At 69.2% G+C, this 225,683-nt stretch carries 225 protein-coding genes, 5 tRNA genes and 1 other RNA gene (2 of these 231 running past the window's edge); 170 read left to right on the top strand and 61 right to left on the bottom strand.

Annotated elements, in window-relative coordinates:
* Positions 1-188 carry the 5' end (the start) of a TetR/AcrR family transcriptional regulator gene (locus RAC81_RS09310; RefSeq protein ID WP_375082111.1) on the bottom strand. It extends 424 nt beyond the left edge of the window, so 188 of the gene's 612 nt are visible here — the first part of the coding sequence; the start codon lies at positions 186-188; its stop codon lies beyond the left edge, outside the window.
* A gap of 70 nt (positions 189-258) precedes the next feature.
* On the opposite strand from RAC81_RS09310, the gene RAC81_RS09315 reads away from it, so the two are divergent.
* Positions 259-1,551, top strand: a complete 1,293-nt coding sequence (locus RAC81_RS09315; protein ID WP_375082112.1) for an MFS transporter — start codon at positions 259-261, stop codon at positions 1,549-1,551.
* A 15-nt stretch (positions 1,552-1,566) separates the two neighbouring features.
* Here RAC81_RS09315 and RAC81_RS09320 read toward each other — a convergent pair whose 3' ends face one another.
* Complete coding sequence (locus tag RAC81_RS09320) at positions 1,567-2,376, bottom strand: SDR family oxidoreductase (protein WP_375082113.1); 810 nt, start codon at positions 2,374-2,376, stop codon at positions 1,567-1,569.
* Positions 2,377-2,498: 122 nt separating this feature from the next.
* Between RAC81_RS09320 and arfB the strand changes: the two genes are divergently transcribed.
* A complete protein-coding gene (arfB, locus tag RAC81_RS09325; protein ID WP_375082114.1) occupies positions 2,499-2,939 on the top strand; it encodes an alternative ribosome rescue aminoacyl-tRNA hydrolase ArfB in 441 nt (146 codons plus the stop codon).
* A 92-nt stretch (positions 2,940-3,031) separates the two neighbouring features.
* Here the strand turns inward: arfB and RAC81_RS09330 are convergent, their stop codons facing one another.
* Positions 3,032-5,110, bottom strand: a complete 2,079-nt coding sequence (locus RAC81_RS09330; protein ID WP_375082115.1) for a bifunctional lysylphosphatidylglycerol flippase/synthetase MprF — start codon at positions 5,108-5,110, stop codon at positions 3,032-3,034.
* An 86-nt stretch (positions 5,111-5,196) separates the two neighbouring features.
* On the opposite strand from RAC81_RS09330, the gene RAC81_RS09335 reads away from it, so the two are divergent.
* From RAC81_RS09335 to RAC81_RS09355, 5 genes are all read left to right on the top strand, one after another.
* Positions 5,197-6,258, top strand: coding sequence for a PQQ-dependent sugar dehydrogenase (locus RAC81_RS09335; RefSeq protein ID WP_375082116.1), 1,062 nt, complete (start codon positions 5,197-5,199; stop codon positions 6,256-6,258).
* 77 nt (positions 6,259-6,335) lie between these two features.
* On the top strand, positions 6,336-7,502 hold the full coding sequence (locus RAC81_RS09340; protein ID WP_375082117.1) for a MalY/PatB family protein: 1,167 nt from the start codon (positions 6,336-6,338) through the stop codon (positions 7,500-7,502).
* Between the two features lie 89 nt (positions 7,503-7,591).
* Positions 7,592-7,942: a PLDc N-terminal domain-containing protein gene (locus RAC81_RS09345; RefSeq protein WP_375082118.1), complete on the top strand. Its 351-nt coding sequence runs from the start codon at positions 7,592-7,594 to the stop codon at positions 7,940-7,942.
* A gap of 14 nt (positions 7,943-7,956) precedes the next feature.
* Positions 7,957-9,603, top strand: a complete 1,647-nt coding sequence (menD, locus tag RAC81_RS09350) for a 2-succinyl-5-enolpyruvyl-6-hydroxy-3-cyclohexene-1-carboxylic-acid synthase (RefSeq protein WP_375082521.1) — start codon at positions 7,957-7,959, stop codon at positions 9,601-9,603.
* 45 nt (positions 9,604-9,648) lie between these two features.
* Positions 9,649-10,491 (top strand): polyphosphate kinase 2 family protein, encoded by an 843-nt coding sequence (locus RAC81_RS09355; RefSeq protein ID WP_375082119.1) that lies wholly within the window; start codon positions 9,649-9,651, stop codon positions 10,489-10,491.
* Positions 10,492-10,556: 65 nt separating this feature from the next.
* On the opposite strand, the gene RAC81_RS09360 is transcribed toward RAC81_RS09355, so the two are convergent.
* Positions 10,557-11,807 carry an isochorismate synthase MenF gene (locus RAC81_RS09360; protein ID WP_375082120.1) on the bottom strand — a complete coding sequence of 417 codons (1,251 nt, stop codon included), beginning with the start codon at positions 11,805-11,807 and terminating at the stop codon, positions 10,557-10,559.
* A 60-nt stretch (positions 11,808-11,867) separates the two neighbouring features.
* Here RAC81_RS09360 and RAC81_RS09365 point away from each other — a divergent pair, with 60 nt between their 5' ends.
* The 6 genes from RAC81_RS09365 to RAC81_RS09390 all read left to right on the top strand — a co-directional run bounded on the left by RAC81_RS09365 (position 11,868) and on the right by RAC81_RS09390 (position 17,850).
* Positions 11,868-12,431, top strand: coding sequence for a hypothetical protein (locus tag RAC81_RS09365; protein ID WP_375082121.1), 564 nt, complete (start codon positions 11,868-11,870; stop codon positions 12,429-12,431).
* A gap of 9 nt (positions 12,432-12,440) precedes the next feature.
* Positions 12,441-13,175, top strand: a complete 735-nt coding sequence (locus RAC81_RS09370; protein WP_375082122.1) for a class I SAM-dependent methyltransferase — start codon at positions 12,441-12,443, stop codon at positions 13,173-13,175.
* 45 nt (positions 13,176-13,220) lie between these two features.
* Entirely contained in the window at positions 13,221-14,282 is a 1,062-nt protein-coding gene (locus RAC81_RS09375) for a polyprenyl synthetase family protein (RefSeq protein ID WP_375082123.1), read from the top strand.
* 55 nt (positions 14,283-14,337) lie between these two features.
* Positions 14,338-15,711: an FAD-dependent oxidoreductase gene (locus tag RAC81_RS09380; RefSeq protein WP_375082124.1), complete on the top strand. Its 1,374-nt coding sequence runs from the start codon at positions 14,338-14,340 to the stop codon at positions 15,709-15,711.
* Positions 15,712-15,773: 62 nt separating this feature from the next.
* The gene (locus RAC81_RS09385) at positions 15,774-16,814 is read left to right on the top strand and encodes a hypothetical protein (protein WP_375082125.1); all 1,041 of its coding nucleotides are present in this window, start codon (positions 15,774-15,776) and stop codon (positions 16,812-16,814) included.
* A gap of 28 nt (positions 16,815-16,842) precedes the next feature.
* A complete protein-coding gene (locus RAC81_RS09390; protein WP_375082126.1) occupies positions 16,843-17,850 on the top strand; it encodes an alpha/beta hydrolase in 1,008 nt (335 codons plus the stop codon).
* Positions 17,851-17,874: 24 nt separating this feature from the next.
* Here the strand turns inward: RAC81_RS09390 and RAC81_RS09395 are convergent, their stop codons facing one another.
* Complete coding sequence (locus RAC81_RS09395; protein WP_375082127.1) at positions 17,875-18,513, bottom strand: GntR family transcriptional regulator; 639 nt, start codon at positions 18,511-18,513, stop codon at positions 17,875-17,877.
* 479 nt (positions 18,514-18,992) lie between these two features.
* On the bottom strand, positions 18,993-19,481 hold the full coding sequence (locus RAC81_RS09400) for a YajQ family cyclic di-GMP-binding protein (protein ID WP_375082128.1): 489 nt from the start codon (positions 19,479-19,481) through the stop codon (positions 18,993-18,995).
* A gap of 86 nt (positions 19,482-19,567) precedes the next feature.
* On the opposite strand from RAC81_RS09400, the gene RAC81_RS09405 reads away from it, so the two are divergent.
* From RAC81_RS09405 to RAC81_RS09460, 12 genes are all read left to right on the top strand, one after another.
* Positions 19,568-19,720, top strand: a complete 153-nt coding sequence (locus tag RAC81_RS09405; protein ID WP_375082129.1) for a hypothetical protein — start codon at positions 19,568-19,570, stop codon at positions 19,718-19,720.
* Between the two features lie 119 nt (positions 19,721-19,839).
* Positions 19,840-20,868 (top strand): ABC transporter, encoded by a 1,029-nt coding sequence (locus RAC81_RS09410; RefSeq protein ID WP_375082130.1) that lies wholly within the window; start codon positions 19,840-19,842, stop codon positions 20,866-20,868.
* Positions 20,868-21,368 (top strand): hypothetical protein, encoded by a 501-nt coding sequence (locus tag RAC81_RS09415; protein ID WP_375082131.1) that lies wholly within the window; start codon positions 20,868-20,870, stop codon positions 21,366-21,368. Before RAC81_RS09410 ends, RAC81_RS09415 begins: the two co-directional genes overlap by 1 nt.
* 60 nt (positions 21,369-21,428) lie before the next feature.
* Positions 21,429-22,076, top strand: coding sequence for a spermidine/putrescine ABC transporter substrate-binding protein (locus RAC81_RS09420; protein ID WP_251586858.1), 648 nt, complete (start codon positions 21,429-21,431; stop codon positions 22,074-22,076).
* Between the two features lie 219 nt (positions 22,077-22,295).
* Entirely contained in the window at positions 22,296-22,664 is a 369-nt protein-coding gene (gene rpsL / locus RAC81_RS09425; RefSeq protein ID WP_013584051.1) for a 30S ribosomal protein S12, read from the top strand.
* Positions 22,665-22,669: 5 nt separating this feature from the next.
* Positions 22,670-23,140 (top strand): 30S ribosomal protein S7, encoded by a 471-nt coding sequence (gene rpsG / locus RAC81_RS09430; protein WP_050722490.1) that lies wholly within the window; start codon positions 22,670-22,672, stop codon positions 23,138-23,140.
* Positions 23,141-23,224: 84 nt separating this feature from the next.
* Complete coding sequence (gene fusA / locus RAC81_RS09435) at positions 23,225-25,339, top strand: elongation factor G (RefSeq protein WP_341933619.1); 2,115 nt, start codon at positions 23,225-23,227, stop codon at positions 25,337-25,339.
* A gap of 147 nt (positions 25,340-25,486) precedes the next feature.
* Positions 25,487-26,680 carry an elongation factor Tu gene (gene tuf / locus RAC81_RS09440; RefSeq protein ID WP_096715090.1) on the top strand — a complete coding sequence of 398 codons (1,194 nt, stop codon included), beginning with the start codon at positions 25,487-25,489 and terminating at the stop codon, positions 26,678-26,680.
* Between the two features lie 226 nt (positions 26,681-26,906).
* Positions 26,907-28,067: a polysaccharide pyruvyl transferase family protein gene (locus RAC81_RS09445; RefSeq protein ID WP_375082132.1), complete on the top strand. Its 1,161-nt coding sequence runs from the start codon at positions 26,907-26,909 to the stop codon at positions 28,065-28,067.
* 178 nt (positions 28,068-28,245) lie between these two features.
* A complete protein-coding gene (locus tag RAC81_RS09450; RefSeq protein ID WP_375082133.1) occupies positions 28,246-30,297 on the top strand; it encodes a glycosyltransferase in 2,052 nt (683 codons plus the stop codon).
* 1 nt (position 30,298) lies between these two features.
* A complete protein-coding gene (gene galE, locus RAC81_RS09455; RefSeq protein WP_375082134.1) occupies positions 30,299-31,330 on the top strand; it encodes a UDP-glucose 4-epimerase GalE in 1,032 nt (343 codons plus the stop codon).
* Positions 31,331-31,371: 41 nt separating this feature from the next.
* Positions 31,372-32,550, top strand: a complete 1,179-nt coding sequence (locus tag RAC81_RS09460; protein ID WP_375082135.1) for a class I SAM-dependent methyltransferase — start codon at positions 31,372-31,374, stop codon at positions 32,548-32,550.
* A gap of 2 nt (positions 32,551-32,552) precedes the next feature.
* Here the strand turns inward: RAC81_RS09460 and RAC81_RS09465 are convergent, their stop codons facing one another.
* Genes RAC81_RS09465 through RAC81_RS09475 form a run of 3 tightly spaced genes read right to left on the bottom strand, consistent with a single transcriptional unit; the run spans position 32,553 to position 38,273 of the window.
* Positions 32,553-34,931 carry a glycosyltransferase gene (locus tag RAC81_RS09465; RefSeq protein WP_375082136.1) on the bottom strand — a complete coding sequence of 793 codons (2,379 nt, stop codon included), beginning with the start codon at positions 34,929-34,931 and terminating at the stop codon, positions 32,553-32,555.
* 12 nt (positions 34,932-34,943) lie between these two features.
* Complete coding sequence (locus RAC81_RS09470; RefSeq protein ID WP_375082137.1) at positions 34,944-37,283, bottom strand: glycosyltransferase; 2,340 nt, start codon at positions 37,281-37,283, stop codon at positions 34,944-34,946.
* A 15-nt stretch (positions 37,284-37,298) separates the two neighbouring features.
* Positions 37,299-38,273 (bottom strand): hypothetical protein, encoded by a 975-nt coding sequence (locus RAC81_RS09475; protein ID WP_375082138.1) that lies wholly within the window; start codon positions 38,271-38,273, stop codon positions 37,299-37,301.
* Between the two features lie 90 nt (positions 38,274-38,363).
* On the opposite strand from RAC81_RS09475, the gene RAC81_RS09480 reads away from it, so the two are divergent.
* Complete coding sequence (locus tag RAC81_RS09480) at positions 38,364-39,413, top strand: hypothetical protein (RefSeq protein ID WP_375082139.1); 1,050 nt, start codon at positions 38,364-38,366, stop codon at positions 39,411-39,413.
* A 16-nt stretch (positions 39,414-39,429) separates the two neighbouring features.
* Here the strand turns inward: RAC81_RS09480 and RAC81_RS09485 are convergent, their stop codons facing one another.
* Positions 39,430-41,760, bottom strand: coding sequence for a glycosyltransferase (locus RAC81_RS09485; protein ID WP_375082140.1), 2,331 nt, complete (start codon positions 41,758-41,760; stop codon positions 39,430-39,432).
* Between the two features lie 40 nt (positions 41,761-41,800).
* Between RAC81_RS09485 and RAC81_RS09490 the strand changes: the two genes are divergently transcribed.
* The 5 genes from RAC81_RS09490 (at position 41,801) to RAC81_RS09510 (ending at position 47,889) form a co-directional block, all read left to right on the top strand.
* Positions 41,801-42,967: a nucleotide sugar dehydrogenase gene (locus RAC81_RS09490; RefSeq protein WP_375082141.1), complete on the top strand. Its 1,167-nt coding sequence runs from the start codon at positions 41,801-41,803 to the stop codon at positions 42,965-42,967.
* A 105-nt stretch (positions 42,968-43,072) separates the two neighbouring features.
* Positions 43,073-43,924, top strand: a complete 852-nt coding sequence (locus RAC81_RS09495) for an ABC transporter permease (RefSeq protein ID WP_375082142.1) — start codon at positions 43,073-43,075, stop codon at positions 43,922-43,924.
* The gene (locus RAC81_RS09500) at positions 43,917-45,614 is read left to right on the top strand and encodes an ABC transporter ATP-binding protein (RefSeq protein ID WP_375082143.1); all 1,698 of its coding nucleotides are present in this window, start codon (positions 43,917-43,919) and stop codon (positions 45,612-45,614) included. Before RAC81_RS09495 ends, RAC81_RS09500 begins: the two co-directional genes overlap by 8 nt.
* A 107-nt stretch (positions 45,615-45,721) precedes the next feature.
* Positions 45,722-46,786 carry a hypothetical protein gene (locus RAC81_RS09505; protein WP_375082144.1) on the top strand — a complete coding sequence of 355 codons (1,065 nt, stop codon included), beginning with the start codon at positions 45,722-45,724 and terminating at the stop codon, positions 46,784-46,786.
* Positions 46,783-47,889 (top strand): glycosyltransferase, encoded by a 1,107-nt coding sequence (locus tag RAC81_RS09510; RefSeq protein WP_375082145.1) that lies wholly within the window; start codon positions 46,783-46,785, stop codon positions 47,887-47,889. The genes RAC81_RS09505 and RAC81_RS09510 overlap by 4 nt, the downstream gene beginning before the upstream one ends.
* Here RAC81_RS09510 and RAC81_RS09515 read toward each other — a convergent pair whose 3' ends face one another.
* Together RAC81_RS09515 and RAC81_RS09520 are read right to left on the bottom strand one after the other, a co-directional pair.
* Positions 47,890-48,849: a glycosyltransferase family 4 protein gene (locus RAC81_RS09515; RefSeq protein ID WP_375082146.1), complete on the bottom strand. Its 960-nt coding sequence runs from the start codon at positions 48,847-48,849 to the stop codon at positions 47,890-47,892.
* Positions 48,846-50,012, bottom strand: coding sequence for a glycosyltransferase (locus RAC81_RS09520; RefSeq protein WP_375082147.1), 1,167 nt, complete (start codon positions 50,010-50,012; stop codon positions 48,846-48,848). Before RAC81_RS09520 ends, RAC81_RS09515 begins: the two co-directional genes overlap by 4 nt.
* Positions 50,013-50,137: 125 nt before the next feature.
* On the opposite strand from RAC81_RS09520, the gene RAC81_RS09525 reads away from it, so the two are divergent.
* From RAC81_RS09525 to rplQ, 36 genes are all read left to right on the top strand, one after another.
* Positions 50,138-52,207 carry a hypothetical protein gene (locus RAC81_RS09525; protein ID WP_375082148.1) on the top strand — a complete coding sequence of 690 codons (2,070 nt, stop codon included), beginning with the start codon at positions 50,138-50,140 and terminating at the stop codon, positions 52,205-52,207.
* 74 nt (positions 52,208-52,281) lie between these two features.
* Positions 52,282-54,018: a DUF4012 domain-containing protein gene (locus RAC81_RS09530; RefSeq protein ID WP_375082149.1), complete on the top strand. Its 1,737-nt coding sequence runs from the start codon at positions 52,282-52,284 to the stop codon at positions 54,016-54,018.
* 237 nt (positions 54,019-54,255) lie between these two features.
* On the top strand, positions 54,256-55,620 hold the full coding sequence (locus tag RAC81_RS09535) for a sugar transferase (protein ID WP_375082150.1): 1,365 nt from the start codon (positions 54,256-54,258) through the stop codon (positions 55,618-55,620).
* A gap of 72 nt (positions 55,621-55,692) precedes the next feature.
* Positions 55,693-56,193: a hypothetical protein gene (locus RAC81_RS09540; RefSeq protein ID WP_375082151.1), complete on the top strand. Its 501-nt coding sequence runs from the start codon at positions 55,693-55,695 to the stop codon at positions 56,191-56,193.
* Entirely contained in the window at positions 56,193-57,212 is a 1,020-nt protein-coding gene (locus RAC81_RS09545; protein ID WP_375082152.1) for a M23 family metallopeptidase, read from the top strand. The genes RAC81_RS09540 and RAC81_RS09545 overlap by 1 nt, the downstream gene beginning before the upstream one ends.
* A 109-nt stretch (positions 57,213-57,321) precedes the next feature.
* A complete protein-coding gene (locus tag RAC81_RS09550; RefSeq protein ID WP_045264638.1) occupies positions 57,322-57,534 on the top strand; it encodes a hypothetical protein in 213 nt (70 codons plus the stop codon).
* Positions 57,535-58,389: 855 nt separating this feature from the next.
* Entirely contained in the window at positions 58,390-58,698 is a 309-nt protein-coding gene (gene rpsJ / locus RAC81_RS09555) for a 30S ribosomal protein S10 (protein WP_017201594.1), read from the top strand.
* Positions 58,699-58,706: 8 nt separating this feature from the next.
* On the top strand, positions 58,707-59,366 hold the full coding sequence (gene rplC, locus RAC81_RS09560) for a 50S ribosomal protein L3 (protein ID WP_096715092.1): 660 nt from the start codon (positions 58,707-58,709) through the stop codon (positions 59,364-59,366).
* Positions 59,367-59,368: 2 nt separating this feature from the next.
* Positions 59,369-60,031, top strand: a complete 663-nt coding sequence (rplD, locus tag RAC81_RS09565; protein WP_096715093.1) for a 50S ribosomal protein L4 — start codon at positions 59,369-59,371, stop codon at positions 60,029-60,031.
* The gene (gene rplW / locus RAC81_RS09570) at positions 60,028-60,351 is read left to right on the top strand and encodes a 50S ribosomal protein L23 (RefSeq protein WP_017829206.1); all 324 of its coding nucleotides are present in this window, start codon (positions 60,028-60,030) and stop codon (positions 60,349-60,351) included. Before rplD ends, rplW begins: the two co-directional genes overlap by 4 nt.
* Positions 60,352-60,372: 21 nt before the next feature.
* Positions 60,373-61,212: a 50S ribosomal protein L2 gene (gene rplB, locus RAC81_RS09575; protein WP_251586864.1), complete on the top strand. Its 840-nt coding sequence runs from the start codon at positions 60,373-60,375 to the stop codon at positions 61,210-61,212.
* Positions 61,213-61,224: 12 nt separating this feature from the next.
* Positions 61,225-61,506, top strand: a complete 282-nt coding sequence (gene rpsS / locus RAC81_RS09580) for a 30S ribosomal protein S19 (RefSeq protein ID WP_045249922.1) — start codon at positions 61,225-61,227, stop codon at positions 61,504-61,506.
* A 25-nt stretch (positions 61,507-61,531) separates the two neighbouring features.
* Positions 61,532-61,930: a 50S ribosomal protein L22 gene (gene rplV, locus RAC81_RS09585; RefSeq protein WP_025102404.1), complete on the top strand. Its 399-nt coding sequence runs from the start codon at positions 61,532-61,534 to the stop codon at positions 61,928-61,930.
* On the top strand, positions 61,930-62,685 hold the full coding sequence (rpsC, locus tag RAC81_RS09590) for a 30S ribosomal protein S3 (RefSeq protein WP_050722499.1): 756 nt from the start codon (positions 61,930-61,932) through the stop codon (positions 62,683-62,685). The genes rplV and rpsC overlap by 1 nt, the downstream gene beginning before the upstream one ends.
* Positions 62,685-63,104, top strand: coding sequence for a 50S ribosomal protein L16 (gene rplP, locus RAC81_RS09595; protein ID WP_045275476.1), 420 nt, complete (start codon positions 62,685-62,687; stop codon positions 63,102-63,104). The genes rpsC and rplP overlap by 1 nt, the downstream gene beginning before the upstream one ends.
* Positions 63,104-63,421, top strand: a complete 318-nt coding sequence (gene rpmC / locus RAC81_RS09600; RefSeq protein ID WP_050722500.1) for a 50S ribosomal protein L29 — start codon at positions 63,104-63,106, stop codon at positions 63,419-63,421. The genes rplP and rpmC overlap by 1 nt, the downstream gene beginning before the upstream one ends.
* Positions 63,421-63,738, top strand: a complete 318-nt coding sequence (gene rpsQ, locus RAC81_RS09605) for a 30S ribosomal protein S17 (protein WP_096715095.1) — start codon at positions 63,421-63,423, stop codon at positions 63,736-63,738. The genes rpmC and rpsQ overlap by 1 nt, the downstream gene beginning before the upstream one ends.
* Positions 63,735-64,103, top strand: coding sequence for a 50S ribosomal protein L14 (gene rplN / locus RAC81_RS09610; protein WP_053097479.1), 369 nt, complete (start codon positions 63,735-63,737; stop codon positions 64,101-64,103). Before rpsQ ends, rplN begins: the two co-directional genes overlap by 4 nt.
* 3 nt (positions 64,104-64,106) lie before the next feature.
* Positions 64,107-64,454: a 50S ribosomal protein L24 gene (gene rplX, locus RAC81_RS09615; protein ID WP_050722503.1), complete on the top strand. Its 348-nt coding sequence runs from the start codon at positions 64,107-64,109 to the stop codon at positions 64,452-64,454.
* Complete coding sequence (rplE, locus tag RAC81_RS09620) at positions 64,454-65,044, top strand: 50S ribosomal protein L5 (protein WP_375082153.1); 591 nt, start codon at positions 64,454-64,456, stop codon at positions 65,042-65,044. The genes rplX and rplE overlap by 1 nt, the downstream gene beginning before the upstream one ends.
* 133 nt (positions 65,045-65,177) lie before the next feature.
* Entirely contained in the window at positions 65,178-65,576 is a 399-nt protein-coding gene (gene rpsH, locus RAC81_RS09625) for a 30S ribosomal protein S8 (RefSeq protein ID WP_096715097.1), read from the top strand.
* A 6-nt stretch (positions 65,577-65,582) separates the two neighbouring features.
* Entirely contained in the window at positions 65,583-66,119 is a 537-nt protein-coding gene (gene rplF, locus RAC81_RS09630) for a 50S ribosomal protein L6 (RefSeq protein ID WP_096715098.1), read from the top strand.
* Positions 66,120-66,121: 2 nt separating this feature from the next.
* Positions 66,122-66,481, top strand: coding sequence for a 50S ribosomal protein L18 (rplR, locus tag RAC81_RS09635; RefSeq protein WP_096715099.1), 360 nt, complete (start codon positions 66,122-66,124; stop codon positions 66,479-66,481).
* Positions 66,478-67,179 carry a 30S ribosomal protein S5 gene (rpsE, locus tag RAC81_RS09640; protein WP_096715100.1) on the top strand — a complete coding sequence of 234 codons (702 nt, stop codon included), beginning with the start codon at positions 66,478-66,480 and terminating at the stop codon, positions 67,177-67,179. Before rplR ends, rpsE begins: the two co-directional genes overlap by 4 nt.
* Complete coding sequence (rpmD, locus tag RAC81_RS09645; RefSeq protein WP_067121122.1) at positions 67,179-67,364, top strand: 50S ribosomal protein L30; 186 nt, start codon at positions 67,179-67,181, stop codon at positions 67,362-67,364. Before rpsE ends, rpmD begins: the two co-directional genes overlap by 1 nt.
* The gene (gene rplO / locus RAC81_RS09650) at positions 67,364-67,993 is read left to right on the top strand and encodes a 50S ribosomal protein L15 (protein ID WP_375082154.1); all 630 of its coding nucleotides are present in this window, start codon (positions 67,364-67,366) and stop codon (positions 67,991-67,993) included. Before rpmD ends, rplO begins: the two co-directional genes overlap by 1 nt.
* Before the next feature lie 104 nt (positions 67,994-68,097).
* Entirely contained in the window at positions 68,098-69,420 is a 1,323-nt protein-coding gene (gene secY / locus RAC81_RS09655; RefSeq protein ID WP_096715102.1) for a preprotein translocase subunit SecY, read from the top strand.
* On the top strand, positions 69,417-70,013 hold the full coding sequence (locus RAC81_RS09660; RefSeq protein WP_341933628.1) for an adenylate kinase: 597 nt from the start codon (positions 69,417-69,419) through the stop codon (positions 70,011-70,013). Before secY ends, RAC81_RS09660 begins: the two co-directional genes overlap by 4 nt.
* Positions 70,014-70,023: 10 nt before the next feature.
* On the top strand, positions 70,024-70,872 hold the full coding sequence (map, locus tag RAC81_RS09665; protein WP_375082155.1) for a type I methionyl aminopeptidase: 849 nt from the start codon (positions 70,024-70,026) through the stop codon (positions 70,870-70,872).
* Between the two features lie 65 nt (positions 70,873-70,937).
* Positions 70,938-71,690: a DsbA family protein gene (locus RAC81_RS09670; protein ID WP_375082156.1), complete on the top strand. Its 753-nt coding sequence runs from the start codon at positions 70,938-70,940 to the stop codon at positions 71,688-71,690.
* A 608-nt stretch (positions 71,691-72,298) separates the two neighbouring features.
* On the top strand, positions 72,299-72,520 hold the full coding sequence (infA, locus tag RAC81_RS09675; RefSeq protein ID WP_028496510.1) for a translation initiation factor IF-1: 222 nt from the start codon (positions 72,299-72,301) through the stop codon (positions 72,518-72,520).
* 65 nt (positions 72,521-72,585) lie between these two features.
* Complete coding sequence (gene rpmJ / locus RAC81_RS09680) at positions 72,586-72,702, top strand: 50S ribosomal protein L36 (RefSeq protein ID WP_005050492.1); 117 nt, start codon at positions 72,586-72,588, stop codon at positions 72,700-72,702.
* 185 nt (positions 72,703-72,887) lie between these two features.
* Entirely contained in the window at positions 72,888-73,262 is a 375-nt protein-coding gene (gene rpsM / locus RAC81_RS09685) for a 30S ribosomal protein S13 (protein ID WP_050722514.1), read from the top strand.
* Between the two features lie 31 nt (positions 73,263-73,293).
* On the top strand, positions 73,294-73,692 hold the full coding sequence (rpsK, locus tag RAC81_RS09690; RefSeq protein WP_050722515.1) for a 30S ribosomal protein S11: 399 nt from the start codon (positions 73,294-73,296) through the stop codon (positions 73,690-73,692).
* A gap of 153 nt (positions 73,693-73,845) precedes the next feature.
* Positions 73,846-74,835, top strand: coding sequence for a DNA-directed RNA polymerase subunit alpha (locus RAC81_RS09695; RefSeq protein ID WP_251586876.1), 990 nt, complete (start codon positions 73,846-73,848; stop codon positions 74,833-74,835).
* Positions 74,836-74,869: 34 nt separating this feature from the next.
* Positions 74,870-75,433: a 50S ribosomal protein L17 gene (gene rplQ / locus RAC81_RS09700; protein ID WP_375082157.1), complete on the top strand. Its 564-nt coding sequence runs from the start codon at positions 74,870-74,872 to the stop codon at positions 75,431-75,433.
* A 165-nt stretch (positions 75,434-75,598) separates the two neighbouring features.
* Here the strand turns inward: rplQ and RAC81_RS09705 are convergent, their stop codons facing one another.
* Complete coding sequence (locus tag RAC81_RS09705) at positions 75,599-77,173, bottom strand: AMP-binding protein (RefSeq protein WP_375082158.1); 1,575 nt, start codon at positions 77,171-77,173, stop codon at positions 75,599-75,601.
* Positions 77,174-77,289: 116 nt separating this feature from the next.
* Between RAC81_RS09705 and RAC81_RS09710 the strand changes: the two genes are divergently transcribed.
* From RAC81_RS09710 to RAC81_RS09730, 5 genes are all read left to right on the top strand, one after another.
* Complete coding sequence (locus RAC81_RS09710) at positions 77,290-78,087, top strand: sulfite exporter TauE/SafE family protein (RefSeq protein ID WP_375082159.1); 798 nt, start codon at positions 77,290-77,292, stop codon at positions 78,085-78,087.
* A 62-nt stretch (positions 78,088-78,149) separates the two neighbouring features.
* Positions 78,150-78,605, top strand: a complete 456-nt coding sequence (locus tag RAC81_RS09715) for a MaoC family dehydratase N-terminal domain-containing protein (RefSeq protein WP_375082160.1) — start codon at positions 78,150-78,152, stop codon at positions 78,603-78,605.
* A complete protein-coding gene (locus RAC81_RS09720) occupies positions 78,605-79,003 on the top strand; it encodes a MaoC/PaaZ C-terminal domain-containing protein (protein ID WP_375082161.1) in 399 nt (132 codons plus the stop codon). The genes RAC81_RS09715 and RAC81_RS09720 overlap by 1 nt, the downstream gene beginning before the upstream one ends.
* A gap of 14 nt (positions 79,004-79,017) precedes the next feature.
* Positions 79,018-80,148, top strand: a complete 1,131-nt coding sequence (locus RAC81_RS09725) for a UDP-N-acetylmuramate dehydrogenase (RefSeq protein ID WP_375082162.1) — start codon at positions 79,018-79,020, stop codon at positions 80,146-80,148.
* Positions 80,149-80,180: 32 nt separating this feature from the next.
* Positions 80,181-80,579: a VOC family protein gene (locus tag RAC81_RS09730; RefSeq protein ID WP_375082163.1), complete on the top strand. Its 399-nt coding sequence runs from the start codon at positions 80,181-80,183 to the stop codon at positions 80,577-80,579.
* A 33-nt stretch (positions 80,580-80,612) separates the two neighbouring features.
* Here the strand turns inward: RAC81_RS09730 and RAC81_RS09735 are convergent, their stop codons facing one another.
* Together RAC81_RS09735 and ald are read right to left on the bottom strand one after the other, a co-directional pair.
* Positions 80,613-81,815: a pyridoxal phosphate-dependent aminotransferase gene (locus RAC81_RS09735; RefSeq protein ID WP_375082164.1), complete on the bottom strand. Its 1,203-nt coding sequence runs from the start codon at positions 81,813-81,815 to the stop codon at positions 80,613-80,615.
* A gap of 81 nt (positions 81,816-81,896) precedes the next feature.
* Positions 81,897-82,991, bottom strand: coding sequence for an alanine dehydrogenase (ald, locus tag RAC81_RS09740; RefSeq protein ID WP_375082165.1), 1,095 nt, complete (start codon positions 82,989-82,991; stop codon positions 81,897-81,899).
* Positions 82,992-83,108: 117 nt separating this feature from the next.
* On the opposite strand from ald, the gene RAC81_RS09745 reads away from it, so the two are divergent.
* Positions 83,109-83,618: an Lrp/AsnC family transcriptional regulator gene (locus tag RAC81_RS09745; protein ID WP_375082166.1), complete on the top strand. Its 510-nt coding sequence runs from the start codon at positions 83,109-83,111 to the stop codon at positions 83,616-83,618.
* A 124-nt stretch (positions 83,619-83,742) separates the two neighbouring features.
* On the opposite strand, the gene RAC81_RS09750 is transcribed toward RAC81_RS09745, so the two are convergent.
* The 5 genes from RAC81_RS09750 to aceA form a co-directional block, all read right to left on the bottom strand.
* Positions 83,743-84,156, bottom strand: coding sequence for a type II toxin-antitoxin system VapC family toxin (locus tag RAC81_RS09750; RefSeq protein ID WP_375082167.1), 414 nt, complete (start codon positions 84,154-84,156; stop codon positions 83,743-83,745).
* A complete protein-coding gene (locus RAC81_RS09755) occupies positions 84,144-84,401 on the bottom strand; it encodes a type II toxin-antitoxin system Phd/YefM family antitoxin (protein ID WP_375082168.1) in 258 nt (85 codons plus the stop codon). The genes RAC81_RS09750 and RAC81_RS09755 overlap by 13 nt, the downstream gene beginning before the upstream one ends.
* Positions 84,402-84,446: 45 nt before the next feature.
* Positions 84,447-84,881 (bottom strand): hypothetical protein, encoded by a 435-nt coding sequence (locus RAC81_RS09760; protein ID WP_375082169.1) that lies wholly within the window; start codon positions 84,879-84,881, stop codon positions 84,447-84,449.
* 90 nt (positions 84,882-84,971) lie between these two features.
* Positions 84,972-86,627, bottom strand: a complete 1,656-nt coding sequence (gene aceB / locus RAC81_RS09765; protein WP_375082170.1) for a malate synthase A — start codon at positions 86,625-86,627, stop codon at positions 84,972-84,974.
* Between the two features lie 38 nt (positions 86,628-86,665).
* Positions 86,666-87,991, bottom strand: a complete 1,326-nt coding sequence (gene aceA, locus RAC81_RS09770) for an isocitrate lyase (RefSeq protein ID WP_375082171.1) — start codon at positions 87,989-87,991, stop codon at positions 86,666-86,668.
* A 134-nt stretch (positions 87,992-88,125) separates the two neighbouring features.
* Between aceA and RAC81_RS09775 the strand changes: the two genes are divergently transcribed.
* From RAC81_RS09775 to RAC81_RS09785, 3 genes are all read left to right on the top strand, one after another.
* On the top strand, positions 88,126-89,577 hold the full coding sequence (locus tag RAC81_RS09775; RefSeq protein ID WP_375082172.1) for a helix-turn-helix domain-containing protein: 1,452 nt from the start codon (positions 88,126-88,128) through the stop codon (positions 89,575-89,577).
* 243 nt (positions 89,578-89,820) lie between these two features.
* Positions 89,821-91,389, top strand: a complete 1,569-nt coding sequence (locus RAC81_RS09780) for a glucoamylase family protein (RefSeq protein ID WP_375082173.1) — start codon at positions 89,821-89,823, stop codon at positions 91,387-91,389.
* 34 nt (positions 91,390-91,423) lie between these two features.
* Complete coding sequence (locus RAC81_RS09785) at positions 91,424-92,050, top strand: TetR/AcrR family transcriptional regulator (protein WP_375082174.1); 627 nt, start codon at positions 91,424-91,426, stop codon at positions 92,048-92,050.
* Positions 92,051-92,135: 85 nt separating this feature from the next.
* Here the strand turns inward: RAC81_RS09785 and RAC81_RS09790 are convergent, their stop codons facing one another.
* Positions 92,136-93,644 carry a PucR family transcriptional regulator gene (locus RAC81_RS09790; protein WP_375082175.1) on the bottom strand — a complete coding sequence of 503 codons (1,509 nt, stop codon included), beginning with the start codon at positions 93,642-93,644 and terminating at the stop codon, positions 92,136-92,138.
* A 101-nt stretch (positions 93,645-93,745) separates the two neighbouring features.
* Between RAC81_RS09790 and gabT the strand changes: the two genes are divergently transcribed.
* The 6 genes from gabT to RAC81_RS09820 all read left to right on the top strand — a co-directional run bounded on the left by gabT (position 93,746) and on the right by RAC81_RS09820 (position 101,913).
* A complete protein-coding gene (gene gabT, locus RAC81_RS09795; RefSeq protein ID WP_375082176.1) occupies positions 93,746-95,107 on the top strand; it encodes a 4-aminobutyrate--2-oxoglutarate transaminase in 1,362 nt (453 codons plus the stop codon).
* Between the two features lie 98 nt (positions 95,108-95,205).
* Positions 95,206-96,588 carry a flavin monoamine oxidase family protein gene (locus RAC81_RS09800; protein WP_375082177.1) on the top strand — a complete coding sequence of 461 codons (1,383 nt, stop codon included), beginning with the start codon at positions 95,206-95,208 and terminating at the stop codon, positions 96,586-96,588.
* Positions 96,588-97,472, top strand: a complete 885-nt coding sequence (locus RAC81_RS09805; RefSeq protein WP_375082178.1) for a universal stress protein — start codon at positions 96,588-96,590, stop codon at positions 97,470-97,472. The genes RAC81_RS09800 and RAC81_RS09805 overlap by 1 nt, the downstream gene beginning before the upstream one ends.
* On the top strand, positions 97,472-99,016 hold the full coding sequence (locus tag RAC81_RS09810) for an APC family permease (RefSeq protein ID WP_375082179.1): 1,545 nt from the start codon (positions 97,472-97,474) through the stop codon (positions 99,014-99,016). The genes RAC81_RS09805 and RAC81_RS09810 overlap by 1 nt, the downstream gene beginning before the upstream one ends.
* A 42-nt stretch (positions 99,017-99,058) precedes the next feature.
* Complete coding sequence (locus RAC81_RS09815; RefSeq protein WP_375082180.1) at positions 99,059-100,525, top strand: NAD-dependent succinate-semialdehyde dehydrogenase; 1,467 nt, start codon at positions 99,059-99,061, stop codon at positions 100,523-100,525.
* Positions 100,526-100,548: 23 nt separating this feature from the next.
* On the top strand, positions 100,549-101,913 hold the full coding sequence (locus RAC81_RS09820; RefSeq protein ID WP_375082181.1) for an NAD-dependent succinate-semialdehyde dehydrogenase: 1,365 nt from the start codon (positions 100,549-100,551) through the stop codon (positions 101,911-101,913).
* Positions 101,914-101,975: 62 nt separating this feature from the next.
* Here RAC81_RS09820 and RAC81_RS09825 read toward each other — a convergent pair whose 3' ends face one another.
* The 3 genes from RAC81_RS09825 to RAC81_RS09835 form a co-directional block, all read right to left on the bottom strand.
* A complete protein-coding gene (locus RAC81_RS09825) occupies positions 101,976-102,629 on the bottom strand; it encodes a response regulator (RefSeq protein WP_375082182.1) in 654 nt (217 codons plus the stop codon).
* Complete coding sequence (locus RAC81_RS09830; protein ID WP_375082183.1) at positions 102,620-103,726, bottom strand: sensor histidine kinase; 1,107 nt, start codon at positions 103,724-103,726, stop codon at positions 102,620-102,622. Before RAC81_RS09830 ends, RAC81_RS09825 begins: the two co-directional genes overlap by 10 nt.
* A gap of 69 nt (positions 103,727-103,795) precedes the next feature.
* On the bottom strand, positions 103,796-104,452 hold the full coding sequence (locus RAC81_RS09835) for a DedA family protein (protein ID WP_375082184.1): 657 nt from the start codon (positions 104,450-104,452) through the stop codon (positions 103,796-103,798).
* A 205-nt stretch (positions 104,453-104,657) separates the two neighbouring features.
* Here RAC81_RS09835 and poxB point away from each other — a divergent pair, with 205 nt between their 5' ends.
* Positions 104,658-106,382 carry a ubiquinone-dependent pyruvate dehydrogenase gene (poxB, locus tag RAC81_RS09840; RefSeq protein WP_375082185.1) on the top strand — a complete coding sequence of 575 codons (1,725 nt, stop codon included), beginning with the start codon at positions 104,658-104,660 and terminating at the stop codon, positions 106,380-106,382.
* Between the two features lie 135 nt (positions 106,383-106,517).
* On the opposite strand, the gene RAC81_RS09845 is transcribed toward poxB, so the two are convergent.
* Complete coding sequence (locus RAC81_RS09845) at positions 106,518-109,316, bottom strand: hypothetical protein (RefSeq protein ID WP_375082186.1); 2,799 nt, start codon at positions 109,314-109,316, stop codon at positions 106,518-106,520.
* 61 nt (positions 109,317-109,377) lie between these two features.
* Positions 109,378-111,201, bottom strand: coding sequence for an HSP90 family protein (locus tag RAC81_RS09850; protein WP_375082187.1), 1,824 nt, complete (start codon positions 111,199-111,201; stop codon positions 109,378-109,380).
* A 190-nt stretch (positions 111,202-111,391) separates the two neighbouring features.
* Between RAC81_RS09850 and RAC81_RS09855 the strand changes: the two genes are divergently transcribed.
* The 8 genes from RAC81_RS09855 to RAC81_RS09890 all read left to right on the top strand — a co-directional run bounded on the left by RAC81_RS09855 (position 111,392) and on the right by RAC81_RS09890 (position 116,689).
* Positions 111,392-111,464: transfer RNA gene (locus tag RAC81_RS09855), tRNA-Trp, on the top strand.
* A gap of 40 nt (positions 111,465-111,504) precedes the next feature.
* A complete protein-coding gene (gene secE, locus RAC81_RS09860) occupies positions 111,505-111,780 on the top strand; it encodes a preprotein translocase subunit SecE (RefSeq protein ID WP_096715139.1) in 276 nt (91 codons plus the stop codon).
* A gap of 40 nt (positions 111,781-111,820) precedes the next feature.
* Positions 111,821-112,915 carry a transcription termination/antitermination protein NusG gene (nusG, locus tag RAC81_RS09865; RefSeq protein ID WP_375082188.1) on the top strand — a complete coding sequence of 365 codons (1,095 nt, stop codon included), beginning with the start codon at positions 111,821-111,823 and terminating at the stop codon, positions 112,913-112,915.
* A 191-nt stretch (positions 112,916-113,106) separates the two neighbouring features.
* Positions 113,107-113,538 carry a 50S ribosomal protein L11 gene (gene rplK, locus RAC81_RS09870; protein ID WP_025102337.1) on the top strand — a complete coding sequence of 144 codons (432 nt, stop codon included), beginning with the start codon at positions 113,107-113,109 and terminating at the stop codon, positions 113,536-113,538.
* 11 nt (positions 113,539-113,549) lie between these two features.
* Positions 113,550-114,239, top strand: coding sequence for a 50S ribosomal protein L1 (rplA, locus tag RAC81_RS09875; RefSeq protein WP_375082189.1), 690 nt, complete (start codon positions 113,550-113,552; stop codon positions 114,237-114,239).
* A 172-nt stretch (positions 114,240-114,411) separates the two neighbouring features.
* Complete coding sequence (locus RAC81_RS09880) at positions 114,412-115,230, top strand: transporter substrate-binding domain-containing protein (RefSeq protein ID WP_375082190.1); 819 nt, start codon at positions 114,412-114,414, stop codon at positions 115,228-115,230.
* Between the two features lie 3 nt (positions 115,231-115,233).
* Positions 115,234-115,899 (top strand): amino acid ABC transporter permease, encoded by a 666-nt coding sequence (locus RAC81_RS09885; RefSeq protein WP_096715144.1) that lies wholly within the window; start codon positions 115,234-115,236, stop codon positions 115,897-115,899.
* A complete protein-coding gene (locus tag RAC81_RS09890; protein ID WP_375082191.1) occupies positions 115,886-116,689 on the top strand; it encodes an amino acid ABC transporter ATP-binding protein in 804 nt (267 codons plus the stop codon). The genes RAC81_RS09885 and RAC81_RS09890 overlap by 14 nt, the downstream gene beginning before the upstream one ends.
* 8 nt (positions 116,690-116,697) lie before the next feature.
* Here the strand turns inward: RAC81_RS09890 and RAC81_RS09895 are convergent, their stop codons facing one another.
* A complete protein-coding gene (locus RAC81_RS09895; RefSeq protein WP_375082192.1) occupies positions 116,698-117,381 on the bottom strand; it encodes a LysE/ArgO family amino acid transporter in 684 nt (227 codons plus the stop codon).
* Positions 117,382-117,451: 70 nt separating this feature from the next.
* On the opposite strand from RAC81_RS09895, the gene RAC81_RS09900 reads away from it, so the two are divergent.
* The 6 genes from RAC81_RS09900 to RAC81_RS09925 all read left to right on the top strand — a co-directional run bounded on the left by RAC81_RS09900 (position 117,452) and on the right by RAC81_RS09925 (position 121,714).
* Positions 117,452-118,324 (top strand): LysR family transcriptional regulator ArgP, encoded by an 873-nt coding sequence (locus tag RAC81_RS09900; RefSeq protein ID WP_375082193.1) that lies wholly within the window; start codon positions 117,452-117,454, stop codon positions 118,322-118,324.
* A gap of 192 nt (positions 118,325-118,516) precedes the next feature.
* Positions 118,517-119,155: a SipW-dependent-type signal peptide-containing protein gene (locus RAC81_RS09905; protein WP_375082194.1), complete on the top strand. Its 639-nt coding sequence runs from the start codon at positions 118,517-118,519 to the stop codon at positions 119,153-119,155.
* Positions 119,156-119,171: 16 nt separating this feature from the next.
* The gene (locus RAC81_RS09910) at positions 119,172-119,831 is read left to right on the top strand and encodes a SipW-dependent-type signal peptide-containing protein (protein ID WP_375082195.1); all 660 of its coding nucleotides are present in this window, start codon (positions 119,172-119,174) and stop codon (positions 119,829-119,831) included.
* Positions 119,832-119,880: 49 nt separating this feature from the next.
* Positions 119,881-120,477, top strand: coding sequence for a signal peptidase I (locus RAC81_RS09915; RefSeq protein ID WP_375082196.1), 597 nt, complete (start codon positions 119,881-119,883; stop codon positions 120,475-120,477).
* A complete protein-coding gene (locus RAC81_RS09920; RefSeq protein ID WP_375082197.1) occupies positions 120,474-121,196 on the top strand; it encodes a hypothetical protein in 723 nt (240 codons plus the stop codon). The genes RAC81_RS09915 and RAC81_RS09920 overlap by 4 nt, the downstream gene beginning before the upstream one ends.
* On the top strand, positions 121,193-121,714 hold the full coding sequence (locus tag RAC81_RS09925; RefSeq protein WP_375082198.1) for a hypothetical protein: 522 nt from the start codon (positions 121,193-121,195) through the stop codon (positions 121,712-121,714). The genes RAC81_RS09920 and RAC81_RS09925 overlap by 4 nt, the downstream gene beginning before the upstream one ends.
* Positions 121,715-121,730: 16 nt before the next feature.
* Here the strand turns inward: RAC81_RS09925 and RAC81_RS09930 are convergent, their stop codons facing one another.
* Positions 121,731-122,411 (bottom strand): YqaJ viral recombinase family protein, encoded by a 681-nt coding sequence (locus tag RAC81_RS09930; RefSeq protein WP_096715152.1) that lies wholly within the window; start codon positions 122,409-122,411, stop codon positions 121,731-121,733.
* Positions 122,412-122,710: 299 nt separating this feature from the next.
* On the opposite strand from RAC81_RS09930, the gene RAC81_RS09935 reads away from it, so the two are divergent.
* The 3 genes from RAC81_RS09935 (at position 122,711) to rplL (ending at position 124,962) form a co-directional block, all read left to right on the top strand.
* The gene (locus RAC81_RS09935) at positions 122,711-123,691 is read left to right on the top strand and encodes a hypothetical protein (RefSeq protein ID WP_375082199.1); all 981 of its coding nucleotides are present in this window, start codon (positions 122,711-122,713) and stop codon (positions 123,689-123,691) included.
* 354 nt (positions 123,692-124,045) lie between these two features.
* On the top strand, positions 124,046-124,534 hold the full coding sequence (gene rplJ / locus RAC81_RS09940) for a 50S ribosomal protein L10 (protein ID WP_096715154.1): 489 nt from the start codon (positions 124,046-124,048) through the stop codon (positions 124,532-124,534).
* Positions 124,535-124,581: 47 nt separating this feature from the next.
* On the top strand, positions 124,582-124,962 hold the full coding sequence (gene rplL, locus RAC81_RS09945; RefSeq protein WP_096715155.1) for a 50S ribosomal protein L7/L12: 381 nt from the start codon (positions 124,582-124,584) through the stop codon (positions 124,960-124,962).
* 99 nt (positions 124,963-125,061) lie between these two features.
* On the opposite strand, the gene RAC81_RS09950 is transcribed toward rplL, so the two are convergent.
* The gene (locus RAC81_RS09950; protein ID WP_375082200.1) at positions 125,062-126,066 is read right to left on the bottom strand and encodes a LacI family DNA-binding transcriptional regulator; all 1,005 of its coding nucleotides are present in this window, start codon (positions 126,064-126,066) and stop codon (positions 125,062-125,064) included.
* Positions 126,067-126,341: 275 nt separating this feature from the next.
* Here RAC81_RS09950 and RAC81_RS09955 point away from each other — a divergent pair, with 275 nt between their 5' ends.
* From RAC81_RS09955 to RAC81_RS09990, 8 genes are all read left to right on the top strand, one after another.
* Positions 126,342-127,661, top strand: coding sequence for an ABC transporter substrate-binding protein (locus RAC81_RS09955; protein WP_375082201.1), 1,320 nt, complete (start codon positions 126,342-126,344; stop codon positions 127,659-127,661).
* 104 nt (positions 127,662-127,765) lie between these two features.
* Positions 127,766-128,905: a carbohydrate ABC transporter permease gene (locus RAC81_RS09960; protein ID WP_375082202.1), complete on the top strand. Its 1,140-nt coding sequence runs from the start codon at positions 127,766-127,768 to the stop codon at positions 128,903-128,905.
* Positions 128,905-129,867, top strand: coding sequence for a carbohydrate ABC transporter permease (locus tag RAC81_RS09965; protein ID WP_375082203.1), 963 nt, complete (start codon positions 128,905-128,907; stop codon positions 129,865-129,867). Before RAC81_RS09960 ends, RAC81_RS09965 begins: the two co-directional genes overlap by 1 nt.
* A gap of 88 nt (positions 129,868-129,955) precedes the next feature.
* Positions 129,956-131,332, top strand: a complete 1,377-nt coding sequence (locus tag RAC81_RS09970) for a cystathionine beta-synthase (RefSeq protein WP_375082204.1) — start codon at positions 129,956-129,958, stop codon at positions 131,330-131,332.
* A 53-nt stretch (positions 131,333-131,385) separates the two neighbouring features.
* Positions 131,386-132,540, top strand: a complete 1,155-nt coding sequence (locus tag RAC81_RS09975; RefSeq protein ID WP_375082205.1) for a cystathionine gamma-synthase — start codon at positions 131,386-131,388, stop codon at positions 132,538-132,540.
* A gap of 88 nt (positions 132,541-132,628) precedes the next feature.
* A complete protein-coding gene (locus RAC81_RS09980; protein ID WP_375082206.1) occupies positions 132,629-133,993 on the top strand; it encodes a multidrug effflux MFS transporter in 1,365 nt (454 codons plus the stop codon).
* A gap of 31 nt (positions 133,994-134,024) precedes the next feature.
* A complete protein-coding gene (locus RAC81_RS09985; RefSeq protein ID WP_375082207.1) occupies positions 134,025-134,654 on the top strand; it encodes a phosphatase PAP2 family protein in 630 nt (209 codons plus the stop codon).
* Positions 134,655-134,686: 32 nt separating this feature from the next.
* The gene (locus RAC81_RS09990) at positions 134,687-135,289 is read left to right on the top strand and encodes a GNAT family N-acetyltransferase (RefSeq protein ID WP_375082208.1); all 603 of its coding nucleotides are present in this window, start codon (positions 134,687-134,689) and stop codon (positions 135,287-135,289) included.
* A gap of 334 nt (positions 135,290-135,623) precedes the next feature.
* Here RAC81_RS09990 and RAC81_RS09995 read toward each other — a convergent pair.
* A tRNA-Ser gene (locus RAC81_RS09995) sits at positions 135,624-135,711 on the bottom strand.
* Positions 135,712-135,891: 180 nt separating this feature from the next.
* Here RAC81_RS09995 and mpaB point away from each other — a divergent pair.
* From mpaB to RAC81_RS10055, 12 genes are all read left to right on the top strand, one after another.
* Positions 135,892-136,914, top strand: a complete 1,023-nt coding sequence (gene mpaB, locus RAC81_RS10000; RefSeq protein ID WP_375082209.1) for a daptide biosynthesis RiPP recognition protein — start codon at positions 135,892-135,894, stop codon at positions 136,912-136,914.
* Positions 136,911-138,206 (top strand): daptide-type RiPP biosynthesis aminotransferase, encoded by a 1,296-nt coding sequence (gene mpaD, locus RAC81_RS10005; RefSeq protein ID WP_375082210.1) that lies wholly within the window; start codon positions 136,911-136,913, stop codon positions 138,204-138,206. The genes mpaB and mpaD overlap by 4 nt, the downstream gene beginning before the upstream one ends.
* Positions 138,203-139,435, top strand: a complete 1,233-nt coding sequence (gene mpaC, locus RAC81_RS10010) for a daptide-type RiPP biosynthesis dehydogenase (protein WP_375082211.1) — start codon at positions 138,203-138,205, stop codon at positions 139,433-139,435. The genes mpaD and mpaC overlap by 4 nt, the downstream gene beginning before the upstream one ends.
* A complete protein-coding gene (gene mpaA1, locus RAC81_RS10015) occupies positions 139,389-139,523 on the top strand; it encodes an MpaA1 family daptide-type RiPP (RefSeq protein ID WP_285885709.1) in 135 nt (44 codons plus the stop codon). Before mpaC ends, mpaA1 begins: the two co-directional genes overlap by 47 nt.
* Positions 139,524-139,565: 42 nt before the next feature.
* Entirely contained in the window at positions 139,566-139,691 is a 126-nt protein-coding gene (mpaA2, locus tag RAC81_RS10020; RefSeq protein WP_256999530.1) for an MpaA2 family daptide-type RiPP, read from the top strand.
* A gap of 35 nt (positions 139,692-139,726) precedes the next feature.
* The gene (gene mpaA3 / locus RAC81_RS10025; RefSeq protein ID WP_308211576.1) at positions 139,727-139,846 is read left to right on the top strand and encodes an MpaA3 family daptide-type RiPP; all 120 of its coding nucleotides are present in this window, start codon (positions 139,727-139,729) and stop codon (positions 139,844-139,846) included.
* Positions 139,847-139,937: 91 nt separating this feature from the next.
* Positions 139,938-140,759 carry a daptide-type RiPP biosynthesis methyltransferase gene (gene mpaM / locus RAC81_RS10030; protein ID WP_375082212.1) on the top strand — a complete coding sequence of 274 codons (822 nt, stop codon included), beginning with the start codon at positions 139,938-139,940 and terminating at the stop codon, positions 140,757-140,759.
* The gene (gene mpaP, locus RAC81_RS10035; RefSeq protein ID WP_375082213.1) at positions 140,752-142,416 is read left to right on the top strand and encodes a daptide biosynthesis intramembrane metalloprotease; all 1,665 of its coding nucleotides are present in this window, start codon (positions 140,752-140,754) and stop codon (positions 142,414-142,416) included. Before mpaM ends, mpaP begins: the two co-directional genes overlap by 8 nt.
* A 12-nt stretch (positions 142,417-142,428) precedes the next feature.
* Complete coding sequence (locus RAC81_RS10040) at positions 142,429-143,145, top strand: ATP-binding cassette domain-containing protein (protein ID WP_375082214.1); 717 nt, start codon at positions 142,429-142,431, stop codon at positions 143,143-143,145.
* Positions 143,142-143,870 (top strand): ABC transporter permease, encoded by a 729-nt coding sequence (locus RAC81_RS10045; protein WP_375082215.1) that lies wholly within the window; start codon positions 143,142-143,144, stop codon positions 143,868-143,870. The genes RAC81_RS10040 and RAC81_RS10045 overlap by 4 nt, the downstream gene beginning before the upstream one ends.
* Positions 143,867-144,601: a hypothetical protein gene (locus RAC81_RS10050; RefSeq protein WP_375082216.1), complete on the top strand. Its 735-nt coding sequence runs from the start codon at positions 143,867-143,869 to the stop codon at positions 144,599-144,601. The genes RAC81_RS10045 and RAC81_RS10050 overlap by 4 nt, the downstream gene beginning before the upstream one ends.
* A gap of 76 nt (positions 144,602-144,677) precedes the next feature.
* On the top strand, positions 144,678-145,568 hold the full coding sequence (locus tag RAC81_RS10055; protein WP_375082217.1) for a rhodanese-related sulfurtransferase: 891 nt from the start codon (positions 144,678-144,680) through the stop codon (positions 145,566-145,568).
* Positions 145,569-145,597: 29 nt separating this feature from the next.
* On the opposite strand, the gene RAC81_RS10060 is transcribed toward RAC81_RS10055, so the two are convergent.
* Genes RAC81_RS10060 through RAC81_RS10070 form a run of 3 tightly spaced genes read right to left on the bottom strand, consistent with a single transcriptional unit; the run spans position 145,598 to position 150,044 of the window.
* Complete coding sequence (locus RAC81_RS10060) at positions 145,598-147,841, bottom strand: transglutaminaseTgpA domain-containing protein (protein WP_375082218.1); 2,244 nt, start codon at positions 147,839-147,841, stop codon at positions 145,598-145,600.
* Positions 147,828-149,042: a DUF58 domain-containing protein gene (locus RAC81_RS10065; protein ID WP_375082219.1), complete on the bottom strand. Its 1,215-nt coding sequence runs from the start codon at positions 149,040-149,042 to the stop codon at positions 147,828-147,830. The genes RAC81_RS10060 and RAC81_RS10065 overlap by 14 nt, the downstream gene beginning before the upstream one ends.
* 12 nt (positions 149,043-149,054) lie before the next feature.
* Positions 149,055-150,044, bottom strand: a complete 990-nt coding sequence (locus tag RAC81_RS10070; protein WP_375082220.1) for an AAA family ATPase — start codon at positions 150,042-150,044, stop codon at positions 149,055-149,057.
* Between the two features lie 89 nt (positions 150,045-150,133).
* Here RAC81_RS10070 and ffs point away from each other — a divergent pair.
* The 16 genes from ffs to RAC81_RS10150 all read left to right on the top strand — a co-directional run bounded on the left by ffs (position 150,134) and on the right by RAC81_RS10150 (position 169,256).
* Positions 150,134-150,230, top strand: an RNA gene (ffs, locus tag RAC81_RS10075) — signal recognition particle sRNA small type.
* A 43-nt stretch (positions 150,231-150,273) separates the two neighbouring features.
* Positions 150,274-150,894: a rhomboid family intramembrane serine protease gene (locus RAC81_RS10080; RefSeq protein WP_375082221.1), complete on the top strand. Its 621-nt coding sequence runs from the start codon at positions 150,274-150,276 to the stop codon at positions 150,892-150,894.
* Positions 150,895-151,004: 110 nt separating this feature from the next.
* Positions 151,005-151,571 carry a hypothetical protein gene (locus tag RAC81_RS10085; protein WP_375082222.1) on the top strand — a complete coding sequence of 189 codons (567 nt, stop codon included), beginning with the start codon at positions 151,005-151,007 and terminating at the stop codon, positions 151,569-151,571.
* A gap of 54 nt (positions 151,572-151,625) precedes the next feature.
* Positions 151,626-153,743 carry a phosphate acetyltransferase gene (pta, locus tag RAC81_RS10090; RefSeq protein ID WP_375082223.1) on the top strand — a complete coding sequence of 706 codons (2,118 nt, stop codon included), beginning with the start codon at positions 151,626-151,628 and terminating at the stop codon, positions 153,741-153,743.
* Positions 153,740-154,960, top strand: coding sequence for an acetate/propionate family kinase (locus RAC81_RS10095; protein WP_375082224.1), 1,221 nt, complete (start codon positions 153,740-153,742; stop codon positions 154,958-154,960). The genes pta and RAC81_RS10095 overlap by 4 nt, the downstream gene beginning before the upstream one ends.
* 56 nt (positions 154,961-155,016) lie before the next feature.
* Positions 155,017-155,844 carry an HAD family hydrolase gene (locus RAC81_RS10100; RefSeq protein ID WP_375082225.1) on the top strand — a complete coding sequence of 276 codons (828 nt, stop codon included), beginning with the start codon at positions 155,017-155,019 and terminating at the stop codon, positions 155,842-155,844.
* Positions 155,841-158,345, top strand: a complete 2,505-nt coding sequence (locus RAC81_RS10105; protein WP_375082226.1) for a glycoside hydrolase family 65 protein — start codon at positions 155,841-155,843, stop codon at positions 158,343-158,345. Before RAC81_RS10100 ends, RAC81_RS10105 begins: the two co-directional genes overlap by 4 nt.
* 175 nt (positions 158,346-158,520) lie before the next feature.
* Positions 158,521-160,878, top strand: coding sequence for a DNA polymerase III subunit gamma and tau (locus RAC81_RS10110; RefSeq protein ID WP_375082227.1), 2,358 nt, complete (start codon positions 158,521-158,523; stop codon positions 160,876-160,878).
* Positions 160,878-161,471 (top strand): recombination mediator RecR, encoded by a 594-nt coding sequence (recR, locus tag RAC81_RS10115; protein ID WP_096714913.1) that lies wholly within the window; start codon positions 160,878-160,880, stop codon positions 161,469-161,471. Before RAC81_RS10110 ends, recR begins: the two co-directional genes overlap by 1 nt.
* Positions 161,468-162,400: a DMT family transporter gene (locus RAC81_RS10120; protein ID WP_375082228.1), complete on the top strand. Its 933-nt coding sequence runs from the start codon at positions 161,468-161,470 to the stop codon at positions 162,398-162,400. The genes recR and RAC81_RS10120 overlap by 4 nt, the downstream gene beginning before the upstream one ends.
* A gap of 85 nt (positions 162,401-162,485) precedes the next feature.
* Positions 162,486-163,766, top strand: a complete 1,281-nt coding sequence (locus RAC81_RS10125; RefSeq protein WP_096714924.1) for an aspartate kinase — start codon at positions 162,486-162,488, stop codon at positions 163,764-163,766.
* Positions 163,767-163,877: 111 nt separating this feature from the next.
* Complete coding sequence (locus RAC81_RS10130) at positions 163,878-164,948, top strand: aspartate-semialdehyde dehydrogenase (RefSeq protein WP_375082229.1); 1,071 nt, start codon at positions 163,878-163,880, stop codon at positions 164,946-164,948.
* 83 nt (positions 164,949-165,031) lie between these two features.
* Positions 165,032-166,501 carry a malate:quinone oxidoreductase gene (locus tag RAC81_RS10135; RefSeq protein WP_375082230.1) on the top strand — a complete coding sequence of 490 codons (1,470 nt, stop codon included), beginning with the start codon at positions 165,032-165,034 and terminating at the stop codon, positions 166,499-166,501.
* A 7-nt stretch (positions 166,502-166,508) separates the two neighbouring features.
* Entirely contained in the window at positions 166,509-167,162 is a 654-nt protein-coding gene (locus tag RAC81_RS10140; RefSeq protein WP_375082231.1) for a thymidine kinase, read from the top strand.
* A 100-nt stretch (positions 167,163-167,262) separates the two neighbouring features.
* Entirely contained in the window at positions 167,263-167,985 is a 723-nt protein-coding gene (locus RAC81_RS10145) for a FadR/GntR family transcriptional regulator (protein ID WP_375082232.1), read from the top strand.
* Positions 167,986-167,996: 11 nt separating this feature from the next.
* On the top strand, positions 167,997-169,256 hold the full coding sequence (locus RAC81_RS10150; RefSeq protein ID WP_375082233.1) for an alpha-hydroxy-acid oxidizing protein: 1,260 nt from the start codon (positions 167,997-167,999) through the stop codon (positions 169,254-169,256).
* 28 nt (positions 169,257-169,284) lie between these two features.
* Here RAC81_RS10150 and RAC81_RS10155 read toward each other — a convergent pair whose 3' ends face one another.
* The 6 genes from RAC81_RS10155 to RAC81_RS10180 all read right to left on the bottom strand — a co-directional run bounded on the left by RAC81_RS10155 (position 169,285) and on the right by RAC81_RS10180 (position 174,794).
* Entirely contained in the window at positions 169,285-170,040 is a 756-nt protein-coding gene (locus RAC81_RS10155) for an HAD-IIB family hydrolase (RefSeq protein ID WP_375082234.1), read from the bottom strand.
* Complete coding sequence (locus RAC81_RS10160) at positions 170,037-170,510, bottom strand: VanZ family protein (protein ID WP_375082235.1); 474 nt, start codon at positions 170,508-170,510, stop codon at positions 170,037-170,039. Before RAC81_RS10160 ends, RAC81_RS10155 begins: the two co-directional genes overlap by 4 nt.
* Before the next feature lie 66 nt (positions 170,511-170,576).
* Positions 170,577-170,653: transfer RNA gene (locus tag RAC81_RS10165), tRNA-Pro, on the bottom strand.
* 51 nt (positions 170,654-170,704) lie between these two features.
* On the bottom strand, positions 170,705-171,232 hold the full coding sequence (locus RAC81_RS10170) for a hypothetical protein (RefSeq protein WP_375082236.1): 528 nt from the start codon (positions 171,230-171,232) through the stop codon (positions 170,705-170,707).
* Between the two features lie 68 nt (positions 171,233-171,300).
* Positions 171,301-172,239 carry a metallophosphoesterase gene (locus RAC81_RS10175; RefSeq protein WP_375082237.1) on the bottom strand — a complete coding sequence of 313 codons (939 nt, stop codon included), beginning with the start codon at positions 172,237-172,239 and terminating at the stop codon, positions 171,301-171,303.
* Positions 172,236-174,794 (bottom strand): transglycosylase domain-containing protein, encoded by a 2,559-nt coding sequence (locus RAC81_RS10180; protein ID WP_375082238.1) that lies wholly within the window; start codon positions 174,792-174,794, stop codon positions 172,236-172,238. Before RAC81_RS10180 ends, RAC81_RS10175 begins: the two co-directional genes overlap by 4 nt.
* 76 nt (positions 174,795-174,870) lie before the next feature.
* Between RAC81_RS10180 and RAC81_RS10185 the strand changes: the two genes are divergently transcribed.
* Together RAC81_RS10185 and RAC81_RS10190 are read left to right on the top strand one after the other, a co-directional pair.
* Complete coding sequence (locus tag RAC81_RS10185) at positions 174,871-175,095, top strand: hypothetical protein (protein WP_375082239.1); 225 nt, start codon at positions 174,871-174,873, stop codon at positions 175,093-175,095.
* On the top strand, positions 175,092-175,550 hold the full coding sequence (locus tag RAC81_RS10190) for a RidA family protein (protein WP_375082240.1): 459 nt from the start codon (positions 175,092-175,094) through the stop codon (positions 175,548-175,550). The genes RAC81_RS10185 and RAC81_RS10190 overlap by 4 nt, the downstream gene beginning before the upstream one ends.
* 58 nt (positions 175,551-175,608) lie before the next feature.
* Here the strand turns inward: RAC81_RS10190 and acs are convergent, their stop codons facing one another.
* Entirely contained in the window at positions 175,609-177,576 is a 1,968-nt protein-coding gene (gene acs, locus RAC81_RS10195) for an acetate--CoA ligase (RefSeq protein WP_375082241.1), read from the bottom strand.
* Positions 177,577-177,985: 409 nt separating this feature from the next.
* Between acs and RAC81_RS10200 the strand changes: the two genes are divergently transcribed.
* The 12 genes from RAC81_RS10200 (at position 177,986) to RAC81_RS10255 (ending at position 188,530) form a co-directional block, all read left to right on the top strand.
* Complete coding sequence (locus tag RAC81_RS10200) at positions 177,986-178,993, top strand: TadA family conjugal transfer-associated ATPase (protein WP_375082242.1); 1,008 nt, start codon at positions 177,986-177,988, stop codon at positions 178,991-178,993.
* Entirely contained in the window at positions 178,987-179,883 is an 897-nt protein-coding gene (locus tag RAC81_RS10205; protein ID WP_375082243.1) for a type II secretion system F family protein, read from the top strand. The genes RAC81_RS10200 and RAC81_RS10205 overlap by 7 nt, the downstream gene beginning before the upstream one ends.
* Before the next feature lie 38 nt (positions 179,884-179,921).
* Entirely contained in the window at positions 179,922-180,119 is a 198-nt protein-coding gene (locus RAC81_RS10210) for a DUF4244 domain-containing protein (RefSeq protein ID WP_375082244.1), read from the top strand.
* Entirely contained in the window at positions 180,116-180,457 is a 342-nt protein-coding gene (locus RAC81_RS10215) for a TadE/TadG family type IV pilus assembly protein (protein ID WP_375082245.1), read from the top strand. Before RAC81_RS10210 ends, RAC81_RS10215 begins: the two co-directional genes overlap by 4 nt.
* A 34-nt stretch (positions 180,458-180,491) precedes the next feature.
* Entirely contained in the window at positions 180,492-180,821 is a 330-nt protein-coding gene (locus tag RAC81_RS10220) for a helicase (RefSeq protein WP_375082246.1), read from the top strand.
* A gap of 98 nt (positions 180,822-180,919) precedes the next feature.
* Positions 180,920-183,775 carry a type I DNA topoisomerase gene (topA, locus tag RAC81_RS10225; RefSeq protein ID WP_375082247.1) on the top strand — a complete coding sequence of 952 codons (2,856 nt, stop codon included), beginning with the start codon at positions 180,920-180,922 and terminating at the stop codon, positions 183,773-183,775.
* A 28-nt stretch (positions 183,776-183,803) separates the two neighbouring features.
* Positions 183,804-184,433 carry a dTMP kinase gene (gene tmk, locus RAC81_RS10230; protein ID WP_375082248.1) on the top strand — a complete coding sequence of 210 codons (630 nt, stop codon included), beginning with the start codon at positions 183,804-183,806 and terminating at the stop codon, positions 184,431-184,433.
* A 52-nt stretch (positions 184,434-184,485) separates the two neighbouring features.
* Positions 184,486-185,643 (top strand): DNA polymerase III subunit delta', encoded by a 1,158-nt coding sequence (locus tag RAC81_RS10235; RefSeq protein WP_375082249.1) that lies wholly within the window; start codon positions 184,486-184,488, stop codon positions 185,641-185,643.
* Positions 185,640-187,196 carry an alpha/beta hydrolase gene (locus RAC81_RS10240; protein ID WP_375082250.1) on the top strand — a complete coding sequence of 519 codons (1,557 nt, stop codon included), beginning with the start codon at positions 185,640-185,642 and terminating at the stop codon, positions 187,194-187,196. The genes RAC81_RS10235 and RAC81_RS10240 overlap by 4 nt, the downstream gene beginning before the upstream one ends.
* A gap of 72 nt (positions 187,197-187,268) precedes the next feature.
* Positions 187,269-187,344, top strand: a tRNA-Thr gene (locus RAC81_RS10245).
* Between the two features lie 77 nt (positions 187,345-187,421).
* Positions 187,422-188,003 (top strand): isochorismatase family protein, encoded by a 582-nt coding sequence (locus RAC81_RS10250; protein WP_375082251.1) that lies wholly within the window; start codon positions 187,422-187,424, stop codon positions 188,001-188,003.
* Positions 188,000-188,530, top strand: a complete 531-nt coding sequence (locus RAC81_RS10255; RefSeq protein ID WP_375082252.1) for a DUF1697 domain-containing protein — start codon at positions 188,000-188,002, stop codon at positions 188,528-188,530. The genes RAC81_RS10250 and RAC81_RS10255 overlap by 4 nt, the downstream gene beginning before the upstream one ends.
* A 13-nt stretch (positions 188,531-188,543) precedes the next feature.
* Here RAC81_RS10255 and RAC81_RS10260 read toward each other — a convergent pair whose 3' ends face one another.
* Complete coding sequence (locus tag RAC81_RS10260; protein ID WP_375082253.1) at positions 188,544-188,747, bottom strand: hypothetical protein; 204 nt, start codon at positions 188,745-188,747, stop codon at positions 188,544-188,546.
* 25 nt (positions 188,748-188,772) lie between these two features.
* On the opposite strand from RAC81_RS10260, the gene RAC81_RS10265 reads away from it, so the two are divergent.
* A complete protein-coding gene (locus tag RAC81_RS10265; protein WP_375082254.1) occupies positions 188,773-189,294 on the top strand; it encodes a CGNR zinc finger domain-containing protein in 522 nt (173 codons plus the stop codon).
* Positions 189,295-189,324: 30 nt separating this feature from the next.
* Here the strand turns inward: RAC81_RS10265 and RAC81_RS10270 are convergent, their stop codons facing one another.
* From RAC81_RS10270 to RAC81_RS10280, 3 genes are all read right to left on the bottom strand, one after another.
* A complete protein-coding gene (locus RAC81_RS10270; RefSeq protein ID WP_375082255.1) occupies positions 189,325-189,873 on the bottom strand; it encodes a type 1 glutamine amidotransferase domain-containing protein in 549 nt (182 codons plus the stop codon).
* A 105-nt stretch (positions 189,874-189,978) separates the two neighbouring features.
* The gene (locus tag RAC81_RS10275; protein WP_375082256.1) at positions 189,979-190,176 is read right to left on the bottom strand and encodes a hypothetical protein; all 198 of its coding nucleotides are present in this window, start codon (positions 190,174-190,176) and stop codon (positions 189,979-189,981) included.
* 831 nt (positions 190,177-191,007) lie between these two features.
* Positions 191,008-191,667: a fasciclin domain-containing protein gene (locus tag RAC81_RS10280; protein WP_375082522.1), complete on the bottom strand. Its 660-nt coding sequence runs from the start codon at positions 191,665-191,667 to the stop codon at positions 191,008-191,010.
* A 209-nt stretch (positions 191,668-191,876) separates the two neighbouring features.
* On the opposite strand from RAC81_RS10280, the gene sigK reads away from it, so the two are divergent.
* From sigK to RAC81_RS10300, 4 genes are all read left to right on the top strand, one after another.
* Positions 191,877-192,476 carry an ECF RNA polymerase sigma factor SigK gene (gene sigK / locus RAC81_RS10285; protein ID WP_341933721.1) on the top strand — a complete coding sequence of 200 codons (600 nt, stop codon included), beginning with the start codon at positions 191,877-191,879 and terminating at the stop codon, positions 192,474-192,476.
* The gene (locus tag RAC81_RS10290; protein WP_375082257.1) at positions 192,473-193,297 is read left to right on the top strand and encodes an anti-sigma factor domain-containing protein; all 825 of its coding nucleotides are present in this window, start codon (positions 192,473-192,475) and stop codon (positions 193,295-193,297) included. The genes sigK and RAC81_RS10290 overlap by 4 nt, the downstream gene beginning before the upstream one ends.
* A 26-nt stretch (positions 193,298-193,323) precedes the next feature.
* Entirely contained in the window at positions 193,324-193,953 is a 630-nt protein-coding gene (locus RAC81_RS10295) for a DNA-directed RNA polymerase subunit beta (RefSeq protein ID WP_375082258.1), read from the top strand.
* 182 nt (positions 193,954-194,135) lie between these two features.
* Positions 194,136-195,020: an aminodeoxychorismate lyase gene (locus tag RAC81_RS10300; RefSeq protein WP_375082259.1), complete on the top strand. Its 885-nt coding sequence runs from the start codon at positions 194,136-194,138 to the stop codon at positions 195,018-195,020.
* A gap of 86 nt (positions 195,021-195,106) precedes the next feature.
* Here the strand turns inward: RAC81_RS10300 and RAC81_RS10305 are convergent, their stop codons facing one another.
* From RAC81_RS10305 to RAC81_RS10340, 8 genes are all read right to left on the bottom strand, one after another.
* Complete coding sequence (locus RAC81_RS10305; RefSeq protein WP_375082260.1) at positions 195,107-195,556, bottom strand: endonuclease domain-containing protein; 450 nt, start codon at positions 195,554-195,556, stop codon at positions 195,107-195,109.
* A gap of 631 nt (positions 195,557-196,187) precedes the next feature.
* The gene (gene pstB / locus RAC81_RS10310; protein ID WP_251587067.1) at positions 196,188-196,967 is read right to left on the bottom strand and encodes a phosphate ABC transporter ATP-binding protein PstB; all 780 of its coding nucleotides are present in this window, start codon (positions 196,965-196,967) and stop codon (positions 196,188-196,190) included.
* 34 nt (positions 196,968-197,001) lie between these two features.
* On the bottom strand, positions 197,002-198,099 hold the full coding sequence (gene pstA / locus RAC81_RS10315; RefSeq protein ID WP_375082261.1) for a phosphate ABC transporter permease PstA: 1,098 nt from the start codon (positions 198,097-198,099) through the stop codon (positions 197,002-197,004).
* Between the two features lies 1 nt (position 198,100).
* Positions 198,101-199,066 carry a phosphate ABC transporter permease subunit PstC gene (pstC, locus tag RAC81_RS10320; protein WP_375082262.1) on the bottom strand — a complete coding sequence of 322 codons (966 nt, stop codon included), beginning with the start codon at positions 199,064-199,066 and terminating at the stop codon, positions 198,101-198,103.
* Between the two features lie 135 nt (positions 199,067-199,201).
* Entirely contained in the window at positions 199,202-200,302 is a 1,101-nt protein-coding gene (gene pstS / locus RAC81_RS10325) for a phosphate ABC transporter substrate-binding protein PstS (protein WP_375082263.1), read from the bottom strand.
* A 179-nt stretch (positions 200,303-200,481) separates the two neighbouring features.
* Complete coding sequence (locus RAC81_RS10330; protein WP_375082264.1) at positions 200,482-201,459, bottom strand: NUDIX domain-containing protein; 978 nt, start codon at positions 201,457-201,459, stop codon at positions 200,482-200,484.
* Positions 201,456-203,621 carry an RNA degradosome polyphosphate kinase gene (locus tag RAC81_RS10335; RefSeq protein WP_375082265.1) on the bottom strand — a complete coding sequence of 722 codons (2,166 nt, stop codon included), beginning with the start codon at positions 203,619-203,621 and terminating at the stop codon, positions 201,456-201,458. The genes RAC81_RS10330 and RAC81_RS10335 overlap by 4 nt, the downstream gene beginning before the upstream one ends.
* 52 nt (positions 203,622-203,673) lie before the next feature.
* Positions 203,674-204,357, bottom strand: coding sequence for a winged-helix domain-containing protein (locus RAC81_RS10340; protein ID WP_375082266.1), 684 nt, complete (start codon positions 204,355-204,357; stop codon positions 203,674-203,676).
* Positions 204,358-204,429: 72 nt separating this feature from the next.
* Here RAC81_RS10340 and RAC81_RS10345 point away from each other — a divergent pair, with 72 nt between their 5' ends.
* The 3 genes from RAC81_RS10345 (at position 204,430) to RAC81_RS10355 (ending at position 206,602) form a co-directional block, all read left to right on the top strand.
* The gene (locus RAC81_RS10345) at positions 204,430-204,717 is read left to right on the top strand and encodes a hypothetical protein (protein ID WP_096714876.1); all 288 of its coding nucleotides are present in this window, start codon (positions 204,430-204,432) and stop codon (positions 204,715-204,717) included.
* A 159-nt stretch (positions 204,718-204,876) separates the two neighbouring features.
* Positions 204,877-205,479: an FABP family protein gene (locus RAC81_RS10350; protein WP_375082267.1), complete on the top strand. Its 603-nt coding sequence runs from the start codon at positions 204,877-204,879 to the stop codon at positions 205,477-205,479.
* A 1-nt stretch (position 205,480) separates the two neighbouring features.
* Positions 205,481-206,602 carry a YgfZ/GcvT domain-containing protein gene (locus tag RAC81_RS10355; RefSeq protein ID WP_375082268.1) on the top strand — a complete coding sequence of 374 codons (1,122 nt, stop codon included), beginning with the start codon at positions 205,481-205,483 and terminating at the stop codon, positions 206,600-206,602.
* A 72-nt stretch (positions 206,603-206,674) separates the two neighbouring features.
* Here the strand turns inward: RAC81_RS10355 and RAC81_RS10360 are convergent, their stop codons facing one another.
* Complete coding sequence (locus RAC81_RS10360; protein WP_375082269.1) at positions 206,675-207,499, bottom strand: class I SAM-dependent methyltransferase; 825 nt, start codon at positions 207,497-207,499, stop codon at positions 206,675-206,677.
* A 78-nt stretch (positions 207,500-207,577) separates the two neighbouring features.
* Here RAC81_RS10360 and RAC81_RS10365 point away from each other — a divergent pair, with 78 nt between their 5' ends.
* Positions 207,578-208,327 carry a phosphoglyceromutase gene (locus RAC81_RS10365; RefSeq protein WP_375082270.1) on the top strand — a complete coding sequence of 250 codons (750 nt, stop codon included), beginning with the start codon at positions 207,578-207,580 and terminating at the stop codon, positions 208,325-208,327.
* A gap of 85 nt (positions 208,328-208,412) precedes the next feature.
* On the opposite strand, the gene phoU is transcribed toward RAC81_RS10365, so the two are convergent.
* Positions 208,413-209,111 carry a phosphate signaling complex protein PhoU gene (gene phoU / locus RAC81_RS10370; RefSeq protein ID WP_375082271.1) on the bottom strand — a complete coding sequence of 233 codons (699 nt, stop codon included), beginning with the start codon at positions 209,109-209,111 and terminating at the stop codon, positions 208,413-208,415.
* Positions 209,112-209,331: 220 nt separating this feature from the next.
* Here phoU and RAC81_RS10375 point away from each other — a divergent pair, with 220 nt between their 5' ends.
* Together RAC81_RS10375 and RAC81_RS10380 are read left to right on the top strand one after the other, a co-directional pair.
* The gene (locus tag RAC81_RS10375) at positions 209,332-210,549 is read left to right on the top strand and encodes a sensor histidine kinase (protein WP_375082272.1); all 1,218 of its coding nucleotides are present in this window, start codon (positions 209,332-209,334) and stop codon (positions 210,547-210,549) included.
* The gene (locus tag RAC81_RS10380) at positions 210,546-211,229 is read left to right on the top strand and encodes a response regulator transcription factor (protein ID WP_096714925.1); all 684 of its coding nucleotides are present in this window, start codon (positions 210,546-210,548) and stop codon (positions 211,227-211,229) included. Before RAC81_RS10375 ends, RAC81_RS10380 begins: the two co-directional genes overlap by 4 nt.
* Before the next feature lie 63 nt (positions 211,230-211,292).
* Here the strand turns inward: RAC81_RS10380 and RAC81_RS10385 are convergent, their stop codons facing one another.
* Positions 211,293-211,829 carry a DNA modification methylase gene (locus RAC81_RS10385; RefSeq protein WP_375082273.1) on the bottom strand — a complete coding sequence of 179 codons (537 nt, stop codon included), beginning with the start codon at positions 211,827-211,829 and terminating at the stop codon, positions 211,293-211,295.
* Between the two features lie 135 nt (positions 211,830-211,964).
* Between RAC81_RS10385 and RAC81_RS10390 the strand changes: the two genes are divergently transcribed.
* The 6 genes from RAC81_RS10390 to RAC81_RS10415 all read left to right on the top strand — a co-directional run bounded on the left by RAC81_RS10390 (position 211,965) and on the right by RAC81_RS10415 (position 217,451).
* Positions 211,965-212,447: a CarD family transcriptional regulator gene (locus RAC81_RS10390; protein ID WP_050722636.1), complete on the top strand. Its 483-nt coding sequence runs from the start codon at positions 211,965-211,967 to the stop codon at positions 212,445-212,447.
* 70 nt (positions 212,448-212,517) lie between these two features.
* Positions 212,518-213,753, top strand: a complete 1,236-nt coding sequence (gene ispD, locus RAC81_RS10395; protein ID WP_375082274.1) for a 2-C-methyl-D-erythritol 4-phosphate cytidylyltransferase — start codon at positions 212,518-212,520, stop codon at positions 213,751-213,753.
* Positions 213,753-214,343, top strand: a complete 591-nt coding sequence (locus RAC81_RS10400) for a short chain dehydrogenase (RefSeq protein WP_375082275.1) — start codon at positions 213,753-213,755, stop codon at positions 214,341-214,343. Before ispD ends, RAC81_RS10400 begins: the two co-directional genes overlap by 1 nt.
* A 53-nt stretch (positions 214,344-214,396) precedes the next feature.
* Positions 214,397-215,800: a cysteine--tRNA ligase gene (gene cysS, locus RAC81_RS10405; protein WP_375082276.1), complete on the top strand. Its 1,404-nt coding sequence runs from the start codon at positions 214,397-214,399 to the stop codon at positions 215,798-215,800.
* Positions 215,793-216,797: a 23S rRNA (guanosine(2251)-2'-O)-methyltransferase RlmB gene (rlmB, locus tag RAC81_RS10410; RefSeq protein ID WP_375082277.1), complete on the top strand. Its 1,005-nt coding sequence runs from the start codon at positions 215,793-215,795 to the stop codon at positions 216,795-216,797. The genes cysS and rlmB overlap by 8 nt, the downstream gene beginning before the upstream one ends.
* A 12-nt stretch (positions 216,798-216,809) precedes the next feature.
* On the top strand, positions 216,810-217,451 hold the full coding sequence (locus RAC81_RS10415; RefSeq protein WP_375082278.1) for an NAD(P)-dependent oxidoreductase: 642 nt from the start codon (positions 216,810-216,812) through the stop codon (positions 217,449-217,451).
* Positions 217,452-217,463: 12 nt separating this feature from the next.
* Here the strand turns inward: RAC81_RS10415 and RAC81_RS10420 are convergent, their stop codons facing one another.
* Positions 217,464-218,765 carry a DUF4032 domain-containing protein gene (locus tag RAC81_RS10420; RefSeq protein ID WP_375082279.1) on the bottom strand — a complete coding sequence of 434 codons (1,302 nt, stop codon included), beginning with the start codon at positions 218,763-218,765 and terminating at the stop codon, positions 217,464-217,466.
* Positions 218,766-218,853: 88 nt separating this feature from the next.
* Positions 218,854-219,957, bottom strand: coding sequence for an ABC transporter ATP-binding protein (locus RAC81_RS10425; protein WP_375082280.1), 1,104 nt, complete (start codon positions 219,955-219,957; stop codon positions 218,854-218,856).
* A gap of 231 nt (positions 219,958-220,188) precedes the next feature.
* Here RAC81_RS10425 and RAC81_RS10430 point away from each other — a divergent pair, with 231 nt between their 5' ends.
* The 3 genes from RAC81_RS10430 (at position 220,189) to RAC81_RS10440 (ending at position 222,291) form a co-directional block, all read left to right on the top strand.
* Positions 220,189-221,139, top strand: a complete 951-nt coding sequence (locus RAC81_RS10430; protein WP_375082281.1) for a DsbA family protein — start codon at positions 220,189-220,191, stop codon at positions 221,137-221,139.
* A gap of 42 nt (positions 221,140-221,181) precedes the next feature.
* Positions 221,182-221,254, top strand: a tRNA-Thr gene (locus RAC81_RS10435).
* Positions 221,255-221,337: 83 nt separating this feature from the next.
* Positions 221,338-222,291, top strand: a complete 954-nt coding sequence (locus RAC81_RS10440) for an aldo/keto reductase (protein WP_375082282.1) — start codon at positions 221,338-221,340, stop codon at positions 222,289-222,291.
* A 29-nt stretch (positions 222,292-222,320) separates the two neighbouring features.
* On the opposite strand, the gene RAC81_RS10445 is transcribed toward RAC81_RS10440, so the two are convergent.
* The 4 genes in view from RAC81_RS10445 to RAC81_RS10460 are tightly spaced (at most 25 nt apart) and all read right to left on the bottom strand, a layout consistent with a single transcriptional unit that may run on beyond the window.
* Positions 222,321-223,031, bottom strand: a complete 711-nt coding sequence (locus tag RAC81_RS10445; protein ID WP_375082283.1) for a response regulator — start codon at positions 223,029-223,031, stop codon at positions 222,321-222,323.
* The gene (locus RAC81_RS10450; RefSeq protein ID WP_375082284.1) at positions 223,028-224,293 is read right to left on the bottom strand and encodes a sensor histidine kinase; all 1,266 of its coding nucleotides are present in this window, start codon (positions 224,291-224,293) and stop codon (positions 223,028-223,030) included. The genes RAC81_RS10445 and RAC81_RS10450 overlap by 4 nt, the downstream gene beginning before the upstream one ends.
* Before the next feature lie 25 nt (positions 224,294-224,318).
* Positions 224,319-225,128 (bottom strand): ABC transporter permease, encoded by an 810-nt coding sequence (locus RAC81_RS10455; RefSeq protein ID WP_375082285.1) that lies wholly within the window; start codon positions 225,126-225,128, stop codon positions 224,319-224,321.
* Positions 225,125-225,683, bottom strand: partial view of an ABC transporter ATP-binding protein gene (locus RAC81_RS10460; protein ID WP_375082286.1) — the 3' portion only. Its footprint extends 353 nt past the window's final position; the window shows 559 of its 912 coding nt (coding positions 354-912); its start codon lies off the right edge, out of view — the gene reads right to left on this strand; the stop codon is at positions 225,125-225,127. Before RAC81_RS10460 ends, RAC81_RS10455 begins: the two co-directional genes overlap by 4 nt.

The raw sequence follows: 225,683 nt of genomic DNA on the forward strand, positions 1-225,683 counted from the left end.
AGCGCCTCCTTCTGCGGGAAATGCGCGAAGACGGTCGTGGGGGAGACATCGGCCGCATCGGCCACCTCCCGGATGCTGACGTTGTCGAATCCGCGCTCCAGGAACATCATCGTCGCCACGTCGGAGATGTTCTTGCGGGTCGCGGCCTTCTTGCGTTCGCGGCGGCCCACCGGCTCGGCAGTCGTCATGCCGACAGCCTATCGCGAAGCCGATACAAAACTGGGTTGACACCAAAACTGGTATTGATACGGTTACGGAGTGACTTCACTCAACTCGTCTGCGCGCGGCGGAACGCGCGCCTGGATCATGCTCGTCGTGCTGACGATGCTCACAGTGATCGGCATGACCGTCGTCCTCCCCGTGCTGCCGTTCGTCGTGCTGCAGTACGTCACGCACGAACACGATCTCGCCCTCTGGGTCGGCGTGCTCGAGGCCATCAACGGGCTGTGTGCGTTCCTCGTGGCCCCGTTCCTCGGCCGCCTCTCCGACCGGTTCGGCCGGCGGCCGGTCATCATCGCCGCGGCGTTCGGAGCCGCCTTCTCGATGGCGCTGTTCGGCATCGGGGGCGCCATCTGGGTGCTCGTGCTCGCCCGCGTCATCCAGGGCCTCACGGCCGGCGACCTGCCGGCGCTGTTCGCCTACCTCGCCGACATCACCCCGCCTGAGAAGCGCGCGCAGCGCTTCGGCCTACTCGGAGCACTCTCCGGCATCGGCACGATGCTGGGCCCGGCGATCGGCGGTCTCCTGGCGGCGGTGAGCCTGCAACTGCCCGTGTTCCTCACGGCGGCCGTGTCACTCGTGATCGCGATCCTCAGCCTGTTCCTCCTGCCCGAGAGCCTGAAGCCCGAGAACCGCATCTCCGCGATCCGCGCGCGCGACGTGCAGCCCTTCGCCGTCTTCAAGAACGCGTTCGCCAGGAAGGAGCTGCGCGCCCTCATGATCGGCTTCGGCCTGCTGGCCCTGCCGTTCGGGTTCTTCGTGAACAACTTCAGCGTGCTCGCGCTCGACTCGATCCAGTGGGGACCGACGCAGATCGGCCTCCTCACCGCCGGCGTCGGCATCATCGACATCCTGATCCAGGGCGTGCTGCTCGGCATCCTGCTCCCGCGCATCGGCGAGAGGGGCGTGATCGTGAGCGGCATCGTCGCGCAGATGATCGGGCTCGCCGGACTCGCGATCGTCGCGTCGGTCCTCGCCCAGCCCTGGGTGTTCATCGTCGGCGCCCTCCTGCTGGCGGCGGGCCAGGGGGCATCGCAGGCCGCGATGGACGGCGCGATGTCGAACGCGGTCGGCGACGACGAGCAGGGCTGGCTCGGCGGAGCGACCCAATCGCTCAACGCCGCCATGAGCACCGTCGCCCCGCTCATCGCCGCCGCGCTCTACACGACCGTCAGCCACGCCGCGCCCTACTGGCTCGGCGTCGCCATCATGATCGTCGCGGCGATCGTCGTCGGCCGTGCGCACATCGCGAACACCGCGAAGCGGGAGCACGATCCTGTTCACGGCGAGCCCGCTGCCCCCACGCAACCGGCGGTCGCGGAGATCCGCTGAGGCGCCGGGCGGCGCCTACACGGTCCGCCAGCTGTGCTCCGTGATCGCCGCCCCCGCCTGCGGGCCCATCTGCAGCATCCCGCCGTCGATCGCGATCGACGCGCCCGAGATGTACGCCGCCTCGGGCGACGCGAGGAAGGCGATCAGCGCGGCGACCTCGCGGGCGTCGCCGGGGCGTCCGAGCGGGATACCGGGACGGTCGACCGTGCGCGGATCGACGTCCTCGTTGCCGGTCATCGCCGTCGCGATCTCGCCCGGTGCGACGCTCACCGCGCTGATGCCGTACGCGCCGAGCTCGAGGGCGAGGTTCTTCATGAGTCCGCCGAGCCCGTGCTTGGCGGCGTCGTACGCGCTGGCGCCGACCATGGGCTGGTGCTCGTGCACGCTCGTGACGGCGATCAGCCGGCCCCCGTGGCCCGCGGCGACCATCGCTCTCGCCGCGCGCTGCAGGCACACGAACGCGCCGGTGAGGTCGGTGTCGACCACGCGGTTCCAGTCGTCGAGCGACAGGTCGAGGAAACGCGTGCTCGCACCGGTGCCGGCGTTGTTGACGAACACGTCGACGCCCCCGAGCTCGGCGATCAGTCCGTCGATCACATCGCCGCACGCCGGGATGTCGGAGACGTCCAGCTGGGTCAGCACCGCGCGCGCCCCGTGCGCCCGTACCTCGGCTGCCGTCTCCTCGGCCCCCGCCTGGTCGGAGTGCCAGGTGATGCCGACGTCGATCCCCGACGCGGCCAGGGCGACCGCCGTCGCCCGCCCGATCCCCGAGTCCGCCGCCGTCACGATCGCCCGTCGTGCCTCCGCCTCGATGCCCGTGCTCATGGTCCTGCTCCTTCGCTCGTCGGTCGTTGCGGTCGACGGTACGAGCACCTCGCGCCGTCGCCGAACGGGTTGACCGCGGACCGATGCGGCGCTAGCGAGCAGTGAGCGGGAAGATGGATGCCATGGTCGCACCGTTCCGCCCCGGCCTCCGCGTCTCGTCGGGGCTCACGATCCCCGACGCCGAGCTGTCGTGGCGCTTCTCGCGGTCATCGGGTCCGGGAGGTCAGGGGGTCAACACGGCCGACTCCCGGGTCGAGCTCAGCTGGGACGTGACGAACAGCTCGGCTCTCTCGGCCGCGCAGCGCGACCGTCTGCTCGACCGGCTCGCATCGCGGCTCGTCGGCGGTGTCGTCACGATCGCGGCATCCGAGCATCGGGCGCAGCTGCGCAACAGGGATGCCGCGCGTGAGCGCCTCGCGGCCCTCGTCGCGGCCGCGCTCCGTCCTGCTGCGCCGCCGCGGCGTGCCACGAAGCCGACCCGCGGCTCGAAGGAGCGCCGTCTGACGGCGAAGCACCGGCGTACCGACGTCAAGCAGCTGCGGCAGAGACCCCGCGACGTCTGACGCGCGTCGCAGTTGTGCACCCGCGTCGCAGGATGCCGCCGAGAACCTGCGACGCACGGGGACATCTGCGACGCGAGCGTGCGCGCCAGAAGTCAGTCCTTCCCGCCTCCTCGGACGAGCTCGAGACCCGCACCGGCGAACTGCCGGAGCGTCGCATCCGGCAGGAACGCGCGGGTCAGCGCCGGCCCGATCGCGGCGAGGTCGCTCTCGTCGCGGAACAGCAGGTACATGGTCTCGTAGCGCGGGTGGAACTTCTGCTTGAACCGGTGCAGCGATCCGAAGCCGTACACGGGTTCGAGGGCGTCAGCCAGCCGGTCGCTGAGCGCCGCGATCATGCCGGCGTCCGGCGGGTAGTCGTGGGCGAGCGGGGCCCCGGAGAGCGACATGATCTGCGCACCCTCCTCGGCGAACTGCCGTGCGGACGAGCCGATGAGGAACTCCATGACCGGTCCGAAACCGCCGTCGCGTCGACGCATGAGGTCGAGCGTCCAGCCGCGCACGACTCCGCCCTCGCCGTAGACGGGCAGCCACGAGAGGAATCCGTCCACGTCGCCGTTCGGGGCGAGGGCCAGGGCGAGCCGCACTTCGGGATCCTCGGCCTCCTCGAGGGTGCCGAGGGTGAAGCGCATCTCTGGCAGGTCCTTGTCGCCGACCCAGGCCTCGGAGATCGCCCGCAACTGCTGCTGCACGCCCCAGGATTCGGCCTTGAGGTGCGTCATCCGGAAGGTCATCTCCTCGCGGCCCGCCCTGTTCAGGGAGCTGCGCACCGAGTTCCAGCGCTTGCCGGTGAACTCCAGTCCCGGGAGGTCGACGATCGTGTCGTCGGCGACCACGAGGTTCCGCCATCCGGCCGGCACGGCGGCTCGCGTCGCGTCGTCCGCGCTGAAGAAGCACGGCACGAGTCCGGCGCTCTCGGCGGTGCGGATGAAGTCCGCCACGGCCTCGGCCCGGCTCTCGGGTGGTCCGATCGGATCCGCGAGGGCCAGCGCGACCCCGGCGCGCCGCTGGTAGGCGACGATGCCGCCGCCGGCGACCCGGGCGTAGCTGTTCCCCTCCCACGTCGTCATCCACGAGAGCGTGCCCCCGCCGTGCGCGCGGAGCGCGGTCTTCACGTCGTCGACGGTGGGCGCGGGCTGGATGCCGAGAAGCGAGCGTCGCCGGGAACGGAAGGCCCGGCGGACGCCGATCAGGTACGCCAGCATGATGATCCACAGGAAGCCGTTCGCGAGCGCGAGCTCCGTCTCGCCGTCCCACCGGAAGTCGACCTGGGCCTGGCTGAACACCGTGATGAGGGTCAGCACGAGCGCGGCGACGAGCACGTTGAACAGGCCGAGCAGGATCGCCAGCACCCAGGCGAACCGGCGACCGCGGCGCAGACCGTTCACGAGCACGAGGATCACGACGAGATCGATCGCGAGGTCGATGAACCCGCCCGACACCGGCTCGGTGGGCCCGAACGGTCCGTCTGTGGCGATGAGGGTCGTGATGATCTCGACTGCACCCAGCACGAGGATCGCCACGACCGCGATGAGCCGCTGTTCGCGCACCGTCGTCCGAGCCACCCGCAGCGAACGGTCGACCGCGAGGATGAGCAGCACGGCCAGCAGATGCTCGAGGTCCGCGACCTTGCCCCAGAACAGCATCGCGATGAACACGAAGCCGAGCAGGATGAGCCAGCCGCGCACGCGCCACGGCGGGCGGAACAGTCCGACGGCCGCCGCGATACAGGCCATGGTGCCGCCCGACGCGCCGACGTCGAGGGCCTGCGCCTGGGTGCTCGCCCACGCCCACGGGAACTGCGACAGCACGAACAGCAGCAGGGCGGTGGCGAGGATCGCGAACAGCTGACCGATCCAGTAGTAGGCGAGCGCGACCCGGCTTCCGCGGCGGAACTCCAGGTACGCCATGCCCCAGAAGCCGGCGATCGTGAACACGTACACCCACGGCTCATTGACGAAGAACGTGCCGGTGAGCGGCGTCCACCACTTGCCCTCGGCGAGGTTGGGCAGACCGTAGGCGACGGTTCCGAACAGGGTGGACTCCTCGAACGGACGCCACAGCCCCTGCGACGCGACGCCCACCGCGAGGATCAGCGCCACCATCGTCAGCGTCGCGGGGATGCGCCTCACGACGGACAGAACGGGATGCGGAGTGCTGCGCGCCTCGGTCATGCGCTCAGCGTAGCGACGGGGGAGCGGCCACGGGAGGGCGACCGCGGTGCCTTGTCCCTGCGGCCCCCGCCGCGTTGGATGGAGGCATGTCCCCCGACGCCCGCTCACTGCGCCCCGTACGACGCCGCGCGCTCGCCGCCGTGGCCGCGGCATCCGTTCTCCTGGTGGCCGCGTGCGCGGCAGCCCCTCGTCCGGCGTCGCCGGCCGCCGTCGACTCCGTCGCCGAAGGGCTCGACGCTCCCTGGTCCGTCGCGTTCCACGAGGGTGTCGCCCTGGTCAGCGAGCGCGACAGCGCGCGCATCCTGGAGCTCGGCGACGACGGACCCCGCGAGGTCGGCGCGGTCGACGGCGTGGTCGCGGGCGGTGAAGGAGGACTCCTCGGGCTGGCCTTGAACGAGGGCGAGCTGTTCACCTTCTTCACCGCGGAGGACGGGAACCGGGTCGAGCGGCGCGAGATCCGCGGCGACGCCGGTGCCCTCACGCTCGGACCGGCGACCACGGTGGTCGACGGCATCCCCGCCGCGCGCACCCACAACGGCGGACGCATCGCCTTCGGACCGGACGGGATGCTGTACGTCACCGCCGGCGACGCCGGCGACCGCGACAGCGCGCAGGATCCGGACGCCCTGTCGGGGAAGATCCTCCGGCTCACCCCCGAGGGCGACGTGCCGGACGACAATCCGGTCGAGGGCTCTCCGGTGTGGAGCCTCGGCCACCGCAATCCGCAGGGCATCGCGTGGGATGCCGACGGCACGATGTACGCGAGCGAGTTCGGGCAGGACACGTGGGACGAGCTGAACGTCATCGAACCCGGCGGCAACTACGGGTGGCCCGAGGTCGAGGGCATCGCCGGGAACGACGACTTCATCGACCCGGTGCAGCAGTGGGAGCCGGATGCCGCGAGTCCGAGCGGCATTGCAGTCATCGGCACCGACCTGGTCGTCGCGAACCTCCGCGGGGAGCGACTGCGGGTCGTGCCGCTCGACGATCTCGACGCGAGCACCGAGCTGTTGCAAGGGGAACTGGGTCGGCTGAGGGATGTCGTCGCGGCGCCGGACGGCGGCGTCTGGGTCGTCACGAACAACACCGACGGCCGGGGGAGCCCCCGCGACGGCGACGACCGGATCGTGCGGATCGACCTCGACTGACGATCCCTTCCCGCGCCCGGTGTCCGCCGCACGCGGGAAGATGGAGGGAGCCCGCCGATCCCTGACAAGGAGCCCGCATGACCCTCGCCGCATCCTTCGACGCCATCGACGTCGAGCACCTCCGACGGATCGGCGGCCTCAAGTGGTCGACGTTCCCCGACGCCGTGGGCGCGTTCGTCGCCGAGATGGACTTCGGGGTCGCCCCCGGCATCTCCCGGGCCGTGCACGCCGCGGTCGACCAGGGGCTGTTCGGATACCTGCCGTCGTCCGTGTCGGATGAGATGTCGCAGGCGGCCGCTGAATGGATGCGCGACGTCTACGACTGGGTTGTCCCGGCATCCGACATCCATCCGATCGCCGACGTGATCCAGGGCCTGAAGCTGGCGATGGAGCACTTCTCGCGCCCGGGCGCCCCCGTGATCGTGCCGACCCCCGCGTACATGCCCTTCCTGACGGTGCCGCTCGCCGCGGGGCGCGAGGTCATCCAGGTCCCGATGATCGTGACGGAGGGCCGGTACACGCTCGACCTCGACGGCATCGACGCGGCGTTCCGTGCCGGCGCCGATCTGCTGGTGCTCTGCAACCCGTACAACCCGGTGGGCCGCGTGTTCGACCGCGACGAGCTCGTGGCGGTCAGCGAGGTCGTGGATCGCCACGGCGGGCGGGTGTTCTCCGATGAGATCCACGCGCCGCTCGTGTACGCGCCGGGAGCGCACACGCCGTACGCCTCGGTGTCGCCCGTCACCGCGGGGCACGCCGTGACCGCGACCTCCGCGTCGAAGGCCTGGAACCTCCCCGGCCTGAAGACCGCCCAGCTGATCCTCACCAACGACGCCGACCGGGCGATCTGGGAGCCGATCGGACCCATGGAGTCCCACGGCGCGAGCAATCTGGGCGTGATCGCGAACACCGCCGCCTACCGAGACGACCGCGCCTGGCTCGCCGACGTCGTGCAGTACCTCGACGGCAACCGACGCTTCCTGGGCGAGGCGCTCGCCGCACGCATCCCCGAGATCGCGTACCGCGCTCCCGAGGGCACCTACATCGGGTGGCTCGATGCCAGGGCACTCGAGCTGGGGTCGACCCCGGCAGACTTCTTCCGCGAGCGGGCGGGCGTCGCGCTGACCGACGGATCGGCGACCGGCGCAGCGGGCGTGGGTTTCATGCGATTCGTGTTCGCGACGTCCCGGCCGATCATCGAGCAGGCCGTCGACCGCATGGCCGAAGCCCTCGCGAAGCGCTGACCGCCCGCTCTCGCTAACGATCCGGCCTCGTTGTGCCCCGGTGCGACCGCGCCAGAGCCTCCGCGTTCTCGCGCGCCTAGACTGGATACGTGGCGAGACTGTTGATCGTAGGCGGCTTCCTGGCCGCCGTGTTCTGGGTGTTCAGCATCGTCGACTGCGCCGTGCAGCCGTCGACGCGGCACCGGGGCGTGCCGAAGGCCGCCTGGATCGCGATCGTCGTGCTCATCCCCGTCATCGGCGGCATCCTCTGGTTCACGATCGGCCGCCGCCGCGCGAACGACACGGGAAGCATCCGCACGGTCGCGCCCGACGACGACCCCCAGTTCCTGCGCAGCATCAGCAAGAGCGAGCAGGACGCGCGCATCCGCCGTCTCGAGGAGGAGCTCGCGCGCCTCGAGGACGAGACCGACGACGGCGCCGCACCGGATCCGCGTCCGTGACCTCATCGCCGGCGATGGATGCCGCGGCATCCCTGATCGCGGAACTCGTCGGCCACGGCGTCCGCGACGTCGTGCTCTCACCCGGTTCCCGGTCGCAGGCGCTCGCGCTCGCGGCGATACGCGCCGCCGACGACGGCGCGCTCCGTGTCCATGTACGGATCGACGAGCGCGTCGCCGGTTTCACCGCGCTGGGACTCGCCAGAGAGACCGGTGTCCCCGCCGCGGTGATCTGCACCTCGGGCACCGCGGTCGCGAACCTGCTCCCGGCGACTCTCGAGGCGTTCCACTCGGGAATCCCGCTGCTGCTGCTGACCGCCGATCGTCCGCCCGAGCTGCGCGGAGTCGGCGCGAATCAGGCGACGGTCCAGCCCGGCATGTTCTCGCCGTGGGTGCGCGACGAGATCGACGCCCCGGTGCCGGGTGACGGCGATTGGGTCGGTCTCGGGGCGCGCGCCGTCTCCGCGGCGATGGGCGGCGACGCCCCGCGCGGTCTCCCCGGGGTCGCCGGTCCCGTGCACCTCAACCTCCCCTCGCGCGAGCCGCTGTCTGGCGAGCCCCCCGCGCTGCGACTGGTCCAGGGCGATCCGCCGCGGCCGACCGTCGGCGAGGTGTTCGTCGTCGAGCGCGGGCCCCGCACGGTCGTGATCGCCGGCGCAGACGCCGGGCCGGATGCCGAAGAGATCGCCCACGAAGGATCCTGGCCTCTCATCGCCGAGATCGTCAGCGGCGCGCGCTTCGGTCGGCACCTCGTGCACGGCTACCGCACCCTCCTCGACGCCCCGGAGCTCGGCGGCAGGATCGAGCGCGCGATCGTGCTCGGGCACCCGACGCTCAGCCGCGAGGTCGCGCGGTTGCTCTCCCGCGCCGACGTCGAGGTCGTGGCCGTGCGCCGAGGCGGTGAGGAGCTCGACCTGAACGGTCGCACGATCCCGGTCGCGGCGGTGTCGGTGGCCGCAGGAGAGACCGACCGCGACTGGCTCGGCGCGTGGCTGACGGCATCCGCGTCGCAGGTGGTCGATCTCAGCGAGCGCGCACCCGATCAGAACGGTCTCGCCTCAGCCGATCCGTCGGCCCGTCGCGAGGCGATGCAGGCGGAGCTCGAGGCCGTCCGTCGCCCACTCGACCGCGAACTCCTGGTCGACGCCGTGTGGCGAGCGACCTGGCCGCACGATCGGCTCGTCTTCGGGTCGTCGCGTCTGGTGCGGGTCGCCGACTCGGTGCTCGGCGGCAAGAAGGTGCCGGTGCACGCGAACCGCGGACTCGCCGGGATCGACGGGACCATCGCGACCGCGACCGGCGTCGCTCTCGCCAGTCAGGCGGGCGGCGCGCCGGGTGTCACCCGCGTGCTGCTCGGCGACCTCGCCTTCCTGCACGATGTCGGCTCGATGCTGCTGCCGCCGGACGAGCCCGAGCCGCGGCTGCAGGTGATCGTCGGCAACGACGGCGGCGGAACGATCTTCGACGGTCTCGAGGTCGCGGGCACGGCGGGACGCGCTGCACTCGACCGCGCGTTCTACACTCCGCACACCGTGCGGCTCGAGCACCTCGCGCGTGCATACGGCTGGGAGTACCAGCGCATCACGACGCGGGCCGCGCTCGACCAGGCGCTCGCGACGCCCGCGGGCGGACGCCAGCTGATCGAGGTACCGCTGAGTCGGTGAGTCGCGACCTGCACGGCGTCCCCGGGCGGTGGCAGGATGAGCCACATGAACGCGCACTCCTGGTCCCGCACCCTGCAGGTCGGCGACGGCTTCCGCCTCGCGGACCTCGATCCGTCGAGCACACCCGGCTACCACGGACACAAGGCCGACGGAAAGCGCGACCTCGAGGCGGGGCTCGACGAGCTGAACGGCCTTCAGGAGCGTCTGTTCGCCGAGAGCCGTGTCGGCGTCGCGACCGATTCGGTGCTCCTGATCCTCCAGGCCATGGACTCGGCGGGCAAGGGCGGCATCGTGCGGCACGTCGTCGGCGGAGTCGACCCGCAGGGAGTCGCGCTCACCGCCTTCAAGGCGCCGACGCCCGAGGAGCTCTCGCACGACTTCCTGTGGCGGGTCGAGCGACGCCTGCCCGAGCCGGGCTTCATCGGGGTGTTCGACCGATCGCACTACGAGGATGTGTTGATCGGTCGCGTGAGACAGCTGGCACCGGCCGACGAGATCGAGCGCCGCTACGGGGCGATCAACGAGTTCGAGGCGCGCGTCGCGGCATCCGGAACCCGCATCGTGAAGGTCATGCTGCACATCTCGCCCGACGAGCAGAAGTCGCGCCTCATGGAGCGACTCGAGCGTCCGGACAAGCACTGGAAGTACAACCCGGGCGACGTCGACGAGCGGATGCTGTGGCCACAGTACATGGCGGCGTACCAGACCGTCTTCGACCGTACCTCGACCGATGCGGCGCCCTGGCACGTTATCCCCGCTGACCACAAGTGGTACGCGCGCCTGGCGGTGCAGGAGCTGCTGCTCGACGCGCTCCAGCAGATCGACCCGCAGTGGCCTGCCGCCGACTTCGACGTCGAGGCCGAGAAGAAGCGCCTCGCCGCCAGCTGAGACCTCACCGGCGCATCTTCCCGGGTCATCGAGCGAGGAGGCAGCGCCGAGACGAAACGCGTCGCTCAGGCCAACGCGTCGACCAGCGGGCGGAACTTCACCCGCGTCTCCAGCAGCTCCGATTCGGGATCCGATCCCGCGACGATTCCCGCACCGGCATACGCCGTGACGGCGATGCCATCATCGCCGGTCGTGAACTGCGCGCAGCGCAGAGCGATGGCCCACTCGCCGTTGCCGTGCGCGTCGACCCAGCCGACCGGACCGGCGTAGCGTCCGCGGTCGAAGGGCTCCAGTTCGCGGATCGCCGCGATCGCCGCGGGGGTGGGAGTGCCGGCGACCGCCGCCGTCGGGTGCAGAGCGCCGACGAGGTCGAGCGACGATCCGCCCTCCGCCAGCTCGCCCTCCACGTCGGTCGCGAGATGGAAGAGGTTCGGCAGCTTCAACAGGAACGGCTGTTCGCTCGCCGCCAGCGCCCGCGTGTGCGGCCGCAGCGACGCGAGCACGCTCTGCACGGCGTACTGGTGCTCGTCGAGATCCTTCGTACTCGACGCCAGATGAGCGGATGCCGCGGTGTCGGCGTCGGCATCCGCCCCACGTCCGATCGTTCCGGCCAGCACCCGCGCGGTCACGGTGCGCTGCTGCACGGTCACCAGCGTCTCGGGGCTCGCGCCGATCAGGCCGTCGACCGCGAACGACCAGGTGTCGGGGTAGCCGGTCGAGAGGGCGCGCACCAGGCGGCGCAGATCGGAGCCGGCCGGGATGCTGCCGGTGAGGTCGCGGGCGAGCACGACCTTGCTCAGCTCGCCGTCGGCGATGCGCGCGAGCGCGCCGCGCACCGAGTCCTGGTACCCCTGGGGGCTCTGGGCGCCGGGCCCGACGGTGCCGGCCCAGTGCGGCCCGTACGGGCGTGTGACGGCGTCCGCGGAGCGATCGTCCTCGGACGAGCGGATGCTGGTGAGCCACGTGCGACCGCGGTGGCGCCCGACCACGAGCGCGGGGATGACGAGCACGCTGTCGGCGGCTGAGTCCTCGTCGAAGGCGAGCGCCCCGAACGCGACGAGACCGGTGCCCGGAAGGGAGAGGGGATCGTCGACGTCGGCCTCGGCGCTGAGCTCGCGCCAGGCGTCGGCGATCACGGCCGAGCGAGGGCGATCCGTCCCCGCTGCGACGGTGACGGTCCGCACGATGTCGTCTCCGACGGCGACGATCCCGTCGCCGCGGCGAAGCCAGGCGAGCGGACGGGCGGGGTCGGCGTAGGCGAGGGGGTCTTCGATCGGGTCGATCTCTCGGGTCCGCACGACCAGCCTGCTGCTCACCCTCCCAGCCTAGTTCCGCCCGTCGCCCCGGGGCCGCACCCGTCGGCCTACGCTGAGCACATGAGCGATGCCCGTCCTGCGCCCGGCGCCGAGATGATCTTCCAGTGGCGCAAGTGGGACGGGTCGCCGCACTGGCGTCACGAATGCGTCTACCTCGGCGCCGACGAGTGGGGCGACTGGATCGGCCAGCCGACCGGCTGGCCCAGTGCACGGCCCGGCGCGTCGTTCATCGCGGAGACGCCGAACGTGACGCTGATCCCGCGTCGCACCGACTTCGCGCTCACGGTGAACCGCGAGCATCCCCGCGGCATGCGCGTGTACATCGATCTCGGCTGGGATGTGCGGTGGTCCGACGATCCGCTCCTCGCGACCGGCATCGACATGGATCTCGACGTGGTGCGGGTCGTCGGGGAGCGCGGAACGTGGGTCGACGACCGCGACGAGTGGGCCGAGCACAGCGTCCGGTTCGGGTACCCCGCCGACGTGCGGGCACAGCTGGAAGCCCTCGCCCTCGACCTCGAGGAGCGGGTGCGCGCTCAGGTCGCTCCGTTCGACGACGCGACGGCCGACGTGTGGCTGGATCGGCTGGAGTCTCTGGGGCTCGCGCCCAGACCCCGCACCTAGACTGGACGCGTGACCCCGAACGATGACAACCGCGCCGACCTCGGCAAGGACCCCTCCCGCGTGAGCGGCATGTTCGACCAGGTCGCAGCGGGCTACGACCGCACGAACACCGCGATGACGGTCGGCAACGACGCGCTGTGGCGCGCGGCGACGACGCGGGCCGTCGCGCCGAAGCCGGGCGAGAAGATCCTCGATCTCGGCGCGGGCACGGCGTCGTCCTCCGCCTCTCTCGCCCGCAGCGGTGCCGAGGTGGTCGCCGCCGACTTCTCGCCGGGCATGCTCGCCGAGGGGCAGCGCCGCCACGGGCGCATGCGCAATCTCTCCTTCGTGCAGGCCGATGCGACGGACCTCCCGTTCGGCGACGACGAATTCGACGCCGTGACGATGTCGTACGCCCTGCGCAACGTGAACGACCCGAAGAAGGCGCTGCGCGAGCTGTTCCGCGTCACCAAGCCGGGCGGACGTCTGGTCATCAACGAGTTCTCCACGCCTCCCCGTCCGCTGTTCCGGTCCGCCTACCGCTTCTACAACGCACAGGTGCTGCCCCGGGTGGCTCGAGTCGCCGGCACGAACGGCGCCGCCTACGACTACCTCAACGAGTCGATCAGGGAGTGGCCCGACCAGAAGACGCTCGCCGCCTGGATCCGGGATGCCGGGTGGACAGATGTCGCGTACCGCAACCTGTCCTTCGGGATCGTCGCCCTGCACCGCGCCCGCAAGCCGAAGTCCGGCGCAGCGGCGTGACCCCGACGGGCGAATCCTCTCAGCGGACGACGGTAGGCTGAACCCGTGACTTCGAGCCGCGTAGCCCCGGGTTCGCGACTGGCGAGCCGTCTCGGTTTCAGCGACCGCATCTTCATCGGCACCGCCGGCCGTCGCATCGCCCAGGCCATCGAAGACGGACTGGAGCTCGTCGAGACGGGTCTCGCGGACGACGTGCGGGTCGCCGATCCGCTGGCCGACGCCGCGAGCCGATACCTGTACGAGGCGGGCGGCAAGCGCATCCGCCCCGTGCTCACGCTTCTCGCCGCGCAGCTCGGCGACGGCAACACCGAGCAGGTCATCGACGTGGCCAAGGCGCTCGAGATCACGCATCTCGGCTCGCTCTACCACGACGACGTCATGGACGGAGCCGACCGCCGCCGCGGCGTACCGGCCGCGCAGACCGTGTGGGGCAACAACATCGCCATCCTCACCGGCGACATCCTCTTCTCCCGCGCGAGCCAGCTCATGTCGCGGCTCGGAGAGCGTGCGATCCGTCTGCAGGCCGACACGTTCGAGCGTCTCGTGCTCGGCCAGATGCACGAGACGATCGGAGCCCAGCCCGACGACGATCCCATCGACTTCTACATCCAGGTGCTGGCCGACAAGACGGGCTCGCTCATCGCGGCGGCGACGCAGGGCGGTGTGATCTTCTCGAACGCCCCCTCGGAGTACGAGGAACCCCTGCGCGTCTACGGCGAGAAGATCGGCGTGGCCTTCCAGCTGCTCGACGACGTCATCGATCTGTCGGCGAAGCCGGAGGACACCGGCAAGGTGCCGGGCACCGACCTGCGCGCGGGCGTGCCGACGATGCCCTACCTGCTGCTGAAGGCCGAGACGGATGCGGCCTCGATCGACCTCGCCGCGCGCATCGACGACGGCGTGGCACGCATCGCCGCGGGCGAGGACCCGTCGATCCTCGACGACGCTCTCGCCGAGCTGCGTGATCATGCAGGCACCGAGAAGACCCTCGCGCTCGCGCACTCCTGGACGCGCGACGCGATCGACGCGCTCACCCCGCTGCCGCGGGGTACCGTGCGCGAGGCGCTGACGCGTTTCGCTGAGACCCTCGTCGAACGCTCCAGCTGACGATGCGCGGCCGCGAAGCCGCCCGCCGGACGTGACGGCAAACGAAAGGATCACCATGACCAAGCTCAGACTGGCCATCGTCGGGGCAGGCCCCGCCGGGATCTACGCCGCCGACATCCTCCTCAAAGCCGAGCGCAAGTTCGACGTCTCCATCGACCTGTTCGAGCAGCTGCCTGCTCCCTACGGCCTGGTGCGCTACGGCGTGGCTCCCGACCACCCGCGCATCAAGGGCATCATCACGGCGCTGCGCGACGTTCTCGACCGCGGTGACATCCGCCTCTTCGGCAACGTCAGGTTCGGCGAGGACATCACCCTGGAAGACCTCAAGAAGCACTACAACGCGGTGATCTTCGCCACCGGCGCCATCCGCGACACGACGCTCGACGTCCCGGGGATCGACGCGGTCGCCTCCTACGGCGCGGCCGACTACGTGAGCTGGTTCGACGGGCACCCGGACGTGCCGCGCGAGTGGCCGCTGGACGCGGCATCCGTCGGCGTGCTCGGAAACGGAAACGTGGCGCTCGACGTCGCCCGCATGCTCGCGAAGCACGCCGAGGACCTGCTCGTCACCGAGGTTCCCGAGAACGTCTACCAGGGGCTCCAGGCCAGCCAGGTCACCGACGTGCACGTCTTCGGCCGCCGCGGGCCGGCTCAGGTGAAGTTCACGCCCCTCGAGCTGCGCGAGCTCGGCGAGCTCCGGGACGTCGACATGGTGGTCTACGACGAGGACTTCGACTACGACGAGGCGTCGAAGGATGCCGTGGCCAGCAACAAGCAGGTCATGGTGATCGACCGCATCCTGCAGTCGTGGCGCAAGCGCGACTCCGTGAACAACGCGGGCGGCACGGCATCCCGCCGTCTGCACCTGCACTTCTGGGCGCGTCCGGTCGAGGTGCGCACCGACGAGTCGGGCCGCGTGGCGGCGCTCGTCTACGAGCGCACTCAGCCCGACGGCCAGGGCGGAGCGGTCGGCACCGGCGAGATGCGCGAGGTTCCGCTGCAGGCGCTCTACCGCGCGATCGGGTACTTCGGCTCGCCGCTGCCCGGAGTCCCCTTCGACAAGAAGCACGGCGTGATCCCGAACCGCGAGGGGCAGGTGCTCGCGAAGGACTCGAACCAGCAGTTGCCCGGCGTCTACGCCACCGGCTGGATCAAGCGCGGACCGGTCGGCCTCATCGGCCACACGAAGTCGGATGCCATGGAGACCGTGCGTCACATCATCAACGACCAGGGGTCGTGGTGGCACCCCGAGGATCCCTCCGAGGATGCCGTCGTCGCGCTGCTGCAGGAGCGGGGTGTGAAGTGGACGGACCTCGACGGCTGGCACCGCCTCGACGAGCACGAGATCTCGCTCGGGACCCCGCACGACCGTGCTCGTGTGAAGGTCGTCCCGCGCGAGGAGATGGTGCGCGTCTCCCGCGGGGAGTGACGGTTACCCGATCGTTGCCGGCCGCGCGCGGCGAGGGAGCGGGTTCTCCCTAGGCTGAGGGCATGAGACCGCGTCCCCTTCTCGTCCTGGGAGCGGCCGCCGCGTTGCTTCTCTCCGGTTGCGCCTCCGAGCCGACTCCCGAACCGACGCGCTCGCCGTCCGAGTCCACGCCGACGCCCACCGCCACACCGACGCCCGACCCCGTCGTCGCTCCCGAGGCGGCGTTCGACGTGACCTGCGACGACGTCGCGGCCGAGATGGCCGGGCTCCTGGGCGAGCCGTCGACTCCGGTGGCGGCGGCGCTCTCGGTGGTGTCCGCGTCGAGCTGGACACCGGGACCCATGCAGTATGCGTTCCAGCGTGCGGGAGGTATCGGCTGTTCCGCGGGGGACGTCCCCGGTTACTGGGAGGTGTCGATCGTTCCCGGCGCGGAATCCGTGATCGCCGGCGCGACGGAGCGAGGCGGATACTTCGGTGAGCAGCGTCGTTGCGAGGTCGGCGTATGCGTTTTCGAGTTCCGCGACGGCGACGTTCTCCTATCCGCCTCATTGGCCGACCCGGCGCTCGGGGCCGGGGACGTGGAGCGAATCGGGGAAGCACTGGCGAGGCTGGCATCGCTGGCAGCGGGGAGCCTTCGAGACGTCGCGCACATCGACAGCGAGATCGTGGGCATGCCGTGCGAGCGGTTCATCACGGAGGAGCAGGTCGCGACTATCGCCGGGGAGGACGTCACACTGTTCACCGATTTCGGGGGGTGGAGCGTGACGTCCGAGGTGTACCAGGTCGTCAACGGTTCCAGGATCTGCTACTACACCTCCGCCGAAGGTGATCTGGGCTCGGCCAGGAGCTACCTCGGAATCACGACCCTGCCCGCCGGGGCCTGGGCACTCGAGAAGCAGGGTGGCACGCCGATCGAGATCGAGGGAGCGGAGTCAGCGAAGACGAGCACCGGGCCGCACGGAGAAAACATCCTCGACGTTCGCGTCGGCGTGGATTGGATTCGCCTGTTCACGTACGACAACGGATCCGGCGCCAGCGACCCACGTCCCCTCGCGGAGCAGGTCGTTCGGAACCTGACCGTCGGGCCGACCGCACCGCAGTAGTCGAGGCGCCGTCGGCTAGCCTGGCGGCATGGCTGACTGGATCCCGGATGTCCTCGGCGACGAGTTCGAGCAGCTGACGCTCGACCTCGATGCCGACGACGAGGGGCCCGTGGTCGCGACCCTGGTGCGAGCGCTTCCGCCGGAGCCCGCCTGGTGGGGGCGCCTCCTCGGGCGCCGGAGAGGGCTCCATGACGTCGACGTCCTCTATGTGCACGGGTGGTCCGACTACTTCTTCCAGAAGCGCCTCGCGCGGTTCTGGACCTCGAGGGGAGCGCGGTTCTTCGCACTGGACCTCCGCAAGTACGGACGCAGCCTGCGTGACGGCCAGACTCCCGGGTTCATCACCGACCTGGCGACGTATGACGAAGACATCGCTGCTGCGCTCGACGCGATGGGTCGCGGGGAGGACGGAAAGGCCGCAGGGCGACGGCTCGTGCTGCTCGGCCACTCGACGGGCGGTCTGACCCTCAGCCTGTGGGCGTCGCGGCATCCGAAGACGGCGGACGCCGTCATCCTGAACAGCCCGTGGCTGGAGTTCCAGGTCGCGTCCGCACGCCCGCTCATCGCCCCGGTCGCCGAGCTGCAGGCGCGCTGGGCGCCCCGGGACGTGGCGCCGCAGGTGGACCTCGGCTTCTACACGCGCGCGCAGCAGGAGGTCGCCGACGACACCGACCCCATGGACATCGATCTGACGTGGCGGCCGGCGCAGACGATGGCCGTGCACGCGGGATGGTTCCACGCCATCCTCGTCGGGCACGGAGCCGTGGCCGCGGGACTGGCGATCGATGTCCCCGTGTGCGTGCTGCTCTCCGCACGATCGGCTCCGCCGACCCGGTGGTCGGAGATCCTCACACGGGTGGACTCGGTCCTCGTGGTCGACGACATCGCTCGCGCCTCTCTCAAGCTCGGGCCGTCGGTCACGGTGGAGCGGATCGAGGGCGCTCTGCACGACGTATTCCTCTCCCGGCATGAGGCCCGCGAGGAGGCGTACGCGAGACTCGCCCGGTGGGTGACCGGCTGGTCAGCCACGAGCTGAGAGACGTCGGACGAGGGTCCCGGGTCAGACGTAGTGCATCGCGCGCGCCAGGCGCTCGGCCCGGTCTGCGTCGGCGGTCAGCACCGCTTCTCGGAAGTCGCGGTAGATGCCCAGCATCCGCTCGTGATCCGCAGCCGGTACGCGCCACGCGCGAAGGTTCCGTGCGAGCGCCATGCTCGCGTCGTTCAGCAGGAACTGGTGCTGCGCGTTGCGGCTGCGGCCACTCAGGAACGCGAACACGGCCCAGCGGCTCTCGAAGACGTGGTCGTGGGGGGAGACCCCTCTCGACATCTCGTCGATCAGCTCGGCGAGGCGGTGGCGTTCCTCGGGCGACATCCTGGCGACTCCCATCCGCGCCGCCATCCCGGCCTGATATCCGGCGAACTCGAGGGTCTGCTCGACCACCTCCGGCGATACGGCGGTCACCTCGGTGTAGCGGCTCGGGTACATCGTGACGAGTCCGAGGCGCTCGAGCCTCTGCAGCGCCTCGCGCACGGGAGTGCGGGAGACGTGGAGCTCTTCGGCGACGTCGACATCGCGGATGCGGTGCCCAGGTGGCAGTTCGCCGTCGACGATCTGAGCACCGATGTGCTGGAAGACCTCCTCGGCCAGGAGCTGCTTTCCCTCCCGCATGGTCTTCATCGAGTTGGTCCTGCTCTTCATGGATTTGTCCCCACCTACGTTCCCGGATCCGAGCCCCATGAAGCGCCCGGGACGGTCACTAGATCACGAAGTCGTTCGTCGTGCCAACGATCCACAGGTGCTCTCCGAGTGCGCACGAGGATGCGCTCACGGCGGGGCACCATCGTGGAACCACGCCGATGAGTCTGCGGTGGCGAGCGTGTCAGGAGCCCGCCAGTCGCAGACGATGCCGAGCGCGGAGTGCCGTGCACCTCCCCCCGCGAAGGGATCGGAGGAGCGCGAAGCCATGGAAGGACTCGCGGCATGTCGTGCCTCGACTCATCGTCGGCCGCATCAGGATGCGACGTTTCAAGTGTCGGGCACCACGACCCGTATATCGGTATGCGATCGCAATCTGTGGATAATGTGCTACCGCCGGGCGCGAAAAATCCTGGTGTATCGCTGGAGACGCGCGAAACGACCTGAGGTCGACCGACCGGCGAAGGAGGGGACGGTCCGGGTCAGCGGTAGTTGATGAACTGCAGGTCGATGTCGAGGTCCGAACCCTTGAGGAGGGCGATCACGGCCTGCAGGTCGTCTCGGCTCTTCGACTGCACGCGCAGCTCGTCGCCCTGGATCTGGCTCTTGACGCCCTTCGGACCCTCGTCGCGGATGATCTTGCCGATCTTCTTGGCGTTCTCCGAGGAGATGCCGTCCTTGAGCGACGACACGATGCGGAACTCCTTGCCGCTCGCGAAGGGGTCGCCCGACTCGAGGCTCTTGAGCGAGATGCCGCGCTTGATCAGCTTGGACTGGAAGACGTCGAGCACCGCGTTCGCCCGCTCCTCCGTGTTGGCGGTGATCAGGACCTGCTCGCCGCTCCAGGCGATCGTCGCCCCGGTGCCCTTGAAGTCGTAGCGCTGCTCGATCTCCTTGCGGGCCTGGTTGAGGGCATTCTCGGCCTCCTGGTGATCCACTTTCGAGACGATGTCAAAGGAACTGTCAGCCATAGGGAGAGTGTAACGATCGGAGACGCGGGAAGCATGCGTCGGCGTTGCTTCCTCCTTCCCGTCCGCGCCGGTCGTACCGTGAAGACATGGCACGGGTAGGGGGACGGAATCTGGCGATGAGCTGGATCGCGGGTGTGCTGTGCACGGGCGTGATCCTGGCCCTCCTCTGGTTCGCGATCCCGATAGTGCCGACGCTCGCGACGTTCGCCGGCGACACGCTGCGCGCCCTTCTCCACTGACGGGCCTCGAGCCGGTTCCCGCGCCGCCACGGGTCGGGCGACACGTCGGCACGCCTCCGAGGGCGGGCCGATGCGCGGCGGTAATCTCGCAGAGCACACATCCGACGAGAGGCGCACCCATGAGTGACCCCGATGTTCCCCAGCCCGAGCGGCGGAAGGACGTCGACGACGTCGTCGACAGCGCGAACGCTGGTCTCGACGCCGCCGAGGCCGCCCGCGCGGACGTCCCAGGTAGTCCGACGCCGGATGCCGCGACGGGCGATGCCCCCGCGCCGCGCACCGATCCCGCCGTCGAACCCGATCTCGCAGCCTTCGAGGCGGCCGAGCGCGAGCACCCCGGCACGTTCTCCACGCCGGAGCTGAACGACCTCGCGCGCTCCGAGGCACGCGACTCCTCCTCCTCCGAGCGGGATGCCGACGCCACGGCCGCACACTCCGCTCCGATCGTGCACGACGAGTCGAGGATGGCGTCCGCCGCCTACTCCGCACCCGACGACACCGAGACTCGCGTCGTGCCCTCGGAGCCTGTCGTCGCGGAGAGGACGGAGGTCGCGGAGCCCGTCGTCGCGCCGACGTTCGCCCAGCAGCCCATCTTCGTGCAGGCGCCCGAGCCGCCTCGCGAGCGCGGCAACCGCGGTACCGCCGGGGCGATCGGCCTCCTCGCGACCCTCGCTTTCGCGATCCTGTACCTCGGGACGACCCTCGGCCTCGGCGCGTGGTCCGGAGACGTCACCGCAGAGAACATCGGCGAGTCCGCCCTCGCCCCGCTGACCACCTGGGGCTTCTGGGTGCCCGTCGTGGTCTTCTTCCTCGGCTTCTGGCTGCTCGGCGCCTTCATCAACCGCGGCCGTTGGGGCCTGTGGGTGGTGTTCGGCATCATCGTCGGCCTCTTCGCCTGGGGCGGTCACCTGCTCGGCCAGCTGTTCGAGGAGCGGTTCTGGCTGCTCACCGCCCGCGAGGGAAGCGACCTGGTCGGCGAGCAGCTGTTCGCACCGCTCGCGATCGCCGCATTCGTCTTCGGCCGCGAGCTCACCATCTGGTTCGGAGCTTGGGTCGCCCGCAGCGGCGCCCGCAAGACCGAGCTGAACGCCGAAGCCCAGCGTGAGTACGAGCGCACGCTCGAGGCGGGTCCGACGCTGTCGAGGTGATGACCGACGCCCCGACGCCGAACCCCCGCGGACCCGAGTCCGCGGGGGTTTCGCGCGTCCTGGCGCTCACTCTCGCCACGATCGGGTTCTTCGCGCTGGCGGTCTTCGGGCTCGGCGCGCTCAGCGTCGCGACCGACGCCGACATCATCGCGGTGCGTGGGCTCGGTCAGATCCCGGGGGTGGTCGGGATGATCGCGGCTCTCCTCGCCTTCGCGCTCATGCTGTGGTCGTCGCTGCGCCGCGAGCGTCCGTCGTTCCTGTCCGTGCCCGCGACGGCTCTCGCCGCCGCGCTGTCCCATCTGATCGTGCTGTGGGCTGCGGTGGTGGTGGCTCGCGGCGATCTCGTGATCGCGACGGCGGTGGCCGGTGATCTCGTGCGTGGGGGAGCGAGTGCCGTGCTGCTTGCGGCGGCGGCGATCGCGGCGTGGGCCGGGGTGGCGCTCCGCCGCACCGGATCAGGACGCCCCCGGTGGCCGTGGGAGGACGAGGAGGCGGAGTGACGCCCCGCCGTCCAGCGCGAAATCGCCGCGCACGGCGCGCGTGCATCGTACGCTCTACGTGTGGAGCGCTCGCTGGAGACGCAGGTCGACCAGGCCGTCGAGGCCTGGCTGCGCTGGGTGCCGCGGTGGGAGCCGGCCACCCACCGGGGACGCGTCGCGCCCTGTCGGCGCTGCCTCGGGTCACCGATCCTCTCTGCGGCCGGCATCGGCGCGAACGCCCCGCACGGAGTGCAGCACGGTCTGTCGACCCGAATGAAGACCATCGTCGACCACGCCGTCGCCGAGTACACCGCGCGGAACCTCCCGATGCTGCAGCGGGAGCTCGATCAGCAGGCCGCCCGCAACCGCGCGCGCAGCTACCGCCCCGCCGACGACCTGGATCCCGAGTTCGACGGCCTGCCCCTCGATCCGGAGCCGGTGCCCGGCGCACCGTTCCTCTTCACGATCGCCGGCCTGGCCGACGACGAGTCCGCCGCGCTCCCGCCGCTTCCGCCGCTGACCGACGAGGCGAAGGCGGCGCTGCGGCAGGAGGTCGCTCTGGCCGACGAGTACGCGAACATGGTGGGCCGGGAGATCTGCGGCATCCTGCTTCGCCATCGCATCCGCATCCAGGCGGCCATCTCGCAGCACGTCGAGCCGCAGATCGAGGCGATGCTCGCCGAGCTGACGCAGTCGCTCGACTCTCCCTTCGACCCCGACCTGCCCTGATCGCTCGGCGCTCGGCGCTCATTTGACCGGTCAGGTTACGCGGCATTACACTTGATCAGGTGTGTGCACGTCTCGGCGTGCGCGCTGGGCGTCGGCTCCATGGCCGGTCCGCCCCCACGGCATACCCACCACCGCAAAAGCTCGCCGGTTCCGGCGTGCCGGTGGGTCATGATGTGAAACCCATCACGCTGTCACCGTGCAGCACTATGAGGAGAGAACGTGCCAACCATTCAGCAGTTGGTTCGCAAGGGTCGCTCGCCCAAGGTCTCGAAGACCAAGGCACCGGCGCTCAAGTCGAACCCGCAGCAGGCCGGGGTCTGCACCCGCGTCTACACCACCACCCCGAAGAAGCCGAACTCGGCGATGCGCAAGGTCGCTCGTGTGAAGCTCCGCAACGGCACCGAGGTCACCGCGTACATCCCCGGTGAGGGCCACAACCTGCAGGAGCACTCGCTGGTGCTCGTGCGCGGTGGTCGTGTCAAGGACCTCCCCGGTGTCCGTTACAAGATCGTCCGTGGCGCCCTGGACACCCAGGCCGTCAAGAACCGTAAGCAGGCTCGCAGCCGCTACGGCGCGAAGAAGGGCTGAGTCCAATGCCTCGTAAGGGTCCCGCCCCGAAGCGTCCCGTCGTCAACGACCCGGTCTACGGCGCTCCGATCGTCAGCCAGCTGGTCAACAAGATCCTGGTCGACGGCAAGAAGTCTCTCGCCGAGTCGATCGTCTACAACGCCCTCCGCGGCGTCGAGGCGAAGAACGGCCAGGACGCCGTCGCCACGCTGAAGAAGGCGCTCGACAACGTCCGCCCGACTCTCGAGGTCAAGAGCCGCCGCGTCGGCGGTTCGACCTACCAGGTGCCGGTCGAGGTCAAGCCTCACCGCGCCAACACCCTCGCCCTGCGCTGGCTCGTGAGCTACGCCAAGGGTCGTCGTGAGAAGACGATGACCGAGCGCCTGCAGAACGAGATCCTCGACGCGTCGAACGGCCTCGGTGCCGCGGTCAAGCGCCGCGAGGACACCCACAAGATGGCCGAGTCGAACCGCGCGTTCGCTCACTACCGCTGGTGACAGCTTCGCTCGCCCCCGGCCACCCGCCGGGGGCGGGCACCCCCTCTTCGCAGTACGACTGCACGAAAAGATAAGGACACTCCTGTGGCACAAGACGTGCTCACCGACCTGAGCAAGGTTCGGAACATCGGCATCATGGCGCACATCGATGCTGGCAAGACCACGACGACCGAGCGCATCCTGTTCTACACGGGCGTCAACCACAAGCTCGGCGAGACGCACGACGGCGCCTCGACCACCGACTGGATGGAGCAGGAGAAGGAGCGCGGCATCACGATCACGTCTGCCGCCGTGACCTGCTTCTGGAACAAGAACCAGATCAACATCATCGACACCCCCGGTCACGTGGACTTCACGGTCGAGGTGGAGCGCTCGCTCCGCGTCCTCGACGGTGCTGTCGCCGTGTTCGACGGCAAGGAGGGCGTCGAGCCCCAGTCCGAGACCGTGTGGCGTCAGGCCGACAAGTACAACGTCCCCCGCATCTGCTTCGTCAACAAGATGGACAAGCTCGGCGCGGACTTCTACTTCACCGTCGACACCATCATCAACCGCCTCGGCGCCAAGCCGCTGGTGCTGCAGCTCCCGATCGGCGCCGAGAACGACTTCGTCGGCGTCATCGACCTCGTCGAGATGCGCGCGCTGGTCTGGCCCGGCGACGCCAAGGGTGACGTGACCATGGGTGCGTCGTACGAGATCCAGGAGATCCCGGCCGACCTCAAGGACAAGGCCGAGGAGTACCGCCAGCAGCTGCTGGAGACGGTGGCCGAGACCGATGAGGAGCTTCTCGAGAAGTTCTTCGGCGGCGAGGAGCTCACGGTCGCCGAGATCAAGGGCGCCATCCGCAAGATGGTCGTCGCCTCGGAGATCTACCCCGTGCTCTGCGGCTCGGCGTTCAAGAACCGCGGTGTGCAGCCGATGCTGGACGCCGTCGTCGACTACCTGCCGTCCCCGCTGGACGTGCCCGCCATCGAGGCGCACGACCCGAAGGACGAGGAGAAGATCATCGAGCGTCACCCCGACGCGAAGGACCCGTTCGCGGCTCTGGCCTTCAAGGTCGCCGTGCACCCGTTCTTCGGTCGTCTGACCTACGTGCGCGTCTACTCGGGCGAGCTCGAGTCGGGCGCCCAGGTCATCAACTCGACCAAGGGCAAGAAGGAGCGCATCGGGAAGATTTTCCAGATGCACGCCAACAAGGAGAACCCGGTCGACAAGCTGACCGCCGGCAACATCTACGCCGTGATCGGCCTGAAGGACACCACCACCGGTGACACCCTCGCCGCGATCGACGCGCCGGTCGTCCTCGAGTCGATGACGTTCCCGGAGCCGGTGATCGAGGTCGCCATCGAGCCGAAGACCAAGGCCGACCAGGAGAAGCTGGGTCTCGCGATCCAGAAGCTCGCTGAGGAGGACCCGACCTTCCGCACGGAGCTCAACCCCGAGACCGGTCAGACGACCATCAAGGGCATGGGCGAGTTGCACCTCGACATCCTCGTCGACCGCATGAAGCGCGAGTTCCGCGTCGAGGCGAACGTCGGCAAGCCGCAGGTGGCGTACCGCGAGACGATCCGCAAGGCCGTTGAGAAGCACGACTACACGCACAAGAAGCAGACCGGTGGATCGGGTCAGTTCGCCAAGATCCAGTTCAACATCGAGCCGCTCGAGCTCGACGGCGAGAAGACCTACGAGTTCGTGAACTCGGTCACCGGTGGACGCATCCCGCGTGAGTACATCGGCTCGATCGACGCCGGTTTCCAGGACGCGATGAACGTCGGCGTGCTCGCCGGCTACCCGATGGTGGGCGTCAAGGCGACCATCGTCGACGGTGCGGCGCACGACGTCGACTCCTCGGAGATGGCGTTCAAGATCGCGGGCTCCATGGGCTTCAAGGAGGCCGCTCGTCGCGCCAACCCCGTGCTGCTCGAGCCGCTGATGGCCGTCGAGGTCCGTACTCCCGAGGAGTACATGGGCGACGTCATCGGCGACCTGAACTCGCGTCGTGGCCAGATCCAGTCGATGGAGGACGCCGCAGGCGTCAAGGTCGTCCGTGCGTCGGTGCCGCTTTCCGAGATGTTCGGCTACATCGGCGACCTGCGCTCGAAGACCTCCGGCCGTGCCGTCTACTCCATGGAGTTCGACAGCTACGCCGAGGTCCCGCGCGCCGTGGCCGACGAGATCGTCCAGAAGGCCAAGGGCGAGTAACCCTTCCTGGGAGCCGGGTTCCGGCCCGGCTCCCAGGTCACCTACAACTTCACATTCCCTCTCTACTAAACTGAGAATCACACCCGTAGAGAACCGGTCGCAATCCAGTGCCCGGCACCTCTACAACGACGTCCTGAGGAGGACCCAGTGGCTAAGGCCAAGTTCGAGCGGACCAAGCCGCACGTCAACATCGGAACGATCGGTCACGTCGACCACGGCAAGACCACGCTCTCCGCAGCGATCTCGAAGGTGCTTGCTGACAAGTACCCCTCCGACACCAACGTGCAGCGCGACTTCGCTTCCATCGACTCGGCGCCGGAAGAGCGCCAGCGTGGTATCACCATCAACATCTCGCACATCGAGTACGAGACCCCGAAGCGTCACTACGCTCACGTCGACGCTCCCGGTCACGCCGACTACGTCAAGAACATGATCACCGGTGCGGCTCAGATGGACGGCGCGATCCTCGTGGTCGCCGCCACCGACGGCCCCATGGCTCAGACGCGTGAGCACGTGCTGCTCGCCAAGCAGGTCGGCGTCCCGTACCTGCTCGTCGCGCTGAACAAGTCCGACATGGTCGACGACGAGGAGATCCTGGAGCTCGTCGAGCTCGAGGTCCGCGAGCTGCTCTCCAGCCAGGGCTTCGACGGCGACAACGCTCCGGTCGTCCAGGTCTCCGCTCTCAAGGCCCTCGAGGGCGACGAGAAGTGGACCGAGAAGATCCTCGAGCTCATGCAGGCCGTCGACGACAGCGTGCCGGACCCCGAGCGTGACCGCGACAAGCCGTTCCTGATGCCCGTCGAGGACGTCTTCACGATCACCGGTCGTGGAACCGTCGTCACGGGTCGCGCCGAGCGTGGCACCCTGGCCATCAACTCCGAGGTCGAGATCGTGGGTCTGCGCCCGACGCAGAAGACGACCGTCACCGGTATCGAGATGTTCCACAAGCAGCTCGACGAGGCATGGGCCGGCGAGAACTGTGGTCTGCTGCTCCGCGGCACCAAGCGTGAGGACGTCGAGCGCGGCCAGGTCATCGTGAAGCCGGGTTCGGTCACGCCGCACACCGACTTCGAGGGCACCGCGTACATCCTGTCCAAGGACGAGGGTGGCCGCCACAACCCCTTCTACACGAACTACCGCCCGCAGTTCTACTTCCGTACCACCGACGTCACCGGCGTCATCTCGCTGCCCGAGGGCACCGAGATGGTCATGCCCGGCGACACCACCGACATGACGGTCGAGCTGATCCAGCCGATCGCCATGGAGGAGGGCCTCGGCTTCGCCATCCGTGAGGGTGGTCGTACGGTCGGCGCCGGTACGGTGACGAAGATCATCAAGTAAGCATCTGCTTCCTGCGAAAGGGGTCGGACCTTCGGGTCCGGCCCCTTTCCTGTCCCCGCCTCGGGCGAGCGCCCTGAGCGCGGCGATCAGCTCCCGGGGTCCTCCGGCCGGTGCCGGGTCAGGCCGCTGTCGCCACGGAACGTGCAGCATGCGCAGGTGTACTACGCTGGCTTCGATCACCACGCATGTCGTGGCTGCCACGCGAATCGACTGGAGGATGTCGGGCATGAGCCAGCAACCGATCGGAGTGATGGGTTGCTATACCCGACTCCCCGCCGAGTTCCCGATCCAGATGCCCGAGAACGCGGGCAACATGATCCACGGTAATGCGCCGTTCGAGCTGTTCCCGGAGGCGGTCTTCTACAAGGATCGTCGCTTCGGGCCGGGGCGCCGGAACTTCGTCGAGTACGTCAACAATGAATGCAGCCACCTCGTGGTCACGGTGGCCAATTTCCTCAAGCTGAACGACGAGGACGGGGCGCGCTACAAGCGCTTCCAGGACTACCTGTCCCGCTTCACCGTCCCGATCGTGATCTTCGGGCTCGGCGCGCAGGCGCCCACCCAGGAGCTCGACGGCACGATGCCCCCTGAGGCTGTGGAGCTCATGAAGTTCCTGGGTGACAGGTCGGAGGCCGTCGGCGTCCGGGGCGGGTTCACCGCGGCGATGTTCGAGGAGTTCGCGGGAGTGTCGAACACCTTCGTCACCGGCTGCCCCTCGTTCTTCTCGCGCCCGCAGGCCTTCTCGCTCCTCGCAGAGGCGATCCGTGACGGCCGCGAAGGCCGGACGGCGTACAACGGCACCACCTACCATGAGCCCCTCGAGAACCGCATGCTGGTCCGAGCCATCCAGGAGGACAGCCATCTGATCGAGCCTGTGAACAAGTTCGCCGCGACGTATGCGTTCGAGCTCCAGCGGGGAACGAAGGACCTTCCGCTGCCGTGGTTCCTCAAGCGTCCGGTGAAGGAGGGGGCGCTGTCGGTGCCGCAGCTGGAGCGCTACTACACGAGCCGCTTCAACCTCTTCCGCGACCCGGACTCGTGGTACGCCTTCAACTCGGAGAGCGTCGGCTTCTCGTACGGCACGCGCTTCCATGTCAACATGGCGTCCCTGCTCAGCGGCGTGCCCGCGGTGTGGATCACGCACGACAGCCGCACGGAGGAGCTGACCAACGTGCTCCGGCTTCCCGCTCTCCCGAAGGAGCTGGTCGTCGACATGAGCTCGGAGGAGATCCATGCGCTGATGGATTACCGACCGATGTTCGACGCCCTGCCCGAACTCTTCGCCCAGTTCAACGCGTACCTGGACATCCACGGGCTTCCGACCGTCGATGCTCCGTCCGTCGCGAATCCCTACGACGCCGCGGTCCCCGCCGCCTCGCTGGCCTGAGCTCCCGCCGGGAGGAGAGCCGACTCCAGGATGTCCTCGATCACGTACAGGGGCGTCGACACGGCCGGACGTCGACATCTCTGACGCAACGGGGGCGGTGAGGGGTGCCTCAAGAATTCCGATACTCTGGGTCGACGAACGGAGTGGGGGACGAGTGGTCAAGCTTGTGAAGTCGGTCATGCCGGCGGTGTCTGTCGTGATTCCGATGCATAACGCGGAGAGACACATCAAAGACACCCTCGAGAGCCTGGCTTCGCAGTCTCTTCTGGACTTCGAGGTCATCGTCGTGGACGACGGGTCGACGGATCGGTCGGTGAAGATCGTGGAATCGTTCGTGAACTCGGACCGGCGCTTCCGTCTCATCGACGGACCTGCGATCGGGAGTGCCGGTGCGGCCCGCAACACCGGGCTGGGCATCGCCCGAGGCGAGTATCTCGGCTTCCTCGATGCGGACGACCTGTACGCGCCCAGCATGCTCGAGAAGCTCTACGCGAAGGCGAAGTCGGACCGAGCAGACGTCGTGCTCTCCGGCTACAGCACACTCGATGACGTCACAGGAACGCGCAAGTCCCAGCCCTGGGCGCTGCGCGTCGACATCATGCCGAAGGAGACTCCCTTCTCGCCGGAGGACGTCGCAGACCATCTCTTCTACTTCACCAACCCCGCCAACTGGAACAAGCTCTTCCGCAGGGAGTTCGTCGAGGCGGCCGGTATCGCGTTCCAGCCGCTGAGGCGCGCCAACGACGCGTACTTCACCTACATGTCTCTCGCCCGGGCGCAGCGGATCACCTACGTGGCCGAGGAGCTCGTGGAGTACCGCGTCAGCAACACCACGAGCCTGCAGGGCTCGGTTCACGAGACGCCCCTCGAGTTCGTGGAGGCGATCTCGGGGATCTACGATGCGCTGGTGGATGCCGGCATCTACGAGCGCCACGAACGTGCGTTCATGAACCTCGTGGCTTCGATGTCGGTGGGTGCGCTGTCGCGGGCCAAGACGGCCGATGCCTTCACGACGACCTACGACGCTCTGCGCGATGACGTCTTCCCCCGCAACGGGATCGCCGATGCGTCGAGCGGCGTGTTCCTCTCGTCGCATCTCCGGCAACGGGTGGCCGAGATCATCGCGAAGCCAGTATCGGCATTCCTGTTCGACCGTGCGGAGGCGCCCGGAGGCCCGCCGCTGCCCGAACCGGTGACGTCGCGGGAGATCGTCATCGACGCCGCCGGAGAGCCCGACCTCGAAGACCGACCTCGCGCCGTCGACTCTGCCGCTCCCGACGTGTCGGTGATCGTCCCCGTCTACAACGCCGCAGCGTGGTTGCACGAGTGCCTTCTCTCGGTTCTCGGTCAAACCGGAGTCTCCTTCGAGGTCATCTGCGTGAACGACGGGTCCACGGATGATTCCGCCCGCATCCTCCACGAGTACGCGACGAGCGATCCCCGCATCATCGTCGTCGATCGACCGAACGGCGGGCTCTCCGCGGCCCGCAACTCGGGCCTCGAAGTGGCCCGGGGCCGTTACGTCTGCATGCTCGACAGCGACGACTACTGGCGTACGGACGATCTGGCCAATCTGGTCGAGATCGCCGACCGTGACGCACTCGATCTGCTGCTCTTCGACGCGGAGGCGTTCTTCGAACCGGGGGTCTCCGAAGCCACGCACACCGCGTACGCGACGTACTACACGCGCTCGCGCGCCTATTCGACCGTTGTGACGGGCCCGCAGCTGATGGCGGAGCTGAACGGCGCGAGCGAGTATCGTCCCAGTGCGTGCCTGTATCTCGCTCGGACCGATCTCCTCCGAGAAGCGGAGCTCTCGTTCATACCCGGCATCATGCACGAGGACAATCCCTTCACTTTCGCTCTCTTCCTTCACGCAGCGCGAGCCGCGCATGTCGACAATCCGATCTACGCACGCCGGATGCGCCCTGGGTCGATCATGACGGCCGGTGCAGCCGAGCGATCGATGCGGGGATACTTCGCGGCCTACCTCGACATGAAGCGCCGTCTCGCACATCACCCGGTCGATCCGGAGTTGGCTCCGCAGATCGGAGATGTCATTCATCGGATGTTCGCGGCGACCCGGCGTCTCTTCCTCGAGCTCCCGGAGGACGCGGGTTCGCGTATCCAGGAGGTGGATCCGTCGCCCGAGGCGTACAGCATCTACATGATGATGCGTCACGAACGGAATCAGACCCTCAAGATCCAGCGGTTGACGAAGGCCGCCTGAGGTGCGGGTTCTCGTCACAGGAGGCGCCGGGTACGTGGGTTCCCACACGGTGCTCGCCCTCGTCGAGGCGGGGCACACGCCCGTGATCGCCGACAACTTCTCGAACTCGAGTCGAGGGGTCCTCGAGCGTCTCGAACTCGTCGCCGGTGTGCCGATCGAGTGCCATGAAGCCGAGCTCACGGATGTCGAAGCGACGGAGCGACTGTTCCGGGTCGAGCCGATCGACGCGGTCATCCACTGCGCCGGGCTCAAAGCAGTCGGAGAATCGGTGTCCGCACCGCTCGAGTACTACCGGAACAACCTCGTCAGCACCCTGACGGTCGCCGACGTGATGGCAAGGCACGGTGTGCGCCGACTGGTGTTCTCGTCGTCTGCGACGGTGTACGGCGCGAGTCATGCGTCTCCGCTCGGGGAGGACAGTTGGCCGTTGGAGTCGTCCAACCCCTACGGGCAGACGAAGGTGATCATCGAGCGGATGCTGACGGACATCGCCGCAGCCCACGTGGGCTGGAAAGTGGCGCTGCTCCGCTACTTCAACCCCGTCGGGGCGCACTCGTCCGGTCTGATCGGCGAGGACCCGCGCGGCATCCCGAACAATCTGATGCCCTTCATCGCTCAGGTCGCGGTCGGACGACGGGACCGACTCACCGTGCACGGCGACGACTACGAGACCATCGACGGAACGGGTGAGCGTGACTACATCCACGTCGTGGATCTCGCCGCGGGGCATGTCGCTGCGCTCGATCACCTCGATGCGATGACGACCGATGTGCGCGCGTTCAATCTCGGTACGGGAGCTTCGACGTCGGTCCTGCAGCTCGTCCGGGCGTACGAGCGTGCCAGTGGTCGGACGGTTCCGTACACGGTCGGTCCCCGCCGCGACGGCGACCTCGCGGTCGCGTACGCCGATCCGTCTCGCGCTCGCGCCGAACTCGGATGGATGGCGACTCGTTCGATCGACGAAATGTGCGCGGATTCGTGGCGGTGGCAACAGAACAACCCGTCGGGCATGTCATCGCGACTCGCGAACTAGCAATGTGGTCGGCCCTGGCGGGTCGCAACAGGAGGAACCAGATGCCAAGGCTCTCAGCGAGAGATCTCGCGACCATCGTCGTACTCGTCGGCTTCGCCGCGGCTGCGTCGTGCCTCGCCCTGATGGGGTACCTCGAGTGGGCTCTCGTCCTGATCGCCGCACTCGTGGCCGTCCTGGGTCTGATCTCCCGCATCGAGTTCGCCACGCGCCGCAGTGACGTGCGAGCTCAGATGAAAGACGTCAGGCAGTCGCGTCGCCTCGCCGAGCGGATCCTGCGCCTCGTGAAATCGACCAGAGACGACGTGCAGACCGCGTCGACGACGACGGCGCGCGCGATGTCCGCCGCCAACTCCTACGCACCGCGCCAGCCGCTGGGGCCGCGCGGCGCCGGGCCGTCGCCCGCGCTGATCGAGCAGCTGTCGCTGGACATGGCTGCGCTGAGGTCTGAGATCCGCGGCATGCGCGTGGCCCAACAGCTCCTGTCCCAGACGATCGTCTCGACGAAGGACGGGGTCGTCACCTCGGCCGAAGCGCTGTCGGACCTGTCCAGCACGATCACCCGCATCGATCGCCGTGTTCGGCGGATCGAGATCGAGAGCGTGAGTGAGGAGCAGGCGCTCCTCCAGCTTCTCGCGCGCTACACGCCCCGCACGCCGTTGCCGATCCTGTCGGGGTGGGCTCTGAGCCCGATCGGGGTGGTGTATCTGCTCGATGCGATCGAGCAGCGTGACGCCGTCTCCGTCGTCGAGTGCGGCAGCGGTACGTCCACCCTCTGGATGGCGCTCGCCATGAAGGCGAAGGGGGCGGGCAAGGTCTACGCTCTCGAGAACAGCGCGGAGTACGCCGCGGCGACTCGCTCCATGCTCGAGGCGCATGGTCTGAGTGACTGGGCGCAGGTATCCGTGTGCCCGCTGACCGAGCAGTCGACACCGCGTGGGGAGTTCCTCTGGTATGACCTCGAGCAGGCGGAGCTCCCCGAGGTCGTCGACGTGCTGCTCGTGGACGGCCCTCCGGGAACGAGCGGTCCTCACGCTCGTTACCCTGCTCTACCCCTGCTGCGCGCCAGACTCGCGGCGGACGCGCTCGTGATGCTCGACGACGCCGATCGGCCGGACGAGCGGGACGTGGTCGGCTTCTGGACGGACGAGGGGCTCGTCGGCGCCAGCACCGCCTCACCTCATCGCGGCATCAGAGTCTTCCAGGCGAAAGCCGGCGCCTGACATCAGCGATGTCTCGACAGCATCGCGTGCTTCGCCCGCTCCGCGAGCGGTCGGAGCCAGGGAGCGACCTCCAGAAGGGCCTTCGTGAGTGGGATCGCTCGTCGCACCGCCCATCGCAGGCGTGAGGCCCCCGGCACCTCACGTGCGCTGCCGTCGATCGAGGCACGTGGCTGTCGGGCCGTGCTGCTCGCTGTGTGATCCTCCGTCATCGTGATCATCAGGTCCATCAGCAGCCGCACGTTCTCGATACTCGGCTCGGCCGATAGCGCTTCGGGTAGGGCGTCCGCGGTCAACTCGCGGTACCGGACGCCGAGATCATGACGCAGCTCCCGCGTCGCGGCGATCAGCGATGCGGAGGAGAGGTCGATGTATCGGTCAGCGTCGCCCGTCGCCTCGGCGATCGCGTGGGCCAGGGCGCACGCATCCCCCTGCGCCACCGAGACGATGCCTGCGTTCCCCTCGACCACGGCCAGCCAGGGCAAATCGTACATGGCGACAGGAAGGCCTCGGGCCTGGGCCTCCGGGACGGTGAGGGGGTACCCCTCGATGATGCTGGTGTTCACGAAGATGTCCGACGAGTCGATCGCCGCCGTGAGCGCATCGCCTCGGAGCGGACCGACCGCCCGCACGCGGCCCGCCAGGCCGCGCTCGGCGGCCATGCTGTTCAGCCGGGCGGCCGTCATATCCCGCCAGTCGGGACCGACGATGCGGAGGCGGAAATCGACGCCCATGCGGTCGAGATGCTCCGCGACGTCGATCAGCTCGCTCACGCGCTTGGTGCGCTCCTGGAGGCGCCCCCACCAGATGAGCTCGATCGGGCGCCCTTCGGGGGCGCGACGCGGAGCGTCGAGGACGCCGGCGGCGAGCAGGTTCGGCGACGGCGGGTTGGGCAGATAGGAGACGCGCGGCATGCCGCGGAGCTTCCAGAATGCGACGTCGATCGGGGACAGCACGATGAGACGCGAGAGGAGGGGGAAGTAGAGAGGCGCGGATTCAAGGCGGTCGAGGCCGAACAGCAGTGATCGGCCGGCGAAGTTGTGCGACCAGCCGACGGTGGCGACCCCCTCGGCTCGCGCCGCGAGCGCGAAGGCCTGCCACGTCGGGGAGTACTGCCACTGATGGTCGATCACCAGATCCAGATCGTGCTCGGCGCAGACTCGCGCCCACTGCGCGAGGGAGTCGCCCAGTCTCTCCGCCGACACTTCGGCGAACGCGATGCCGGCGGGCAGCCCCGAGAGGTCGCTGCCCGGCTCCCGCGCGATCACTGTGACGCGGAAGCCCGCGTCCTGCAGCACCCGCGCCTGGGAGATCACGACGCCGGAGATGCCACCGGTGCGCAGGTGATTGGTCGCGAGCGCGATGCTGCGTGCCGGCCGGGCAGCCAGAGTGATCGCTCCGCCGTGCGCGGCGAGGGTGTCGATCGACTTCGGGAAGTACTGGGCGGTGGACAGCACGATGTCGCTGGCCGACGCGCGTGTGAAGAGATCGGCGAACACCGCATCCCGCAGGTCGGCGCGCGTATGCTCCGCCAGATAGTGGGCGGTGTAGCCGATGATCGCGCGGCGGACGGACGCATACGTGGTCAGCAACGGGTCGGGATCGACGCGGGACTCCGCGATGGTGCGCACGGCCGGCTCGATGGAGTCGATGGATCGTATGGCACCCGCGTAGAAGGCGGCGGTCGTCAGGTCGCGCACCTTCCGACCGCTGCCTCCGCGTCCGAAGTGGTAACGGTAGAGGCGGTCAGGGATCGACTCGAACCGAGTGGCGAGCGCGGCGGCGAGGAACGAGATCGGCAGGTCGTTGACCCTCGGCAGCACCAGGTCGGCGGGCATCAGGGCATAGGCGTCGGCGAGGAGCCGTGTGCGGAACAGATAGCGCCACAGTTGCCCCTGCGCAGGGCGATCGAGGGGGAACAGGCCGGCGAGCACTTCGGCTCCGCTGAGGGATGCATGCTTCGGCTGGAGGCGCGCCTCGAACCGCCCTCCGGTGCGTCCGTCGAGCTGGACCACTTCCACGCCGAACTGCACCAGGTCCGCCCCTGTCGCCGTCGCCGTCGCGAGCGCCGCTTCTGCGGCCGTCTCGGCGAGCTCGTCGTCGCCATCGAGGAACAGCAGGTGGTCGGCCGTCGCGGCGAGGATGCCGGCGCGTCGCGCTTGATAGGCGGAGGCGTTGCGCTCCTGTGGCACGAGTCGGATGCGAGGATCCCGAGCGCTGTAGCGCTGCACGATCGCGGCCGTGTCGTCGGTGGAGGCGTCGTCGACGACGATGATCTCGATGGACGCGAGTGTCTGACGAAGGCAGCTGTCGAGGGCGCTGACGATCACGTCTGCGTCGTTGAAGACGGGGATGACGATCGACACGAGGGGAGTCGCAGACATGGGGGTCACTCGCTATCGGCGCAGGAGTGCGCGTTTGATCTTGTTCGCGGCCGGTCGCAGCCACGGAGCTGTGTCGATGACCCGGTGCCCGATCGGGGTCAACGTGCGCTCGAGGCGCTCGCCCAGCGTGCGCACCTGTCCGCGCTGGCGGAGAGCGGCGGCCGCCGGAGCCGCGCGGGCGGGCGTCGGCCGCGGCGGCGGGGTGCTCCGCTCTGCGAAGAAGACGAGGAGGTCGAGCACCTCGCGTCCGTCCTGCAGGGTGGGGTCGGGGGAATACTCCGGCGGAAGATCCCCGCGGAGCAACCGAACGTAGAGATCGGAGAAGTCGTATGACGTGGCCTCGGTCGCCGCGGCGACCGAGGCGCGAGACATCGCCTCGTAGCGCGGAGCATCCGCGGCGAGCTCCGCCACGGCGTCGGCGAGGGCTTGCGGATCCTGCTGGGGGGTCGTGATGACACCGCCGTTGCCGTGGATGAGGGAGAGCCACGGCAGGTCATACATCACGATCGGGAGCCCGCGCGACTGCGCCTCGGGCAGCGTGAGCGGATACCCCTCGATGATGCTGGTGTTCACGAAGACATCGGACGAGTCGATGAGCTCCAGCAGATCGGATCCGTGTCGGGGACCCGTGAGCTCGACGCGGTCGGCGACCCCGCGGCTCGCGGCGAGGGCCCGCAGGCGTTCCGCAGTCATGTCCGCCCAGTCGGGGCCGACGATGCGCAGACGGAAGTCGACGCCGAGCCGCTGCAGCGCCGCCGCGACCTCCACGAGCTGGGTGACCCTCTTCGTGTGCTCCTCGAGACGCCCCCACCAGATGAGTTCGAGGCGTCGCCCCTGCGGTGCGCTCTTGGCCCCGGTGGTGTGCCCGGTGGTGAGGAGGAAGGGCGAGGGCGGGTTCGGCAGGTAGCTGACGTGTTCGATGCCGCGTAGCTTCCAGAACGCCACGTCGAGAGGGGAGAGGACGACCAGGTGCGCCAATGCGCGCAGATGGGTGCGGAGAAGCGTCTGCAGGTCGTTGCCGTTGTAGGTGGGGCGGCCGGCGAAATTATGGATCCAGCCGACCGTGGCCGACCCGGCGCTGCGTGCCGCGAGCGCGAACGACGGCCAATCGCGCGAGTAGAGGATGCGGTGATCGATGACGACATCCACCTCGAAACGCCGACAGAGCCGGGCCCACTGCCTCACGCGCTGCTCCCTCGTCGTTCCGGTCAGCTGCACGAGGCTCGCACCCTCGGGGACCAGTGACTCGGCGCTCCCGGGGCGGTGGGTGACGATCGTCACCCGGTGGCCGGACGCGATGAGGAGACGTGCCTGGGTGAGGAGGACGCCGGAGACTCCGCCGGTGGTGAGCACGTTGGTCGTGAGCAGCACGCTGCGTGCGTGCTCGCGGCCGAGCTCGAGTCTCTCTCCGTGCGCGACGAGAGCGGCGACCGTCCCCGGGGCGAACATCACGGCGGCCGAAACGAGGTCGAGATCGTCGACGCAGGCCCGGAGCTGCTCGTATCCGTGGGCGCGGTTCTCCGGCGGCTGCGCCGCGAAAGTCTCGAGCGCGTCACCGACGATGGTGAGATAGCCCGCTCGGTAGGCGTCGAGCAGCGGCTCGGGGTCGGCGCTGTGACGCGCATGCTGGCGCACGGTCGCTTCGGCCCCGCTGAGCGCCCTGACCCGATCCACCGCATCCTCGACACGCTGGTGGGCGTGGGCGTGGTCGCGCGAGGGCGAGGGCGACGCCTGACGGTACTCCACGGTGCTGACGGCCGCATAGGAGCTGGCCGCGGCGTACGCGAGGAGAACGACCGCGCCGTCATCGAGGAGATCCCCCGGAGAGACGGCGGATGCCGTGTACGCCCGCCGGAGCAGATCGGTGCGGATCAGCTGGCGGGAGAACCGCAGGTCGGCGCGAGCATCTCGAGGGACGAGGGCGCGGAGGATGTCCCCTCCGTGGAGCGGTCCGGCTTCCGGGGCGACGGTGGTGCCGCGGCGTCGCGCATCGGCCCGGACTCCGAACGCGATGAGATCCGCCTGCGACTCCGCAGCCGCGCGGTGAAGGCGTGTCGCAGCACCCTGGGTCACCGTGTCGCCGGGCTCCAGGACCAGCACGTACGGTGCGCGCGCGGCGTCGATGCCCGAGCGGACGAGCTGCGCGCGAGGCGTACCCACGGCATGACCGACCATGACGAGGCGTGCATCGGTGGGAAGCGCACCGCCCTCGCCGGCGCTGACGCAGACCACCTCGATCCGAGCGAGAGACTGTGCCAGGACGGACCGAAGACTGCGGTCGACGGCTGCGCTGTCGGCGTCGGCGTCCGCGGCGACGATGAACGAGATGAGCGGGGTCTGAGGGGTCGTCATGCGATTCGTTCCGGGTCAGCGCCTGGCCGCGGCGTCGCGATACACCGCGTGGTAACGGGCGCTGACGAGATTGGGAGCGCGCGCGTCGAGATTCGGTCGGCCGAAGGGCGGGTCGTCGCGGAACGCCGCGAGTGCCGTCTCGAGGGCGTCCGCGGTCAGCGGGCCGCTGTGGCGCCGTACCCAGGACGGACCGACCTCGTTCGCCAACGCCTCTGCCGGCGGCGAGTCCTCGATCAGCACGGGCCTGTCCAGCGACAGAGCGAGCATGATGATCATCTGCGCTTCCCTGGTCGTCGCGGCGGGAACGATCACCAGCTCGGCCCTGCTCACCTCGACGACGCTCTCCGCGTCCGAGAGCGCCTCGTCGCGAAGCGAGACAGCATCCGACTGATCCGCGAGCGAATGTGCGTACGCGGTCGCTTCTTCGGCCGCTATGCCACCGGCGACGCGCAGTGACCATCCCGGGACGTCGGCGACGCCGAACACACCCAGTGCGGCTCGCGTCGACGGATGCAGCGTGGTCAGCGCGGTGAGGAGCAGCCGTCCGGGAACACGATCCGCACGAGGGAAGCCGAGGAACCGGTCGCGGAGATGGCTGTGCTCGATGACGTGGATCGGCTTCCCGCCCGCGGACGACGACTCGACCACGGAGGTCACCGCGGACGCGGCGTCTCGGACGAGCTGCTCGGCGCGCGACGAGACGTCCGTCGCCTCCGCTCCGTCCACGGTGAGCACGAGCGGGAGGCGCCGGCGACGAATCATCCCGGTGAAGCGCTTCGCACGGCGCAGCCGCTGCCGCTCAAGGGAGTGGCGGGCGCCGAGCACGACCGTGAGGTCGGTGAGATGGATCACGTCCGCGCCGTCGGTGCGGAACGGGTCGGTGCGGAACTCGAGCACGACCTCTCTCGGCGCCTGGCCCTCGGAGTCGTCGCCGACGAGCTGATCGACGAAGTCGACCCGGTGGCGCGGAGGGCGTGCAGCGACCAGCACTGTCGGAGTCCTAATCGCGTCCTGCTCCGTCGCTGCCCCGGTCCTGAGCAGGGGCAGGGAGAACACAGAGCCACCATATAGTGGGGTGCAGTGATTGCGAAACCGACTCAGCAGGTGTTCGCCCATCTCAGCGGGCAGGACGACAACCTCGGCGACTCCGCCCTGCGGCTCGTGTACCTCGACGCACTGCGCGGAGCGGGCCGGCACGTCCACCTCTACCTCGGGGAGGCGACGAGCGACTTCACGGCGGGCTTCGCACCGGCATCCGACCTCACGATCCACCGCAGCAGGGCGGAGTGGGCCGCGGCGGAGGACGCGACCGCCCGCCCCGTGCACGCCTTCAACGCGGGCGAGATCAATCCCCGCGCCGGGCACTTCCCCGTTCCGCGCCGGGCCGCCGAATGCGCGCGCGTGCTGGAGGCCGGGGGAGCGCTGATCTTCGCCGGCATCGGGATCAAGGACGTCGACACGGCCCGGAGCGTCGCCTTCGACCCCGTCATGCGCGCGGCCTCGGTGATGTCGTGGCGTGACCGGGGTTCACGTGACGGCGCGGGGTTCGGCGACGTCGCCCCGGACTGGGCGTACTCGGAGGGATGGCACGTCGATGCGTGGGCGTCGGCGGAGGAGCGACCTCTCATCGCGGTGACGATGCGCTTCGACCGCGCCTGGCCCGGAGACGACTGGCTCGCCGCCGTGCGGGCGTTCGCTGTGGCGACTCAGACCCGCATCGTCACCGTCGCGCAGGTGGCGCGGGATGCGCCGCGCGCGATGCGCCTCGCGCAGGCGCTCGGCGGCGAATACGCGATGCCTCCGAGCATGCGGCACGACGTGCTCGACGAATACGTGCGCGAGGTGTACCGTCGATCGCTCGCCGTCATCAGCGACCGGGCGCACGGTCTCATCATCGGGGCCACGGAGGGAGCGTTCCCGCTCGGTTCCGGGAGCGATCCGCACAAGATCTCGCGGCTGCTCGGGACGGTCGGCCTCGGAGGCCTCGTCGGCGGATACGAGCAGTTCCACGGGTTCGCGCAGCGGTTCGAGACCCACCTCCCGACGCTCGCACCCGCGATCACGTCGGCCCGCGCGGAGATCGCTGCGCTGACGGCGCGGATCCACGCGGCGATGGAGGCCGTCGCCTGAGGCGCAGCCGGAGACCTCAGCGCGCGCCGAGCCATCCCTTCGCGCGATGCGCGAGCGGCTTCAACCCGGGCACCCGCCGTAGGGCCGCCCGTCCGAGCGGCGTCGCCGACCGCCACACCCGCTGTCTCCACGCCTGCGGGTCGGTCGGCGCGGTCGCCCGGCCGTCCGCCCGCTCCGCGAAGAACACGAGCAGACCGAGCAGCTCGTGCGCGTCGCTCAGGGTCGGGCGCGGGGAGAACTCCGGCGCGAGCGCTCCGGTGACCACGTCGCGGTACAGTCGTGCGAAGTCGTGGTCGACGGCCCTCGTCGCCGCCTCCAGCGATCCCTGCGACAGCCGCACGTAGTGCTCGGGGTCATCGAGAGCGTCCGCGAGCCGTGCAGCGAGTGCGCGCGCGTCGCCCTGTCGCACGGCGACGACACCGTCGTTGCGCTGCACGAGGGTCAGCCACGGCAGCTCGTACATGAACACCGGCAGTCCGCGAGCCTGCGCCTCGGCGATCGTGAGCTGGTACCCCTCGATGACGCTCGTCGAGACGAAGGCGTCCGCCGCATCGATCGCGCTGACCAGGGCCGCCCCGCGCAGCGGACCCACCGCCACGACGGCATCGCCGACGCCCCGCCGACGCGCCAGAGCGTTGAGCTTCCGCGCGGTGACGTCGTCCCAGTCAGGACCGATGATCCGCAGGGTGAACGACACTCCGAGCGCGCGCAGCTGCACCCCGACCTCGACGAGTTCGCGCACCTGCTTCGTGCGTTGCTCGAGGCGACCCCACCACGCCAGCTCCAGCCGGTCGGCGGGAGCGGCCTTCGGGCCCGCGTGCGCCGGCTCGAGCATCAGCGCCGACGGCGGATTGGGAAGGTGAGCGACGTGATCGATCCCGCGCAGACGGAAGTACGCGACGTCCAGCGGCGACAGCGTGACGAGCTGGGCGAGAGCGGCGCTGCACCGTTCGATGAGCGTCAGCCGGCCGTTGCCGTCGTATACGGGCCGGGCGACGAAATTGTGCAACCATCCGATGGTCGCCGCACCCTCGGCGCGCGCGACGAGCGCGAACTCGGGCCACGTGTCCATGTAGAGCACCTGGTGGTCGATCACCACGTCGACCTCGTGCTCTCGGCAGATCTCGGCCCATTCCGCCAACTGGGCAGGCAGGAGACGTGAGGTCAGTTCCCTGAACGGGATGCCGGCCGGCAGCGCGCTCGTCTCGCTGCCGCCGTTCCTCGCCACGACGGCCACCCGGAAGCCGGACTCGTGCAGATACCTCGCCTGTGCGGCGAGCACTGCCGACACGCCGCCGGTGCGCAGGGTCGACGTGACGAGCAGGATGCTGCGAACGGGACCGGCCGGCATGCCCTGCCAGGTCGCGTGGAACTTCAGGGCGCTGAGCGTCACGGGGTAGAACCGCGCGGCCGCCCTCAGGACGTCATCGGCGCTCGCCACCGTGTGCAGGTGCGAGAGCGCGTCGTCGAGGACTCCGTCGTCGCTGTGCTCCACGATCTGGAAGCAGACGTACCCGATGATCGACAGGCGCACCGAGGCATAGGTCTCGCGCACGAAGCCCGGATCCGCGTGCCCGTCGGCGAGCGCGTCGACCGCGGGTGCGATCGCATCGACCGAGTGGACCGCCCCGGTGTAGAACCGCGCTCGGTCGACGGTATCGATGCGGTGCCCGCTGCCGCCTCGACCGAAGTGGTAGCGATAGAGCTTCGTCGGCACCGCGGCGTAGCTCGTGGCGAGGGCCGCAGCGAGGAACAGCAGGGGGAGGTCGTTGACGCGCGTCAGCACGAGGTCGGTCGGCACGAGCGCATAGGCCTCGCGCAGGAGGCTCGTACGGAAGAGGAACCGCCAGAGCTGGCCCTGTGCCGGTCTGCCGATCGGGAAGAGTCCGCGCAGCACGCCGTCACCGGTGAACGGATGCGACGGCGGTTGCAGTCGCATCTCGTACGGACTGCCTGTGCGGCCGTCGCGCTCGACCACCGTGACCCCGAAGCCGACGATGTCGGCGTCGGTCTCGTCGGCTCTCGCAAGAGCGGTCGCCGCGGCATCCGGCATCAGCTCGTCGTCGCCGTCGAGGAAGATGACCCGCTCGGCGCGCGCCGCGAGGACCCCGATGCGCCGCGCCTGGAACGCCGAGAGGTTGTGGTCTTGGCGCACGACTCGCACCCGCGGGTCTCGACGCCGGAACCCCTCGAGCACGGCGGCGGTGCCGTCGGTGGAGGCATCGTCGACGCAGACGATCTCGATGTCGGCCTGCGTCTGCGCGAGTGCGCTCTCGATCGCCGTCGCGACGGTCTCGTCGTCATTCGAGACGGGCATGACGATCGTCAGGAGTGGGCGCGATGTCATCGCGCACGAGTCTATCCGTGCGTCGGGATAGCCTGAGTGCATGAAGATCGCCATTGCCGGGACCGGGTACGTCGGCCTGTCCAACGCCGTCATCCTCGCTCAGCACCATGCGGTCTCCGCCGTCGACATCGATCCCGAGAAGGTCGAGAAGCTCCGCCGCCGGACCTCGCCGATCGCCGACGTCGAGCTCGAGGACTACCTGGCGACGCGAGAGCTCGACCTCGCACCCACGACGGATGCCGCTGAGGCCTACCGCGACGCGGATTTCGTGGTCGTGGCGACGCCGACGAACTACGACGAGGTCACGAACTACTTCGACACCTCCTCGGTCGAGTCGGTCATCGACACGGTGCTGGAGGTGAACCCTGCGGCCGCCATCGTCATCAAGTCGACCGTTCCGGTGGGATTCACCGCGCGGATGAGGGCCGAGCGTCCGGGCGCGACCATCCTCTTCTCGCCCGAGTTCCTGCGCGAGGGACGCGCGCTGTACGACAACCTGCACCCCTCGCGCATCGTCGTCGGAGACCGAGGACCCGCGGGGCAGCGCTTCGCCGATCTGCTCGTCGAGGGCGCGATCGCGAGCGACGTGCCGGTGCTCCTCACCGATTCGACCGAGGCGGAGGCGATCAAGCTGTTCGCCAACACCTACCTCGCGCTGCGCGTGGCCTACTTCAACGAGCTCGACACCTACGCGGCCGTGCACGGGCTCGACACCCGGCAGATCATCGAGGGCGTGGGACTCGATCCGCGGATCGGCTCGCACTACAACAATCCGTCCTTCGGATACGGCGGATACTGCCTGCCGAAGGACACCAAGCAGCTGCTGGCCAATTACTCCGAGGTGCCGCAGAACCTCATCGCAGCGATCGTCGACGCCAACAGCACGCGGAAGGACTTCGTCGCTTCCGACATCCTCGCCCGCGGGCCACGGACCGTCGGCGTCTACCGCCTGGTGATGAAATCCGGATCCGACAACTTCCGGGCCTCGTCGATCCAGGGGATCATGAAGCGCATCAAGGCCAAGGGCATCGAGGTGGTCGTGTACGAGCCGTCGCTCGACGGCGACGAGTTCTTCCACTCGGAGGTGGTCCGCGATCTCGATGAGTTCAAGACGCGAGCCGACGTCATCATCGCCAACCGCTCGACGGATGCTCTCGACGACGTCGCCCACAAGGTCTACACGCGCGACATCTACGGCCGCGACTGATCGTCGCCTCGCGGGGCGGCGAAGGCCGTGGGGTAGCATATTCCGATATGCCGCCCTGGACCACGGAGATCTCGCACCAGGTCGGAGAGAGGTAGAGGATTCGGAATGGGAGCGATCGCTGCGCCCCTGACCACCGGGCTCAGTCAGGTGGGCAAGCGTCCTCGATTCGGTGACTATCTCGCCGACACCTGGCAGCTGCGGATGTTCGCCTTGCGGCTCGCAGGCAGCCGACTCATCGGAGGGCTGCTGCCGAACCGCCTCGGCGTGCTCTGGATCGTGCTCAAGCCCCTCGCGCTCGCGATCGTGTACGGCACGATCTTCAACTTCATCCTCGCCGGCGCTGCGCGCCCCGCGAACTTCGTGCCGTACCTGATAGTCGGCGTCTTCGTGTTCGAGTTCTTCACCGGATGCTTCGGCAGCGGCTCGAAGTCGATCACGAGCAACGCCAAGCTCGTGCAGAGCTTCGGCTTCCCTCGGATCCTGCTCCCCATCTCGGTGATCGCCGAGCAGGCGATGCGGATCGTTCCGGTGATGCTCCTGCTCGGGGTCCTGCTGCTCATCCTCGGCGAGCCGATCGCCTGGTCATGGCTGCTGATCTTCCCCATCCTCATGGTCATGGGCGTGTTCAACCTCGGCGTCGCGCTGATCGTCGCGCGGATCTCGGTGCGCACCCGCGACATCCAGCAGCTGGTGCCGATCATCAACCGCGTGCTCTTCTACGGCAGCGGCATCTTCTTCAACATCGACGGCGCGCTCGCCGGGTTCCCGACACTGCTGACGATCGCACACCTCCTGCCGACCTACGAGTTCATCGCCCTCGCCCGCGACGTGATGCTCGACAGCTACGCGGCTCCGTTGATCGCGTGGATCGCGGCCCCGCTCTGGGCGCTGGCCACCGTCATCGGCGGCACGATCTTCTTCTGGCAGGGTGAACCGAGGTATGGGCTCAGTGACTGACCTGCTGCTCCCCGGAACCCGGCCCGACGCGATCCACAACGCGCCGCGACCGATGATCGTCGCAGACAACGTGCACGTCAACTACCGCGTCTACGCCTCCGGCAAGAGGATGACGGCCCGCGAGTCCCTGACGAGCTTTCGGTCGATCCGGGGAGGACGTGACCTCCAGACCGTCCCCGCGCTGCGCGGAGTGAGCTTCACCGCCAGCGAGGGAGAGTCGATCGGCGTCATCGGCCACAACGGGTCGGGGAAGTCGACACTGTTCCGCGCGATGACGGGTCTCATCCCCCCGTCTGAGGGAGCGATCTTCGCCCGGGATCGTCCCGTGCTCCTCGGCGTGAACGCCGCACTCGTTCCCGAGCTCTCGGGCGAGAACAACATCAGACTCGGACTGCTCGCGATGGGCTTCAGCCCTGAGGAAGCGGCGGCGCGCGTCGACGAGATCGCGGATTTCGCCGAGCTCAACGACTTCATCTACCACCCCATGCGCACCTATTCGTCCGGAATGGGGGCACGCCTGAAGTTCGCCATCGCCTCGGCGAAGGCGCACTCGATACTCCTGATCGATGAAGCCCTCGCTGTCGGCGACCGGCGATTCCGTGCCAAGAGCGAGAAGCGCATCAACGAACTGCGCGACAGCGCCGGTCTCGTGATGATCGTCAGTCACTCCGTCGGCTCGCTGAAGCAGACCTGCGAGCGGGTGCTGTGGGTGCACAAGGGCGAGCTCATCGCCGACGGCCCCACCGACGACGTCATCGCCGAATACGTGGCCTGGACCAAGAACCCGGGCGCGAACGCCGTCGGCGCGGCCTCCGCACCCCGGCCCCAGACGAGGAACGCGCCGGTCGCCGTCGGGTTCGGAGCGGCCTCCGCAGCCGACGATTCGCCGCGCGGGTCCGCCGGGGGAGCCGTACCGCTGGTGACCTCCACATCCGCCGAGCCGCGCGCTCGGGCTCGGCGAGAGCGTCATCGACGTCTCGAACAGCGGACGAGGAAGCGGAGCGTCCTGCTCATGGTGCTCACGGGGGTGGCCGTGCTCCTCGCGGTGGCCGCGGGTGCCATCATCGGGACGCTCAGCACCGCGGCTGCGCCGGCGGACCCCGAGCCGTCGTCGCGCCCGACCGCCGCGCCGCCGACCGCCGTGGCCGATCCGGTGATCCAGAGCTTCACCGCCAACACGGCCACGGTCGAGTGCGCGTCGGAGGATGCCGAGGACGGACAGGTGCTGCTGAGCTGGCAGATCGACGACGCCGACAACGTCGCGATCGGGGCCGGCGACGCACAGGTCGACGCTCTGGAGCTCCCGATCGCCGCCGCGCTCCCGGCCGACCTCGCCGACCGCGCGGTCCCGTTCCCCTGTGCCGCCGAGTCAGTGGTCTACACGGTCACCGCGGAGAACGACGAGGGCGTGCGAGTCAGCGCCGCCCTGACGGTGGCGCGCGTGCTGCCGGTCGAGACCGAGGAGCCGGAGGAGAACAGGACTCCGGTGCGTCGTCCGTCGCAGGCACCGGCTCCCGATCCCGTTCCCGCCCCTCCCGTCCAGAGTGAGACCCCCTCGGATCCGGGGACGGATCCGGGAACGGGCACGGATCCGGGAACGGGCACGGATCCCGGAACGGGCACGGATCCCGGAACGGGCACCGATCCCGGAACGGGCATCGACCCGGGAACGGGAACGATCATTCCCTGACGGATCGGGTCGGCAGAGCCGCACGTGGCCCGAGCCGGTCTTTCCGGCGGACCGACTAGATTTGCCTCATGCGCCGCCGGAATCCACTCTCGTCGAGAGCGCCCCGGGTGAGGCAGACGTTCGTCTCCCTCACCGGCCCCGCGGGCAACATCGGTGATGCGCTGATCCGGCGCGAGACTCTGCACTGGGCGCGCGGGACGGGTGACGCCCTGGTGGCGTACACGGGAGACGCTCCCGATGCGTGGCTGGCGCAGTTGGGACTGCCTCCGGACGCGACCGTGCTGCGCGGCAAGACGTCGGTGCCGCGCTGGCTGCGACTTCTCATCGCCGCGCCGCGGCATCCGGTACTGGTGTTCGAAGCGGGCGAGATCCCGCTCGACCGCGGCAACGAACTCAGGGAACTCGTGTTCCTGGCCGAGACCCTCATCGTCCGGCTCAAGGGAGGGGTGGTCGTACGGCCGCCGCGGGGCATCCGCGCTCCGTCCTCGCCCGCCCTCGGCATCCATCGGCTCGCCGCCCGCCTGTCGCAGGTGACGTTGTGGCGCGACGAGGGGACGCTGCTGACGGCGCGCTGCGGGCGGCTCGCGCCCGACATCGGGTTCGGAGCGGGGACGCGGTCCGGTTCACCGTGGAGTGAGCGATCAGAGCTGCTCGTGAGTCTGCGCGGTGCGCGTCCGCTGCCGGACGCCGCGTGGGTGGCGACGGTGCGTGCGGCGGCGGCGGAAGCCGGCCTCACGATTCGCACCGTGGTCCAGGTGCGCGAGGACGAGGACCGCTCGCGCGAGCTCGCGCGGCTTCTCGGCGGGGAGTTCGACGCATGGGGGGAGACCGACCCTCTCGTCCACGAGGAACGCCTGCGTCAGCGTTACGACATGGCGCAGCTGGTGATCAGCGATCGCATGCACGTGCTGGTGCTCGCGTCGCTGAGCGGAGCGATCCCCGTCGAGCTCGTGCCCGACCCCACCAGGAAGATCGCGGAGGCGTTCGCGGCGATCGGCGTGCACGAGGTCTCCCTCGACTCGTCGACGAGCAGCCCCGATCGGATGCGAGCGGCGCTCCGTCCGGCGGCCGAGCGCGCGGCGGAGATCTCCGAACGGGTCCGCGACGCGGAGGTGACTCTCGCGGACCTCCGCGGCCGGATCGCCCGCGCCGTGCACAGGGTGCGATCGTGACTCACGGACCGGAGCGATCCGACACTCAGGCCGGGCGCGTTCTCTTCCTCTCGCACAGCCATCCGTTCGGGGCGTTCCGCGTCGGCAGCCACCACTACGCGCGCGTGCTCGCGCAGCGGGGGTGGGATGTGACGCACCTGAGCACTCCGATCTCGCTCGCCCATCGGCTGACGGGCCGTGTCGATCGGCGGGGGCTCGCCCTGGTGCCCGCGCACGCGCCGAAGGACGGCGACGGAGTGCGGCAGATCGTGCCGCGCACGATCCTGCCCGCTCCGTTGCGCACGTCGGGCGTGGTCCGCCTGCTCGCACGCGAGGGTGTGGCCGGGGATTTCGACGCCGTGCTCATCGACCAGCCGCTGTTGTGGGATCCGTCCGTACGATCGCTCTCCGAGCGCGTGATCTACCGGCCGACCGACCTGTACCCCGAGGGCGTGAAGAACGCACTGCAGCGGCGCATCCTCGGTGAGGTCGACGGGGTGATCGCGACCTCGGCTGAGGTGCTGCGCGGGCTCGGAGATCTGCGGATCCCGAGCATCGTGCTCGAGAACGGAGCGGATGCCGAGCGGTTCGCCCCGCCGGTGACGGAGGACCGGCCCCGCAGAGCGCGCTGCGTCTACGTCGGCGCACTCGACGACCGGTTCGACGGGGAGCAGGTCGACGCCTGGGCTCGATCCCGACCGGATGTCGAGTTCGTCATCGCGGGTCCGGGTGCCGGTCCGGCACCCGGCACACCGCCGAATGTCGAGTTCATCGGCGCGATCCCTTACGCCGACGTGCCGGCGCTGCTGCACACCGCCCGGGTCGGCCTGCTCCCGCTCACCGAGCACCCGCTCAACGCCGGTCGCAGTCCGATGAAGCTCTACGAGTACCTTGCAGCCGGGCTTGCTGTGATCGCGCGGGCGACGCCCGGCATCCAGGAGGCATCCGACCGAGGCATCGAGGTGTACACCGATCGTGGCGGTGCGGATGCCGCGCTCGACCGCGCGTTGCGTCACCCGTCGCCCAACCGCCCGGGTGCGCGGGCCGCGTCCGCCGAGTCCTGGGAGCGCAAGACCGACGCACTGGAGGACTTCGTCCGCTCGATTCCCCGCCGGCGACGCTGATCAGTCGAGGAGTCGCGCGATCGTCCGGGAGACGATGCCTGCGGTGCGGTCCCAGTCGTAGCCGTTCGGCGCATCCACGCGTCGCGCTGCAGTGAGCGCTCCGGTCAGCGCCTCGGCCCATTCCCGTGCGTCGGTGGCCGAGCTCACCGCGTCACCGCGAGTGCCGACGATCTCCGCGACCGACTCGCACCCGGCCCAGTGAACGACGGGGGTGCCGCAGCGGATCGACTCCAGGGCGGGGAGCCCGAAACCCTCGAGCGTCGACGGCATCACGGTCGCTGCAGCGCTCCGGTAGAGATCGGCGAGACCGTCATCGTCGAGGCCGCTGACCCAACGGACCCGCGCATCGATGCCGCGGCGCGATGCTCTGATTCGCAGGTCGCGGATCTCGCCCTCGGGAACGACGGCCACCATCCTCGCCTCCCGAGCGAGAGCGAGGGCATCGAGGACGACATCGAGGTTCTTGTGGGCTCTGCCGTTGCCGACGAACAGGATGTAGGGGTCGCCCTGCTGCGCGGCGTCCGCTCCCGGGTGGAAAGCAGCCGAGCATCCGTTGCCGGCGTTGACGATCTCGACGTCGTCGTCGTCGAGCCACGAGCGGAGCGCTCGCGCCGAGGTCTCCGAGACCGTGAGCACGACGCCGGCTCGACGCACGACGTTCCTGACCGGGCCGGCGTAATACGCGGAGAACTTCCAGCGGCGGATCCCGGGGGTGTGCAGCTGGATGAGGTCATGCAGGGTGAGCAGCTGTCGGGGAGCGCGAGCCAGCGCGCCGTAGCCGGGCGAGTACACGAGCGCGCCGTCACGCGCGCCCGTCGCGCGGAATGCGTCGACGGGGGAGAACGGGCTGCCGTCGAGCCTGAGCGGCTTCCAGGGCACCGTCAGCCGGGGGAGCACCTCGGCCGCGTACCGGCCGATCCCATGCCTGCCGCGGTAGCGGTCGTCCACGAGCACGGTCACGCCTGCCCCCTCTGGGACGCGCGCCGATCGCCGAGGGAGTACGAGACCCACGCCGTGATGTGCTCGGCGAAGACCGCCGCCGAGAACCTCTCGGCCTGTGCCCGGCACGCGTCCGGCGACAGTCCGGCGGCGGTCTCGACCGCTCGGCGCATCTCGTCGCGCGACCAGTGCTCGAGGAGCGCACCCGTGCGGCCGTCGACGACTGTTTCGGCGGTGCCGCCCACCGCGGGCGCGATCACGGGTCGTCCGGCCGCCATGGCCTCCACCGGGACGATCCCGAAATCCTCGACCGCGGGGAACACGAGTGCGATGCATCGCTGCAGCAGTGCCCGGTAGAGCTCGGATCCGGGGGAGTCGACGAAGAAGACACGGCCGGGCGCCTTCTCGTCTGCGAGCGAGCGGAGACGGGATTCGTCGCTTCCGGCGCCGGCCAGCACCACGGGCACATCGGCGGCGATGCCGGCTTCGATCACGAGCTCGAGTCGCTTGTAGGGGATGAACCGCGAGAATCCGAGAAGGAACGTGTCGGGAAGGCGCGCGAGCGCGGCGTCGTCGCGCTCGTCCGGTTCGGGTGGTCGCAGGAAGGCGGCGACGTCGACAGGAGGGTGGATCACCGTGCTCTCGCGGTGCCACGCCGCGGCGATCCGCTGCTGCACGAAGACGCTGTTCGCGGCGATCGCCACCGGCTCCTGGGCGCGTCTGCGATCGAGGCTCTTCAGCATGGCGGCGGCGGCTCTCACCGCGAGTGCGTCGCCGCGGACGTCGAGCTCGGGGTTCCAGATGTACCGAGCGGGGGTGTGGGCGTAGACGAGCTTCGACGCGCGGCGCGCCGCGCCGGCGAATCGGGCGTGATGCGCGAAGAGGTGGGAACTCGTGAGCACCCAGTCCGCGTCGATCGACGGCAGGGTCCGCCACGCGAGAGGCATCCACGGCACGGATGCCGCCTTGCGGCCGCGCAGCGGCGTGCGGGCGAGCCAGGTCTCACCGTCGACCTGGAACCGGCCGTCGCTCTCGTTCCAGAGGCAGTACCGCGCCGCATCGGGGAACACCCCTGTCAGGGCTTCGAAGACGTTCTCGGAACCGCCGCGGGGAGCGAGCCATTCGTGCACGAGCACACCGCTCACCGCGCCGACCTCGTTCTCGTCCGCGGGCCGCCGCGCCACATCGCCGGAGCCTCTGCACGCATGCGTCGAGTCTAGGGAGGTTTCCGGCGCTCGCCTCGGCTCTGTCAGGTTCTGCCCTCGTCGACCGGTTATCTTGGAAAGCACACACCCGGGGGAAGGTCACGATGGCTCTGCGCGCGACGAAGAAGACGATCATCATCGCGAGTGCGGTCGCCGTGCTCCTCGTCGGCGGCGGCGCCGCGACGGCGATGGTGATCGCGAATCAGCAGCAGGCGCCGCGCGCCGATCCCACCCCGGAGCCTTCGCCGTCACCGGTCGAGACCGAACCGGCGGTCGTGGTCCCCGTCACGAATGTCGCGCGTGCGTCGATCGACGGCTGGACCCTCGCCGACCGCGGTGTCGTCGGCGCCGTCCTCCCGGAGGTGGGCGATGCCGCGGAGGGCGTCGTCTCCCTGCGCGTGGACGCCCCCGCCGACGACGCCGACATCGTGGCCGCCTCCGCACCCGTGGCCCTGGCGCCGAGCACCGACTACACGCTCAGCGTCTCCGTGCGGGTGCTGTCGGACGAGAAGACCGAGACGGGGGTGCGTCTCACCGCGGCCGGTCAGACCTTCACCCTCCCCGAGCTGGACGCGGAGTGGGAGACGATCGAGTTCCCGTTCACCACCGCAGCGGATCAGGCTCCCGCGTCGACGCTCGACGTCGTGCTCTCGGGTGCCGTGCGCGGGTTCGGGATCGACGACGTGTCGATCACCGCCGACGGCGGCGATGACCTCGTACCGAACGGCTCCTTCGAAGCGGTGCAGACTCCCGGCGGCATCGTGAACGACTCTCTCGTGATGACCGACGAATCGGCTCTTCTCGCCGTGTCGCTTCCCGAGGGCGCCGCCCAGTGGAGCGCGACCTCGACCTCGGGCGGCGATCCGATCACGGGCGAGTTCACCGCGGCCGGACCTCTGTCGGCCGTACCTCTGACCGGTGTATCGCAGGGGCACTATTCGGTCGCCGTGAGCGACGCCTCGGGACGCCAGATCCAGACCGACATCGCGGTGATCGACGCCGACGGCTTCTCCGTGACCCAGGACGGGCGCTTCGGCGTGGGCGCCCACGTCGAGAAGGAGGCCTTCGTCGGCACCGGATCGCTGGCGGCGGCGATCGGATTCGCGGAGGTCCGGAACGACATCTCGTGGGAGCGGAACGAGAAAGTCGCCGGTCAGTACGCGTGGGACGAGAACTACGTGCGGGAGTTCTCGCGCATGCACGCGAACGATGTGAAGCTGCTGGGTCTCGTCGTGTACGGGAACAGGCTGTACGGAGCCAGGAAGGCGCCGGGGGACGACGCATCGATCCAGGCGTACGGCGCGTACGCCAAGGCCGTCGCGGACAGGTTCGACCTGGTCGGTCTCGAGGTGCTGAACGAGTTCAACCACCGGGAGAACGACACGGCGTGCGGTCAGGCCCCCGCGTGCTACGTGCCGATCGCGCAGTCCGTGCGGGATCACGTCAGCACGGCCTATCCGGATCTCCCGATCGTCACCGGGTCGACCGCGCTCTACGACCGGGAGTGGTTCGTCGGGTTCTGGCAGGCGGGCGGAATGGCCGTCACCGATGCCGCGAGCTACCACCCCTACGAGTCGTGGATCAACCGCGACGCCGACCTCATCGCCGGCACGGTTCAGCAGTCCTATGCCGACATGCAGGATGCCGCTGGCGAGACGCGACCCGTCTGGGTGACCGAGATGGGCTTCCCCACCCACCACGACGGCGTGACTCTCCTCGAACAGGGGCAGATGATGGTGCGCAATCAGGCGCTGGCGTTCGCCAACGGGGTCGAGAAGTACTTCTGGTACGACCTGGTGAACGACACCCCCGACCTCGCCGCGGGAGAGTCCAACTTCGGGCTCTACGAGAACGCTCCCCGGGAGAACGTCGTCGCCCTCGCCCCGAAGCCCGGAGCTTTCGCCCAGGCCCTGATGATCACGCAGCTGCGTGACAAGGCCTTCACGGCGGACGAGTCGGACGACACGACCTCGGTCGAGGTGTTCGGCGAGGCCGATCAGGTGACCCGCATCGCCTGGGCCAAGCAGGGTGAGGTGTCGCGCACCTTCGACAGCGAGGTGCCCCTCATGGTGACGGACATGTCGGGTCGGACGCAGTCGTTCGAGCCGGAGGACGGAGAGGTCACGCTGACCCTCGGCGCTTCTCCTGTCTTCATCACGGCGGAGGCGGAGTGAGCCCCGTCCGCCCGGGCGCCGGCCGTCGCCCGTAGAATTCCCGAGATCGTTTCAGCACGAAAGGTGAGTCCTTCATGAGCGCAGCGCGTGGAGATGCGACCGACATCGACGACCCGAAATCGGCGCGCCAGCAGCGGAGGCGGCGGGTCTGGACGGTCATCATCATCGTCCTCATCGCATTCCTCATCGCGGTCTGCTGGGTCGGGCTGCGGGCCATCACCGTGAAGGACGGGCTCACCCGGAGCCAGCAGCTCGTGAGCGAGCTTCAGAAGGGCGGCGACGTCGACGCCGTCCTCCCTGAGCTGTCCGAGAGCGCAGCCAGCGCGGGAGCCGCGGCATCCGACCCCGTGTGGTGGCTCATGGAGTGGGTGCCCGTCGTCGGCGACAACCTGAAGGGCGTTCGTCTCGCAGCCCAGTCCCTGGATGCGCTCGTCAACGGCGTCGCGCTCCCCGTGATGGGCGATGAGAACTCGACCGGGTCGATCACCCAGCGGCTCCTCGCCGCCACCGAGGATCAGGCCGATCGCATCACCGATCTCGCCGACGGGCTGGAGTCCGTGTCGAAGTCCCCGTTCCTCGTCTCGGTCGTGCGCGACGGCGTCGCCGATGTCGACGAGGTCATGTCCTCCGCTGCGCCGATGATCGGCGCGCTTCCGAGCATGCTCGGCGGGGACGGCGAACGCAATTACCTTCTGGTCTTCCAGAACAACGCCGAAACCCTCGCCCTCGGAGGCAGCGCCGCGGCGCAGACCCTGGTGCGGGTCGACGGCGGCTCGATCGAGATCGGCGGACAGGGCGACAGCGGCAACTACCAGAACGGCGTCGCCGTCGACGTCGACGTGCCGACGAGCGCGACCGATCTGTACACCAGCTACCTCGTCGATCACATCAACACGAGCATGAGCCGTCCCGATTTCCCCACCGCGGCCAAGATCATGCGGGCCTGGTGGCAGCGCGACATCGCCGACGACGAGATCTCCGGCGTGATCTCGATCGACCCGCTCGCCCTGGCGCGCATCCTCAAGGCGACCGGTCCGATCGACCTCGCCTCGGGAGAGATCCTGTCGGAGGAGAACGCGGTCTCGCTGCTGCTCAGCGAGGTCTACGGCCGCTGGGACTCCTATACGGAGCCCGAGCTCGTCGACGGCTTCTTCGCCGACACCGCCGCGGCCGTCTTCGACAAGGTCGCCAGCGGCGACTTCAATCTCAAGGACATGCTCTGGGCCATCACCGAGAGCGCGAAGCAGGGCAGTGTGCTGGTCTGGAGCGAGGACCCGCAGATCGCCGACGCGATCGAAGGCAGCCGGATGACCGGTGTGCTTCCGACGGTGAACTCCGACACCACGACGGTCGGCATCTACTTCAACAACACCAACGGATCGAAGATCGACTACTTCACAGAGACGGCGACGGGGGCGACCGCCACCTGCGACGGGGATGCCGCGACGTTCACCGCCACGGCGTCGCTCACGCTGCCGCTCACCCAGCGACAGGCCGAGGCGCTGCCCCGCTACGTGCAGAGCATGACGTTCGGCGCGCGCTTCCGCGACACCATCTACGTGTACGGCCCTCCGGGGACAACCCTGAGCGATGCGACGTCCACCGGCGACGAGATCTCGGTCACCCACCGCGACATCGACGACCTCGGTCGGCCGGTCGTGGCATTCGAGGCGTGGTTCGACCCGGGCGACACCGTCAGCGTGTCGGCGACCTTCGTCGGTCCGAACGGAGACTACGGGCCTCTGGCGGTCAGGACCAATCCGATGGTCAACGGAGCGAAGCCCACCGTCTCCGACGGCTGCGCCCGATGATCTGAGTCGCCGGCGGACGAGAGGACCCCGGGCCCGCGGTCCACGAGCGTTATACTTGCTCCCGTTCTGGCGTCAGCGAAGTCGGAGGGGGTGAGAGTCGTCGTCGTTCAACTCGAGCACGGTGACTCAGGCGCGTCGCGCGAACCGTCCCCCCCGCGGCCGGTGCGTGCGAGGAATGCGCGTCGGGCGGCATGGACTCGTCTCTACGCGAGTCGTCTCTTCTACAATGATCTCATCGTGGTGGTCGTCACGCTGACCGTCTCTGCGATCGCCGTGCTCCCGAGTCTGCTGACCGGGGTCTCCTGGCCGGGCGGTCCGCGCGTGTCCTATCCGCCGGTGCTCGCGGCGATCGGCATCCTCTGGCTGATCGCCCTCGATGTGGCGGACTCTCGAGACCGCCACACCGTCGGACACGGAGCGGACGAGTACCGGCGCATCGTCAACGCCACGATCGGCGTCTTCGCGGTCACGGTCGCCATCGCCTTCTTCCTCGGGATGGAGATCTCCCGCGCGCTCGTAGGGGTCGTCTTCACGCTGGGACTGGCGCTGCTCCTGCTGTCGCGGTGGATGTGCCGCCAGTGGCTGCGCAGTCGGCAGAAGACGGGGGAATACCTGCACAGAGCCGTGGTGATCGGTGAGCCGTCGAAGGTCGCCCTCGTGGGGCGCGAGATCCGACGGGCGAAGAGCAGCGGCTACGAGATCGTCGGGGTGATCACCGAGAACGCCTCCGAGGAGGTCATCGCGGGCTTCGAGGTGCTCGGCGACGTCGCCGACGTCGAGACGGTGCTCGACGAGGTGCGTTTCGACGCGCTCATCATCGTCGGATCGGACGACCTCGATCCGCTCACCATGCGCCGCCTGGGGTACTCGGTGTCCGATCGGGACATCCAGCTCATCATGGCGCCGGTGCTGACCGACATCGCCGGCCCCCGCATGCATGCGACGCCCGTCGCCGGGCTGCCGCTCGTGCACGTCGACTTCCCTCGTATGGAGGGCGCCAAACGCTTCCTCAAGCGAGCATTCGACATCGTCGGATCGTCGTTGCTGCTCGTCCTGCTCGCGCCGGTCCTGCTCATCGCCGCCATCGCCGTCAGAGTGGACGGCCCGGGAGGCGTCCTCTTCCGTCAGGACCGGATCGGCCGCAATGGGCGAGCCTTCGGCATGCTCAAGTTCCGATCCATGGTCGCCGACGCCGATGATCAGCTGGCGACGCTGCTCGACCTGCAGGGCAACGGCGGGACCCCGCTCTTCAAGATCAACGACGACCCACGGATCACCAGGGTCGGACGATTCTTCCGCAAGCACTCCATCGACGAGCTCCCTCAGCTCATCAACGTGCTTCTCGGGGATATGAGCCTCGTCGGGCCCCGCCCGCAGCGCGCCTCGGAGGTCGCGCTCTATGACGACTTCGCGCATCGCCGCCTGCTGGTCAAACCGGGCATGAGCGGTCTGTGGCAGGTGAGCGGACGATCGTCGCTGTCATGGGAGGAGACCATCCGCCTCGACCTCTTCTACGTCGAGAACTGGTCGCTCATGCAGGACCTCATCATCCTCTTCCGCACCATCCGCGCGGTCGTCGCTCCCGGGGCCAGCGCGCACTGACGCGCGTCCCATTCCGGCGACTGCCCGAGCGTCGTGCACGGAGTGCGCCCGGCGATCGGTACATTCAGGAACATGAGATCCCCCCTTGCGAAGCTTGGTGCCGCGGGTGCTCTGGCTCTGATCCTGCTCGGCGGCGCCGCGGGCTGCGCAGCGACGCCTGACGCGTCGACCCCGGTGCCGACCTCGACCCCCACGAATCCCGCGCCGTCCCCGTCGGCCACCGAGCCGGCACCCTCGCCGAGTCCGGAGCCCGCAGAGACGTCGTCCGCCGAGTTCGGCGAGTTCACCGGGGCCGAGCTGGCACAGATCTGCATCGATGCGACGCTCTCGGCGTTCCCCGCCGACGTGTCCTTCGCGCCCGAGACCACACGGGTCGAGCGACGAGAGGTCCCGCCCGAATGGCTCGTCCTGGTTCCTGCTCAGACGGCCGGACTCGAGGCCCAGGCGCAGTGCACGATCGGGGGCTCGCCCCCGGCACCGGAACTCGGCATGTCGTCGGCGTCGCTGGAGCCCCTTCCCGAGGAGCAGGTCCAGAACCTCATCCGCGGCGAGAACGAGGGTGGCGACCGATAGTGTGCGGTGCGGACGATGCTGAGGCTCTCGTCGCCGCAGGGTCGAAGCCGCTCTTCTCGCGCCGCGTGATCCTCATCGCGGCGGGTGCGGCGATCGGAGCATCTGCCATCGGACGAGAGCTGATCGCACCGACCACCGGCGCGGCCGCCGCAGGGTCGTACCTGCGACCATGCGGGAACGTGCCGATCTCGAGCTCGTGGCAGGGACACAGGAACCGCAATCCGCCGTCTGCGGAGCCGGGGACCGACTACGCGGTGATCACCGGAACGCAGATTCGGGCGGCGACGAACGGCGTGATCGTCGACCGGAAGGATTCCACGACCACTGCCACCGGGCGCTATCTCGCGCTGCGGGCCGACGACGGCAACTACATCCGCTACCTTCACCTGCAATCCAGCGCAGTTCCGCTCGGCGCGCGCGTGACGCGCGGGCAGGTGATCGCCTACTCCGGTGCTTCGGGCTTCGGGACGGACACCGGTTACGGCCCGCACGTCCATGTCTCCCTCTGGATCGGCGGCACGCCACTCCAGCTGGGTTTCGCCAATTCCGTCGACTTCGAGAACTACGTCGACCCCAGTCCCTACCCGCCGCCACCGGAGGATCCCGTGCCCCTGCACACGTCGACGAAGTACACATGGAACGCGCCCATCCCTGATGGCGTCTGGGCGAAGATACCGATCGCCGCGGACTCCAGTTGGCTGGCCGAGAGCAGCGCGGCCATCAAGGAGACCGGGGATCTCACCATCTACCTCACTGCGACCGGGGTGACGGCGGGGTTCCAGATCAGGGTGCTCGCCCAGGGGCTCGACTCGAGCGGAAACGTCGTGAGCACCTCACCGCAGCCCATCGTCGAGGTCGGGCCCACTGCGCAGACCGGCGCGAACGCGCTGACCTATGGCGAGTACTCCCTGCCGTACTTCCTCTCGGGCCCCCTCCGTCTGTACGCCCAGATTCGTGCTCTCAATCCAGGGATCCGGGTGCAGCAGGTACTGGTCAAGAAGAACTTCTGGCAGTCCTGATCCGCGCTCGTGCGCGGCGGCGTCTCGACGCTTCCGATCGCGTCGCGTTCCCGCCAGAATGTGAGTGCGCCGCGGCAGCGGCGCACTCACGAAAGCGAAAGGGGGCCCCATGGGTATCGAGGACGCCGTCAACAAGGGCAAGGACCTGTACGAGCAGAACAAGGACAAGATCGCCGAGGCGGTCAAGAGCGAGCAGGCCGAGGACATCAGCGACAAGGTCCTCGACGGCGTTGCCGACTTCGCGAAGAAGATCGCGCCCGGGGCTGCCGACAAGATCGACGAGATCCGCGACAGCGCCGACAAGGCCGTCGGCAACGAGTAAGCGGCGTCGCACAGACGCTGGGCGGCGGCTCTCCGGGGGAGGGGCGCCGCCTCTCTGCATCCGGGACCGGGTTTTCCACAGGGCGGTATCGCGTTTCGACGGACGATGCCTTTAGAATGAAGTCGACCGCCTGGGGAACATGCGGTCGGGGACGTCGAAGGGGTTCGACCTCCCATGTCTACGCGGCTCGTCCGCGTCACAACTGGGGAAACGATTTTGGGGATCATCGTGCGACGCGCGCACTCCGTGCGCCCTGGCGTCTTCCCGCCTGCACGGCGGACGCTCCTCCGTGCCCTCGGTCGAGGACTCCGGCGTCCCTTCACGTCGGGGTTCTCGCGTTCGGTGTGCCCCCTCGCACTGAACGCCCTCCCCAAGCGGGGCGAGGCATGGGGATGCCTCGCCCCGCTCTCCGTCTGAATCGCGGCTCGATCCTGCGCGGATGAGAGCGCCGCGCGCCCGCGACGGAGACGTTCAGCGGATGCTCAGCGGCCGCGACACGCCCGGGTTTGCAGAACGGAAATCCGCCGTGGCAGAATAGACAGGTTCGACATTTCGGCGCGCTCAGCGTGCGCCGGATCACCACCAGGGCAGTGCATAGGCGGCGCGACAGCGCAGGGACCTAGGCCGCGGGTGGCAGGACAACCCCGACACCTTCATCACGAGGGCTTCGCCGTGCGCGGCGGAGGTCGGCAATCCGCTCGCCGTGAGGTGTGCGGGCTGACAGCAGAACAGTGGTGCGCAGACCGGTTCGCAGAACCGATCGAGTGCCGAGGCGCGAACAGCGCCGACGTGCGTCCAATGCCCCTGGGTCACCCGGCTCAGGACGGTAAGACGCTTAAAGAGAGAGAGCAGACAATGGCGGGACAGAAGATCCGCATTCGCCTGAAGTCGTACGACCACGAGGTCATCGACACGTCCGCACGCAAGATCGTCGACACCGTGACCCGTGCGGGCGCGACCGTCGTCGGTCCCGTGCCCCTTCCGACCGAGAAGAACGTCGTGTGCGTCATCCGGTCGCCCCACAAGTACAAGGACAGCCGCGAGCACTTCGAGATGCGCACCCACAAGCGTCTGATCGACATCGTCGACCCGACGCCCAAGGCCGTCGACTCGCTGATGCGCCTCGACCTGCCGGCCGACGTCAACATCGAGATCAAGCTCTGAGGTTCGACATGGCTGACATCAACGCAAAGATTTCCAAGGGCATGCTCGGCACCAAGCTCGGCATGACCCAGGTGTGGAACGAGAACGGCAAGCTCGTTCCCGTCACCGTCATCGAGCTCGCCTCGAACGTGGTCACCCAGATCCGTACCCCCGAGAAGGACGGCTACAACGCCGTGCAGATCGCGTACGGCCAGATCGACCCGCGCAAGGTGAACAAGCCCCTGACCGCCCACTTCGAGGCTGCCGGCGTCACGCCGCGTCGTCACGTCACCGAGATCCGCACCGCGGACGCCGGCGACTACACCCTGGGCCAGGAGCTCACGGTCGACGGCACCTTCGAGGCCGGCCAGCTCGTCGACGTCGTCGGCACGAGCAAGGGCAAGGGCACCGCCGGTGTCATGAAGCGTCACAACTTCAAGGGCGTCTCGGCTTCTCACGGTGCGCACCGCAACCACCGCAAGCCCGGCTCCATCGGCGCATCGTCGACCCCGAGCCGCGTCTTCAAGGGCATGCGCATGGCCGGCCGTATGGGTGGCGAGCGCGTGACCGTCCTCAACCTCACGGTGCACGCCGTCGACATCGAGAAGGGTCTGCTGCTCGTCAAGGGCGCCGTCCCCGGTGCTCGTGGCCGCATCGTCTACGTCCGCAACGCAGTGAAGGGTGCCTGATCATGGCTGACTCCACTCTCGCGCTCGACGTCCTCAAGGCAGACGGCAAGAAGGCAGGCTCGGTCGAGCTTCCCGCCGCTCTGTTCGACGTCAAGACGAACATCCCGCTCATCCACCAGGTCGTCGTCGCGCAGCTCGCGGCGGCTCGCCAGGGCACGCACTCGACCAAGCGTCGTGGCGAGGTCTCCGGCGCCGGCCGCAAGCCCTTCAAGCAGAAGGGCACGGGTAACGCCCGTCAGGGCTCGATCCGCGCACCGCACATGACCGGTGGTGGCATCGTGCACGGCCCGAAGCCGCGCGACTACTCGCAGCGCACGCCCAAGAAGATGATCGCCGCCGCCCTCCTGGGTGCGCTGAGCGACCGCTTCCGCGGCGACCGCCTGCACGCCATCGACACGTTCGGCACCGACGGTGCTCCCTCGACCAAGGCCGCGGCGGGCTTCCTCGCCCAGGTCGCCACGTCGAAGAACGTCCTCGTGGTCATCGAGCGCGGCGACGAGCTCGCGCTGAAGAGCATCCGCAACCTCAGCCACGTCCACGTGCTGTCGTTCGACCAGCTCAACGCCTACGACGTGCTCGTCTCCGACGACATCGTCTTCACCCAGGCCGCTCTCGAGGCGTTCATCTCCTCGAAGTCCGGCGCCAACCAGGAGGTCTCCGCATGAGCGAGCAGGCATCTGTTCTCCAGACGGCCCTGAACAAGGACCCGCGCGACATCATCCTGAAGCCGGTCGTGTCCGAGAAGAGCTACGGTCTGATCGACGAGGGCAAGTACACCTTCCTCGTGGACCCGCGTGCTTCGAAGACCGAGATCAAGCTCGCCATCGAGAAGATCTTCGGCGTCAAGGTCGCAGGGGTCAACACCCTCAACCGCGTCGGCAAGGCTCGTCGCACCCGCTTCGGCACCGGCAAGCGCAAGGACACCAAGCGCGCCATCGTGACCCTGAAGTCGGGCACCATCGACATCTTCACGGCAATCGGCTGATCCGGGGGATAAAGGACAATCATGGCTATTCGCAAGTACAAGCCCACGACCCCGGGCCGCCGCGGCTCGTCGGTGGCTGACTTCGCCGAGATCACGCGATCGACGCCGGAGAAGTCGCTGCTGCGCCCGCTCGCCAAGACCGGTGGTCGCAACAACCAGGGCCGCATCACGACCCGTCACATCGGTGGTGGCCACAAGCGCCAGTACCGCGTCATCGACTTCCGTCGCAACGACAAGGACGGCGTCAACGCCAAGGTCGCTCACATCGAGTACGACCCCAACCGCACGGCTCGCATCGCGCTGCTGCACTACTTCGACGGCGAGAAGCGCTACATCATCGCGCCGAACAAGCTGAAGCAGGGCGACATCGTCGAGTCGGGCGCAGGCGCCGACATCAAGCCGGGCAACAACCTCCCGCTGAAGAACATCCCGACCGGTACGGTGATCCACGCGATCGAGCTCCGTCCCGGTGGCGGTGCGAAGCTCGCGCGTTCGGCCGGTGCATCCGTCCGTCTCGTCGCGAAGGACGGCCCCTACGCTCAGCTGCGTCTCCCCTCGGGCGAGATCCGCAACGTCGATGCGCGCTGCCGCGCGACCATCGGCGAGGTCGGCAACGCCGAGCAGTCGAACATCAACTGGGGCAAGGCCGGCCGCAAGCGCTGGCTCGGCGTCCGTCCCACCGTCCGCGGTGTCGCGATGAACCCGGTCGACCACCCGCACGGTGGTGGTGAGGGCAAGACGTCCGGTGGTCGTCACCCCGTCACCCCCTGGGGTCAGGCTGAGGGTCGTACCCGTCACGCCAACAAGGAAAGCGACAAGTACATCGTGCGTCGCCGTAACGCCGGCAAGAAGCGCAAGTAGGAGTAAGAGAAGATGCCTCGCAGTCTCAAGAAGGGCCCCTTCGTCGACGAGCACCTGCTTCGCAAGGTGATCGGTCAGAACGAAGCCGGCACGAAGAACGTCATCAAGACCTGGTCGCGTCGGTCCATGATCATCCCGGCCATGCTGGGTCACACGATCGCGGTCCACGACGGTCGCAAGCACATCCCCGTGTTTGTCTCCGAGACCATGGTCGGTCACAAGCTGGGCGAGTTCGCGCCCACCCGCACCTTCCGCGGCCACGAGAAGGACGACAAGAAGGGCCGCCGCCGCTGACGCGGGGGCGATAGAGGAGAGAGAAATGGTGGAGTCCATCGCACGCGTGCGACACATCCGCGTGACCCCTCAGAAGGCTCGTCGTGTCGTCGCGCTCATCAAGGGCAAGCAGGCCCAGGAAGCTCTCGCGATCCTGAAGTTCGCACAGCAGAGCGCCAGTGAGCCGATCTACAAGCTTGTCGCGTCGGCCATGGCCAACGCGCAGGTCAAGGCGGATCGTGACGGCGAGTACCTCGACGAGCAGGACCTGTACGTGAAGAACGCGTACGTGGACGAGGGCACGACGCTCAAGCGTTTCCAGCCCCGTGCACAGGGTCGCGCTTTCCAGATCAAGAAGCGCACGAGCCACATCACGGTCGTGCTCTCGACGCCTGAGGCGGCTCCGGCCGCTGCGGGCGACAGCAACAAGAAGGCGAGCAAGTAATGGGACAGAAGGTAAACCCGTACGGCTTCCGCCTCGGCATCACCACGGACCACGTGTCGCGCTGGTTCTCGGACTCGACGAAGCCGGGTCAGCGTTACGCCGACTACGTGGCCGAGGACATCAAGATCCGTCGTCTGCTGCAGACGCAGCTCGACCGCGCCGGCGTCTCGAACATCGAGATCGAGCGCACCCGTGACCGCGTCCGCGTCGACATCCACACCGCCCGTCCGGGCATCGTGATCGGTCGTCGTGGTGCAGAGGCCGAGCGCATCCGCGGCGACCTCGAGAAGCTCACGGGCAAGCAGATCCAGCTGAACATCCTCGAGGTGAAGAACCCCGAGGCCGACGCTCAGCTCGTCGCGCAGGGCATCGCCGAGCAGCTCTCTGCTCGTGTGGCGTTCCGTCGCGCGATGCGCAAGGGTCTCCAGGGCGCTCAGCGCGCTGGCGCCAAGGGCATCCGCATCCAGGTCTCCGGCCGCCTCGGCGGCGCCGAGATGAGCCGCTCGGAGTTCTACCGCGAGGGTCGTGTGCCGCTGCACACGCTGCGCGCGAACATCGACTACGGCTTCTACGAGGCCAAGACCACCTTCGGCCGCATCGGCGTGAAGGTCTGGATCTACAAGGGCGACCTGACCAACAAGGAGCTTGCTCGCGAGCAGGCCAACGCACCGAAGTCCCGTCGTGACGACCGTGGTGGCGACCGCCGCCGCGCGCCGCGCAACGAGGCTCCCGTCGCAGAAGGAGCGTCTGCCTGATGCTTATCCCCCGCAAGGTCAAGTACCGCAAGCAGCACCACCCGAAGCGCGATGGCCAGGCCACCGGCGGCACGAAGGTCTCCTTCGGCGAGTTCGGCATCCAGGCCCTCACCCCGGCGTACGTGACGAACCGTCAGATCGAGTCCGCTCGTATCGCGATGACCCGTCACATCAAGCGTGGTGGAAAGGTGTGGATCAACATCTACCCCGACCGCCCGCTCACCAAGAAGCCGGCTGAGACCCGCATGGGTTCCGGTAAGGGCTCGCCCGAGTGGTGGGTCGCCAACGTCAAGCCGGGTCGCGTCCTCTTCGAGGTCGCCGGTGTCAACGAGGAACTCGCTCGTGAAGCACTGACCCGAGCAATCCACAAGCTGCCGCTCAAGGCACGCATCATCAAGCGCGAGGAGGGCGACGCGTAATGGCGATCGGCACCAAGGAGCTCGCTCCGGCAGAGCTCGACACGTTCGAAGACCAGCGCCTCGTTGAGGAGCTGCGCAAGGCCAAGGAGGAGCTGTTCAACCTCCGTTTCCAGTCGGCCACCGGCCAGCTGGAGAGCCACGGCCGCATCCGCGCCGTCAAGCGCGACATCGCGCGCCTCTACACCGTGATCCGCGAGCGCGAGCTGGGCATCCGTGCGACGCCCGCTCCCGTCGAGGCTCCGGCCAAGAAGGCGTCCAAGTCGAAGGCGAAGAAGGCGGATGCCGCTGACGACGCCGTGAAGGAAGAGGCCGAGTGATGGCTGAGAAGAAGGCTGCAGCCGCTGAGGTCGAGCACGCCGCGCACGATGTGCGCGACGCCGAGGCCCGCGGTTACCGCAAGGCCCGTCGTGGCTACGTCGTCAGCGACAAGATGGACAAGACCATCGTGGTCGAGGTCGAGGACCGCGTGAAGCACCCGCTTTACGGCAAGGTCATCCGCCGCACCTCGAAGGTCAAGGCGCACGATGAGGCGAACTCCGCCGGCATCGGCGACCTCGTCCTGATCAACGAGACCCGCCCGCTGAGCGCCACCAAGCGCTGGCGTCTGGTGGAGATTCTGGAGAAGGCCAAGTGATTCAGCAGGAGTCTCGCCTCAAGGTCGCCGACAACACCGGCGCGAAGGAACTGCTCACGATCCGCGTCCTCGGTGGCTCGCGCCGCCGCTACGCCGGTCTGGGCGACACCATCGTCGCGACGGTCAAGGACGCGATCCCGGGCGGAAACGTCAAGAAGGGCGATGTGGTCAAGGCCGTCATCGTCCGCACGGTCAAGTCCACGCGCCGTCCCGACGGCTCGTACATCAAGTTCGACGAGAACGCCGCCGTGATCCTGAAGAACGACGGGGAGCCCCGCGGCACCCGCATCTTCGGCCCGGTCGGCCGTGAGCTTCGCGACAAGAAGTTCATGAAGATCGTCTCGCTGGCGCCGGAGGTTATCTAAGTCATGGCGAAGATCAAGAAGGGTGACCTGGTCCAGGTCATCACCGGACCCAAGGACGAGCGCGGCAAGCAGGGCAAGGTCCTCGAGATCCTGTCCGAGCGCAACCGCGTCGTCGTCGAGGGCGTGAATTACGTCACCAAGCACACGCGCGTCGGTCAGACGCAGCGTGGCACCAAGACGGGTGGCCTCGAGACTGTCGAGGCTCCCATCCACATCTCGAACGTCGCACTCGTCGACCCCTCGACCAAGAAGCCGACCAAGGTCGGTCACCGTGTCGAGGAGCAGACCAAGGACGGCGTCAAGCGCACCGTCCGCGTGCGCTTCGCGAAGAAGAGCGGTAAGGACCTCTGATGGCAGCTACTGACGCTGCGGAGGCTGTCAAGGTGCAGCCCCGCCTGAAGGCGAAGTACAACTCCGAGATCAAGAAGGCGCTGCAGGACGAGTTCGGCTACGCGAACGTCATGCAGATCCCCGGCCTGGTCAAGGTCGTCGTGAACACCGGTGTCGGCGAGGCAGCTCGCGACAGCAAGGTGATCGATGGTGCGGTCGACGACCTCACCAAGATCACCGGCCAGAAGCCGATCGTCACGAAGGCTCGCAAGTCCATCGCGCAGTTCAAGCTGCGCGAGGGTCAGGCCATCGGCGCGCACGTCACCCTCCGTGGTGACCGCGCGTGGGAGTTCGTCGACCGCCTGGTCTCGCTCGCACTGCCCCGCATCCGCGACTTCCGCGGTCTGTCGGCCAAGCAGTTCGACGGCAACGGCAACTACACCTTCGGTCTCCAGGAACAGAGCGTGTTCCACGAGATCGACCAGGACAAGATCGACCGGGTTCGCGGTTTCGACATCACCGTCGTCACCACCGCGAAGACGGATGACGAGGGTCGCGCCCTGCTGCGTCACCTCGGCTTCCCGTTCCGGTCGGACGACGCCCAGGCGTAACACCTTCGACGGGCTCAGCGGCCAGTGGTCACTGAGCCCGTCGTAGTGCACGTACAATTGAAGATTGCGTGCTCATCGCAGGCCGTCTGTCGTGTAACGGCAACCGGAACCTCATGAACAAAGGAAAACACCCATGACAATGACAGACCCGGTCGCAGACATGCTGACCCGTCTGCGCAACGCGAACTCGGCGCACCACGACTCCGTGACCCTGCCGTCGAGCAAGCTCAAGACGCACATCGCCGAGATCCTCCAGCAGGAGGGTTACATCGCCGGTTGGGAGACCGCTCCCGCCCGCGTCGGCACCAACCTCACGCTGCAGCTGAAGTACGGTCCCAACCGTGAGCGTTCGATCGCGGGCATCAAGCGCGTGTCGAAGCCCGGTCTCCGCGTGTACGCGAAGTCGACCGAGCTCCCCAAGGTCCTCGGCGGCCTCGGCGTGGCCATCCTGTCCACCTCCTCCGGTCTCCTCACCGACCGTCAGGCTGAGCAGAAGGGCGTGGGCGGAGAAGTTCTCGCCTACGTGTGGTGATCCCAGATGTCGCGTATCGGACGACTTCCCATCGACGTTCCCGCGGGCGTGACCGTTTCGGTCGACGGCCGTGAGGTCGCGGTGAAGGGCCCCAAGGGTGAGCTCACCCTCACGGTGGCCACCCCCATCGAGGTCGCGGTCGAGGAGAACCAGGTTCTCGTCACCCGTCCCGACGACGAGCGCGAGTCGCGGTCGCTCCACGGCCTGACCCGCACTCTCATCAACAACAACATCATCGGCGTGACCCAGGGCTACTCCAAGGGCCTCGAGGTCGTCGGCACCGGTTACCGCGTGGCGCAGAAGGGCAGCTCGGTCGAGTTCGCTCTCGGCTTCTCGCACCCGGTCCTCATCGACCCGCCCGCCGGCATCACGCTCACGGTCGAGGGCACGAACAAGCTCACCGTCAGCGGGATCGACAAGCAGGCTGTCGGCGAGGCAGCTGCCAACATCCGCAAGATCCGCAAGCCCGAGCCGTACAAGGGCAAGGGCGTGCGCTACGCCGGCGAGAACGTGCGTCGCAAGGCCGGAAAGAGTGGTAAGTAACCATGGCTCTCAAGTCAAAGTCTGACGCCCGCGCGCGTCGTCACGCCCGCCTTCGCAAGAAGGTCGTGGGCACCGAGGTGCGTCCGCGCCTCGTCGTCAACCGTTCGGCTCGCCACGTCTTCGTGCAGCTCGTCGACGACAGCAAGGGTCACACCGTTGCGTCGGCTTCGACGCTCGAGACCGACCTGCGCGGGTTCGAGGGTGACAAGACCGCCAAGGCCCGCAAGGTCGGCGAGCTCGTCGCCGAGCGTGCGAAGGCCGCCGGCGTTTCCGAGGCAGTGTTCGACCGTGGCGGCAACCGCTACGCGGGTCGTGTCGCCGCCATCGCCGAGGGCGCTCGTGAAGGAGGCCTGGCACTGTGAGTGACAACAAGGAGAACGAAGTGACCGAAGCGGCTGCTGCCACTTCCGAGACCGCTGCGGGCACCACGCAGTCCGAGCCGTCTCGCGACCAGCGCGACGGTCGCCGTGGCGGCCGTGGTGACCGCAACCAGGGCGGCCGCGACCGCAACTCGCGCGACCGCGGCGACAACCAGTTCCTGGAGCGCGTCGTCACCATCAACCGCGTCTCGAAGGTCGTGAAGGGTGGTCGTCGCTTCAGCTTCACCGCTCTCGTGGTCGTCGGCGACGGCAACGGTCTGGTGGGCGTCGGCTACGGCAAGGCCCGCGAGGTCCCTCTGGCGATCTCGAAGGGTGTCGAAGAGGCCAAGCGCAACTTCTTCCGCGTGCCGCGCGTCGCGAGCACCATCCCGCACCCCGTGCAGGGTGAGGCCGCAGCCGGCGTCGTGCTGCTGCGTCCGGCCGCTGCCGGTACCGGTGTCATCGCGGGTGGTCCCGTGCGCGCCGTGCTCGAGTGCGCCGGTATCCACGACGTGCTGTCGAAGTCGCTCGGCTCGTCGAACACGATCAACATCGTGCACGCGACGGTGGAGGCCCTGAAGCAGCTCGAGGAGCCCCGTGCGGTCGCCGCTCGTCGTGGCCTCGAGTTCGACCAGGTCGCCCCCGCGCGTCTTGTCCGCGCCGAGGCTGACGCCATCGCCGCACAGAAGGTAGGTGCCTGATGGCCGCCCGGCTCAAGGTCACGCAGATCAAGTCCAAGGTGAGTGAGAAGCAGAACCAGCGCGACACGCTGCGTTCGCTCGGTCTCAAGCGGATCGGTGACAGCACCGTCCGTCCCGACGACGCGCAGACGCGCGGCTACGTCAAGACCGTCGCGCACCTCGTGAAGGTTGAGGAGATCGACTAATGGCTGAGAAGAACGAAGCCGTCGAGGCCGAGAAGGCCCCGAAGAAGGCTGCCGCTCCCAAGGCTGCCGCCGAGAAGAAGCCCGCCGCCAAGAAGTCGTCCGCTGCTGCGGCCGACGCCAAGGCCGAGGCTCCTGCCAAGAAGCCCGCCGCCAAGAAGGCCGCGCCGAAGTCGGATGCTCCGGCATCTCGTCCCGGCGTCCTGAAGGTGCACCACCTGCGTCCGGTCCCCGGATCCAACACCGCGAAGACCCGTGTCGGTCGCGGTGAGGGCTCCAAGGGCAAGACCGCGGGTCGTGGTACCAAGGGCACCAAGGCTCGCAACACCGTTCGCGTCGGTTTCGAGGGTGGGCAGATGCCTCTGCACATGCGCACCCCGAAGCTGCGCGGCTTCAAGAACCCGTTCCGCGTGGAGTACCAGGTCGTGAACCTGGAGAAGCTCGCGGAGCTCTACCCCCAGGGCGGCGACGTCACGGTGAGCGACCTGGTCGCCAAGGGTGCGGTTCGCAAGAACGAGAAGGTCAAGGTTCTCGGAAACGGCGACATCGCCGTGAAGCTCACCGTCGCGGTCGACAAGGTCTCGGGTTCTGCCGAGCAGAAGATCGTGGCAGCGGGCGGATCCGTCAAGTAGCCACTTCATGAGAGGGGTCGGAGATTCTCCGGCCCCTCTTATGGGTTAGCCTGTTCTTTCAGCCGTCCCTCAGGGATCGGCAACCTTTTCAGGAGGAACGTCCCTTGTTTAGCGCCATCGCGCGGATCTTCCGCACGCCCGACCTGCGTCGGAAGATCGGTTTCACTCTCGCCATCGTCGCGATCTACCGACTCGGCTCCAACGTCCCCGCTCCGTTCGTGAACTTCCCGAACGTCGAGGAGTGCCTCGCTCTCAACTCGGGCACCGAGGGACTGCTGGGTCTGGTCAACCTCTTCTCCGGCGGGGCGCTCCTCCAGCTCTCCATCTTCGCCCTGGGTGTGATGCCGTACATCACGGCGACGATCATCACCCAGCTCCTGCGCGTGGTCATCCCGCACTTCGAGGCCCTTCACAAGGAGGGTCAGGCGGGCCAGTCCAAGCTGACCCAGTACACGCGCTACCTCACGATCGCCCTGGCGCTGCTGCAGTCGACGACGCTCGTGACGGTGGCCCGCAGTGGCCAGCTGTTCGGCACGACCGACGTGGCCGCGTGCCAGAACCTCCTGACGAACGACGTGTGGTGGGCGCAGCTGCTCATCATCATGGCGATGACCGCCGGCACCGGCCTCATCATGTGGTTCGCCGAGCTCGTCACCGAGCGCGGCATCGGCAACGGCATGTCGCTGCTGATCTTCACCTCCATCGCCGCCACCTTCCCCGGCGCCATGTGGCTGATCTGGGAGAGCCGCGGCTTCGAGGTCTTCCTGCTCGTGCTCCTCGTCGGCATCATCGTGATGGGCCTCGTGGTGTTCGTCGAGCAGTCGCAGCGGCGCATCCCGGTGCAGTACGCGAAGCGCATGGTCGGTCGCCGCACGTTCGGCGGCACGAACACCTACATCCCCATCAAGGTGAACATGGCGGGCGTGATCCCCGTGATCTTCGCCTCGTCGCTGCTCTACATCCCCGCGCTCATCGCGCAGTTCAACACCCCGCAGGACGGCTCCGAGCCGGCCGCTTGGGTCACCTGGATCAGCACGTACTTCACCACGGGCAACCACCCGATCTACATGGCGGCGTACTTCCTGCTGATCATCGGGTTCACCTACTTCTACGTCGCGATCACGTTCAACCCGGTCGAGGTCGCCGACAACATGAAGAAGTACGGCGGTTTCATCCCCGGCATCCGCGCCGGTCGTCCGACCGCCGAGTACCTCGACTACGTGCTCACGCGCATCACGCTGCCCGGCTCGATCTACCTCGGTCTGATCGCGCTCATCCCGCTCATCGCCCTGGCCACCGTCGGCGCCAACCAGAACTTCCCGTTCGGCGGCGCCTCGATCCTCATCATCGTCGGTGTGGGTCTCGAGACGGTCAAGCAGATCGATGCGCAGCTGCAGCAGCGTCACTACGAAGGGCTCCTCCGATGACAGCATCCGCTCGTCTTCTCATCGTCGGTCCGCAGGGCTCGGGCAAGGGCACGCAGGGCGTCCGCATCGCGGAGTCCTACGGCATCCCCGTGGTCTCGACCGGTGACATGTTCCGCGCGAACATCAAGGAGGGCACGCCCCTCGGCCAGCAGGTCACCGAGATCCTCGACAAGGGCGACCTCGTCCCGGACGAGCTCACGAGCGAGATCGTGCGCGACCGACTGTCGCAGGACGACGCGGCGAACGGGTTCCTGCTCGACGGGTATCCGCGGAACACGGCGCAGGTCGCGCACCTCGAGGAGTTCCTCGGCGAGCGTGGCGAGTCTCTGGATGCCGTCATCCTGCTGGACGTGCCGCGTGACGAGAGCATCTCCCGTCTCAAGCTCCGCGCAGCGGAGCAGGGACGCTCCGACGATACGGATGCCGCGATCGCGCACCGACTCGACATCTACGAGCACGAGACCGCGCCGATCCTCGAGGTCTACGGGGAGCGCGGCATCGTCGACCGGATCGACGGCGTCGGCTCGCTCGACGAGATCACCGAGCGCGTGTTCGCGGCGCTGGCTGCGCGCGGCCTCCGCCTCGCCGCCTGATCGCCTTCCGATGTTCCGCCGGTCGATCTACAAGACCCCCGCTCAGCTCCGCTCGATGGTGGAGCCGGGTCTCATCACGGCAGCGGCGCTGGATGCCGTACGTCCACTGATCCGTCCGGGAGTCACGACGCTCGAGCTGGATGCCGAGGCGAACCGCGTGATCCTCGAACGCGGCGCCGAGTCGAACTTCCAGCTCGTGCGCGGCTACCGTCACACGACCTGCATCTCGGTGAACGAGGAGGTCGTGCATGGCATCCCGGGCGAGCGCGTCCTCGAGGCCGGCGACATCGTCTCGATCGACTGCGGGGCGCAGTACCAGGGGTGGAACGGCGACAGCGCGATCACGGTCGTGGTGCCCGACGCCGAACGGCCTGAGCTCGTCGCCCGGCGCGCGGAGCTCTCGCGCGTGACCGAGGGGTCGATGTGGGCAGGTATCGCGGCGATGGCCACGGCGCGTCACCTCGGCGACATCGGCGCGGCGATCCAGGGGTACATCGAGGAGCAGGGCGTCTCGCCCGTCTCCGGCCGCACCTACGGCATCCTGCGCGAGTACGTCGGCCATGGCATCGGTCGCAAGATGCACGAGGCGCCGAGCGTGTTCAACTACCGCACCCCCGACCCCGGAGCGGAAGTCAAGCCGGGGCTCGTGCTCGCGATCGAGCCCATGGTGACCGCCGGGGGAGAGGAGACCTTCGTCGAGGACGACGACTGGACCGTCTCCACGACCGACGGCTCCGACGGCTCGCACTGGGAGCACAGTGTCGCCCTGCACGCGGACGGCATCTGGGTGCTCACCGCGTCCGACGGGGGAGCGGCCGGGCTCGCGCCCTTCGGCGTGACCCCCGCACCGATCGCGTAACGACGTCGTATCGGCCGCCGCCGTCACAACCGGCGCATAGGTTTCTGCGGGCACAATAGGTGTGTATGGGTGCGCATGCATCCGCAGACTTCACGCCGGATCCGCCGCGAGCGGACCTCGACAGAAACGGAAACCCCATGGCGGCCGCGAAGAGCAGCAACACCAACTGGTTCGTGATCGGCGTCTCGGCGGCCGTGGTGGTCGTGCTGGCCGTCCTCGCGTTCGTCGTCGTCCTCCTGAACAACCAGGCGACTGATCCCGGAACCGCGCCGTCCAGCGACATCGTCAATCAGGAGACCGGTGCCATCTCGTTCGGGTCGGGCGAGGACGAGATCGACACCTACGTCGACTTCATGTGCCCTATCTGCGGTCAGTTCGAGGATGCTTACGGCGAGCAGCTGCAGACCGCCGCAGCCAACGACGAGATCACTCTGAACATCCACCCCATCTCGATCCTGGACCGCGCGTCGCAAGGCACAGAGTTCTCGACTAGGGCGGCGAACTCGATGTACTGCGTGGCCACCGAAGCTCCGGATTCTGCTCTCGATTACTTCAACCTTCTCTTCGCCAATCAGCCTGAGGAGAACACGACGGGCCTGACCGACGACCAGCTGATCGACCTCGCAACTCAGGCGGGCGCGGACGCCGCGGCCGAATGCATCACGGACGGCACCTACTCCCGCTTCGTCGCGGCGCGCACGGACGAAACTCCTGTCGATCCGGCTACAGGGCGCTTCGGTACTCCCACGGTCGCCATCAACGGCGACCGCATTGACAACGCAGACATTCAGACAGAGTTCAGCAAGATCCTGGGATAACGCTTTTCGTCTCGATTCCCTGGGATACGGTCGTTTCGAATCAGTCGATTCGAAACGACCGGAGGAATTGACATGACGATTGAAACCAGTTCGCGCTCGAGTGGCCATGGGCAGAGGACTCGCAGAGGCGCCAGGAGGTTGTCGGTGGCCGGAGCTGTCGCCGCTCTCGTAGTCGGGTTGATCATCCCGATCGGGGCTGCATCTCCGGCTCAGGCCGCGGGACCCGCGTCCTGCTCCACTTTTAACTGGAGCTACGGGCGCATCATGGGGACCTGCTACAACAAAAAGTTCACGGTCATGTGGCAGTGCTGGCCGTCGAAACAGTGGCATTACAAGTCCTTGGGAGGCCCGACCGGCCTGAGCTTCAACTTCGACGCATGCGGCGTGTCTTGGGTGACTGACGCACAGGCGGTCGTCTGATCCGCAGACCGTCCCAGCGTTGCGTACAGGGGAGTTCCGGCATCCTGCTCAGGTTGCCGGAACTCCCTTCGTCGTCTAACATAGATCTTTGGTGCCTTGCGCCTTGATTCGGCGTGTCCGAGTCGGCGAGACGCCGCAATCCCACTCACAACGCAGATCGACCGGTCTGCAGAAGCGCAAGCGAGGCTATGGCTAAGAAAGACGGTGTCATCGAGATCGAGGGCGTGATCTCCGAGGCTCTGCCCAACGCGATGTTCCGCGTCGAGCTCACCAACGGACACAAGGTCCTGGCGACGATCTCCGGAAAGATGCGGCAGAACTACATCCGCATCATCCCCGAGGACCGTGTGGTCGTGGAGCTCAGCCCCTACGACCTGACCCGAGGCCGCATCGTCTACCGCTACCGCTGATCGGTCGAGAAGTAACACCCCAGGCATCCGTGCCTGCCCGGTGAAGACAGCGAACAGGAATCATCATGAAGGTCAACCCCAGCGTCAAGCCCATCTGCGATCACTGCAAGGTGATCCGCCGTCACGGCCGCGTCATGGTGATCTGCAAGAGCAACCCGCGCCACAAGCAGCGCCAGGGCTGATCACACAGATCTGACTCACAACTCAATACAGGTCGCGCGAGCGTCGAGGCGGTTCGTCTCGCTCCGCTCGCTCAACGGCCGAAAGATACTGGCAGGATCAGATCCCACTCCGGTGGGGGACACCTCGGGGCGGAGGCCCGGGCACCGATCCTGCTCCACACCTCCACCACACTCAGGAGAACCGCATGGCACGTCTTGCCGGCGTTGACATCCCGCGCGACAAGCGCGTGGTGATCGCCCTTACCTACATCTACGGCGTCGGCCGTACCCGTTCGGTCGAGATCCTCAAGGCCACCGAGATCGACGAGTCGATCCGCGTGAAGGACCTCTCGGACGACCAGCTCGTCGCACTCCGCGACTACATCGAAGGCAACTACAAGGTGGAGGGTGACCTGCGCCGCGAGGTCGCCGCAGACATCCGCCGCAAGGTCGAGATCGGCTCCTACGAGGGCATCCGCCACCGTCGTGGCCTCCCGGTCCGTGGTCAGCGCACCAAGACCAACGCCCGTACCCGCAAGGGCCCGAAGCGCACCGTCGCCGGCAAGAAGAAGGCCCGCTAAGCGCGGCCCCAGGGACTAGGAGAACACTTTCATGGCTGCACCCAAGGCCGCCGCGCGCAAGCCGCGCCGCAAGGAGAAGAAGAACATCGCGCTGGGCCAGGCCCACATCAAGTCGACGTTCAACAACACCATCGTTTCGATCACCGACCCGTCCGGCGCCGTCATCGCCTGGGCATCGTCGGGTGGCGTGGGCTTCAAGGGCTCGCGCAAGTCGACCCCGTACGCCGCCGGTATGGCTGCCGAGTCCGCCGCCCGTCAGGCCGCGGAGCACGGCGTCAAGAAGGTCGACGTCCTCGTGAAGGGTCCGGGCTCCGGCCGCGAGACCGCGATCCGCTCGCTCCAGGCCGCAGGCCTCGAGGTCGGCTCGATCTCGGACGTCACCCCGCAGGCGCACAACGGCTGCCGCCCGCCGAAGCGTCGCCGCGTCTGACCCGGCTCGTTGAGCCGTCTGCCCTCGAGGCGGGCGGCTCAACGCCCGTCAGCGGGCATCGCGCCCCGCTCCGCGGGCCACAGGTAACGTCACAACTCAAGACCTCACCCACCACATGTCATATAGCGGGCATGTGATCGAAAGGAACACAGAGTGCTTATTGCACAGCGTCCCACACTCACCGAGGAAAAGATCGTCGAGAACCGGAGCCGGTTCATCATCGAGCCTCTGGAGCCCGGCTTCGGATACACGATCGGCAACGCGCTCCGTCGCAGCCTGCTGTCGTCGATCCCCGGCGCTGCCGTCACGAGCGTTCGCATCGACGGCGTGCTGCACGAGTTCAGCACCATCCCCGGCGTGAAGGAGGATGTCACCGAGATCATCCTCAACATCAAGCAGCTCGTCGTCTCGAGCGAGCGCGACGAGCCCATCACCGCGTACCTGCGCAAGACCGGTGCCGGTGAAGTGACCGCCGCCGACATCTCGGCTCCGGCCGGTGTCGAGGTGCACAACCCCGAGCTCGTCATCGCCACGCTGAACGACACGGCGAAGTTCGAGCTGGAGCTCACGATCGAGCGCGGCCGCGGCTACGTCTCGGCGACGCAGAACCGCAACGAGTACGCCGAGGCCGGTCAGATCCCGATCGACTCGATCTACTCGCCGGTCCTCAAGGTCAGCTACCGCGTCGACGCCACCCGTGCCGGTGAGCGCACCGACTTCGACAAGCTCATCCTGGACGTCGAGACGAAGAACTCGATCAGCCCCCGCGACGCCGTCGCCTCGGCTGCCAAGACGCTCACCGAGCTGTTCGGTCTCGCCCGCGAGCTGAACGTCGAGGCCGAGGGCATCGAGATCGGCCCGGCGCCCGTGGAGGCTGTGAACTCCAGCGAGCTGTCGATGCCGATCGAGGACCTCGACCTGTCCGTGCGCTCGTACAACTGCCTGAAGCGCGAAGGCATCAACACCGTTTCGGAGCTCGTCGCCCTCTCGGAGACGCAGCTCATGAACATCCGCAATTTCGGCCAGAAGTCGGTCGACGAGGTGCGCGACAAGCTCATCTCGCTCGGTCTGTCGCTCAAGGATTCGGTGCCCGGTTTCGACGGCGCCCACTTCTACGGCGGCAGCGAAGACGAGTCCTTCTGATACCCGACCCTTCCTGACCAGGAGTTAGACGATTATGCCCAAGCCCACCAAGGGTCCCCGCCTCGGAGGCGGCCCCGCCCACGAGCGCCTGCTGCTTGCCAACCTCGCGGCGGCCCTGTTCACCCACAAGTCGATCAAGACGACCGAGACCAAGGCCAAGCGTCTGCGCCCGCTCGCCGAGCGCCTGATCACCTTCGCCAAGCGCGGAGACCTGCACGCTCGTCGTCGTGTCCTCTCGGTCATCGGTGACAAGGACGTCGTGCACACGCTGTTCGCCGAGATCGCTCCGCTCGTCGCGGACCGCGAGGGCGGATACACGCGCATCACCAAGGTCGGCAACCGCAAGGGCGACAACGCTCCGATGGCCGTGATCGAGCTCGTCCTCGAGCCCGTCACCCCGAAGGCGAAGTCGACCAAGAAGGCTGCTCCGGCTGCCGCCGCGCCCGCCGCCGAGGAGAAGCCCGCCGAGGAGGCTCCCGTCGAGGAGACCACCGAGGAGGCTCCGGCCGAGGAGACCGCTGCCGACGCCGGCGCCGAGTCGCAGGCCGAGGGCGAGGCCGCTGAGGCCGCCGCCGAGGACGCTGTCGAGAACAAGTAACCTCTCGCCTCACACGAAGCCCGCCATCCGTCCTGGGTGGCGGGCTTCGTCGTATCGTGGACGCTGTCGTGTCCCGATTCGCGGACGGCATCCCGATCTGCGGACGCATCGACGGGTTCGATCCGCGGATCGGGACCACGTCCGCAGATCGGGCCCGGAGCGGGGTCAGGGGCGGGCGCGAAGGTCTTTCCGGAGGATCTTGCCCGACGCCGACTTCGGGATCGCGTCGATGAACTCCACCTGACGCACCTTCTCGTGCGGCGCCACGTGGGCCGCGACATGGGCGATCACGGCATCCGCGTCGAGGTCGACACCCTGCTGCCGGACGACGAAGGCCTTCGGAACCTCCTGCCCCTCATCATCGGGGGCGCCGATCACGGCGGCGTCGGCGATGGACGGATGCTCCAGCAGCACCGCTTCCAGCACAGCCGGGGCCACCTGATAGCCCTTGTACTTGATGAGCTCCTTGAGTCGGTCGACGATGCGGAACACGCCATCGGCCGTGACCGTGGCGACGTCGCCCGTGTGCAGCCAGCCGTCGGCATCCAGCATCTCGGCCGTCGCATCCGGACGGTTCAGATACCCCGCCATGACCTGGGGACCGCGGATGAGGATCTCGCCGGGCTCGCTCGCGCCGGAATCCGGGATCTGCACGTCGCCGCCGTCGTCGGCGAGCAGACGTGCCTCCGTGTTCGCGAGCAGCAGCCCGACCGAGGAGCGGTCGATCTCGGGGCGGTCGTAGGGGATCGCGTGGGTCACCGGGCTCGTCTCGGTCATGCCGTATCCCTGGCACACGATGCAGTCGAGGCGAGTGGCGACGGCCGTCGCGAGCGCGCCGTCGAGCGGCGCTGCACCCGAGAAGATCACCTTCACCGACGACATGTCGTACTCGTCGACGAGCGGGTGCTTCGCGAGGGCGACGGCGATGGGAGGAGCGATGAACACCCAGCTCGTCCGATGCTCCTGCACGACCCGGAGGAAGTCCGCGAGGTCGAACTTCGGCATGGTCACGAGCGCCGCCCGCTGCCGCAGCGCGAAGTTCAGCAGCACGGTCATGCCGTAGATGTGGAAGAACGGGAGCACGGCGAGCACGCGGTCGTCGTCGGCGAGCGAGATCGTCGAGCGGCACTGGCTGACGTTCGCGACGAGGTTGCGGTGGGTGAGCATCACGCCCTTCGGCCGCCCCGTGGTGCCGGAGGAGTACGGCAGCACAGCGAGGTGCGTCGCCGGGTCGAACGACACCTCGGGCGCGCTCCGCCCCTCTCCGAGCAGAGCGGGAAGCGACGGGTGCCCGTCGGCGCCGTCGAGCACGATCACGTGTTCGGCGTCGATGCCGACGCGCTGGGCCGCGGCCCAGGCGCCGGGGAGCAGAGGCGAGACGGTCACGAGCCAGGTGGCTCCGGCATCCGTCAGCTGGTTCGCGATCTCTTCGGGCGTGTAGAGCGAGTTGATCGTCGTCGCCGTGGCGCCTGCGCGCAGGATGCCGTGGAACACCGTCGCGAACGCGGGCACGTTCGGGCACAGCACGCCGATCACCGTGCCGACCTCGACGCCGCGATGGGCCAGTGCGCCCGCGAACAGGTCGATCTGTCCGATGAGCTGCCGGTATGTCGTCGTCGCCCCGTTCGTGCCGTCGACGAGCGCGACGGCGTCGAGTCGGTCCTCGTCGAGGTCGCCGAACAGGAAGTCGTGGATGGACGTCGCGGGGATCTCGACGTCGGGAAAAGAACTGCGCACCATGAGATCTCCTTCGATCCGACTCGGACGGCCTCGTCCGGTGCGATCCAGTGTCGCATGAAAGGGCACTCGGTCCCAGGGTGATCTCGACGAGGATGCCGCGAGAGTAGGCTGTTCCGGTGAGTGAAGCGCAGACCCTGAACCGAGGGCCCCGCGCCGTCGTCTCCTTCGTCGTCATCGGCCTGACCGCCGGCCTGCTCTCCGGGCTGTTCGGGGTCGGCGGGGGCACGGTGATCGTCCCGCTCCTCGTGCTGTTCCTGCACTTCAACCAGCGGCTCGGGGCCGGCACGTCTCTGGCCGCGATCGTGCCCACCGCCACGGTCGGCGTCGTGTCGTACGCCCTGCACGGCTCCGTCGCATGGATCCCCGCGCTCATCCTCGCGGCGGGGTCGGTCGTCGGCGCGCAGATCGGCACCCGGCTGCTCCCGAGGATCTCGCAGACCGTGCTGCGGTGGTTCTTCGTCGGCTTCCTGGTGATCGTGATCATCAGCCTCTTCCTCGTGATCCCGTCGCGCGACGCCGCCTTCGACCTGACCGTGCTGAGCGGCATCGCGCTCGTCGTCGTGGGGGTCGCCACCGGCATCCTCGCCGGGCTCATCGGCGTCGGCGGCGGTGTCATCGTCGTCCCGATCCTCATGCTCGCCTTCGGCACGAGCGACCTCGTCGCGAAGGGAACCTCGCTGCTGATGATGATCCCCACCGCGATCTCGGGCACGATCGGCAACCTCCGCAATCACAACGTCGACCTGCTCGCCGCCGCGATCGTCGGCGTCTCGGCCTGCGCGACGACGGCGCTCGGCGCGTGGCTCGCGACGCTCATCGATCCCATGCTCGGCAACATGCTGTTCGCGGCATACCTCGTCGTGATCGCCGTGCAGATGGCGATGAAGGCGATCAAAGGCCGGCGGAAGGCCTGATCGCCCGGTTTCCCCCGGTCGCCCCGGTCTCGCCCGGATCCCCGAGAACGTAGGATCGAGGGGTGGCAGTGAACCAAGAACTGATCGGTCGGGAGTTCCCGCCGACCGCCCCCTACCTCGTCGGTCGTGAGAAGGTTCGCGAGTTCGCTCGCGCGGTCTTCGCCGACGCCCCGCAGCACACCGACGTCGACGCGGCTCGTGCGGCCGGTTTCTCCGACGTGGTCGCGCCCCCGACGTTCGCGATGGTCATCCAGGACCTCACGCTGCAGCAACTGCTGGGCGAGCCCGACTCGGGCATCGAGCTCGCTCGGACGATCCATGCCGAGCAGCGTTTCGCCTACACGCGGCCGATCGTCGCGGGCGACGAGCTCACCGCGCAGCTGCGCGTCACCGGCATCCGCATGATGGGCGGCAACGCCATGATCACCAGCGAGGCCGAGATCGCGGATGCCGAGGGCGAGCACGTCGTGACCGCCACGAGCGTTCTGCTCGTCGGTGCGGAAGAGGGAGCACAGTGATGTCGTACGCCGTCGGAGACGTCATCGCCGAGCGCACCGTCCACCTCACGCGCGAGTCCCTCGTGCGCTACGCGGGGGCGTCGGGCGACTTCAACCCCATCCACTACCGCGACGACGTCGCAGCGGCCGTCGGACTGCCCGGTGTGCTGGCGCACGGCATGCTCACCATGGGCATCGCCTCGTCGGTGGTGATCGCGGCGCTCGAGCCGACCGCACGCGTCCTCGACTACGGAGTGCGGTTCACCAAGCCCGTCGTCGTCGACCCCGAGAACGGCGCCGACCTGCACGTGCTCGCGACGGTGGGAGCCGTCGACGAGAACGCCACGCGCATCGACCTCAAGGTGACCTTCGGCGAGACGACGGTGCTCGTCAAGGCTCAGCTGCGCGTCGCCGCGTGATGGGGGAGGCGGTGGTGCGCGAGGTGGAGCCGTTGCGGCTCTCGGCGCTGACGACACTGGAAACCGGCGGCGCGCCGGAGCGGATGCTCGAAGCCACCACCCGCGACGAGCTGATCGGCGCGCTCAGGGAGGTGTGGTCGCGCGGCGAAGACCTGCTCGTGCTCGGCGGAGGGTCGAACCTCTTCGTCGGGGACGCGGCCTTCGAAGGCACCGTCGTCCGCGTCCTGACGCGCGGCATCGAGGAGCTGCCGTCGCCGCACCCCGGACGCATCCGTCTGCGTGTCGAAGCCGGTCACGGCTGGGACGATCTCGTCGCGTACGCAGTCGAGCGCGGGTATGCCGGACTCGAGGCGATGAGCGGCATCCCCGGCACCGTGGGCGCGGCGCCCGTGCAGAACATCGGCGCCTACGGGCAGGAGATCCAGGAGACCCTGGTCGAGGTCGACCTCATCGACGAATCCACCGGCGAGGTGTCGACCGTGGCGGCTGCCGATCTCGGTCTCGGCTTCCGCACATCGGTCTTCAAGCATCACTACGGCAGCGAGCCGGAGCGCCGCGCCGTCATCCTCTCCGTGACGGTCGACCTCCTCGTCGCCGGCGAGCGGGTCGTGCGCGGCGAGCAGCTGCGGCGTGCGCTCGGACTGACCTCGGACGAGCCCGTGCCTCTCGCGTGGGTCCGCGACCGCATCCTCTCCACGCGCGCCTCGAAGGGGATGCTGTGGGATGCGGACGACCCCGACACGCACGGCGTCGGCTCGTTCTTCCAGAACGCGATCGTGCCCGAATCCGTCGCCCGCTCGCTCCCGCCGGAGTGCCCTCGTTGGCCGGTGGCGCCCGATCTCGACGCCGTGACCGTGATCCCGCTGCACTCGTACGAGGGCCTCGTGCCCGCGGCGAAGACCGAGGTGCCGGACGTCAAGGTCAGCGCCGCCTGGCTCATCGAGCAGGCCGGGATCCGCAAGGGATTCGCGCTCCCGAGGTCGCGGGCGTCGGTCTCGACCAAGCACGCCCTCGCGCTCACGAACCGCGGCGGTGCGACGGCCGCCGAGGTGTCGGAGCTCGCTCGATTCATCCAGAGTCGCGTGCACGCCGAGTTCGGCCTCGTGCTGCAGCCGGAGCCGGTGCTGCTCGGCGTGGAGCTGTAGGCCCCGCCGGAGGTTCGCCGTACACTCGCCGCATGACCGGACTCATCCCGTACCTGCTGTTCCCCGGTAACGCCGCAGAGGCGCTGGAGCTGTACCGCGGGGTGTTCGGCGGTGAGCTCCACACCATGACGTACGCGGATGCCGGCCGGCACGACGGTCCGGCCGATGCGATCGCGCACGGCCAGCTCACGGGCCCGGTGGAGCTCGCCGGCGCGGATGCCGGCGCCGACGACGACGCGGTGCAGATGAGCGGCATGTTCCTGTCGCTGCTCGGCACGGCGGATGCCACGACGCTCACGAGCTGGTTCGATCAGCTGTCGGCGGGAGGACGCGTGATCGACGCGCTGCAGAAGCGCCCGTGGGGCGACTACGACGGCACGCTCGTGGACCGCTACGGCATCCGCTGGCTCATCGGCTTCCAGGAGGAGTGAGCGCCGGCGGGACAGCGCGTTCCGTCTCGGGTCTCAGGAGGCGAACAGGCGCTGCAGGCGCTGCACGCCCTCGAGCAGCTGGTCGTCTCCGAGTGCGTACGACATGCGGATGTAGCCGGAGGGGCCGAACGCCTCGCCGGGAACGACAGCGACCTCGGCCTGCTCCAGGATCAGGTCGGCGAGCTCGAGCGAGGTCGTCGGTGTCACGCCGCCCCAGGTGCGGCCCAGCAGGCCCTGCACGTCGGGGTAGACATAGAACGCACCGAGGGGGTTCGGCACCACGAGGCCGTCGATCTTCGACAGCTCCGAGACGATCAGCCGGCGGCGGCGGTCGAAGGCCTCGCGCATCTGCTCGGCCTCGGTCTGCGGTCCGTTCAGCGCCGCGATGGCCGCCTTCTGGGCGACGTTGTTCACGTTGCTCGACAGGTGCGACTGCAGGTTGCCGGCGATCTTGATGGCGTCGGCGGGTCCGACCATCCAGCCCACGCGCCATCCGGTCATGGCGTAGGTCTTCGCGACGCCGTTGACGAGGATCGTCTGGTTCGCGACCTCGGGGACGGCTGCGACGATCGAGGTGGCCGTCGCGCCCTCGTACGTGAGGTTCTGGTAGATCTCGTCCGAGACCACCCAGATGCCGTGCTCGAGGGCCCACTCGCCGATGGCCCTGGTCTCCTCGGCCGTGTACACCGAGCCGGTCGGGTTCGAGGGCGAGACGAACACGAGCACGGTCGTGCGCTCGGTGCGCGCGGCCTCGAGCTGCTCGACCGTCACCTTGTAGTCCTGGTCGGCTCCGGCGAAGACCTCGACCGGGGTGCCGTCGGCGAGGCGGATCGCCTCGGGGTACGTCGTCCAGTACGGGGCGGGAAGCAGCACCTCGTCGCCCGGGTTCACGACGGCCTGGAAGGCCTGGTACACCGACTGCTTGCCGCCGTTGGTGACGATGACCTGACTGGGCGAGACCTCAAGGCCCGAGTCTCGAAGCGTCTTGGCGGCGATCGCCTCGCGCAGCGCGGGCAGACCGGGAGCCGGCGTGTACCGGTAGCTGGCCGGGTCCGCGAGCGCCTCGGCCGCGGCATCCACGATGAACTGCGGGGTCGCGAAGTCCGGCTCGCCGGCGGCGTACGAGATGACGTCCTTGCCCTCGGCCTTGAGGGCCTTGGCCTTGGCGTCGACCTTGAGGGTCGCCGACTCTGCGATGGCGGACAGCTTGCGGGAGAGAGGTGCGCGTTCGGTCACGGTATCGAGCGTACCCGGGTCGGTGTCGCGCAGGAGGGGTGCGTCGACATCAAAAATGTCCGTTCTTTCGTGCTGAGCCGGTCAGACCGTCGCGAAGCCGTGGGCCCGGGCGACGGCATCCAGCGTGATGCGTCCGCCCTGTACGTTCAGGCCCTTCGCCAGCGACGGGTCGTCGGCCGCCGCCCGCTCCCAGCCCTTGCCGGCGATCGCCGAGACGTAGGGGAGCGTGGCGTTCGTGAGCGACCGGGTCGCGGTCTCGGGGACGGCGCCTGGCATGTTCGCGACGCAGTAGTAGATCGAGTCGTGCACGGCGAACGTCGGGTCGTCGTGGGTGGTGGGGTGCGAGCCCTCGAAGCATCCGCCCTGGTCGATCGCGATGTCGACGAGCACAGAGCCCGGCTTCATCGCCGCGACCATCTCGTCGGTGACGAGCTTGGGGGCCGCCGCTCCCGGAATCAGCACCGAACCGATCACGAGATCAGCGGTCGTGAGCGCCTCGGCGATGTCGTAGCGGCTCGACGCGCGGGTCTCGAGCGCGCCGCCGTAGCGGTGCTCGAGCTCGCGCAGCCGGGGCAGCGAGATGTCGATCACCGTGACCTGCGAGCCGAGACCGAGCGCGTTGGCCGCAGCGTGCTCGCCCGCGACGCCGCCGCCGATCACGACGGTCTTGGCACGAGGCGCCCCGGCGATACCGCCCATCAACACGCCGCGGCCGCCGGCCGAGCGCATGAGCGAGTACGAGCCCATCGTGACCGACAGGCGTCCGGCGATCTCGCTCATCGGAATGAGCAGGGGCAGGCTGCGGTCCGGCAGCTGCACCGTCTCGTAGGCGACGGCCGTCGTGCCGGCGTCGACGAGGGCGTTCGTGAGCGCGCGATCGGCGGCGAGATGCAGATACGTGAACAGCGTCAGGTCGTCGCGCAGGAAGCCGTACTCCTGAGCGATCGGCTCCTTGACCTTGATGAGCAGCTCCGCTTCGCCCCAGGTCTCCTCCGCCGTCTCGACGATCTCGGCTCCCGCGGCGCGATAGGCGTCGTCGGAGATGCCTGAGCCGACGCCGGCACCCGACTGCACGAGGACGCGGTGGCCCTCGTGCACGAGGCGGTCAGCACCCGCGGGGGTGAGCGCCGTGCGGTTCTCGTTGTTCTTGACCTCGGTGGGCACGCCGATCTTCATCGATCCTCCTGGTGACGCGGGGCGGTGCGGTGCACCCAGAATCGCAGAAACATCGGATTGGCAACAGAATCGGTGAAGAAGATTCGGTGATGCACGGCATCCTGAATAATCATTCGCATGGATGCCACCCCCGAACCCGCGCAGACGAACACTCTTCGGGCGCCTGCGCTCGATGCGACGGATGCCAGGATCGTGCAGCTGCTCAGCGCAGACGGTCGCATGACGAACGCCGAGCTGGCCGCGCACCTGGGCGTCGCCCCGTCGACGGCCCACACCCGGCTGCGCGCGCTCGTCGACCGCGGCGTGATCAGCGGATTCCACGCGAGCGTCGACGAGCGGATGCTGGGCGCCGGCCTCCAGGCCGTCATCGGCGTCACGCTGCGTCCGAGCGGTCGACGTGAGAGCATCGTCGAGTTCGCCGACCGGGTGCGCGTGCTGCCGCAGGTCATCCAGGTGTTCTTCCTCGGCGGCGACGACGACTTCCTGCTGCACATCGCCGTCGCGGACTCCTCCGAGATGCGGGAGTTCGTGCTGGAACATCTCTCGGCGCAGTCGAGCGTCGCCTCGACCCGCACGAGCATCGTGTTCGACTACCACCGCAATTCCGTGGCGGCGTCGTTCCGCTGAGCCGGGTCATCGGGGCCGGGATGCACGCCGGATGCGCGGATGCAGGTCGGCCTGACGGCATCCGACCTGCAACCGTGTTCCCGGCCTGCCGGTGGGCGGTGCGCAGCGCGGGTCGCGCGGGGCGTCAGCGGCGCACCACGGTGATCAGGTCGGTCAGGCCGAGGAAGGCGTCGCTGTCGCGGGAGACGAGCGTCAGCCCGTGCGCGAGTGCCGTGGCGGCCAGCATCCGGTCGGACATGTGCGGCCGCACCGGGACACCCTGGGCACTCAGGTGCGCGAGTACGCGATCGTAGGCATCGGCGCAGTCGTCGTCGAAGGGGATGCCGTCGCCGAACGTCGTTCGGAGCGCCGCCAGTCGCGCGGAACGCTGCTTGAAGACCTGCAGATCCTGTGTCGTGTGCAGGCCCTTCGCGAGCTCGACCCACGACAGCGTGCTCACCCGAAGATCCTCGAACTCGGACAGGTCGGCCGGAGCCTCGCCCTCGGCCCTCGACGCGATGAGGATGTCGGTGTCGAGCAATGCGATCACGCGCGCCACGGATCCCGCTCGTCGTCGAGGTCGGAGCGCTCGATCGCGATCTGCGTCGCCCATTCCGCATCGACGGGGGTGCGGGCGATCACCGCGAAGAGGTCGTCGGGTGTGACGCGGCGGCGGGCCGGCGGGGGGACGAGTCGAGCGATCTCCCGGCGGTGGCGCGTGACGGAGTATGTCTCTCCGTGTTCGACCGCGTCCAGGGCGGCGGTCGGGTTCTGACGCAGATCGCCCACGGAGATCGTCTTCATGAAGCGATTCTAGCAAATCTAGACAAATATCTAGATCGGCGGGATTCAGGCCCCGAAGGATGCCGGAAGGGCGCAGTAGTCCGCGAATCGACGCGAGGGATTCGCCGGATCGGTCAAGTCGACGAGCGCGGAGGCGACCGAGTGCGGCTGCTCGTCGCCGGCGAGCTGCCACAGCGTGAAGTTCCACAGGCCCCGCGACTTCTCGCTCAGCAGGGCAGCGGGTCCCGAGACGATGAGCACGGTGCCATCGGCGGCTCCCGCGCGGAACGGCGCGATCACGTCGGCGCGCAGCGCCTCGTCGTCACCCTCGGCGGTGTGCGCGCGTTCGACGGTCTGCCCCGCGTCGGTCAGCGCCGCGGCGAGGTCGTCGGCGGCGCGGCGCGAGCGCTCGGCATCCGCTCCGGCGACGGCGAGCAGTCGCTTTCCGCGCGGGTACAGGTGCAGGAACTCCGCGGCGATCCCGGTCCAGGTGTCGGTCATGGATTCAGGCTACGCCCGCACGGAGGGGCGGGGGCCGGGAACGAAGGAGGGTCCGGATGCCGTGCGGCCCCCGGACCCTCCTTCAGGGGGTCAGGCCTCGTCGACGAGGAAGCGAGAGTAGGCGCCGACCGTCAGGAAGGCGGGGAACTCCGGCTGCAGGGCCACCTCGCGGAAGACCTCGGCGGCGTCGTCGAAGCGGTCTCCGGCCGACCGCGTGGCTCGGGCGAGCACGTCCGAGATCAGCCCCTCGACGTACTCCGCCGTGATCGGCGTGCCGTCGTCGGTCGTGCGGTCCTGATGGATCCACTGCCACACCTGCGAGCGGCTGATCTCGGCGGTCGCGGCATCCTCCATGAGGTTGTCGATCGCCACGGCGCCGAGTCCGCGCAGCCAGGCCTCCAGGTAGCGGATCGCCACCGAGACGTTGTCGCGGACGCCCTGCGCGGTGATCGGGCGGCCGATGTGCAGGTCGAGCAGATCCTCCGGAGCGACCGACACCTCGGGCCGCTGCCGGTCGACCTGGTTCGGGCGGTCGCCGAGCACGGCGTCGAACTCGGCCTGCGCGGTGGGGATCAGGTCGGGGTGGGCGACCCACGTGCCGTCGAAGCCGTCACCGGCCTCACGCTTCTTGTCGGCGGACACCTTCTCGATCGCCCGGGCCGTGACCTCGGGATCGCGGCGGTTCGGGATGAACGCGCTCATGCCGCCGATCGCATACGCTCCCCGCTTGTGGCAGGTCTGCACGAGCAGCTCGGTGTAGGCCCGCATGAACGGCACCGTCATCGTCACCTCGCTGCGGTCGGGGAGCACGAACCGGGCGCCGCGCCCGCGGTAGTTCTTGATGATCGAGAAGATGTAGTCCCAGCGTCCGGCGTTCAGTCCGGCGCAGTGGTCGCGCAGCTCGTAGAGGATCTCATCCATCTCGAACGCCGCCGGCAGCGTCTCGATCAGCACGGTCGCGCGGATCGTGCCGTGGGGGATGCCGATGTACTCCTCGCTGAAGGAGAAGACGTCGTCCCACAGCTTCGCCTCCTCGCTCGACTCGATCTTCGCCAGGTAGAAGTACGGTCCGCGGCCGTTCGCGATGAGCTCCTGCGCGTTGTGCAGGAAGTACAGGCCGAAGTCGACGAGGGAGCCGGATGCCGCGGTGCGGCGCCCTGCGCGGTCGATGAAGGCGATGTGCTTCTCGGGCAGGTGCCAGCCGCGCGGACGCATCACGATCGTGGGGGTGCGCTCCGCCGTGACCCGGTACTGCTTGCCCTCGGGGGACGTGAAGGAGAGCTCGCCGCGGATCGCGTCGCGCAACGACAGCTGCCCCTCGATCACGTTCTTCCAGGTGGGGCTGGTGGCGTCCTCCTGATCGGCGAGCCAGACGCGGGCGCCGGAGTTCAGCGCGTTGATCGTCATCTTCGGGTCGGTGGGGCCGGTGATCTCGACGCGACGGTCCTCGAGCCCGGGGCCGGCGCCGGCGACCCGCCACGATGCGTCTTCGCGGATGTGCCGGGTGTCGTCGCGGAAGCGCGGGTCGTGGCCGTTGCCGATCTCGAAGCGCCGCCGCATCCGGTCGGCGAGGCGGTCGTGCCGACGCGAGGCGAAGCGGTGGTGCAGCTCGGTGAGGAACGCGATCGCCTCGGGCGTGAGGATCTCGTCGTACCTGGGGCGCGTCGGGCCGGTGATCGTGATGGCCGGGCCCTGCTGGGTGGTCTGGATGGGAGCGGTGGTCGGGGGAGCGGTGGGAGTGGTCATGATCGGTGTCCTTTGACGTGTCGGTGAGAGACGGCGGGTCAGTGGAACTGCGCGGTCTCTGTGGAGCCGGCGAGGGCGAGTGTCGCGCTGTCGGGGTTGAGCGCGGTCGAGATGACGTCGAAGTAGCCGGTGCCCGCCTCGCGCTGGTGCTTGGTGGCGGTGTAGCCGTCGGCCTCGGCGGCGAACTCGGCCTCCTGCAGCTCGACGTACGCGCTCATGGCGCGCTCGGCGTAGCCGCGGGCGAGGTCGAACATGGAGTGGTTCAGGGCGTGGAAGCCGGCCAGGGTGATGAACTGGAACTTGTAGCCCAGGTCGGCGAGCTCGCGCTGGAACGTCGCGATCTCGGCATCCGAGAGGTGGCGCTTCCAGTTGAAGCTCGGCGAGCAGTTGTACGCGAGCATCTTGCCGGGGAACTCCGCGTGGATCGCCGCCGCGAACTCGCGCGCCAGTTCGATGTCGGGCTCACCCGTCTCGACCCAGAGCAGGTCGGCGTACGGCGCGAACGCGAGGCCGCGGCTGATGACCGACTCGATGCCGGGGCGGATGCGGTGGAACCCCTCGGCCGTGCGCTCGCCGGTGAGGAACTGCTGATCGCGCTCGTCGACGTCGCTGGTCAGCAGGTCGGCGGCGAGAGCATCCGTCCGCGCGATGATGACGGTGGGGACGCCCGCGACGTCGGCAGCCAGACGGGCCGCGTTCAGCGTGCGGATGTGCTGCTGGGTCGGCACGAGGACCTTGCCGCCCAGATGCCCGCACTTCTTCTCGCTCGCGAGCTGGTCCTCCCAGTGGATGGCCGCCGCCCCCGCCTGGATCAGCGACTGCGCGAGCTCGTAGGCGTTGAGCGGACCGCCGAACCCGGCCTCGGCATCGGCGACGATCGGCGCCAGCCAGTCCTGGGTGATGTTCCCTTCGGCGTGCTCGAGCTGGTCCTGGCGCAGCAGTGCGTTGTTGATGCGGCGCACGACGGCCGGCACCGAGTTCGCGGGGTACAGCGACTGGTCGGGGTAGGTCTGACCGGCCAGGTTGCCGTCGGCCGCGACCTGCCAGCCCGAGAGGTAGATGGCCTTGAGCCCGGCCCGCACCTGCTGCACGGCCTGGCCGCCCGTGTAGGCGCCGAGTGCGCGCACGTACTCCTCGGTGTGCAGCAGGTTCCAGAGGTTCTCCGCACCCCGGTGGGCGAGGGTGGAGTCCTCCCGGACGGAGCCGCGGATGCGGATGACGTCGTCTGCCGTGTACGTGCGCTCGACGCCGTCCCAGCGGGGGTCGGTGTCCCAGATCTCCTGCAGCTCTGCGGCCGTCTGGACCTGGTCGCCCGCCCGCAGACCGGCGGGACGAGGGGTGCGGTTCTCAGCGGTGTTCGACATGGTGTCTCCTTCATCGGATTCCGGCGGCGGTGCCGGGTGGCGTATGACAACCATCCGTGAAGATCGACAGCAACCCAGGTCATTTATGGAGTGAAGATCATGCGAAATTCTGTTTCTGTGACAGAATCGCGGCCATGGATGCTCTCAGCGACGAGAACGAGACCGACGCCCTCACGATCGGGCGCCGCATCAGGCAGCTGCGCACCTCGCGCGGGATGACGCTCGACGACCTCGCCTCGGCGGTCGATCGCGCGCCGAGTCAGCTGTCGATGATCGAGACGGGCAAGCGCGAGCCCAAGCTCACACTGCTGCAGACGATCGCCCGCGCGCTCGGGGTCACGATCGACGCCCTGCTGGAAGGGGAGCCGCTCGACGAGCGGAGCGCTGCCGAGATCGCGCTGGAGCGGGCGATGAAGGGCCAGACGTTCCAGGCGCTGGGCATCGAGCCCTTCCGCATCGCGAAGAGCGTGCCGACGGAGGCGCTCAAGGCCCTGCTCGCGCTGCACGGCGAGATCGACCGGCTCCGCGATGAGCGGGCGGCGACGCCGGAGGAGGCGCGGCGGGCCAACGTCGAGCTGCGGCACCTCATGCGGCGGCAGGACAATCACTTCGCGGACCTGGAGGCCAAGGCGTCGGAGATCCTCGCCGCGGTGCGGCATCCCGGCGGCCCGCTCACGCAGCGGACAGCCTCCGAGATCGCCGCCTATCTCGGCTTCACGCTGCACTACGCGCCCGACCTGCCGCAGACCACGCGCAGCGTGGCGGACCTCGCGAACGGCCGCCTCTACCTCTCGAGCAGGGTGCCGGCCAAGGGCGACGCCCGCACCGCCGTGCTGCAGGCGCTGTCGAGCCGCATCCTCGGGCACGCGGAGCCGCGCAGCTACGCCGAGTTCCTGCGTCAGCGCGTCGAGACGAACTACCTCACGGGGGCGCTGCTCATGCCTGAGGCGCACGTCGTCCCGGCCCTGCAGGACGCGAAGGCGCGGCGGTCGATCTCCATCGAGGACCTGCGCGACGCCTACTCCGTGTCGTACGAGACCGCCGCGCACCGCTTCACGAATCTCGCGACGCGGCACCTCGGCATCCCCGTGCACTTCCTCAAGGTGCACGAGTCGGGCACCATCACGAAGGCCTATGAGAACGACGACGTGAACTTCCCGACCGACCGCCTCGGTGCGATCGAGGGGCAGATGTGCTGTCGGCGCTGGACGAGCCGCGTGGTGTTCGAGGAGGACGACCGGTTCAACCCGTACTACCAGTACACCGACACGGGGAACGGGACGTACTGGTGCACCGCCCGCGTCGAGGCGTCGAGCGAGGGGCTGCACTCGGTGAGCGTCGGCGTGCGCTTCGACGACACGAAGTGGTTCGTCGGACGCGACACCCCGCACCGCGGCGTCTCGAAGCACTCGATCGAGGTGTGCTGCCGTCGCGCGCCCGCCGAGCTCGAGGAGCGCTGGCGCGAGCACTCCTGGCCGAACGTGAAGACGCCGCGCACGTTGCTCGCGACGCTGCCGACCGGGTCGTTCCCGGGGGTCGACACGACCGACGTGTACGAGTTCCTCGACGCGCACGCGCCGCGCTGAGCGTGTCGCGGGGGTCGCTCTCGTGCGGCTGCCGCGTGCGCTGTGCGGCGTGTGCTCCTGCATTCGTCGAGACCCACCACGCGCGTCCAGACCCACCTTCGCCAGCGTCCGGGGTGGTGGGTCTCGACGCGCGTGGTGGGTTTCGGCGTCGGGGAGAGGGGTTGAGTGAACACCGAACACGTGTTAGGTTTTCACGAATCGGAGCGCTGCGATCGGCGGCGCCGTTCTCGACGAGGAGACACGATGAAGCGATGGATGAGCGCACTGGCGGCGACCGGACTGGTCGTCGCGGGACTCGCGATCGCCGGCCCCGCGGTCGCCGGCGGCAATGGCCACGGCGGCGGCAAGCCCGGCACCGAGGAGCTGAACCGTTGGGCGGTCGACACCTGGCGGTCCCTCGACGCGATGACCGATGAGCAGACGGGTCTGCCGTCCGACAACATCACCGGCGATCTGCAGACGCCGGGCGCCTACACCTCGCCGACGAACATCGGCGGGTACCTGTGGTCGACCGTCACGGCGCGCGACCTCGGCATCATCGGCGACGACGAGGCGCACGAGCGCCTCGCCACGACCCTCGACACCCTCGCCGGTCTCGAGCGCAACGACGCGAGCGGCATGTTCTACAACTGGTACTCGCCCACCACGGGGGAGAAGCTCACGACCTGGCCGGACTCCGGCGACCCGGTGTACCCGTTCCTCAGCACGGTCGACAACGGATGGCTCGCCGCATCCCTGCGCATCGTGCGCGAGGCCGAGCCCGACCTCGCGGAGCAGGCGGACGCGCTGTACGACTCCATGGACTTCGGAGCGTTCTTCGACCCCGCCGGCGCCGCGGGGCTCCCGGCCGGCACGAACCGCGGCGGGTTCTGGGACGCGGCCCCGCCGGACTGCAGCGTCGAGGCGCCGATGTACAACGGCTCAGGAGAGACCGCGTACTACACCTGCCACCACTACGACACGACCGTGAGCGAGAGCCGCATCGCGACGTACCTCGGCATCGCGAACGGACAGATCCCGGCGACCGCGCTGTCCGGCACGCATCGCACCATGCCCCCGGGGTGCGACTGGGCGTGGCAGGAGCAGCTGCCCCAGGGCGAGTACCGCACCTACGACGGCGTCGAAGTCTGGGAGGGCACGTACCAATACGGCGGGATGTCGTTCGTGCCGAGCTGGGGCGGCAGCATGTTCGAGTCGCTGATGCCCGACCTGCTCGTGCCCGAGACGAAATGGGGTCCGAAGTCGTGGAAGCTCAACCACCCGATCACGGTCGCCGTGCAGAAGCAGCACGGCCTCGACGAGGCGGGCTACGGCTACTGGGGCTTCTCCCCGGCGAGCGACCCGTTCGGCGGTTACGCCGAGTACGGCGTCGACATCGCCGGCATGCGGTCGGACGGCTACACCTCGGACGCCGAGAAGACCGATGTCGACGTCGACCGCCCCGGATGCTCGACGGGCAGCAACCCCGACCCCGAGTTCGGTGACGGCGTCGTGACACCGCACGCCGCGTTCCTCGCGCTGCCCTACGACCGGCAGGGCGCCCTGAGCAACCTCGAGGGCATCGAGAACGACCTCGGCGCGTACGGGCCCGGCGGCTTCTACGACGCCGTCGCGGTGAAGAGCGGCACGATCGCCGAACGGTACCTGTCGCTGGACCAGTCGATGATCATGGCGGCCATCGGCAACGAGCTCACGAAAGATACACTCAAGGACTACTTCGTGGACCGCGAGATGGAGCAGACGCTGCGGCCCGCGATGAAGCAGCAGGTATTCGGCTCGTCGTGGGGAGCGGGGCACGGCCACGGCGGCTGAGGCCCTCGCCTGCGTCGGCGGACGGGAGCGGGCAGTGGGCACGGATCAGCAGCCGGTCGTCGGGCGTGGGCGCCGCGGCCCCTACGCGGCGGGTCAGGCCCGACGGCAGGCGATCGTCGACGAAGCGCTCGCGGTGTTCTCCCGCACGGGATTCCACGGCGGATCGTTGCGGGAGATCGCCAAGCGCGTCGGCGTCACGCCCGCGGGTCTGCTGCACCACTTCGCCGACAAGGAGGAGCTCTTCGCCGAGGTGCTGCGACAGCGCGACGAGAAGGTGCGCGCCGCGGCGGGGGAGCCCGCCGAGCACACGCTCATCGAGCAGGCGAAGCGCGTCGTCTCGCACAACCAGACCTCTCGCGGCCTCACCTCGCTGTACGCGATCGTGTCGGCGGAGGCCACGGATCCCGACCACCCGTCGCACGCCGACTTCGCCGCGCGGTACCGCGAGCGGGCGGCCGAGGCGGAGGAGATCCTGCGCCGCGGACAGGATGCCGGCGAGGTGCGCGCCGACATCGACCCCGCCCATGCGGCGCGCCTGATCAGCGCGGTGATGGACGGCATCCAGCTGCAGTGGCTGCTCGACGATTCCGTCGACATGGTGCCGCTGTTCGAGGAGTTCGTGGGGCGGTATCTGAACCCGGCGCCCGGTACGGACGGCTGACCGATCCCCGCCCGGCTGGCCGGATCCCGTGCGCCGGCCGGCCGGGCGGGGAATCGCCAGCCATCCGGCCGCGAAGGGCGCGGCGTCAGTCGCGCGCCGTCTGCAACAGCGCCCACAGCTCGGCGCGGGCCGGGAACGACGACAGATCGACGCCGAGCAGCGCGCCCGCCTGAGCGATGCGCGACCGCAGCGTGTGGCGGTGCACGCCCAGAGCCGCGGCGGCAGGCTCGGCCTTCGCGTCGTGCTCGAGCCACACCCGCACGGTCTGCTCCAGGTCGCCCGCCGCGCGGGCATCGTTCTCGCGCAGTGGCGCGAGACGGGACTCGGCGAGCAGACGCGCCTCGTCGGTCGCGAGCGCGCTGAGGATGCTGGAGCCGACCGCGTCGGCATAGCGGTGGACGCCGGCGTCCGTCTGTCGGCGCAGCGCCGCGACGGCCTGCGCGTGGGCGCGCGAGAAGGCGTCGTACGATTCCGATCCCGACGCGCCGATGCGGATGTCGAACCGATCGGCGACCTCGTCGAGCAGCCCTTCGTCGGCGGCCGACACGCACAGCGTCACACCGTCGTCGGACTCGGCGACGAAGGACGCGGTGCCCTCATCCGTGCGGCGTCGCTCCCACCAGTCGGTCAGCGGTCCGGCCGGGGCGTCGGCCGCGACCGCGACGACGATCGGGGCCGGCGGCAGTGCACCGAGCACACGACGTGCGAGCGCCGGGTCGTCAGCCTGCAGCGATGACAGCAGCTGCGAGTGCAGGCGCCGCCGGCTCCGTGCGAGCTGCTCGCTCTGCTCGAGCGCGAGCCCGGCCATCGCGATGACCGAGGTCACGACGGTGCGCGCCTCGGGGTCGAGGCCGTCGATCCCGAGTGCGATGACCCCGCGCAGGCGGCCGCCGCGTCCGATGGTGAACAGCATGAACGAACGGTCGCCGACCGTGAACGACTGCCCCGCCTCGAGTCCGCGGGTCAGCACCTCGGCGACGTGCTGCCCCAGCACGTCCTGCGCGGCGTCCGCGAGCTCGTCGACCGGGTGCGACGACTGCAGCGCCCCCGAGGCGTCGTACATCCCGACCCAGACGCCGAGGCGTCGGCCGAGCTCGGCGAGGGTCGCGTCCAGTCCGCGGGGGCGGAGCGCCGCGAGAGCGAGTGCGCGCTGGGTGTCGAGGGCCCAGGAGCGCCTCGCATACGCCTGGGCGGCGATCGCCTCGGAGTGCGCGCGCGCCACGGCGATGAACGGCGTGCGATAGGGGACCTCGAAGAGCGGCATCCCCCGTCTCGCGCACGCGAGGACGAGCTCGTCGGGGATGCCGGCGCGATGCACCTCCGTTCCGAAGCCGAGTCCGCGCACACCGCGGTCGGCGAGTCGGTCGACGTACACGTCGACGTCGGTGTCGGCGTCGAACTGGACCCCGGTGGTGAGCAGGGCGAGGTCCTCCGAGAGGAACGGCGTCGGGTCGGCGAGGTCGGAGCTGTGCACCCAGCGCAGCGGGCTCGCCAACGCGTCCCCCGGGAGTTCCTGCGGGTCGGAGACGAGGCGCAGACCGAGGTCACGACGTCGCAGCAGCGCGCGCAGTGTCGGTTCGTCGGCGATCTCCATCGCGCCCTTCTCTACCGGAATATACGCTGAGGCGAATCTCTCGTTCAGATTGTACAGTCCGGCGAATGCCAGCGCGCGGACGGCGGTCGTACGCTCGCGACATGGCTCTCCTCGACACCGACACCGCGACCGTTCCCCTCGGCGGACCCGACCTCCCCCAGGAGCGTCGGCTCGTGACCGAGCTCCCCGGGCCCCGCTCGGCCGAGATCCTCGCCCGTAAGGCCGAGGCCGTGCCCGCCGGAGTCGGCCACACGGTGCCCGTCGCGGCCGTCGCCGCGGGTGGAGGCGTCGTCGTCGACGCCGACGGCAACTCGCTCATCGACCTCGGCTCCGGCATCGCCGTGACGACCGTCGGCAACGCGCACCCCAAGGTGGCCGCCGCCGTCGCGGCCCAGGCCGCGCAGTTCACGCACACCTGCTTCATGATCTCGCCGTACGAGTCGTACATCGAGGTCGCCGAGGCGCTCAACCGCCTCACGCCCGGCGACTTCGCCAAGAAGAGCGCGCTGTTCAACTCCGGCGCCGAGGCCGTCGAGAACGCGATCAAGATCGCGCGCAAGCACACCGGTCGCCAGGCCGTCGTCGCGTTCGACCACGGCTACCACGGCCGCACCAACCTCACCATGGCGCTCACCGCCAAGTCGATGCCCTACAAGAGCGGCTTCGGCCCGTTCGCGCCCGAGGTCTACCGCGCACCCATGTCGTACCCGTTCCGCGACGGTCTGTCGGGCCCCGAGGCCGCAGCCCGCGTCATCCTGCAGCTCGAGAAGCAGGTGGGGGCCGACAACCTCGCCGCCGTCATCATCGAGCCCATCCAGGGCGAGGGCGGGTTCATCGTCCCCGCCGACGGCTTCCTCCCCGCGATCCTCGACTGGTGTCGCGCGAACGGCGTCGTCTTCATCGCCGACGAGGTGCAGACGGGCTTCGCCCGCACCGGCCACATGTTCGCGAGCGAGATCTTCGGCATCGAGCCCGACCTGATCACCACCGCCAAGGGCATCGCCGGCGGTCTGCCCCTGGCGGCCGTGACCGGTCGCGCCGAGATCATGGACGCCTCGCACACGGGCGGCCTCGGCGGCACCTACGGCGGCAACCCGATCGCGTGCGCGGCGGCGCTCGCCGCGATCGACGTGTTCGAGAACGACGGCGTGATCGAGCGCGCCCGCGAGATCGGCGAGATCCTCAAGAGCCGCCTCACGTCCCTGCAGCAGGGCGACGCCCGCATCGGCGACATCCGCGGTCACGGCGCGATGATCGCCGCCGAGTTCGTCGACCCCGAGACCCAGGCTCCGGATGCCGCGCTCACGGCCGCCGTCGCCAAGGCGGCGATCGCGAAGGGCGTGATCGTGCTCACCTGCGGGACCTACGGCAACGTCATCCGCTTCCTGCCCCCGCTGGCGATCGGCGACGACCTGCTGAACGAGGGCCTCGACGTCATCGCCGAGGCGCTCGCGTCGGCGTGAACCAGGGCCGCTGAGGCGGCCCCACACACGTCCGGCCGCGACTCGTATCGGGGGATTTCGAGTCGCGGCCGGCAACCTTTCCAACGAAGGAGAAGCAGATGGCTGAGATCACCCGTGACGTGCTGATCGTTGGCGCCGGAGCCGCAGGGCTCACCGCCGCGAACGACCTGCGCAAGGCCGGCCTGTCGGTGGCCGTCCTGGAGGCCCGCGACCGCGTCGGCGGCCGTCTGTGGACCGACGTCATCGACGGAGCGATGCTCGAGCTCGGCGGTCAGTGGGTCTCTCCCGATCAGGATGCGCTGAAGGACACCCTCGAGGAGCTCGGCCTCGAGACCTACAGCCGCTACCGCGAGGGCGACAGCGTCTACGTGGGACCCGACGGCCAGGTGCATCGCTTCACGGGCGAGATGTTCCCCGTGTCGCCGGAGACCGAGAAGGTCATCGCCGAGATCACCGACCGCCTCGACGAGATGGTCGCGCAGATCGACCCCGATCGCCCGTGGGAGCACCCGCAGGCGAAGGAGTGGGACAGCGTCACGTGGGACGCCTGGCTGCGTCAGCAGACCGACGACGACGAGGCCGTGCGCAACCTGGCCTTCGCCACCGGGTCTGCGATGCTCACGAAGCCGACGCACACGTTCTCGCTTCTGCAGTCGCTGCTCATGGCGGCATCCGCCGGGTCGTACTCGAACCTCGTCGACGCCGACTTCATCCTCGACAAGCGCGTGGTGGGCGGTCTGCAGCAGGTGCCCATCCTGCTCGCCGAACGCCTCGGCGACGACGTGCTGCTGGGCCAGCCGGTGCGCACGCTCGAGTGGGGCGACGACGGCGTGGTCGCCACGACCGACGGACTCACCGTCCGCGCACGCTTCGCGATCCTCGCGCACGCGCCCGTGCTGTACGACAGGATCTCGTTCGTGCCGCCGCTGCCGCGCCGCCAGCACCAGCTGCACCAGCACCTGTCGATGGGTTTCGTCATCAAGGTGCACGCGGTCTACGACCGCCCGTTCTGGCGCGAGCAGGGACTCAGCGGCACCGCGTTCAGCCCGTACGAGCTCTCGCACGAGGCGTACGACAACACCAACCACGGCGATGAGCGCGGAACCCTCGTCGGGTTCGTCAGCGACCAGAACGCGGACGATCTGTTCGCGCTGAGCGACGAGGAGCGCAAGGAGCGCATCCTCGAGTCGCTCTCGCACTACTACGGACCCGAGGCCAAGAACCCTGTCGTCTACTACGAGAGCGACTGGGGCACGGAGGAGTGGACGCGCGGCGCCTACGCCGCGAGCTTCGACATGGGCGGTCTGCACCGGTACGGCGCCGACCTGCGCACGCCGGTCGGACCGATCCACTTCGCCTGCAGCGACATGGCCGGCGCGGGCTTCCAGCACGTCGACGGTGCGATCCGCATGGGTCACCTGGTCGCCTCGAACATCGTCGAGTCGACGAGGGATGCGGGCGAGACGGCCGAGGTCGGCTGATGACCGGCTCGATCGTCGTCGGCTACACGGCGACGGATGCCGGAGCGGATGCCGCCGCGCTCGGCGCTCGTCTGGCGCGCAGCCTCGGCGCGACGCTCCGCCTGGTGATCGTGCTGCCCTCGGAGGGCACGCGCAACGCCGCGGTCGCTCCGGAGCGCGCGTACGAGGAGCACCTGCGTCGCCAGGCGACGCAGTGGCTCGAGGATGCCGTCAGCGGCCTGCCGCAGGAGCTCGTCCGCACGGGGCACGTCCGTTTCGGAGAGTCCTTCGCCGAAGGACTCATCGCGGCGGGCGAGGAGTTCGGCGCACGCCTCATCGTCGTCGGCGCCGCGAACGGCAGCCTGTTCGGGCGTCACCGCCTGGGCAGCGTCGCCTCGGAGCTGCTGCACTCCTCGACCATCCCGGTGGCACTGGCCCCGGCCGGCACCTCGACCGAGGACGACCACGTCCTGCCCCGCGTGACGGTCGCCGTCGGCACCCGCCCCGGCGCGGAGAACCTCCTCGACGAGGCGGCGACGGTCGCCGCCGATGCGCACGTCGGCCTGAGGCTCGTGTCGCTCGTTCCCTTCGACGTGCCTCCCGGCCTCGACACCGGTTCGATCCGTCTGGCGGGCGACGAGCACTCCCGCGAGGTGCTCGCCGTGGCATCCCGGCTCCTGCCCGACACCCTCGACGCCGTCGCCGAGGAGGCCCCCGGCGACTCCGTGGAGGATGCGGTCGCCCATCTCTCGTGGCTCCCCGGCGAGGTCGTTCTCGTCGGCTCCAGCCGTCTGGCGCAGCCGCGCCGTCTCTTCCTGGGTTCCACGGCGGCGAAGATGCTGCACGAGCTGCCCGTCCCGATGATCGTGGTCCCGCGTACGCGGGCCGAAGCAGGAGTCCGATGATGAGCAACTCGAACCGGGCGACGGAGCCCGTATCCGGCGTGACGACCGGCATCTCGCAGAAGGGCCTCAGCGCCGGGGCGGTCGGCGTGCTCGGCGCCGTCGTGATCGGCGTGTCGACCATCGCCCCCGCCTACACGCTCACGGCGTCTCTGGGCCCCACCGTTGCGGTCGTCGGCACGCAGGTCCCGGCCATCATCCTCGTCGGCTTCATCCCGATGCTGCTCACGGCCTTCGGCTACCGCGAGCTCAACCGCGAGATGCCCGACTCGGGGACTTCGTTCACCTGGGGCGTCCGCGCGTTCGGCCCCTGGATCGGGTGGATGACGGGCTGGGGCCTCATCGCCGCCACCGTCATCGTGCTGTCGAACCTCGCGGGCATTGCCGTCGAGTTCCTGTTCCTGCTCATCGCGCAACTCTCGGGCAACCCCGACATCGCCGATCTCGCCTTCAACCCGTTCATCAACGTCGTCGTCTGTCTGCTCTTCATGCTCGGCGCGACGCTGGTGTCGTACCGCGACATGCAGACCACGCAGAAGTTCCAGTACATCCTGGTCGGCTTCCAGGTGCTGGTGCTCGTCGTCTTCTCGGTCGTCGCGATCGTCAAAGCCGTGGACGGCGAGGCTCCGGACCCCACCGCGTTCTCGTGGTCGTGGTTCAACCCGTTCGAGGTGCCGACCTTCAGCGCCTTCGCGGCCGGTCTGTCGCTGTCGATCTTCATCTTCTGGGGCTGGGACGTCGTGCTCACCATGAACGAGGAGACGAAGGACCCGGCGAAGACCCCCGGTCGGGCCGCCATGGTCACGGTGTTCGTCGTCGTCAGCCTGTACCTGCTCCTCGCGATCGGCCTCATCATGTTCGCCGGCGTCGGCGACGGCGAGCTCGGACTCGCGAACGAGGACATCTCGGCGAACGTGTTTTTCGCGCTGTCCGATCCGATCCTCGGGCCGCTCGCGTTCCTCGTGTCGCTCGCGGTGCTCTCGAGCTCCGCCGCGTCGCTGCAGTCGACCGCTGTCGGGCCCGCGCGCACGCTGCTCGCGATGGGACACTACGGTGCCCTGCCCAAGAAGTTCGCGAGGGTCAGTCCGCGGTTCTTCACCCCCGGGTACTCGACGATCGTCTCGGCCGTCGTCGCGTCGGTGTTCTACGCCGTGATGCGACTGGTCAGCGAGAACGTGCTCACCGACACGATCCTGTCGCTCGGCATGATGATCTGCTTCTATTACGGACTCACCGCGTTCGCGTGCGTGTGGTACTTCCGTCGTCAGTGGTTCGACTCCGCACGCAGCTTCTTCTTCACGTTCCTGTTCCCGTTGGTCGGCGGCGCGATCCTCGCCGTGCTCTTCGTGACGACCCTCATCGACTCCATGGACCCCGCCTACGGCAGCGGATCGAGCGTCGGCGGCGTCGGACTCGTGTTCGTCCTCGGGGTCGGCATCATCGGCATCGGCATCGTCATCATGATCTGGCAGGCGATCAAGCGCCCCGCGTTCTTCCGCGGAGAGACGCTCACCGCCGACGCACCGCCGAGCCTCCGCCGCCGCTGACCGGAACCACCTCCAGACCTACGCCCCACAGAGAGAGAACCCATGAGCACTCAGACAGAGCAGGCGCTGCTCGACAGCATCCCCACCGGCCTCTTCATCGGCGGCGAGTGGATCGACGGCGAGACCGGCGCGACCTTCGACGTCATCGACCCCTCGACGGGAGACGTGATCCGCACGATCGCCGACGCGACGCCGGCCGACGGCATCCGCGCCCTCGACGCCGCGGTCGCCGCGCAGGACGCCTGGGCGGCGACCGCGCCGCGCACCCGGAGCGAGATCCTTCGCAAGGCCTTCGACCTCGTGCAGGAGCACAAGGAGGACCTCGCGCTGCTGATGACCCTCGAGATGGGCAAGCCGCTCGCCGAGGCGCGCGGCGAGGTCGTCTACGGCGGCGAGTTCCTTCGCTGGTTCAGCGAGGAGGCCGTGCGCATCAGCGGCCGCTACGGCATCAACCCCGAGGGCACCGGCCACATGGTCGTCTCGCAGCGTCCCGTCGGCCCGTCGTTCTTCGTGACCCCGTGGAACTTCCCGTTCGCGATGGCGACCCGCAAGATCGCGCCCGCGCTCGCCGCCGGCTGCACGGTCGTCATCAAGCCCCCGGCACTCACCCCGCTGACGACGATCTTCTTCACGAAGCTGCTCGAGGAGGCAGGTCTCCCGAAGGGCGTCGTCAACGTCGTGCAGACCTCCAAGTCGTCGGCGCTCTCCGCCCCCATCATCGCCGACCCGCGGCTGCGCAAGCTGTCGTTCACGGGCTCGACCGAGGTGGGCCGCAAGCTCATCGCCCAGGCCGCCGAGGGTGTGCTGCGCGTCTCGATGGAGCTCGGCGGCAACGCGCCGTTCGTGGTCTTCGACGACGCCGATCTCGACAAGGCCGTGGAGGGCGCGCTGCTGGCGAAGTTCCGCAACATCGGCCAGGCCTGCACGGCCGCCAACCGCTTCATCGTGCACCAGGACGTCGCGGACGAGTTCGCGAAGCGCGTCACCGAGCGCGTGCAGGCGATGAAGGTCGGCCGCGGCACAGAGGACGGCGTCGCCATCGGCCCGCTCATCGACGAGGATGCCGTCGCGAAGGCCGAGGAGCTCGTGGGCGACGCCGTGGAGCGCGGCGCCACACTGCTCGCGGGAGGCAAGGCGCTGGAGGGCGTCGGCACCTACTACGAGCCCACCGTGCTCACCGATGTCGTGCCCGGCTCGGCGATCCTGCGCGAGGAGATCTTCGGCCCGGTGCTCGCGATCTCGACCTTCGCGACCGAGGAGGAGGCCGTGCGCCTCGCGAACGACACCGAGTACGGACTGGTGTCGTACGTGTTCACGGAGAACCTGCAGCGCGGTCAGCGGATGATCGACGGCCTCGAGACGGGCATGATGGGACTGAACGTGGGCGTCGTGTCGAACGCGGCGGCTCCCTTCGGCGGCGTCAAGCAGTCGGGTGTCGGCCGAGAGGGCGGCTTCGAGGGCATCCACGAGTACCTGTCCACCAAGTACACCCTGATCCCGGTCTCCTGACCGAGCCGAAGGAGGACGAAATCATGACCGACTACGCCGTCATCAACCCCGCCACCGGAGAGACGCTGAAGTCCTTCGACACGTTCACCGACGCACAGATCGAGGAGGCCGTCGCAGCGGCGGACCGCGCGCACCGCGAGTGGTCGCGCTCGTCGACCGTCGCCGAGCGCGCCGCCCTCATCCGTCGGATGGCCGAGCTGCACCGCGAGCGCCGCGAGGAGCTCGCCGACGTGTTCGTGCGCGAGATGGGCAAGCCACGCGAGGCCGCGCTCGGAGAGGTCGACTTCGCGGCCGACATCGCCGAGTACTACGCCGACCAGGCCGAGGCCATCATGGCCGATCAGCCGATCGACATCCTCGGAGACGGCTCGGCGATCATCCGCCGTTCGTCGCTCGGACCGCTCGTCGGCATCATGCCGTGGAACTTCCCGGCGTACCAGATCGTGCGCTTCGCGGCCCCGAACCTGATCGTCGGCAACACGATCCTGCTGAAGCCCGCACCGCAGTGCCCCGAGTCGTCGTCGGCGATCGCCGCGATCTACCGCGACGCGGGCTTCCCGGAGGGCGCCTATCAGAACGTGCTCGCCACGAACGAGCAGATCGCGACGATGATCGCCGACCCGCGCGTGCAGGGCGTGTCGCTCACGGGCTCGGAGCGCGCCGGTGCCGCCGTCGCCGAGATCGCCGGTCGCAACCTGAAGAAGGTCGCGCTCGAGCTCGGCGGATCCGACCCGTTCATCGTGCTATCGACCGACGACCTGGATGCCACCGTGCAGGCGGGCGTCGACGCGCGCCTCGACAACAACGGCCAGGCGTGCAACGGCGCCAAGCGGTTCATCATCGTCGACGACCTGTACGACGCGTTCGTCGAGAAGTTCACCGCCGCTATGGCGGCGGTCGAGGCGACCGACCCCATGCTCGACGACACCGTGCTGGGCCCCGTCTCCTCCGAGACGGCGGCCCAGAACCTGCAGAAGCAGATCGACACGGCCGTCGAGCAGGGCGCGACGCTGCTGACCGGCGGCACGCGCGACGGGGCGTTCTTCGCGCCGACCGTGCTCGCCGACGTCACGCCCGAGATGGACGTGTACCGCGAGGAGCTCTTCGGCCCCGCGGCGGTCGTCTACCGCGTCGCCGACGAGGACGCCGCTGTCGCGCTCGCGAACGACACGACCTTCGGCCTCGGCTCGTACGTCTTCACGACCGACGAGGCGCAGGCCGAGCGGGTGGCCGACAAGATCGAGGCGGGCATGGTCTACGTCAACCTCGTGCTGGCGGACAGCCCCGAACTGCCGTTCGGCGGCATCAAGCGCAGCGGCACGGCGCGCGAGCTCGGCCACCTCGCCGCCGACGAGTTCGTCAACAAGAAGCTCATCCGCATCGGCTGACGCGGACGGAGAGGGGCGGATGCTGCGGCATCCGCCCCTCTCTCACCGTCCGCGAGGTCTCGTCAATCCGCGAGGTCGAGGTACGCGAGCACGGCCAGAACGCGGCGGTTGACGGCCGAGCCGGATGCGACGCCGAGCTTCGTGAAGATCGTGTTGATGTGCTTCTCGACGCCGCTCTGACTCATGTACAGCCGCTCGGCGATGCCGGCGTTGCTGTGGCCCTCGGCGATCAGCTCGAGCACGGCTGCCTCCCGCTCGCTGAGCTCGCCCATGCGCTGACCGGGGCCCGACCGGTCGGCGATCAGGCGGCTGATCACCTCGGGATCGAAAGCGACCCCGCCGTCGGCGATCCGCACGATCGCGTCGAGGAAGCCGGCGATGTCGGAGACGCGGTCCTTCAGCAGATACCCGACCCCGCCGCGGCCGTCGAGCAGCAGCTCGCTCGCATAGCGGCGCTCGACGTGCTGCGAGAGCACGAGCACCGCCACACCGGGGTGGTCTCGACGGATGCGGAGAGCGGCCCGGATGCCCTCGTCGACGAAGTCGGGCGGCATCCGCACGTCGACGATCACGAGGTCCGGCGCGTCGGCCGCGATCGCGGCGAGGAGGGCGTCCGCATCGCCGACGGATGCCGTCACGACGTGCCCCTCGGCGACCAGCAGCTGGGCGATGCCCTCGCGCAGCAGCGTCGAGTCCTCGGCGATGGCTATCCGCACGGGATCACCGCCTCGACCACGGTCGGTCCGCCCACCGGGCTGTGCACCCGCAGCCGGCCGTCGCGCGCCGCCACCCGGGACGCTATCCCCGAGAGCCCGGTGCCCGCGGCATCCGCCCCGCCGACGCCGTCGTCCTCGACGCGGACCGACAGCAGCCCGTCGCCGCTGCGCACGCGGATCGTGATCGATGCGGCATCCGCGTGCTTGATCGCGTTCGTCACCGCCTCGCTCGCGACGAAGTAGGCGGCGGTCTCGGCCGCTCGGTCGGCGATCGGCGCCGCCTCGACATCGAGGTGCACGGGCATGGCCACGCGGTCGCGCAGGGCACGCAGCGCCACCGCCAGTCCGTCCCGCTGCAGCATCTCGGGGTACGTGCGCCACGCGACGTCGCGCAGGTCGTCGAGGATGTTCTGGGTCTCGTCGCGCGCGGTGCGCAGCAGAGCCGCGCCCTCGGCGGGATCCGAACGCTCCACCCTCGCGAGCAGGATCGACAGCGCCACCACCCGCTGCTGCACGCCGTCGTGGATGTCGCGTTCGATGCGCCGTCGCTCGGAGTCGACGGCGTCGACGACCTCGTCGAGGGTCGTGTGTAGTCGCACCACCTCCTGCGACAGCTCGCCGGCGCCCGGCCGCTGGAACGCGTCCCAGACGCGGCGTTCGAGCCAGGCGATGCCGCCGAGGCCCGAGAGCGCGAGGAACAGCAGCACCAGCCCCGGCGCGACGAAGAGGCCGACCGTCGCCCAGGTCACGCGCCCCGGCCGGGCGCTGAACAGAGCCACCGGGCCGCCGGTCGCGGCGGCGACGAGCATCTGGATTCCGACGACGACACCCGCGGCGATGAGGGCGAGGATGCAGAGCACGACCAGCTGCAGCAGCGCCGAGAGGGCGAGCAGACCTCTGGTGCGGCGGGCCGGCGGGACGCGGCGGGGGATGCCGTCCATCCACGTGAGTCGGGTGGCGAGGGCGTCGAGCACCGTCGGCGCCGGGCGACGCGGTGTCGTCACGACCGCGACGAGCGTCGAGGGAAGCATCGCGATCCCGGCGGCGGTGCCGCCCAGCATCCGCAGCACATCGCGCACGATCGGCCGGGACGTCATGAGTCCATTGTGCCGGTCAGGCGACGCTTTCGAATCGCGCGACTGGCAACCTTCGGGCGGCGAAAATGGTCATTTGCGCGATTCGACGGTGGCGGCGGGAGTGCCCTGCACCCGCTGACGCACGCGCAGCACGACGAAGAGCGACACGGCGGCGATGACCGCGGCGACCACGACGAGCTGCAGACCGTCGGCGTACTGCTCGATGCGGTGCCACTGCTCGCCGAGCAGGAACCCCGCCATCACGAACACCGTGTTCCAGATCGCGCTGCCGGCCGCCGTCAGGAGCGTGAAGCGCAGCAGCGGCATCCGCTGGATCCCCGCGGGAATCGAGATGAGGCTGCGGAAGATGGGGATCATGCGACCAAAGAACACCGCCTTCGAGCCGTGCTTCGCGAACCACGCCTCGGCGCGATCGACGTCGCTGACCTTCATGAGGGGCATCCGGTCGACGATCCGCCGCAGCCGCGCGGGGCCGAGCCAGGCGCCGATGCCGTACAGCGCGAGCGCGCCGACGACCGAGCCCACCGTCGTCCACACCAGGACCTGCCACAGCACGATCGAGCCCTGGCTGGCGGTGAACCCGGCGAGCGGCAGGATCACCTCGCTGGGGATCGGCGGGAACAGGTTCTCGATCGCCACGGCGACACCGGCGCCGACGCTGCCGAGCGTCTCCATGAGGGCGATCGCCCAGTCCGCGAACAGGCCCAAACCCTCGGAGGTATCCATGCCATCGACGCTACGGAGCAGGACGGATGCCGTCACTGCGGCTGCCCCTCCGTCGAGGTGCGGAAAACCGGAAACCGGGCTCGTTCTCGGTTGCTTCCCTCGGCCTTGTGCGTCTCCCGCGGCCTCATTCCGACGGGATGGCCGAGCGAAGCGCACGAGGCCGAGCGAAGGCCCCGGCACCGTCGCCCGGGCGTAGGGTCGAAGCATGGCCACGGTTGCAGAGAACATCGTCAAGACACTGGGAGCCAACGGGATCGAGCGGGTGTACGGACTCCCGGGCGATTCGCTGAACGGCTTCACCGACGCGCTGCGCAAGGACGGCGGCATCCGCTGGGTCCACGTGCGCCACGAGGAATCGGCAGCCTTCGCCGCCGCAGCGGATGCCGCGCTCACGGGCGACCTGGCGGTGGTCGCCGGCTCCTGCGGCCCCGGGAACCTGCACCTCATCAACGGCCTCTACGACGCGAACCGCTCCCGCGTGCCCGTGCTCGCGATCGCCGCTCACATACCGACGAACGAGATCGGCACGGGGTACTTCCAGGAGACCCACCCGCAGGAGCTGTTCCGCGAGTGCAGCGTGTACGTCGAGTACGTCGCCGACCCGCGGCAGATGCCCCGTCTGCTCGAGATCGCGATGCGCGCGGCCATCGAGCAGCGCGGGGTCGCCGTGCTCGTGATCCCCGGCGACGTCGCACTCGCCGAGATCGCCGACGACCGCGCCGTCGTGATCGAGCGCACGCGCCCCGTCGTGACGCCGAGCCCCGACGAGCTCGAGCGCGCGGCCACGCTGCTGAACGCGTCGTCCAAGACGACGATCCTCGCCGGAGCGGGGGTCGAGGGCGCGCACGACGAGGTCGTCGCGCTGGCCGACCGGCTCGGTGCTCCGATCGTGCACGCCCTGCGCGGCAAGGAGTTCATCGAGTACGACAACCCGTTCGACGTGGGCATGACGGGACTGCTGGGCTTCGCGTCGGGGTACCGCGCCATGGAGGCGGCCGACACCCTGCTCGTGCTCGGCAGCGACTTCCCCTACGAGCAGTTCTACCCGGAGCACGCGACGACGATCCAGGTCGACATCCGCGGATCGCAGCTCGGCAAGCGGCATCCGCTCGACCTGGGCCTCGTCGGCGACGTGCGCGCGACGGTCGACGCCCTGCTGCCGCGGCTCGCCGCGAAGACCGACCGCGGGCACCTCGACGACGCGGTCGCGCACTACCGCAAGACCCGCGCGAAGCTCGACGACCTCGCGACGCCCACCAAGAAGGGGCGCCCGATCCACCCGCAGTACCTCGCCCGCGTGCTCGACGAGCAGGCGACGGATGACGCGATCTTCACGGCCGACGTCGGCTCGCCCACCGTGTGGGCCGCGCGCTACCTGTCGATGACCGAGGGACGCCGCCTGATCGGATCGTTCACGCACGGATCCATGGCCAACGCCCTGCTGCACGGCATCGGAGCGCAGGTGTCGCACCCCGACCGCCAGGTGGTCGCGCTCGCCGGGGACGGCGGGTTGGCGATGATGCTCGGGGAGCTGCTCACCGTCACCCAGAACGGGCTGCCGGTGAAGACGGTCGTGGTGAACAACTCCTCGCTGAACTTCGTCGAGCTGGAGATGAAGGCCGCCGGGTTCGTGAACTACGGCACCGGTCTCGACAACCCCAGCTTCGCCGCGATCGCCGAGGCCATGGGCATCTTCGGCCGTCGGGTCGAGAACAGCGAGGAACTGCCGGATGCCGTGCGCGAGGTGCTCGCACACGACGGCCCCGCTCTGCTCGACGTGGTGACCGAGCGCCAGGAGCTCTCGATGCCACCCGCGATCGAGGCCGCACAGGTCAAGGGCTTCGCGCTGTACGCGATCCGCACCGTCATGTCGGGCCGTGGCGACGAGCTGCTCGACCTCGCCAGGGCCAACTGGCGCCAGTTCCTCTGACGCCGCGTCGCGGCATCCGCACCCTCGACTTCTTGCGTGCCCCTCGCGCGGAGAGATGCGCTTCCCTCGGACGATCTGCAGCAGAACAACCGAAAGAAGCGCGTTTCTCCGAGGGAAGAGCAGGGATGCCGCGACTCAGCTGTCGAGCTGCGCCCGCACCTCGGCGGCCTCGGTGTGACGCCCGAGTCCCTCGAGCACGTCGCCGAGCTCGAGCGCGGCGACCTGCAGGAGGGGCGGGTGTCCCGCGGCGTGCTCGATGACCGTGCGGTAGATCGCCACGGCATCCTCTGAGCGCTCGTGCGACGCGAGCAGTCGCGCGGCGAAGAGCTCCGAGCCGCCCGCCGAGCCGAGGTCGCCGAGCTCCGCGAAGCCGTCGGCGGCCGTCAGGGCCGATGACACGGCCTCATCGGTGCGGCCGAACGAGGCGAGCGCACGGGCACGGGAGTCCTGTACGTCGGCGGCCAGCCAGCCCGCGTCGTGCTCCCGGGCCAGCGCGGCGACCTCGTCGAGCAGCGCGAAGGCGCGTTCGTCGTGCTGAGCGCCGTACGCCTGCCCCAGGTTGTGCAGCACCTCGACCCGCGCGCCGACGGCGTCCGGCACGGCCCGGACGATCTCGGCCGCTGACTCGAGGTCGACGATCGCGGCGTCGTGCTCCTCGAAGCGGGCGAGGATCTTGGCGCGCTCGGTGAGCGAGACGGCCTGATCGGCCGGCTCCTCGCCCTCGCCGAACAGCTCGGCGGCGTAGCCGTAGGCGCCGACGGCCTGTCCGAACTCGCCGGCGCCTGCCAGGGCGCGGGCGAGCAGCGAGGCGGTCATGCCACGGGACGCCGCGTGCACCTCCGCCTGCTCCTCGCGCTCCAGCACCTGACCGAAGAGCTCGGCGGCCTCGGGAGCGTCGCCCTGTGCGAGCATGGCGCGCGCGAGGCGGAAATCCGCGCCGACCTGATCCCCGCCCTCCTGTGCGGCGATGCGAGACGTCACCCGGTAGCGGGCCACGGCCTTGTCCGGCTCGCCGGCGTCCTCCCAGAGCGCACCGGCCAGCAGATGCGCGGTGCCGAGAGCCCGGGTGGCTCCGAGCCCGGCCAGCAGTCGGCACGCCTCATCGGCATCCGCCGCGCCCTCCACGAAAGCCTCCTGCCCGCCGCGCACGCGCGCCCTGGTCTGCAGCGCCTGAGCGCGATGTCCGTCGCTCAGGTCGTCCTGCGCGAGGAGCCGATCGAGCAGGGCCGTCGCCGCCTCCACGTCGCCCTTCTGCAGCATGGACGCGATCGCGATGAGCGTGGTCGTGTTCGACAGTCGTGCGTCGCCGGCCTCGGCGAACGCCCGCGCCGCGAGTTCGGCGAGGTCGAGCGCGGCGTCCGGCTCCTCGGCGTGCATGTGCAGGGAGGCGCGGCTGATCGCCAGGTCGCCGCGCGACCATGCGGGAAGTGCGTCGGATGCCGCGAGCGCGTCCTCGAGCGCGGCCACCGTCTCGGGAGTGTTCAGGCCGAAGGTCGCGAGGCCCAGGCGCTGCTCGAGATCGGCCTGCTCGTGGCGTCCGGCCGCTCGCAGCGCCTCGATGCGCGCGGGCAGGAGGTCGGCCGCCTCGTCGGCGCGATCGAGCGCGACGAGGATGCCGAGGCGCATCGAGATGAGCTGTGCGACCTTCGCGGGATCCTCGACGGCCAGCGCCTTCGGCAGGGCCTGCAGCGTCTCGTGCTCTGCGCCGAACTGCGCGAGGTTCATGGCGCGGTCGAACCAGCCGTCGGCATCCGTCGGGGTCGCCGCATCGGCGGTCGCGACGAACGCGTCCGACCGGATCGGCACGTCGTACCGCTCGCCCTCGAGCGCGCGGAGCCGCGCGATGCTGCGCGCGTGGCCGTCGCTGCCGTCGCGGCGGTCGAAGTCCGCGCCGATGCGCTCGGCGGCGGCCCATGCCGTGGCGGCGAGGTCGGCGGCGCTCCACTGCCCCTCGTGCGGTCCGAAGAACGCCTCCAGCGCCGGGGTCTCCGCTCCCCGCACGGGGGTGTCGCCGTGTCCCGCGAGCGTGACCCGGTCGAGCGCGAAGGCGATCGCGCCCAGCGCGGCGAAGTGGGCGTCGACGTTGAGCCCGTCATGCGCGAGCCAGCCGATGTGGCGCTCGACGAGGGCGAGGGCGCGGGCCTCGTTCCCGGTGATCGCGGCGAACACGAGGTTGTTCGCGACGATGCGCAGGTTGTCGGGGTTGTCCTTCGCGAGGCGGTAGCTGCGGAGGTGCGCGCTCTTCGCCTCGTCGAAGCGGCCGGCGCGCAGGTAGGGCAGGAGCACGCGCGACAGGGCGTGCTCCGGCTCCTCGCCGCAGGAGTACCCGCCCTCGAGCATCTCCTCGACGAGTCGGATCGCCTCGGCATCCCGATCCGTGTCCGCGAAGAACCCCGCGAACTGGCTGCGTCCGCAGGCATCGCAGTGGCTGTGCTCGTCGCGGGGCGTCGCCTCCAGGCGCACGCGCAGGGCTTCCGCGTCGTCCATCCTTCCGGCGTCCCACGCATCCTCGAAGCGCGCGGTGAGCACGCCGCTGAGGCCGAGGCCGCCCGCGCGGTAGTGGGTCTCCATGTCGTCGAGCACCGCGGCGATCTGCTCGCCGGAGAACGCCGGAGACGACCGCAGCGCCGACGCCATCCACTTGAACTGCCACATCAGGTCGGCGCCGCCGTAGTCGAGGTCGGCGGGGAACCGCTGCGGGTCGGCGTCGTGCCTGGCGAGGCACCACGCGAAGGAGTTCAGCATCACGTCGGTGGCGCCGTTCATGTTCGCCGACGCCGTCTGCCGCATCCGTGCCTCGTACTCGAGGCGCTCGTCGCCGAGCTCGACGGCGAGGGCGACGGCCTCTGCGACGAGCGCCTGCTCGGCCGGGCCCCACGGGGTGCGGTCGATCTCCTCGATGAGCTGCTGGAAGCGCTTCTGCGGACGTGCCATGGTGGCCCCTTCGGACGGGTCGGTGGAGACGTGCGGACGGGTGGTGGTGACGGACGGAGGCTCAGACGACGTCGTCGAACGGGACCGCGTCTCCCTCGATCCCGGCGGAGAGCGAGACGAGGTCGGTGAGCGCGGTGGTCATCAGCGCGCGATCCGCGTCGGAGAGCGGGTGGTGGCCGGCGAGAAGCGCCTGGATGTACAGCAGCTGCACGGTGCGGGCGAAGACCGCATCGTCCTGCACCCGTACGAGAGCGCGCACGACGCGGTTCGACCAGTTGAGGCAGAGGCGGGCGCTGAGGTCGTCATCGCGGGATGCCGACAGGGTCGCGTCGATGCGATCCAGCACGCCGCCCCACAGCGCACCGGTGAAGCCCTTGGTGCGACCACGGTCGAGGCGGCGGAGCACCTCGGGGTCGGCGACGTACAGCGCGGCGAGCTCCGGCTGATCGATCGACCGCACGGTCACCGAGCAGTCGGATGCCGCGAGCACCCCGCCCGCACGGGCTTCCAGCGCGACCGCGGCGTCGCGATCGTCGAGCGGGGGAGGGTCGAGGCGGTCGAGCTCCCCGCCCACGTCGACGAGCTCGACGGACACCTGCGGGTACAGGTCCGGCAGCATGCGCACGAGGTCGGCGTCGTACAGGTAGCCGCCGTTGACGAGCACCTCGGAGGCGGGTGAGATGCCGGCGACCTGCCGGAACTCGTCGACGGTCTGCGCGAAGCGGATGTGCGGGAAGCGCTCGACGAGATCGCCGATGCGCAGGGTTCCGTGGGTGGTCTCGAGCGTGAGCCACCGCGTGATGAAGCGGGCGAGCTCCTCGTCGTGGCGCACCAGAGACTTCAGCCCCACCTCGTGGATCGCGACGAACTGGGCGAGGCGATGGGGCTCTCGGAGGCCGAGATCGAGCACCCACCGGCGGATGCCGGCGCCGAGCTGCTCGCGCACGTGCTCCAGAGCGGCGTCGTCGACGAGCGACTCGCGGCTCGCGGTCGGCGCCAGGCCCGTCGAGTCGACGACGGCTCTGACGAAGAAGGCCCAGTCGGGCAGCACGTCGTCGGCGCGCTCCGACAGCAGCATCCGGCCGATGTACATGCGGGTCGCCTGCCGAGCGCCGGGAGGGGGCGCGTAGGGGAGCACGTACGCGAGGCCGCGCGTGCCGGTCGCCGGTTCGCCGATCTCGATCACGTCGAGGGGCGCGGCGCCGAGCAGGTCGCGTCCGTACTGCACCGCTGCCTCGGGGTCGGTCGCCGCGTCGAGGAATGGAGCCGCCCTCGTGATGTCGACGTCACCGCCGGGGGCGTCGATCGTGACGCGCACCGGCAGGAACTCCGCGAAGGCGGTCGCCAGCTCCCGCACGGCGGCGGGGCGCAGCAGCTCGTCGGCGTCGAACCGCGGCGCGAGGTGCACGCTCGTGCCGATCGGCAGCTCGTCGTCGATCTCGGTCACCCGGAACGTGCCGTCGGCGCTGCCGGTCCACTCCACGGCCGGTGTGCCCTTCGCGCTCCGCGAGCGGATGACGATGGTGTCGGCGACCATGAAGCAGCTGAGCAGCCCGATGCCGAACTGGCCGAGGTAGTCGCTGCGGGGCAGGTCGAAGATGTCGCGCTTCGAGCTGCGGCCGACCGTCGCGAGCAGGTCGGCGACCTCTGCCGCCGTCAGTCCGATGCCGTCGTCGCGCAGCACGAACTCGCGGCTCTCGTCGGTGAGCGGGGTGATGCGGATGCTGCCGCCGGTGCCGTCGAGCTCCCGGCGGGCCGTGACGGCGTCCCTCGCGTTCTGCAGCAGCTCGCGCAGGTACACCCGAGGACTCGAGTAGATGTGCCGGCTGAGGAGGTCGACGACCCCGCGCAGATCCACCTGGAACTGCTGCACGTCAGAGCTCACCGCATCCCCTCCCGTTGCGTCCGCCCGCCGAGCCTAGCAACAGCGCGGTCCCTCCGCCGGTTCGGCACCTGCCGACGGATGCCGTATGCTTGACCAGCAGTTGTTGTCTGCATTCTTTCGCCGTGCCCCGGCCCACACGACCGGGCCGGATGGCAGGATGGAGACGACACCCCGAGACCTCAGGGTCTCTAGGGCGGTAGCTCAATTGGCAGAGCAGCGGTCTCCAAAACCGCAGGTTGCAGGTTCGATTCCTGTCCGCCCTGCGCGTCAGCCAGGCGCTGACACACGAAAGGTACATTCAGGATGGATCAGGACGAACCGCGCGGCGAGGTCGTCGCGGCCGGCGCCACCCGAGAGAAGACGGGCAACCCCATCTCCCGTTTCTTCGGGAGCATCGCCCTGTTCTTCCGTCAGGTCATCGCAGAGCTTCGCAAGGTCGTCACTCCGACCCGCAAGGAACTGTTCAAGTTCACCGCGGTGGTGCTCGTCTTCGTTCTGATCGTCATGGGCATCGTCTACGGGCTGGACACCTTGTTCGCGTGGCTGACGCACATCGTGTTCGGAGTTCCGGACGCTTGACGCCCTGCGGCCCTGGTCGCAGTGATTGGAAAGAAACACCGTGTCTGAACGATATTCCGACGACGCCGACTGGGCGACCGCTGCCGAGCAGTCCAGCGAGGAGGACGAGGCCCAGGAGGGCAACGTCCTCGCCGCAGAGGAGTTCTCCGTGACGTCCGCCGAGCACGTGGCTCTCCACGTCGAGGACGTGGACGGCGACGACGAGACCGGCACGGAAGAAGACACCGACATCGACATCGACGACCCGGAGGCGGATGCGATCGTGAACGACGCTCTCAACCTGGACGAAGCGGCTGAGACCGAGGCTGCCGCTGAGGTCCTCAACGACGCTGTGGCAGAAGAGACCGCAGAGCAGGAAGCGGAGGCGGCCGACGAGGTCACCCCGTACGACGGCCCCGACGTGAACGGCGAGGACGACCGCCCGGTCGCAGACGCCGACGACGCCGACGACCCCGTGGTCGCGGCCGTCGAGGCCGAGGAAGCCGCGGAGTCCGACGACGCAGGCTTCGAGGAGGACCCGTACGAGGCCTTCCGCATGGACCTGCGCATGCTCCCCGGCAAGTGGTACGTCATCCACTCGTACGCGGGCTTCGAGCGCAAGGTCAAGGCGAACATCGAGCAGCGCAAGTCGACGCTCGAGGTCGAGGACGAGATCTACCAGATCGAGGTCCCGATGGAGGACGTCGTCGAGATCAAGAACGGCCAGCGCAAGATGGTCACGCGCGTGCGCATCCCCGGCTACGTGCTGGTGCGCATGGAGCTCACGGAGGACACCTGGTCGGTCGTCCGTCACACGCCCGGTGTCACGGGCTTCGTGGGCAACGCCCACAACCCGACGCCGCTGCGTTTCGAAGAGGCCTTCAACATGCTGAAGTCGCTCGTCGAGGTCAAGGACGTGCCGACCGCCAAGAACATCGCGGCCAAGGGCGGCGTCGCCGTCGCACGTCCGCTGCCGGCCGAGGTCGACTTCGAGGTCGGCGAGACCATCACGATCAAGGAGGGCTCGTTCGCGGGTCTGCCCGGGTCGATCAGCGAGATCAAGCCCGAGAGCGGCAAGCTCACGGTTCTCGTGTCGCTCTTCGAGCGCGAGACCCCGGTCGAGCTGTCGTTCGACCAGGTCACCAAGATGATCTGACGACCGCGAGTCGCATGAAGAAGGCCGCCCCTCGGGGCGGCCTTCTCCCGTTACCGGAGAGCCCCGGGATCGGGTAGACTGTTGTGGTTTGTGCGCCGCTTTCGCGTGCGTCCAGACGACCACGGTCCGGAGATGCCGGATCTGTGGGAGAAGCGGGTGCTGTGGCATCCGATTCGATGAAAGGAAAGAGAATGGCACCGAAGAAGAAGGTGACCGGCCTGATCAAGCTTCAGATCAACGCCGGTGCAGCCAACCCGGCGCCGCCGATCGGCCCCGCGCTCGGTCAGCATGGCGTCAACATCATGGAGTTCTGCAAGGCGTACAACGCCGCGACCGAGTCGCAGCGCGGCAACGTCATCCCCGTCGAGATCACCGTCTACGAGGACCGCAGTTTCACCTTCGTCCTGAAGACCCCGCCCGCGGCGGAGCTCATCAAGAAGGCCGCCGGCGTGCAGAAGGCTTCGGCCACCCCGCACACCGTCAAGGTCGGCAAGATCACCAAGGACCAGGTCCGTCAGATCGCCGAGCAGAAGCAGGCCGACCTGAACGCGAACGACATCGAGGCCGCCTCGAAGATCATCGCCGGCACCGCCCGTTCCATGGGCATCACGGTCGAGGGCTGAGGGAGATAATCATGGCTACGAAGTCCAAGGCTTACCGCGCTGCCGCAGAGAAGATCGAGGCAGACCGTTTCTACACTCCCGCCGAGGCTGTCGCCCTGGCCAAGGAGACCGGCTCGTCGAAGTTCGACGCCACCGTCGAGGTCGCGCTGAAGCTCTCGGTCGACCCGCGCAAGGCCGACCAGATGGTGCGCGGCACCGTCATCCTGCCCCACGGCACCGGCAAGACCGCCCGCGTCATCGTGTTCGCCACCGGCCCCGCGGCCGAGGCTGCGATCGCCGCAGGCGCCGATGAGGTCGGCGGCGCCGAGCTCATCGAGAAGGTCGCCGGCGGCTGGACCGCGTTCGACGCGGCCGTCTCCACCCCGGAGCTCATGGGCCAGGTCGGTCGTCTCGGAAAGGTCCTGGGTCCGCGTGGACTCATGCCGAACCCGAAGACCGGCACGGTGACCCCGAACACGGCCAAGGCCGTCGAGGACATCAAGGGCGGAAAGATCGAGTTCCGCGTCGACAAGCACGCCAACGTGCACTTCGTCGTCGGCAAGGCCTCCTTCTCCGCCGAGCAGCTGAACGAGAACATCGACGCAGCGCTCGAGGAGATCGTCCGCCTCAAGCCGTCGAGCTCGAAGGGCCGTTACATCCAGAAGGGCGCCGTGTCGACCACGTTCGGCCCCGGCATCCCGCTGGACGTCAACGCGATCTGACGCTCGCGCGCTCACAGGAAGGCCCCCGCCTCGGCGGGGGCCTTCCTCGTTGCATACACCACGGCGACATCCGACGTCATCCGACTGGGCTGCCGGAGAGATCCCGCGTACTGTGGGTGAGTTCCGCGCACCACAGCATCCGCGCACCGCATCACCCCAGGAGGGTTCACCCATGTCCCGTCGCCTCATCGCCGTCACCGCGCTTGTCCTCGGCGCCGCCGCGCTCACCGCGTGCAGCGGCAGCACCGCTCCCGCCGAGAGCGGCTCATCGTCGGAGGAGGGCTCGAACGACTTCGGCCTCGTCAAGGACGGCACGCTGACGGTCGCGACCGAGGGCACGTACCGCCCGTTCAGCTTCCACGGCGACGGCGGCACCGGCGACCTCACCGGCTACGACGTCGAGATCATCCAGGCCGTCGCCGACAAGCTCGACCTCGAGGTCGACTTCAAGGAGACGCAGTGGGATGCGATCTTCGCGGGTCTCGACGCCGGCCGCTTCGACGTGATCGCCAACCAGGTCACCATCAACGACGAGCGTGAGGCCGCGTACCTGTTCAGTGCGCCCTACACGGTGTCGCCCGGCGTGATCGTCGTGGCCGAGGACGACGACTCGATCTCGTCGTTCGACGACCTGGAGGGCAAGACCACCGCCCAGTCGCTCACCAGCAACTGGAACGACCTCGCGAAGGAGTCGGGCGCGAACGTCGAGGGCGTCGAAGGGTGGGCGCAGGCCGTCGAACTCCTCCGCCAGGGCCGCGTCGACGCGACCATCAACGACAAGCTCACGTTCCTCGACTACGAGAAGACGAACAGCCCGACCGGTCTGAAGATCGCGGCGGAGACCGAGGACGCCGGTGAGCAGGCCTTCGTGTTCACGAAGGACAAGGAGTCCCTCGTCGAGGCCGTGGACGCCGCGCTCGAGGAGCTGCGCGCCGACGGCACGCTCGCCGAGATCAGCGACAAGTACTTCGGCGCCGACGTCACGCAGTAACCCATGGAGAGCCCCTGGCAGCTGTTCCTCGACTCGCTGGGGCCGATCGCCCTCGCGGGGCTGACGGCCACGGTGCCGCTGGCGCTCGTCTCCTTCGTCATCGGTCTTCTCATCGCGATCGGCGTGGCGCTCATGCGGATCTCGGTGAACCCGGTGGTGTCCGGCATCGCCCGGTTCTACATCTCGGTGATCCGCGGAACGCCGATGCTCGTGCAGCTCTTCGTGATCTTCTACGGGATGCCGTCGATCGGCGTGACGATCGATCCATGGCCCAGCGCGATCATCGCGCTGTCGCTCAACGTCGGCGGCTACGGTGCCGAGGTGGTGCGGGCGGCGATCCTCTCGGTGCCGAAGGGGCAGTGGGAGGCCGCGTACACGGTCGGCATGAACCGCACTCGGACGCTGACGCGCATCATCCTGCCGCAGGCCGCGCGGGTATCGGTGCCGCCGCTGTCGAACACGTTCATCTCGCTCGTCAAGGACACCTCGCTCGCCTCGCTGATCCTCGTGACCGAGCTGTTCAAGGTCGCGCAGCAGATCGCGTCGACGACGTACCAGTTCATGGTGCTGTACCTCGCGGCGGCGCTGGTCTACTGGGTGTTCTGCCTCGTGCTGTCGTTCGGGCAGAGCGCACTGGAGAGGAGGCTCGATCGCCATGTCGCGCACTGACGGAACGGGTGAGGAACTGCTCGCCGCTCGTGGACTGCACAAGCGCTTCGGCGACAACGAGGTGCTGCGCGGGATCGATCTGACGTTGCACCGCGGAGAGGTCGTCGTGCTGATCGGTCCGAGCGGGTCGGGCAAGACGACGGTGCTCCGCGCGCTCAACGGACTCGAGACTCCGGATGCCGGAACGATCGATGTGGCGGGCGGGCCGCAGATCGACTTCGCCGACGCGGGCGCCCAGGGCAAGCGCAAGCGAGCCCAGCAGCGCCTGGCGCTGCGCGACCGGTCGGCCATGGTGTTCCAGCACCACAACCTGTTCCCGCACCTGTCGGTGCTCGAGAACGTCATCGAGGGACCCTGGCGGGTGCAGGGGAGGCCGAAGGCCGAGGTGATCGCCGAGGCGCGCACCCTACTCGCGCGCGTGGGGCTCGCCGACAGGGAGAACGCCCGCCCGCACCAGCTCTCGGGCGGGCAGCAGCAGCGCGTCGGCATCGTCAGGGCGCTGGCCCTACGGCCCGACCTGCTGCTCTTCGACGAGCCCACCAGTGCCCTCGACCCGGAGCTCGTGGGGGAGGTGCTGCTCGTCATCAAGGAGCTCGCCGACGAGGGGTGGAGCATGGTGGTCGTCACACACGAGTTGAGCTTCGCGCGCGAGGCAGCCGACCGGGTGCTGTTCATGGACGGCGGGGTCGTCGTCGAGGAGGGCGCTCCGCAGGATATCTTCGGCGCTCCGCGGCAGGAGCGCACGCAGCGGTTCCTGACCCGCATCCTGCGCCCACTCGACGGGGAGTGACGCTCGGCTCAGGCGAAGACGGGCAGGATGAGGCTGACCGCGAGCGCGATCATGACGACGGCGATGATCGCGTCGAGAATGCGCCACGAGCGCTCGGTGCGCAGCCAGCGTCCGAGATAGCGCGCGCCGAAGCCCAGCGCGGTGAACCACAGGATGCTGGCGACGATCGCCCCGGCCGCGAACAGCCAGCGGTCCTCGCCGTGGGTGGCGGCGATCGACCCGAGCATGAGCACGGTGTCGAGGTACACGTGCGGGTTGAGCCAGGTGAGCGCGAGGACGGTCAGCAGCACCGGGGCGAGCGCGGTGCGCGTCGCGGTGGCGGTCGTCGCGGTGGCGGTCGTCGGGGTGGCGGCCCTCGCGCCGTCGGGTGCCGAGCCCGTCGTCCGGGTGTCGTCGACGCGCAGCTGTTCACCCCCGCGCCAGGCGCGGCGTGCGGCGAGGATGCCGTATCCGAGCAGGAACAGGGCGCCGGCCCACCGGGCGACGACGACGAGCCACGGCGCGGCCGAGATCACGAAACCGAGGCCAGCGACGCCGGCGAGGATCAGTAGGGCGTCGGAGAAGGCGCAGACGACCACGACCGGCAGGACGTGCTCCCGACGGATGCCCTGGCGCAGCACGAAGACGTTCTGCGCACCGATGGCGACGATGAGCGACAGGCCGAGTCCGAGACCCGAGAGGACCGAGAGCATGTCTCCACGGTAGGGATGTTCAAGCATGAGTGCCAGCGAGGATTCCTTGTGAACCATTAGCCTGGCTTATGTGAGAATCGATCCCGAGCTGGCCGCCACGGTCGCCGTCGTCGCCGACGAGGGCACACTCGACGCGGCATCCCGCGTCCTGCGCATCACGCCGTCGGCGGTGAGTCAGCGACTGAAGAGCCTCGAGCAGCAGCTCGGGCGCGTACTCGTCGTGCGCGCGAAGCCGGCGCGGCTGACCGAGGCGGGAGAGGCCGTCGTGCGGCTCGCCCGCCAGACCGCGCTGCTCGAGCACGACGCGCTCGGCGGGCTGGGACTCGACGGTGACATGGTTCGCCCGCGGATCCCGCTCGCGGTGAACGCCGACTCGATGGCGACGTGGTTCCTCGCACCGCTCGCGCGTCTGTCGCGCACGCACGACATCGACGTCGACCTGCACCGTGACGACCAGAACTTCACCGCCCGGCTGCTGGAATCAGGCACGGTCATGGCGGCGGTGACGAGCGAGGCGACGCCGGTGGCCGGGTGCTCCGTCTCGCCGCTCGGAGTGCTGGAGTACCGGGCGATGGCGGAACCCCGCTACGCCGAGCGCTGGTTCCCGGACGGGGTGACCCGCGAGGCGCTCACGACGGCGCCGTTCGTCGACTTCGACCGTCGAGACACGCTGCAGCACGAGTGGCTGGCGAGGAGGGGTGTGACCGCTCAGGGCGTTCCGCGGCACTACGTGCCTGCATCCCATGACTATGCCCTCGCCGTCCGGCTCGGGCTGGGGTGGGGAATGGTTCCGCGGCTGCAGGACGAGGGCGGGCTGGTCGATCTGGGCGGGCCACCGCTACGTGTCGCGCTGTATTGGCAGCAGTGGAACCTGCGCTCGGCGCTGCTCGATGCGATCGCCGCCGAGGTGGCCGAGGAAGCGCATCGAGTGCTCGCCCCCTGACCGTTTCTCAGCCGTCTCCGCGGAGGGCGTTGCGCTCGAAGTTGAATAGGTATTCAATTTCAGGAACGGCATGTGTCTCGTAGGAGCGATTCCGACCGGGTGCATGCAAGACGAAAGAGTGCACGAGCAGGGGTCTCTGAGGAAGGATCGTCCATTCGTCCGCGCACTCTCGATTCCTGAGGGGGAAGAGGCATGGTCACCACGGACACCAGGAGGACCGACACCAGGAGGAAGGTTCTCGCCGTCCTCGCCGGAGGCGTCGTGCTGGGGGTGGGCGTCGGCGTGACGCTCGCCGCCTGGAACGACTCCGAATTCGCCACCGGCACTTTCGGCGCCGGGTCGTTCAACCTGGAGGGCTCGACCGCGAGCGCCACCACGGGGTACGACGATCACAACATCGACAACGGGGATGCCGCGGCATCCCTCGTGTTCCAACTGCCGGCCGTCGCCGCGTCGCTGTCGCCGGGAGACGTCGTCTACGCGCCGTTCTGGGTGCGACTCGACGCCACGACGACGAACGCGGCGACCCTGGTACCCGCCGGGATCACCGCGGGAACCGGCGGCAATGAGGCGAACCTGTCGTACACCGTCACCGCGATCGGCGCCGCGGCGACCTGCGGGGCAGGGGCCACCGGAACCGTCGTCGCCTCCGGAGCGACGCTCAGCGCCCAGACCGGAGCGACATCGGTGCCGCTCGCCGAGGGAACCGCCCCCGGCACGGCCGGCGCGCCCGTGCAGCTCTGCTTCGCCGTCACCGCTGGTGCCGCGCTGACCCAGGGCGCGACGGCGACCGCGACGTGGGAGTTCACCGCCACCTCCGTCGCCGATTGACCATGGTCGCCTGATCATGGCCGACACCCGCAGACGCATGCGGGAGAGGAAGCGACTGCGCTCCCGTCGGATCCGAGCCCTGCTCGCGGGTGGACTCGTGTTCGGCGTCGGCGTGACGATGACCCTCGCCGCATGGAACGACTCCGAGTACGCGTCGTCGACGTTCACCGCCGGACGCTTCGACATCGTGGGCGCGACCGACGGCGCGACGTTCTCGAACCATGCCACCACCGGGGCCGCCGCGGCGCTGAGCTTCGCCGTCGCACCGACAGCCATGGTGCCCGGCACGACGACCTACGCCCTGTTCAGCGTCAAGACGGCGAATCCGTCGGCCGCGGGGACGCTGCAGCTCACCGCCGGAACGCCGGGCGGCACCGGTCTCGCGACGTATCTGACGTACGGCGTGCGCCTCGTGCCGACGGCTGCCACGCCGAGTCAGTCCTGCACGGCCGCGACCTACGCCGCGGCATCCGGCGCCTCGAGCGTGATCGTCGCAGACGGATCCGCGCTCACGGTCGGGGGAGCGGCCACGACCTCCGTGCCGCAGGTGGTCACCGCGAACGGCGGCAACCAACTGAACTACTGCGTCGCGGTGACGCTTCCGACGACCGCGGTCAACGCCGCGCAGGGGCTGACGATGACGCAGACGTGGCAGATCCAGGGCACGTCGTCTTAGCGCGATCTCGAGGGCGACGCGTGCAGATGGGGCGAGGAGAGGAGGGGAGATGAGTACACCGGCCACGCGGCGCGAACGGCGCGAGCGCTCGGGTGAGCGTGTCGCTGAGCGCGCCACGGAGGCGCCGAGCGCGCGCGAGCGTCGTGGCGTGGGGCGCCTTCTCGCCGACTCCGCGCTATGGATCGCCGCCGCCGCGGGCGTGGTGTGCATCGCCCTGGTCGTGCTCGCCTTCGCAGCGCAGGTGACGCTCATCATGTTCCGCACAGGGTCGATGTCGCCGACGATTCCCGCCGGATCCGTCGCCGTCGTGCAGCGGGTCCCCTCGTCCGACGTGGCCGTCGGCGATGTCGTGACCGTCGACCGACCGGGGGAGCTGCCCATCACCCACCGGGTCACCTCGGTCGCCGACGGAGCCACCGATGACGAGCGCATCATCACGATGCGGGGCGATGCGAACACCTCCGACGATCCGTTCCCTTACGCGGTCACCTCGGTGCGGCGCGTGCTCTTCTCCGTGCCCGGCGTGGCATCCGTCATCGTCGCGCTCAGCGATCCTCTCGTGCTGGGCGGCATCACGGTCGCGGCCACCGTGCTCGTCGTCTGGGCGTTCTGGCCGCGGAGGCGGCCGGAGGAGGGACGGGGATGACGATTCGCCGGGTCGAGGTCGGCGGAGGGCTCGCCGTCGCGCTCGCCGCGGGGGTTGCCGCGGGGGTTGCTCTCGCAGCGGCGCCGGCCTGGGCGGCGCCGAGCACGGAGGTCGTGCAGGGGTCCGTGCTGCAGATCGTCTCCGTCGCGGACTGGAGCGATGCGGCGGACCTGTTGCCGGGTGAGTCGGTGCAGTGGGACGTGACGGTCAGTGCGGACGCCGATGTCGAACCCGGGACCGTGACGATCGCCATGAGCGCGACCGGCGCGGCCCCGCTGCTCGTCGACGCGGAACTCTGCCTGCAGCCCTGGACCGACGGCGAGTGCCCGGCCGGCGCGACAGTGCTCGCGACGTCGTGGACCATCCCGCGCGACGGCAGCGAGGCCGTACTCACCGACTTCCCGTCGACGCAGACCGCGCACCTGCGACTGCGGATGGCACTGGGCGGAGACGATGACCGGCCCGGTTTCACCGATGTTCGCGTCTCGGCCCGCGGCGTCGGCGATGCGGTCGCCGCAGGCGGGGCCGGTGAGCTGTCGGCGCTGCCGACCACCGGCGGACCGGCGCCCGTGGGGGTGCTCGTCGGCGGGATGGTGCTGGTCGGCGCCGGGGCGGCGCTGCTCGCGGGGCGGATCCGGTGGCGGGGGAGTGGCCGGCGGGATGCGCGGGATGCGCGGGATTCGCGGGATGAGGGCAGGGACGCGGGGGTCGCGCCGTGACCGTGCGAGTTCATTCATCACGGCGGCGGCTGCTCGCCGGCATCCTGGGCGTGAGCGTCCTCGCGGGTGCGAGCGTGCTCGCGGGCGCGCAGCCGGTCGACGCCCGCTTCACCGACCTCGAGTACGCGGCCTCCGGCACGTTCACGTCGTTCACGGTGCCGCCGGCCACCATCACCGCGTGCACGATCACGAACAACGCGGTCGGCATCTTCCAGAGCGTGACGCTCGTATGGACGTCGATCTATCCGGCCAGCGGGGTGCGACTGACGCTCACGCAGGGGGCCACGACGGCGGTGGTTCCGGCATCCAACATCGCGACGTCAGGTCCGAGCGGCGGGGTCTACACGCACACCGCGGTGCTGTCGCAGACTCTGCTGAGCAGCCTGCTCACGAACCTGCTGGGGAGCACGACGACGCTGACGGTCAACAACCTTCTCGTCGGCACCGCATGGGTCTCGGCGGGAGTGTCGAGGCAACTGTCGATCGGTCTTGCCGGGCTCGGCTCGACGTGCACCTGACGTCGACGCGCGGGTCTCAGTCGGCGAGTGCGAGGGCGCGGAACGCGTCGCGCTCGCGCAGGTGCTCCCGGCGGCTGGTCGTGGCGACCGGCATCCTGCGGGGGACCTGCTGACCGGTCGTCCGCCGGTACAGCTCGTCGATGAGCTCGGTCGCGAGGCCGACGAGCTTGGCGATCTCGCGGTCATCGCGGTCGATCCAGACGCAGCGGGGCTCGTCATGCACCGGGGCGAAGTCGACGTGCTCCTCCCACACGAACAGGGTGCGCTCGGCGCCGAGCACGTGCTGCTGCCACCACACCTGACGCAGGTATGTGCGGGGGATGCCGCGGAAGGCCTTGTTGGTCGTCTTGATCTCGGCGAGCTCGATGCGCCCGGCCGTGTCGACCGCGATGCCGTCGGGGGTTGCGAGGTGACGGTGCTCGACCTCGGCGCGGAACAGCGCGGACGAGGGGAGGATGCCGTGCGTCGCCGCGACCCAGGCTGCGATCTCCGGCTCGCGCCGGCGGCCGTGGTCGGTGTAGGCGTTGCCGCCGAAGCGCGGACCGCCGCCCAGCTTGGAGTCAGCGGCGCGCGCGATGGAGTTCGCGCTCGTGAGCCCTGCGACGTCGGTGGCGGTGATCCCGCGCGACCTCGCGCGCATCCAGGCGACGCGGTCGCGGGAGTCCGCAACGATGCGCGCTTGGAGTTCCGGGGTCACCTGACGAGCCTAACCCCGGGTGCCGACCCTCCCCGCCGTACACGCCGCCGCTCCGCGGCATCCCCTCCCTCCCGTCGACGCCCCTGCTCCGCCGAAACTCACCCTGCGCCGAGACCCACCCCCCGCGTCGAGACCCACCAAGCGCAACGTCGTGCGCGGTGGGTCTCGACGGGGGAGGTGGGTCTCGGCGATAGGGGACTCGCCCAGCACCTCTTCTGCACAAGACGAGGATGCGGTGTGATCACTGCACATCGCGCCCAGAACGCCCGCGGAGCCTGCAGGCTCGACAGGATGTCGGGATGCCGCGTGAACTCGCCATTCCGTCCGCCGAGCAGATGTTGCGGTCGCGATCGGAGCTGATCGAACGCGGCATGACCGAGCGCGACATCGCCGACGCCGTGCAGACCGGCGCACTGATCAGGGTGCGTCGAGGGTGGTACGTCGCGGGCGCTGACTGGACTGACCTCTGGCGGGAGGGGCGTCACCTGCTCGAGGTCCTGGCCGTGCGGCGCGAAGCGACGTATGCCGCGCCGCCCTTCTGTCTCGATTCCGCGGCCGTCCTGCACGGCTTGCCGCTGTACCGGACGCAGCCCTCGGCCGTGCACACACTCACAGCCCCGACCAGTCACAGCCGGCGGCGGTCCGGGGTCGCCCGTCACTCCCTCGCGCTCGGCGAGGACGATCTGACCGAGATTGACGGGATCGCCTGCACCTCTCTGGAACGAACGGTCGTCGATCTCGCCAGAACTCTGCGGCCCGAAGCGGCAGTGGCGAGTGCGGATGCCGCGCTGCGCCGCATCGCCGTGGTGGGGCACCGGCAGGACGAATCCGTCGCTGCAGCATGGAGGGAAAGGCTCGATAGTCGGATGAGCCGGTCGTCGAATCGCGGCATCCGCCAAGCGCGACGGGTGGTGGCGTTCGCGGACGGTCGGGCGCAGCTCCCCGGCGAGAGCGTCAGCCGACTGCTGCTGCACCGACTCGGCTTCCGCGACATCGAGCTCCAGTCGCGCGTCACCGCATCAGACGGCCGTGACTTCTGGCTGGACTTCGGATTCCCGCACGCACGCGCTTTCGGGGAGTTCGACGGCCTCGGCAAGTACGTGTCGCCGGAGATGCGCGGTGACAGGAGCATCGACGACGTCGTGATCGCCGAGAAGCGTCGTGAGGACGAAGTCCGCGGCGTCACAGGCTGGCGCGTCGTCCGATGGGGATCGGAGCATATCCGCAGCGAGGACGCTCTGGGCGCGAGGCTGGCCGCCTTCGGCATCCATCCTCGATGAGCGCACCGAAACCCAGCATTCGCGTCGAGACCCACCGGGCGCGACGTCTGTGGTGGTGGGTCTCGGCGCACGTGGTGGGTCTCGGCGCGGGGGTGGAAGGGGAAGAGGGGCAGGAGCAGGGGCCGGGAGCGGATTTGGGAGGGGAGCGCGCGTGAGGTAGAGTAGGGGCAACCGAAGACCGCTGGTCATCGTGCGTGTGCGAACACGAACGATCGAAGCTCTGCTCAGCAGGGGCCCGCGCAGGCGACGAACTTCCCGAAGCTCCGTGCGCTTGCGCCGGAGCTTTTCTGTTGCATGCGGTCGAGGTCGGTGCCTCACCGCCGTGAGGCGCCTCGTACACACCAAGGAGTGACCATGGCGCAGAAGGATGCATCGGTCGCCGAGCTCACGAAGTCATTCGAGGACTCGACTGCCGTTCTGCTGACCGAGTACCGCGGTCTGACGGTTGCCCAGCTGAAGCAGCTGCGCAACAGCATCCGTCAGGACGCTGAGTACGCCGTGGTGAAGAACACGCTGACCAAGATCGCCGCCAACAAGGCCGGCATCACCGCACTGGACGACGACCTCAAGGGTCCGTCGGCCGTCGCGTTCGTGCACGGTGACTTCGTCGCCACTGCCAAGGCTCTTCGTGACTTCGCCAAGGCCAACCCGCTTCTCGTGATCAAGGCCGGCATCTTCGAGGGCAACGCCCTCACCGCCGACGAGGTCAACAAGTACGCCTCGCTCGAGAGCCGTGAGGTTCTGCTGGCGAAGGCCGCGGGCATGATGAAGGCGACGATGGGCAAGGCTGCCGCCACCATCGACGCGCTTCGCGAAAAGCTCGAGACCGCCGACGCCGCGTAAGCGTCCGACGTTCTCGTACAACAACCCCATCTATTAGGAGATACATCATGGCGAAGCTTTCCACCGAGGAGCTGCTCGAGCAGTTCGCTGGCCTGACCCTCGTCGAGCTCAACGACTTCGTGAAGGCGTTCGAGGAGAAGTTCGAGGTCACCGCTGCCGCACCCGTCGCCGTTGCCGGCGCCGGTGGCGCTGGTGCTGCCGAAGAGGTCGAGGAGAAGGACTCCTTCGACGTCATCCTCGAGGCCGCAGGCGACAAGAAGATCCAGGTCATCAAGGCCGTCCGCGAGCTCACCTCGCTCGGCCTCGGCGAGGCCAAGGCTGTCGTCGACGGCGCTCCCAAGGCCGTCCTCGAGGGCGCGAACAAGGAGACCGCCGAGAAGGCCAAGGCCACTCTCGAAGAGGCCGGCGCGACGGTCACCCTCAAGTAATCCCGTCCGGGTCGAGGTGCTCGCACCTCCTCCTGAACGTCTGCGAAGGCCCCGGGTCACCCCGGGGCCTTCGTGCGTCTGCGGCGCGTCCCGGATGCATCAGCGCGGCGCGGCGGTCGAGCTGCGCACCACGAGCACGGATGCCGTCACGCACCGCTCCAGCGGCGAATCCGGCTTCTCCATCTGGCGCTGCAGCAGCCGCACGGCCTCGTGCCCCTGCTCGCGCGGTGACTGCTTGATCGTCGTCAACGCGAACATCTCCGCGTGCTGGTGGTCGTCGATCCCGACGATGCTGAGCTCGGTCGGAACGGCGATCCCGAGCCGTCTGGCGGCGATCATGGCTCCGATCGCGGCTTCGTCGCAGACACCCACCACGGCGGTGGGGCGCGCGCGACGATCGCCGAGCAGCTCGACCGCGGCCGCATAGCCGCCGGGCATGGTGGGCGGCGAGTCCGCGATGCGCGCGCTGTCCGCAAGCCCCGCGGCCGACAGCGCCTCGCGGTAGCCGTCGATGCGCCGCGCGTCGCCGAAGCTCAGCCGCCCCGGGTCATTCGAACCGCCGACGAAGGCGATGTCTGTGTGACCGAGGTCGATGAGGTGCTCGGTCGCGATGCGCCCGGCGGCGACGTCGTCGATCGACACGGCGCTCGACCCTTCGCTGTACGGACCGACGCTCACGAGCGGTCGCTCCGACCGGTGCAGCCGCTCGAGCTCCTGCGCGCTGGGTTGGATGCCGACCGCGATGATCCCGTCGAAGCGGCGCCCCGGCAGCACGGTGTCGAACAGGCGCTCGCGGGTCTCGCTGCCCTCGCGGATGCCGTACAGCGCCAGTTCGTAGTCGAGGGCGAACAGCGACTCCTGGATGCCGTCGAGCAGCTCCGCGAAGAACCAGCGGTCGACGGGAGGCATGATGACCCCGACGGTCTGCGTGCGCCCGGTGGCGAGGCTGGTGGCGGAGGAGTGGGCGACGTAGGCGAGCTCGTCGGCGGCATCCGACACCCGCTGCCTGGTCTCCTCTGAGACATAGCCGCGTCCGGTGAGAGCGCGACTCGCGGTGGCCTTCGACACGCCGGCACGAGCCGCGACGTCCGCGATCGTGCTCATCGGTCCTCCTCGACCCGTTCCGGTGCCCACGTCAGCGTGCGCGCGGATGACATGGTAGCCCGTCGCGCGTTCGAAAGGAACCGGTTCCACACAATCGTTGCGGGAGCGCTCCCATCCGCGGCGTCCGCGATCGCAGAATGGTTGCAAGCTTGTGATCCTCGTGTGTTGTGCCGGGAAGTGCGACGCCGGTATGTTGGCGTGGAATCGGTTCCCGATCCGTGCCGAGGGGCGGCAGGATCACCGAGGGGCCGTGAAACTCGAAGAGGAGAATTCACATGGGTCTGTCACAGCGTTCTCGGCGTTACGCGCCGATCGCCCTTCTGGGTGTCGCGGGCATCGCGCTCGCGGGCTGCGGTGCTCCCGGCGCACCGGGCGGCGGCAGCGGCGGCGACGGCGGCGGAGACAACACCGTCACGATCTACGGCACGATCGTCGACTCCGAAGCCGAACTCCTCCAGGAGTCCTGGAAGGACTGGGCCGAGGAGAACGACATCACCATCAAGTACGAGGGCAGCCAGGACTTCGAGACGCAGCTCGGCACCCGCGCCCAGGGCGGCAACCCGCCGGACATCGCGATCTTCCCGCAGCCGGGTCTGTTCGCGGACTTCGCGAACCGCGACTACCTGAAGCCCGCGCCCGAAGAGGTCGAGAAGAACGCCAACGAGTACTGGACCGAGGACTGGGTCAACTACGGCACGGTCGACGGCGAGTTCTACGGCGCGCCGCTCATGGCCAACGTCAAGGGGTGGATCTGGTACTCCCCGGCGAAGTTCGCCGAGTGGGGCGTCGAGGTCCCGACCACCCTCGACGAGATGCAGGCTCTGACGGAGACGATCCAGTCGAAGATCGGCGGACCGGCGTGGTGCGCCGGCTTCGAGTCCGGCACGGCCACGGGCTGGCCGGGCACCGACTGGGTCGAGGACTACGTGCTCCGTCAGGCCGGCCCCGACGTGTACGACCAGTGGGTGACCAACGAGATCCCGTTCACCGACCCGCAGATCAAGACCGCCTTCGACTCGGTGGGCTCGATCCTGCTCAACCCGTCGAACGTGAACGCGGGCTTCGGCGACGTGCGCTCGATCAACTCGACCGCCTTCGGCGACGTGGCTCCGGCGCTCGCGGAGGGCACCTGCGCGCTGACGCACCAGGCCTCGTTCCTGTCGGGCTTCTTCCCGGAGGGCACCGAGATCGCCGAGGACGGCGACGTCTGGGCGTTCATGCTCCCGGGCGAGTCCGCCGACGACAAGGCCGTCACCGGCGCCGGTGAGATCGTCGGTGCCTTCACCGACAAGGAGGCCACGCAGAAGGTCCTCGCGTACCTGTCGAGCCCCGAGTGGGCGAACAGCCGCGTGAGCCTCGGCGGCGTCACCTCGGCCAACAACGGCCTCGACCCGGCGAACGCCAAGGACCCGATCCTGCAGGAGACCATCAAGATCCTGCAGGACCCGGACACCACGTTCCGCTTCGACGCGAGCGACCTGATGCCCGGCGCCGTGGGCGCGGGCACGTTCTGGAAGGGGATCGTGGCCTGGGTCAACGGCACCTCGACCGACGAGGTGCTCACGCAGATCGAGACCGGCTGGCCGTCCAGCTGATCGGATGAGGAGGGCCGCCCCATCCCGGGGCGGCCCTCCCTCTCATCCCGTTGCCCGCACATCGACGTGCGGGCTGATCCGCAACGCGTCATGAAGGGGAATCCGTGAACGCGACAGCATTCTTCCAATGGATCGGGACTCTGCCCCAGATCCTCCAAGCAGTGGTCGTGGTCATCGCCTTCGCGGTGGTCGTGGCCGTCATCCTCCTCCTCGTGGACGTCGCTCCGCGCCGAGGAGCGATCTACACCTGGGTGCGGCTGGCTATGTGCCTGCTCATCCCGCTCGCCGTGATGTTCTTCTTCAGCTCCTACTACTGGGCGATGGGCGTCGCCGTCCTCGTCGGAGCCCTGTTCTTCTTCCTGGACTACCGATCCCGCGACGGAGCGGGATATCTGATCCAACTCGTGGCCTTCATGGCGCCGGCGCTGCTGCTCCTGCTCGTCGGACTCATCCTGCCGTCGATCCAGACCATGTACTCGTCGTTCCGGAACTCCTCGAACAGCGATTTCGTCGGATTCGCCAACTACGTGTGGATCTTCACGCAGTCCGACGGCATCACCTCGGTCGTCAACTCGATCATCTGGGTGCTGCTCGTGCCGACCGTGTCGACCATCGTCGGCCTCGCCTACGCCGTCTTCATCGACCGCACCCGCGGCGAGAAGATCTACAAGGTGCTCGTGTTCATGCCGATGGCGATCTCGTTCGTCGGCGCGAGCATCATCTGGCGGTTCATGTACGAATACCGCGGCGGCGACTTCAAGCAGATCGGTCTGCTCAACCAGATCCTCGTCTGGTTCGGCGGCACGCCGCAGCAGTGGCTGCTCAACGAGCCGTGGAACAACCTGTTCCTCATCGTCGTGCTCATCTGGGTGCAGACCGGTTTCGCGATGGTCGTGCTCTCGGCATCCATCAAGGGCGTCCCGGCCGAGCTGCTCGAGGCAGCCGAGCTCGACGGCGCGAACGCCTGGGAGCGCTTCCGCTCGGTGACCGTGCCGTCGATCCGCCCGGCGCTCATCGTGGTGCTCACGACGATCTCCATCGCCTCGCTGAAGGTGTTCGACATCGTCCGCACCATGACCGCCGGAAACTACGGCACCTCGGTGCTGGCGAACGAGATGTACACGCAGTTCTCGAAGTTCGAGGCGGGCCGCAGCGCGGCGCTGTCGGTGATCCTCTTCATCCTCGTGCTGCCGATCGTCATCTACAACGCGAGACAGATCAAGAAGCAGCGGGAGGTGCGATGATGAGCGACACGCTGAAGACCGAGACCCCCGCCTCCACCCGGGCGATCGCGACCGGCGGCGGACTGGATGCCGCGGCGGGGCGCGCGCGCAAGAAGCTGTCGCGTCCCTGGGCGTCGGTGGGCTCCATCCTCATCGCGGTGCTGTGGACGATCCCGACTCTGGGGCTGTTCATCTCGTCGTTCCGTCCGCGAGACGACATCCAGTCCAGCGGCTGGTGGGAGTTCTTCGCGAACCCTCAGGTGACCTTCGACAACTACGTGCAGGTGCTGCAGTCCGGCACCACGCAGCTGACCATCCTCGAATCGTTCATCAACTCGATCGCGATCACGATCCCCGCGACCATCATCCCTCTGATGATCGCGGCGATGGCCGCGTACGCGTTCGCCTGGATCGACTTCAAGGGCCGCAACGCGCTCTTCATCTTCGTGTTCGCACTGCAGATCGTGCCGATCCAGATGGCGCTGGTGCCGCTGCTCAGCTCGTTCTCGCGCGGCATCAACCTGTTCGGGCTGCAGGTGACCCTGCCGCTCGACGCCTCGCAGGGGTATGCGCAGGTGTGGATCGCCCACACGATGTTCGCGCTGCCGCTCGCGATCTACCTGCTGCACAACTTCATGTCGGAGATCCCGGGCGAGATCATCGAGGCCGCACGCGTCGACGGCGCATCCCGTGGGCAGATCTTCTTCCGCGTGGTGCTGCCGCTCACGATGCCGGCGATCGCGTCGGTGGCGATCTTCCAGTTCCTCTGGGTGTGGAACGACCTGCTCGTGGCCCTCGTCTTCGCCGACGGGGCCGCGGCGCCGATCACGAAGCTGCTGGCCGAGATCACGGGAACACGGGGCAACGACTGGTACCTGCTCACCGCCGGTGCCTTCGTGTCGATCATCATCCCGCTGATCGTGTTCTTCGCTCTGCAGCGCTACTTCGTGCGAGGCCTGCTGGCCGGATCCACGAAGGGCTGACCTTCCGACGAGGAGAGCCGATGACAGGATGCCGCGGCCGGGTGCAACACAGCCCCGGTCGCGGCATCCTCGCGTCTACCCTGAAGACATGAAGTATGCGGACTCGATCGTCGACCTCGTCGGCGACACGCCCCTCGTGAAGCTCCAGCACGTTACGGAGGGCATCGAGTGCACCGTGCTGGTGAAGCTCGAGTACCTGAACCCCGGCGGGTCGGCGAAGGATCGCATCGCCTCGCGGATCATCGATGCGGCCGAGGCCTCGGGTGAACTGAAGCCGGGCGGCACGATCGTCGAGCCCACGAGCGGCAACACGGGGGTGGGGCTCGCGCTCGTCGCGCAGCAGCGAGGGTACTCGTGCGTCTTCGTCGTGCCGGACAAGGTCGGCGAGGACAAGATCGATGTGCTGCGGGCCTACGGGGCCGAGGTCGTCGTGACGCCCACCTCGGTCGCGGCCGACAGCCCCGAGTCGTACTACAGCGTCAGTGATCGGCTGGCGCGGGAGATCCCCGGGGCGTTCAAGCCCAACCAGTACGAGAACCCGAACGGGCCGCGCAGCCACTACGAGACCACGGGACCGGAGATCTGGCGCGACACCGACGGCGAGATCACGCACTTCGTCGCCGGCGTGGGCACGGGCGGCACGATCACGGGCACCGGTCGGTTCCTGCGCGAGGTCTCCGACGGTCGGGTTCGCATCGTCGGCGTCGACCCCGAGGGCAGCGTCTACAGCGGAGGCACCGGTCGCCCGTACCTCGTCGAGGGGGTGGGGGAGGACATCTGGCCCGGTGCGTACGACCCGTCCGTGCCGCACGAGATCGTCGCGGTCGACGACGCGGAGGCCTTCGCGATGACCCGCCGCCTCGCCCGCGAGGAGGGCATCCTCGTCGGCGGATCGAGCGGCATGGCGGTCGTCGGTGCGCTGCGCGTCGCCCGCGAGCTGCCCGCGGACGCGGTGATGGTCGTGCTCCTGCCCGACGGCGGGCGCGGCTACCTGAGCAAGATCTTCAACGACGGCTGGATGCGCTCCTACGGCTTCAGCGACGTCGAGGACGGCGAGACGGTGGCCGACGTGCTGGCCGCCCGCGCACCGCGCCAGGGCGACGGCATCCCCGACCTCGTGCACGCGCACCCCACCGACACCGTGCTCGAGGCCATCGGCCTGCTCACCGAGTACGAGGTGTCGCAGCTCGTCGTGCTCAGCGCCGAGCCTCCCGTCATGATGGGCGAGGTCGTCGGCACGGTCGACGAGAAGGGTCTGCTCGACCTGCTCTTCCGCGGCGACGCCAAGCCCACGGATGCCGTCGGCGAGCACGTCGGGGAGAGGCTGCCGCTCATCGGCATCCATGCTCCGATCACGCAGGCGCGCGCCGCGCTCGCCGACGCTGACGCGCTGCTCGTCACGGAGGGCGGGCGTCCGCACACCGTGCTCACCCGGCAGGACCTGCTGTCGTACCTGTCGCGCTGACGCCCGGCGTAACGGGACGGCCGCCGTCGCGGCCCCCGACGTAGGCTGAGAGCATGTCCGAGCACTCCTTCGCCACCCGAGCCATCCACGCGGGCCAGGAGCCCGATCCGACCACCGGATCGATCATCCCGCCGATCTACCAGGCCTCCACGCACGTGCAGGACGGCATCGGCGGGTTCCGCGAGGGATACGAGTACAACCGTGCGGGCAACCCGACGCGCTCCTCGCTGGAGACGCAGCTCGCGGCGCTCGAGGGCGGCACGCGGGCGCTCTCCTTCGCCTCGGGGCTCGCCGCGGAGGACGCGCTGCTTCGCGGCATCCTCTCTCCCGGCGACCACGTGCTGCTCAGCAACGACGCGTACGGCGGGACCTACCGGCTGCTGACCAAGGTCCTCGCCAAGTGGGGGATCGAGACCACGACCGTCGAGCTGTCCGACCTCGATGCGGTGCGCGCCGGTCTCCGCCCCGAAACCAGGATCATCTGGGTCGAGACGCCCAGCAACCCGCTGCTGAAGATCGTCGACATCGCCGCTGTCGCCGAGATCGCGCACGCCGCCGGCGCCATCGCGGTCGTCGACAACACCTTCGCCTCGCCCGCGCTGCAGCAGCCGCTGTCGCTGGGCGCCGATCTCGTCGTGCACTCCACCACCAAGTACCTCGGCGGGCACTCCGACGTGCTCGGCGGCGCCGTGGTGTTCGGCGACGACCGGTTCGTCGACGACGTGAAGTTCCAGCAGTTCGCGGTCGGCGCCGTGTCGGCGCCGTTCGACGCGTGGCTCACGACCCGCGGCATCAAGACCCTCGCGGTACGCATGCGCCAGCACTCCGAGAACGCCCAGGTCGTGGCCGAGTGGGCAGCGGGCCGTCCGGAGTTCTCCGAGGTCTACCACCCCGGGCTCGCCGCGCACGCCGGTCACGACATCGCCGCACGGCAGATGAGCGGATTCGGCGGGATGCTGTCGCTCGGTCTCGCAGCGGGACCGGCGGCCGCGAAGGCGTTCGCCGAGTCGACCGAGCTGTTCCAGCTCGCCGAGTCGCTGGGCGGCGTCGAGTCGCTGATCGGATACCCGCCGGACATGACCCACGCCTCGGTGCGCGGAACCGAGCTCGCCGTGCCCGAGAACATCGTGCGGCTGTCGGTGGGCATCGAGGACGCCGGCGACCTCGTCGCCGACCTCGAGCAGGCTCTCGCCCGCATCTCGCGCTGACGGTCGCGGGGACGCGGCGGGCGGGGGAGTAGCATGGATGCTTCGCTCGAATCGATTCGAGACTCATTCCCCTCTCCGGAAAGCCCCTGTGTCTGACGCGCCCCGCACCGATTCCGTCCCCACCATCTCCGCGCCCGAGCGCACGGCGACCGGCAGCATCCGCGTGCCGTCGTCGACCGGCGCCATCCGCACGCTCGGCTCGAACCCGGCCACCGCGCCGATCATGCTCCACCCCGGAGACTCGATCTCGAACGGCCGACGCGCGCTGTACATCGTGCTACTGGGTGCCCTGACCGCGCTCGGCCCCTTCACGATCGACCTCTACCTGCCGGCGTTCCCGGTGCTGGAGGAGGACTTCCAGACCACCGCTGCCGCCGTGCAGCTGACCCTGACCGGCACCATGATCGGGTTCGCGCTCGGTCAGCTCGTCGTCGGCCCCCTGAGCGACAAGGTCGGCCGCCGGGTACCGCTCATCGCCGTGACCGCCCTGCACGTGCTGGCGAGCTTCGCGGCGGCCTTCGCTCCGACGCTGCCACTGCTCGGCGGGGCCCGCGTGCTCATGGGCGTCGGCGCCGCGGCCGGCGGTGTCGTGGCCATGGCGATCGTGCGCGACCTGTTCGGCGGCCGACGCCTCGTGGTGATGCTCTCCCGGCTCGCGCTCGTCTCGGGTGTCGCTCCCGTGGTGGCTCCGCTGATCGGGTCCTGGCTGCTGACGCTCATGCCCTGGCAGGGCATCTTCATCGTGCTGGCGCTGTACGGCGTCGTGATGCTCGTCTCCACGCTGATCTTCGTGCCGGAGACCCTTCCCGTCGCCCGCCGCCAGGAGAAGGGCGGCGCGACCGTCCTGCAGCGCTACCGCTCGGTGTTCTCCGACCGCGTCTTCATCGGCGTGCTCATCATCGGCGGCATGACGTTCTCCGGTCTGTTCTCGTATCTCTCGGCCTCGCCGTTCCTGTTCCAGCAGACGCACGGGCTCGACGCCCAGCAGTACGGGCTCCTGTTCGCCGTCAACTCGCTCGGCGTGGTGATCGGCGTGCAGACGGCATCCCGACTCGCCGCCCGGTTCGGTCCGCAGTGGGTCATGGCCTACTCGACGGCTGTGCTGCTGATCGCCGGTACCGCGATCATCGTGACCGATCAGCTCGGCCTCGGGCTGTGGGGGACCGTGGTGCCGCTGTTCTTCTTCATGACCGCGTGCGGGTTCACGTTCCCGAACGTGCAGGTGCTCGCGCTCGACCGCCACGGCAAGGCGGCAGGCACCGCGGCATCCGTCATCGGCGCGACGAACTTCGGCGTCGCCGGCCTCATCTCGCCGGTGGTCGGATGGATCTCGAAGGGCGCGGGGATCACCGCGACGACGATGGCGTCGGTCATGGTCGGCTGCGCCGTGATCGCCGTCCTGGCTCTCTGGTTCGTCGTACGCCCCCGGAGCGTCGGAATGCTCGCTCCCTGATCCTTCAGGATCGACCAGGCAGAATGGTGCGATGAGATCGCGCGCGCTGCTGTGGTGGGGACTGGGAACTCTCGCGGCGGCGGCGCTGCTGGGAGCGGCGATCGTCTTCGGCTACACCGAGCCTCCCGGCTTCGATCGATGGTGGAGCGAGGCGATCGTCGAGCACCGAGCCGATTGGATGCTGACGGCTGCGCTCGTGCTCGATCACATCGGCGGGGGATGGGTGGCGATCCTCGCGGTGCCGCTGCTGGTGATCATCGCCCTTCTGCTGGCGAGGCGCTGGCGCGGGGCCGTCTTCGCTGCCGCGACCTTCCTGGCGAGCGCCGCCCTCGTGCAGGTGCTGAAGAACCTCTTCGGCAGGGCACGGCCGGAGGACATGATCGTGACGAGCGACTTCGGCTCCTTCCCCTCCGGGCACACCGCCAACGCCGCGACCATCGCGCTCGTCCTCTATCTGCTCTTCCCGCGGGTGTGGGTCGCGATCGTGGGTGCCGCATGGATCGTGGCCATGGCCGTCTCGCGCACGCTGCTCTCGGTCCACTGGGCGACCGACACGCTCGGCGGTGCGCTCGTCGGCGCGAGTGCGGTGCTGCTCGTCGCGGCCATCATGCTGCCGTGGGCGCGCACGACGTCGAAGCGGATACCGAGGCCGATAGGCTGACGGCTTCCCCCCGCACTCACCGAGGAGTCGTCGTGCCCCGCATCCGCCCCTACCGCCCGTCCGATCGTGCAGCGATGTACGAGATCTGCCTGAAGACGGCGGATGCCGGCAAGGACGCGACCGGCATCTTCTCGGACGACGAGCTGTGGGGCGACCTCTTCGCGGTCCCCTACGTCGAGCGGCACCCCGATCTCGCCTGGGTGGTCGAGTCGGACGACGAGCGCGTGATCGGCTACATCGTCGCGACCGACGACACCGACGCGTTCCAGACGTGGTTCCGAGACGAGTGGTGGCCGGCGCTCGCCGCGAAGTACCCGCGCGCGGCCGAGCCGTCGACCCGCGAGGAGAAGATGATCGAGTACGGATATCGGCAGGCGCCGGGCACGAACGCGAATGCCGCGGAGTACCCCGCCCACCTGCACATCGATCTGCTCCCCGAGACACAGGGGCAGGGGCTGGGGCGACGCCTCATCGAGACGCTCTTCGCCGAGCTCACGCGGCGGGGCGTCCCCGCGCTGCACCTCGGGATGGACCCCGCGAACACGGGGGCCGCCGCCTTCTACGAGCGACTGGGCATGACGCCGTTGCCGGCTGAACCGGGCGGACAGGTGTACGGGGTGCGCTTCGCGCAGTAGCCGCGTCTCGCAAACGACGTCGTAAGTGGGGGTGCCCCGCTGGTCTGGGGAACCACGCGGGGCACCTGCCGGCTTCGCTGGGGACTCCGCCGGCCCGTGCTCTGGTCCGAAGCTCGGTGGACCAGAGGTCGTGTTACAGAGATACTCGCGCTCCGGCTCCGGCGTCAGGAGGGTTGATCTTCATGGCGACTCTGCACTATGGACCCCAGGAGCAGCCGATCCCCGTCTGGCGGTGACGGCGGGACTCCGCTCTTCGCTGCGCTCAGGGCTCCCCGAATCCCCAGTGCTCGATAGACGACTGAAGGGCCCCACTTCGTGAGGCCCTTCAGTCGTCTGGCGGTGACGGCGGGATTCGAACCCGCGGTTGCTTGCACAACACACGCTTTCCAAGCGTGCTCCTTCGGCCGCTCGGACACGTCACCAGGAAACAACCTCCCCAGTCTATCCGATCGGTCGAGGAGCGCATGACCAGCCCGGGTGAGGGTCGAGGAACGGCGATCCCCGCGGATTTCTCGACTCGAGTGAAAAATATTGATACACGAATGAGGTGTGTATAGCTTCAGATGAAGACGCACGGGCGTCGCAGAACATCGGGGGCTGAGGTGGATGAAGCGGAGATCGGGGCGCGCGCGCTCCGCGAGTTCGTCACGGGGGAGCGCAGTCGGTACCGCCGCATCTTCCTGGTCGATCCCGGTGCACCGACGGACGCCGTCCTCGATGCGGCGGGCGCTCAGGATGCGGTCCTCCTGCCGGAAGGTGAGAGATTCCCCGCTGTGTCCGCCGCACTCTTCCGCTACAGCGGGCGGCTCGATGAGAGCGGCGACGAGATGGTCCTCGGAGACACCACCGTCGAGCTGCAGGACTACGTCGCCGCGGCCTTCGTGCAGCTCGTCGGGCCGACGGTGGTCGCTGTGCTCGACATCCCGGGATGGGAGGCCTTTCTCGACGACGCGCGCCTCGCCCGCCGCACGGGTGTCTTCCCCTCGGCGCTCCTCGACCCGCGGGTCGTCCTCGCGGAGCGCTCCGCACTCGAGAGTCCTCGCGCGACGGAGATCCCGAATGCGATCAGGGTGCGCGCCGACGGCGCATTCACCGTCGGCATGAGGGGCGAGCCCGTCGGGCACATCATGCAGACGCCGGATCGACTCGCGGAGCCCGTCGAGCGGGGAGTGAGGCTCGGAGGCGCGCCATCGATCGAGGAGCTCACGGCCTCGGGGCCGGATCGTGGCGAGACGGCGCGCTACCTGCGGGCCATCGACCTTCTCAGGATGCTCCGGAACGCGAACGGAGTGCGGGTCGCCGGATTCGGCTGGTCGCTGATCGACGACGACGGAGCGGACGCCGAGCCGCTCCCCTCGGATCCCTTCCTCCTCGACACGGCCGAGGGCTTCGTGCTGGCCGATGTCGATTCACGCGGCCGGCGAGCCCTGTCGCGACTGACCGCCGTGGTCGTGGAGGCGACGCAGACGTCGAGCGGGTGGGACGTCGCCGCCGAGAGGGTCGCGCGGAGTCTCGCGATTCCCGAGCCGGATGCAGGTCGACTCTGTCGGGAGGCCATCGGGGCGCTGGGCATCTCCCTCGGGGCCTCGACCGAGGGAGCGGGAGCGGAGGCGGCACGGCGATGACCTCACCCCACGCGGTCACCTCACAGGGTGCAGTGACCTCACCGCACGCACTGTGGCCGGCGATGCTTCCGGCCGACACCGTCTTCACCCCTGCGCAGACCGCGGTCGGTGCCGCCGGCAATCGCATCCGCTACGCCGACGGGTCCTCGCGGCTGTGCGCGACGAGCGGGCTGTGGAACGTCCCGCTCGGATTCGGGAATCCGGCGGTATCCGAGGCCGTCGCCAGAGCGACACGAGACGCGTCGTACCTGACCCTGTTCCGATCCCCGAATCGGTATGCGCAGATCGCAGCGGAGAGACTGCTCGCGATCGCCGGCCCGGCGAGATACAGCCGCGTGATCTTCTCCACCTCGGGCGGGGCGGCGAACGACGCCGCGATGAAACTCGCGCGACAGTACTGGTCGCAGCGAGGGGCCGCCTCCCGGTCCCTCGTCGTCGGCCTGCGGGGCAGTTACCACGGCACCATGTACGGCAGCCATGCTCTCAGCGGCGACCAACTCCTGCAGGAGGCCTACGGCGTCGATCGCCGCTCGATCAGGCACGTGGCGCACGACGACGACGGAGAAGAGCTCGGCACGCTGCTGCGGCGCGAGGGATCGCGCGTCGCGGCCGTGGTCGTCGAGCCGGTTCTGGGAAGCGGTGCCTTCCCGCTGACGGATGCCTTCATCGCGCGCCTTCTCGCGCTGCGGGAGGAGTACGGGTTCCTCGTGGTCGCCGACGAGGTCGCGACGGGGTTCGGACGCACCGGCCGCATGTTCGCCAGCGACGCGTGGGCGGGCGCGCCCGATGTGCTGATCGTCTCCAAAGCGCTGACGAACGGCGCTATGGGGGCCGCCGCCCTCCTCGTCGGAGCGCGCGTCGCCTCGGAGTTCATGCGCGGCGGGTGGACGTTCGTGCACGGCGAGACGCAAGCGGGCACACCGGCGTGCGCGGCGGCGATCCTCGCGGTCATCGACGAGCTCGACCGCATCGACGTGATCGACTCGGTGCGCGCGCTCGCGGCCGACCTCGCCGGGATCGCCGATTCGATGAGGGCGGATGGGCTGATCACCCGCGTCACGGGGAGGGGATGCTTCCTCGGTCTCCATCTCCGCACCGATGACGGCGAGGCGCTGTCCGGGCGCGAGGTGCTCGACGTCGTGTCCGCCATCGCCGACCACGGCGTGCAGGTGCAGCCGGGCCCGAGCGGAATCGGGCTGATCCCCGCCTACGGATTCGACGCGGCCGACCTCCTCGAGTTGGATGCCGGCGTGCGGGCGGGTCTCGCGCAGGCGCGGAGCGTCTCGAGATGACGGACGGGTTCACGGCCCGCGTCCCGACGCTGTGGCACGGCAGGGGCATCGCTCGGACGATGACCGCACGACTGACCGCGTATCGCGCGACGATGGTCATCGCCGACTCGGCGGTGCGGGTCCCGTTCCTTCCCACCCGCCCGACAGACGTCGTGGAGCTCGACGCCACGGCGGTGGATGCCGAGGCGATCCTCGGCATCGCCGCGCGCATCGCGCGTCAGCGCCCCGAGGTCATCCTCGCTGTCGGCGGCGGAACCGTCCTCGACGCGGCCAAGCTCGCCGCGCTCGCACTGGCCCGCGATCGATCCCTGCAGTTCGCACTCGAACGCGCGCAGCGCGAGGCGCTCACCGTGCTGCCCGACGCGCCTCCGCCCGTCGACCTCGTCACCGTGCCCACCACGCTCGGCACCTCGTCAGAGACCAACAGCGTCAGCATCCTGACCAACACCCACGGTCACCGGCTCGTCATCGGTCGTGCGCTGAGACCGCGACACGCTCTCCTCGACCCGGAGAACCTCGTGACGTTGACCGCGACGCAGGTCCGTGACGGGGCGCTCGAAGCATTCCTGCGGCTCGCGGGCGCTTCGACCGGTCCGGCACGAAGCGCTCGCGCGCACGCCGACGCCGTGTCACTCGGCAGAGCCATCCTCGAGGCCGCGGAGGGGCGACTGGACTCCGACGACGTGCGTCTGAGACTCGCCCGTCTGAGCGCGGCGACTCAGCGCAGTGCGGCGCTTCGCGGATCGGACCCGTACGCCTCGCGTCACTGGTACGTCGCCAACGAGGTCGCCTTCCGCCTCGGGATGCGCAAGATGAGCGCGACCGCGGCGATCATCGCACCGGTGTGGCGGCGGATCTGCGACGGTGACGCCCAATGGGGCGACCGCGCGAGCCTCGAGGGGTTCTGGGCGTGCGTCTCCGCGCCGTTCCGTCTGCCGCTGGATCCTGCGCGGGGCATCGCCGAGCTCGTGACCCGGTGGGGCATCGCCCGGCCGCCGGCACCGAGCAGTCATGACATCGATCGCATCGCCGCTGCGATCGAGAACGCCTGGGGAGCTCGACGACCGATGCTTCCCGGTCTCGTCGCATCGGACTTCCGTGATGTGCTCCGCGCCTCCGCATGGAGCGACCGGAGGGGCGTGCCGTACGGCGTCCCCGCACCGCGGGAAGGGGGTGAACGACATGGACCGCGACACAGACTCGCGTCTCCGATTCGAGGAGCTCGATGAGATGGAGGCCCCCAGCTGGGAGAGCTTCTACCAGGGCGTGGGCAGCGCGCTGATTCTCATCGGCATCGGCGCAGCCGCCGCCACCTGAGCGACACCCGACCGACACCGGTTCACGAACGAAAGGACGCAGATGAACACTGCGACGCCCACTCTCGAGTTCATCGAGCTCGAAGCGATGGACGCTCCCGACGACGCTCTCGACTGGACTCGAGGCTTCGCCGTGGGAGTGATCATCGGGATCCTCGCGCTCACGTAGAGGCCCCTCTCTCGTCACCCTGAAGGAGGTGAGACGTGCACAAGGAATCGCTGGAGTTCGTGGAACTCGAACAGATCGATGCGCCGCTGGAGTGGTGGGAACACGCCGGTTACATCATCGCCATCATCGGCGGTGCAGCAGCGATCGCGACCTGAGCGGTCGCGATTCCGAACGGGATGCGGGCGGTCATGCTCCGCCCGCATCCCACGCCCCAGACGACAGACCCAGAGGAAGGGAGACGAGTCCATGGAGGATCTCATCACCGACTCCGTCCGCGCGCGGCTCGCTCTCGCGCGCGCGGATGCGAAGGAGCTCGACCTGTACTCGGGAGCGGGCACCGACTTCTACCAGCGGCTGGTGGGCGCCGACCGCGCGGAGATCCGGGAGGTGATGGCGCTCGCTCGCCGCACCGGCGGGCCGATCATCGACATCGCGGCGGGCAGCGGCCGCTTGACGATTCCGTTGGTGCGATCCGGGTACCGGGTGACGGCCGTCGACCTCTCCCACGACATGCTCTCCCACTTGCGGCGCGCGCTGCCCGATCACCCGTCACTGGACTGCGTCGTCGCCGATATGCGCGACTTCCGTCTGACGCGGCGATACGCACTCGCCGTGCTCGGAGCCACCTCCATCACGCTGCTCGACGAAGACGGGAGATCGCGTCTGTACCGGAGCGTGCGCCGGCACCTGGCGACTGACGGCGTCTTCGCCCTCACCGTCGCCGCCGGCACGTCGGCGGCGACTCTCTCCGTACCTCAGGAGCACGAGATCACGGTTCCCGGTCCGGCGGGAGACGAGACCTACCTGTTCGCCCAGCAGATCGACGCAGACGGAGCGAGCCGTGTGGTCAACTGGCTGCGTCCCGCCGATCTCCGACGTGGCGGCGCGGTCACGGTCCTCACGAGCCGGCTTCGGGTGCTGCACCGTGACCGGCTCGCCCACGAGCTCGTGGAATCCGGGTTCACTCCGCCCCGCATCTCGCCGGTACGCACTCAGGACGGGCAGGAGATCGAGCTCCTCGAGACGACCAGGGCGGAATCACTGAGAGCGGCGCAGAGCGATGTCTAGCTCCCTGCGTCGCTCCGGGGAGGGAACGAGCGCTCCCCTCGACGGCGAGGCGCGCCCTCGGCTCGCGTCCGGCGTCACCTTCGAGCACACCGGCGACGACCGGTGGGTCACGATGCTGCACGGAGTGCCTTCGTCGCGCGTCTCACCCGCCGTCGTCGCTCTGCTGTCCTCGATGGACGGTGAGACGACGCTCCGCGACCTGCAGCTGCGCTTCGCACCATCCGACCCGACCCCCACATTCCTGGCGCTGATCCAGCGATTCCGCGACTGCGGTCTCCTCGCCGACGCGCCTCGGACCCCACCGGGTCGCGTGTCGTTCCGACCGCCGCTCACCGTCCAGTTCGCGACCATGCACGCGCCGGCGATCTTCGCGCGCCTGAGCGGGCGCGCAGCCCCGCTTCCGCTGTCGCGGCTCGCGGTTCCGCTCGGCATCCTCCTGTGCGCCGGGCTCATCGCAGCCGCCCTGCAGGCGCGAGACATCTGGCGGGTACTCACCTCGCCGTTGCCGCTGGTCGAACTGATGATCCTCGTCGCGGTCCTCGCCTGTCTGACCCTGCTCCACGAATGCGCCCACGGAATCACCTTGACGAGGTTCGGAGGCAGACCCCGGCGCGCGGGCTTCATGCTCATCTACCTCGCTCCGGCGTTCTTCGTCGATGTGACCGACGGGTGGCGTCTGGGCGAGCGGCGCGAGCGCGTCGCGGTCGCGCTGGCAGGACCGGCTGTGCACGGCGCCGTCGGCGCGGCCACGGCCCTCGCCGCGCTGGCGACACCGCCGGGGGAACAGGAGAGGATGCTGCTGCTTCTCGCCCTCTCCTGCGCAGGCATCGTCGTGGTGAACCTGATCCCGTTCGTGCGGTTCGACGGTTACCTGGCACTGATGAGCGCGCTCGACGAGCCGAATCTCCGGGACCGGGCCATGCACGATGCGCGGGACGCCCTGGCGCGCACGCTGTTCGGCGGCGCGCGGGCGGACAGGCGGCTCGGCCGGTGGTGGAGTGTGCCGTTCGGTCTCGCGAGCATCGTCACGCCCGTCGTCCTGGTGTTGACGGCGGTCGCTCGTATCGCCGATGCGCTCGCCGGATGGGGGCCGGTGTGGGGCCTGGTCACGGTCGCGCTGGGGGCGACCGTGACCAGTGTCGGCATCGTGATCCTCGTTCGCGGGTTGTGTCGCGTTCTGCGCTCGGGGAGCTCGCCCCTCCGTTTCGGGTTGGTCACGGCAGCGCTCACGGCGGCCGTGATCACCGCGGGAGCCGTGATCCCGGTACCGCTGTCGGCGACGTACGGCTTCGTCACCGAGCGCGGTCGAGTCGTCCTGGTGCAGGCCGGTGAGGCGCCGCGCGCCGAGATACCCGCGGCGGCGCCGGTCGCGCTGACGACCAACGGAATCCTCGGGCACGAGCGGATCGGCACGGGAACGGCGACACCGCGTGAACCGCGGTCGATCGCGGTTCCGGTCGAAGCTCTGCTTCCCGTGCTCGCGGGTAACGCGACCACGGACGCGGTGATCGTCGCGTACGTCGCCGTGGACGTCGAGGATCGCGGCGCGGTCGTCTCGGGCCGCGCGCGGGTCGACCTCGGGACGCGGAATCTGTGGCAGGCCCTCTGGGCGAGAGGCGTGGAGGCGCCTCTGTCGCCCCTTCTCAGCGACAAGTAGGAAAGGATCGAGATGGACAAGCATGCGATCGAGGTCAGCGGACTCACGAAGAGGTTCGGTCATCGCACCGCCGTCGAGGACGTGTCGTTCGCGGTTCCACGCGGGGCCGTGGTCGGATTGCTCGGTCCGAACGGAGCGGGGAAATCGACGACGCTGCGGGCGATCGTCGGGCTGATCGCCCCGACGAGCGGTCAGAGCGTCATCGACGGCGTGCCGTTCGCCGCGCTCGAGAATCCGGCGATCCATGTCGGCGTGCACATGGACGGCTTCGGGTTCGAGGGCGGCATCACGGCGAGACGCCACCTCGAGATCTGCCGGATCGCGACCGGAGCGTCGCGCCACCGGGTCGACGAGGTGCTCGAGGAGGTGGGTCTCGCGGCAGATGCCGGTCGACGCGTGAAGACGTTCTCGACGGGCATGGCGCAGCGGCTCGGACTGGCCGCTGCCCTCATCGGCTCGCCGCGCACGCTCATCCTCGACGAACCGGCGAACGGTCTGGATCCCGACGGCATCCGCTGGCTGCGCGGTTTCCTCCGCGACTACGCCGCCCGCGGCGGGACCGTCCTCGTCTCCAGCCATCAGCTGGCCGAGCTCGAGCAGATCGTGGACCAGGTCGTCGTCATCAAGCGCCGCGTCCTGTTCACCGGCCCGCTGGGAGACCTCGTCGTCGACGACGGCGACTCGCTCGAGAACCGCTACTTCGATCTCGTCGAGGGAGCCTCCGCATGAAGCACGTCGTCCGGAGCGAGATGCTGCGATCGGTCAGCGGGTTCTCCGTCACGGCGATCTACCTCGTCGCCGTCCTCATGCCCGTCTTCGTGCTGTTCTCGGATGGAACCCGATTCGAACTCGCCGGTCTCGATGCCGGCACCGCGACGATCCGCCTCCTCGAGCCGCTCGCCTGGTGCGCCGTCTCCGCCGCTTTCGTCGGGGCGTACGGGGTCACGCGCGAGTGCTACTACGGCTCGCTCGGGCGGACGCTCACGAGCGTCACGCTCTCTCGGGCGTTCTGGGGGAAGATCGTCGGCGGTGCTGTCGTGGGCGTCGGCACGGTGGTCGGCATCCTCGTCGTCTGGACGCTCGGCGTGGGTCTCGTCCTCGCCCGCTCCGGCCTCTCGCTCTCGTGGGATCCGAACGCGTGGCATCTCTACGGCGGGGCGTTGCTGGGCGCCGCCCTCGGCGCACCGATCGGAGCAGCGGTCGGCTGGATCGTCCGGAACTACTACGCGGCGGCCGCGCTCCTCATCGTCATCCCGCTGGCGCTCGAGTTCACCCTGCTGCGCGTGGCACCCGAGGTGGCGCGGTTCTCTCCCGGGCTGGCTCTGGCCGCTCTCGGCGTACCCGGCCACCAGAACCGGATGCTCGAGTTCGGCCCCGCGCTGGGCGTGGGGCTGGCGTGGGTCGTCGTGCTGATCGCCACGGCGTGGCTCGTCGCCGCGAGGAGGCGTCCGTGATCGGCCGCGCGTTGCGGATGCAGCTGCACAGCCTCCTCCACGACGTCGTGCTGCTGTGGGTGCTCGTCGCGGCGTTCGCGATGTCCGTGCTGGTCGCCGTCGGCGTGCCGGCGGACCTCGCTGACGCGCCGCCGCGCACCCGGGCGGCGCTCACCGCACCGTTCGGCGTCGTGGTGGCGGTGTACGGGGCCGTCCTCGCGGCCGTGTACGGGTCGTTCCGGTACACGGTCGATCGTCGAGACGGCGTCCTGGCTCAACGTCTGATGCTCGAGCGACGCCCTGCCGCTCTGCTCACGAGGGTGCCCGCCGCAGCGGTGGGCGGCGCGTGCGTCTCCCTGGCCGGTGTCGTCGGCGCGTACGCCGCGTTCGGCGTCGCCCTCGGCGGCCTCCCGCTCGACTGGTCGACCGTGGGCCGCATGTTGCTGCTCGGCGCCGTCGCCGGCGTCTACGGACTCGGCGTCGGACTCGTGGTGCAGACCCATCTCGTCGCTCTCTTCATCGCCCCGATGTCTCTCGCCGCGGGACTCCTCGTCGTGGCGGTCTGGCCGACGACGGCAGCCCATCTCCCGCTCTTCGCCCTCCTCGAAGCGCTCGGCTTCGATGTCAGCGCCGCGGGACTCGCACCGACCCACAGGCTCGATCGCCCCGTGGCCGTCCTCGTATCAGCGGGCTGGATGCTGATCGGTCTGCTCGGCGGCGGCATCCTCTTCCTGGTCCGCGATCTGCCGTGACCTCACTCCGGTGGTGCGCGGCGCGGGGCAGGCGGGCGCGAGCAGAGCAGCACCGGACCCGGCGTAAAATCTGGGAGTGGCAACACCCAAGATCGTGCTCTTCTACGTGTTCACCCCGCTCGCCGACCCCGAGGCGATCCGGATGTGGCAGCGCGATCTCGGCGACGCTCTTGGCCTGCGCGGTCGGCTGATCATCTCGAAGGATGGCATCAACGGCACGCTCGGGGGAGATCTGCCCGTGTTGAAGCGCTGGGCGCGGTCGTTCCGCTCCTATGAGCCGTTCCGCGATGTCGACCTGAAGTGGAGCGAGGGCTCCGGCGTCGACGCCGAAGGCCGTAGCCTCGACTTCCCGAAGCTCAGCGTCAAGGTCCGCGACGAGATCGTCTCGTTCGGTGCGCCGGGCGAGCTGCGAGTCGACCGGCAGGGCGTCGTCGGCGGCGGCACGCGCCTGAGTCCCGAGGCGCTGCACGAGCTGGTCGACGAGCGCGGCGACGAAGTCGTGTTCTTCGACGGCCGCAACGCGCTCGAGGCGCAGATTGGCCGGTTCCGCGGCGCGGTCGTGCCCGATGCCGACACGACCCGCGACTTCGTGCAGCTGCTCGACTCCGGTACCTACGACGACCTCAAGGGCAAGCCGATCGTCACCTACTGCACGGGCGGGATCCGCTGCGAGGTGCTGTCGAGTCTGATGACGTCTCGTGGATTCGGCGAGGTGTATCAGCTCGAGGGCGGCATCGTCCGTTACGGCGAGAAGTACGGCGACGACGGCCTCTGGGACGGCTCGCTGTACGTGTTCGACAAGCGCGGGTCGGTCGACTTCTCCGATCACGCGGCTGTCATCGGCGTCTGCGAGGGATGCGGTGCCGCGACCAAGCGCACCGCCAACTGCCCCGACCCCTCCTGTCGCATCCAGTTCGTGGTCTGCGAGGCGTGCCAGGCGGTCCGCTGCCGCGCGCACGCCGCCTGACTCTCGACACCGCGCTGCGGGACGAAGGATCAGGCCAGCAGGGGAGCGTCCGCGGCGCGCGTCGCGAAGAGCGACCGAGGAAGCAGGAACGCCTGCGTTCTCGACGGTCGTGAGACGCTGCGACGCAGGTCGGCGAGAACGCGACCGAGTGCCTCGTCGACGGCATCCGCCTTCTCCGCCGAGGGGCGGGCGTAGCTGGCCCGCTCGACCGCATCCGTCAGGATCCGCGCATCCTCGGCGCCGACACGGGCGTCGCGCACGAGGTCGGCGGCGCGCATGCGCGGTGTCTCGGCATCCGACACCGCGATTCCGAGGTCGAGCATGGTCGCCCTGAGCTCGCCCCACGCAGCCCCGGCATCGCCACGCCGCGCCCGGCCGCGCCGCGATGCCCGGACGGAAAGACGCACCAGTGCCGGGAGCAGCAGCACGACCAGCACGCCGAGCGTTCCGAGCAGGACGGGCGTCGGGTCGAGACGGTTCAGCTGGCCGGTGGCTCCGGCGTTGTCTCCGGCGTCGGGACGCTCGACCTCGGGTCCGGTGGTCTGCGGCGCCTCCGGCGCAGCCGACGGGGCGTTCGGCGTCGTACCGGTGCTGCCTCCGCCCGACGTCGACCCGGCGGCGAACGCCGTGGGGATGCCGAGCGAGGCCGTCGGCTCGAAGGGCACCCACCCGATCCCGGGGAACAGCACCTCCGGCCAGGAGTGCAACTGGTCGCTCGATACGGAGTAGACGGCTTCCTCGCCGCGCTGCGTCGTGGTGAGGGCGCCGGGCAGATATCCGACGACGATGCGCACCTCCATGTCGAGACTCTCGGCCATGAGTGCGAACGCCCCGGCGAAGTGGATGCAGTAGCCCGACTTCACGTCGAGGAACTGCGCGACCGCGTCAGCGCCCGTCCCGTCGAAGCCCTCATCGACCGGTGTCTCCAGGGAGTACGAGAACTCGCTGCGGAACCAGGACTGCAGGGCGATGAGGCGGTCGTAGTCGTTGGTCGCGTCGCCGGTCACCTCGTCGGCGGTCTCGCCGATCACGGCCGGCAGCTCCACGGCATCCTCGTCGGGTTCGACGACGAGAGGAGCCGCCGGCGTGGCTCTGATCTGCTCGAGCGTGGGGTCGACGTCGAGGGAGCGGACCGTGTAGTCGTTCCCCACCGCGTCGGCGCTGCGCGAGGCCACAGTGCGGTTCTCCTGGCTCACCCGCCACGACGACGGCACGCCCTGCAGCTCGGTCGCCGGGTACGGCACGGGCAGCCACGAGCTCGACACCCGGAGGACTCGGATCGACGTGCTCTGCTCCTCCACCGCGATCTCGGGGCTCCACTCCTCCGGCCCGAACCCCTCGTCCTGGGGTGCGAAGCCGCCGCGGTCCGGCTCCCAGACGCGGCCGTCGAAGTGCGACAGCGTCGTCAGGCGCAGATACGGGGCGGTGTCGGCCGTGGTCGCGAGCGTGAGCACCTCGACCGGGTTCGGCTGGCGCAGGTCGTCGCCGAGGCGCAGCGAGGCGTCCACCGACACGCCGGTGCCCGTCCCGGCCAGTGCTGTCGACACGGGCAGCACGGGGGCCACGACCACCGTGGCGGCGAGGGCCGCGACGCCCACGCCCGCGGCGACGGCGGTCGACGTGCGGCGCGGCGACTCCGGATGCTGGGCGGCCGTAGAGCGCAGCAGCAGGAGGAGGAGGATGCCGAGCATCACGAACCACACCACGTCCGCGCCGCTGACCGTGACGATCATGGGCATGGCTCCCACCGCCGCGGTCAGGAGGAAGGCGATGATCGCGCCGCGCTGGGCCACGAGCTGATCGAGCAGGATCGCGACGACCGCGAACCCGAGCCCCATCACTGCCTGCAGACCGGGCGAGGGATCGAGCGGGGCGGCGCCGAAGACGATCTCCTCGCCCGCCGCGGCGACGAGGGTCTGGAACGTGACGATCGTCGACTCGGTGGGCACGAGCCCGAACACCGCGGTGTCTCCCGCGACGAGCCGTGTGAGGGTCGCCACCGCCACGACGAGCTGCGCGGCGAGGGTGACGAGGTCGCGCACCCACGCGGGTCGGTGCTTCAGGATCGTCCGTGCGATGACCCCGGTGAGGGCGGTCACGACGATGACGACGAGCACGGTGGCGGACCAGGCGCCCGGCCGGATGACGGACGTGAACGGCCACATCGCCACGAGGGCGGCCGCGCCGGCCAGTGCCGCCGACACCCAGGCGCTCCGGGGGAGCTCCCTGTCGCGGTGCCAGGCAGGAGCCGCACGACGCTCAGCGCGTGCCATCGGCCGACCTCTCCGGCTCGACGGGCGCCGTGCTCACGCGGTCGGGCAGTGCGTCGTCCCAGGCGCCGGCGATGTCGTCTCCCAGGGTGGCGACGCGCCAGCCGTGCTGGGCGGCCGCTGCGGCGGCTCCGGCGAGCGGGCCGCTGGCGAAGAGCATGGGCGCGGCGGCGCCGGCAGGGCGCAGCAGCGCGGCATCCTCCTCGTCGATCTCGCCGGTGATGTACACGAGCGGCCCGGGCGGAGTACCGCCCACGAGAGCAGCGAGGTCGCGCGCGTCGCCGCGAGGGGTCACGAGGGCCAGTGCGACCAGCAGGCCGTCGCGGTCGTCCTCGTGACCGCGCAGAGTGCCGAGCAGCGCACCGGCGCTGTCGATCACGTCGACGCCGTACCCCTCGTGCATGAGGTGCACGGCGGCCGAAGCGCACAGCGACACCGCCGCCTCGAACGCCGGGTCGGCCTCGCCCTCGGTTTTCCGCCAGCGCGCGGCGCTCCGGTCCAGCACGACCAGCGCGTCCGGGCTCGACTCCTCCTCTTCCTGCCGCACCATGAGCTGGCCGCGGTGCGCGGTCGCCCGCCAGTGGATCCGCCGCATGGAGTCGCCGGGGATGTAGCCGCGGGGCGAGAGGTTGTCGCTGCCCTGGCCGAGTCTGCTCGACGAGGTCTGGGCGGTGCCTCCCGCTGCGCCGACCTTCACGGTGAGCGGGGACAGAGTGAACACCTCGGGCACCACGGTGACCGTGCGGGTCTCGCCGAACGCCTGCTCGCGCTGGGCGAGTCCGAACGGGTCGACCGTGCGCAGCATGAGCGGCCCGATCGGCCACACACCGCGGCGCACGCCGGTGAGGAGATAGGTGAGCTGACCGGTCTCGGGCGGGTACTCTCCGGCGGCGTCACCCGATACCGCGTCCGGGAGGACGTCACGCCACAGTCCCCGGGGCACGCGCAGTGCGCGCAGGGCGAACCGCAGGGTCACGCGCGACGTCTCCGACACGGTGATCAGATCGGTGGACACCTGCCTGGTGACCGAGCCGGAGCGACGGGGCGCCCGCACGGCGATCAGCGCGAAGACGGTCAGCGCGAGCAGCAGCAGTCCGATGTAGAGCAGGATCGCTGCGCCGACGAGATTGGCGGCCACGATGCAGCCGATGCCGGCGAGGAGCGCACCCGTGCCCCTCAGCGTCAACATCCGGCGGCGAGGCATCACAGATCCGGCTCAGGAGCGGACGGCCACGGGCACGCGCACGCGCTGGGCGATCTGACCCAGGGCCGCTTCGACGGGCTGAGCGCCGGCGCGGTGCGCGCCGCGTGCGGGGAGCAGACGATGCGCGAGCACAGGGATCAGCAGCGCCGTCACGTCGTCGGGGATCACGAAGTCGCGACCGTCGAGCGCCGCCCACACCTTCGCCGCCCTGATCAGCTGCAGCGTCGCACGCGGGCTCGCGCCGAGGTGCAGGCTCGGGTCGACCCGGGTGGCCTGGGCCAGGGCGACCGTGTACTCCTCGACGGCCGGAGCCACGTGCACGGAGCGCGCCCACGCGATGAGCGCCGTGATCGACGCGGCGTCGGCGACCGCGGTCACCGACGCGAGCGGATTGACCGTGTCGCGCTGCCGCAGCATCTCGACCTCGGCGGCGGGATCCGGGTAGCCCATCGAGATGCGCATCATGAAGCGGTCGCGCTGCGCCTCGGGGAGCGCATAGGTGCCCTCCATCTCGAGCGGGTTCTGCGTCGCGACGACGAGGAACGGGTCGGGGAGCAGATGCGTGGATCCGTCGACGGTGACCTGGCCCTCCTCCATCGCCTCCAGCAGCGCCGACTGGGTCTTCGGCGACGACCGGTTGATCTCGTCGGCGATCACGATGTTCGCGAACACCGCTCCGCGCTTGAATTCGAACTCGCGATCGACCGGGTTGTAGACGCTCACCCCGGTGACGTCGCCCGGCAGCAGATCGGGGGTGAACTGGATGCGTCGCACGGTGGCGTCGACGCTCGCGGCCAGCGCCCTGGCGAGCATCGTCTTGCCGACCCCGGGCACGTCTTCGATCAGCAGGTGGCCCTCGGCGAGGAGGCAGACGAGCGCGCTGCGCACGGCATCCGGCTTGCCGTCGATCACGCGACCGATCGAGCCGACGATGGCGGAGGTCTGCGCGGCGAAGTCCTGGGCGTCGATGATCGGCGTCATCGGGGGCGGGGTGTCTGGCATGCGTTCCCTCTCGCGTGGGCGCTGCGGTGCGCGTGAACCGATCGTAACCCGCGCGGCTGAGGACCGGCTCCGCATCGGCTAGACTGGATGACGGCTCTCCGCGTGGCGGCATCCAGGCCAATTCCCCCAGGGCGGAAACGCAGCAAGGGTAACCGGGCTCTGCTGGGTGCGCGGAGGGTCACTTTCTTTTTGTCAGCGTCCTCCTGGACAGTCCTGTCAGGATCGAGACGTGACGAGGCCCGACCTGACCAGCACCGCCGATTCCCCGCGCCGCAGCGCGTTCGGGCGCTTCGCGTCGCCGATCCTCCTTCTCGCCGCCATGTGGATCGTGCAGTTCGCGGATGCGGTCCTTCCGGGATCGTTCACCGGTTTCGGCCTGCGTTCGTGGGACCCGACCGGTCTCGCCGGCGTCTTCGTCGGCCCGCTGCTGCACGCGAACTGGGCGCATCTCATCGCGAACTCGGTGCCGTTCCTCGTGCTCGGCTGCCTCGTCGCCGTCGAGGGCGCCCGCAGGTTCTGGGCCGTCACGGCCTTCGCGGCGATCATCGGGGGAGCAGGGACCTGGCTGCTGAACGCCCCCGGGACGCTGACCGTCGGCGCCTCCGGACTCGTGTTCGGGTACTTCGGCTACACCGTGATGCGCGTGTTCGCACCGGGACGGGTGTCGCACCGCATCCTCTACGCGATCATCGCGATCGTCGTGATCGCTCTCTACGGCGGCTCGATGCTCGCCGGCGTCGTGGGCGTGCGGGAGGGCATCTCCTGGCAGGCCCACCTGTTCGGCGCGATCGGGGGAGGGCTCGCGGCCTTCGTCGGACGCGGCGCGAGCGGCGGACGCGGGCGGCCATGACGTCGACTGCGCGCCGGACGCGGGCACGCCGGGCAGTGCCGCAGCGTCGGCGCCCTCGTGCACGCCGACGGCTCACCCCGCGTCGTCGTGCGCAGCGGAGAAGGCAGCGGATGCGCCTCCTCCGGCGCATCGCGCTGTCGGCGGCGGGCGTCGTGGCCGTCGCGCTCGCCGCGATCCTGATCCCTCTCGGTCTCGCGCACGAGAAGCCGCTCGCGATCTGCATCGGAGATCCGAGCACCTACCCGGCGGCGGGCATCGCGGGGTGGGAGGGCGAGCAGCTGGAGAACGCCGCGACCATCATGCAGACCGCCTCGGCGCTCGGGTTCGGGCGCGACGGTCAGATCCTCGGCGTGATGACGGCGATGGGCGAGAGCAGCCTGCACAACATCGACTACGGCGACTGGGAGACGAGCGGGTTCACCAACCCCGACGGCAGCAGGACCACGAGCATCGGGCTCTTCCAGCAGCAGGAGTGGTGGGGCAGCGTCGAGCAGCGCATGGACCCGGCGACCGCGGCGACGCTCTTCTACCAGCGCCTCTCGCGCGTGCCCGACTGGCAGTCGATGGATCGCTCGCTGGCCATCCACCGCGTGCAGGTCAACCTCGACCCGACGTACTACACGCGGTACACCGAGGATGCCGTCGCGGTCGTCGACGCGATGTCGACACCCTGCTGATCTCCGCCCCCGGCATCCAGGATCCCGAGGGGGAGGTGCGCCTAGGCTGGTGCCGTGGCGCAGAGCATCTACATCACCTCGGCCGAAGGCCATACCGGGAAGTCCACGATCGCCCTCGGCGTGCTCGATGCGCTCATGCGCGTCACACCGCGCGTCGGCGTGTTCCGGCCGATCGCGCGCTCGGTCGCCGAACGCGACGACGTGCTCGAGCTGCTGCTCGCCCACGACGGCGTGCAGCTCGACTACGACGACTGCATCGGCGTGACCTACGACGACGTCCGCGACGACCCCGAGCGGGCGCTCTCGACCATCGTCGCCCGCTTCAAGGCCGTCGAGGCCCAGTGCGATGCCGTCGTGATCATCGGCAGCGACTACACCGACGTCGCGAGCCCCGCCGAGCTCGGCTACAACGCGCGGATCGCGGCGAACCTCGCTGCACCCGTGCTGCTCGTCCTCAGCGGCCGCGACCAGCAGCGCCAGGCCGAGCAGCTGGGCACGACCACGGCACGCACGCCCGAGGCCGTCGGTCAGATCGGCGCCCTCGCTCTGTCGGAGTTGGAGGTCGAGCGGGCCGAGCTGTTCGCGATCGTCGTGAACCGCGCCGATCCCGACCGCCTCGGCGACATCGAGCAGGCGGTCGCCGCCCTCCGCCCCGCTCGGACCACCCCGGTGTGGGCGCTCCCCGAGGACCGCACCCTCGTCGCGCCGTCGATCCGCGGCATCCTCTCCGCCGTCGACGGACGACTCATCAAGGGAGACCCCGACCGTCTCGGCCGCGAGGCTCTCACGATCGTCGTCGCCGGCATGTCGATGGTGAACGTGCTGCCGCGGCTCACCGAGGAGGCCGTGGTCGTCATCCCCGCCGACCGCACCGAGGTGCTGCTCGCGACCCTGCTCGCCGATGCCTCCGGCACGTTCCCCCGCGTAGCGGGGATCATCCTCAACGGTCCGTTCCCGCTGCCCGATCCGATCGTCCAGCTGCTCGACGGCTTCACCTCGACCGTGCCGATCATCGCCACCGACCTGGGCACGTACGACACGGCGGTGCGGGTCATGGGCGCCCGCGGCCGCATCTCGCCCGACTCGCGCGGCCGTTACGACCGCGCGCTCGGCCTGTTCCAGACCCACGTCGACGTCGCCGAGCTCACCACGCAGCTGGGCCTGGCGGAGTCGAAGGTCGTCACACCGCTGATGTTCGAGTACGGGCTGATCGAGCGGGCCAGGGCCGACCGGCGGCGCATCGTTCTGCCGGAGGGCGACGACGACCGCATCCTGCGCGCGGCCGCTACCCTGCTCGCGCGAGAGGTGGCCGACCTCACGATCCTCGGCGACGAGGCGGCGGTGCGGGCGCGCGCGGTCGAGCTCGGCGTCGACATCGAGGCGGCGCAGGTGCTCAGTCCCACCGACCCCGAGCTCGTCGAGCGCTTCGCCGCGGAGTACGCCAGGCTGCGCGCCCACAAGGGCATCACGCTCGCTCGGGCGGCGGACACCGTGACCGACGTGTCGTACTTCGGCACGATGATGGTGCACCTCGGCCTCGCCGACGGCATGGTCTCGGGTGCCGCGCACACGACGGCGCACACCATCCGCCCCTCGTTCGAGATCATCAAGACGAAGCCGGGCGTGCAGGTCGTCTCGAGCGTCTTCCTCATGGCCCTCGCCGACCGGGTGCTCGTCTACGGCGACTGCGCCGTCATCCCCGATCCGACCAGTGAGCAGCTCGCCGACATCGCGATCTCCTCGGCCGCCACGGCCCGGCAGTTCGGCATCGACCCCCGCATCGCGATGCTCTCGTACTCGACGGGGGAGTCGGGGTCTGGAGCCGACGTCGACAAGGTGCGCCACGCCACGGCACTCGTGCACGAGCGGGCGCCGGAGCTGCTCGTGGAGGGGCCGATCCAGTACGACGCCGCCGCCGACGCGGCGGTCGCGAAGGCCAAGCTGCCCGACTCCGCGGTCGCCGGGCGCGCGACCGTGTTCGTGTTCCCGGATCTCAACACGGGCAACAACACGTACAAGGCCGTGCAGCGGTCAGCCGGCGCCGTCGCGATCGGCCCCGTGCTGCAGGGACTCAACAAGCCGATCAACGACCTCTCGCGAGGCGCTCTGGTCGACGACATCGTGAACACGGTCGCGATCACCGCGATCCAGGCGCAGGGGGCGGACGCGTGACCACCATCCTCGTCATCAACAGCGGCTCCTCCTCCCTGAAGTACTCGCTCATCGACATCGAGGACGAGCGGGAGCTCGCGACCGGTCTGATCGAGCGCATCGGGCAGGACGTCGGCGCGGTCAGGCACACCGTGCGACCGGATGCCGCAGGCGACGCCGTCGTGACGATGCTCGACGCGACCTACGAGGAGGAGCGCCCGGTCGCCGACCACCGCCAGGCGTTCGCCGTCATGCTCGAGCAGTTCGCCGAGCACGGGCCCTCCCTCGACGAGCACCGGCCGGCCGCGGTCGGACACCGGGTCGTGCACGGCGGAGCCCGCTTCTACGCGCCGACCCTGGTCACGCCGGACGTCGAGGAGCAGATCGACGAGCTCGCGGTGCTCGCCCCGCTGCACAACCCCGCCAACCTCGCCGGCATCCGCGCCGCGAAGGCCGTCTTCGCCGATGTGCCGCACGTCGCGGTGTTCGACACCGCGTTCCACCAGACCCTGCCGCCGGCCGCGTACACCTACGCGATCGACGCCGAACTCGCCGCCGAGCACCGGGTGCGCCGCTACGGGTTCCACGGCACCAGCCATCAGTACGTGAGCGAGGCCGCTGCCGCCTTCCTCGGTCGCGACCTGGGCTCGCTGCGCCAGCTGGTGTTCCACCTCGGCAACGGCGCATCGGTCACCGCGATCGACGGCGGGCGCTCGGTCGAGACGTCGATGGGTCTCACGCCGCTGGAGGGGCTCGTGATGGGCACCCGTTCCGGCGACCTCGATCCCGCAGCGCTCGTGCACCTCTCGCGTCGCGCCGGCTACTCGATCGACGACCTTGACGCGCTGCTGAACAGCCGAAGCGGTCTCAAGGGACTCGCCGGACGCAGCGACATGCGCGACATCCTCGCCGGGCGAGAAGAGGGGGATGCTGCGGCCGCGCTCGCGTTCGACGTGTACATCCACCGCCTGCGGGGGTACGCCGGCGCGTACATCGCGCAGCTCGGCGGAGTCGACGTCATCTCGTTCACCGCCGGCGTCGGGGAGAACGCCCCGGCTGTGCGCGCCGAGGCCATGGCCACGCTCGGATTCGCGGGCGTCGAGATCGACCACGGCCGCAACGTCGAACGCCGCGCGGGCATCCGGCGCGTCTCGACGGACGCCTCGCCGGTCACCGTGCTCGTCGTCCCCACCGACGAGGAGCTCGAGATCGCGAGACAGACCTCGCGACTGCTCTGACGCAATACCCGGCTTCGGGGGTGACCGGCGGCGCCGTGCGGCACTACGCTTGCACAGTGGCACGGAGAGGTGCCGGAACCCTCGTCCTTCTCCTGGAGGCTCCTGTGCCCGAAGCACTGCCCGATCTGCTCCGCGCCGACGGCGTCCTGTTCGACCTCGACGGCGTCCTCACCCCGACCGCCGAGGTGCACATGCGCGCCTGGAAACTCGTGTTCGACGAGGTGTTCGAACGCTGGGGCCTCACACCCCCGTACAGCGACGCGGACTACTTCGACTACGTCGACGGCAAGAAACGCTACGACGGGGTCGCGAGCCTGCTGCACAGCCGCAACGTCGAGATCCCGTGGGGCGCGGTCGACGATCCACCCGAGGCCGAGACGATCTGCGGCATCGGCAACCGCAAGAACGCCGCGTTCGCCGCGTCGCTGCGGGCCGAGGGCATCGCCCCCTTCCCCGGATCGCTCGCCCTCGTCGAGAAGCTCGCGGCCGCCGGCATCCCGATCGGCGTCGTCTCCAGCTCGAAGAACGCCGAGGAGGTCCTCGGCGCCGCCGGGATCCGCTCGTACTTCCGTGTCGTCGTCGACGGGGTCGTCGCCGAGCGCGAGGGGCTCGCGTCGAAGCCCGCCGCCGACATGTTCCGCGCCGGGGCCGACGCGCTGGGTGTCGACCCGGCGACGAGCGTCGCCGTCGAGGACGCGACCTCCGGCGCGGCCTCGGCGTCGGCCGCAGGCTTCGGCGCCGTCGTCGGCGTCGATCGCGGCACCGGGGCCGACGCGCTGCGCGCCGCCGGCGCCACCGTCGTCGTCACCGACTTGGACGCCTTCCTGACCGACTCCGCACCCGCTGAGGCCCCCCGCCGCTCCGACTCCGAGGAGACCGCATGATCGACCGCGACCGCTTCCCCGTCGACCCCTGGCGTCTCATCGAGACGCGTTACTCCGAGGGCGGTGTGGGCGAGACGCTCTTCAGCGTCGGCAACGGGTACCTCGGTCTGCGCGGCAACCACATCGAGGGGCGAGGCGCCCACGAGCACGGCACCTTCGTGAACGGCCTGCACGAGACCTGGCCGATCCGGCACGCCGAGCAGGCGTACGGGTTCGCCGAGGTCGGGCAGACGATCGTCAACGCACCGGACGCGAAGGTCATGCGCGTCTACGTCGACGACGAGCCGATCTCGTTCGACGTCGCCGATGTGCGCGAGTACCGTCGCACGCTCGACATGCGGACGGGTGTTCTCGAGCGCGTTCTGCTCTGGGAGACCCCGTCGGGCAAGCGCGTGCGCATGCGCGACGAGCGCCTCGTCAGCTTCGAGGAGCGCCACCTGGCCATCCTGCGTCTCGAGGTCGTCGTCGAGAACTCCGACGCGCCCGTGACCATCAGCTGCCAGCTGCTGAACCGCCAGGACGGCGCGGGCGTCTACGCGGGCACGCCCGTCGAGGCGAAGAAGGGCTTCGACCCGCGCAAGGCCGAGAAGATCACCGAGCGGGTGCTCGAGCCCGCCGAGCACTGGCAGGACGGCCTGCGCTCCGCGCTGTCGTACTCGGTCGCCGCATCGGGGATGACCGTCGCGGTCGTCGCCGACCACATCATCGAGACCGAGAACGAGTACACCTCGCGAACCCTGATCGATCCCGACATCGCGAAGAACGTCTTCCGCGTGCAGGCGAAGGTGGGTGTGCCGATCACGATCACGAAGCTCGTCAGCTACCACTCCTCGCGCGGCGTGCCGCCGCGCGAGCTGGTCGACCGCTGCCGTCGCTCGCTCGATCGCGTGATGGCCGAGGGCGTCGACTCGCGATTCACGCGGCAGGCCGAGTGGCTCGAGGCGTTCTGGGACCGCAGCGATGTGCAGATCGGCGGACGCGACGACATCCAGCAGGCGACCCGCTGGTGCCTGTTCCAGCTCGCCCAGGCGTCGGCGCGCGCGGACGGCAGCGGTGTGCCGGCGAAGGGCCTCACCGGTTCCGGATACAGCGGTCACTACTTCTGGGACACCGAGATCTACGTGCTGCCGTTCCTCACCTACACGTCCCCGCAGTGGGCGCGCAACGCACTGCGCGCACGTGTGCACATGCTCCCGGCTGCGCGTCGGCGCGCGGCGCAGCTGAACGAGGCGGGAGCGCTGTTCCCGTGGCGGACGATCAACGGCGAGGAGGCGTCGGCCTACTACGCCGCGGGCACGGCGCAGTACCACATCAACGCCGATGTCAGCTTCGCCCTGGGCAAGTACGTGCGCGCGACGGGTGACGAGGACTTCCTGCGCCGTGAGGGAATCGACGTCGCGATCGAGACGGCCCGGCTCTGGGCGACCCTCGGCTTCTGGCGCACCTCGCAGGCGATGCCGGGCAGCGACGGCCACGACGGGGTCGAGACGTTCCACATCCACGGCGTCACCGGGCCCGACGAGTACACCACCGTCGTGAACGACAACCTCTACACGAACGTCATGGCCCGCTACAACCTGCGCTACGCGGCGCGGGTCGTGCGCGAGGCGCAGGAGGCGAACGGCGAGGAGTTCGCGAGGGTCGTCGAGCGGACGGGACTGGGCGAGGGCGAGGCGGATGCGTGGGAGCGCGCCGCCGACGCCATGTTCATCCCGTACAGCGAGGCGCTCGGCATCCACCCGCAGGACTCCCTGTTCCTCGAGCGCGAGGTCTGGGACCTGGCGCACACGCCGGCGGACCAGCGCCCGCTCCTGCTGCACTTCCACCCGCTCGTCATCTACCGGTTCCAGGTGCTCAAGCAGGCCGACGTGGTGCTCGCGCTGTTCCTGCAGGGCAACCACTTCACCCCGGAGGAGAAGAAGGCCGACTTCGATTACTACGACCCGCTGACCACGGGCGACTCGACGCTGTCGGCGGTCGTGCAGTCGATCCTGGCGGCCGAGGTGGGGTACCAGGACCTCGCGCTGCGCTACTTCGAGCAGTCGCTGTTCGTCGACCTGCACGACCTGCACCACAACGCGTCCGACGGGGTGCACGTGGCATCCGCCGGTGGCGTGTGGACGGCACTCGTGAGCGGATTCGGCGGCATGCGCGACTGGGCGGGCGAGCTGAGCTTCGATCCGCGACTTCCGGCGGACTGGACGTCGCTGTCGTACCCGCTGCAGTGGCAGGGGTCTGCGCTCCAGGTCACGCTCACCGCTGACCAGCTGCGGGTGCACGTGCGAGTCGGCGAGCCGGTGCCGTTCACGGTGCGCGGGGAGGCGTACATCGCGTCGGCGGGCGAGGACGTCGTGGTGCCCCTCGCCGATCAGGGCCCCGTGATCCCGGGGCGTCCGACGCTCCGCCAGTTCGCGAACGCGGTGCGGGAGGACGGCACGCTGCTCTCCGCATCCGTTCCGGTCATCACCACGGCCATCCCCGTGATCGGCGCCGACGACTGAGTCTCTCGCGGCCTTCGCGCCGAGCCACCCCTTCCGTATCGAGCCACCCCGCTGCGTGCGCTGCGCAACGGGGTGGCTCGGGCGGAACGGGGTCGTTCGGCGACGGCGGACGGGACGGGCGGATGCCGGAATCGAGGGCTGCCTCGATGTCGGCGGTACGCCGTAGGCTGTTCTGGTGACCACAGCCCTCTACCGCCGCTACCGCCCCGAGTCGTTCGGCGAGATGATCGGGCAGTCCCAGGTGACCGAGCCGCTGATGACCGCGCTGCGCGGCGACCGCGTCGGCCACGCATACCTGTTCTCGGGACCCCGCGGCTGCGGCAAGACGACGTCGGCTCGCATCCTCGCGCGGTGCCTGAACTGCGCCGAGGGCCCGACCGACACGCCCTGCGGCACGTGCGACAGCTGCGTCGAGCTGTCGCGAGCGGGCGGCGGGTCGCTCGACGTCGTCGAGATCGACGCCGCGAGCCACAACGGCGTCGACGACGCCCGTGACCTTCGCGAGCGAGCGACGTTCGCCCCGAGCCGCGACCGCTACAAGATCTTCATCCTCGACGAGGCCCACATGGTCACGCCGCAGGGGTTCAACGCGCTGCTCAAGCTCGTCGAGGAACCCCCGCCGCACGTGAAGTTCATCTTCGCGACCACCGAGCCCGAGAAGGTGCTCGGCACGATCCGCTCGCGCACGCACCACTACCCGTTCCGGCTCGTGCCGCCCGCCGCCATGCTCGAGTACGTCGAGAAGCTCTGCGCGGAAGAGGGCGTCGTCGTCGAGAAGGGCGTGCTGCCGCTGGTCGTGCGCGCAGGAGGCGGATCGCCCCGAGACACGCTGTCGCTGCTCGACCAGCTGATCGCCGGGTCCGACTCTCCGGCCGGCTCCGAGACCGTGACGGTCGCATACGAGCGCGCCGTCGCGCTGCTCGGCTACACGCACGCGACCCTGCTCGACGAGATCGTCGACGCGCTCGCCGCGGGAGACGCCGCAGCGGCGTTCCCCGCGATCGACCGCGTGGTGCAGACGGGGCAGGACCCCCGGCGCTTCGTCGACGACCTGCTCGAGCGGCTGCGCGACCTCATCGTGATCGCCGCGGTGGGCTCCGGCGCCTCGGCGGTGCTGCGGGGGATCGCCGACGATGAGCTCGCTCGCATGCGCTCCCAGGCGGAGGCGTTCGGCTCCGCGCGCCTGTCGCGCACGGCGGACGTCGTCAGCGCCGCCCTCGACGACATGTCCGGTGCGACCTCGCCCCGGCTGCACCTCGAGCTGATGGTCGCCAGGGTCCTGGCGGGGCCGACGGATGCCGGAACCGCCGCGGCGGCCGCGCAGCCCCGTGCGGCTGCCACTCGGGCCCATGCATCCTCGGCCCCGGCACCTTCCGCGCCGGCCCCCGCCGCCCCGGCCGCCGGCGCCGCCCCGGCCGCTGAGCGTGACGACGCATCCTCCTCTCCGGTCGCTCCGCGAGGGAGCGCAGCGACCGAGACCGAACGCGCCGCATCCTCCGAAGCGTCCACTCCGGCATCCGACACCTCGGCACCCGAGACCTCGACATCCGAGACCTCGGCGCCCGAGCCGACGACACAGCCGGCAGCCCCGCCCTCGGGTCCGGTCACGTTCGAGCGGATCACCTCGTCCTGGGCGGCCGTCCTGAAGCGCCTCGAAGACATCAGCCGCAGCTCCTGGCTGCTGGCCACCGCCGTGCAGCCTCTCGCCTACGTCACCGAGACCGACGTCCTCACCCTCGGGTTCACGAGCCAGCACGACGTCGCGAAGTTCAAGGGGACGACTCCGGGATCGGGACCGTCCGATCATCTGCGCACCGCGATCGAGCAGGAGCTCGGCGTCCGCGTCAAGTACGTGCCCGCACCTATGCCGCAAGGCGGTGCGCCGCGGCAGCCGTCCTCCTCGGGCGGGTCGGCATCGAGCGACTCCTCCGCTGCCGGCGCACCCGCATCGGAGCCTGCGTCAGCGGGGTCGACGCGCACCCAGGCCCGCAGCGACTCCGCCGCACCCGTGACCGAGTGGGCGGTCGCGCCGATCCCCGTGTCACCTGCCGTGGAGCCGGCCGCACCGGCGGCACCGGTGACCCCGGCGGCCGCGGCGACCTCCGCTCCCGCAGCTTCGGCTACGCCGGCGACCATGGTCTCCGGCGCGACCGCCACGTCCGGAGTCGCGAACGACACGGCCCGGCATGCGGCCGCGGCGCCGACGGTCACGCGCGAAGGGGATCCCACCCACGACGCGCCCCCGCCGTACGACGACGAGCCACCGCCCTACGATGACGAGCCGCCCTACGACCCGTCGTACGAGCCGACCCCGTCCCGGATGCCGCCGCGTCCCTCGCCGCAGTCCTCCGCCCCGGCGGCACCCGCACAGGCCGCCCCCGCACCTCGGTCGGCACCGGCATCCACCCCGGTCGTCACCGAGCGCACCCCGAGCGGGGGAGTGCAGCGCTACGGCGAGGCCGTGATCCGCCAGGTGCTCGGCGCCACGTTCGTGCGCGAAGAGCCCTACGAGCCCCCCACGAGGTTCTCCTGATGTACGACGGAATCGTCCAGGAACTGATCGACGAGTTCGGCAGGCTGCCCGGCATCGGCCCGAAGTCCGCGCAGCGGATCGCGTTCCACATCCTCCAGACGCCCACGTTCGATGTCGCGCGTCTGTCGGAGCTGCTCACCGAGATCCGTGTGCGCGTGCGCTTCTGCGAGATCTGCGGGAATGTGGCCGAGCAGGAGCGCTGCGCGATCTGCCGCGATCCGCGCCGCAACGGAGCCCTGATCTGCGTCGTCGAAGACGCGAAGGACGTCGCCGCGATCGAGCGAACGCGCGAGTTCCGCGGCCTGTACCACGTGCTCGGCGGGGCGATCAGCCCGATCGCGGGCATCGGCCCCGACGACCTGCGCATCGCTCAGCTCATGACCCGCCTCGCAGACGGCACCGTGCAGGAGGTCATCCTCGCCACCAACCCGAACCTCGAGGGCGAGGCGACGGCGAGCTACCTCAGCCGCCTCCTCACGACCATGCAGATCACCGTCTCGCGTCTCGCCTCTGGTCTCCCCGTCGGCGGCGACCTCGAATACGCCGACGAGGTCACCCTCGGGCGCGCGTTCGAGGGCCGGCGCGTGCTGTGAACGCACAGGGCGGCTTCTCCCGTCGAGGCTGGCTGCTCTTCGGGGCGATGGCGCTCCTGTGGGGCGTGCCGTACCTGTTCATCAGCGTCGCGGTCGAATCGTTCTCGCCGCCCGCGATCGTCGCCGGCCGCACGCTCATCGCCGCCCTCCTTCTCCTCCCGTTCGCGATCCGCGGCGGCGCTCTGAAGGCGGCGTGGAAGCACTGGCCGTGGGTCCTCGCTTTCGGCATCGTCGAGATGGCGGGTCCGTTCGTGCTGCTCGGCCACGCCGAGATGACTCTGCCGTCCGGCATGACCGGTCTGCTCGTGGCCACTGTGCCCCTGTTCGCCGCGCTCATCGCCCTCGGCGGCGGCGACCGCGGCGTCCTGCGCCCCGCGCGGGGGATCGGCCTCCTCGTCGGCTTCGTCGGCGTCGCGATCGTCGTCGCCGGGCCCGGCCTCTTCGGCGGTGACGTGAGCCTGCTCGCCGCGGGAGAGGTGCTCCTCGTCGCGGTCCTCTACGCCATCGCGCCCTTCATCGTCGCGCGCAAGCTCGCCGACGTGCCGTCGCTCGGCACGATCACGCTCTCGCTGCTCATGATCGGGATCCTCTACCTGCCGATCGGTCTGCTGACCCAGCACGAGGTGCCGACGATCACCTCGATCGCAGCGCTGCTGGCGCTCGCGGTCGTGTGCACCGCCGTGGCGTTCCTCGCCTTCTTCGCCCTCATCCGTGAGGTGGGCCCGGTGCGCGCCCCGCTGTTCACCTACGTCAACCCGGTGGTCGCGATCGTCCTCGGGGCGATCGTCCTCGCCGAGCCGCTCACGCCGGGACTCCTCATCGGCTTCCCGCTCATCATCGCCGGATGCTGGTTCGCCGCGACCGGCGGACGGCTGCGTCCCCCGGCCTCCACCGCCCCCGACCTGGCCGCGGCCCCGCCAGCGCCCTGAGCGGGGCGTCACATGCGCGGTCGGGTATACGACCCGATCGTAGAATGAGCGTGGGCGGATCCGCCCGACATCCCAGGGAGTGAACGTGGCCCTCATCGTGCAGAAGTACGGCGGCTCGTCCGTCGCCGACGCAGAGAGCATCAAGCGCGTCGCGAAGCGCATCGTCGACACGCGTCGTGCCGGACACGATGTCGTCGTGGCCGTCAGCGCGATGGGCGACACCACCGACGAGCTGCTCGACCTCGCGAACGAGGTCGCCCCGATCCCCGCTCCCCGAGAGCTCGACATGCTGCTCTCGAGCGGTGAGCGCATCTCGATGGCGCTCCTCGCGATGGCCATCCACTCGATGGGGTTCGAGGCGCGGTCGTTCACCGGCAGCCAGGCCGGCATGATCACGGATTCGCAGCACGGCGCCGCGCGCATCGTCGACGTGACCCCGGTCCGGCTGCGCGAGGCGCTCGACGAGGGCGCGATCGTCATCGTCGCCGGCTTCCAGGGGTTCAACCGCGACACCCGCGACATCACCACGCTGGGTCGCGGCGGATCCGACACCACGGCCGTGGCGCTCGCGGCGGCACTGTCGGCCGACGTGTGCGAGATCTACAGCGACGTCGACGGCATCTTCACCTCCGACCCGCGCATCATCCCGAAGGCGCAGAAGCTCGACCACATCTCGAGCGAGGAGATGCTCGAGCTGGCTGCCAACGGAGCCAAGGTGCTCTACATCCGTGCTGTCGAGTACGCGCGCCGTCACGGCGTCCTGATCCACGCCCGTTCGACGTTCTCGTCGTCGGAGGGCACCTACGTTCTGGGCGAGGGCATGAAGAACCCCCGCGAAGCCGAGGGAGCTGAGATGGAAGAACCGATCGTCGCCGGAGTCGCCACCGACTTCAGCCAGGCCAAGATCACGGTCGCCGGAGTGCCGGACGTCCCGGGCAAGGCCGCCGAGATCTTCAAGATCGTCGCCAAGTCCGGCGCGAACGTCGACATGATCGTGCAGAACGTGTCGGCGACGGGTCGCACCGACATCTCGTTCACTGTTCCCAAGGCGGATGCCGCGGCGGCACTCAAGGCGCTCGCCGGCGACCAGACCGAGGTGGGATTCCAGAACCTCATCCATGACGACCAGATCGGCAAGCTGTCTGTGGTCGGCGCGGGCATGCGCACCCACTCCGGCGTCTCGGCGATCCTCTTCGAGGCGCTGTCGGCCGGCGGCATCAACATCGAGATGATCTCGACGTCCGAGATCCGCATCTCTGTCGTGCTGCGCGACAGCGACCTTGCGGAGGCCGCGCGCACCGTGCACAGCGCCTACGGACTCGACGGCGAGATCGAAGCCACGGTCCACGCCGGTACCGGTCGCTGACCGGCACGGTAGACTCACCCACACCCTGACATCGGCGCCAGGCGCGGCATCCGCACCCCGACGCCGCGCCTGAAGCCTCGCCAGCAGTACTGCTCGACGCCAAGGAACATCATGACCCGCATCTCCGACTCAGGACTCTCCGTCGCCATCGTGGGCGCCACCGGCCAGGTGGGCACCGTCATGCGCGAGATTCTCGCCGAGCGGTCCTTCCCGATCCGCGAACTGCGCCTGTTCTCGTCGTCGCGCTCGGCGGGCACGACGATCGAGTTCGGCGGAGCGACCGTGATCGTCGAAGACGTGGAGACGGCGGATGCCGCGGGCATCGACATCGCCCTGTTCTCGGCCGGGGCCACCGCCAGCCGTGCCTACGCTCCGCGGTTCGCCGAGGCCGGTGCCGTGGTCGTCGACAACTCGAGCGCGTGGCGCAACGATCCCGAGGTGCCCCTCGTGGTGAGCGAGGTCAACCCGCACGCGATCGACGACCGCCCGCGCGGCATCATCGCGAACCCGAACTGCACGACCATGGCTGCGATGCCCGTGCTCAAGGCGCTCGACGCCGAGGCCGGCCTCGAGCGTCTCATCGTGTCGACCTACCAGGCCGTCTCCGGCTCCGGCCTCGCCGGGGCGCAGGAGCTGCTCGGCCAGGTCGAGGGCGTCCTCGCGCAGGGCGACACGCTGCGCCTCGTGCACGACGGGTCCGCGATCGACTTCCCCGAGCCCGAGAAGTACGTCGCGCCGATCGCGTTCGACGTGATCCCCTTCGCCGGAAACCTCGTCGACGACGGTGAGAACGAGACCGACGAGGAGAAGAAGCTCCGCAACGAGAGCCGCAAGATCCTCGAGCTCCCGGGCCTCCGCGTCGCAGGCACCTGCGTGCGCGTGCCCGTCTTCACCGGTCACTCGCTCTCGATCAACGTCGAGTTCGCCCGCGACATCACGCCGGAGCGGGCGCGCGAGGTGCTCGCCGCTGCTCCCGGCGTCGTGCTCGACGAGGTGCCGACTCCGCTGCAGGCCGCCGGCAAGGACCCGAGCTTCGTCGGCCGCATCCGCGCGGACCAATCGGCCCCAGAGGGCAAGGGCCTCGTGCTGTTCATCAGCAACGACAACCTGCGCAAGGGCGCGGCTCTGAACGCGGTGCAGATCGCCGAGATCCTCGCCGAGCGCCTGGCCGTCATAGCCTGACGGCATCCCCGCCATGCGGATCCGGTCTCGTCGAGCCGGCCCGCGTGGTCTGCCGTGCCGTGCCCGCGAACTAGACTGTCCTGGTGACAGAAACAGTCGATGTCGTCCTGATCGGCGGTGGCATCATGAGCGCCACCCTGGGTACCCTGCTGCACGAGCTGCAGCCGGACTGGAAGATCGTCGCCTTCGAGCGACTGTCGGACGTGGCCCAGGAGTCCTCCAACCCCTGGAACAACGCTGGTACCGGTCACGCCGCCCTGTGCGAGCTGAACTACATGCCGCAGCAGAAGGGCGCGCCGCTCGATCCCGCGAAGGCGATCTCGATCAACGAGCAGTTCCAGCAGAGCCGCCAGTTCTGGTCGTCGCTGGTCGAGAGGGGTGTGCTCGACGAGCCGTCGACGTTCATCAACGCGACGCCGCACATGACCTTCGTGCGCGGCGAGAAGGATGTCGCGTACCTCAAGGACCGCTACGAGGTGCTGAAGAAGCAGCCGCTGTTCGCGGGCATCGAGTACAGCGAGGACTCGCGCGTCATCAACAAGTGGGCGCCTCTGCTCATGCAGCAGCGCCGCAAGGGCGAGCCGTTCGCCGCCACACGCGTGCCCGCGGGGACGGACGTGGACTTCGGTGCGCTGACGCACCAGCTCTTCGACCACCTCACGAAGTCGGGCGTGTCGCTGCGCACGAACCACGAGGTCCGCTCGCTGAAGAAGCAGAAGGACGGCTGGCTGGTCAAGTACCGCACGACCGTCGGTCGCACCCCCGCCGAGATCAAGGCGCGCTTCGTCTTCGTCGGCGCGGGCGGCTGGGCGCTCAAGCTGCTGCAGCGCTCAGGCATCCCTGAGATCAGGGGCTACGGCGTCTTCCCGATCGGGGGGCAGTTCCTCAAGACGAGCAACCCGAAGATCGTGTCGCAGCACAAGGCAAAGGTGTACTCGCAGGCGTCTGTGGGCGCCCCGCCCATGTCGGTGCCGCACCTCGACACGCGTGTCGTCGACGGCGAGGCGTCGCTCATGTTCGGTCCGTTCGCGACGTTCAGCCCGAAGTTCCTGAAGAACGGGTCGCTGCTCGACATCGTCACGCAGGTGCGACCGCACAACCTCATGCCGATGCTGCGCGTCGCCTTCGCCAACCCCGATCTCATCACCTACCTCATCGGCGAGCTGCTCAAGAACCATGCGAAGAAGGTCGACAGCCTGCGCACGTTCATGCCGACCGCGAAGGACGAGGACTGGACGCTGATCGACGCCGGTCAGCGCGCGCAGGTCATGAAGAAGGACCCGAAGAAGGGCGGGGTGCTGCAGTTCGGCACCGAGGTCGTCGCATCAGCCGACGGCTCGATCGCCGGGCTGCTGGGTGCGTCGCCCGGTGCCTCCACGGCGGTGCCGATCATGCTCGATCTGCTGAAGAAGTGCTTCCCCGACGAGTACCCGGGCTGGGAATCCGAGCTGCGCCAGCTGATCCCGACGTTCGGGGAGAAGCTCAACACACAGCCCGCTCTGGCTGCGTCGTCGACGTCGTCGACGGCAGCCACGCTCGGCATCGACGAGTAGCGGACCGGTGGCGAAGCTCTACTTCCGCTACGGCGCGATGAACTCGGGCAAGTCCACCGCTCTGCTCCAGGCCGCCTACAACTATGAGGAGCGCGGCCAGCACGTGCTGCTCGCGAAGCCGGCGATCGACACGAAGGGCGCGTCGGAGATCTCGAGTCGCCTGGGCATGACGCGCGAGGTCGACTTCCTGATCGGGCCCGACGACGACGCGCGGGCGCTGTTCGACGCGCAGCGCGATCGTCTGCGGCGAGCTGCCGAGGGGGAACTGATCCCCGAGGGACCGGTCGACGTCGCGTGCCTCCTGATCGACGAGGCGCAGTTCCTCACGGCGGAACAGGTCGACGATCTGTTCCGCATCGCCATCGAAGACGGCATCCCGGTCATCGCCTACGGCATCCGCAACGACTTCCTCACCCACGCCTTCCCCGGTTCCGCCCGTCTGCTCGCGATCGCACACTCCCTGGAGGAGCTCAAGACCATCTGCCGGTGCGGGCGCAAAGCGGTGTTCAACGGCCGGGTGATCGGCGGGAGCTTCGTGTTCGACGGCGACCAGGTCGCGATCGACGAGGGCGCCGAGGGCGCCTCCGCGCCCGAGCTCACCACCTACGAATCGCTCTGCGGCGCCTGCTACCTGCAGGAGTCCGGCGGTCGCCTGGGCTGACAGCCTCCCCTCGTCTGTCCGCGGCCGCGTGGCAGGTCTCGCTTGCGTGGTCTGACCACACTCTGTAGTGTGGTCAGACCACATGAGCGGAGGAGAGCGGATGCCGGAGCAACCCGCGCGCGCCTGGCACCTCGTGCTCGAGCACGTCGAGCGCGAGCTCCTCGACGGACGTCTCGGTCCGGGCGATCGGCTCGCCTCCGAGCGCGATCTCGCCACAGAACTCGGCGTCGGGCGATCCAGCGTCCGCGAGGCGCTGCGGGTCCTCGAGGTCATGGGGCTGATCCGCACGGCCACCGGTTCGGGCCCGCAGTCGGGTGCCATCGTCATCGCGACGCCGACGGGCGGCATGTCGACACTGCTGCGCCTGCAGGTCGCCGCGCAGGGGTTTCCGCTCGACGACGTGGTCCGCACCCGCTTGGTGCTGGAAGACGCCGTCGCCGCTGATCTCGCATCGCAGTCCGCTCCGGCGCTCGACGAGGTCGGGCGCGTGCTCGACGCGATGGACGCCCCCGGTCTCGCCCCCGCGGAGTTCCTCGCGCTCGACGCGCAACTGCACCTCGCCCTCGCCGAGGCGAGCGGCAACACGGTGGTCGCCGCGATGATGGCGGGGCTCCGCACCGCGATCGAGTCGTACGTGCAGCGGGGCGCTGCGGCGATCCCCGACTGGAGCGCGATGGCCGACCGTCTGCGCGCAGAGCATAGCGCGATCGTCGCGGCCATCGCTGCGGGCGACACCGAGGGTGCTCGATCGCTCGTCCACGCCCACATCACCGGCTATTACAGCGCCACGGGGCTCACCCGCGGCACCGCATCCACCGACTGAGAGGTCAGAGCATGGTCCAGCGCCAGTTGCCCAACCCCGCCGAGCTCCTCGAGCTCATGAAGTTCAAGAAGCCAGAGCTCGACGGCACCAAACGGCGGCTCGACGCAGCGCTCACGATCGCCGATCTGCGCACGATCGCGAAGCGGCGCACACCCAAGGCCGCGTTCGACTACACCGACGGAGCCGCGGAGGGTGAACTGTCCCTCCGGCGTGCGCGGCAGGCGTTCCAGGACGTCGAGTTCCACCCCGGCATCCTGCGCCCGGCGCCGCAGGTCGACACGTCGGTCGAGATCCTCGGCGGGCCGTCGGCGCTGCCCTTCGGCATCGCTCCGACCGGGTTCACGCGCCTCATGCAGACCGAAGGCGAGGTCGCCGGAGCCGGCGCCGCGGCGGCGGCCGGCATCCCGTTCACGCTGTCGACCCTCGGCACGACGTCCATCGAGGGCGTCAAAGCGGCCAACCCCCACGGTCGCAACTGGTTCCAGCTGTACGTGATGCGCGATCGCGAGATCTCCTACGAGCTGACCCGCCGCGCGGCCGCGGCAGGCTTCGACACCCTGCAGTTCACGGTCGACACCCCCGTCGCAGGGGCGCGCCTGCGCGACAAGCGCAACGGCTTCAGCATCCCGCCGCAGCTGACACTCGGCACGATCATCAACGCGATCCCGAGGCCGTGGTGGTGGTACGACTTCCTCACGACGCCGAAGCTCGAGTTCGCCTCTCTCAGCACGACGGGTGGCACGGTGGGCGAGCTGTTGGACGCCGCGATGGACCCGACCATCAGCTACGACGACCTCGCCGTGATCCGCGACCTGTGGCCGGGCAAGATCGTCATCAAGGGCGTGCAGAACGTCGAGGACTCGGTGCGACTGCGCGACGCGGGCGTCGACGGCATCGTGCTGTCGAATCACGGCGGACGGCAACTCGACCGTGCGCCCATCCCGTTCCACCTCCTGCCGCAGGTGCGCCGTGCCGTCGGCGACGACTTCACGGTGATGATCGACACGGGCATCATGAACGGGGCCGACATCGTCGCGTCCATCGCACTCGGTGCGGATTTCACGCTGATCGGGCGGGCGTACCTCTACGGCCTCATGGCCGGTGGCCGACGAGGCGTCGATCGCACCATCGCGATCCTGCGCACGGAGATCGAGCGCACGATGCGCCTGCTCGGTGTGGCGTCGCTGTCCGAGCTGGAGCCCGCGCACGTCACTCAGTTGACGAGACTGGTGCCCGTCGCGAAGAGCGTGTCGGACGCCGTCGTCCGCTGATCGTCGCGAGTGGGAGCGACGCGGCGGATCAGAGCGAGGCGAGCAGCTCGTCGAGCTTGTCGGCCGTGTCCTCCCAGCCTTCGACGGCGATCGAGGGGACGCCGAGAGCGAGCACGGGGTAGTCGTTGCCGCCCTCGTCCAGTCGGTCTCCGTAGAAGAGCATCGACGCGAGCGGGATGCCGGTCAGCTCGGCGAGACGCTGCATGCCGTAGGCCTTGTCGATCCCGGCGCGGGTGATGTCGATCGACGTCGAGCCCCCGGACCGGACCTCGAGTCCGGGAAGGCGCGCTGCCACGGCATCCCGCAGAGCTGCGCGTTTCGAGCCGTCTGGGTCCCAGCCGTGCTTGGCGTCGCGCGGAGCCTTCTGGCCCAGTGCGGAGAACGTGATCTGCGATCCGCGGTCCTCGAGTATGTCCCCCCAGGGCTCCGGCTCCCACAGTCCGAGGCGTTCGGCCTCTTCGCGGAGTGCCGTCAGGGCGGCATCCTTCTCGTCGCTGCTGAGGTCGTGTGCGTAGACCGGGGCGAAGTCGACACCGTCGTGGCGCAGGTATCGGGTTCCGCAGGTCGGCAGCAGGTGCAGCCGGGCTAGAGTCGTCGCATCGACCGCCGCGAGTCGCGCGACGACCTGCGAGCGGAACTGCTGCTCGTTGCCGCCCGAGATGATCGCGACGTCGCCGCGCTGCAGGAGAGCAGTCAGGAGGGCAGCTATCCGGTCGCTGATGAGGCCTTTGGACGGTGCGAGCGTGTCGTCGAGATCGAAGGCGACGAGGGCGGGCGCGGTCATGATGTCTCCAGCCTACGGGTTGGACGGTTCGTCGTCGGCGCGAAGAGCAGGGTGCAGGCGATCGCGAGGAACACGCCTATCAGCGCACCGCCCGAGTTCGCGACGACGTCGCTCACGGTCGCCGCGCGGTGGGGGAGCGCAACGCGCTGCGCGATCTCGATGGCGACGGAGATCGCCGGGCCCAGCACGACGGCGACCGGCCAGATGCGGCGCGGTACAAGAAGGAAGGCGAAGACGCCGACCGGAACGAACACCAGCACGTTCGCGATGATCTCGAGACGCGTGAAGTCGAGCCAGTTCCAGCCCGCCCGGTGCGCGGTCGTCAGGACGAGGTCGAGAAGATTCGGCATCGACTCCTCGACGCGGGACGGCGTGAGCGTCAGGACTCCCAGTCCGGCCAGGAACGGGACGCCGAGAAGCGCCGCGAGGCCCCGGGTCCGGCGCTGCGGAGCAGGGAGCAGTGCGCTCACGCGATCCCCTTTCGCCGCATCCTGATACAGAGAAGGCCGCCCGTGCGGGCGGCCTTCCTATGTCACTGGTCGGGGTGACAGGATTTGAACCTGCGACCTCTTCGTCCCGAACGAAGCGCGCTACCAAGCTGCGCCACACCCCGTTTTGCAACCCTCCGAGTCTACAGGGAAAAGCCCGCAGCGCCGAATCGAGGTCACGAGGCGACGATGATCATCGACACGAGAACGCCCAAACCGATCGGGCCGAAGGTGGCCAGCGCGATGGTTCGAACGAGCGGCCGGGGTAGGAGCGCGGCGAGAGCGGAGAGAGAAGTGGCCCACATGCTCACCGACGCGGTGAGGAGGACCGCAGCGAGTCCATCCGGCGAGTCGAGCAGCGGGATCCGGCCACCACTCGCCCCGAGGGTCAGCGCCCAGCCGAGGAACAGCATCCAGATCGCACACGTGAGCGACGAGATCGCCGCGAGAATCCGAATCGCGGCGCGCGGAAGTAGCCGTGACACCCGAGGCGCGGCCGCAGATGCGGGTAGCGCGAAGCAGATCAGATACACGGAGACGAGAGCGAGCGAGCCACCTGGGTGGACGCCAACCGGCGATGTCGTCGTGGCGAGCACGGGCGCGATGAGTCCGAGAGCTGTCACGAGGGGGAGGAGGACGTAGATGAGTCCGACCGGCGTTCGTCGGCCCGTGCGCGGAGGCTGATCCTGGATGAGGTCTCGCATGTCTCGCCGTTCGTCTCCTCGGATCGAAGCGGCGAGCTGACGTCACTCGCGTGTCGCGTGAGTCGAGGTCAGCGGCGCGCCGTGAGGGTGAGCAGTGTCGCCTCGGGGCGACACGCGAAGCGGACGGGGGCGTAGATCGAGTGACCGCAGCCGGCGCTCACGTTGAGCGGCACAGAGCGGGCGCCGTGCGTCCAGGTGCTGAGTCCCTTCGCCTGCTTCAGCGGGATGTCGCAATTGGCGACCAGAGCGCCGTAGCCGGGGAGGCACACCTGCCCGCCGTGCGTGTGCCCGCCGAGGATCGCGTCGGCGCCGACGTCGACGAAGGAGTTCAGCACCCGCTGATAGGGGGCGTGCGTGACGCCCAGCACCGGCGTTCCGGGTTCGCGCGGTCCGAGGGAGTCGATGGCCGCGGGGAGCGCGTCGAGATCGTCCCAGTCGCGGTGGGCGTCGTTCACCCCGAAGAGGTCCACCGCAGTGCGGTTCACGTCGATGCGGGCGGCGGCGTTGTTCAGGTCGACCCAACCGAGATCGTCGGTGAAGTAGTCGTCCATCGCCGCCGTGTCGAGGAGCGGCACCGGCAGATCGTTCTTCTTCGACGGGCCTGCGAAGTACAGGAAGGGGTTGCGGGGAGACGGTGCAAGCACGTCGTTCGAGCCGTGCACGAAGACACCGGGGATGCCAGCGAGAGGATCGAACGCGCGACGGATTCCCGCAAGGCCGTCGCGGTGTCCGAGGTTGTCGCCGGTGTTGACGATGAGATCCGGCTTCAGCTGAGCGAGCGACGCGAGCCAGTCCTGTTTCCGGTGCTGCCACGGCGCCATGTGCGCATCCGAGAGGTGCAGGATGCGGATCGGCGCGGAACCCTTCGGAAGAGCGGGTGCCGAGACTTCGCGCACGGTGAAGAGGTACCGCTCGATGCCGAAGCCCCACACCGCCGCGGCAGCACCGACGGCCCCCACCGCGCCGAGCGCGATGAGGGCCGGGTGAGCCGTGCTGCGGGACGTCACTGGCAGGCGACCGTGATCGGCGTGGACTTGTTCGCCGCCGTGTTCGCCGCCGGGTTGGTGGATGCCACGACTGCTCCGTTCGGGTTGCAGGAGTTGTCGAACGAGATCGAGGTGAATCCCGCGGCGAACAGCGTGCTTCCCGCGGCCGTCTTCGACTGACCCGTGACATCGGGAACGTTCGCGCCCTGTCCGTTGCTGGGCGAGATCGTGACGGTCGCGCCGCTCGGGGCCTGGCCGGAGGGGTCCTGCGCGACGATGACGTCACCTGCCGGGCCATCCACGGCGGGGCCGACGACGACCTGGAAGTCGGCGTTCTGCAGGGTGGCCGTCGCCGTGGCCGTGTCCATGCCGACGACGTTCGGCACGTCCGTCAGCACCTGCTTGCTCAGGTTCGCGTCCGGCTGCGGGAAAGCATCGCCGCCGTAGATGTCGTTGGCAGTGCGCTGCATCGTTCGCGCGAGGCTGTAGCGCATCTCGTTGAGAGGCGTGCCGCCCCAGGACTGACGCAGAATGCTCGCCTGGCCCTGCGAACGACCGACCCAGACCGCGGTCGTGACCTTCGTGCTCGACTCGATCATCATGGTCCCCCAGGACTCGTGGGTTCCCGTCTTGCCGATCAGGGGTGTTCCGTCGTTCGTGTTCGCCTTGCGTCCGGTTCCCCCGTTGATGACGCCCTGCAGTGCGAACGCTGCTGTGTTGGCGACCTCGGGCGAGATCACCTGCGAGCACTTCGACTCGGGGACGGGGAGCTCCTCGCCCTCGGCGTTCACGACGCGGTCGATCGCCTTCGGCGTGCAGTGAACGCCGTTGTTGGCCACCGTGGCGTATGCGCCCGCCATCGCCAGAGGCGAGATGTACTTCGGGCCGAGGATGTCATATGGAGCGGCGGGGTCATCGGTGGTCTTGCCGCCGTTGGCGAGCGTGACACCCATACGGTCGGCCACGGCGTTGATCTTGCAGAGGTCGAGCTTCTCGGCCATGGCGAGGTAGCCGCTGTTGAGCGAATCGGCGGTGAACTTCATCACGGTTCCCGTGTACCCGCCCTGGTTCCCGAAGTTCTGGATCTTCGTGTTGTTGCGGATGCGGTCGTCGCCGCACTTGAAGTTCTGGAACACCCGGTTGTTGCCGTTCAGCGTCTCGCGCACCGAGTGGCCTTCCTCGAGCCAGTCGATCAGCGTGAAGAGCTTGTAGGTCGATCCGACGGAGAAGCCGTTCGATCCTCCGTGAGCCTTGTCCGTGGCGAAGACGAGCGAGGTGTATGCCTGGTCGCCCTGGATCGTCTCGCTGAAGGTCGTGTTCTGCGTGATCGCGAGCACGCGCCCGGTCGTCGTCTCGAGCGAGACGCCGGCGGCACCGAAGTACTGGTTGTCGTAGTTCCCCGGAACCGTCTCGAGCATCGCCTGCGCGCCGGCGTTCTGGATGTCGATGTTCATCGTCGAGTAGATCTTCAGTCCGCCCTGGCGGAGCAGGTCGCGTCGCGCTTCGGGGCTGTCGCCGAAGGCTGGGTCGTTGAGCACGACCGACTTCACGTACTCGCAGAAGTAGGCGCTGCGCGCGATGTCGTTGGCGGCGACGCAACCCTGCGTGGGAGTCGTGATGGCGGGTGTGATCGGCGTGGCTTCGGCCTCGTCGTACTGGGCCTGCGTGATCTTGCCGTCGGTCAGCATGCGACCGAGCACGTAGTGCCGACGCTCGAGCGTGTCGGCATATCCGTCGGCCTCGGTGTTGTGGGCGACGCCGTCGTCATCCGTCCACGTCCCGTTCGGGCGGTCGATGCGGTACTGGTTCGGGTTCTGCACCATGCCGGCGATCGTCGCGGCCTGCGCGACGGTGAGGTTCGCGGCGGTGGTGGAGAAGTAGTAGTTCGCAGCCGACTCGATGCCGTACACGGTGCCGCCGAAGTTCGCGATGTTGAGGTACCCGAGGAGGATGTCGTTCTTCGAGTACTCCTTCTCGATCTGCAGCGCGTATCGCATCTCCTGGAGCTTGCGCTCGATGCCCTTCGAGCCGGACGCGTTGGTCGCGTCCAACCAGCACTGCTGCAGGTCGTCGGCGTACGTCCCGGAGGCCGGGTCGGCCTTCTGCTCGCACTCCTGGATGAGCACGTTCTTCACGTACTGCTGCGTGATCGTGGATGCGCCTCGGTCGCTGGTACCGCGGAGGTTGTCGACGAGGGCCTTCGCGGTCGCGCCGACGTTGACGCCGCCGTGCGTGTAGTAGCCCTTGTCCTCGCTGGAGAGAACGGCGTCGAACACGACCGGGTTGATCTGCTCGAACGTCACGGGGACGCGGTTCTGCTCGTAGAACGACGCCAGCTCCACCGTGGAGCCGTCGGCCGCCGTGGCGTAGATCGTGGACTGCTCCATCGGAGCGGTGACGTCGAGGTTGGCTGGCAGGTCTTCGAAGATCGTGAGGGCCTGCGAACCGGCGATACCCGTCATGGCGAGGACCGGGGTGACGCTGGCCGTGACGAGGAGGCCGGCGACCGCGCTCAGGCCGACGAGTCCGAGGACCCCGCCGAGCGCACCCTTCACCGTGCGATTCTTTAGAGGCATACGCTGATCGTAGGGGAGTTCCCTGAAAAACCACCTTTGACGCATCCGCGCGCGGATGCCGCCAGACAGGAGAGCCATGACCACGTGGGAGTACCTCACGACGCCGCTGCTGATCCACAACACCGCCGCGATTCTCAACAACTGGGGCAAGCAGGGCTGGGAACTCGTCCAGGTCGTGCAGGGACCGGAAGGCGGACTCGTCGCCTACTTCAAGCGCCCTGTCACCACGGATGCGGCGGGCAATGCCGGTCTCGCGGCCGCCGAGCAGGCGGCGCGCCAGTTCGAGGGAGGCGCCGCGTGAGCATCTCCGCACGCCTCGCAGAGCTCGGCATCGAGCTGCCCGCGGTCGCCGCCCCCGTCGCGGCCTACGTCCCCGCGGTCGTCCGCGACGGCCTCGTCTACACCTCCGGCCAGCTGCCGTTCTCCGACGGTGCCCTGCCGGCCACGGGGAAGGTGGGAGCCGACGTGGCCGCCGACGACGCGAACGCCTACGCCCGCACCTGCGCGCTGAACGCCCTCGCCGCCGCTGCGGATGCCGCGGGCGGTGTCGACCGGATCGCCGGGATCCTGCGGGTCGGCGGCTTCGTGGCATCCACCCCGGATTTCACCGGCCAGCCCGGCGTCATCAACGGCGCGAGCGTGGTGCTCGGAGACATCTTCGGCGACGCGGGACGCCACGTCCGCGCCGCCGTGGGCGTGCCGGTGCTTCCGCTGGACAGCCCGGTCGAGGTCGAGGTCACCTTCATCCTGGCGTGACGTCGCCGCACACGCAGAACGCCCCCTCCCGACCGGGAGGGGGCGTTCTGCATCCGTCCTACTTGACCTGCGCCGAGATGATGCTCATCACCGCGGTGTCCGCGAGCGTCGTCGTGTCTCCGACCTCGCGTCCTTCGGCGACATCGCGCAGCAGTCGCCGCATGATCTTGCCGGACCGGGTCTTCGGCAACTCCCCGACGATGTAGACGTCGCGCGGACGCGCGATCGCTCCGATCTGCTCGCCGACCCAGAGTCGCAGCTGCTGGGCGAGCCCCGCCGGGTCGTGCGCCGAGAGGTAGCTCTCCTTGATGATGACGAAGGCGACGACCGCCTGACCAGTGGTCTCGTCGGAGGCGCCGACGACCGCGGCCTCGGCGGTGGCCTCGTGCGCGACGAGGGAGCTCTCGATCTCTGCGGTCGACAGGCGGTGCCCCGAGACGTTCATGACGTCGTCGACGCGGCCGAGCAGCCACAGGTCGCCGTCGTCGTCGAGGCGCGCACCGTCGCCCGCGAAGTAGTACCCCTGCTTCTCGAACTTCTCCCAGTACGTCTCCTTGTACCGCTCCGGGTCGCCCCAGATGCCGCGGAGCATGCTGGGCCACGGCTCGGTGATGACGAGCAGGCCGCCGTTGCCGTTCCCGACCTCGGTGCCGGACTCGTCGACGACGTCGATCGAGATGCCCGGCAGCGGCACCTGCGCGGAGCCGGGCTTGGTCGCCGTCACGCCGGGAAGGGCCGACACCATGATCGCGCCGGTCTCGGTCTGCCACCACGTGTCGACGATCGGGGTCTTGCCCGCTCCGATCACGTCGCGGTACCAGATCCAGGCCTCGGGGTTGATCGGCTCGCCCACGGAGCCCAGCAGCCGCAGCGACGAGAGGTCGAACTTCTGCGGGACGCTGCGGCCGATCTTCATGAACGAGCGGATCGCGGTCGGCGCCGTGTAGAAGATCGAGACCTCGTACTTCTCGATGATCTCCCACCAGCGACCGGGGTGCGGCGAGTCGGGCGTGCCCTCGTAGATGACCTGGGTCGCGCCGTTCGCGAGCGGCCCGTACGTCACGTAGCTGTGGCCGGTGATCCATCCGATGTCGGCCGTGCACCAGTAGACGTCGGTCTCGGGGTGCAGGTCGAAGACGTACTTGTGCGAGTACGCCGCCTGGGTCAGGTAGCCGCCGGAGGTGTGCAGGATGCCCTTCGGCTTACCGGTGGTCCCGGAGGTGTAGAGGATGAAGAGCGGATTCTCGGCGGGGAACGCCTGCGCTTCGTGTTCGGCGGATGCCGCTGGTACGGCGTCGTGCCACCAGATGTCCCGGCCCTCCTCCCAGTCGACCTCGTTCTCGCCGCGCCTCACGACGAGGACGTGCTCGACGGTCTGCTGCTCGCCGTCGCCGCGGTCGGACAGCGCCTGGTCGACTGCGGGCTTGAGGGCGGAGACGCGCCCCTTGCGGTAGCCGCCGTCGGCGGTGATGACGAGCTTGGCTCCCGCGTCGTCGATGCGTGCGCGGAGGCTGTCGGCGCTGAATCCGCCGAAGACCACGGAATGGATCGCGCCGACGCGGGCCACCGCCAGCATCGAGGCCACCGCCTCGGGGATCATCGGCAGGTAGATCGCGACCCGGTCGCCGTGTCCGACGCCGAGTCCTTCGAGCACGTTGGCGACGCGCTTGACCTCTGCGGTGAGCTCGGCGTAGGTGATGGTGCGCGAGTCGCCCGGCTCGCCCTCCCAGTGCAGGGCGACGCGGTCGCCGTTGCCCGCTTCGACGTGGCGGTCGAGGCAGTTGTACGCGACGTTGAGGGCGCCGTCGTCGAACCACTTCGCGAACGGCGGCGTCGACCAGTCGAGGACCCGGGTGAACGGAGTGTTCCAGCTCAGGAGCTCGCGGGACTGCTCGGCCCAGAACGCCTCGCGGTCGGCGGCGGCGCGCTCGTACAGTTCCGGCGACGAGACCGACTGGGCGGCGAACTCCTCGGACGGCGGGAACTTGCGGGTCTCGTCGAGAAGGTGATCGATCTGACTGCTCATCGGCAGGCGCTCCTTTGCGGCGTGCGGGTCGTGCGGGCGCGACCGAGCCGATGCTCGACCGCGTGAGGGCGAATCTAGTCCCGGCCGATGCCAACGCATACTGCCGAAAGTCGGTACCCGAGCCGGTTTTGTGAGGACGGTCGCCTTGCGTACACTCGACGACAGCCGAATTCTTCATTCCGGCCTTGGCGTGCCCGATTCCCCCGAAAGGGCCGCCGTCGGCGGCATCTCATTCCCCCCGTGAGGTGCCGCCTTTCTCGTGCCTGGGAGGGTCCGGATGCATGACCGTCTCCGCGCCGCGTCCGCGCCGCCTCTGCACGGATGATGCCGCGGAGACGTTCTGCACAGCTTCCGCGGATGCCGGAGGATCGCCCGATCCCGCTCCGCTCGCGCTGTCTAGCGTCGAGCCATGAGCCACGGATTCGTCATCGAACCGCGCGACGCGGTCGCCCGCCCAGGGGCCGGCGATGCGGCGACTCGCGCGCCGCTCGACCCCGCCTTCGGGCCCCTCGCCGAGTTCTGCGGCGATCACGATGTCACCGACGTGTTCGTGAACGGCTCGTCCGGGTTGTTCGTCGACCGGGGGAGGGGAACGGAAGCCGTGCCGGGGTGGCGGGCCTCGGAGCGAGAGGTCCGCGATCTCGCCGTCGCTCTGGTGGGCCTCGGTGGACGCCATCTCGACGACCAGGCGCCGTGCGTCGACGTGCGGCTGGCGTCGGGGATCCGCGTCCACGCAGTGCTCGCACCCGTCTCCGCGTCCGGCACCGCCCTGTCGGTGCGAGTGCCCCGAGCGGGGGTGGCCGACCTCGATGCGCTGGCCGCGCTCGGGTCGATCGACGACGCGCAGAAGCGCTGGCTGCTCGGCCTCGTGCGGGATCGTACGAACATCCTCGTCTCCGGGGGAACGGGCACCGGCAAGACCACCCTGCTCTCCGCCCTGCTGACCGCAGTGCCCGGGAACGAGCGGATCGTCACGATCGAGGACGTCGCCGAGCTCTCCCCTCGGCATCCGCATCACGTGGCCCTCGAGGCGCGGCAGCCGAACCTGGAGGGTGCGGGCGGCATCAGTCTCGCTCGCCTCGTGCGCGAGTCGCTCCGCATGCGTCCCGACCGCCTCATCGTGGGGGAGTGCCGCGGCGAGGAGGTGCGCGAGCTGCTCAGCGCCCTGAACACCGGTCACGACGGCGGCGCGGGAACGCTCCACGCCTCGGGGCTCGGCGATGTGCCGGCTCGCCTGGAGGCGCTCGGCGCGCTCGCCGGGCTGGATGCCACCGCCCTCGCCCGACAGGCTGTCAGCGCCTTCGGGATCGTGCTGCACCTGCACAGGGACCCCGACGGGATGAGGCGCATCGAGCGCGCGGGCACGCTCACCGTCGAGGGTGACCGGCTCGGTATAGAAGAGGTGCGGCCGTGGTGAGGTTCCTGCGCCGCAGATCGACGCCGCAGGGCACGGATCCGGCGACGACCGTGCAGACACTTGCCGTGCTGCTGCAGGCCGGCGCCGTTCCGATGGTCGCGTGGCGGCACATCGCCGACCTCGGCGACCCGCGCGCGGTGTCGATCGTCGAGCGCGTCGACTCGGGGGAACCGCTGGTGTCCGCGATCGAGGCGCAGGGAGGAGCCTGGCGCGACCTCGCGGCGGCGTGGGAGGTCGCGACGACCGTCGGTGCGCCGCTCGCCGAGGTGCTGCGGATGATCGCCGACACCCTGCGCGATGCCGCCGCCGCTGCCGACGACGTGCGGATCGCCCTCGCGGAGCCCGCGGGTACTGCGCGATTGCTGCTGTGGATGCCGTTCGCCGGTCTGCTTCTCGGTTTCGCGCTGGGATTCGACACCCTCGGCATCGTCACCACGAGCCCCGTCGGGGCGGGATGCGTGGTGGCCGGGCTCGTCCTCGTGCTCGCCGCCCGCGCGTGGACGGCCCAGTTGCTGAAGCGGGCACGCCCGCGGCCTGGCACACCGGGGATGCAGGCGGAACTGGTCGCGGTGGCGCTCTCGGGAGGTGCGTCTGTCGACCGAGCGCTCCGGCTCGTCGACCACACCGGAGCGTCGCGGCTCGACGACGGGCACCGACTGCGGACCGTTCTCGATCTCTCTCGATCCGCGGGCGTGCCTGCCGTCGAACTGCTCCGGGCGTCGGCGGCGCAGGACAGGCACGCATCGCGCGTCGAGGGGCGACTGCGCGCCGCGCGACTCTCCACCCGACTCCTGATCCCGCTCGGGGTCTGCACCTTGCCGGCTTTCCTCCTGCTCGGCGTCGCCCCGCTGCTGCTCAGCGTGCTCGCCTCGACACCCCTGCCGTTCTGACCGCACTCACGAGAAACACCCAGAGAAAGAGAGACACCATGACCACGATCCCCACACTGACCCGCCGTCGCGCGGCATCGCTCTTCGGAGACGAGAGCGGAGCCGCGACAGCCGAGTACGCCATCACCACTATGGCGGCGGTCGCCTTCGCCGGCTTGCTCGTCGTCATCCTGCGCTCGGGTGAGGTGCGAGGCATCCTCACCGATATCGTGCGCCGCGCACTCAGCGTCTCATGATGCGTCGAGCGGGCGGCGATCGCGGGTCGGTCGCCGCGGAACTCGCGCTGGCGCTGCCGGCCGTACTGCTGGCCCTCCTGCTGGGTGCCGGCGCTCTCGGCGCAGCGTCACGGCAGGTCGCACTGCAGGACGCGACGGCCGACGCTGCCCGACTGCTCGGGCGGGGTGAGGACGCGGGAGCGGCGGCGGTGGCGGTGGCGAGGGCCGTCCCGGGCGCAGGCATGGCGAGTCGCATCGCCGGCGATATCGTCTGCGTCACCGCGCAGAGCGAGGTCGCGATCGCGGCGGTCCGCCTTCCTCTCCGCGCGTCGAGCTGCGCCCTGACCGGGGGTCTGTGATGGACGCGCGTGTTGCTCTCTGCGGGAAACGGTGATGGCGGGCGCAGCCCTGGGGGCCGGACTGCTGGCGGTCACGGCGACCCTCTCCTTCGGACTGGCCGCCGTCGGAGGTGCCGCGGTCACCGCGCAGCGCGTCGCGGGGGCCGCGGATGCCGCGGCGCTCGCCGCAGCGGATGCCGCGAGTGGGGCCGTGGTCGCAGCGGAAGATCCCTGCGCTGTCGCCGCGCGCGTCGCGCTGGCATCCCGTGCTCGCGTGACGAGCTGTGCGCTGGTCGGTCTCGTGGCGACCGTGCAGGTCCAGGCGGCGTACGCTGGACTCGCCGCCGTCTCCCGCGCCCGTGCCGGGCCACCCGAGGAGAGATGAGGTCGGCGCGAAGCGCGGTCCCGCGAGAACGCAGGTCGCCGCTGTGACGAACCCATCACGGCGGTGTGTATGGTGTGCTTCGGAGAAAGGATGCACCCTTGGCTCAAGGCAAGAAGCTGGTCATCGTCGAGTCCCCGACGAAGATGAGGTCTATTCAGGGGTACCTCGGTGACGGCTACGAGGTGCTCAGCTCGGTCGGTCACATCCGCGACCTCGCCGACAAGAAGGACATCCCCGCCGCCGACAAGCAGGCGTACGGGAAGTACTCGATCGACGTCGACAACGACTTCGATCCGTACTATGTCGTCTCCGACCGTAAGACCAAGACCGTCGCCGAGCTCAAGCGCGCGCTGAAGACCGCCGACGAGCTCCTGCTCGCCACTGATGAGGACCGCGAGGGCGAGGCCATCGCGTGGCACCTGCTCGAGACCCTCAAGCCGAAGGTCCCGGTCAAGCGCATGGTGTTCCACGAGATCACCAAGGACGCGATCCAGGCCGCCGTCGGCAACACCCGCGAACTCGACACCGACCTCGTCGATGCTCAGGAGACGCGCCGGATCCTCGACCGCCTGTACGGGTGGGACGTCTCCCCGGTCCTCTGGTACAAGGTCAAGACCGGGCTGTCCGCCGGACGCGTGCAGTCCGCCGCGACCCGCATGATCGTCGAGCGCGAACGCGAGCGCATGGCCTTCGTCTCCGCCGACTACTGGGACGTCGAGGCGCTCGCGTCGTCGACATCGGGGTTCCGGGTGCGGCTCGTCCGCGTCGACGGCGGTCAGCTCGCCCGCGGCACCGACTTCGACGACGCCGGAAAGCTCAAGAAGGCCGTCGTGGTCCTCGACGAGAAGAAGGCGGCAGCCCTCGCGCTCGCGGTCGACGCCGCCGGCGTGGGCACCGTCTCCAAGGTCGAGGCGAAGCCGGGTACGCGCAGCCCCTACGCGCCGTTCACCACCTCCACGATGCAGCAGGAGGCGGGGCGCAAGCTCTCGATGAGCGCGAAGCAGGCGATGAGCGTCGCCCAGCGTCTCTACGAGAAGGGCTACATCACCTATATGCGCACCGACTCCACGGCGCTGAGCACCCAGGCGGTGCAGGCGGCGCGGAGCCAGGCGGTCGCGCTCTACGGCGACAGCGCCGTGCCCCTCAAGCCGCGCGTCTACAAGTCGAAGAGCAAGAACGCCCAGGAGGCTCACGAGGCCATCCGCCCCTCCGGCGAGACCTTCCGCACGCCCTCGTCGGTGTCGTCGGAGCTCGACCGCGAGGAGTTCCGCCTCTACGACCTCATCTGGAAGCGCACGGTCGCGAGCCAGATGGCGGACGCCAAGTACGAGACCACGACCGTCACGATCGTTGTCGACACGTCGGCGTCGGGCGTCGACGCGCAGAGCATCGAATTCACGGCATCGGGCACCGTCTACACCTTCAAGGGCTTCCTCGAGGCATACGAAGAAGGACGCGACGAGAAGCGGAACTCGCAGGACACGTCCGACGAGCAGTCGCTACCCGTCGTCGCGGTCGGCGACGAGCTGCGGATGTCGGATGCCGAGGCCAAAGGGCATCGCACGACGCCGAAGCCGCGCTACACCGAGGCGTCGCTCGTGAAGGCGCTCGAGGAGCACGGCATCGGTCGCCCCTCGACGTTCGCGAGCATCATCGGCACCGTGATCGACCGCGGCTACGCCACGAAGCGCGGCCAGGCGCTCGTGCCGACCTGGCTCGCGTTCAGCGTCGTGCGCCTGCTCGAAGAGCACTTCGCCGACCTCATCGACTACGACTTCACGGCAGCCCTGGAAGACGACCTCGATGCGATCGCACGTGGCGAGCAGAAGCGCGTCGAGTGGCTGCGCTCCTTCTACTACGGCTCCGACCAGCAGGTCGGCTTGCGTCAGGTCGTCGACAACCTCGGCGAGATCGACGCCCGCGCGCTCAATTCGACGCGCATAACCGACACGGCCACGCTCCGGTTCGGCAAGTACGGTCCCTATCTCGAAGTGGTCGACCCCGCCGCGCCCGATGAGAAGCCGCGCATCGTCAATGTCCCCGAAGACCTCGCCCCCGACGAGCTCACGGCAGAGAAGGCTCAGGAGCTCATCGACGCACCCGTCGCGGGCGACCGCGTGCTGGGCGTGAACCCCGAGAACGGCAAGGTGATCGTCGTCAAGGACGGCCGCTTCGGACCGTACGTGCAGGAGAACGACCCGGTGTCCGACGACGCCGATGTCGACGAGTCCACCGGCGAGGTCGTCGAGAAGCCGAAACCCAAGCGCGGAGCGAAGAAGGACGCCGCGCCCAAGCCGCGCACCGGCTCGCTCTTCCGTTCGATGTCCGTCGACACGATCGACCTCGACACGGCGCTGCAGCTGCTGAGCCTGCCGCGTGTGGTCGGCACCGACCCGGAATCCGGCGATGAGATCACCGCGCAGAACGGTCGCTACGGTCCGTACCTGAAGAAGGGCACCGACTCGCGGTCGCTCGAGAGCGAATCGCAGATCTTCGACGTCACGCTCGAACAGGCACTCGAGATCTACAAGCAGCCCAAGTACGGCGCCGGAGCGCGCCGGGCGTCGAGCGCCCTGGCGGAGTTCGAGGCCGATCCCGTGAGCGGCAAGCCGATCCGCATCCGCGACGGCCGGTTCGGCGCCTACGTCACCGACGGCGAGACGAACGTCACCATCCCGCGCGGGCAGAAGCCCGAGGACATCACGTTCGAGATCGCGGTGCAGATGCTCGCCGACAAGCGAGCCAAGGGCCCGGCCCCGAAGCGCGGCGCACGCGGTGCCGCAGCGAAGAAGGCCCCGGCGGCGAAGAAGGCGCCCGCCAAGAAGCCTGCAGCGAAGAAGCCCGCGGCCAAGAAGCCGCAGACGGATGCCGAGAAGGCAGCCGCTCGCTCGGCGGCGGCCAAGAAGGCCGCGGCGACCCGTGCGGCGAACGCCGCGAAGAAGCGTTCCGAGTGAGCCGACCCGTCGACGTGAGGGGCGGTTCGTGACGCCGGAGCGCGGAGTCTGGATCACGCTCGAGGGCGGGGACGGCTCCGGCAAGACCACGCAGACGAACCTGCTCGCGGAGTGGCTGACCGGAAAGGGTCGCGCGGTCGTCCGCACCCGCGAACCGGGAGGCTCGGAGGTCGGTCAGCTCATCCGCGACATCGTGCTGCATCACCGCGGAGACATCGCTCCGCGCGCCGAGGCGCTCCTCTATGCCGCCGATCGCGCGCATCATGTGTCGACGGTCGTCCGCCCTGCGTTGGCGCGCGGCGAGATCGTGCTCCAGGATCGCTATCTCGACTCGTCGGTCGCCTACCAGGGCGCGGGCCGTGTGCTCGACGCCACCCAGATCAGAGACCTCTCGCTGTGGGCGGCGGAGGATGCGCTCCCCGACCTGACGATCCTGCTCGACCTCGATCCCGACGCGGCCCGGAAGAGGCTCGACTCCGCCGACAAGCCGTTCGACCGCCTCGAAGCCGAGAAGGGCGAGTTCCACCGCCGGGTCCGCGAGGCGTTCCTCGCGCTCGCGGCCGAGGAACCCGAGAGATTCCTCGTGCTCGACGCCGCCGAGGCCCCGGAACGGATCGCCGCCCGCATCCGTGCCAGGGTGCAGGGACTGCTGGGCTGACGACCGGGATCCGACGCACTCGGACGTCGGTGCCGCCGATTAGGCTGAGTGCATGCCTCAGACCGTGTCACCGCCCTTTCCCTGGGCCGACGTCTGGGGGCAGGACGCGGCGGTCGAGACACTCCGTGCTGCGGCCTCAGATCCTGCGGCGCTCTCGCACGCCTGGCTGATCACGGGTCCGCCCGGTTCCGGCCGCTCCACGCTCGCTTACGCGTTCGCGGCTGCGCTGATCGCCGATCGCCCGGACGACGAGGCCACGATGCGGCAGGTGCTCGCAGGCACCCACCCCGACGTCACCGCACTGCGCACCGACAAGGTGATCATCACGATCGCGGAGGCGAGGTCGCTCGTCGAGCGCTCGTACTTCGCGCCCTCCGCCGGCCGCTACAGGGTGATCGTCGTCGAGGATGCCGATCGCATGGTCGAGCGCACCTCCAACGTGCTGCTCAAGGCGCTGGAAGAACCTCCGGAGCAGACGGTCTGGGTGCTCTGCGCGCCGAGCGAGGCCGACCTGCTGCCGACCATCCGGTCGCGCGTGCGGTCGCTCCGCCTCCGCGAGCCCGACGTCGCCGACGTGGCGCGCCTGATCACCCTCCGCACCGGCGTCGACGCAGCCGTCGCCGAGCAGGCCGCGCGCCATGCGCAGCGGCACATCGGCATGGCCCAGCGACTCGCCACCGACGACGCGGCGCGGCGTCGCCGCGACGAGACGCTGCGCTCGGTGATCGGCGTCCGCGGCGTCAACGACGCGGTCGAGGTGGCCGGGCGCATCATCCAGGCTGCGACCGACGACGCGAAGGCGCTGACGGCCGAGCGAGACGCCGCCGAGAGGGCCACCCTCCTGCGCACCGTCGGCATCGCCGAAGGGCAGGCCGTGCCGCCGGCCCTGCGGTCGCAGATCTCGGCGCTCGAAGACGAGCAGAAGAAGCGCGCGACCCGCAGCCTGCGCGACGGGATCGACCGCGTGCTCACCGACCTGCAGTCGCTGTTCCGTGACGTCGTCATGCTGCAGTTCGGGCGAAACGACGAGCTGATCAACAGCGAGCTCCACGACGAACTCGCCGCGCTCGCGTCCGCGTGGCCCGAGACACGTACCCTTGTCGTACTTGACCACCTTGCCGAGACCCGCCAGTCGCTGGAGCGCAATGTCGCACCGCTGCTCGCCCTGGAGAGCTTGCTCGTGACCGTCACGAGCGGGAGGACACCGTGACCGACCGACAGACTTCCCGCCTCCGCCGCGTCCTCGCGACAGTCGCCGGCCTCGCCGTGGCATCCGTCGCGCTATCCGGCTGTCTCTACGCCATGATCCCCGAGGGGGCGGAGCCCAAGCCTTCCGTGACCAACGAACCCGACACCGAGGGCGTCAGCGAGGACCTCCTGCCCTTCTACGGACAGACCCTCAGGTGGACCGAGTGCGGCACGGGCTTCGACTGCACCGACGTCACCGCGCCGCTCGACTGGGAGAATCCGACCGAGGGCGAGATCACGCTCTCGGTCGTCCGGCACCAGGCGACCGGAACCGCGAAGGGCTCGCTGCTGACCAACCCCGGCGGTCCGGGCGCGAGTGGCGTCGACCTCATCCGCGACAGTCTCGATTTCGCGGTCGGCGCCGATCTCATCGAGAACTTCGACGTGATCGGCTTCGACCCGCGAGGCGTCGGGCAGTCGACGGCCGTGACCTGCTTCGATGCCGCGGGCATGGACGAGTACCTGTACTCGATCCCCTCCGCTCCGCGCGGAAGCGCCGAGTGGGAAGCCGAGCTGCTGGCGGCGCACAAAGAGTTCGCCGACGCGTGCGAGGCGAACAGCGGCGGCATCCTCCCGTTCATCACGACGATCAACGCCGCGCGCGACATGGATCTGATCCGCGCGGTTCTGGGCGACAAGCAGCTGAACTACCTCGGGTTCTCGTACGGGACGTTCCTCGGCGCGACGTATGCGAACCTCTACCCCGAGAAGGCCGGTCGGCTTGTGCTCGACGGCGCGATCGATCCCTCGGTGTCCGGACTCGACGTCGGTGCGACGCAGGCTCTCGGCTTCGAATCCGCGCTGCGCGCGTACATGCAGGACTGCCTCGAATCGGGCGAGTGCCCCTTCAACGGCTCGGTCGACGAGGCGATGGCCGACCTCGGCGCGCTTCTCGCGAGTGTCGACGCGGTGCCGCTCAAGAACGGCGACGGGCGGATGCTGGGAGCCGACGCCCTCATGACCGCGATCATCGCCGCCCTGTACTCGCAGGACAGCTGGACGTATCTCACGCAGGCGTTCGACGAGGCGCTGCAGGGCGATCCGTCGACGGCCTTCCTGCTCGCGGACTTCTACAACGGGCGGGAGAACGGCAGCTACATCGACAACTCCTCGGAGGCGTTCCGCGCGTACAACTGCATGGACTACCCCGTCGAGGACGACCCGGCCGCGGAGGCGGCGACGTCCGCCAAGATCGCCGAGGGCGCCCCGACCATCGCGCCGTACTGGGACGGACCCGACTCGTGCGAGGTGTGGCCGTACCCGCCCACGGGCACTCGCGGGGAGATCGCCGCGGAGGGTGCCGGGCCGATCGTCGTGATCGGCACCACCAATGACCCCGCCACGCCGTACGAGTGGTCGGAGTCGCTCGCCGACCAGCTGTCCGAGGGTGTTCTGGTCACTCGAGTGGGCGAGGGGCACACCGGATACAACAAGGGCAATGCGTGCGTCGACGGCGCCGTCGAGGCCTTCCTGCTCGACGACACCGTGCCCGAAGACGGTCTGCGCTGCGAGTGATCTCGATCACGCGCGCGCGGATCGGGGCTCGATTCGCGGTGCGCGTCCGGAACGGGTAATATCGATGATCGCGCCGCTTTAGCTCAGTCGGCAGAGCATTTCACTCGTAATGAAAAGGTCGTCAGTTCGATTCTGACAAGCGGCTCCACCAGGCCCCGTGATGCGAAGAACATCACGGGGCCTTCTGGTTCCCCGCACCGACTCGCTCCGGCGTACGCTCGGAACATGAGTAGAGCGCTCCTCATCGTCGACGTGCAGAACGATTTCACCGAGGGCGGTGCGCTGGCCGTCGCGGGTGGGGATGCCGTGGCATCCGCCGTCTCCGCGTACCTCGTCGAGCATGCCGGCGACTACGAGGTGATCGTGGCGTCGCGCGACTGGCATGACGCCGAGGGGGACAACGGCGGGCACTTCCACCCCGAGCCGGATTTCATCGACTCCTGGCCCGTGCACTGCGTCGCCGGCACGGAGGGAGCCGCGTACGACCCGCTCCTCGACACCGATGCCGTGACCCACCACGTGCACAAGGGGCAGGGCATCCCGGCGTACTCGATGTTCGAGGGCCGCACCGAGAGCGGCGAGACGGTGGGCGACATCCTCACGGGGGCGGGCGTGCTCCAGGCCGACGTCGTCGGGATCGCCACCGATCACTGTGTCCGGGCATCGGCGCTCGATGCGATCGCTCATGGCGTGCAGGTGCGGATCCTCACGGACCTCATCGCCGGTGTCGCCCCGGAGCCGAGCCGGTCGGCGCTGGCCGAGCTGGCGCATGCTGGCGCCGTGCTCGCTGAAAGCCGCGACGTATGACCCGCAGCGTCCTGCTGCTGCGGGCCGTGAACGTCGGCGGTCGGTCAAAGGTGCCGATGGCGCGACTGCGCGAGGTGCTGGCGCCCGAACTGGGCGATGACGTCTCGACGTACATCGCGAGCGGCAACGTCATCTGCGAGAGCCCGTCGGACCCGGATGCCGCCTGCGGCCGCGTCCGCGCGCTCATCGCCGAGCAGTTCGACGTCGACACCCCCGTCATCCACCGCTCCCACGCCGAGCTGGCCGCGGCCCTGGCGGAGCACCCGTTCCCTGACGCGGCGGAGAAGATGCTGCACGCGATGTTCCTCGAGGGCGACGCGCACGACGGGGCCGTGGCGGCGTTGACGGAGCGGCTCGTGCCGGGGGAGCGCATCGCGCTCGTGGGGCGCGAACTGTGGGTGGACTACGGAGAGGGCGGCGTGCAGAACACGCGCCTCACGAAGGCCGTGCTCGACAGGGCGCTGGGCGTAGCGGGCACGGCCCGCAACCTGCGGACGATCCGCACGCTCGTGGAGCTGACCGCCTGATCTCCGCGCTGCCTCAGCGCGCGTGGAGTTCGACGCTCAGGGGCGCAGGAGGCATGGCGGAGAACGTCTGCAGGTCGACGCGGCGGGTTCCGCAGTCGCCGCATCGGACGTAGAGCAAGACGCCTTCGCTGGTCGTGTGGCGCGACTCGATCAGCCATGCGTGCTCGTGTGCCGTCGAAGTGGGATGGGGTACCGGGAGGGTGTGCAGCGAGGTCATGCTTCCAGCGTGATGTAATGGCCTTATGCACCTCAACCCTTACGGCGAATACGCGGTGCTGCTGGCGGCCTCCCTCGCGAACGACTGGCCGGCCGATCGCGCAGCCATCGAGGAGCGAACGCTGTCGATGGGGATGACCATGGTCTTCCCACCGGCGCCCGACGACCACGAGCGTGTGCGCGACGTGATCGACGACTGGCTGGAGGTCGTCGACCAGTCCGATCCGGGGGAGCGGGCCCGACTCCTGAACGACCAGATGGCCGAAGCCGCCGCCTACCCTCGCCTCACGAATCACAGCGGCGAGGGCTGGCACCTGCACTACCGGGACGACGTACCCTCGCTGCCTTTCGTCCTGCGAGGCATCATCACCGTCGGCACGTCTCTGCATCTGGTGACCCGGGGCATGAACCGCCTCGGCCGGTGCGAAGCGTCGCCGTGCACCAATGTGGTCGTCGACATCACCCGCAACGGTCGGCAGCGTTTCTGCTCGGTGCGGTGCGCGAACAGAGCGGCGGTCCGGCGCCATCGCGCTCGATCGAGCGCGTGACCCCGGACCGCCGGTTCGTAAGAGGGGAGATCAGGCCGTCTGGCCGGCGTGCTTGCCCTCCGCCACCTCTTCGACGAGCTTCGCGTTGAACGCGGGCAGGTCGTCGGGGGTGCGACTGGAGACGAGGCCGCTGTCGACCACGACCTCCTCGTCGACCCAGGTGGCGCCGGCGTTGCGGAGGTCGGTGGCCAGACTCGGGTAGCTCGTGAGCGTGCGGCCGTCGACGACACCCGCCTCGATGAGGATCCAGGCGCCGTGGCAGATGACGGCGACGGGCTTGTGCTGCTCGAAGAACGATCGTGCAAGGGCGATCGACGGCTTGTCGAGACGGAGGTGGTCGGCATTCACGACGCCGCCCGGCAGGACCAGTGCGTCGAACTCGTCGGCCTTCGCCCCGTCGGACGTCAGGTCCACGTGCTGCACGTGCCCGTTCTTGCCGGTGATCTGCTGGCCCTCGGGAGCGATGAGGGTCGCGCTCGCACCTTCGGCCTGCACGGCCTCCCACGGGCTGGTCAGCTCGCTGTCCTCGAATCCATCGGTCGCGAGGAATGCCACGCGGCTGTCGGTCAGAGTCGCCATGATGCGTCCTTTCGTGGAGGTCTGGGTTCCCGGGTCGGGAACTCTTCGAGCCTCTCGCGAAGGGGGCGACACGAGGAAGGGGGTGGCCGGATCGCGAGGTGGATGCTACGAGCGCTCGCTCATGATGCGCGAGCGCCAGTTCGTCCCCATCCGCTCGTAGGTCACCACTGCGTGGCAGTTGCGGCACCTCACGTCGCACTTGGCGATCTCGTCGGTGAGCGCCTTCAGCCCGAAGCCGTTCGGAACCATCGCCATCACGGCATCCTTCTTCGCGGTCCCCGGCCGGTGGTCGAAGTCGAGCACCCGTACGTCCGAGACTCCGCAGTCCACGCACGGGTGCGAGAGCAGATGCGCTGCGACGACGTCGAGCGAGGCCGCACGCTGAGCCTGGGTGCGTGCGCTGATGATGCGGAGATGGTGTTCGCGATTTCGTCGGTAGTAGCGGCGCGAAGACGCTCGATTGCACTCACGGCAGACCTCTTGGAGCCCGTCTGCGCGGGAGGACTTGCGATTGAACTCCGAGGGAGGCTTGTGCGCCACAGCTGCTACAGCGGCGCAACGGCGCAGCGACTCCCGTCGGAGCTGCGATTCGTCGGTCGGTCATCTCGTCCTCGCTTCCGAGACGACCGTAGCGAAGGGGACCGACACCCGGGTCGGTGCAGTGGTGGGCCCTGTGGGGATCGAACCCACAACCCGCGGATTAACCTGCCACTTCGGCTTTCGCCGCCATCCTCTCGGATGTTCGTGGTCTGGACTGTCCCTTCACCGTGGCTTGCGCTGTAGGTGCCACCCGTCCAGTCTCTACACCTTCCGGACGAGGTCCGGCTTGGCTCGGGATCGCCATCTGTCTCCAGGAAGGGTTCCCCGACTTTGAGTGGTGTCATCCCCGGGGTTTCCCCCGAGGCGCTCCTATTTCGTTGAAGTCCGCTGCTCTGCCAATTGAGCTAAAGGCCCGTGCATCGACCGCGAGGCCGACCTCCTCATCCTAGCTTGCATCGCCGGCTCGCCCCGAAGCGTGGGAGGCGCGAAGAAGGGGCCGCCGACGATTCGCATCGTCGACGGCCCCTGGATCATCTCACCGCCCTCCCCCTGGTGGCGAGACGGTCACCGAGAGTGCTCCTCGGTATGACGGGATCACATCGGGGGCATCAGCACCGAGTCGATGAGGTACACCGTGGCGTTGGCGGTCTGAACGCCACCGCAGATGACCGCGGCGGAGTCGTTGACCATGATGTCGTCGCCGCTGCCGGTGACGGTCAGGTCAGCGCCCTGCACGGTGGTGTGCGTGCCGTCGATGTCGGACGGGGCGATCTGACCGGGGACCACGTGGTACGTGAGGATCGAGCTCAGGGTCGCGCTGTCGGTCTTGAGCGACTCGATGGTCGCCGGGTCGATCTTGGCGAAGGCGTCGTCGACCGGAGCGAAGACGGTGAACTCGTCACCGTTCAGGGTGTCGACGAGGTTCACGTCGGGGTTGAGCTGACCGCTCACCGCTGCGACGAGCGTGGTGAGGAGCGGGTTGTTCGACGCGGCGACTGCGACCGGGTCCTTCGACATGCCCTCGACGGAGCCGGCGCCGTCCGGAACCTGCTCGGCGTATGCGGCGCAACCGGGGCCGACGAGGTCGCCAGCCGGGTCCATCGTCTCGGGAGCCGTCGACTCCGACGTCTCGGGTGCGGACGACTCGGCGGGCTCGTCGGTCGAACCGCCGCCCATGGAACATCCGGCAAGGATGAACGCGCTTGCCAGACCCAGGGTGATCGCTGCGGTGACCTTCTTCTTGGTGCTGAACATCTCGTGCTCCTTCAGAAACTGTGCCACGGCCTCTCCGTGGCGTTGACAGCTGTTCGGAACCCCTTCGAGATCGGATGGGAAAAAGTTCGGACGGATTTCGGGAGCCCCGATTCCAATCCGTTTCCGGTCCGGGTCACGAACACATCACGAGCAGTTCTTTTCCCTCACGTTCCGGTGACGGATGCGCGGGAAAGGCAGGAGGATGCGGCATGCTTGTAGAGATGGTCATCGACGGGATGGACGTACCCGAGGACGGTACGGCGAGGGATGCTGTCGCCGACCTTCTCATACGCATAGGCGAGGGCGACGAGCGCGCGCTCGCGGAGCTCTACGACTCGCTCTCCTCCCGCGTGTTCGGCCTCATCCTGCGCGTACTGGTGAACCGCTCGCAGAGCGAGGAGGTCCTGCAGGAGGTCTTTCTCGAGATCTGGCAATCCGCTACACGGTTCGCTCCGAACAAGGGGCAGGGAAGAACCTGGGTCATGACGATCGCGCACCGCCGTGCGGTCGACCGGGTCAGAGCATCCCAGTCCAGCGCGGACCGGGATGTGAAGGCCGGGTACAGGGATATCGGGGTCGCGCACGACAGTGTCGCGGAACGGGTCGAACTGGGCATCGAGGGCGAGAAGGTCAGGAACGCCCTCGCAGGTCTTCCCGAGGCGCAGCGCGAAGCGCTCGTCCTCGCCTATTTCGGCGGATACAGTCAGAACGAAGTCGCGGTGCTCCTCGGAGCCCCGCTGGGGACCATCAAGACACGGATGCGAGACGGGTTGAGCCGTCTGCGCACAGCACTGGGGGTGACAGCATGAACGAGAACGAATTCGCAGAGCTCGCGGCAGGAGCCGCGCTCGGCGCGCTGTCGCCCGACGACCAGCAGCGCTACCACGCTGCTCTCGTCGCGAACCCGGAGTGGCAGAGGATCGCCGACGCGGATGCCGCGGTCGCGGCGATGCTGGCCGAGGGTGTCGCCCCGGTCGCGCCGCCGGCCGATCTCCGCTCGTCGCTGCTCGCCCGGATCGCGACGACGCCCCAGAACGGCGAGGTGTTCGTCGAACCGGCGGCCGCTGCCGGCTCCGCCCGGGAACCGGACTCCGAGGAGGGCGATGATCAGGCGTCCACCGAATCGAGCCACCGTCCCGCCGTCGGAGGGGAGACCGGAGCCAAGGCGCCGGCTCGACGTCTGCGCGTGCTCTTCGCGCTCGCTGCCTGCCTGGCGCTGCTCGTGGGAGTCGGTGTCGGCACGGTCGCGCTCAACGACTACCTGAACCGCCCGGCGAGCGTCGTGGCGCTGCAGGAGATCCAGTCCGCCGACGACGCCCAGCAGGCCAGCGTGGAGCTGGCCGACGGCGGAACGGCCACGGCCCACTGGTCGGCGTCGGTCGGCGAGGCCGTGCTCGTGGCGGACGGGATCGCCACGCTGCCCGACGACCAGGACTACGAGCTGTGGTTCGTTCGCGGAGACCAGCCGATCTCGGCGGGCGTCTTCGAGGCCGAGGACGGCGAGGCCACCGCCCTGCTGTCCGGCGACATGCACGAAGGCGATGTGATCGCGGTCACGATCGAACAGGCGGGCGGCTCGCCGGACGGATCCCCGACGACCGACCCGGTCATCGCGATCCCCACCGCTTGACGCCGAGTCGCGCGTACCCTGGAGTGATGCCCGAGCAGCACTCCCGCCCCGTCCGTCGTCCGAGCAGCGCCTTCGACAACATCGTCGGTCGTCATGATCCCGCAGAGGAGACGCGGGTCGCGCACGCCACGGCATCCGCTCTCCTGACCCGGGTGCGCGCCGACGAGAGCGGGGTCAGTGCGGACCGCCTAGTGGCGTTCACCGACGAGCACGGCATCGACGAGATCGCCGAGCTGTGGTCGAAGGCGCCGTCTCGCACGCTGCCCGGAGCCCTATGGCGCCTGTATCTGCTGCAGCTCGCGATCCACTCCGATCCGCAGACCGCCGCGCTGCTCTACGAGCGGGGGAGGGTCGAGCTGCCGTCGGCGGATGCCGTCATCGCCGGCGCTCCGGTGCCGGCCGACCCCGACGAGCTCGTCGTGCTGATCGACACGATCCTGCGGGGAGCGTTCCGCGGCGACTTCGCGGTGGCGCTCGACCGCGCCGCCGCCTTCTGCCGCGTGCAGGCGTCTGGTGCGACGCACACCGCCGACGACTACGAGGTGACCGAACCGGCGAGGGCGAGCGAGCTGACCACGCGGGCGCTCCGCCTCAGCAGCTATGCGCAGGATCTGTCCGCATCTGCCGTGCTGTGGCGCCAGGGGGCGCTGGCCTGACAGCCGGACTCGGCGTGGGCGTCGCGTCCGAGCCCGGACATGAGAAGACCGGGCCGCAAGAACGCCTCTCGGCGGAAGGCCGCTCGCAGCGGCGAAAATTGGAGCCCGGGGTTATGCGGCCCGGCCTGTACCAGTGTAACGCGATGCGGCGGCGGGTATTCCCAGGGTCGTAGGCTCTCATCATGGCTCAGCGATTCGCTCTCATGATCGACCCGGCAGAGTTCGACGCCGACCGCGCCGATTTCGCAGACACCTTCACGAAGGTCGACGCCGCCGCTCCCGCGCTGAGCGTGGGGGAGCTCAGCACTCAGCGCGGCGACGGGGTGTTCGAGTCGATCGGGGTCGTCGATCGGCATGCGCAGGAGGTGGTCCCGCACCTCGAGCGCCTGGCTCACTCGGCTCGCCTGTGCGACCTGCCGGTGCCCAACCAGGCGCAGTGGCGCCAGGCCATCGAGGTGGCCGCTGCCGGCTGCGGGGAGGGCGAGTACGTCATCAAGCTCATCCTCAGTCGCGGGGTCGAGCACGGGCCGACGCCCACCGCCTGGGTGACCGTCGCCCCGGCATCCGATTTCTCCGGCGTCCGCCGGAACGGTGTGCGCGTCGTCACGCTGGACCGCGGCTACGACCTCGATGTCGCGCAGCGAGCGCCCTGGCTGCTGCTCGGCGCCAAGACGCTGTCGTACGCCGTGAACATGGCGGCGCTGCGCGAGGCCCGCCGCCGCAGCGCCGACGACGCCATCTTCCTCTCGCGCGACGGCTACGTGCTGGAGGCGCCGACCGCGTCGCTGATCCTGCGCAGCGGCGACCGGTTCCTCACCCCGGCGCCGAACGGCGGCATCCTGCACGGCACCACGCAGCTGAGCGTGTACGAGCACTTGACCGCACGGGGTTTCACGGCCGAGTACGACCGAGTCCCGGCATCCGATCTCACGTCTGTCGATGCCGCGTGGCTCGTGTCGAGCGTCCGCTTGGCCGCGCCGATCACGGCCGTCGACGGCGTCGAGATCCCGGTCGACCACCCCCTCACGGCCGAGCTGAACGAGTACCTGCTCTCGCCCCGCGACTGACCCCCGGGAACATTCGCTCCTTCCTTCGGCACGGACTTCGGAGACGGGGATCAACCCGCCGTTCGTCGGCGTCATTCGGCGGCGTGTCATCCCGGAGATCCGAACCTGTGCTCGCGGTCCAGCGGACGCAACTTCATCATCTCCATGACCGCGCGCTCGACGAGATCCCAGTCGTGCACGATCATCGCGTAGTCGAAGCGCAGGGTCGGATGTCCCCAACCTGCGGCCGTCGCGTCACGCACCAGATCGCGGTGTCGATGTGACGGGCCGTCGTGGTTGTCCTTGCCATCCGCCTCGATGATGAGCCAACCGTCGACGAGGACATCCACGCGACCTGTTCCCACGATCGGCGCCTGGGTTCGGACGGACCACCCGTGACGACGTGTGCGCAGTCTGACGAGCGATTCCAGCCCGCTGTCCGCGTCATCGCGCGAGAAATCGATCAAGTCCGCCCCACGCGCATCGATGGTCTCGCGCAGCCATGCCAGCTCTGACACGGGCAGCAACCCCTGCCGGCGCGCCGATTCGAGCGCCACGAAGAACGCCTCGTCCCCACGGCAGCGGTAGATCTGGAGCAGGATGCGCGAGACGGTCGGCGCGCCGAACGTCGACGTCGATCCACCGTCGTCCCAATGTCGGACGCAGGCGCACCGAACGGACTCCGCCGGATAGTGGTGTCTGCCGGAGCGCAACCAGACGTGGACCTTCGCATCGTCGAGAACCCAGATCCCGAGGTGGCGAGCGGCCGACTCGCACCCCAGCGATCCGCCGTGACGAGCCGCCTCCATGGCGACGTCGCACGCGGCGAGCGATGCGTAGACACCTCGGCGGATTCGGCGCAGCTCACCGCGGCGGATGCGTCGGTCGAGCGTGCTGCGTGAATCTCGGGCGCGGAGCTCGCGCCAAGTCCAGATCTCAACGGATGACGTGCGGCACATCACGCCAGAATGCGGGCCTCGACGTCCTTCCGTCGGCCTTCGGATGCCGTGCACACGCGATGTGTGGATAAGCCGGGAGGGTCCCGAACCGTGGAGGCAGAGTGCGCTGCGTGCCGCCCGTGCACGCCTTCGGACTTCGGGTGCGACACGCCGTGCGACGAGGGGGCCGCACGGCGTGTCCTCGTCAGCATCCGAAGTTGTGCTCGGAAGCCAGGACCGAGACGGGTGCTCAGCCGAAGCGACCGGACACGTAGTCCTCGGTCGCCTGCACCGACGGGGTCGTGAAGATCGTGCTCGTGTCGTCGTACTCGATGAGCTTGCCCGGCTTGCCGGTGCCGGCGATGTTGAAGAACGCCGTCTTGTCGGAGACGCGGCTCGCCTGCTGCATGTTGTGCGTGACGATGACGACCGTGTACTCCTGCTTGATCTCGGCGATGAGCTCCTCGATCGCGAAGGTCGAGATCGGGTCGAGCGCCGAGCACGGCTCGTCCATGAGGATCACGTCGGGGGAGACGGCGATCGCGCGGGCGATGCACAGACGCTGCTGCTGACCGCCCGAGAGGCCGGAGCCCGGCTTGTCGAGGCGGTCCTTGACCTCGTTCCAGAGGTTCGCGCCGCGCAGCGACTTCTCGACGAGGGCGTCCTGATCGCTCTTCGCCATGCGGGAGTTGTTGAGCTTCACGCCCGCGAGGACGTTCTCCTTGATCGACATCGTCGGGAACGGGTTCGGGCGCTGGAACACCATGCCCACCTGGCGGCGCACGAGCACCGGGTCGACGCTCGCGCCGTAGAGGTTCTTGCCGTCGATCAGCACCTCTCCCTCGACGCGAGCGCCGGGGATGACCTCGTGCATGCGGTTCAGAGTGCGCAGGAACGTGGACTTGCCGCAGCCGGACGGGCCGATGAACGCCGTCACGGTGTTGGGCTTGATGTCGATGTTGACGCCCTCGACGGCGAGGAAGTCGCCGTAGTAGACGTTGAGGTCGTTGACTTCGATGCTCTTGGACACGAGTGATCCTTCTGTTCAGTCGGGTGGGGGCGGCTCAGCGGCCGGCAGTCTTGGGGGCGAACACCTTGGCGATGATCCTCGCCAGCAGGTTCAGGACCATGACGATGAGGATGAGGGTGAGCGCGGACGCCCAGGCGCGCTCCAGGTAGGCATCGACGGGGATGCCGGGATACTTGGCCTGCATGTACGAGAACACGGGCAAGGTGGCCATCTGCCCGCTGAACATGTTCGTGTTCATGCCCTGCACGATGCCGACCGTGAGCAGCAGCGGAGCGGTCTCGCCGATGACACGGGAGATCGCGAGCATGATCGACGTCGTGATGCCGGCGATCGCGGTGGGCAGCACGACCTTGAGGATCGTCAGCCACTTCGGCACGCCCAGCGCGTAGGCCGCTTCGCGGAGCTCGTTCGGGACGATGCGCAGCAGCTCCTCCGAGCCGCGCACGACCACCGGGATCATGAGCACCGACAGGGCGAGCGAGCCCATGATGCCCATGCGGGTTCCGGGGCCGACGAGGAGAGCGAAGACCGAGTAGATGAACAGACCGGCGACGATCGAGGGGATGCCGGTCATGACGTCGACGAGGAACGTGATGCCTCGGGCGAGCTTGCGGCCTTCGCCGTACTCCACCAGGTAGATCGAGGTCATCAGCCCGATCGGCACCGAGATGATGGTGGCGCCGAGCGTGATCAGCAGGGTTCCCCAGATGGCGTGCACGGCGCCGCCGCCCTCGCCGACGATGTTGCGCATCGAGAAGCTGAAGAACTCGCCGTCGAAGCGGGCGAGGCCGTTCACCACGACCGTGTAGAGCAGCGAGACGAGCGGCAGGAGCGCGACGACGAAGGCGCCGGAGACCAGCGCGGTCATGAGGCGGTCGACGGCGTGACGACGGCTCTCGACCACGGAGGAGACCACGAAGATCAGCACCATGTAGAGCAGCAGTCCGACGACGAGCGTCAGGGCGATGTTGAAGTCGGCGGGGTCGCCGCCGGCGTTCATGAAGGCGAAGATCGTTCCCGACACGACGAACGCCACGAGCAGCAGAGCCCACGGCATCCATTTGGCGAGGTGCCCCGCCGAGGTCGTGTGCGTGGTCGCCGCGACCGGGGTGGGGGTCAGGGTGGCGGTCATGTCAGTTGGCTCCCGAGAACTCGGCGCGACGCGAGACGATCCAGCGGGCGATGAAGTTGACGACGAAGGTGACGATGAACAGGATCAGACCGGCCGCGATCAGGGTGTTGACACCCTCGTCATGCGCCTCGGGGAAGCGCAGGGCGATGATCGCGGGGATCGTCGTCGGGTTCTCCGGGTTGATCAGGTTGAAGGTGATGATGCCGAGCGGCGAGAGCACCAGCGTCACCGCCATCGTCTCGCCCAGGGCGCGGCCGAGGCCGAGCATCGCGCCCGAGACCATGCCGCTCCGGGCGAAGGGCAGTACGGCCATGCGGACCATCTCCCAGCGCGTCGCCCCGAGCGCCAGGGCGGCCTCCTCGTGGAGCTTCGGCGTCTGCAGAAAGACCTCGCGGCAGATGGCGGTCATGATCGGCAGGATCATGACCGCGAGGACGAGGGACGCCGTGAGGATCGTCTTGCCGGTGCCGGACGGCGTGCCGCTGAAGAGCGGGATCCAGCCGAGGTTCTCGTTCAGCCACTTGTAGAAGGGCACGAGCATCGGCGCGAAGGTCAAGGCGCCCCAGAGGCCGAACACTACCGACGGCACGGCGGCCAGCAGGTCGATGATGTAGCCCAGCACGCCCGCGAGTCGACGCGGTGCGTAGTGCGAGATGAACAGCGCGATGCCGATCGCGATCGGTGCGGCGATGATGAGTGCGATGAGGCTCGCCCAGAGCGTGCCGAAGACGAACGGCCATACCCAGGAGAGGAAGGACTGCCCCTCGAGGATGTGGTTGTTCGAGGTGTCGGGCGACAGTGCGGGGATCGCCTGCACGATGAGGAAGATCGCGACGGCGGCGAGGGTGATGAGGATGACGATGCCTGCTCCGAGCGCGGTGCCGGAGAAGACGAGGTCGCCCCGTCGGCGCAGGGCGGTGCGCGACCCGGGTGAACGGGTTTCTCGGCCCGTTGTGGTGGTGGTCATCTGAGCGGCTCCACGGTGTGCTCTGAGGGGCTGTCGGGTGTTCTCATGCGGGTGCCCCCGGGTGTCGGTCGAGGTCCTGTCGACCGACACCCGGGGGCGCCGGGACCGGAGCTCAGCGCCTGGCTGAGCTCGCGATCACTCGGTGACGATCGCGTCGATCGCGGTGTTGATCTGCTCGCGCAGGGTGTCCGAGATCGGCGCGCTGCCCGCGGCCTCGGCGGCGGCATCCTGACCCTCGGCCGAGGCGACGTACTCGAAGTACGCCTTCACGAGGCCGGCGGTCTCGGCGTCGTCGTACTCGACGCAGCCGATGAGGTACGACACCAGGGCGATCGGGTAGGAGCCGGCGGGTGCGGCTGCCGGGTCGACCGCGTAGGCGAGGTCGTGGTCGGAGCGGCCCTCCTCGAGCGGCGACGCCTCGACGAGCGCGGCAGCGGCCTCGGCGGAGTACGCGACGTACTCGCCCTCGACCTCGACGGCGACCTGTCCGAGCTCCGAGGTGCGCGAGGCGTCGGCGAAGCCGATGTAGCCCGAGCCGTTGGTGATCGCGTCGACGACGCCCGAGGTGCCGTCTCCGGCCTCACCCGACGACAGCGGCCACTCGTCGGCGGCCTCGTAGGTCCACACGTCGGGGGCGACGGCGCTGAGGTACTTCGTGAAGGTCTCCTGCGTACCCGACGCGTCGGCGCGGTGCACCGGCACGATGGCCTGGTCGGGCAGGTCGACGCCCTCGTTCTGGTCGGCGATGGCCGGGTCGTTCCACTTGGTGATGGTGCCCGCGAAGATGCCGGCGAGCGTCTTGCCGTCGAGGTTCAGCTCGTCGATGCCCTCGAGGTTGAAGGCGACGGCGACGGGCGAGATGTAGACGGGGATCTCGACGATCTCGTCGGAGGCGCAGGAGCCGAAGCCGCCCGTGGCGAGCTCGTCGGTGTTGAACGCGCGGTCCGATCCGATGAAGTTCGAGGAGCCGGCGATGAAGTTCTCGCGGCCCGTGCCCGAACCGGTCGCGGTGTAGTTGACGGTGACGTCGGGGTTGGCCGTCTGGAAGGCGGCGACCCAGGACTGCTGCGCGGCCTCCTGCGAGGACGCGCCGGTGGCGTCGAGGCTGCCGGAGAGGGTGGAGTCGCTGGGGGCGTCGGACGACCCGCTGCCACCTTCGTTCGCGGCACAGCCGGCGAGCGCGAGAGCGGCGACGGCGCCGATGGCGCCGATACGTGCGATTCGGGAGATCTTCACTGTGGATCCTTCGATCATGGATGGGTGGGGCCCGGTGCAGGGCACACAGTGACGCTAGGTGCGGCGGTTAACGAGACTCGACCGCGCAGGTGAACGGAAGGTGAACGAACGGCGACTCTCTGGAGACGATCCCCGTGATCATGCGGAGAATCCGGGTACCCGTTCCCCGCGGCCGGTCGTCAGACCTTCGGGCTGTGCGTCTCGATCGCGATGATCCCGGATCCGGGGTTCGACGAGGAGAGGTGCACGACCGAGAACGCTCCCGGCTCGAGGTCGGCCGCGCTGCTGACGTACGATCCCTGGATCGTGCCGGTCGCCAGGGCGATCTCGGAGAGGATGCCGGGCAGCACGGGCCCGTGGCTGCAGACCACCGAGGGCTTGCCGGAGCGGACCCGTCGACCGATCACGGATCTCAGGTCGTCGGTGTCGTCCTCCCAGGCGTCCTGGCTGATCTTCGCGGTCTTCACGGACTTGCGATCGAGCGACTTCGCGAGGGGCTTCACGGTCTGCACGCAGCGCACCGCGTCGCTCGTCACGATGCGCCGCACCCCGAACGCTCGCAGCGGGCCGACGATCGAGTCGGCCTGGCGTCGTCCCCGCTCCGTGAGCGGGCGAGCCGCGTCCGCGCCATCCCATTCCGACCGGTGCAGCGCCTTGGCGTGCCGGAGCGCGATCACGGGGAAGGTGCGCAGAACACCGTCGTCGACGAGCTTCGCGAAGAAGTCGAGGATCTCGTGATCGACCGGGTAGCTGAGTCGGGCGCGCGCCTTCTTCAGCGGCACCCACTCGAGCGCGGCGATCTCCTTGTTCGGTACGAACGTCGATTCGCGGATCGCGCTGTCGGTGGCCTCGGCCGCCCAGTAGTGCACGACCTTCTGCTTGCTCGACGGGAGGTGGTAGCGGCTCACCCCGACGGGCACGCCGAGCGAGACGCGGATGCCGGTCTCCTCATGCACCTCGCGCACGGCGGTCTCGGCGAGCATCTCGCCCGGATCGACCTTGCCCTTGGGCAGGGTGACGTCGCGGTACTTCGTGCGATGGATCAGCAGGATGTGCAGCTTGTCGTCGACGAGACGCCACACGACGGCGCCGGCCGCGTACACGGCCTTGTCCGTCCACTTCGAGCGGATCGCCTGCGCCGTGGGCTGCGGAGTCATCGCGCCGCCCGTGCGCGCCGGCGTCGCTGGATCGAACCCATCGTCTTATCCTGCAGGTCGACGAGCGGCTTGCCGTCGGCGTCCTCGGCGTGGCGCGTCCACACCCCCTCGGGTCCGAGGTGCCACGATGACGTGCCGGGGGCCAGGGCGAGGTCGAAGAAGGCCAGCAGCTCCTTCATGTGGTTCGCGTCGGTCACGCGCACGAGCGCCTCGACGCGTCGGTCGAGGTTGCGGTGCATCATGTCGGCGCTGCCGATGTACACCTGCGGGTCGCCGTCGTTGTCGAATGCGAAGATGCGGGAGTGCTCCAGGTACCGACCCAGGATGCTGCGGACGGTGATGTTCTCGCTCACGCCCTCGAGGTCGGTGCGCAGGCTGCAGATGCCCCGCACCCAGACGTCGACCTTCACGCCGGCCGCGCTCGCGCGGTAGAGGGCGTCGATGATCTCCTCGTCGACCATCGAGTTGACCTTGATGCGGATGTGCGCCGGCTTCCCCGCCTCGGCGTGCTTGCGTTCCGAGTCGATCAGGCGGACGAGACCCTTGCGCAGGTGCAGCGGAGCGACGAGCAGCCGCTTGAACTTCTTCTCGATCGCGTAGCCGCTCAACTCGTTGAACAGGCGGGTGAGATCCTTCCCGACCTGGGGGTCGGCGGTGAAGAGCCCGAGGTCCTCGTAGATGCGACTGGTCTTCGGGTTGTAGTTGCCGGTGCCGATGTGGGAGTAGTGGCGCAGCACGCCCTCCTCCTCGCGGATCACGAGCGCGAGCTTGCAGTGGGTCTTGAGTCCGACGAGCCCGTAGACGACGTGCACGCCCGCCTTCTCGAGCTTGCGCGCCCAGACGATGTTGTTCGCCTCGTCGAAGCGCGCCTTGACCTCGACGAGCGCGAGCACCTGCTTGCCGGCCTCGGCTGCGTCGATCAGCGCCTGAACGATCGGGCTGTCGCCAGAGGTGCGGTACAGGGTCTGCTTGATCGCGAGCACGTGCGGGTCGCGCGCCGCCTGCTCGAGGAACGCGACGACGCTGGTCGTGAACGACTCGTACGGGTGGTGCACCAGCACGTCGGACTTGCGGATCGCCTTGAAGATGTCGGCGCGCGTCTCGTTCCCGCCCGGTTGGAAGGCCACCGGGGTCGTCGGCAGGTGCGGCGGGTAGCGCAGATCCGGGCGGTCGATGCGGGACAGGTCGAACAGTCCGCGCAGGTCGAGCGGCCCGGGGAGTCGATAGACCTCCTGGTCGGTGATGTCGAGCTCGCGGGCGAGCAGGTCCATCGTGACCTCGTCCATGTCGTCGGTGATCTCGAGGCGGATGGGCGGGCCGAAGCGGCGCCGCAGCAGTTCGGCCTCGAGCGCCTGGATGAGGTTCTCGCTCTCGTCCTCCTCGATCTCGACGTCTTCGTTGCGGGTCAATCGGAACGCGTGGTGGTCGAGCACCTCCATGCCCGGGAACAGGTCGCCGAGATGGTTGGCGATGAGCTCCTCCAGGCGCAGGAATCGCTTGATCTCGCCGCTCCCTGGGACCTCCACGAAGCGGGGCAGCATCGGCGGCACTTTGAGACGGGCGAACTCCTGCCGCCCGGTGCGGGCGTTGCGGATGCGGATCGCGAGGTTGAGCGAGAGCCCCGAGATGTACGGGAACGGGTGCGCGGGGTCGACCGCGAGCGGCATCAGCACGGGGAAGACCTGCGCGCCGAAGTACTCCGAGAGCGCCTCGCGCTCGGCGTCGGTCAGGTCGGACCACTCGGTGATCTCGATGCCGGCATCCGCCAGAGCCGGACGCACGAGGGAGGTCCAGGCATCGGCATGGCGCAGTTGCAGGGCGTGGGCCTCACGGGAGATGTCGGCGAGAGCGTCCACGGGCGAGCGGCCGATGTTGGTCGGCACGGCCAGACCGGTCACGATGCGTCGCTTCAGCCCGGCGACGCGCACCATGAAGAACTCGTCGAGGTTGCTCGCGAAGATGGCGAGGAAGTTCGCACGCTCGAGCTCCGGAAGGCTCGGGTCCTCGGCCAGTTCCAGCACTCGCTGATTGAAGGCGAGCCAGCTCAGTTCGCGGTCGAGGTATCGGTGGTCCGGCAGCTGGGAGTCCGGGGCCTCGATGGCGTCGAAGTCGTCGTCTTCGGCATCACCGAGACCGGCGTCGGCGAGAGCGGGATCGATCATGGGGTACATCTAAGCACCGCGAGGTGTCGCGCGTGTGAACGGGCGCGCCTGCTCAGCGGGTCGCCGGGACCGTCTCGTCGTCGTACACGTTGAAGCGGTAGCCCACGTTGCGCACGGTGCCGATGATCTGCTCCTGATCGCCGAGCTTGGCGCGGAGGCGCCGCACGTGCACGTCGACCGTGCGCGTGCCGCCGAAGTAGTCGTATCCCCACACCTCGCTGAGCAGCTGCTCGCGGGTGAACACCCGCGACGGGTGCGTGGCGAGGAAGTGCAGGAGCTGGAACTCCTTGTACGTGAGGTCGAGCGGACGGCCGTGCAGCTTGGCCGAATACGACTGCTCGTCGATCGAGACGCCCGACGCCTGCACACGGCTGGGCTCGGCGACCTCGTCGCGCCGAGCGAGCGCGAGGCGCACCCGCGCATCGGTCTCGGCCGGCCCCGCGGTGGCGAGCAGCACGTCGTCGATGCCCCAGTCTCCGGAGAGCGCGCTCATGCCGCCCTCGGTGACGACGAGCAGGAGAGGGGCGTCCTGTCCGGCGGCGCGGAGCAAGCGGCACAGCGACTTGGCGCCGACGAGGTCCTGACGGCCGTCGACGATCACGACGTCGTAGTCGGGAGCGCTCACCAGCTGCGCCGGCTCGGCTGCGATCTGCCGCACGCGATGGCTGAGCAGTTCCAGGGCGGGAAGCACCGGCTCCGCAGTCGGAGCATTGGTCAACACCAGCACCTGGGCCACACGCACTCCTTCCAGACGGCGGGGTACGCCGTGGAGCCATGATACCGGGCGTGGATGGGTGAGAATGGAGTCATGACGGAACCTGCGCTCGCACCGAGGAACGCGTTCGTCGGCGTGCTCGTGGTCTGGGCGGTCGCCTTCGCGGCCTCGATCGCCATCGGCATCCTGGTCCCGGAGGAGTGGCGCGTGCCATGGCTCGTCGTCGCCTTCGGCGGCGTCGTGCTGCTGTCGTTCGCCGTGCAGCTCGGGTACGGACGCACGCAGGGATACATCCTGCGGGTCGCCGGCGGGGCTCTCGGCGCGCTCCTCGTGATGGGCGTGATCTCGGTCGGGTTCGGCCTCGCCGCCCTCGTCTCCTGATCGCGCGACAGCAGCCCGCACGGAGGGTAGTGTGGAGGTCATGGACCTCATGGCTCTCGAACTCTTCTACATCGGCCTGCTGGGCCTTGCGAGCCTCGCGATCGTCTTCGTCTCGGTCGTCGTGCTACGCAACCTCTTCCGCGGCCAGCGCTGAGCGCGATGCTCGAGCTGCCCGTCGACCTCCCCGCAGATCTCGCCCCCCTCGCATGGCTGATCGGCGTCTGGGAGGGCACCGGCGTCATCGACTACCCCGTCGGTGACGAGCGGCTGCAGGGTGAGTTCACGCATCGCGTGAGCTTCAGCCACGACGGCGGCCCCTTCCTCAACTACGCCGCGACCGCCACCTTCACGGGTGACGACCACGCCGTGTCGATCCCGCTCATCGCCGAGTCCGGATTCTGGCGGCTCAGCCGTCCCGCGACCGACGCGGATGCGGGTCCCGGTCTGCTCCCGCCGCGCGGAGAGGACGTGCCGCGAGGCGTCGACGACGTGGAGGCGCTGCGCGCAGCATCCGGTGGCTTCCCTCTCGAGGTCTCGATCGCGCACGCCGACGGGATGCTGGAGCTGTACCTGGGGGAGATCAACGGCCCGCGCATCGACATCGGCACGGATGCCGTGGTCCGCGCAGCGGGCGCCAAGGATTACGCCGGCGCCTCGCGCATGTACGGCCTCGTCGACGGGCATCTGCTCTGGGCCTGGGACATCGCGGCGCTCGGCACGCCGCTGCGTTCGCACGCCTCCGCGCGACTGGCGAGGGTCTGACGTGGCCGGATTCGCCGACATCGCAGGTGCCGTCGCGGGTGACGCGGGGATCGTGCACTTCGGCGACGCCTTCCGCGAGCAGCGCCGTCTCGCCGCCGGCGATGCGATCGTGCCGCTCGACGACCGCACGGTGATCGAGGTCGCCGGCCCCGAGCGCCTCAGCTGGCTCGACTCGATCACCTCGCAGGCGCTCGGACGGCTGGCCCCGGGAGAGAGCACCGAGCTTCTCGTCCTCGATCCGCAGGGGCGTGTGGAGCACGCCGCCGGCGTGGTGGACGATGGCGCCTCGACGTGGCTCATCGCCGACGTCGGAGACGCCGACGCGCTCGCGACCTGGCTGCAGCGCATGAAGTTCCGCACCCAGGCGACCGTCGAGGTGCGGCCGGAGCTCGTGCTGCTCGGCGTCGTCGACGGCGGTGCCGCCGCGCAGCGCGTGCTGTCCGTCGCATCCCGCCCGGCCGGCGTGCCGCTGCTGTGGGTCGACCCCTGGCAGTCCGTGAGCGCGGGCGGGCACCAGTACTCCGAAGTCCCCAGCCACCCCGGTGCGGACCTGGCCTGGCGGGTCGCGATCGTGACACGTGAGGATGCCGAGGCGCTCGCCGCCACCTTGCAGCCGGAGGAGCTCGCGGGACTGCTCGCTGCCGAAGCCCTGCGCATCGCCGCCTGGCGACCGCGCTGGTCGGCGGAGGTCGACGAGCGCTCGCTGCCGCACGAGTCCGACTGGCTCCGCACCGCCGTGCACCTCGACAAGGGCTGCTACCGCGGTCAGGAGACCGTGGCGAAGGTGCACAACCTCGGCCACCCGCCGCGCCGACTCGCTGCCCTGCACCTCGACGGCAGCGAGGCCGTGCTGCCGGCTGCGGGTGACCCCGTCTTCGCCGGTGACGACGAGGTCGGGCACATCACCTCCGTCGCTCGCCATCACGAGGACGGTCCGATCGCCCTCGCTATCCTGTCCCGTCGCGCACCCGTCGGCGACCTCGTCGTGCGCACCGAGGGCGGCGACATAGCCGCCGCGCAGCAGGTCATCGTCCCCGCGGATGCCGGTGCGACCGCCGACATCCCCCGGCTGACTCGTCTGTCGCGTCGGCCCAGCGCCCCGGATCCACGCCACGCCGGCTGAGGCGCCACCCGGTCGGTGGCGTTCCGCGGGTCGGTGAGCGAGGAGCGCAGCGACGAGACGAACGCGGTGAGATCAGTCGGCAGGTGCGACCGCCGACCACGGCACCGTGAGTTCACCCAGTCGCCACCGCGAGCGCCCGCCCTCGACCGGCCACCCCTGCGCACGCAGCGCGGCCACGGTGGCGAGGAACCGCTGCGTCGCGCCGAACGTGGAGAGGGGTGCCGCACGGTCCCACTCGCGGTCGAGGTCGGCGAGCAGCGCGTGCACCCGTTCGCCGGGGACGTTGCGGTGGATCAGCGCCTTGGGCAGTCGTTCGGCCACGATGCCGGGGTGCTCGAGTTCCGACAGTCGCAGCGAGATCGTGAACCGCAGCGGAGCTCCGGTCGCATCGACGTCGACCCAGCTCGCGATGCGCCCGATCTCGTCGCACGTGCCCTCCACGAGCACTCCGGTCGGCGCGAGGCGCGACGTCATCGTGCGCCACGCGTCCGGCACGTCGGACTCGTCGTACTGCCGCAGCACGTTCATCGCGCGGATGACGGATGCCGTGCGACCACCGGGCAGGGGCACCTCGAACCCGCCGCGTCCGAACGACACCCGCAGGTCGGCGGGGAAGGGTGTCCGGCCGGCACGCACCTCGGCGAGCTGCGCCTCGGCTGTCGCGACGCGGGCGGCGTCGAGCTCGAGACCGCGCACCTCCGCATCCGGTCGCACGCGACGGAGCCGCTCCGCGAGCTCGAACGCCGTGACTCCGCTCGCGCCGAAGCCCAGGTCGACGACCAGGGGGTCTGCTGCCCGGCGGAAGGCGGCGCCGGCTGCGATCCAGCGGTCGATGCGGCGCAGACGATTGGTTCCGGTGGTGCCCCGCGTCGGTCTGCCGAGGGGAGAGGACGCCATGCTCCCATCCTCCCAGCACGGACGAAGGCGTTCGACTCCTGCCGTCACCGCACGACCGTGCGCCGATAAACTGGCGGCATGACTGCGACGCGTACCCTGATCCTGCTCCGCCACGGCCGGAGCGAGTGGAACGAACTGAACCTCTTCACCGGCTGGGTGGACGTCCGCCTCAACGAGCAGGGCCGGAAGGAGGCTCGTCGCGGCGGCGAGCTGCTCGCCGAGTCCGGCATCCTCCCCGACGTGCTGCACACCTCGCTGCTGAGCCGGGCGATCCAGACGGCGAACATCGCGCTCGACGCCGCCGACCGCCTGTGGATCCCCGTGACCCGCTCTTGGCGTCTCAACGAGCGCCACTACGGCGCGCTGCAGGGCAAGGACAAGGCGCAGACGCTCGAGGAGTTCGGCCCGGAGCAGTTCCAGCTGTGGCGTCGTTCGTTCGATGTGCCGCCGCCCGTGCTCGACGACGAGAGCGAGTTCAGCCAGGTGAACGACCCGCGCTACGCCGGCATCGACGGCGAGGTGCCCCGCACCGAGTCGCTCAAGCTCGTGATCGACCGCCTGCTGCCCTACTGGGAGAGCGCGATCGTGCCCGACCTCGAGGCGGGCAAGACGGTGCTCGTCACGGCGCACGGCAACTCGCTGCGCGGTCTCGTGAAGCACCTCGAGGGCATCAGCGACGCCGACATCGCCGAGCTCAACATCCCCACCGGCATCCCGCTGGTCTACGAGCTCGACGAGAACAACGTGCCCACCGGCCCCGGCCGGTACCTCGACCCCGAGGCCGCAGCCGCCGGCGCCGCCGCGGTCGCCGCTCAGGGAAAGAAGTAGCACCGGGCAAGAACTAACCCCGCACGCGGGAGAGACAAAAGGGGGCGGATGCTGCGACAGCATCCGCCCCCTTCCTCTTGCCGGGTCAGGCGTGCCCGTGCTGCTCCTGCTGCTCGACGACGAAGGCGATGTCCTCCTCCTGCACCTGCCAGTCGCCTGTCGCGAGGTACACGACCTTCTTGGCGACCGCCACGGCGTGGTCGGCGAAGCGCTCGTGGTAGCGGCTGGCGAGCGTGGCGTCGACGGTGGCGGTCGCTTCGCCCTTCCAGTTGTCGCTGAGCACCTTCTCGAAGACACTGGCGTGCAGCTCGTCGATGTCGTCGTCGGTGTTGCGGATCGTGTCGGCGAGACGGAGGTCCTGCGTGCGCAGCAGCTCGGTGAGCGTGCGGGAGATCTCGACGTCGAGCTCGCCCATCTTCGTGAACGTCCCCTTCAGACCGCGCGGGATGGCGCGCTCGGGGAAGCGGAGGCGAGCGAGCTGGGCGATGTGCTCGGACATGTCGCCCATGCGCTCGAGTGACGCGCTCACGCGCAGTGCGAAGACGACGATGCGCAGGTCGCGGGCGACCGGCTGCTGACGGGCGAGGATCTCGATGGCCTGCTCGTCGAGGGCGACAGCGAGCTCGTCGATCTTGGCGTCGTCGGCGATCACCTCCTCGGCGAGGGCGACGTCGCTCGTGGCGAAGGCACGGGTGGCCTTGTCGATCGAGACCGTGACGAGGTCGGCGATCTCCACGAGACGGGACTGCAGGTCCTCGAGGGACTGGTGGAAGACTTCGCGCATGGGAGGCGCAACCTTTCATTCGGGTCTCGGCTGAGGTGCCAGCGCGAGACGGCTGGGTCGTTCGCGCGTGAGAGAGGACCGCGCTCCCGCACAGGCCCGAAGCGATTGTCCGCCCCGAAGGTTAACGAACGGTGCCCAGCACGTGAATAGTAGTTCTCGTGTCGGCTGAGGGGCGGGCGAACCCGCCGATCGACAGGTGAACGCACTCTACGCTGGTGACATGACCCTGCCGCAGATCGCGCTTTTCGCGCTGTTCGTCGGTCTCGCGATGGGCGTCGGGCTCTCGCTGGTCGTCGCGTGGGCGTACCGCACGAGGGCGCGCATCGAGAGCGAGACGTCGCTCGTCGTTCCCGAGGGCGTCACCGCGGTGCTCGGCAGCATGGACGACGCCGCCTGCGTCGTCGACACCTCGGGCTTCGTTCTCGCTGCGTCGAAGCCCGCAGCGCGTTTCGGCATCGAGGTCGGTGCGCCTCTGGACAACCCGGAGCTCCGCCAGCTCGTGCGCAGCGTACGCACCGACGGGGCACCGGCGACGGAGTCGCTGAGGCTGACGCGAGGCGGTCTGAGCCTCGATCCGCGGCTCGTTTCGGCCAGGGCCAGCGCCATCAGCCCGCGCATGTCGCTGCTCGTGATCCGCGACGTCACCGAGCAGGAGCGCCTCGACCAGATGCGCCGCGACTTCGTCGCCAACACGAGCCACGAGCTGAAGACACCGGTGGGCGCCGTCACCCTGCTCGCCGAGGCGATCGAGTCGGCGTCGGACGACCCCGCGCAGGTGCGGCACTTCGCCAGCCGGATCTCGGCCGAGGCGGCACGTCTCGGCCAGCTCACCGGGCGCATCATGAGCCTCTCGCGTCTGCAGGCCGACGACGCGCTCTCCGATGCGCGGCCGGTGTCCATCGACGAGGTGCTCGCGTCGGCGATCGAGGCGCACGTCGTGCAGGCCGATTCGGGCGGTGTCGAGATCGCCCGCGGTGGCGACCGAGGGGTGTGGGTGCGCGGCGACTCGCAGATCCTCATCGAGGCCTTCGGCAACCTCATCGCGAACGCGATCGCCTACTCGCCGCGTGGCTCCCGCGTCGGCGTCGGCGTGAAGGCCGACGGCGAGGTCGTCGAGATCGCCGTCTCCGACCAGGGCATCGGCATCGCCGAGGCCGACCGCGAGCGCATCTTCGAGCGGTTCTACCGCGCCGATGAGGCGCGATCGCGCCGCACCGGCGGCACCGGCCTCGGGCTGTCGATCGTCAAGCACGCGACGCAGCGTCACGGCGGCGAGGTGCTGCTGTGGTCGAGGCCCGGACGGGGATCGACCTTCACCATCAGGCTTCCCATGATCGATGCCCCCTCGGGACTGGATCAGGGCAGGAAGAGCAAGAAGAAGCGCGAGCGCAAGGCCGCCAAGGCCGCTGCCCGCGTCCGGAACGGAGAGAACGAATGACCCGCATCCTTCTCGTCGAGGACGAACCCGACCTGGCCGACCCGCTCGCGTACCTGCTGCGCCGCGAGGGCTACGAGGTGGAGATCGCCGAAGACGGACCAGGCGCCCTCACGGCCTTCCGCGAGCGCGGTGCCGATGTCGTGCTGCTCGACCTCATGCTGCCGGGGATGCCGGGCACCGAGGTGTGCCGTCAGATCCGCTCGACCTCTGCGGTGCCGATCATCATGCTCACCGCCAAGGACTCGGAGGTCGACATCGTGGTCGGTCTGGAACTGGGCGCCGACGACTACATCACGAAGCCGTACTCGTCGAGGGAGCTGCTCGCCCGCATGCGCGCGGTGCTGCGACGTGTCGTGCAGGCCGAGAGCGAGCTCGACGAGCGCGTGCTCGAGGGCGGTCGTGTGAGCCTGGACATCGATCGGCACACGGTCTCGGTCGCCGGCCAGCAGATCAACATGCCTCTCAAGGAGTTCGAGCTGCTCGAGGTGCTGATGCGCAACTCCGGGCGTGTGCTCACCCGCGGGCAGCTCATCGACCGCGTCTGGGGGAGCGACTACTTCGGCGACACCAAGACTCTCGACGTGCACATCAAGCGCATCCGCTCGCGCATCGAGGAGAACCCGGGCGAGCCCGTCATGCTCGTCACCGTGCGCGGCCTCGGCTACCGCTTCGAAGGCTGACCATTGGAACGCGAGAGGCCGGCACCCTCCGGGGTGCCGGCCTCTCGGACGTTCGCGGTCGACTCACTCCTCCGGAGCGGGTGCAGCGGTGTCGCTCGGCGTGGGCGTCGGCGAGGGCGTGCTCGTGGCCGTCTCGGGCACGAGGTCGGCGTAGTAGGGGAGCGTGCCGTCGAGCACGGGGATCTGGGTCTTGGTGCCGGCGCCGTCACCGGACTGGAAGTGCATCTCGACGGTGGCACCGGGCCGGGTGTCGAGGCCGACGATGCGCAGCGGGTCCTCGTCCTTCGTCCCGAAGCTGATCGTCTTGCCGGCGGGCACGGTGACAGTGAGGGGATCGATGCCGGCGATCGTGATCGTGAGCGTCGCCTTGTCGGAGGTGGGGTTCACGACCGCGCCGATGAAGTTGCCCACGGTGCCCTCTTCATTCGCCACGATGAACGCGTTGCGGACGTCGAGCGGGCCGTCGGTGTCGGAGACGTTCACGCCGTCGGAGGCGGAGTACTCGATCTTCGTCGACTGCGGCGTGATGAACGTGCAGCCGGTCGCGCCGAGCAGAACGAGGGCGCTGATGGCGGCAGACGCGACAAGGCGCGATTTCACGGGTCCTCCTGAGGTCCGGCGGGATATCCGCATCCATTCTATGCGTATGCGGAGAGGCCGCCGTGGACCAGGGGGCGCGAACCTTAGCGCATATCCCCTGTGGTATCCTTGAGGTTGCCGAAAGGACACGTTTTTATGCTTTTTGAGGTTGGCGAGACCGTCGTCTATCCGCACCATGGCGCTGCGACCATCATCGAGGTCAAGGAGCGCATCATCAAGGGCGAGACGAAGAAGTACCTGAAGCTCAACGTCACCCAGGGGGACCTCATCATCGAGGTGCCCGCTGAGAACGTCGATCTCGTGGGAGTTCGCGATGTGATCGGCAAGGAGGGCCTCGATCACGTGTTCGAGGTCCTGCGCGCGCCGTTCACGGAGGAGCCGACCAACTGGTCGCGCCGCTACAAGGCGAACCTCGAGAAGCTCGCTTCGGGTGATGTCATCAAGGTGAGCGAGGTCGTGCGCGACCTGTGGCGCCGCGATCAGGATCGCGGCCTGTCGGCCGGAGAGAAGCGGATGCTGGCCAAGGCCAGGCAGATCCTCATCTCCGAGCTCGCGCTGGCCGAGAAGATCGACGAGGACAAGGCGGGCGCACTGCTCGACGAGGTCCTCGCCTCCTGAGCGCTCTTCGACGGAAGGCGGATGCTTCGGCATCCGCCTTCCGTCGTTTCCCGCCGGTAACGTGAAGGGCGTGACCCTGATACCTGTCCCGGACACCGCGATCATCGTCGTGGCCGCCGGCTCCGGCACCCGCCTCGACGGCGGGGCTCCCAAGGCGTTCGTCGGGATCGACGCGCACTCGATCCTGCACCACGCGCTCGACGGCGTCTTCGCCGCCGCTCCCGCCCAGGTCGTCGTGGTCGCCCCGGCGGGATTCGAGGGCGACGCCGAGACCGAGCTGCGCGAGGCCGCGGGAGACCGTGTCGACCTCGGCCGTGTCGTCACCGGAGGCGACACCCGTCAGCAGTCCGTCGCCGCCGGACTCGCGGCGCTGTGGGGCGACGTGCGCACCGTGCTCGTGCACGACGCGGCCCGCGCTCTGACGCCGCCCGAGGTCATCGACGCGGTGCGCGATGCCGTCGACGCCGATACCGGCATCCTGCCGACGCTCCCGGTCGTCGACACGCTGAAGCGGGTGGACGGGGATGCCGTGGTCGGACCCATCGACCGCTCCGAGCTCGCCGCGGCGCAGACGCCGCAGGGCTTCCCGCGCGCCCTTCTGGAGCGCGCCTACGAACGGGCGTTCGCCGACGGCATCGAGTACACCGACGATGCCGCGCTGTTCGCCGCGGCCGGCCACCCGGTACGGCACATCACCGGGTCAGCGCGGGGGTTCAAGATCACCACCCCGGCGGACCTGGAACGCGCGCGGCATCTGCTCGCGGAGGCGCGGCCGGCGTCGGCACCGGCTGCCGGTCGCCGGGCCTCGCCGGTTTCGCGCGTCGGCATCGGGACCGACGTCCACGCGTTCGGCGGGGAGGGGCACCTCTGGCTCGCCGGACTCGAGTGGCCGGACGAGCAGCCCCTGTCGGGGCACAGCGACGGCGACGCCGTCGCGCACGCCATCGTCGATGCGCTCCTCGGGGCCGCAGGACTCGGCGACATCGGGGAGCACTTCGGCACGGCGCATCCCGAGTACGCCGGCGCCCACGCGGCCGTCTTCCTGGCGCGGACGCGCGAGCTGCTGGCCGACGCCGGCTTCGAGATCGGCAATGTCTCGGCGCAGTTCCAGGGCAACCGTCCACGATTCAGCGCGCGCCGTGCCGAGGCCGAAGAGGTGCTCTCCGCCGCCCTCGGCGGCGCACCCGTGTCGATCACGGCCACGACCACAGACGGACTCGGGTTCATCGGGCGGGGCGAAGGCATCTCGGTCACCGCGATCGCCATGATCCACAGCGACGGCCGTCCGGCCGGGAAGGAGTCGTGATGAAGGTCCTCGTCATCGGAGCGCACGGAGCGGTCGGCCGCACCGCCGTCGCCGCCCTCGACGGCCACGACATCGTGAAGGCGTCGCGCAGCGGCGACCACCCGGTCGACGCCACCGATCCGGCATCCATCGAGCGCCTGTTCACCGAGGTCGGCGACGTGGATGCCGTGGTCGTCGCGCTCGGGAGCGTCGCGTTCCACCCGCTCGCCGAACTGAGCAGGGACGACTATGAGTCGGCTTTCCGCAGCAAGGTGCTCGCCCAGCTCGACGTGGTTCGGATCGGCACGCCCTTCGTGCGCGACGGCGGGTCCTTCACGCTGACCTCCGGCATCCTCGCCCGCGAGCCCATCGCGACGGGCGCCGCCGCATCACTCGTCAACGGCGCCCTCGAGTCCTTCGTCCTCGCCGCCGCGACCGAGCTGCCGCGGGGGATCCGGATCAACGCGGTGAGTCCGTCGGTGCTCGAGGACGCCCCGTCGTACCACTCGTCGTTCCCGGGCTTCGTCCCCGTCTCGTCGTACCGGGTCGGGCAGGCCTTCGCGAAGAGCGTGCTCGGAGTGCAGACGGGACGGGTGCTCGCCGTCGATTGACCATCGTGACGATCTCCCGGGTTCGCGATCACCCCGCCCGGTAGGCTTGTCCGGTGACTCTGCGCCTCTACGACACCCGCGAACAGCGGCTGCGTGAATTCGTGCCTCTCGATCGCGAGAACATCACGATGTACGTGTGCGGACCCACGGTGCAGTCGGGGCCCCACATCGGGCATGTGCGCGCGGCGCTGAGCTTCGACCTCCTGCGTCGCTGGCTCGAGCTCCGGCACGGCCGCGTCACCTTCGTGCGCAACGTCACCGACATCGACGACAAGGTGCTCGTGAACGCGACCGATGCCGAGCCCTGGTGGGCGCTGGCGTATCGGATGGAGCAGGAGTTCAGCCGGGCGTACTCGGCGATCGGCATCCTGCCGCCCACGTACGAGCCGCGGGCGACGGCATCCGTCCCGCAGATGCAGGAGCTCATCGCGACGCTCATCGAGCGGGGCCACGCGTACCCGGCTCCGGACGGATCCGGCGACGTCTACTTCGACGTGCACTCCTGGCCCACCTACGGCGAGCTCACGAACCAGTCGGTCGACGCGATGGAGGCGGCGGAGGACGCGGACCCCCGGGGCAAGCGAGCACCGCAGGACTTCGCGCTGTGGAAGGGCGCCAAGCCGGACGAGCCGGCGGATGCCGTGTGGCAGTCGCCCTGGGGCGCCGGCCGGCCCGGCTGGCACATCGAGTGCTCGGCCATGTCGCGTCGCTATCTCGGCGACTCCTTCGACATCCACGGCGGGGGACTGGACCTTCGGTTCCCGCACCACGAGAACGAGCTGGCCCAGTCGACCGCGGCCGGACTCGGCTTCGCGAACTACTGGGTGCACAACGGACTCGTGACCGTCGACGGTCAGAAGATGTCCAAGTCGCTCGGCAACTTCACCCTCGCCGCCGACGTGCTGAAGGAGCACGACCCGCTCGTCGTGCGGTACGCGCTCGCCGCGGCCCACTACCGCTCGAGCCTCGACCTCTCCGAGTCGTCGTGGAGCGAGGCGGAGGCCGCTCTCGGCCGGATCGGCGGGTTCCTGCAGCGCGTCGGTCGAGTCGCCGGCGGCGGCATCGGCTTCCTGGCGGAGCAGAGCATCCCCGACGCCTTCGCGGAGGCGATGGACGACGACCTCGGCGTGCCGCAGGCGCTCGCGGTGCTGCACGAGACCGTGCGGGCCGGCAACTCCGCGCTCGACTCCGGACAAACGGATGCCGCACTCGCCGCCGCTCGCGCGGTGCTCGCGATGACCTCGGTGCTGGGGCTCGTGCCGTCGTCGGCGTCGACGGCGTCCACCGCGCACGCGACGGCGCTCGACGCGCTCGTGCAGGAGATGATCACGCAGCGTGCGCAGGCGCGCGCCGCCAAGGACTGGGCGGCGGCTGATCGCATCCGTGACGCGATCGCCGCCGCAGGAATCACGCTGGAGGACACTCCGGCCGGAACTCATTGGAGTATCGATGGCTAAGCCAGGCAACCCCTCAGCGGGCAAGGGCAAGAAGAAGGGCCCGAGCAAGGGCACGGGCGGACTCGGGCGCAAGGCGCTCGAGGGCCGCGGACCGACGCCGAAGGCCGAAGACCGCGCGTGGCACCCGGCAGGCAAGCGCAAGGCCGCGGCCGAGCGCTATGCCGCAGCCGGCGGCCGAGGCAAGCCCGGCGGGCGTCAGGCGTCCGGCGGCAACCCCAACCGTTCGTCGCGCGTGAAGGACAACACGACCGACACCGAGACCGTCACCGGGCGCAACTCGGTGCTCGAGGCGCTGCGGGCGAAGATCCCGGCGACGGCGTTCTACATCGCGCAGCGCGTCGAGATGGACGACCGCGTCAAGGAGATGCTGTCGATCGCCACGAACCGCGGCATCCCGGTGCTCGAGGTCACGCGCCAGGAGCTCGACCGCATGGCCGGCTTCGACGGCGTGCACCAGGGCGTCGCGATCAAGGTCCCGCCGTACGAGTACGCGCACCCGCAGGACCTCCTGGAGCAGGTCATCGACAAGGGCGAGGTCCCGCTGTTCGTGGCGCTCGACGGCATCACCGACCCGCGCAACCTCGGCGCGATCATCCGTTCGACCGGCGCTTTCGGCGGTCACGGCATCATCCTTCCGCAGCGCCGCTCGGCGGGCGTGAACTCGGCGGCGTGGAAGACGAGTGCCGGCGCGGCCGCGCGCGTGCCCGTGGCCCTCGCGTCGAACCTCACCACGCAGCTCAAGGAGTTCAAGAAGCAGGGCGTGTTCGTCCTCGGCCTCGACGGCGACGGCGACGTGCTGCTCCCCGACCTCCAGCTCGCCGACCGTCCGGTCGTCATCGTCACGGGTTCCGAGGGCAAGGGTCTGTCGCGCCTGGTCGCCGAGACCTGCGACCAGATCGTCTCGATCCCGATCTCGGCGGTGACCGAGTCGCTCAACGCCGGCATCGCGACCTCGGTCGCGCTCTACCAGGTCTCCACCATCCGCAACGCCCAGTAGGAGAGAAGCACCATGGCTCGCATCGTCGTCCTCGGAGGAACCGGCTACGCCGGTACGCACATCGTGACCGAGGCGGTGAGCCGCGGGCACGACGTCATCGCGATCTCGCGCTCCGAGCCGTCCGACCCGGTGGACGGTGCGTCGTACGTGCAGGGGTCGGCGCTCGACGCAGCCTCGCTCGCCAACGCCTTCGACGGAGCGGATGCCGTCGTGTCGGCGCTCTCGCCGCGCGGTGACATGACCGATCGGGTCCTCGAGGCGCTGCGCAACGTCATCGCCGAGCTCGCCGACACGTCGACCCGTCTCGGGGTCGTCGGCGGTGCGGGCGGAAGCCTCGTCGCGCCGGGAGGACCCCGTCTGTTCGACCTCGACTTCCCCGAGGAGTACAAGCACGAGGCCCAGGTGGGTATCGACTCGCTCGCGCTGCTGGAGTCGTCGGATGCCGAGCTCGACTGGTTCTTCATCCACCCGGCCGAGGTCTTCGGACCCTGGGCGGAGGGCGAGCGCACCGGTCGCTACCGCGACGGCGGAGACGTCCTCGTGCGCGACGCCGAAGGGCAGTCGTTCATCTCCGGCGCCGACTTCGCGGTCGCGGTCGTCGACGAGATCGAGCAGGGCAACCACCGCCGTGAGCGTTTCACGGTCGGGTACTGACCGGCCCGCGCCTCAGACCAGGTCGCGCCAGTCGATCTCGTCGTCGTCGGCGACGGCGGTCGATCCCGTCACGACCGGCAGGCTCATGGTCTCGGTCGGAGGTCCCATGATGGTCGCCTCGTCGCGGCGGTGCCGCAGCACGTCGTTGATGTAGCTCGTGAGCACCTCGGCGAGCGGCACCGAGCGGCCCTGTGCCTGCGACAGGTACCACCGGTGCTCGAGCACCTGGTGGAAGACCTCGGCCGGTTCGAGCTTGGCGCGGAGCTCGTAGGGGATCGCGCGCACCACAGGCTCGAACACCCGGGTGAGCCACTCGTGGGCGTACATCTCCTCGTCCGACCACTGCTTCGTCGAGCGGGCGCGGAACTCGTCGAGGTCGTTCAGCAGCCGCCTCGCCTGGTTCTCCTCGACGTCGAGGCCCGTGAGGCGGATCAGCCGGCGCTGGTGGTGTCCGGCATCCACGACCTTCGGCTGGATCTCCACCACGGTCCCGTCGGACGTCGTCGACATCGACATCTCGTCGATGTCGAAACCGAGCGCGTTGAGCCGCTCGACGCGCTCGGTGATGCGCCACGTCTCCGCGGCCGAGAACGACTCCTGTGCGGTCAGCTCCGCCCACAGCGAGCGGTACGACGACACGATGCCGTCGGCGATGGCCACGGCATCCACTCCTCGTTCGAGCCGTCCGCCCGCCGCGAGGTCCATGATCTCGCCGGCGATGTTCGTGCGGGCGAGGTCGAGGTCGTAGGCCCGCTGCCCGTCGGTCAGGCCCTCTTCGTGCAGCTCGCCGGTCTCGGCGTCGACGAGGTACGCGGCGAACGCCCCGGCGTCCCGTCGGAAAAGGGTGTTGGACAGCGAGACATCGCCCCAGTAGAAGCCGACGTTGTGCAGGCGCACGAGCAGCACGGCCAGGGCGTCGACGAGGCGGTTCGCGGTGTCGGGGCGGAGCACCCGTGTGAACAGGGCCCGGTAGGGCATCGAGAAGCGCAGATGAGAGGTCACGAGCGCGGCGGGGAGGGGGTCGCCCGAGGCATCGCTGCGGCCGGCGATCGCGGCGACGCGGCTGACGCAGGGCACGTCGAGGCGGGCGAGGTTGCCGAGCATCTCGTACTCGCGGCGCGCCATCTCCTCGGTCGTCTCCTTGACCGCGACGACCTTGCCGGAGAGGTCGGCGAACCGCACGAGGTGACGCGAGAGCCCCTTCGGGAGCGAGACGATGTGCTCGGAGGGCCACGCGCCCAGGGGAGTGGACCAGGGCAGCGCGAGCAGCCCGGGGTCGACCGAGCTCGCGGTGATGCGCAGGGCCTGCTTCATGGCTCTCCTGTCGACGGGGAGGGAAGTGCGGGGAAACAGAAGCGGCGCGGGCGACCGAAGTCTGCCCGCGCCGCGTCAGCGGTTCCGATCAGGCGGAGACGACCGGCTTGTCGTTCAGGCGGTCGCCCGTCTCGAGGTCGAAGGCGTGCACGTGGCCGGGGTTGGCGGCCAGGGTCACGGTCTCGCCCGCGTTCGGGTGGTTGCGGCCGTCGACACGGGCGACCAGGTCGGTGCGCTTGCCGTTGATGTCGGTGTGGCCGTACAGGTAGCCGTCGGCGCCGAGCTCCTCGACGAGGTCGACGACGACCGAGAGGCCCTTGCCGTCGGCCGGGCCGACGGTGATGTCCTCGGGGCGCACGCCCACGGTGACCTGCGAGCCCGTCGCGCGGCCGACCGTGTCGCGGTCGAGCGGGACGACCTCGGTGCCGAACTGCACACCGCCGTCGGCCAGGTCGGCCGAGAACAGGTTCATGGCGGGCGAGCCGATGAAGCCGGCGACGAACACGTTGTTCGGCTTCTCGTACAGGTCGCGCGGCGAGCCGACCTGCTGGAGCAGACCGTCCTTGAGCACGGCGATGCGGTCGCCCATGGTCAGAGCCTCGGTCTGGTCGTGCGTGACGTAGACCGTGGTGACGCCGAGGCGGCGCTGCAGCGACGCGATCTGCGTACGCGTCTGCACGCGCAGCTTGGCGTCGAGGTTCGACAGCGGCTCGTCCATGAGGAACACCTGCGGCTGACGCACGATGGCGCGACCCATGGCGACACGCTGACGCTGACCACCCGAGAGGGCCTTCGGCTTGCGGGTCAGGTACTGCTCGAGGTCGAGGAGCTTCGCAGCCTCGAGGACGCGGGAGGCCCGCTCCTCCTTGCCGACACCGGCGATCTTGAGCGCGAAGCCCATGTTCTCGGCGACGGTCATGTGCGGGTACAGCGCGTAGTTCTGGAACACCATCGCGATGTCGCGGTCTTTCGGCGGCACATCGGTGACGTCGCGGTCACCGATGAGGATGCGGCCGGCGTTGACCTCTTCGAGGCCCGCGAGCATGCGGAGGGAGGTGGACTTACCGCAACCGGAGGGACCGACCAGGACGAGGAACTCGCCGTCTCCGACCTCGAGGTTGAGCTTGTCGACGGCCGGGCGGGTGCCGCCCGGGTAGAGGCGGGTGGCCTCGTCGAAAGTCACAGATGCCATTGTGTTTCTCCTTCACCGGCAGGTACGTGCCGGACGATCCGTAGTGATAGAGCGGCGGTTCGACCCGCCGTGACCCCTCATCGGGTCGGGATCAGTATGTCAGAATCCGGGGCGTCTGGGTATTTCTCAGCCTGGCTGGTTAACATCGATCTCGGCTGCGCACCCGCGGCGATCGCCTCCCGAACGGCGATCGGGGCCACCCCGCCCCTCCCAAGACTGTCAAGAGGAACGATGTCGAGCGACGAGACGCCGAACGTCCCCACATCTCGCACTTCACGCGAGGCCGTGCGGGAGAAGGCACAGAAGGTGCACGCCCAGCAGTCCAGGGCGCGCATCATGCGACGGATCATCATCGGCGCCATCGCCGTGGTCGCCGTCGGAGCGATCGGCACCGCGGTGACCCTCGCCGTGTCGGCGCAGATCTCGAAGCCGCAGCTCTCCCCGGGCGGAATGGACAACGACGGCATCCTCGTCTCCGACGTCAGCGCGACCGCGGTGGCCGACGATGTCCCCGCGACGCCCAGTCCGGATGCGACGGATGCCGGTGCTGCGACGACACCCACACCTCAGCCCACGACGTCGAGCTCGGTCGACATCCACGTCTACGTCGACTACCTGTCGCCCGACGCGGGCGAGTTCGAGCGTGCCAACGCCCGTCAGCTCGTGAACTGGATCACCGAGGGTGCAGCGACGGTCACTTACCACCCGGTCGCGCTGCTGACGGCGAGCTCGAACGGCACCAAGTACTCGCTGCGTGCAGCGGGTGCCGCTGCCTGCGTCGCGACGCACTCGCCGGCGCAGTTCTACGCCTTCAACCACGATCTGCTCGAGGACCAGCCAGAGGTGAACACCGACGGCTACTCCGACTCGGAGCTCGCCGACATCGCCGGCGCCGTCGGTTCGGACAAGATCAAGACCGTGCGCTCCTGCATCGAAGACCAGGACTACGTCACCTGGGCGAAGGAGGCCACGTCTCGAGCCCTCGAAGGACCGCTCGTCGGATCCGACGACCTCGTGCTGTCGTCCGCGCCGATGATCGTCGTGAACGGCGAGGCGTACGTCGGCGCGCTCGACGATCCGGTCGAGTTCTCGCAGTTCGTGCTGACCGTGTCGAACGACGCCTCGCAGGAGGCCGCGACGCCGTCGCCGACCCCGACCCCCACTCCGACGACGACCCCGTAGTTCGTTCGCAGACGCCGCCTCTCGCTAAGCTGAGTGGCGTCCGCCGACTTGGCGCAATTGGTAGCGCACCGTACTTGTAATACGGGGGTTACGGGTTCGAGTCCCGTAGTCGGCTCTGTCTCGGGCGCCTCGCTGCGCGGCGCGACATCCCGCGTCACACGCGAAATACTCCGCGCACCGGTCTGGTTGTCTCGGAGTATGACTCGCATCGGAAACAGTGATCTGACCGTCTTCCCCCTCGCTCTCGGCGGCAACGTGTTCGGCTGGACGGCCGACCGCGACGCCTCGTTCGCCGTGCTCGACGCCTTCGTCGACGGGGGAGGCGACTTCGTCGACACCGCCGATTCGTACAGCGCCTGGGTGCCGGGAAACTCGGGCGGTGAGAGCGAGACGATCATCGGCCAGTGGCTCTCCTCGCGGAAGCCGGAAGGCGTGGTCGTCGCCACGAAGGTGAGCCAGCACCCGGACTTCAAGGGACTGGCGGGACCGAACGTCCGCGCCGCGGCGGAGGCGTCGCTCCAGCGCCTCGGCGTCGACGCGCTCGACCTCTACTACGCGCACTTCGACGACGCCGACACTCCGCTCGAGGAGACCGTCGAGGCGTTCGGTCGCCTCGTGGCCGACGGTCTCGTGCGGAACATCGCCGTGTCGAACTACTCGGCCGAGCGCATCCGCGAGTGGATCGACATCTCCGACCGCCTCGGCGTCCCCCGTCCGGTCGCCGTGCAGCCGCACTACAACCTCGTGCACCGCAACGACGTCGAGGAGCACATCATCCCGGTGGCCGAGGAGTTCGGACTCGGCCTCGTGCCGTACTACTCGCTGGCCAGTGGATTCCTCACCGGTAAGTACCGCTCGACGGATGCCGCCGGCCAGTCGTCGCCGCGCGCCGGCGGCGCCGCGAAGTACGCGACCGAAGCGGGGCTGCGCATCATCGACGCGCTCGAGGAGATCGGGAACGCTCACGGAGCGTCGATCGCCGCCACCTCGCTGGCCTGGCTGCGCGCTCAGCCGACGGTCGTCGCACCGATCGCCAGCGCACGCTCCGTCGAGCAGGTCCCTGACCTGCTCGCGGGTGCCCGACTCGAACTCACCGAAGACGAGATCTCCGCGCTGAACAGCGTCTCGGAGTGGACGCCGTCGGCATCCTGACCCTGCTCGGTCTCTGACGCGTCGGCGCCTCAGTGCGCCGGCGCGTCAGCGGTCCCGGGCAGCGAATCGTCGCCCGCGAGACCCAGCCGGTGCGCGAGGATCACGGCGTGGATGCGGTCCCGAGCCCCGAGCTTCGACAGCACGCGCCCGACATGGGTCTTCACCGTGGATTCACTCACGAACAGAGCGCGGGCTATCTCGGCGTTCGTGAGCCCCCGTGCGATCTCCAGGAACACGTCGCGCTCCCGTTCGGTCAGCGACCTCGTGGGGTCTTCGACGGGTGCAGGCGCAGCTGTCGGCACGGCGTCGAGCTGCGGACTCACGTGCTCGAGCAGTCTTCGCGTCACGCTCGGCGCCAGCGCGGCGTCGCCGCGATGCACAGCTCGCACGGCGGCGATCATCTCGTGGCGGTGGGCGTCTTTGAGGAGGAAGCCGCTCGCGCCCGCCCGGATCGCTCCGAAGGCGTACTCGTCGAGGTCGAACGTCGTGAGCACGAGCACCCGGCTCGCAGGATGCTCGCGCACGATCGCCTCGGTCGCGGCGATCCCGTCGAGTCCCGGCATCCGGATGTCCATCAGCACGAGGTCGGGATGCAGGGCCGCGGTCTGCGCGATCGCGGCGCGACCGTCGCCCGCCTCGCCCACCACCACCATGTCCGCCTCGGCCTCGAGCACCATCCGGAATCCGAGCCGGATGAGCTCCTGGTCGTCGACGAGCAGGATCGAGATCGGGTCGGTCATGACGGCTCCTCCGGAATGGATTCGACGGTAACGGGGGTCTGGTCGACGGGCAGCTCGGCGCGCAGTATCCAGCGTCCTCCCGCTGCGGGCTCCGAGACGAAGGTGCCGCGCACATGTGCGGCGCGTTCGGCGAGGCCGCGAAGTCCGAAGCCGGCGTTGCCGACGGTTCCCGACGCCCCGTCGTTGACGATCTCGACGACGACGCTGCCCGGAGAGTGGATGATGCGCGCGGCGATCGAGCTCGCTGACGGCGCGTGACGCATCGCGTTGGTGACACCCTCCTGCACGATGCGCCCCACCGCGTGCGCGACAGCGGGGGAGAGGGCGGCTGTGCCGGATTCGGTGAGCGTGACGGGGAAGCCGGCGCGCTGCGCGATCGCCACCGTCTCGCGTGGATCGACCGGTGCAGCGGGCGCGAGAGGAGCGGTCGCCTCCGCGTCGCGGAGCACGCCCAGCATGGAGCGCATCTCGGTGAGGGCGGCGCGCGCCGTCGTCGCCGCGGCGGTGGAGGCGGCCGCCGCCTGATCGCGGTCGGACGTGGCCGCGGCGCCCTCGGAGAGTGCGACGATCACGGTCAGGGAGTGGGAGACGATGTCGTGCATCTCCCGCGCGATGCGCGCCCGCTCCGACGCAGCGGCGAGTTGCGCCTGCTGATCGCGCTCGATGAGGAGCTGTCGGGACCGATCGATCACCGCGGCGATGTACCGTTTGCGACCACCGACGTTCACGCCGATGAGGGTACCGATCAGACCGAAGATGAGGACGGTCAATCCGGTGTTCAGCCCGATCTGCATCTCGATGACGCCGGCGAGCACGAGCGGTACGGCGACGGCGATGATCGCGGCGACCACGATGCCGAAGCCCGTCCACGCGACACGCGACGACCGGTAGACCGCGAGCGAGTAGCCCGCCACGAGCATCAGCGGTGTGCCGGCGGGCTGCTCCGCGAAGAGGAGGAGGGCCTCGACGGCGGCGGAGGCGACGAAAGGCACGAGAGGGGCGAACCGTCGCCACATCAGGGAGACGCACGCGGCGATGATCGCGATCGGCGCCACGACCGCGAAGGCGAGCGCGAGCGGGCCCTCAGCGGTGCGGTCGAAAGGGGCGGCTGGCAGCAGCGAGAGGGCGAGGCAGATGAGGGTGATCAGAACATCCGCGACGACCGGGTGTCGCGCCCAGAACCGGCGGAGAAGCCCCGGAGGACGCGGCAGCCGCAGCTCCTCCTCCTCGCGGAGGGAGCTGCGGCTGCGTGTGCTGGTCACCGGGGAACTCTACGCGGCCGTGCGATCACGCGTCGCGGGTGCGCAGGACGACCCAGGCGGCGAGCAGGCCGCCGACCGTCCACGCCCCGAGCGTCAGGTAGGCGACGGGCTCGTCGAGGGCAGCGCCCTCGGGGAGGATCGCGCTCTGCGCGGCGGCGACCGGAAGGTACGCGGAGGCGTCGATGACCCAGGCCCAGGCTTCGCCCGCCATGGTGAAGAACGTCGCCACGATCGGGAGGACGAAGAGCAGGCCGACGGTCGCCGCGATCGCGCCCGCACCGGAACGGAGCAGGAAGCCGAAGGCGACGCCGATGAGCGCGAACACGGCCATCGCCAGCGAAGAGACGAGGATCGGCAGGATCGACACAGACGGGTCGCTCCAGTCGATGCTCTGGTCGCGCGACGAGACGATCGCGGAGACGGCCAGGGCAGCGGCCGAGAAGACGACGACCGAGCTCACGAACAGGAACAGCGCGACGACGAGGGCCTTGGCGAGCAGAGCCGATCCGCGACGGGGGTTGGCTGTCAAGGTCGAGCGGATCATGCCGGTCGAGTACTCGCCGGTCACGGAGATGGCCCCCAGAATGCCGGCGAGCAGCATCGTGAACTGGATCGGCATGACGACGGCCTGGATCGGCTCGAAACCTGGTGCATCGATCGCCTGAGCGATGAGGACAGCGATGCCCACCGTGAGCACGGCGGTGATCGCGATCGACCACCACGTGGAGCGGAGGGTGGCGAGCTTGATCCACTCGCCGCGCACCTCGCGGAGGAACGACAGTCGGTGGCCCGTGTCGACGCGTTGACGCGTTAGGGCGGGTGCCTGGATGGTCATGAGATCTCCTTGGTCCGGTACTCGACCGCGTCGCCGGTCAGGGCTAGGTAGGCGTCTTCGAGAGAGCCGGTGGTGGGTGTGAGTTCGTGGAGAGGGATGCCGCGGTCCGCGGCGAGGTCGCCGATGCGCGATGCCGGCAGGCCGACGACATCGAGGAGGTCGGGCGCGGTGCTGACGATCTCGACGTCCGGACCGCCGACGGCGGCGGCGAGGTCGGCGGCGCGCGGCGTGCGGACCCGGACGGTGTTGCGGGTCCAGGCGCGGACGAGCTCGTCGAGCGGAGCATCGGCGAGCACGTGGCCGCGACCCATCACGATCACGTGGTCGGCCGTCTGCGCCATCTCGCTCATGAGGTGACTGGAGAGCAGCACCGTGCGCCCCTCCGAGGCGGCGTGCCGCACGAACTGGCGCACCCATCGAACCCCCTCGGGGTCGAGTCCGTTGACCGGCTCGTCGAGGATCAGCGTGTGCGGGTCGCCGAGCAGTGCCGACGCGATACCGAGGCGCTGGCCCATGCCGAGCGAGAACTTCCCGGCGCGCTTGCGGGCGACCGAG

The organism is Microbacterium sp. CR_7 (assembly GCF_041954755.1).
In the GTDB taxonomy this organism is placed as follows: Bacteria; Actinomycetota; Actinomycetes; order Actinomycetales; family Microbacteriaceae; genus Microbacterium.

Bases quoted from the DNA above. Each gene is read 5' to 3' on its own strand.
- RAC81_RS09320 (WP_375082113.1), bottom strand. From the start codon at position 2,376: ATGAGCACGGGCATCGAGGCGGAGGCACGACGGGCGATCGTGACGGCG.
- arfB (WP_375082114.1), top strand. From the start codon at position 2,499: ATGGTCGCACCGTTCCGCCCCGGCCTCCGCGTCTCGTCGGGGCTCACG.
- RAC81_RS09330 (WP_375082115.1), bottom strand. From the start codon at position 5,110: ATGACCGAGGCGCGCAGCACTCCGCATCCCGTTCTGTCCGTCGTGAGG.
- RAC81_RS09335 (WP_375082116.1), top strand. From the start codon at position 5,197: ATGTCCCCCGACGCCCGCTCACTGCGCCCCGTACGACGCCGCGCGCTC.
- RAC81_RS09340 (WP_375082117.1), top strand. From the start codon at position 6,336: ATGACCCTCGCCGCATCCTTCGACGCCATCGACGTCGAGCACCTCCGA.
- menD (WP_375082521.1), top strand. From the start codon at position 7,957: ATGGATGCCGCGGCATCCCTGATCGCGGAACTCGTCGGCCACGGCGTC.
- RAC81_RS09355 (WP_375082119.1), top strand. From the start codon at position 9,649: ATGAACGCGCACTCCTGGTCCCGCACCCTGCAGGTCGGCGACGGCTTC.
- RAC81_RS09365 (WP_375082121.1), top strand. From the start codon at position 11,868: ATGAGCGATGCCCGTCCTGCGCCCGGCGCCGAGATGATCTTCCAGTGG.
- RAC81_RS09380 (WP_375082124.1), top strand. From the start codon at position 14,338: ATGACCAAGCTCAGACTGGCCATCGTCGGGGCAGGCCCCGCCGGGATC.
- RAC81_RS09385 (WP_375082125.1), top strand. From the start codon at position 15,774: ATGAGACCGCGTCCCCTTCTCGTCCTGGGAGCGGCCGCCGCGTTGCTT.
- RAC81_RS09390 (WP_375082126.1), top strand. From the start codon at position 16,843: ATGGCTGACTGGATCCCGGATGTCCTCGGCGACGAGTTCGAGCAGCTG.
- RAC81_RS09395 (WP_375082127.1), bottom strand. From the start codon at position 18,513: ATGAAGAGCAGGACCAACTCGATGAAGACCATGCGGGAGGGAAAGCAG.
- RAC81_RS09400 (WP_375082128.1), bottom strand. From the start codon at position 19,481: ATGGCTGACAGTTCCTTTGACATCGTCTCGAAAGTGGATCACCAGGAG.
- RAC81_RS09405 (WP_375082129.1), top strand. From the start codon at position 19,568: ATGGCACGGGTAGGGGGACGGAATCTGGCGATGAGCTGGATCGCGGGT.
- RAC81_RS09410 (WP_375082130.1), top strand. From the start codon at position 19,840: ATGAGTGACCCCGATGTTCCCCAGCCCGAGCGGCGGAAGGACGTCGAC.
- RAC81_RS09415 (WP_375082131.1), top strand. From the start codon at position 20,868: ATGACCGACGCCCCGACGCCGAACCCCCGCGGACCCGAGTCCGCGGGG.
- rpsG (WP_050722490.1), top strand. From the start codon at position 22,670: ATGCCTCGTAAGGGTCCCGCCCCGAAGCGTCCCGTCGTCAACGACCCG.
- RAC81_RS09445 (WP_375082132.1), top strand. From the start codon at position 26,907: ATGAGCCAGCAACCGATCGGAGTGATGGGTTGCTATACCCGACTCCCC.
- RAC81_RS09450 (WP_375082133.1), top strand. From the start codon at position 28,246: ATGCCGGCGGTGTCTGTCGTGATTCCGATGCATAACGCGGAGAGACAC.
- RAC81_RS09460 (WP_375082135.1), top strand. From the start codon at position 31,372: ATGCCAAGGCTCTCAGCGAGAGATCTCGCGACCATCGTCGTACTCGTC.
- RAC81_RS09465 (WP_375082136.1), bottom strand. From the start codon at position 34,931: ATGTCTGCGACTCCCCTCGTGTCGATCGTCATCCCCGTCTTCAACGAC.
- RAC81_RS09470 (WP_375082137.1), bottom strand. From the start codon at position 37,283: ATGACGACCCCTCAGACCCCGCTCATCTCGTTCATCGTCGCCGCGGAC.
- RAC81_RS09485 (WP_375082140.1), bottom strand. From the start codon at position 41,760: ATGACATCGCGCCCACTCCTGACGATCGTCATGCCCGTCTCGAATGAC.
- RAC81_RS09490 (WP_375082141.1), top strand. From the start codon at position 41,801: ATGAAGATCGCCATTGCCGGGACCGGGTACGTCGGCCTGTCCAACGCC.
- RAC81_RS09495 (WP_375082142.1), top strand. From the start codon at position 43,073: ATGGGAGCGATCGCTGCGCCCCTGACCACCGGGCTCAGTCAGGTGGGC.
- RAC81_RS09525 (WP_375082148.1), top strand. From the start codon at position 50,138: ATGGCTCTGCGCGCGACGAAGAAGACGATCATCATCGCGAGTGCGGTC.
- RAC81_RS09530 (WP_375082149.1), top strand. From the start codon at position 52,282: ATGAGCGCAGCGCGTGGAGATGCGACCGACATCGACGACCCGAAATCG.
- RAC81_RS09540 (WP_375082151.1), top strand. From the start codon at position 55,693: ATGAGATCCCCCCTTGCGAAGCTTGGTGCCGCGGGTGCTCTGGCTCTG.
- RAC81_RS09550 (WP_045264638.1), top strand. From the start codon at position 57,322: ATGGGTATCGAGGACGCCGTCAACAAGGGCAAGGACCTGTACGAGCAG.
- rpsJ (WP_017201594.1), top strand. From the start codon at position 58,390: ATGGCGGGACAGAAGATCCGCATTCGCCTGAAGTCGTACGACCACGAG.
- rplC (WP_096715092.1), top strand. From the start codon at position 58,707: ATGGCTGACATCAACGCAAAGATTTCCAAGGGCATGCTCGGCACCAAG.
- rplD (WP_096715093.1), top strand. From the start codon at position 59,369: ATGGCTGACTCCACTCTCGCGCTCGACGTCCTCAAGGCAGACGGCAAG.
- rplW (WP_017829206.1), top strand. From the start codon at position 60,028: ATGAGCGAGCAGGCATCTGTTCTCCAGACGGCCCTGAACAAGGACCCG.
- rplB (WP_251586864.1), top strand. From the start codon at position 60,373: ATGGCTATTCGCAAGTACAAGCCCACGACCCCGGGCCGCCGCGGCTCG.
- rpsS (WP_045249922.1), top strand. From the start codon at position 61,225: ATGCCTCGCAGTCTCAAGAAGGGCCCCTTCGTCGACGAGCACCTGCTT.
- rplV (WP_025102404.1), top strand. From the start codon at position 61,532: ATGGTGGAGTCCATCGCACGCGTGCGACACATCCGCGTGACCCCTCAG.
- rpsC (WP_050722499.1), top strand. From the start codon at position 61,930: ATGGGACAGAAGGTAAACCCGTACGGCTTCCGCCTCGGCATCACCACG.
- rplP (WP_045275476.1), top strand. From the start codon at position 62,685: ATGCTTATCCCCCGCAAGGTCAAGTACCGCAAGCAGCACCACCCGAAG.
- rpmC (WP_050722500.1), top strand. From the start codon at position 63,104: ATGGCGATCGGCACCAAGGAGCTCGCTCCGGCAGAGCTCGACACGTTC.
- rpsQ (WP_096715095.1), top strand. From the start codon at position 63,421: ATGGCTGAGAAGAAGGCTGCAGCCGCTGAGGTCGAGCACGCCGCGCAC.
- rplX (WP_050722503.1), top strand. From the start codon at position 64,107: ATGGCGAAGATCAAGAAGGGTGACCTGGTCCAGGTCATCACCGGACCC.
- rplE (WP_375082153.1), top strand. From the start codon at position 64,454: ATGGCAGCTACTGACGCTGCGGAGGCTGTCAAGGTGCAGCCCCGCCTG.
- rpsH (WP_096715097.1), top strand. From the start codon at position 65,178: ATGACAATGACAGACCCGGTCGCAGACATGCTGACCCGTCTGCGCAAC.
- rplF (WP_096715098.1), top strand. From the start codon at position 65,583: ATGTCGCGTATCGGACGACTTCCCATCGACGTTCCCGCGGGCGTGACC.
- rplR (WP_096715099.1), top strand. From the start codon at position 66,122: ATGGCTCTCAAGTCAAAGTCTGACGCCCGCGCGCGTCGTCACGCCCGC.
- rpmD (WP_067121122.1), top strand. From the start codon at position 67,179: ATGGCCGCCCGGCTCAAGGTCACGCAGATCAAGTCCAAGGTGAGTGAG.
- rplO (WP_375082154.1), top strand. From the start codon at position 67,364: ATGGCTGAGAAGAACGAAGCCGTCGAGGCCGAGAAGGCCCCGAAGAAG.
- RAC81_RS09660 (WP_341933628.1), top strand. From the start codon at position 69,417: ATGACAGCATCCGCTCGTCTTCTCATCGTCGGTCCGCAGGGCTCGGGC.
- map (WP_375082155.1), top strand. From the start codon at position 70,024: ATGTTCCGCCGGTCGATCTACAAGACCCCCGCTCAGCTCCGCTCGATG.
- RAC81_RS09670 (WP_375082156.1), top strand. From the start codon at position 70,938: ATGGGTGCGCATGCATCCGCAGACTTCACGCCGGATCCGCCGCGAGCG.
- infA (WP_028496510.1), top strand. From the start codon at position 72,299: ATGGCTAAGAAAGACGGTGTCATCGAGATCGAGGGCGTGATCTCCGAG.
- rpmJ (WP_005050492.1), top strand. From the start codon at position 72,586: ATGAAGGTCAACCCCAGCGTCAAGCCCATCTGCGATCACTGCAAGGTG.
- rpsM (WP_050722514.1), top strand. From the start codon at position 72,888: ATGGCACGTCTTGCCGGCGTTGACATCCCGCGCGACAAGCGCGTGGTG.
- rpsK (WP_050722515.1), top strand. From the start codon at position 73,294: ATGGCTGCACCCAAGGCCGCCGCGCGCAAGCCGCGCCGCAAGGAGAAG.
- rplQ (WP_375082157.1), top strand. From the start codon at position 74,870: ATGCCCAAGCCCACCAAGGGTCCCCGCCTCGGAGGCGGCCCCGCCCAC.
- RAC81_RS09705 (WP_375082158.1), bottom strand. From the start codon at position 77,173: ATGGTGCGCAGTTCTTTTCCCGACGTCGAGATCCCCGCGACGTCCATC.
- RAC81_RS09720 (WP_375082161.1), top strand. From the start codon at position 78,605: ATGTCGTACGCCGTCGGAGACGTCATCGCCGAGCGCACCGTCCACCTC.
- RAC81_RS09730 (WP_375082163.1), top strand. From the start codon at position 80,181: ATGACCGGACTCATCCCGTACCTGCTGTTCCCCGGTAACGCCGCAGAG.
- ald (WP_375082165.1), bottom strand. From the start codon at position 82,991: ATGAAGATCGGCGTGCCCACCGAGGTCAAGAACAACGAGAACCGCACG.
- RAC81_RS09745 (WP_375082166.1), top strand. From the start codon at position 83,109: ATGGATGCCACCCCCGAACCCGCGCAGACGAACACTCTTCGGGCGCCT.
- RAC81_RS09755 (WP_375082168.1), bottom strand. From the start codon at position 84,401: ATGAAGACGATCTCCGTGGGCGATCTGCGTCAGAACCCGACCGCCGCC.
- RAC81_RS09760 (WP_375082169.1), bottom strand. From the start codon at position 84,881: ATGACCGACACCTGGACCGGGATCGCCGCGGAGTTCCTGCACCTGTAC.
- aceB (WP_375082170.1), bottom strand. From the start codon at position 86,627: ATGACCACTCCCACCGCTCCCCCGACCACCGCTCCCATCCAGACCACC.
- aceA (WP_375082171.1), bottom strand. From the start codon at position 87,991: ATGTCGAACACCGCTGAGAACCGCACCCCTCGTCCCGCCGGTCTGCGG.
- RAC81_RS09775 (WP_375082172.1), top strand. From the start codon at position 88,126: ATGGATGCTCTCAGCGACGAGAACGAGACCGACGCCCTCACGATCGGG.
- RAC81_RS09780 (WP_375082173.1), top strand. From the start codon at position 89,821: ATGAAGCGATGGATGAGCGCACTGGCGGCGACCGGACTGGTCGTCGCG.
- RAC81_RS09790 (WP_375082175.1), bottom strand. From the start codon at position 93,644: ATGGAGATCGCCGACGAACCGACACTGCGCGCGCTGCTGCGACGTCGT.
- gabT (WP_375082176.1), top strand. From the start codon at position 93,746: ATGGCTCTCCTCGACACCGACACCGCGACCGTTCCCCTCGGCGGACCC.
- RAC81_RS09800 (WP_375082177.1), top strand. From the start codon at position 95,206: ATGGCTGAGATCACCCGTGACGTGCTGATCGTTGGCGCCGGAGCCGCA.
- RAC81_RS09805 (WP_375082178.1), top strand. From the start codon at position 96,588: ATGACCGGCTCGATCGTCGTCGGCTACACGGCGACGGATGCCGGAGCG.
- RAC81_RS09810 (WP_375082179.1), top strand. From the start codon at position 97,472: ATGAGCAACTCGAACCGGGCGACGGAGCCCGTATCCGGCGTGACGACC.
- RAC81_RS09815 (WP_375082180.1), top strand. From the start codon at position 99,059: ATGAGCACTCAGACAGAGCAGGCGCTGCTCGACAGCATCCCCACCGGC.
- RAC81_RS09820 (WP_375082181.1), top strand. From the start codon at position 100,549: ATGACCGACTACGCCGTCATCAACCCCGCCACCGGAGAGACGCTGAAG.
- RAC81_RS09830 (WP_375082183.1), bottom strand. From the start codon at position 103,726: ATGACGTCCCGGCCGATCGTGCGCGATGTGCTGCGGATGCTGGGCGGC.
- RAC81_RS09835 (WP_375082184.1), bottom strand. From the start codon at position 104,452: ATGGATACCTCCGAGGGTTTGGGCCTGTTCGCGGACTGGGCGATCGCC.
- poxB (WP_375082185.1), top strand. From the start codon at position 104,658: ATGGCCACGGTTGCAGAGAACATCGTCAAGACACTGGGAGCCAACGGG.
- RAC81_RS09845 (WP_375082186.1), bottom strand. From the start codon at position 109,316: ATGGCACGTCCGCAGAAGCGCTTCCAGCAGCTCATCGAGGAGATCGAC.
- secE (WP_096715139.1), top strand. From the start codon at position 111,505: ATGGATCAGGACGAACCGCGCGGCGAGGTCGTCGCGGCCGGCGCCACC.
- rplK (WP_025102337.1), top strand. From the start codon at position 113,107: ATGGCACCGAAGAAGAAGGTGACCGGCCTGATCAAGCTTCAGATCAAC.
- rplA (WP_375082189.1), top strand. From the start codon at position 113,550: ATGGCTACGAAGTCCAAGGCTTACCGCGCTGCCGCAGAGAAGATCGAG.
- RAC81_RS09880 (WP_375082190.1), top strand. From the start codon at position 114,412: ATGTCCCGTCGCCTCATCGCCGTCACCGCGCTTGTCCTCGGCGCCGCC.
- RAC81_RS09885 (WP_096715144.1), top strand. From the start codon at position 115,234: ATGGAGAGCCCCTGGCAGCTGTTCCTCGACTCGCTGGGGCCGATCGCC.
- RAC81_RS09890 (WP_375082191.1), top strand. From the start codon at position 115,886: ATGTCGCGCACTGACGGAACGGGTGAGGAACTGCTCGCCGCTCGTGGA.
- RAC81_RS09895 (WP_375082192.1), bottom strand. From the start codon at position 117,381: ATGCTCTCGGTCCTCTCGGGTCTCGGACTCGGCCTGTCGCTCATCGTC.
- RAC81_RS09905 (WP_375082194.1), top strand. From the start codon at position 118,517: ATGGTCACCACGGACACCAGGAGGACCGACACCAGGAGGAAGGTTCTC.
- RAC81_RS09910 (WP_375082195.1), top strand. From the start codon at position 119,172: ATGGCCGACACCCGCAGACGCATGCGGGAGAGGAAGCGACTGCGCTCC.
- RAC81_RS09915 (WP_375082196.1), top strand. From the start codon at position 119,881: ATGAGTACACCGGCCACGCGGCGCGAACGGCGCGAGCGCTCGGGTGAG.
- RAC81_RS09920 (WP_375082197.1), top strand. From the start codon at position 120,474: ATGACGATTCGCCGGGTCGAGGTCGGCGGAGGGCTCGCCGTCGCGCTC.
- RAC81_RS09935 (WP_375082199.1), top strand. From the start codon at position 122,711: ATGCCGCGTGAACTCGCCATTCCGTCCGCCGAGCAGATGTTGCGGTCG.
- rplJ (WP_096715154.1), top strand. From the start codon at position 124,046: ATGGCGCAGAAGGATGCATCGGTCGCCGAGCTCACGAAGTCATTCGAG.
- rplL (WP_096715155.1), top strand. From the start codon at position 124,582: ATGGCGAAGCTTTCCACCGAGGAGCTGCTCGAGCAGTTCGCTGGCCTG.
- RAC81_RS09950 (WP_375082200.1), bottom strand. From the start codon at position 126,066: ATGAGCACGATCGCGGACGTCGCGGCTCGTGCCGGCGTGTCGAAGGCC.
- RAC81_RS09955 (WP_375082201.1), top strand. From the start codon at position 126,342: ATGGGTCTGTCACAGCGTTCTCGGCGTTACGCGCCGATCGCCCTTCTG.
- RAC81_RS09965 (WP_375082203.1), top strand. From the start codon at position 128,905: ATGAGCGACACGCTGAAGACCGAGACCCCCGCCTCCACCCGGGCGATC.
- RAC81_RS09970 (WP_375082204.1), top strand. From the start codon at position 129,956: ATGAAGTATGCGGACTCGATCGTCGACCTCGTCGGCGACACGCCCCTC.
- RAC81_RS09975 (WP_375082205.1), top strand. From the start codon at position 131,386: ATGTCCGAGCACTCCTTCGCCACCCGAGCCATCCACGCGGGCCAGGAG.
- RAC81_RS09985 (WP_375082207.1), top strand. From the start codon at position 134,025: ATGAGATCGCGCGCGCTGCTGTGGTGGGGACTGGGAACTCTCGCGGCG.
- mpaD (WP_375082210.1), top strand. From the start codon at position 136,911: ATGACCTCACCCCACGCGGTCACCTCACAGGGTGCAGTGACCTCACCG.
- mpaC (WP_375082211.1), top strand. From the start codon at position 138,203: ATGACGGACGGGTTCACGGCCCGCGTCCCGACGCTGTGGCACGGCAGG.
- mpaA1 (WP_285885709.1), top strand. From the start codon at position 139,389: ATGGACCGCGACACAGACTCGCGTCTCCGATTCGAGGAGCTCGATGAG.
- mpaA2 (WP_256999530.1), top strand. From the start codon at position 139,566: ATGAACACTGCGACGCCCACTCTCGAGTTCATCGAGCTCGAAGCGATG.
- mpaM (WP_375082212.1), top strand. From the start codon at position 139,938: ATGGAGGATCTCATCACCGACTCCGTCCGCGCGCGGCTCGCTCTCGCG.
- mpaP (WP_375082213.1), top strand. From the start codon at position 140,752: ATGTCTAGCTCCCTGCGTCGCTCCGGGGAGGGAACGAGCGCTCCCCTC.
- RAC81_RS10040 (WP_375082214.1), top strand. From the start codon at position 142,429: ATGGACAAGCATGCGATCGAGGTCAGCGGACTCACGAAGAGGTTCGGT.
- RAC81_RS10045 (WP_375082215.1), top strand. From the start codon at position 143,142: ATGAAGCACGTCGTCCGGAGCGAGATGCTGCGATCGGTCAGCGGGTTC.
- RAC81_RS10060 (WP_375082218.1), bottom strand. From the start codon at position 147,841: ATGGCACGCGCTGAGCGTCGTGCGGCTCCTGCCTGGCACCGCGACAGG.
- RAC81_RS10065 (WP_375082219.1), bottom strand. From the start codon at position 149,042: ATGCCTCGCCGCCGGATGTTGACGCTGAGGGGCACGGGTGCGCTCCTC.
- RAC81_RS10070 (WP_375082220.1), bottom strand. From the start codon at position 150,044: ATGCCAGACACCCCGCCCCCGATGACGCCGATCATCGACGCCCAGGAC.
- RAC81_RS10085 (WP_375082222.1), top strand. From the start codon at position 151,005: ATGCGCCTCCTCCGGCGCATCGCGCTGTCGGCGGCGGGCGTCGTGGCC.
- RAC81_RS10105 (WP_375082226.1), top strand. From the start codon at position 155,841: ATGATCGACCGCGACCGCTTCCCCGTCGACCCCTGGCGTCTCATCGAG.
- recR (WP_096714913.1), top strand. From the start codon at position 160,878: ATGTACGACGGAATCGTCCAGGAACTGATCGACGAGTTCGGCAGGCTG.
- RAC81_RS10130 (WP_375082229.1), top strand. From the start codon at position 163,878: ATGACCCGCATCTCCGACTCAGGACTCTCCGTCGCCATCGTGGGCGCC.
- RAC81_RS10145 (WP_375082232.1), top strand. From the start codon at position 167,263: ATGCCGGAGCAACCCGCGCGCGCCTGGCACCTCGTGCTCGAGCACGTC.
- RAC81_RS10150 (WP_375082233.1), top strand. From the start codon at position 167,997: ATGGTCCAGCGCCAGTTGCCCAACCCCGCCGAGCTCCTCGAGCTCATG.
- RAC81_RS10155 (WP_375082234.1), bottom strand. From the start codon at position 170,040: ATGACCGCGCCCGCCCTCGTCGCCTTCGATCTCGACGACACGCTCGCA.
- RAC81_RS10170 (WP_375082236.1), bottom strand. From the start codon at position 171,232: ATGCGAGACCTCATCCAGGATCAGCCTCCGCGCACGGGCCGACGAACG.
- RAC81_RS10180 (WP_375082238.1), bottom strand. From the start codon at position 174,794: ATGCCTCTAAAGAATCGCACGGTGAAGGGTGCGCTCGGCGGGGTCCTC.
- RAC81_RS10185 (WP_375082239.1), top strand. From the start codon at position 174,871: ATGACCACGTGGGAGTACCTCACGACGCCGCTGCTGATCCACAACACC.
- acs (WP_375082241.1), bottom strand. From the start codon at position 177,576: ATGAGCAGTCAGATCGATCACCTTCTCGACGAGACCCGCAAGTTCCCG.
- RAC81_RS10200 (WP_375082242.1), top strand. From the start codon at position 177,986: ATGAGCCACGGATTCGTCATCGAACCGCGCGACGCGGTCGCCCGCCCA.
- RAC81_RS10210 (WP_375082244.1), top strand. From the start codon at position 179,922: ATGACCACGATCCCCACACTGACCCGCCGTCGCGCGGCATCGCTCTTC.
- RAC81_RS10215 (WP_375082245.1), top strand. From the start codon at position 180,116: ATGATGCGTCGAGCGGGCGGCGATCGCGGGTCGGTCGCCGCGGAACTC.
- RAC81_RS10220 (WP_375082246.1), top strand. From the start codon at position 180,492: ATGGCGGGCGCAGCCCTGGGGGCCGGACTGCTGGCGGTCACGGCGACC.
- RAC81_RS10235 (WP_375082249.1), top strand. From the start codon at position 184,486: ATGCCTCAGACCGTGTCACCGCCCTTTCCCTGGGCCGACGTCTGGGGG.
- RAC81_RS10250 (WP_375082251.1), top strand. From the start codon at position 187,422: ATGAGTAGAGCGCTCCTCATCGTCGACGTGCAGAACGATTTCACCGAG.
- RAC81_RS10255 (WP_375082252.1), top strand. From the start codon at position 188,000: ATGACCCGCAGCGTCCTGCTGCTGCGGGCCGTGAACGTCGGCGGTCGG.
- RAC81_RS10260 (WP_375082253.1), bottom strand. From the start codon at position 188,747: ATGACCTCGCTGCACACCCTCCCGGTACCCCATCCCACTTCGACGGCA.
- RAC81_RS10265 (WP_375082254.1), top strand. From the start codon at position 188,773: ATGCACCTCAACCCTTACGGCGAATACGCGGTGCTGCTGGCGGCCTCC.
- RAC81_RS10270 (WP_375082255.1), bottom strand. From the start codon at position 189,873: ATGGCGACTCTGACCGACAGCCGCGTGGCATTCCTCGCGACCGATGGA.
- RAC81_RS10280 (WP_375082522.1), bottom strand. From the start codon at position 191,667: ATGTTCAGCACCAAGAAGAAGGTCACCGCAGCGATCACCCTGGGTCTG.
- sigK (WP_341933721.1), top strand. From the start codon at position 191,877: ATGCTTGTAGAGATGGTCATCGACGGGATGGACGTACCCGAGGACGGT.
- RAC81_RS10290 (WP_375082257.1), top strand. From the start codon at position 192,473: ATGAACGAGAACGAATTCGCAGAGCTCGCGGCAGGAGCCGCGCTCGGC.
- RAC81_RS10295 (WP_375082258.1), top strand. From the start codon at position 193,324: ATGCCCGAGCAGCACTCCCGCCCCGTCCGTCGTCCGAGCAGCGCCTTC.
- RAC81_RS10300 (WP_375082259.1), top strand. From the start codon at position 194,136: ATGGCTCAGCGATTCGCTCTCATGATCGACCCGGCAGAGTTCGACGCC.
- pstA (WP_375082261.1), bottom strand. From the start codon at position 198,099: ATGACCGCCACCCTGACCCCCACCCCGGTCGCGGCGACCACGCACACG.
- pstC (WP_375082262.1), bottom strand. From the start codon at position 199,066: ATGACCACCACCACAACGGGCCGAGAAACCCGTTCACCCGGGTCGCGC.
- RAC81_RS10330 (WP_375082264.1), bottom strand. From the start codon at position 201,459: ATGACTCCGCAGCCCACGGCGCAGGCGATCCGCTCGAAGTGGACGGAC.
- RAC81_RS10335 (WP_375082265.1), bottom strand. From the start codon at position 203,621: ATGATCGATCCCGCTCTCGCCGACGCCGGTCTCGGTGATGCCGAAGAC.
- RAC81_RS10345 (WP_096714876.1), top strand. From the start codon at position 204,430: ATGACGGAACCTGCGCTCGCACCGAGGAACGCGTTCGTCGGCGTGCTC.
- RAC81_RS10350 (WP_375082267.1), top strand. From the start codon at position 204,877: ATGCTCGAGCTGCCCGTCGACCTCCCCGCAGATCTCGCCCCCCTCGCA.
- RAC81_RS10360 (WP_375082269.1), bottom strand. From the start codon at position 207,499: ATGGCGTCCTCTCCCCTCGGCAGACCGACGCGGGGCACCACCGGAACC.
- RAC81_RS10365 (WP_375082270.1), top strand. From the start codon at position 207,578: ATGACTGCGACGCGTACCCTGATCCTGCTCCGCCACGGCCGGAGCGAG.
- phoU (WP_375082271.1), bottom strand. From the start codon at position 209,111: ATGCGCGAAGTCTTCCACCAGTCCCTCGAGGACCTGCAGTCCCGTCTC.
- RAC81_RS10375 (WP_375082272.1), top strand. From the start codon at position 209,332: ATGACCCTGCCGCAGATCGCGCTTTTCGCGCTGTTCGTCGGTCTCGCG.
- RAC81_RS10380 (WP_096714925.1), top strand. From the start codon at position 210,546: ATGACCCGCATCCTTCTCGTCGAGGACGAACCCGACCTGGCCGACCCG.
- RAC81_RS10390 (WP_050722636.1), top strand. From the start codon at position 211,965: ATGCTTTTTGAGGTTGGCGAGACCGTCGTCTATCCGCACCATGGCGCT.
- RAC81_RS10400 (WP_375082275.1), top strand. From the start codon at position 213,753: ATGAAGGTCCTCGTCATCGGAGCGCACGGAGCGGTCGGCCGCACCGCC.
- rlmB (WP_375082277.1), top strand. From the start codon at position 215,793: ATGGCTAAGCCAGGCAACCCCTCAGCGGGCAAGGGCAAGAAGAAGGGC.
- RAC81_RS10415 (WP_375082278.1), top strand. From the start codon at position 216,810: ATGGCTCGCATCGTCGTCCTCGGAGGAACCGGCTACGCCGGTACGCAC.
- RAC81_RS10420 (WP_375082279.1), bottom strand. From the start codon at position 218,765: ATGAAGCAGGCCCTGCGCATCACCGCGAGCTCGGTCGACCCCGGGCTG.
- RAC81_RS10425 (WP_375082280.1), bottom strand. From the start codon at position 219,957: ATGGCATCTGTGACTTTCGACGAGGCCACCCGCCTCTACCCGGGCGGC.
- RAC81_RS10430 (WP_375082281.1), top strand. From the start codon at position 220,189: ATGTCGAGCGACGAGACGCCGAACGTCCCCACATCTCGCACTTCACGC.
- RAC81_RS10440 (WP_375082282.1), top strand. From the start codon at position 221,338: ATGACTCGCATCGGAAACAGTGATCTGACCGTCTTCCCCCTCGCTCTC.
- RAC81_RS10445 (WP_375082283.1), bottom strand. From the start codon at position 223,031: ATGACCGACCCGATCTCGATCCTGCTCGTCGACGACCAGGAGCTCATC.
- RAC81_RS10455 (WP_375082285.1), bottom strand. From the start codon at position 225,128: ATGACCATCCAGGCACCCGCCCTAACGCGTCAACGCGTCGACACGGGC.